Source organism: Micromonospora hortensis, assembly GCF_022230935.1.
GTDB classification, from domain to species: Bacteria; Actinomycetota; Actinomycetes; order Mycobacteriales; family Micromonosporaceae; genus Micromonospora; species Micromonospora hortensis.
Genome location: NZ_JAKKFE010000001.1, coordinates 56,350 through 267,265, shown reverse-complemented (window position 1 = coordinate 267,265; position 210,916 = coordinate 56,350). Strand labels below are relative to the sequence as shown.

Below are 210,916 nucleotides of genomic sequence, written 5' to 3'. Positions count from 1 at the left end.
CCCAGCCCCGCCCGCCCCAGCGCCGCCCGCCGGGGCCCCGCAGCGTGCGCGGCCCGGGACACCCCCCGGGGCGTTCAGGTGACCGGGAGGGCGGCGAGCCGGTTGGCGCGGCGGCCCGCGACGGCCACGACGACAGCGAGGGCCAGGGCGATCAGGAAGAAGACGTCCGCGCCGGTGAAGGCCGCGTGGAAGCCCGCCGTCGGGTCGGTGGCGGAGCTGGCGCGGGTGTACGCGATGGTGAGGATCGCGATGCCGAGCGAGCCGCCGAGTTGGTGGGCGACGTTGACGAGGCCGGACGCGGCGCCGGCGTCCTGTGGTTCGACTCCGGCGACGCCGCCCTGGGTCATCAGGATGATGGCGATGCCCTGGCCGATTCCGATCACCAGCAGGGGCAGTAGCACGTCCGGGAAGTAGCTGGAGCCGGTCGAGATGCGCGACAGCCACGCCATGCCGGCGAGCGCGAGCACGAGGGACACCACCAGCAGGATGGGGCGGCCGAGCCGGTTCTGCAGGGGCCGGATGGCGTACACCATGGCGAAGAACATGCCGGTGATGGGCACGTACGCGAAGCCGGTCTGGAGGGCGCTGAGGTGCAGCACCTCCTGGAGGTACTGGCTGAGGAAGTAGAAGGTGGAGAAGGTGGCGCCGACGATGAGGATCCGCCCGGCGTACGCCCCGGAGCGCTCCAGGCTGCGGAAGAGTCGCAGTGGGGTGATGGGCTGTGGTGCCCGGTGTTCGATCAGCACGAATGCGGTCAGCAGGACGGCGCCGAGACCCAATGAGACAACGGTGCCCGGTGCGCTCCAGCCGGCGGCTGCGGCCTGGATGAAGCCGTACACCAGGGCGGTCATTCCGCCGGTGGAGGTCAGCGCCCCGCCAAGGTCGAACGCACCGGCGCGGCGTTCGGTCTCGACCAGGAACCGTGGTGCGAGCAGCGCGATGGCGATGCCGATCGGCACGTTGACGAGCATTCCCCAGCGCCAGGAGAGCAGGTCGGTGAAGACGCCGCCGACGACGATGCCGACGCTGCCGCCGGCGCCGATGACCGCGCTGTAGAGGGCGATCACCTTGGCTCGGGCCGCCGGTTGGGGGTGGTCGGCGACCAGTAGCGCGAGCGTGGAGGGCACCGCGAGCGCGGCGGCGAGGCCCTGCACGACGCGGGCGGTGATCAGCCAGCTGCCGCTCGGGGCGAGGCCGGCGGCGAGGGACGCCGCGGTGAACAGGGCGATCCCGGCGAGGAAGACGCGGCGGCGGCCGAGCAGGTCACCGGCTCGGGCGCCGAGCAGGAGCAGTCCGCCGAATGCCAGGACGTAGGCGTTCTGTACCCAGGAGAGCCCGGACGGGGAGAAGCCGAACTGCCGCTGCACGTGCGGCAACGCGGTCGTGATGATCGAGGTGTCCAGCGTCATCATCAGCTGCGAGCCGAGGATGAGCGCCAGGGCGATCCCGCGACGGGGAGCGGGCATGGTCCGCCTTCTTTCGGGCTAGACTGATAGGAGACCTCCGAATAAGTGGAGGCGTGCTACCACTCTAGTGATAGTCGGCCTCCGGTTGCTAGCGCTGGGAGACATCGGCATCGTGACGGCCCTCACCCACCTGCGCGTGGCCCGCCCGCACCGGGCCGACGCCGCCCGCAACTACGACGCGATCCTGGCGGCGGCCCGGGTCGCCTTCGCCGAGCAGGGCGCGGAGGCTCCGCTGGAGGAGATCGCCCGCCGCGCCGGAGTGGGTATCGCGACGCTCTACCGCAACTTCCCGACCCGGGAGGTGCTGATCGAGAACGTCTACGTCACCGAGGTCGAGGCGGTGTGCGCGACCGCCGGGGAGGCCGAGAGCCTCGCCCCCCGCGATGGCCTGTACGCCTGGCTGCGGCGCTTCGTGGAGTACATCGGGGCGAAACAACCGCTGGCCGCCGGCCTGAACCGGGAGTCCACCGCCTACCTGGAGTGCCGCCGGGCGCTCTACGCGGCCGGTGGGCCGTTGCTGGAGCGGGCCCAGCGGGCGCGCGAGGTGCGCGCCGACGTGACGATCGACGACGTCATGCGCCTGGCCAGCGCCATTGCCTCCGGGCACTTTCCCCGGGCCGACCAGCGCGATCACGTCCTCACTGTCGCCCTGGACGGGCTGAGCGCGCAGCCGGAGTGACCTCGGCGGTCGGCCCGCGCCGCGATGTCCGAAGTGGAACAGCTGCGGAACGTGTTCGGGGAATCACGATGGACTCGGACCCTTGACTCTCGGGAAACATCGGGCCACCATCTGACAACGTTGTCACAGACCCCCGCCATCTGACAACGTTGTCATGTCTGGAGGCAAGATGTCCGACCCATCGCCGATTTCCCGGCGTACCTTCCTCTCCGCCGGTGCGACGCTGCTGGCGTCGGTCGGGGTGACCGCGGCCCTCCCGGACGCCCTCGCGTCCGCCGCCGGGCCGACGCCGACCGCCACCCCGACCGCCACCGACCTGGCCCGGTACCGCCCGGTGACGGTCTCCTCGACCGACTACGCGCCGACGCCGGCCACCTTCGCCGTGGACGGCCTGCCGCAGGTCGGCGTCCGGGGGAGTGGATGGCGTGCCGCCGTCGGCGATCCACAGTGGATCTCAGTGGACCTGCAGGCGCCGTGCCGGATCGAGGCCGTCTCCCTGGTCTTCGAGGCCACGCTCACCGACGGGCCGTTCGACGGCAACTACACCGACACCGACGGTGACGAGATCCTCTCCAGCGCCGCGACGGCGTACCGGATCGAGGTCTCCACCGACGGCAGTGCCTGGCGGTCGGTGTACGAGACCAGCGAGGGCCAGGGCGGCGCACAGACCATCAAGCTGCCCGAGCCGGTCACCGCCCGGTGGATCCGGATGACCGCCACGAAGCGCTCGAACAGCAACCCGGTGGGCCTCAACGGCTTCCAGGTCTACGGCGTACCGCTCGCCGGCCGGCCGAAGGCCGAGGGCTGGACCAGTTGGGAGGGCGGCAACACCGGCCCGGCACCCGAGCTGCGGGTCGCCGCCGACGGCACGGTGCCGCTGGAGTCGGGCTGGTCGCTGACGATGGACGACTTCGCCGGCACCGCCGACGGCGCCGAACTCTCCCGTGCCGGCGTCGACGTCCGGTCCTGGCTGCCAGCGACGGTACCCGGCACCGTGCTGGGCACACTGGTCGAGCAGGGACACCTGCCCGACCCGGTGGCCGGCTTCAACAACATGCGCATCCCGGAGGCGCTGTCCCGGCACACCTGGTGGTACCGGCGCGCGCTGCGGCTGCCGCGTGACCTGGACACCTCGGCCGGCCGACGGATCTGGCTGGAGTTCGACGGGATCAACCACGAGGCGACGGCCTGGGTCAACGGCGTGCGGGTCGGCAGCGTCAAGCACCCGTTCGCGCGGGCTGCCTTCGACATCACCGACGCGTTGGCCGGTCACCGTGGCGAGCACGTCCTCGCCGTCCGGGTCACCCCGATGCCGCACCCGGGCACCCCCGGCGACAAGGGCCCCGACGGCCGTACCTTCCTCCAGTCGGCCCACCACTACCTTGACGCGCCGACCTACCTGGCGGTGTCCGGGTGGGACTGGATGCCGGCCGTCCGTGACCGGGTCACCGGCCTCTGGGACCACGTCCGCCTGCGCAGCACCGGCGCCGTGGTCATCGGCGACCCGCACGTACAGACCACGCTGCCCGACCTGCCCGGCACCGACACCGCCGAGGTCACCATCCGGGTCCCGGTCCGCAACGCGGCGGCCAGCGCCACCACTGTCACCGTCCGCGCGGAGTTCGACAAGGTACGCGTCGAGTCGACGGTGACCGTCCCCGCCGGCGGGAGCACCACTGTCACCTTCACGCCGGAGCGTTTCCGCGCGCTGCGGCTGCGCAACCCCCGGCTCTGGTGGCCCAACGGCTACGGCGACCCCCACCTGTACGACCTCACGCTCACCGCCACCGTCAAGCGCGCGGTCAGCGACCGGCGTGCGCTCCGCTTCGGTGTCCGCGAGTTCGCCTACGACTGGCACCAGCCGATCGTCATCTCGCCCCCCGGCAAACCCGCGCTGGAGTTCGTCGACGGCGCGGCGACCCAGACGGTCACGTTCGACAGGCAGCACGCCCGGCACGTGCGCATCCAGGCCGGCCAGCGCGCCACCGGCTGGGGCATCTCGATGTTCTCGTTGTCGGTGGCCGACGGCACCGGTCCGGATCTCGCCCTGCGCCGCGACGCCACCGCGTCGTCCTCGGAGAACGACGGCAACGGGCCCGGCAAGGCCGTCGACGGCGACGCGGCGACCCGCTGGGCCTCGCAGGCCGAGGACGACCAGTGGATCCAGGTCGACCTCGGCGCGGCGGTGGACTTCGACCGGGTCACCATCGTGTGGGAGCAGGCGTACGCGCTGGACTACCGCGTGCAGGTCTCCGTCGACGGGGACGCCTGGAACGACGTGACGTCGGTCAGCAACGACACCCCGCTGGGCAGTCGGGCCACCCAGGTCGAGACGTTCGCCAGTCAGACGGCGCAGCACCTGCGCATCCAGACCGGCGCGCGGGTGACCTCGTGGGGCGTGTCCATGTGGGCGCTCTCGGTGCGGCGGCAGGCCGAGCCGGACGTCGACCTGGCCCTGCGCCGGACGGCGACCGCGTCGTCGTCGGACGGCGACTCGAACGGCCCGGACCGGGCCGTCGACGGCAACCCCCGCACCCGGTGGTCGTCCACGTTCGAGGACAACCAGTGGATCCAGGTCGACCTCGGCGCTCCGGTCAGCTTCGACCAGGTGACGATCGTCTGGGAGCAGGCGTACGCCCGCGACTTCGTCATCCAGGTCTCGGACGACGGGCAGCGCTGGACCGACGTCAAGGCGGTCAGCAACAAGATCACCGAGCTGAAGATCACGGTGAACGGTGTGCCGGTGTTCGCCCGGGGCGGCAACTGGGGCTGGGACGAACTGCTGCGCCGGGTGCTGCCCGACCGGCTGGCCGACACGGTCGAGATGCACCGCGACATGAACTTCACGATGATCCGCAACTGGCTCGGCAGCAGCAACCGGGAGGAGCTGTACCAGGCCTGCGACGAGCAGGGCATCCTGGTGTGGAACGACTTCTGGCAGGCCGGGGCCTTCCTGCCGAATCCGCCCGGCTACGTCGACATCGCCGCCGACACGATCCGGCGGTTCCGCCACCACCCGAGCATCGTCGTCTGGTGCGGCGCGAACGAGGGGGACCCGCCGCCGATCGTCGACGCCGGGCTCAAGCAGGCCGTCGCCACCGAGCACCCGGAGATCCTCTACATCCCGAACTCCGCCAGCGGCATCGTGAGCGGGCGGGGGCCCTACGGCTGGGTCGACCCGACGACCTACACCGACAAGACGATCTACGAGGCGGACTCGTTCGGCTTCCACACCGAGATCGGCATGCCAGTGGTGTCGGTGACCGAGAGCATGCGCAACCTCGTCGGTGACGCGCCGGAGTGGCCGATCGGCGAGGTGTGGAACTACCACGACTGGTCGACCATCGGTAACCAGCGCGTCGGCACGTACCAGGCGGCGATCGACGCGCGGCTCGGTGAGTCCGAGTCGCTCGACGAGTTCGCCACCCGGGCGCAGTTCGTCAACTACGAGAGCCACCGCGCCATGTTCGAGGCGTGGAACGCCAACCTGTGGCAGGACGCCACCGGTCTGCTGCTGTGGATGTCGCACCCGGCGTGGCACAGCACGGTCTGGCAGACCTACGACTACGACCTCGACGTGAACGGCGCCTACTACGGCGCCCGCAAGGGATGCGAGCCGGTCCACGTCCAGGCCGACCCGGGTACCTGGCAGGTCCGGGTGGTCAACCACACCGCCGCCCCGCTCAGCGGAGTCACTGTGAGCGCCCGACGGTACGACCTGAACGGCCGGTCGTTGGGTTCGGCCCAGCGTCAGCGGGTGGACGTGGCCCGCTCGGCCACCACGGCGGTCTTCCCGCTCGCCGCGCCGGACGGCGGCGGACTGCACCTCGTGCGACTGGAGTTGCGGGACAGCCGCGACCGGCTGCTCACGGAGAACACCTACTGGCGCTACGACAAGGCCGAGCAGTTGCGGGCGCTCAACGACGTGCCGAGCACCCGACTGTCGACGTCGTCGAGCACCGTACGCGTCGTGGACCGGCGCAACACCGTCACCACGACGGTCCGCAACCAGGGCCGTACGGTCGCCGCGTTGGTGCGGCTCGCCGTACGCGACCAGCGCGGTGAGCGGGTCCTGCCGGCGCGCTACGACGACAACTACTTCTGGCTCCTGCCGGGGGAGAGCCGCGAGGTGCGCATCTCCTGGCCGGCGCGGTCGGGCCTCGCCCGCCAGGTCACGGTGACCGCGCAGGCGTACAACTCCTAGGAGTACGCGGTGGGAGGCGGCGCCGTGCGGCTCCGCTTCCCACCGTGGACCCGTGCGCTGCCACCTGATGCGGGCGTTTAGATCCGTTACCGCACCTCGGCTCGGGACCGATACCCATGCTGTACGTGTGACACGGTCCGGTTCCACGTCCGGCGCGGTACGGGTCGCGTTCGCGTTCTGGATCACGCTCGTGGGCACCACGGTGCCGACGCCGCTCTACCCGCTCTACGAGCTGGAGTTCGGCTTCTCGTCGTTGACAGTGACAGTGGTCTACGCGCTGTACGCGCTGGGAGTCGTCGTCGGGTTGCTGGTCTTCGGTCGGCTCTCCGACCAGATCGGCCGACGTCCGGTCATCCTCATCGCGCTGCTGCTCTCGGTCGCCGCCGACGCCGTGTTCCTGGCCGCCGTGGACCTGGCGATGATCATCGTGGGTCGGATCCTCGCCGGGCTGTCCGCCGCGCTGATCATCGGTGCCGCGACCGCGGCGTTGGCGGAGCTGATCGACCCTCGGCACCCGAAGCGGGCCGCCACCGTGTCGATCTTCGCGAACCTGGGCGGCCTGGCCGCCGGCACCCTGCTGTCCGGGATCGTGTCGGACGTGGCACCCGATCCACTCCGGCTGCCCTGGGTGATCGTGCTGATCCTGGCGGTGATCGCGATCATCGCGCTGCGGGGGGTGCCGGAGACGGTCCGGGAACGTTCGCCGGTGACTTTGCGGGTGCAGCGGTTGCACGTGCCGGCGACCATCCGCGGGGCCTTCGTCCGCTCGGCGCTCACCGCCGGCGCGGGCTTCGCCGCCCTCGGGGTGCTCACGTCGGTGAGTGGGCTGTTCCTCGGCATGGTCCTGCACGAGACCTCGCACACCCTTGCCGCGCTGGTGGTCTTCGTGGCGTTCACCGGCGCCGCGTTCGGTCAACTGCTGACCCGCGTGCTGTCCTCGCGCGCCGCGCTGGCCAGCGCCTGCGCCGGCCTCGTCGTGGGGGCGGGCCTGCTCGCGTTCAGCATGTGGATGGCGTTGCTGGCGACGCTCATCGTCAGCGCGGCGATCACCGGTGTCGCGTCCGGGGTGGCGGTCGGCGACGGCATCGCGACGATCACGATGAAGACCGAACCGCAGCACCGGGCCGAGGCCGTGTCGACCTTCTTCGCCATCCTGTTCGCCATGCTCGGTGTGCCAGCGGTCGGGGTCGGTCTGCTGATCCAGACGATCGGCCTGCGCCCGGCCGGCGAGGTCTTCAGCGCGGTGGTGGCGGTGCTCGCGCTGGTCGTCCTGCTCAGCCTGGTCCGGGGCGGCCGGACACGGCCCGCGAGCTGATCACCGGCGCGGCCAGTTCAGGGCAACCGGCGTGCCTGGCGGGCCATTCACGGAGGTCTTGCGGCGGTCATCGTATACAACATACGCTCCCCGAATCGCCCACCTGAGGAGCTCTCCATGACGAACCTCTCCGTCCGCGACACGAACCTGCCCCGCAGCCGGGTGCTCCGGGCCGCCGTGGCGGCAGCCGCCGTCGTCTGCACTGTCGTCGCCTGCTCACCGGTGTCGAACAACGAAGGCGGCGACCCGTCCGGCGGCGACCAGGCGGCAGGCCAGGATTCCTTCGGTACGCCCGCCGACCCCGCCGCCGTCAAGCAGGGCGGCAAGCTGGTCATCGCCCTCTCCGCCGAGCCCGACGCGCTGGACCCGACGCTGTCGAGAAGCCTCTACTCCCGCTACGTCTTCCAGGCGATGTGCCAGAAGCTCTACGACGTCAACGAGCAGGCGCAGGTCGTACCGCAGCTCGCGACTGCCCTGCCCACCACGAGCGGCGACGGCCGGACGGTGACCATTCCGCTGCGGCCCGGCGTGCGCTTCGCGGACGGCACGGCGTTCGACTCGGCCGCGGTGAAGGCCACCCTGCAACGCCACCTCACCAACGCCCGGTCGGCGCGCAAGAGCGAACTCGGCCCCATCGACGGCGTCGACACCCCTGACGCGCAGACAGTCGTCCTGCGGCTGAAGCAGCCGTTCGCACCACTGCTCGGGGCCCTCGCCGACCGGGCCGGCATGATCATGAGTGCGCAGGCGCTGCGGACCAAGGGCGACGACTTCGCCTCGGCGCCGGTCTGCGTCGGCCCCTTCAAGTTCGCAAAGCGGGTGCCGCAGAACTCCATCGAGGTGGTGCGGGACCCCAACTACTACGACGCGAGCAAGGTGCACCTGGACGGCATCTCGTGGCGGATCCTCACCGACGCCAGCATCCGCGCCGCCAACCTGCGCTCCGGTGACGCGCAGGTCGCCGACTCGGTCTCCACCCAGGACGTCGCCTCGCTCCGGCAGGACGCGGCGGTCTCCGTCCTCCAGTCGCAGTCCCTCGGCTACCAGGGCCTGACCATCAACGTCGGCAACGTCGACGGCGTCGGCACCGCAGCCAAGCCCATCAACCGCCCCCTCGCCCAGAACGCCAAGGTGCGACAGGCCTTCGAGCACGCCATCGACCGCAAGGCCCTCGTCGACGCGGTCTTCAACGGTCTGCACGCCGCCGCCTGCTCCCCGATCTCGCCGGCGAGCACGTTCTCGTCCCCCGAGGCGCAGACCTGCCCGGCGCACGACCCCGCCAAGGCCAAGCAGTTGCTGGCCGAAGCCGGCGTGCGGACGCCGTACACGGTCACGATGCTCGCCTCGAACACCCCTGACACGCTGCGTCTCGCGCAGGCGTTGCAGTCCATGGTCAAGGACGGCGGATTCGACCTGAAGATCAACCCGGTGGAGTACTCGTCGCTCCTCGACGAGCAGGACCGCGGCAACTTCGAGCTGCTGCAACTGGGGTGGAGCGGCCGGATCGACCCGGACGCCAACATCACGAACTTCGTCGGCACCGGCGCCAGCCAGAACGTCGCCGGCTACAGCAACCCGCAGCTCGACACAGTGCTGACCCAGGCCCGCCAGGCCGGTGACGTCGAGGAGCGCAGGAAGCTGTACGGGCAGGCGGTCGCACTGCTCCAGCAGGACGACGCCCTGATCTACCTCTACCGGCAGCGCAACCTGACCGCCGTCAGCAAGCAGATCCAGGGCCTCCAGGTCTACCCGGACGGCGTTATCCGGGCCGCCTTCGCCGGCTTCGGCAAGTAGGCCGTCGTGGCCCGATACCTGCTCACCCGCGCCTGGCAGTCGGCGCTGACCCTGCTGTTGTCGACGATCGTGGTCTTCGTCGGCGTACGGGCGCTGCCCGGCGATCCGGCCCTCGCCCTGGCCGGGGAGGACCGGTCGCCGGAGGCCCTGGAGGCCATCCGTCGGCACTACGGGCTGGACCAGCCGCTGCCGGTGCAGTTCGCCCAGTACGTGGAGCGCATGGCGCAGGGCGACTTCGGGGTGTCCATCCGCACCGGCACCCCGGTCTCCTCGATGCTCACGACAGCCCTGCCGGTGACCGTCGAGCTGTCCGTCCTGGCGATCCTCATCGCGGCGGCGCTCGGCGTCGGCGCCGGGGTGCTCGCGGCCGTCCGTCGTGGACGTCCGGCGGAGTGGCTCGCCAACGGCCTGGCCCTGATCGGCCTGTCCGTGCCGCACTTCTGGCTCGGGCTGCTGGCGATCCTCTACCTGTCCGTGGCGACCGGGCTCTTCCCCGCCTCCGGCTTCGTGCCGATCCTGGAGGACCCGGTGGACAACCTGCACCACATCGTCCTGCCGGCGGTGATCCTCGGCACCGGCCTGGCCGCCATCATCATGCGGCAGACCCGCTCGGCGATGCTGGACTCGCTCTCCTCCGACTACGTCCGGACGGCGAAGGCCAAGGGCCTGCGACCGCGCGCCGTCATCACCCGGCACGCCCTGCGGAACAGCCTCATCGTGGTGGTGACCGTCGTGGGTCTCCAACTCGGCGGGCTGATCTCGGGCGCTGTCGTCACCGAACAGATCTTCGGGCTGCCGGGCTTCGGCAAGATGACCATCGACGCGGTGTTCCAGCGGGACTACCCGGTGATCCAGGCCGTCGTCCTGCTCACCGCGGCGGCCTACATCGTGATCAACTTCTTCGTGGACCTGCTCTACTCGGTCATCGATCCACGCATCCGGGTGACGGGAGATCCGGCATGACCGTCCTCACCGTACCGATGGCGGAGACCGGCACCGCCGATATCACCCGGCGTACCCGGGTGCTGCGGCGGCTGCGGCGCAACCCGCTCGCCGTGGTGAGCTTCGTGGTGCTCGCGCTGGCGGGTGTCATCGCGCTGCTCGCGCCCTGGCTCGCGCCCTACTCGGTCGACCAGACCGACTTCGCCCGTACGTTCGCCCCTCCCGGCACCGCCGGGCACCTGCTGGGCACCGACGACCTCGGCCGGGACGTCCTCTCCCGCATCATGCTCGGCGCACGGGCCTCGTTGCAGGTAGGGCTCCTGGCGGTGGCCACGTCGCTGGTCATCGGGGTGCCGCTCGGGCTCGCCGCCGGCTACTTCCGGGCTTGGGACGCGGTGATCTCGCGCTTCACCGACCTGCTGCTGGCGTTTCCGTTTCTGATCATGGCGGTGGGGTTGGCGGCCATCCGCGGTGCCAGCCTCGGCAACGCCGCGGTGGCCATCGGCATCGCCCAGATCCCCGGGGTGATCAGGGTCGTCCGCTCGGACACGCTGCGCCTCAAGTCGCTGGACTTCGTCGCGGCGGCCGTCGTGGACGGCGCGAGCGACCTGTGGGTGCTCGCCCGGCACATCCTGCCGAACGCGACCTCGGTGATCCTGGTGCAGGCCACTGTCGCCATCCCGGCCGCGATCCTCGGCGAGGCGGTGCTGTCCTTCCTCGGCCTCGGCATCCAACCCCCGTCGCCCAGTCTGGGCACCATGCTGGCGACCGCCCAGCAGTTCGCCGCCCGCGCACCGTGGGCCGCCGTCTTCCCCGGCGTGGTGATCATGGGTCTGGCGCTGGCGTTCAACGTCTTCGGTGACGCCCTGCGCGACGCCCTCGACCCGAAGGGAGACCGGCGATGACCACCGCCTCCGCGCCCGTGCTGGAGATCCGCGACCTGTCGGTGTCGTTCCCGACCGAGACCGGCACCGTCTCGGCGGTCGACGGAGTCAGCCTGGACCTCGCGGCCGGGGAGATCGTCGGGATGGTGGGCGAGTCGGGGTGCGGAAAGAGCGTCACCGCGATGAGCCTCGCCGGACTGCTCCCGGGCAGCGCCCGGGTCAGCGGATCGGTGCGCCTGGACGGCACCCAGCTGGTCGGGGCCCGCGAGTCGGCCCTGCGTCGCGTCCGTGGCCGGGAGATCGCCTACATCTTCCAGGAACCGATGACGTCGTTGAACCCGGTGCTCACCGTCGGACGGCAGATCGGCGAGGTGCTCCAGGTCCACGAACGGATGTCCCGACGGGCGGCGCGGGCCCGCGCCGTCGAGCTGTTGACGCTCGTCGGGATCCCGTCCGCCGCCCAGCGGGTCGACAACTATCCGCACCAACTCTCCGGCGGCATGCGCCAGCGCGTGATGATCGCGATGGCGGTGGCCTGCGGCCCGAAGGTGCTGGTGGCCGACGAGCCGACCACCGCGCTGGACGTCACCGTCCAGGCCGGCATCCTCCAGGTGCTGCGGGACCTGCGCGACCGGCTCGGCACGAGCGTCCTCATCATCACCCACGACCTCGGCGTGATCGCCGACATCGCGGACCGCGTCGTCGTCATGTACGCGGGCCGGGTGGTGGAACGGGCGCCGGTGGACGACCTGTTCGCCCATCCCCGGCACCGGTACACGGCCGGGCTCCTGTCGGCGTCACCGCAGCCGGGCCGGCACGCCGGCACCGACCGGTTGACCGAGATCCCCGGGCTGGTGCCCGTCCTGGCCAGCCAACCCGACGCCTGCACCTTCGCGGATCGCTGCCCGGCCGCCGATGAGCAGTGCCGGGCGGCCGCCCCGCCGTTGGAGGATGTCGGTGGCACCGACCATCTCGCGGCCTGTTGGCACCCCTGCACAACGGCACCGACGGCAGTTCAGGAGGCGAACCGATGACGCCGCAGCCGAACGCCCTGGAGATCGCGGACCTGGTGATGCACTTCGGCCCGGTGCGTGCCGTGGACGGGGTGTCCCTGACCATCCCGCGGGGCCGGGTCACGGCCCTGGTGGGGGAGAGCGGTTCCGGGAAGTCGACAGTGGGCCGATGCGTGGTGCGGCTCGTCGAACCGACAGCGGGAACTGTCCGGATCGCCGGCACTGACGTCACCCACCTGTCCCGACGGCGACTGCGTCCCCATCGCGGCGCGGTGTCGATCGTCTTCCAGGACCCGGCCGCGTCACTGGACCCGCGGATGCTGGTGGGCGAGATCGTGGCCGAGCCGCTGCGGCTGGCCGGCAAGCGGATCTCCCGGCGCGAGCGGGACGCGCGCGTCGCCCCCCAACTCGAACGGGTGGGCCTGCGCGCCGAGGTGGCCCGCCGCTATCCCCACGAGCTGTCCGGCGGGCAACGTCAACGGGTCAGCATCGCGCGGGCCCTGATCTCCGAGCCCATGCTGCTCATCGCTGACGAACCCACCAGCGCGCTCGACGTGTCGGTGCAGGCGTCGGTGCTCAACCTCCTCGCCGACCTGCAACGCGACATCGGGTTCGCCTGTCTCTTCATCACCCACGACCTCTCCGCTGTCGAGTACCTGGCCGACGACATCGCTGTCATGTACCTGGGTCAGCTCGTCGAGACCGGTAGCCGCGAGCGGATCTTCGCCCGACCCGCCCACCCGTACACGCAGGCGCTGCTCTCCGCCGCGCCGGTGGCCGACCCGGTGCGTCAGCGCCTCCGTCAACCGGTGCTGCTCGGCGACGACCTGCCGTCCGCGCTCGACCCACCGTCCGGCTGCCGGTTCCGGACCCGGTGCCCGCTCGCCTTCGACAGGTGCGCGACGGAGGTGCCGGCGCAGACCGCCGTCGGCGACGGGATGGCCGCGTGTCACCTGGTCCGGCCGGACGGCACCGGTCCCGACGTTCGTACCGCAGATCCCAGTGAGGTGTTGTCATGACGTTCACCACCCGACCCACGTTGCAGGGCACCTTCGGCATGGTGTCCTCCACCCACTGGCTGGCCAGCCAGTCGGCGATGGGCATCCTGGAACGCGGGGGCAACGCCTTCGACGCGGCGGTCACCGCCGGCTTCGTCCTGCACGTCGTCGAGCCGCACCTGAACGGGCCGGGCGGCGAGGTGCCGGCCATCGTGGCCACCGCACGGGATCCCCGACCGAAGGTGCTGTGCGGGCAGGGGCCGGCGCCGGCCGGCGCCACCATCGCGCACTTCCGGTCCCTCGGGATGGACCTCATCCCGGGCGCCGGGCCGCTCGCGGCGGCCGTACCCGGCGCGGTGGACGCCTGGCTCCTGCTGCTGCGCGAGCACGGCACGCTCACAATCGCCGAGGTGCTGGAGCCGGCGATCGGCTACGCCGGCGCCGGACACCCGCTGGTGGGCCGGGTCGGTGACACGGTGGCGGCCGTCCGGTCGTTGTTCGAGGAACACTGGCCCACCTCCGCCGCGCTCTGGCTGCGCGGCGGCCGACCACCGGCCGCGGGGGAGTTGGTCACCAACCCGGCGTACGCGGACACCCTGCGCCGGCTCGTCGAGGCGGGACGGGCGGCCGGCGTCGACCGGGAGGCCCAGATCGAGGCCGCGCGCCGGGCCTGGAGCACCGGTTTCGTCGCCGAGGCGATCGACGCGTTCAGCCGGCTACCGTTCCAGGACTCCAGTGGCCGCCCGCACGCCGGGCTGGTGACCGGCGACGACCTGGCCGCGTACTCGGCGAGCTGGGAGCCGCCCGCCACCCTTGACTGGCACGGCTACTCGGTGGCGAAGACCGGTTTCTGGGGCCAGGGCCCGGTGCTGCTGGAGTCACTGGCCACTCTGGATGCCCTCGACGACCCGGGCGCGTACGACCCGACGACCGCGGCGGGCATCCACGCCCAGGTCGAGGCGCTCAAGCTCGCCTTCGCCGACCGGGAGGCCTGGTACGGCGACGGGGCCGACGTGCCCGCCAAGGCGCTGCTCTCGCCGCAGTACGCGCGGGAGCGGGCCGTCCTGATCGGCGATCGCGCGTCGGCGGAGTTGCGGCCGGGGCGTCCGGACGGGGCGCAGCCGCGCCTGCCCGCCCACGTTCGGCAGGGCGCCGGGCGGCGTACCGGGCCGACGGATGCCACCACGGGAGAGCCGACGGTGCAGTCGGACGGGGTGACCCGGGGCGACACCTGTCACGTGGACGTGGTCGACCGCTGGGGCAACATGATCTCCGCTACGCCCAGCGGCGGCTGGTTGCAGAGTTCCCCGACGATTCCGGAGCTGGGCTTCCCGCTGGGCAGCAGGTTGCAGATGTTCTGGCTGGAGGAGGGGCTCGCCTCGTCGCTGGCGCCGGGCCGCCGCCCGCGTACGACGTTGAGCCCGACGATGGTGCACCGTGACGGTCAGCCGGTGCTGGCCTGCGGCACCCCCGGTGGCGACCAGCAGGACCAGTGGCAGTTGCCGTTTTTGCTGCGGCACCTCGTCGGTGGGCAGAGCCTTCAGGAGGCCATCGACGCGCCGGCGTGGCACACGGTCAGCCTGCCGGGGTCGTTCTATCCCCGCGACATGGAGCCCGGTGTCCTGGTGGTGGAGGACCGGCTCGACGAGGGTGTGCTGGAGGCCCTGCGGGCGTACGGGCACGAGGTGCGGGTCACCGACGGGTGGAGCCTCGGTCGGCTCTGCGCGGTGACCCGTGACCCGGTGACGGGAGTGCTGGCGGCCGGTGCGAACCCCCGGGGGATGCAGGGCTACGCGTGCGGCCGGTAGCTGGCGCCATGGCCGCGCGCCCGTCAGCGGGCGCCGTAGCCGCCTTCGGCGTTCTCGTAGGCCGCTGCGGATGCCGCGTCGAGGTGGTCGAGCGCGGCCCGCTCGGCGCGGTCACCGTCGCCCGACTCGATGGCGTCGACGAGTTGGATGTGCTCGGCCCACGAGTGTGGCGCGCGTTCGGCCGCCCCGAGCCGGAAGACCCACTGGACATGGAGGTAGAGCGACTTGGCGATCGACGACAGCCAGGGGTTTCCGCTGATCTGGAGGATGCGCAGGTGCAGCGTGCTGTTCAGTTCGGCGACCCGGGCCAGGTCGTGGCGCTGCGTCGCCTCGCGGCCCTGGTCGAGCAGGGCACGCAGGGACGCCACGTCGGCCGCTGTGGCCCGTTCGGCGGCCAGCCGGGCGGCCAGCGTCTCCAGGCGCTGTCGCACGGCGAACATGTCGGTGATGGTCCCGCTGCTCGGTGAGGCGACTACGGCTCCCCGGCGGGGGAGGATCACGACGAACCCCTCCGCCTCGGCGACGCGCAGTGCCTCCCGGACGGGATTGCGGGAGACGCCGAAGTCCTCGGCGAGCCGGTCCTCGGTCAGCCGTTCCCCGGGCAGGTAGTCGCCGTCGATGATGGCGGTCCGCAGCGCGGCGAGGACCTGATCGCGTAGCGGCAGGTGTTGCGCGCCGAGCTTGTCCCGTAGGTCTTCAGCCACCTGGTCGCCTCTCCGTGAACGTGTCCGGACAAAGTGTATACGAAGAACAATTACTGGAAGGTGGCCGACAGTGTCGAGCACAGCGCCCCGCGTCACCCACCCTCGCGTCGCCCCGCGCCGAGACGAGTGCCTGCTGCGGCGACGGCAGGCGCTCGTCGTCGTCCTCACCTTCCTCACCGGGAGCGCCGACGCTCTCGGTTTCCTCGCCCTCGGCGGCGCCTTCGCCAGCGTGATGACCGGCAACATGGTCCTGCTCGGGCTCTCGGCCGGCCGGGGTGAAGCCGACCTGGCGCTGACGTCGGGCTGCGCCATCGTCAGCTTCATCGTCGGTGTCCTCGCGGGCGCCCGCGTCGTCGGCTCGGCACAGCCCGACGATCCGGTCTGGCCCCGGCGAGTCACCTGGGCGCTGGTCCTGGAGCTGTCGGTGTTCGTCGTGTTCGCCGTCGTCTGGGAGATCACCCTGCACACGCCCGACGCGGGTGTCCACCTGGCGCTACTGATGCTGTCCGCGGTCGCCCTGGGCGTGCAGAGCAGTGCCATCCAGCGCTTCGGCGTGTCCGGCCTGTCCTCCACGTACCTGACCGGCACGCTCACCAGCCTGATCGCCGGGGTCGCCGCGCGCAGCCCGTGGGCCAGCCTGCGTCCCAAGGTCCAGGTGCTGCTGGCCCTCATGGTCGGCGCGGCGGTCGGCGCCCTGGTCGCCCTGCACCTGCCTGTCGTCGCCCCGGCCCTGCTGATCGTGCCGCTGGTGCTCGTCATCGCCGTGTCCGCGCGGATGCGGGCCTGAGCGTCAGACGCCGCGAGCGAACAGGGCCAGCCGTACCCGGTTGGGGCTGTCGGTCTTCGTCATCAGGCTGGTGATGTGGGTCTTGACGGTGGTGACACCGATGTGGAGCTGGTCGGCGATCTCGGTGTTGGACAGGCCCTCGGCGACCAGGTTGAGCACGTCACGTTCCCGGGCGGTCAGGCCCGGCAGGGCCGGTGGCGACCCGGGGCGGGCGCGCACCGCGCGCTGCACGAGGCGGCGTAGCACCTCCGGGCTGAACGGGCTGTCGCCGACGGCGGCCCGTCGGATGCCGTCCAGCAGCTCGGTCGGGGGCGCGTCCTTGAGCAGGAACCCGCACGCTCCGGCGGTCAGCGCGGGGTAGAGGTGGTCGTCGTCGCCGAACGTGGTCAGCACCAGGACGCGGGTGGCGGGGCGTTCGGCGAGGATCCGGCTGGTAGCGGTGATCCCGTCGACACCGGGCATCCGCAGGTCCATGACGACGACGTCGGGGAGGAGCCGCCCGGCCAGCGGGATCGCCTCACGGCCGTTGTCGGCCTCACCGACGACCTCGATGTCGGGTTGGGCCTCGCAGAGCATGCGCAGCCCGGCCCGGATGAGGTGCTGGTCGTCGACCAGCAGCACCCGGATCACGCCGGCTCCGGCGCGGGCGACCCGGCCGGGGCCTCCCGCTCGCGGGGCACCGACCCGACCGGCGCGTCGGCGGGCGCGGCGGCCACGGCCGGAAGGACGGTACGCACCCGCCACCCGGCGCCGGTCGGGCCCGCCTCCAGCCGGCCGCCGAGGACCTCGACGCGTTCCCGCATTCCGGTGATGCCGTGCCCGCCACCGGCCGGCACGCCCGCTGGCAGCCCGCCGCGTCCGTTGTCGGTGACCTCCCAGTGCACGCAGCCGTCCCGGACAGCGACCACGAGGTGCGCGAGCGCGGACGCCCCCGCGTGTTTGGCCACGTTTGTCAGCGCCTCCTGGGTCAGTCGCAGCACCGCCATGCCGCGTACCGCGTCGAGTGAACCGATAGCCGGGTCGAGATCGGCCTCCACAGTGACACCCGCCTGCCGGGCCCGGTCGATGGACGCGCCGATCGCCGCCGGCAGTGCTGACGGTTCGATAGCGGTCAACGCCGCGTCGCCGCGTACCCCGTCGGGGTTGCGCAGCACCGCGACCAGCCGGCGCAGCTCCGTGAGGGCCGCGGTGCCGGTGCCGTGCACGTCGTCGAAGACCTCGCCCACCCGGGGGTCCAGGTCGGTGAGCACGTGCCGGGCCACGCCGACCCGCAGGACCATCGACGCCACGTGGTGCGCGATGACGTCGTGCAGCTCGCGGGCGATGGCGCCGCGTTCGTCGGCGCGGGCCGCACGGCTCTCCGACTCGTGCTGGCGTTGCTCGGCCACGGCCCGCTCCACGGCCTGCCGACTCAGCTCCCGGTTGGTGCGGATGACGAGGCCGAGCAGCACCGGCACACCGACCTCCAGGGCCAGGCCGACGATGCCCGAGGCGACCTGGCCGACCGGGTCGCCGACCGAGTCGGTCAGGTCGACCACGACCAGCAGCGCGGTGGACAGCCAGATGGTCCGGGGGCGGCGCGCTCGCATGGTGATCTCGAGCAGGGCCCAACTCGCGCCGACCTGGTTGATGGTGAAGTCGTCGACCAGGCCGATCGCGACCGTCAGCAGGGTGGCCTGTGCCACCAGGTTGACCACCGGCCGACGGTGCGCCGCCAGCGCCACTGTGAACGCGAGGACCGCGAGGATCCACTGTGTCGTCGTGGGCGTGCTGGTCGAGCGCGGAACGAAGAGCAGGTAGCACAGCCCACTGAGATCGAGCAGTAGCATCCGCACGAGCGAGTCCCGCATGTCGAACAGTCGCCCCGGCCAGCTCACGGTGGTCAGCCTAGGTGCTGCGGGCCGGTGGCGGCGGCCGTCGGCCGCCGCCACCGGGTCCGGACCGCGAGGTACGCGGCCAGGCCGAGCGGTCCGAGCAGGATGGTCAGCACCAGCACCGGAGCCATCACCAGCGCCGGCACCCCCCGTTCGCGGCTGTCCAACCACGCCCACCGCCCGACGAACAGGTCGAACGCGATCATGTGCGCCCAACCCGCCGCGGCCCCGTTGGAGGTGCCGAGCAGGTCGCGCACCCCGGCCAGGGTCGGCGACGCCACGGCCGGCAGCACCTCGCCGAACGCCGGGAGCACCAGCAGCGCGTAGATCACCACGACCGGCAGCACGATCAGCGGCGAGGCGATGATCCGGGCGGTCCACGACCAGCGCGGCAGCAGGATCATCAGCGCCCAGAACGGCGCTGCCACCGCGAACGTCAGGGAGAACAGCGTCGCGGTCACGCGGCCAGCGCCAGTTCCGGGCGACGTCGGCGGGCCAGCACCAGGCCGGTCGCGGTCGCCGTCGCGACCACCAGGGCCGCGACCGCGGCGAGCGTGACGGCGTCCGGCCGCAGCAGCGGCTGCTCGCGCAGGGCTTGCCAGGTCAACAGCACGGTGAGTACGCCGTACGCGCTGCCCGCGACGACCAGCAGCCGGGCGCGGGTGCGCTCGCCCAACCGCGTCGCGAACCGGCTCAGCAGGATCGCCAGGATCGGCAACGCCTGGAGGGCGTGCAGCCCCACGAAGTGCCCGATCCGCAGGTCACCGCCGGTGGTGCTCCAACCCACGATCGGCAACCCCGGTCCACCGTCGGGCACGCCGACGCTGTGCGCCCCAGTGATTCCCTCGATCCCCGGGTCCTGCGTCGGCAGCGCCATCGGCACTGCCGCGAGCATGCCCAGCAGGGACAGGCCGAGCCCCCACCCGACGGCGGTCGCGGCGACCCGATCGGGAATCCGCTGGATCATCACCACGATCGCGATGACGAGGTGCGCGAAGAACAGCACCATGATCGCCGCGCCCATCGCCGCGAACAGCGCGGTGTTCAGCGGGGTGCTGTCGTTGAAGTGGCTGGTCTGTCCGCGTATCACCTGGCCGACGATCAACGCGTTCTCGACGACCGCCACCGCGACGATGACGACGACCGCCCTCTCGACGGCCCGGCTGCGTCGCGGCAGCAGGGAGAGCATCCAGGCGAGCGTCGCGCCGTACAGCACGAACGACACCGCGAACTTGAACGGCTTGAGCCAGATCGGCGCCCCGGTGAGGACGCGCGGGTCGACGAGGATGCCGACGACGGTGACGACGCCGAGTACTGCCATCACGGATACCAGGATCATCAGTGGGCGGTTCCAGCGCGTCGCCCTGCGCACATCGGTAGTCATGTCTGTAGATGTTCGTGGCCGTGCCCGCCGATCGCGTCCGACCCCGAGCCCCGGTTGCGGCCGGTGGTCGGAGCGCGCCTCCTCCCTGGGTAGGAGACGAAACCCGTCGAGGCCGCTCGGTGGTACTGGCACAATGGCCGGCCTGCCGATCGGACCGGGAGTGACGATGACGACCAATGCGGACCGTGTCCAACCGAACGAGACCACAGTGCCGCTGCTGCATTGCGCGGCGCCGGAGGAGACCCTGGCGTTCTGGCGGGCCCTCGGGTTCGAGGTGGCTTTTGAGCAACTCAGGCCATATGTGTATCTGGCGTTCACCTGGAGTGGGTTCCAGCTGCACTACGGCCCGGCACCGAAGGATCTCGACCCGGCGAAGGAGCATTCCGGCGGCTGCCTGGTGATGGTGGACGCGGTGGGCTCGTACCACGCGGTGTTCGCCGAGGCGATGCGCCGCAGCTACGGCAAGGTGCTGGTCAAGGGTCTACCCCGAATGACCCGCTACCGCGCCGGGTCGTCGCGGTTCAGCATCGTCGACCCGTCGGGCAACTCCATCGTCTTCATCCAGCGGGACGAGCCGGAGGACGTGGAGTACGGCGGGTCGGAGGAGCTTGACGGGCTGGCCCGGGTGCTCGACAACGCGCGGATCCTGCGCGAGTTCAAGATGGACGACCGGGCGGCCTACCGGGCGCTCGACTCGGGGATGCGCCGCCGCGCCGAGGACGCCCCGGTGGTCGAGCGGGCGATGGCGCTGGCCGGCCTGATCGAGTTGGCCACCGCGTTGGACAAGGCCGACCGGGTGCCCGAGTGGGGCGTCCGACTCCAGGCGCTGTCCCTGACCCCGGAGCAGCGGACACTGGTGGCGCAGTACGTCGCCGACCCCACCCTCCTCGAACCGTGGTGGCCCGAGGTGCGCTGACCCCGGACCTCCCCCGCTCATCGGGGTCCTGCCGCTGCGCTGTGGCGGAACAGCGCCGCCACGCCGGCGAGCATGACCAGTAGCAACCCGGTGAACCAGTTCATCGCCGTGCCGGCGCTGACGGCCTGGGTGGCGACGCCGATGCCGACGGACGGCAGGATCATCCCGAGGTAGCCGATGAGGAACAGCCCGGCCAGGGCTTCGCCGCGCTGGGCGGGCGCGGCCATCGCCGCGACGGCGCCGACGGCGGCCTTGAAGAGCACGCCGGCGCCGATGCCGGCGACCACCCCGCCGACCAGGAACACCGGGAGGCTGGCGGTGTGCATCCCCACCAGCAGGACGGGCACGCCGACGGCCTGGGCGAGCAGCCCGAGGCGCACCTTCGCCGGGGCGGCCAGCCGGCTGGTGAGGGTCTGCGCCACTGCCGCGCCGCCGAACACGGCGAACACGATCGCGCCGGCCAGGGCCCGCGACGGAAGGTGCAGGGCGCCAGCGACGAAACCCGGGGCGACAGAGGTGAACAGGCCGAACACCGCGAAGGAGGCGAACCCGGCGGCTGCCGCGGCCAGGTAGCCGGCCCGGTCCCCGTGGTCGGCGCTGATCCGCTGTGGCCGGTAGGTGGGCTTGACCGGCCGCTCCTCGACGGTTTCCGGGGTCAGGGCGACCGCCACGATGCTCGCCGCCAACAGGACGGCGAACACCAGGTACGGCGTACGCAGCGGCGCGTCGACGTACTGGGCGAGGATGCCCGCTACCAATGCGCCGACGCCCAGCCCGCCGATGTTGGCGGCGGTGGAGACCATCTCGAAGCGCTGGCCCGACGAGCCGGGCCGGTGCGCGGCGTGCAGCTCCTGGAGGTACGCGGTGGCGGTCGCGGTGATCAGGCCGATGCCCAGCCCGCTCACCAGCCGGGCGACCAGCAGCACCGGCAGGGACGGGTCGCCCAGGAACAGGGCGGCGGCCACCAGCTCCACCACCAACGCCGGGATGAGGATCTTCTTGCGGCCGACCCAGTCCGAGACGTGACCGGCGAGCAGCAGGCTGATCACCACGCCTACCGCGTAGACCGCGAACACGATAGTGCCCATGAACGTGGAGAAACCGTCCCGCGCCATGTAGAGCGGGTAGAGCGGGGCAGGCACTGTGCAGAACGCCATCGCGGTCAGAAACGCCAGGGCGATGGCCCAGAAGCCACGGCCGTGCCGGCGGGACGAGCCGTCGCGGCGGTCGGACGTGGTGGGGCCGGGTGTCAGGGTCGACAAGGACATGACCCCACTGTTGCCTCGCCCAAGCATCAGGTCCAACGAAAGTTGATGCTCGCGACGATCGCGTTCGGTGATACTTGGTGGTGTGGAGCTCCGCCAACTTGAGTACTTCGTCGCAGTGGCCGAGGAACAGAACTTCACTCGCGCCGCCGCCCGCCTGCACGTCGTCCAGTCCGCCGTCTCCGCTGCGGTCAAGACCCTCGAACGTGAACTGGGCGCGTCACTGCTGGACCGCAACTCCAAGCGCGTACGCCTCACCGACGCCGGTGCCGCGCTGCTGCCGCGCGCCCGGATCGCCCTCGACGCGGCCCGCGACGCCCGCGACGCGGTCGCCGAGGTGCACGGCGGCCTGCGCGGCACCCTGCGCATCGGCACGATGACCTCGATCAGACTCCTGCACCTGCCGGCCCTGCTCGGCGAGTTCCACCGCCGGCACCCCGGAGTGCTGCTGCACACCAGCGTCGCCCCGCACGGCTCCCAGGGGCTCATCGACGCCCTCGCGGAACGCCGGCTCGACCTCGCGTTCGTCTCGCTGCCCGGCACACCTCCTGCGGAGATTCACCTCACCGAGCTGGCCAGCTCGGCACTCGACCTCGTCGTCCCGGACGACCACCCGCTGGCGACCCGCGAGGCGCTCACCCTCGCCGACATCGCCGGGTTGGACTTCATCGACTCCCCGGTCGGCTACGGCAACCGGGCCGTGACCGACAGGGCGTTCGCGGCCGCCGGCCTGTCCCGGCGCGTCACGATCGAGATCCCCGACATCGCCACCGGCGCTGAATACGTGCGCCACGGGCTCGGCATCGCGCTGCTGCCCCGCTTCGCCGTCGCCGACGACCACGGGGTGCGCCTGCTGAGCGTCACCGGCGCCGACCTGAACTGGACGGCCTCGCTCGCCACCCCGGTGGACCGCCCGGTCGGGGCCGCAGCCCGTGCGCTGATCAGCCTGACCGCCGAGTTCCTGCCCTGACGGTCCCGGACGTCCGCTTCGCCCCTATGCCACCTGCGCCCACACGTCCGCTCATTCCACAGAACGGCACGAAATTACCGCTTTAGGGTAAGTGAGGCATACCCACCTAGCTGCTCCGATAGCTTTCGAAGGAGAGGAAAACTCGTATTCCTCCCTTCGGGTGCATAAGGAGTCAGTGATGAAGCGCAGTGTCGCGCTCGCGGCAGCCCTCCTGGCAGGTCTGACCAGCATCGGATCGATCCCCGGGGCCGCCTTCGCCGATGGCGGCGGCCCCGGGTACCACGACGACCGCAAGGGGGGTGATTACCACCACGGCGACGAGGGAGCGGTCTTCGTCCAGACCAACAAGGCCGAGGGCAACACCATCAAGGTGTACGACCGCGACGAGGACGGCCGTCTCACCAAGGCTGGCGAGTACGAGACCGGCGGGCTGGGCGGCTTCACCATCGGCGCGCCGCTCGACGCACTGGCCTCGCAGGGCTCCCTGACCTACCACCGCGGACTGCTGTTCGCTGTCAACGCCGGCAGCAACACCGTGACGGTCTTCCGGGTGGAGGGCACCAAGCTGCACAAGCTCCAGGTCATCTGGTCCGGCGGCCTGCTGCCGGTCAGCGTCGCGGCCCGTGGCGACCTCGTCTACGTCCTCAACGCCGGTGGCGAGGGCTCGGTGCAGGGCTTCGAGCTGCACAAGGGCCGCCTGTCGCGGATCGAGGACGCCAACCGGTCGCTCGGGCTGCACAACGGCAACCCGCCGGCGTTCGGGACCGCCCCGGCCCAGGTCAAGATCGACCCGGACAGCGAGTTCGTCCTGGTGTCGACAAAGGCCGCCAACGTCATGTTCAGCTACGAGATCGGTCGCAACGGCAAACTGTCCCGCAACCCCGTCATCAGCGACGCGGGCAACGCCCCGTTCGGCTTCACCTTCGACAGCGAGGACTCGCTGCTGGTCACCGAGTCGGGCGCGAACGCGGTCAGCCGGTTCGAGCTGGAGGACGACGGCGCGCTCGACCAGGTCGGCCCGTCGGTGCCCAACGGCCAGCAGGCGACGTGCTGGATCCAACGCGTCGGCGACTACTTCTTCGTCGCCAACGCCGGCAGCTCCACCATCAGCTCCTACCGGGTCAACGACGACGGCAAGCTCGAACTCGTCAAGAACGTCGCCGCGGACACCAACGGCGGGTCGATCGACATGACCACCAGCGACGGCTTCCTGTACGTGCAGAACGCCACCGCAGGCAACGTGCAGGGCTACAAGGTGCACGAGGACGGGTCCCTGAATCTCGTGACCACAGTGGAGGGTCTGCCGAAGTTCGCCGACGGCATCGGCATGGAGGGCATCGCCGCCTCCTGAGCGCGCCACCCGCTGGTCCCGGTCGTTCGTCGACCGGGACCAGCTCTCGTCGTGTCACGAGGCTGAGGCCACTCGCGCGGCTTCCCCCGGTCCGTACCGACCGGCCTGCGTGGGGTCGGTCTATCCCTGCCCGGTTGAGGTCGTGCTGGCCTCCGCCGGCGGCAACAGTGTGCCGGTCATCGCCCGGCTGGTTCAGGCCGACGAGGACGCCGTCCGGGGTGTCGTCCACCGGTTGCACGAGATGGGGATGCCCAGCTTGGACCCTCAGTGGATCAGCTGGCCGTCCCCGCCAGATCAGTCCTGATGACGAGCAGTCCTGGGGGCGAAGGGGCCACCGTTGCCGAACGCGAGCCGCGCGAAGTTTTCGGCGATGCGGCGATGTGCAGCAGGGTCGGGGTGGACCTCGTCGGGTAGCGGGAGTTCGGCGTAGTCCGCCTCGCCGTACAGGTCCCGTCCGTCGAGGTAGTACAGGTTCGGGTCGTCGGCCGTGCGCTGTTCGACGATCCGGGCGAGTTCGTCACGGATGACGGTGAGCGTCAGCCGCCCGGCGGCGCGTTCGGCCGGATCGCCCGTGGCCTTGAACCGCAGGGTCCCGCTCTCGAAGTCCGGCGCGAGGGGGCCGGGGGTGTCTTCCTGGACCGGGCACAGGATGGCGGACACGACCAGCAGTGGTGTGGTCGGATGGCCCTCGCGGACAGTGTCGAGGAAGCCGTGGACCGCGGGGGTGAAGGCGCGTAGACGCATCACGTCGCTGTTGACGATGTTGATGCCGATCTTCAGGCTGATCAGGTCCGCAGGGATGTCGCGCATCGCGCGGGCGGTGAACGGGTCGAGCAGCGCGCTCCCGCCGAACCCCATGTTGACCAACTCCACACTGCCCTCAACCGCGGCCAGGGCCGGCCAGATGGCGCTGGGATGAGCGGCGTTCGAGCCGTGGCTGATAGAACTGCCGTGGTGCAGCCACGTCCTGCGTCCGCTGGGCGCGGCCTGCTCAACGGGCGCGTCGGTGCGCAGCGCGATCAGCTCGGTGATCTCCGTGTGCGGGAGCCAGATCTCGACGTCCTTCTCACCCGCTGGCAGATCCGCGAAGCGGGCGGTGCCGGCCGGCCCCTCGGTCAGCACCGAGGCTTGGGTGAACATGTCGGTAACGGTCCGGACGTTGCCCCCGGCCACCGAGGCCTGTGCTGCCAGACGGCCGTTGACCAGCAGGTCGTAGACGCCGTCCGCCGGTGGCGGGAAGCCTTGGTAGACCCGCTTGGTGGGTAGCGCGTCCAGTTCGATCGTGGTCGCCCGGGTACGGAACGCCAGCCGCACACCGGAGGGCTGGGCCTCGGCCACGGCCAGTTGGTCGTCGGGGATCTGCCGGCGCGCCTGCGCGGTCAGCCGATGCGGCAGCAGACCGCGCGCGGTCGCCTCCACGTCGACGAAGCCGCGTAGCAGGTCCACGGTGACCGGGGTGATCCAGTCGTGTTCGGTGGTCATTGCCTCAAGCCTCTCGACCGAATCTCGGTGTTCATCGGCCCGCCGCGCGGCGACCGCTTGCGGCGGTGCGGCCCTTGTCAGGTCAGGGGGGTGCTGCGGTTGCGTAACAACGCGTCGAGCGAATCCACGATCCAGTCCCAGGATTCCAGCGCATCGGGAGCGCTGTGCTCGAAACCACCGGCCAGCTCCAAACTGACGTAGCCGTGGAAGACGCTCTCCAGCATCCGGACCGCGTGCGTCACGTCCGGCTCGTCCAACTCGTAGCCCGCTCAACGCCGCGATCGACAACACCGCTGGGGCCACCCGCAGCCAAGGCCGCCTAACCAACCCGGCGAACGTTTGTGGTCAGGGCACCAGATGGCCTCCGCCGGGTCCGGGCGCGTTCGCTCGCCCCACCGGACGACCGCCGGCGCGGCGAGCCCGACCGCGACGGAGATGCCGCCCATCATGTCGTGGCGGCGCTGCCTCCTGCCCGGGGCCGCTACTCGAGGCTGGCCAACTCCTCCGGCGACAGGACCAGAGCCCCGGCGGCGAGGTTCTCAACCAGGTGATCGGGGTTGCCGGTACCGGGGATGGCCAGCAGGTGCGGGCCGCGGCTGAGGGTCCAGGCGATCCGTACCTGTGCCGGCGTCGCGCCGTGTGTGCGCGCGATGGCCTCCACTGCCGCGTTGGCGGCCACGCCGCCGGCCTCACGTCGGTCGCCGGCGAGAGCGAAGAACGGCACGAATGCGACGTTCTGCTCACCGCAGGTACGCACGAGCTGATCCTGCGTACGTCGGGTGTCGACACCGTACGTGTTCTGCACGCAGACCACCGGGGCGATCGCCTGCGCCTGCGCGAGGTGGTGCGGACGGATGTTGGACAGGCCGAGATGCCGGATGAGTCCGGCGTCACGGAGCTCGGCCAGCGCGCCGAAGTGCTCCGCCACCGACTCCAGTCCGTCTTGGCGCAGGTTCACGACGTCCAGATGGTCGCGGCCGAGTTGGCGTAGGTTCTCCTCGACCTGTCCACGCAGCTGATCCGGTCGGGCCAGCGGCAGCCACTCTCCCGAGGGGTCGCGGCCCGGTCCGACCTTCGTGGTGATGACCAGATCATCGGCGTACGGCGACAGTGCGCTGTTGATTAACTCGTTGGCCGACCGGAGCGGCGAAAAGTAGAACGCCGCCGTGTCGATGTGGTTCACACCGAGGCCGACCGCTTGGCGTAGCACCCCGATGACCCGCGCGCGGTCGCTCGCCGCGCTGCCGTTACCTGTCAGGCGCATTGCGCCGAATCCGATCCGATTGACGCTCAGGTCGCCGAGCGTCCAGGTACCCGCAGATTCCGCACTGATCATGTTGGTGGGCATTGGGCGAACTTAGCCACCGCCGCTGACCTGCGCAGTCGGGCGTCTGCCCGATACCGATCGGGAAGAACCACTGTTAGGTTATTTATCGTGGGAAGCGCGTTGCCGGCAGTGCAGTGACAGCCCGCAGATCATTCGGGTCCTGACCGCGTTCGCGTTTCGCGCTGGCGACAGACCGCCGCGCGCTAGGACGCCAACCGCTCGCGCGCGGTGCGTGTCGGCCGGGGGAGTTCGGCGCTGCCGTCCGACGTGTTGATCTCCGACCAGACGGCGTCGAGGGAGAGGCCGAGGACGTCGGCGATCGCCGCGATGGTCGGAAAGGCGGGGGTGGCTATCCGGCCGGACTCGATCTTTCGAAGGGTCTCTGGCGAGACGCCCGCGTCCAGCGCGGTGAGGAGCATCGAACGCTCTCCACGGGCGCGACGCAGGAGCGCGCCGAGGCGCTGTCCGCGTTCGAGCTCTTCGGGAGTGAGCGGCAACCTGACCATGACCCGATTCTAGTACCGGGATAATATGGCCGGGATACTTATTGGTCGCCCGAGGAAGGCGCTGCATGATCGAGATCCTGAGCCCCACCGACGTGCTGCGAGCGAAGGACACCGGAGCGCTGGTCGCCGGCATCCTCCAGTCGTTGAAAAGCCGCTGCGTGGTCGGCACCAACCTCCTGGACATCGACCGGTGGGCGCAGGCCATGATCACCGAGGCCGGGGCGGAGTCCTGCTACGTCGACTATGAGCCGTCCTTCGGGCGTGGGCCGTTCGGCCACTACATCTGCACGTCGGTGAATGACGCCGTGCTGCACGGGTTGCCGTACGACTACCCGCTCGCCGACGGCGATCTGCTCTCGCTCGACCTCGCCGTGTCGCACTGTGGAGTCGTCGCGGACTCGGCCATCAGCTTCATCGTGGGCGACACGCGGCCTCCGGAGAGTCTCGCGCTGATCGACGCGACCGAGCGCGCGTTGCAGGCGGGGATCGCCGCCGCCGGCCCCGGCGTTCCCATCGGTGATCTCTCCCACGCGATCGGCTCGGTCCTCAAGGCGGCGGGATTCTCGGTCAACACGGAGTTCGGCGGCCACGGCGTCGGATCGACGATGCACCAGGACCCGCACGTCTCCAACACCGGGCGCCCCGGTCGTGGCTACCGGCTACGCCCGGGGCTGCTGCTGGCGCTGGAGCCGTGGGTGATGGCGGACACCGCCACGCTCGTCACCGATGCCGACGGCTGGACCCTCCGCAGCGCGACGGGCTGCCGGACGGCGCACACCGAGCACACCATCGCCATCACCGACGACGGCGCGGACGTGCTGACCCTGCCGACGACGCCCTGACCCGTACGAGACAATCGACGCCCTCATCGGTCAGCCGACGACGGGCCCACGATGGACGATTAACCGCCCACCGAAGGGGCACGTCCCTCCGTGGCACCCTGCCGGGTCGCGTTCAGAATGAACCGATCGGTCATATTTTCCGTGATGACGGTCAGGGTCACCCACCAGAGTCACGGAGGCACGATGTCAACGGTTCGAACTGGTCCGGTCATCGGACTGCTCGTGCAGATCGTCCTGCTGGCGGTGCTGGCGGAGACTGTCGGTCTGGGCACGGCGGGCTGGGTGGCGGGGCTGGCGTACGGGGTGGTCCTGTGTGCCCTGCTCAGCCGGGGGATGTCCCGCTCGGGCGCGGGTGCGCTCAGCCCGGCCGACCGGGTGACCCTGAGCCGGGCGATCCTCGTCGGCGGCGTGACGGCCCTGGCCGCCGACTCGTTCGGCCGGTCGGCGCCGGTAACGGTGATGGTCGTCCTCACCAGCGTGGCGTTGGCCCTCGACGCCGTGGACGGGTACACGGCCCGCCGCACCGGGACCACCAGCGAGCTCGGCGCGCGCTTCGACATGGAGATCGACTCCTTCCTGGTCCTGGTGCTCTGCCTGCACGTGGCCCCCACTGTGGGTGGCTGGGTGCTGGTAATCGGCGCGATGCGCTACCTCTTCGGCGCCGCTACCTGGGTGTTGGAGTGGATGCGGGGATCCGCGCCGCCGCGGTACTGGAGCAAGGTCGTCGCCGCGATCCAGGGCGTGGCGTTGACGGTGGCGATGGCCGACGTGCTGCCCGCGCCGCTGACGACAGTGGTGCTGGTGGTTTCGGTGGCGCTGCTGGTCGAGTCGTTCGGGCGTGACGTCGCCTGGCTCTGGACGACCCGGCGCCTCCGCCGCACCGTCATCCACGGCGCCCCGGGCGCGATGGTCCAGCCGGCCAGCTCGGCCAGCCACAGCGCCCCGAGCGCCGGAGTGGGGCTGGCCGAGCTGACCCCGGGTGCTGCCGATGGTCTGCCGTGGTCGGACCGTCCCACTGTCGCCGTGGTCCGACGCGGGATCGCCCGCGTCTGAGCCGCCCGGATGCCGCGCCCAACAAAGATCATGGAAGGATGCCCGGGTTGTCGCTCTTGACGCGTGTACGTCAGCTGCCGAGCCAGGGACGGAGGGCGATGAGGGACGAGGCCCCGGACGGCACCGACGACGGCACCGACGTCGAGGATCGGCCGAAACCTTCCATCGCCGCCCGGCTGACGACAGTGCTGGCCGCGCTGCTCGTGCTGCTCGTCCTCACCGTGCCGTACGACTTCGGCCGGCTCAGCCCGGCGGCGTTCGCGCGGGTCCCCCTGGAGGCGCTGCTGGTCGTGGCCCTCCTGCTCGCCCTGCCGTCTCGTGGCAGCCGACTGGTCGCGACGCTGGCCGGCGTGGCCCTCGGCCTGCTCGGCCTGTTGAAGCTGCTCGACCTGGGGTTCACCGCCTCGCTGAGCCGGGCGTTCGACCCGGTGCTCGACTGGGCGCTCCTCGACGAGGGGTTCGCCTTCCTCAGCGAGTCGTACGGTCGACCCGCCGCCATCGGCGTCGCCATCACCCTGGCGGTGGTGCTCGTGGGCCTGCCCACACTGGTCACGCTGTCGATGCGGCGACTGCGGCGGCTGGTGGTCCGGCACCGCACCGGGACCACCCGGATCGTGGCCGCGCTGGTGGTCGTCTGGGTGGCCTGCGCCGCGTTCAACGTGCGGGTGGTCGAGGGCGTGCCGGTCGCCGACACCTCCGCCACCACCCTGGCCAACGGGCACGGCTTCCAGGTGCGCCTGCGCCTCGACGACCGCGAGACGTTCGGCGCGCTGATCGAGGCCGACAGGTTCGGCGACACCCCCGGTGACCAGCTACTGACAGCGCTGCGCGGCAAGAACGTGGTGATCGCCTTCGTGGAGAGCTACGGCCGCGACGCCGTCGAGGACCCGGAGTTCGCGCCGCAGGTGGGTTCGGTCCTCGACCGCGGCACCAGCGAGCTGAGCGTGGCGGGTTTCGCCGCGCAGAGCGGCTTCCTCACCTCGCCGACCTTCGGTGGCGGCAGTTGGCTCGCGCACGACACGCTGCTCTCCGGCCTCTGGATCGACAACGACCAGCGGCACCGCACCCTGCTGGCCAGTGACCGGATGACCCTCAACGGCGCCTTCCGACGGGCGAACTGGCAGACCGTCGGCGTGATGCCCGCCGTCACCAGGGCGTGGCCGGAGGGTTCCTTCTTCGGCTACGACCGGTTCTACGACGCCAAGGCGCTCGCGTACCGTGGCCCGAAGTTCAGCTTCGGCACCCCGCCCGACCAGTACACACTGGCGAGCTGGCAGCGCCTGGAGCAGACCAAGCGTGACGGCAACGTGATGACCGAGCTGGCTCTGGTGTCGAGTCACGCGCCCTGGACGCCTGTCCCGCCGCTGCTCGACTGGGCCGACGTCGGTGACGGCGCTGTCTACCGTGGGGCCGGCGCGGGCCGGTCGGACGAGAAACGCCGCAATACCGGCCAGATCCGGGCGGACTACCGAAAATCCATCGAGTACACCCTCGGCACGCTCATCTCCTACGTGCGGACCTACGGAGACGACGACCTCGTGTTCATCGTGCTCGGTGACCACCAACCCGCCGCTGTCGTCACCGGCGAGAACGCCAGCCACGACGTGCCGATCTCGATCATCACCCGTGATCGGGCCGTGTTGGACCGGATCTCCGGGTGGGGATGGCAGGACGGGCTGAAGCCCGGGCCGCAGGCGCCGGTCTGGCGGATGGACGCCTTCCGGGACCGGTTCCTGACCGCCTTCGGACCGTAAACCGGCCACCTCTCTCACGGACTGGACCCAGACAGATGACGGCTACCACCGACACCAGGATCGCCGCGCTCCGGACCGACCCGGCCCTGTCCCTGCTGCACCGGTCGCTGGACGTCTACTACGGCGATCCCGAGCGGGACGCGAGGATGGACGCGTTCTACTCCCGATTCGTCGGCGGCGGGGACCTCGTCTTCGACATCGGCTCCCACGTGGGCGACCACATCGCGAGCTTCCGCCGTCTCGGTGCCCGGGTCGTCGCCGTGGAACCGCAGCCGCTGTGTCTGCGCGCCCTACGGGCGATCTACGCCGATGACGACCAGGTGACACTTGTCGACGCGGCGTGTGGCGCGCTCCCCGGGCGTACCCGGTTGCACGTCAACTCCGCCAACCCCACCGTCTCGACCGCCTCACCGGACTTCGTCCGGGCGGCCAAGGGCGCGGGTGGATGGGAGGGCCAGGTGTGGGACACCGACATCGAGGTCCCGGTGGTCACCGTCGACGCGCTGATCGAGACGTACGGCGTGCCGACCTTCACCAAGATCGACGTTGAGGGTTTCGAAGCCGAGGTGCTGGCTGGCCTGAGCCGCCCACTGCCCGCGCTGTCGTTCGAGTTCACCACCATCGCGCGCGCGGTCGCCGACCGGTGTCTCGATCGCCTGACCGCGCTGGGCTTCGACGGCTTCGACGTCGCGGTGGGCGACGACAAGTCGATGACGTTTCGACGGTGGATGTCCGCGAGCGACCTGGCGACGCACCTGCACGACCTGCCGCACACCGCGAACTCCGGCGACGTGTACTGCGTGTCCGGAACCCGGGCGGCAACCACCGAGAGCTGACCGCGGCACTCGTCACCGCCTCGGTCCACGGTGACCGACACCGGGCCCGACGATCAGATGATCGGCCGCTGGCGGTGGGACGAACCAGCGCGGGATGATCGACGTTCGTCTCGACGCCGAGCCGAGCCACGCGATCGCGGGGAAGAGGGTGACGCCGATGACCCCGACACAGCTGCGCGCGTACGTCGCCGTGGTCCGACTGGGCTCGGTCAAACAGGCCGCCGCGGAGCTTCGGGTCTCCGAGTCGGCGGTGTCGCTGCACATCGCCCAACTGCGCAAGGAATTCGGCGACAAGCTCTTCGCCCGGACGGCCGCCGGCCTCGCGTTCACCCCGGGAGGGCTGCGGCTTGCCAGTCGCGCGGCGGAACTGCTGGGCCTGCAGGACCGCACCATGCTGGAGGTCAGCGCCGCGACGCGCGGCCGACGGATGCTGCGGGTCGCGGCGTCGAGCCTGTTCGCCGAGTTCGCCGCGCCGGGGCTGCTCGAACTCTTCGCGAAGCGGGCCGCCGACCTCGACGTCGAGCTGAGCGTGCGCAACCCGGGATCGTTCGGGTCGCTGTTGTTGACCCGCGCCGCGGACATCGCGATCGGGCCGCAGCCGTCGGTCGTCGACAGCGCCATCGGCTGCCGGCCGGTGATGAACTACCGGCTCGTGATCGCCGTCGGCGCGGAGCATCCACTGGCCGGCCTGGCGGCGTCGCCGGGGCAGCTGCGGGAGCAGACCTGGCTGCTCGGGCCGTCGGCCGCCACCGAGTGGGGCGCGGTCCCGGCGCTGCTGCGCCGGCTGGCCGTGCCGGACGATCGGCAGCAGATCTTCCAGAGCCACGCGGCCGCGCTGGGGGAGGCCAAACGGGGCAGGGGGGTGGCACCGGCCCTCGCGTTCACCGTCGCACCGGACATCCGTCAGGGCCAGCTCGGGCAGGTGGTGGGGCCGCACGCGACGATGGAGGCGGTGTGGCATGCGCAGGTGCTCGCCACCCCGGGTGCGATGTCGGCCGCCGAGGAGCTGTCGCGCTTCGCGTCGACGCCGAGGGCGATTCAGGCGATGATGCGCGGCGCGGGCGTCAGCGTCGGCCACTTCCGGCCGTCGGTGCACGTGACGCTCTGGAGCTGACGGGCGACGACCAGCAGGTCCTGGAAGGTGCCGGCCGGCAGCATCCGGTCGCAGTAGGGGAGTGCGGCGGCCATCCCGCCGACGCGGGGGGCGAAGCCGGGTGCGCCGGCGCGGGGATTCAACCAGACGATCCGGTACGCGCGGCGGCTCAGCCGGGCCATCACCGCTGCCAGGTCGGCGGGCGGATCGCTGTCCCAACCGTCCGACCCGATCACCACCACCGCCCCACGTACGGCCTCCGCGTGGGGGGAGGTGAGCAGGGCACGCAGGTTCGTGGCGATCCGGGTACCCCCGTACCGGTCGGTCACGGCGGCGCTGGCCTGCCCGACCGCCTCGGCCGCCGAGGTGTGCCGGAGCACCACTGTGAGCCGGGTCAGCGTCGTGGCGAACGCGAACACCTCCGCGTCGGCGACCACAGCGAACGCCCGCATCAGATGCAGGTACGCCGTCGCCTGCGCCCGCATCGACTCGCTGACGTCACAGAGCAACACGACCCGGCGTGGCCGCCGTACCGGGCGCGCGCGGACGACCTCGACGGGCTCCCAGCCGGTACGCCGGGCTCGGGCGATGGTGGCCCGCAACGCGATCCGGGCACCGGACGAGCCGACGGTGTGCCGCCGGGTGCGTCGGGTCGGCCAGTCGGCGACGGCCGCGCGCAGGGCGTCGCCGAGCTGCGTGACCTGTGCGGCGTCGAGTTCGTCGAACGGACGGTCGGCGAGCCCGGTGTGGGCGCTGGGGCGCCGCTCGGGCAGTCGCAGCTCGGTGTCGTGTTCCGGTGTCTCGGCGACCGTCGGCGGCAGTGTCGCCCACGGCAGCCCGCCGCCCGGCCCCGCGTCGTCGGTGTCGGCCGGCACCCGGACGTACACGTCGTCGGGCCCGTCGGCCGGGGGTGCGGACCGCTGCGGTCGGGGCAACGGTGGAGGGTCCGCGAAGATCGCCGCGAAGACCCGGTCGAACGCGGGGACGTCGGTGTGCCGTCGCACCAGGCTGATCCGGGCGGTCCAGTAGAGCGACGACATCGAGTCGGGTGGGCTGGCGGCGAGCGCCCGGACGAAGTCGTCGACGGTGGTCAGCCCGGCCGGAATGCCGGCTCGGCGCAGGCGCCCGGCCAGCGCCACAGCGAACGCGGCCCGGTCGACGCCGCGCAGCACGCCCCTGCTCACCGGCGCGCGACCAGCCAGGCGATCACCGCGCCGACCGCGACCAGACCGACGAGCACCGGTACGAGGCGCTTGGTGACCGACCCGCCGGCGATGCTGAGCAGGTCGAGCGCCTCCGGCTCGGCGGTCGGCGCGACACGTACGGCATCCCCCGACGGCCTGACGCCCGACGGCCTGACGCCCGACGGCGGCGAACCTGGCCCTGGCGGAACCGGCGACGACCCGGCGGGTGACGACACGACCGTTGACGGCTCGACGGGTGAGGCTGCCACGGCGGCGGTGCTGGGCGTTGTCGCGACCGCCGTGGCGGACGCGGCCGGAGTTGGCTCGGGCGGCGCGGTGGACGCCGCAGGGGTGGGCTCGGGCGGCGCTGCGGATGCGGCCGCCACAGGTTCGGCGTCGGAATGCGGCGCCGGCGGTTCGGCGGCGAGCTTGGCCTCCAGATTGGCGACGAACTGGGCCAGCAGCTTGCCCGACACCTCCTTGATCATGCCGCTGCCGAACTGGGCCAGCCTGCCGGAGATCTTCAGATCGGTGTCCACACTGACCACCGTCCGGTCGCCGTCCGGCCGCAGGTGCGCGGTGACCAGCGCGGACGCCGTGCCGGCCGAGCGGGCGTCCCGGCCCTTCGCGTCGATCACCCCGCGGTACGCGGCGTCGTCCTTCTCGACGAACCGGGCGGTGCCCGCGAACTCCGAGACGACCGGTCCGACCTTGACCCGCACCCGGCCCTGGTAGACGTCGCCGTCGACGTCGGTCAGCTGGGCGCCCGGCAGGCACGGCGCGAGCCCTTCCAGGTCGGTGAGCACCGCCCAGGCCCGTTCGATCGGGACGGTGACCGCGAACTCGTTGGTGATCTTCATGGCGGGCTCTCCTGGTAGGCGCCGAGCGCGGCGGCGACCACGGCGCGGTCGTCGGGGGTCTTGGCGATGGTGCCGATGGTCTGGCCGACACCGTCGGCGGCCAGATCGGTGACGCCCAGCACGGACAGCGCGCCCACCCAGTCGATGGTCTCCGCCATCCCGGGCGCCTTCTCCAACTCCCGGTGGCGTACGGCGCCGATGAACTGCACGGCCGTCTGGATCAGCGGCTCGGTCGCGCCCGGTACGGCCCGGCGGACGATCTCCACGGCGCGGGCCGGTTCGGGGAAGTCGATCCAGTGGTACAGGCAGCGGCGGCGCAGCGCGTCGTGCAACTCCCGGCTGCGGTTGGAGGTGAGCACCACGACCGGTGGCGTGCGGGCGGTGAAGGTGCCGAGTTCGGGGATCGTGATGCCGGCCTCGCCGAGGAACTCGAACAGCAGCGCCTCGAACTCGTCGTCGGCCCGGTCGATCTCGTCGATCAGCAGCACCGGCGGGACCGGCCCACTGTGGCGTACGGCCCGCAGGATCGGCCGTTCCTGGAGGTACTCGGCGCTGAACAGGTCCGCGTCGGTGAGCCGGGTGTGGTGCGCCTCGGCGAGTCGGATCGCCAGCAGTTGCCGCTGGTAGTTCCACTCGTAGAGCGCCTCGCCAGCGGTGAGTCCCTCGTAGCACTGCAACCGGATCAGCGGTGTCTCCAGCGCGCGGGCCAACGCCTTCGCGGCGGCGGTCTTGCCGACCCCCGGCTCGCCCTCCAGCAGCAGGGGTCGTCCGAGGCGCAAGGCCAGGAAGAGGGCCATCGCCATGCCGTCGTCGACGAGGTAGTCGACGGCGTCGAGGCGGTGGCGGACGGCCTCGGCGTCCTTCATGCCCCGCCAGCCAGCAGGCGCTCGTAGTCGGCCCGGGTGTCCACGTCGATCGGCACCGGCCCGTCGACTGTCACCTCGGTCACCGGGTGGCGCCCGGAGTGCAGGAGCTTCCAGACGGCCTTGTCGCCGTGCAGGTCGTACAACTCGGGCAGCACCTCGCGGCCGAAGCGGAAGGGATGACCCAGGCCGTCCGCGTACCGGCAGACGGCCAGCGGGGTGCCCGCCGCGGCGACCCGGCGGACGTCCTCGGCGCGGACGCCGGGCTGGTCGCCGAGGAGCAGCACGAGCGCGTCGGCGCGCGGGTCCACCGCCCGGGCGGCGGTGCGCACCGACGACCCGCAGCCGGTGCTGAACGCCGGGTTCTGCACGACCTGGCACCCGGTCAGGTCCACCCGGTCGCGGATGTCGCCCGCCGCGCCGCCGAGGGTGACGAGCAACTGGTCGAAGCCGCACGAGCGGGCCAGGTCGAGTGTGGCGTCGAGCAGCGTCCGCCCCCGGTACGGGAGCAGTTGCTTGGCCTCACCGAACCGCGCCGACGCTCCCGCGGCGAGCACCACGCCGGTCAGGAACACCTGTCACGCCGCCGAGTAACTCGCGAGGCAACCGGCGCAGCAGAACCAGAAGTCCTGCCCGCCGACGCGCGCGTGCGGCGTCTCCGCCCCGACCAGCACTGTCATCCCGCACACCGGGTCGACGGCCTGCTGCGGTCGGGCGGCCGGCGCGCCGGAGGCCGCGGCCAACCCGTCCACCCGGATGGCCCGGACCACCTCACCCATGATCGCAAGGGCGATCTCCGCTGGTGTTCGTGCGCCGATCTCCAGCCCGGCCGGGGTGTGGACGCGGGCGCGTTCCGCGTCGGTGAGGCCCAGCTCGTCGAGCAGGGCCTCACCGCGTCTGCCGCTGGCGACCAACGCGATGAACCCGACGCCGGCGTCGAGCGCGGCCCGGATCGCCTCCGGCTCGCCAGTGCCCAACCCGGCCACCACCACTGCGGTGCAGCCGGTGCTGTCGTCGGCGGCGACGACGTCGAAGTCGAGGAACCCGGCCAGGGTCGCCACGGCGGCGCTGATCGGGGTGTCGCCGACCACGCGCAGCGCCGGGGCCGGCAGCATCGGCCGGAGGAACACCTCGATCGCCCCACCGGAGTGGCACGGGTTCACCACCACCCGCGCCCCCGGCGTGTCCGGGAACGGGGTCGCGCCCTCCGGCAGCACCCGCAGTAGCAGGGCGGTGCCGTCGCGCAGGGTGTCGAGGGCGGCGGCCCGCACCGAACTCTCCGCGCACACCCCACCCACGAAGCCCTCGATCGAGCCGTCCGACCGGATCACCGCGTCGTCGCCCGGCCGGGCCGACGTCGGATCCTGCGCGCGCACCACTGTGGCGTGGACGAACGGCTCCCGGGTGTCGGTCAGCTCCCGGGCGCGTTCGGCGATGGTGGTCATCCTCGGCTCCTCAGATCGGCGGCCGGGCCTGGCCGCGCATCGCGTCCCAGACCCGCGACGGCGTCAGTGGCATGTCGGCGTGGCGGACGCCGAAGGGCTTCAGGGCGTCGATGACCGCGTTGACGATCGCGGGCGGCGACCCCACTGTGGCTGACTCGCCCACGCCCTTCGCGCCGATCGGGTGGTGCGGCGACGGCGTGACGGTGAAGCCGGTCTCCCAGTCGGGCACTTCGAGCGACGTCGGGATCAGGTAGTCCATCAGGGACGCGCCGAGGCAGTTACCGTCCTCGTCGAACGCGATCATCTCCATCAGGGCCATGCCGACCCCGTCGGTCAACCCGCCGTGCACCTGCCCCTCGATGATCATCGGGTTGATCCGGGTGCCGCAGTCGTCGACAGCGATGAACCGTCGGACCGTCACCTGTGCGGTGCCCGGGTCGATGTCCACCACGCAGATGTACGCGCCGTGTGGGTAGGTCAGGTTCGACGGGTTGTAGCAGATCTGCGCCTCCAGGCCACCCTCGATGCCCTCGGGCAGGTCGCCCGCGCCGTGCGCGCGCAGGGCGATGTCCTGGATCGTGACGGACCGGCCCGGGTCACCGGCGACGTGGAACGCGCCCTTCTCCCACTCCAGGTCGGCGACCGACACCTCGAGCATTCCCGAGGCGATGATCCGGGCCTTGTCGCGGACCTTGCGGGCCACCAGGGCCGCCGCGGCGCCCGAGACGGGCGTCGAGCGGCTGCCGTACGTGCCGAGGCCGAACGGGGTGTTGTCGGTGTCGCCGTGCAGCACCTCGATGTCCGCCGGGGGGATCCCGATCTCCTCGGCGACGATCTGCGCGAACGTCGTCTCGTGCCCCTGCCCCTGTGACTGCACGCTGAGGCGTACCACTGCCTTTCCGGTCGGGTGGACGCGCAGCTCGCAGCCGTCGGCCATGCCCAGCCCGAGAATGTCCATGTCCTTGCGCGGCCCGGCGCCCACGGCCTCGGTGAAGAACGCGATGCCGATGCCCATCAGCTCGCCCCGGGCCCGCTTCTCGGCCTGCTCACGGCGCAACTCGTCGTAGCCGGCCATCTCCATCGCCAGCCGCATCGTCGGCTCGTAGTTGCCCGAGTCGTACACCCAGCCGGTCTTCGTCGTGTACGGGAACTGCTCCGGTTGGATGAAGTTCTTCAGGCGCAGCTCGGCAGGGTCCATGCCGAGTTCGTCGGCGAGGCAGTCGACGATCCGCTCGACCAGGTAGACCGCCTCGGTGATCCGGAACGAGCAGGCGTACGCGACGCCGCCGGGCGCCTTGTTGGTGTAGACCGCCGTCATCTTGCAGTAGGCGGCCTCGATGTCGTAGCTGCCGGTGAAGACCCCGAAGAAACCGGCCGGGTACTTCACCGGGGCGGCGGTGCCGTTGAACGCGCCGTGGTCGGCCAGCACGTTGGTGCGGATGCCGAGGATCCGGCCGTCGCGGGTCGCCGCGATCTCCCCGCGCATGATGTAGTCGCGGGCGAAACCGGTGCTGATCAGGTTCTCCGAGCGGTCCTCCATCCACTTCACCGGCTTGCCGGTGACGATCGAGGCGACGATCGCGCAGACGTACCCGGGGTAGATCGGCACCTTGTTGCCGAACCCGCCGCCGATGTCCGGCGAGATCACCTGGATCTTGTGCTCGGGCAGGCCCGCCACGATGGCGTAGAGGGTGCGGTGCGCGTGCGGGGCCTGGGTGGTCGACCAGAGTCGCAGCTTGCCGTCGACAGCGTCATAGTCGGCGACAGCCCCGCACGTCTCCATCGGCGCCGGGTGTACCCGGGGGTAGACGAGATCCTGGCTGACCACGACGTCCGCGCGGGCGAAGACCGCCTCGGTGGCCGCCTCGTCGCCGGTCTCCCAGTCGAAGCAGTGGTTGTTCGTCTTGCCGTCCAGATCGTCGCGGATCAGCGGTGCGTCCGACTCCAACGCCCGGCGCGCGTCGATCACCGGGTCGAGGACGTCGTACTCGACGTCGATCAGCTCCAGCGCGTCACGTGCCGCGTACCGGTCCTCGGCGACGACGAAGGCCACCTCCTGGCCCTGGAAACGCACCTTGTCGGTGGCGAGCACTGCCTGTACGTCGTTGGAGAGCGTCGGCATCCAGGCCAGGTTCTGCTGCGCCAGCATCGCCCCGGTCACCACCGCCTTCACCCCCGGCGACGCCTCGGCGGCGCTCGTGTCGATGCTGACGATCCGGGCGTGTGCCACCGGCGACCGGAGGATCGCGAGATGCAGCATGCCGGGCAGTTGGACGTCGTCGACGTACCGGCCGCGCCCCCGCAGGAAGCGCGGGTCCTCCTTGCGCAGCATCCGGCCGTACCCGACGGGCTTCTGGTCGTTGTCGTGGAAGGTGTCCACGCGCTCGTGCACGGTGGTCATGCGACGGCCTCCGCGGGTTGGCCGGCGTTGTCGATCTCGCCGGCCTCGGTCGATTCGGTGGTCTCGGTGACCTGGGCCGCGGCCTGCGCCTCGGCCACGGCGGCCCAGCGGACCGAACGCACGATGGTGGCGTAACCAGTGCACCGGCAGATCTGACCTGAGATCGCCTCCCGGATCTCCGTCTCGCTCGGGTCGGGGTTGCGGTCGAGCAGCGCCCGCGCGGTCATCATCATTCCCGGGGTGCAGAAACCGCACTGCAGACCGTGGCACTGCATGAACCCCTGCTGGATCGGGTCCAGCTCGGCGCCCTTGGCGAGGCCCTCGACGGTCCGTACCTGGTGGCCGCCGGCCATCGCCGCGAGCACCGTGCACGACTTCACCGGCTCGCCGTCGAGCCAGACCACGCAGATGCCGCAGTTGCTGGTGTCGCAGCCCCAGTGCGTGCCGGTCAGACCGAGCACATCGCGCAGGAAGTGCACCAGCAGCAGCCGGGCCTCGATCTCCCGGGTGACCTCGACGTCGTTGACGGTCATGGTGACCTGCATGCTCAGCTCCTCGCCCGTTCGACGGCCCGGCGCAGGGTCCGCCGGGTCAGCTCGGCGGCCAGATGCCGCTTGTAGTCCGCGCTGCCGCGTTGGTCGGTCACCGGGTCGCAGCTGTCCGCCGCGATCGCCCCGGCCTGCTCGTAGAGGCTCTCCGACGGTTCCTGCCCGCGCAGCGCCGCTGAGATCGCCGGGATGCCAGTGGTGTTGGGGCCGACCGCCGCGAGCCCGACCCGGGCGTCGACGATCGCGCCGCCGTCGAGCCACACCGCAGCGCCGGCCGACACCACGGCCCAGTCGCCGGCCCGGCGCTCGACCTTGGCGTACGCGCTGCCGCAGCCGGGCCGTACCGGTAGTCGGATCTCGACCAGGATCTCGTCGTCAGCGACTGCCGTCTCGTACGGCCCGACGTGGAACTCCTCCATCGACACGACCCGCTCCGCGCCGCCCGGACCACGGATCACGCACCGCGCGTCGAGTGTCGTGCAGACCGCCGACAGGTCCTCGGACGGGTCGGCCTGGCACAGCGAGCCGCCCAGCGTGCCCCTGTTGCGCACCACCGGGTCGGCGATCACCCGTTCGGCGTCGGCGAAGATCGGAAACGCCGCCGCCAGCACTGGTGATTCGAGGAGTTCCCGATGCCGGGTCAGCGCACCGATGCGGACCTCGTCGGGGCCCGCCTCGACGTAACCCAACTCGCCGTGCAGGTCGTTGATGTCGATCAGATAGTCGAAGTTGGCCAGCCGGAGCTTCATCATCGGCAACAGGCTGTGCCCGCCGGCGATCAGGCGGGCAGTCCCGCCCAGCCGCTCCAGCAGGCTGATCGCATGGTCCACACTGGTGGCTCGCTCGTACTCGAACGGTGCCGGCACCTGCATGTCGCACCTCCGCAGTCCGGCAAAATCTCTGCCCGGCGGTGGTCAAAGTCAACGGCGACCTAAGCAACTGCTTAGGTCGCCGTTGACGGTGCCGCCGGGGCTCGCGGATCGTGCGGCCATGCGGGACATCGTCGACGGGCTGGCCGGCTGGCGTGCCGAGGGCGTCGCGTTCGCCGTCGCGACGGTCGCGCGGACCTGGCAGTCCGCGCCCCGGCAACCCGGGGCGGCGATGGCCGTGTCGGCGCACGGCGACGTGGTGGGCAGCATCTCCGGCGGCTGCGTCGAGGGCGCTGTCTACGAACTCTGCCGGACCGCGATCCAGACCGGCACGGCGCACACCCAGACCTTCGGCGTGAGCGACGACGACGCGTTGGACGTCGGGCTGACCTGTGGCGGCACCATCCAGGTCCTGGTGCAACCGAGCGTCGCGATGGCCGAGTTCGACGAGGTCCTCGCCGCGATCCGCGACGGCCGCCCGGTCGCCACCGCATCGGTCGAGAACGCCCAACTGGTGATCTGGCCCGATCGGGTCGCGGGCAGCCTCGGCGCACCCGACCTGGACGACGCGGCGGCCCGGCAGGCGACCGGGATGCTCGCCCTCGGCGTCACCGGCACTATCCACCTGGGCCGGCAGGGGCAGCAGCGCGGCGACGAGGTGGCCGTGTTCGTCCAGTCGTACGTGCCACCACCCCGGATGATCATCTTCGGTGCGATCGACTTCGCCGCCGCGATGGCCCGGATCGGCACGTTCCTCGGCTACCACGTCACTGTCTGCGACGCCCGCCCGCTGTTCGCCACCCGTGCGCGTTTCCCGGACGTCGACGATCTCGTCGTGCGCTGGCCGCACGCGTACCTGGAGTCGACGACAGTCGACGACCGTACTGTGCTCTGCGTCCTGACCCACGACCCCAAGTTCGACGTGCCGCTGCTCCAGGTCGCCCTCGCCACGCCCGCCCGCTACATCGGCGCGATGGGCAGCCGGCGTGCCCACGACGATCGGATGCGCCGGTTGCGCGAGGCGGGTGTCCCGGAGAGCGCGCTGGCCCGGCTCTGCTCACCCATCGGGCTCGACCTGGGCGCGCGGACACCGGAGGAGACGGCCGTGGCGATCGCCGCCGAGATCACCGCCCAGACCTGGGGCGGTACGGGTCGCCCGCTCAGCGACCTGGCGACCCCGATCCACCACAGCTGACCCGACGTGACCCCTCCGATCATCCGGGTACCCTCATGCGGATGGACCTCGATGATCTTCCGCTTGCCGAGTTCGCGTTTCCGGGGCCACTGCGGGACAAGCTCGTGGGCGCGATCCTGTCCGGGGCGAAGACGTCGACGAGCGGCCTGCTGGCCGGGTACGAGTGCGCCAACGAGCCGCTGCCCGAGGTGGGTCACGTGTCCGCCGTGGTCGACTCCGCCGGCCGCCGGGTCGCGGCCATCGAGCTGACCGACGTACGGGTGGTCCGGCTCGCCGACGTCGACCTGCCACACGCCCTGGCCGAGGGGGAGGGCGACGAGTCGGTGGCGCAGTGGCGTGCGGGGCACGAGGCGTTCTGGCACAGCGCCGAGGTGCGCGCCGAGCTGGGCGACCCCGACTTCACAGTCGACGACGACACCCTGGTGGTGACGGAGCGCTTCCGACTGGTGCACGTCGCCTGAGCGGCCTCGCCCACTGTGGACCGCCAGGCAGCGGGCCACGCCGTCTGGCAAGGTCACCTATGCTCGGCGCGTGATCCCCCCGGCACTCGAGATCCGTGGCCTGGTCAAGACCTTCGCGGCGCATCGCGCGGTGGACGGCATCGATCTGACCGTGCACCCCGGCACCTTCCACGGCATCGTCGGGCCCAACGGCGCCGGTAAGTCCACCACCATCGGGATGGCCGTCGGTCTGGTCACCCCGGACTCCGGGCAGATCCGGATCCTCGGCCACGACGCGCTGCGCGACCGCCGCCAGACCCGCGCGCTGACCGGCGTGCTGCCCGACGGCCTCGACTTCCCCGAACGCCTCACCGGCACCGAACTGCTGCGCTACAGCGCCGGCCTGCGCGGGCTGCCCCGGGCCACGGCCACCGACCGTGCCGCCGAACTGATCGACGTGCTCGGCCTGGCCAAGGGCGCCGGCACCCCGCTGGCCGACTGCTCCACCGGCACCCGCAAGAAGCTCGGCCTCGCCCAGGCGCTGCTGCACGCGCCCCGGCTGCTCGTGCTCGACGAACCCTTCGAGGCGGTCGACCCGGTCTCCGCGGCCACCATCCGCCAGGTGCTGCGCCGGTTCGTGGCCGGCGGCGGCACCTGCGTGCTGTCCACCCACTCGATGCTGCTCGTCGAGCAGATGTGCGACGAGGTCACAGTGATCCATCAGGGCCGGGTGGTCGCCGCCGGGTCGGTCGCCGAGGTCGCCGCCGGCAGCAGCCTGGAGGACCGGTTCGTCGAGTTGGTCGGCGCCGAAGCCTCCGGCAGCGCCGGCCTGGACTGGCTGACCGGGGCAGCATGAGCGCCGAACCGACCGCCCCCGGCCGGCTGGGCGGCGCCCTCGGCGCTATCACGGTGCCGGCCCGGATGCGCGCGACGATGCTGCGTCGCTCGCTGCGCGAGCACCCCGGGCCCACTGTGGCCGGCCTGGTCGGTCTGCTCGCCGCCGCCTGGTTGATCCGGTACGCGCTCCGTGGCGACCAGCACACCCTCGGCCTGCTGGCCGGGACGTGGGTCCTCGGCTGGATCGTGTTGCCGCTGCTGCTCGGCGGCGGGCGCGGCCGGGTCCGGCCGGCTCACCTGCGGTTGGAGCCGATCGGCGGGGTGCCGGCCGCGATCGGTCTGCTCGCCGCGTCGGCGATCGGCGTCGGCCCGGCCGTCTCGCTGGTGGCACTCGCCGCGCTACCGGTGCACGCCGCCCGGTACGGCACCCTCGCGGTCCTCGTCACCGCCGGCGGCGCGGTGCTGCTCTGGCTGCTCGGGCTGATCGGCTCAGCCATCGCGCTGGAGGTCGTCGGCCACGCCGGCGGTCCGGCCGGGGCGCTGCTCACCGGCGTCTTCACCGGCACGGCGATGGGAGTCGCCGGGTCGCTGTGGGCGGTCTTCCCGTGGGTGTCGGTAGTGCTCGTGGCAGCGCCGCAGGAGGTGGTCCGGGCCATGGCGTACGTGCCGAGCGCCTGGCCGGTCGCCGCCGTGACCGGGCCAACCGGGCAAGGGGTACGCAGGATGGCGGGCCTGGTCTTCATCGTGGCGCTCTGCGCCGCCGCGTACATCATGCTTGTCCGACGGGTGATCGCCGCCGGCGCGCCATTCCGGCCGCGCCGGACCACCGCGCCGTCACCGGCCGCGGCTGAACGCGAGTGGCTGGGGTGGGTGCCGGCCGCGACGCGGGCGGTCGTCGGCCGTGAGCTGCGCGCCTGGACGCGGCATCCGCTGCGGTTGCAGTATCTGGCGTTCGCTGTGGTGTACGGGGCGCTGCTCGCCGGACTGCCGCTGCTGTCCGACGTGGACTTGCTGCTGCCGTGGGCCGGGCCACTCGCCGTGCTCGGCGCGGCGGCGATGTCCGCCGGGTTGGTCGGGCTGGACGGCACCGCGTTGTGGCTGCCGCTCACCACGCCGGGCGGCGAACGGGCCGAGGTCCGGGGCAGGGCCCTGGCGTGGCTGGTACTGGTCACCCCGATCGGTGTGCTGCTCACCGTCGCGGGCATCCTCCTCGCGCCCGACGTCGACCCGCTGGCCGCGCTCTGTACTCTGCCGGCCCTGCTCGGCGCGGGCGCGTCGGCGCCGGTGTGGGTGTCGCTGCTGCGCGTACGCCCGGTGGCCGACCCGCGGCATCCGACCGCGGCCGACAACCCGACCGACATCGTCAGCGTGCTGGTCGCCATCGCGGCTGGGCTGCTCGCCGCCGCGCCGGTGCTCGCCCTGGTGGTCTGGGGTCCGCCGGAAGCGGCACCGCTGCTGCCGCTGGTCGGCCTGCTCGGAGGCGCCTCAGCCTGGTGGGGTGGCCTGTGGCTGGCCGACGAGCGGCTCGCCCGCCGTGGCACGGCGGTGCTCGCCGCGGCCGGTCAGCGGAGCCGGCCCCCGGAGACGGTGCTCCCGCTGACCTGGGACGCGCAGTGGTATCGGGAGAACAGGTCCACCGCGTGGGCGCTGGGGCTGCTGACAGTCGGATGGATCCCGGTGATCCCGCAGGGGTTGATGCCGCTGGCGTTCGGGATAGACAGCGGGTGGATCGTGGCGGGCCACCTCGATGGGGGCGCGCGTACGACGGTGGGGTTAGCGATGGTCGGGCTGGGCCTCGCGATGCTGCTCACCGGCCTGGTGCTGTGGGATCGCCGACCGCAACCCGGCGGCGCTGCCCAACCTGCTCCCCCCGGGTGACGGTCCCGCGTACGCGGGGTCGCCCGCCTACAGCAGCGCGAGTTGGCCCTCGACCTCATCTGTGTGTGGCTCCCGGAGTTGCCAGAGCCGGACCACTCCGAGGCGGGCGTCGTGCGTCAACCACCGTCCCTGTCCGCCCGCGGACCGGATCGAGTTCTGGGGCATGTCGATGCCGTAATCCATCACGGTCTGCGGGCGCAGCGTGCGGGTGGAGAGTAGAAGATGTTGCTCGGCGTCGCCCTGATCGGTCGCGACGCCGACCATGACCCAGTCGTCGGATACGACCGCCGCGGCCTCGTGAATCCGGTAGTCGTCGGAGTCGCCGAACCCCGGGATGTCGTCGAAGTGGCGCTCGACCCGCACGCTGTCATCGGCGACCTCGCGTACCGATATCCGGCCGCTGCCGTGCGGCATGGAGAGAAAGAAGACCCCACTGGCGTTCAGGTCGGCCAGGCAGCCGTTCAGGGTCCGCACGACGACCTGCTTCCTGTCGACTGCCGTCAACCAATGGCTGAGGCAGGTCTCCGGGCCCACCGCGATGTGCACCCCGACGCGTCCCTGATCGGCGTGCGGGACGACAGTGGCTGCACCCTCGATGGTCTGGAGTGGATGATGCCGGCCGACTTCCGAACCGCCTGCGGAGTCCCATGCGACGACATGGTCACCGGAACCGTCGGGCACGAACAGCCAGACAAGGCCGTCACCGGCCAGGTGACAGTGTGGTTGTGGCCATCCGGTCGACAGTGCTGCACCGTGCTCGGCCGACCACTGAACGCGGCCGTCGGCACTGCGGACCTGCATCTCACGTAGCCCCACCAGCGCGAACCGCGACCGGTCCGGTGCCACGCCGACAGCCAGGATCGGATCCGCGTCGGGGCTCACCACGTCCCACGCGAGCGCGACGGTCAGATCCGGGTCCAACACCCGCAGCGAGTGACGGTCCCAGACCAGCGTCCCCGCGCCGGCCACCCACTCGACGAAGCTCGACGGCGTCACGACCGTTTCGGCGATCAGTAACGGGCGCACGGCGTGAGCCTACGCACCACGAGGAGCAGAGCGTTGGGTGGTCGCCCTGACGAACCGTGACAGCCGGCCCTGGGATGTCGGCTGCGGGCTGCACTGGAAAAGATCGGTCAAGGTCGCAATGACTGTCCCCAGCTTGATTGGGCGATCGAGGTGACCGCAGAGGCGGCGGCGTTGATGTTTCAGAAGCGCTGATTCGGCCGTCCGCCGATCGTTGTCCGACAGCGCCTTTGAGTGGAGTCGTCAGGATCTCCGCGCCGTGGCTGGTCTTCGTAACCTTGGTCCGCCAGACTGCGCGGTATGGGTGATCGTTGGCGCCGGTGGGCGTGGGTCGGGGTGCTCGGCATCGGGCTGATCCTTTATCTGGCGGTGCTGCGGACCCTCGTCAGCACCAAGAATCCGAACTTCGTACCGGCGTTGATCCTGCTCGGGGCGACGTTGGTGCCGTTGACCTTCCTGACGTTCGCGCAGGCCCGGACCGGGCGGTGGCAGGTGCCGGCGTCGGTGTTGGTGACATCGGCGTTCTTCGGCGGTGTGATCGGCACTGTGGTCGCCGGCACCCTGGAGTACGACACCCTGCGCGGCCTCGGCACCCTGCCGATGGTGTTCGTCGCGTTGATCGAGGAGTCGGCGAAGCTGATCGTCCCGGTGGTGCTGCTGTTCACGGTGGTGGCCCAGCGTCGTCGCCGGGTGCCCTCCGACGGGCTGATCATCGGCATCGCCGCCGGCATGGGGTTCGCCGCGCTGGAGACGATGGGCTACGCCTTCAGCGCGCTGCTGAGTTCGCAGGGCAACATCGGCGCGGTGGAGCAGACGCTCTTCATCCGGGGCCTGACGGCGCCCGCCGGCCACACCGCCTGGACCGGGCTGACCGCCGGTGCGCTCTGGGCGTTGCTGGCGAGTCCGAGCGTCGCTCGGCTCTTCGGGTTCATCGGCACGTTCGTGGGTGTCGTCGTTCTGCACACCCTCTGGGACACGTTCTCCGGTTCGCTGGTCTTCGTCGTGTTGGCGATCATCAGCATCGGCTGGTTGTTCTGGGAGCTGCGCCGCTACCGGACCTTCGGCGACCAGCACATCGGCCAGTTGCAACCGCACTGATCAGAGTCGTACTCCATGCCTCTCCCGGCCCGCACCAAAAGGGCTGGGGGAGGCTTGACTGTTCGTGATCCCGCTGCGACCGGGCCGGCACCTCATCTAACGTCAGAGTGTTCATATTTGGCGGGATTGGTCGGGAAGGTGCGGCGATGGGGGTGCGCAGCTGGTTCGAGGGTTGGCCGGTCTATCGCCAGCTCACCGGCACGGACCCGCTGGGCCGGGGTGCGGCGGCGAAGTCCGACGGGTCCCGCGCGCTCACCGCCCGTACCGAGGACGCCGACAGCGTCGCCCGTTCGGTCTGCCCGTACTGCGCTGTGGGGTGTGGTCAGCGGGTGTTCGTGAAGGACGGGCAGGTCAGTCAGATCGAGGGTGATCCGGACAGCCCGATCTCGCGGGGTCGGCTCTGTCCGAAGGGTTCGGCGAGCAAGAGCCTGGTGACCAGTCCGCTGCGGCAGACCACGGTCCGCTACCGCCGGCCGTACGGCACCGAGTGGGAGGACCTCGACCTCGACACGGCGTTGAACATGATCGCCGACCGGGTCCTGGCCGCCCGGGACGAGACCTGGGAGGACGTCGACGCCGAGGGTCGACCGCTCAACCGGACGCTGGGTATCTCCAGTCTGGGTGGGGCGACGCTGGACAACGAGGAGAACTACCTCATCAAGAAGTTGTTCACCGCGATGGGGGCGCTCCAGATCGAGAACCAGGCCCGTATTTGACACTCCTCCACCGTCCCCGGTCTGGGGACCAGCTTCGGTCGTGGCGGCGCCACCCAGTACCAGCAGGACCTGTCGAACTCCGACGTCATCGTCATCCAGGGTTCCAACATGGCCGAGGCTCACCCGGTGGGCTTCCAGTGGGTGATGGAGGCCAAGCGTCGGGGCGCGAAGGTCTTCCACGTCGACCCGCGGTTCACCCGAACGAGCGCGCTGGCTGACTCGTACCTGCCGATCCGGGCGGGCACCGACATCGCGCTGCTCGGCGGGGTGGTGCGCTACATCCTCGACAACGAGCTGGACTTCCGGGAGTACGTCGTCGCCTACACCAACGCCGCGACCATCGTGACCGAGGAGTACGCCGACACCGAGGACATGCACGGCCTCTTCTCCGGCTTCAACGACGACAACGCCACCTACGACCAGGCCAGTTGGCGGTACGAGGGTCACTCGCAGAACCAGACGACCCGCGACAGCGAGACACAGCGGGAGACGGCGGCCGGGCTGGAGAACGAGTCACACGGCGCGCCCGTCGGCGGCGAGACCGAACGGGACGAGACGTTGCAGCACCCGCGCTGCGTCTACCAGATCCTCAAGCGGCACTTCGCCCGCTACACACCGGAGATGGTGGAACGGGTCTGCGGCATTCCGCAGGAGAAGTTCTTCGAACTGGCCCGGGCGTGGACGGAGAACTCCGGCCGGGACCGGACGGGCATGCTCGTCTACTCGGTGGGTTGGACGCAGCACAGCGTCGGCGTGCAGTACATCCGGACCGGCGCGATCATCCAGCTCCTGCTGGGCAACGTGGGCCGCCCGGGTGGCGGGGTGATGGCCCTGCGCGGGCACGCCAGCATCCAGGGGTCCACCGACATCCCGACGCTGTTCAACCTGCTTCCGGGTTACCTGCCGATGCCGCACCACGCCAATCACCCGACCCTGGACGAGTGGGTGGACAGCATTGCGCACCCCGGGCAGAAGGGCTTCTGGGGCAACGCCCGCACCTACGGCGTCAACCTGCTCAAGGCGTACTGGGGCGACGCGGCCACCGCCGACAACGACTACTGCTACGGGTACATGCCGCGGATGACCGGCGATCACGGCACCTACCAGCAGGTGCTCGACATGATCGACGGCAAGATCAAGGGCTATTTCCTGCTCGGGCAGAACCCGGCGGTCGGTTCGGCGCACGGCCGGGCGCAGCGGCTCGGCATGGCCAACCTCGACTGGTTGGTCGTCCGCGACCTGTTCATGATCGAGAGCGCGACGTTCTGGCAGAACGCGCCGGAGATCGAGACCGGCGAGATCGCACCCGAGCGGTGCCGCACCGAGGTGTTCTTCCTACCGGCCGCCTCCCACGTGGAGAAGGAGGGCACCTTCACCCAGACGCAGCGGCTGTTGCAGTGGCGGGAGAAGGCCGTCGAGCCGCCAGGCGACGCCCGCTCCGAGCTGTGGTTCTTCTACCACCTCGGCCGTGTCATCCGGGAACGGCTGGCGACGTCGACGAAGCCGCGCGACCGTGCGCTGCTCGACCTCGCCTGGGACTACCCCACGCACGGTCCGCACGCGGAGCCGAGCGCCGAGGCGGTGCTGCGCGAGATCAACGGGTACGACGTGGCGACCGGCCGGCCGCTGGCGTCGTTCACCGAGATGAAGGACGACGGCTCCACGGTCGGCGGTTGCTGGATCTACACCGGGGTGTACGCGGACGGCGTCAACCAGGCGGCCCGCCGCAAACCCGGCTCGGAGCAGTCGTTGGTGGCACCGGAGTGGGGTTGGGCGTGGCCGGCGAACCGGCGCATCCTCTACAACCGTGCCTCCGCCGACCCGGACGGCAACCCGTGGAGTGAGCGCAAACGCTACGTCTGGTGGGACGCGGACAAGAGCGAGTGGACCGGCTACGACGTTCCGGACTTCGAGAAGACCAAACCGCCGTCCTACCGACCGGCGCACGACGCCTCGGGTGTGGCGGGAATTGCCGGCGACGACCCGTTCATCCTTCAGGGCGACGGCAAAGGCTGGCTGTACGCGCCGACCGGCGTGCTCGACGGACCGATGCCCACCCACTACGAGCCGGTCGAGTCGCCGATACGCAACCCGCTCTACCGACAGCAGGCCAACCCGACCCGCAAGGTCTACACCCACCCGATCAACACACTCAACCCGAGCCCGCCGCAGGAGCACAGCCAGGTGTTCCCGTACGTGTTCACTGTCAGCCGGCTCACCGAGCACCACACCGCCGGTGGGATGAGCCGGACGGTGTCACCGCTGGCCGAGCTGCAGCCCGAGATGTTCGTCGAGGTGTCGCCGGAGTTGGCCGCCGAACGTGGTCTCACCCACCTGGGTTGGGCGCACCTGGTCACCAGCCGGGCGGCGGTCGAGGCGAAGGTGCTGGTGACCGACCGCGTGACGCCGCTGCGAGTGGATGGCCGGATCATCCACCAGGTCTGGCTGCCGTACCACTTCGGCTACGAGGGCCTGGTGACCGGCGACTCGGCCAACGACCTGTTCGGCATCACCCTCGACCCCAACGTCCTGATCCAGGAGAGCAAGGTCGGCACGTGCGACGTCCGACCGGGACGACGCCCCAGAGGACAGGACCTGGTGGACCTCGTCGTCGACTACCGGCGGCGGTCGGGAAACCTCGTCCACCGATATCCGCCGATGGTCACGACCGACGTCGCCGACAGCAGCAGCGACCAGGAGGCCTGACCGATGCCCCACGCCAACGCCCTGTACGGGCCGCTGGACCCCGCGCCGGACGCCGGCTACGAGGACCCGCCGCCGCGGATGGGGTTCTTCACCGACACCAGCGTCTGCATCGGCTGCAAGGCGTGCGAGGTGGCCTGCAAGGAGTGGAACGGCGTCCCCGAGAGTGGGCTGGACCTGCTGGGCATGTCGTACGACAACACGGGCGCGTTGACAGCGAATTCGTGGCGGCACGTCGCGTTCGTGGAGCAGCCCCGTTCGGCCGGTTGGGCGACTCCGGCGTTCGCGGGGGAGCCGGACGGGCCGGCGATCAGCCCGGTGACGGCGGCGGTCGGCGCGCGTACCAGCACCGACACCGGAACGGACCCCGGCCTGGACACCGGCTCGCCCGCCGTGGCGGCCCGCATGTCGGGCGGCCCGGAGTTTCTGGGGATGCCGGGCGCGCAGCCGCCGGGGAGGGGCTCGGGCGCGGAGGGACGGACGGATTTCCGCTGGCTGATGATGTCGGACGTGTGCAAGCACTGCACCCACGCGGCCTGCCTGGATGTCTGCCCGACAGGTTCGCTGTTCCGGACGGAGTTCGGCACCGTGGTGGTGCAGGAGGACATCTGCAACGGCTGCGGTTACTGCATCTCCGCCTGCCCGTACGGCGTCATCGATCAACGCAAGGACGACGGTCGGGCGTGGAAGTGCACGCTGTGCTACGACCGGTTGGGCGCGGGCATGACCCCGGCGTGCGCGCAGGCGTGTCCGACGGAGTCGATCCAGTACGGGGAACTGGACGAGTTGCGGGAGCGGGCCGCCGCGCGGGTGGCGAAGCTGCACGAGCAGGGCGTGCCGGAGGCGCGGTTGTACGGGCACGACCCGAACGACGGCGTCGGGGGTGACGGCGCGTTCTTCCTGCTGCTCGACGAGCCGGAGGTGTACGGGCTGCCACCGGACCCGATAGTGACCACCCGCGACCTGCCGGCCATGTGGAAGCGTGCCGGCCTGGCGGCGATGACGATGGCGGTCGCCACGGCGGTCGCGTTCCTGGGCAGGCGGCCATGACCCGCGGCGGTGAACAGCTCACGGTGCCGCCGGCCGACTTCGCCTCCTACTACGGCCGACCGGTACTGAAGCCGCCGGTGTGGAAGTACGACATCGCCGGCTACCTGTTCACCGGAGGCCTCGCCGCCGGAAGTGCGCTGATCGGCGCGGGCGCCCAGCTGACCGGACGACAGGGGCTGCGCCAGGTGGGCCGTTGGACCGCCCTCGGCGGCGTCGCCGCCAGCACGTACCTGCTGGTGCACGACCTCGGCCGGCCGGCCCGTTTCCACCACATGCTCCGGGTGGCCAAGGTGACCTCGCCGATGTCGGTGGGCACCTGGATTCTCGCGGCGTTCGGCCCACTGGCCGGTGTGGCAGCGGTCGCCGAGCTCGCACCGCTGCTTCCGCAGCACGGCGTGCTCGGCCTCGCCCGTCGGATCGCACCGCCCATCGGCAACGTCGCCGGCCTGGCCGCCGCGGCCACCGCGCCGGCGCTGGCCACGTACACCGGGGTGCTGCTCGCCGACACGGCGGTGCCGTCCTGGCACGACGCCTACCCGTCGCTGCCGTTCGTCTTCGCCGGCAGCGCGCTCGCCGCCGCGTCCGGGGTCGGACTGATCGCGGCACCGGCCGCGGAGACCGCCCCACTGCGACGACTCGCCCTGGCCGCCGCGGCCATCGAGTTCGGCGGAGGTCACCAGCTGGAGCGGCAGGGCCTCACCAGCGAGCCCTACACGCACGGGCGTAGCGGCCGGCTGGTCAAGGCGGGCCGCGCCCTGCTCGCCGTGGGCGCCGCCACCGCGCTGGTCAGCCGACGTAGCCGAGTCCTGGCGGCGATCTCCGGCGCGGCCCTCGTGGCATCGTCGATCGCCACCCGGTTCGGCGTCTTCGAGGCGGGACGGGTGTCGGCCCGCGATCCGAAGTACACGGTCGTGCCACAACGGGAGCGGCTCGCCCAGAAGCAGTCGGCGACCGGGCTCTGAGCGGATCGACGCAACGGAAGGCGCCCCTGCGAGGGGGTGCCTTCCGTTGCCATGTCAGAGAGGTCTGGCCGGGACGGCCGCCGCAGGTCAGCCGGTGAACAACTTCGCGGCGGTGATGGCGGTCTGCACGATGCCGTACCCGAGGAGCACCGCGACCAGCAGCCACGACAACCAGAGCCGCCCGGTCTGGTTACCGACGCGCGGCGGCGCCGGCGGCTGGCTGTCCCGCCCGAGAGCGACCGGCTCGGTGACGGTGGCCTTCGCCACGGGCGAGGTCGGCCCTCGGTTCGGTTCGTGGAACCGCTCGGGCACGGAACGCACCAGCAGGTTCGCGATGAACCCGATGGCGAGGATGCCGACCATTGTGAACAGCGCGGGCCGGTACGCCGCAGCGGTGAGGGTGCCAGGCTTGCCCTGCGTGTCGAGGATCCCGTTGACGATCAGCGGGCCGGCGACACCCGCGGCCGACCAGGCGGTGAGGATCCGGCCGTGGATGGCCCCGACCTGGAAGGTGCCGAACAGGTCACGCAGGTAGGCGGGCATGGTGGCGAAGCCGCCGCCGTAGAAGGAGATGATCGCGGCGGCGATCAGCACGAAGACAGCGGTAGCGGAGTGCCCGGCCACGGCGAGGAGCAGGTACAGCACCATGCCGACGCCGAGGTAGACCATGTAGATGGGCTTGCGGCCGATGAGGTCCGACGTTGTCGACCAGACGAACCGCCCAGCCATGTTGAACAGTGACAGCACTCCCACGAAACCGGCCGCCGCCGTCACCGAGACCGTGGTGGCGGTCCCGTTGTCCCGGAAGAAGTCCTGGATCATCGGGCTGGCCTGCTCCAGGATGCCGATGCCCGCTGTGACGTTGCAGAACAGCACGATCCACAGCAACCAGAACGACCGGGTACGCACGGCGTTCGACGCGGACACGCTCGCCGTCGTCACCAGAGGCCGGGCGGCGACGCTCGCGGGGTCGAACCCGGCGGGCCGCCAGTCCGGGGCTGGAACCCGGACGTTGAACGGGCCGAACATCATGATCACGAAATAGCCGATGCCGAACGTGACGAAGAGCGCCACGAGGGCATGTCCCGACGCCACGGCGGCCGGGTTGTTGGGGTTGTAGCCGGAGTCGTAGAGGGAGAGCAGTTGGCGCGCGAGCGGGCCGGCGACCAGGGCGCCGCCGCCGAACCCCATGATGGCCAGCCCGGTGGCGAGGCCGGGGCGGTCCGGGAACCACTTGATCAGTGTGGAGACGGGCGAGATGTAGCCGATGCCGAGCCCGATGCCGCCGATGACGCCGTACCCGAGGTAGAGCAGCCAGAGTTGCTGGGTCGCGATGCCGAGCGCGCCGACCAGGAACCCGACGGCCCAGAAGCACGCCGAGACGAACATCGCGCGGCGCGGTCCGTTCCGCTCCACCCAACGGCCACCGACCGCCGCCGACGAGCCCAGCATGACGATGGCGATACTGAAGATCGCCCCGATTGCCGTCTGGCTGACGTCGAAGTGCGCGATGAGGGAGTTCTTGTAGACGCTCGTCGCGTAGACCTGGCCGATGCACACGTGCACGGCCAGTGCCGCGGTCGGGATGAGCCAGCGGCTGTATCCCGGGGGAGCGACAGTGTGCCGAGGATCGAAGACCGACAGCATGGGCATCGTCCACACCTCCTGCGGCTGAGTGGGCCGCGACGTTGCCGAGCTGTCCGACCCGGCAGTTGGCCGAGGGGCGCCGCCGCAGTGGCGGCCCGGCGCACGTCTGGCGTCAGCCGTTGACCGGCTCGATCTCACGTTACGTGGCAGCGGGTTCACACCATGTCGTTACCGAGAAACGCGAAAGCGGGGGCGGGCCAACCGGCCCGCCCCCGCTCTGCTGGCGTACGGCTCAGTGAATCGCGACCTTTGCGGCCGCCTCCTCCTGGGCGCGTCGTTCGTCCCCGCTCAGGGTGTGCAGCGGCTTTTCCTTGATGAACAGCACGACGATCAGCGCGAGCAGCGCGATCGGCGCGCCGACGAGGAAGAGGTCAGCGGTGGCGATGCCGTACACGTCCTGCACGATGCGCAGCACCGGCTCGGGCAGGGTGGACAGGTCGGGCACCTCGGCGGAGCCACCGCCGGCGGTCGCCGCCGGGCCGAGGCGGTCTGCCGTCAGCGAGGTCACCCGACTTGCCAGGACCGCGCCGAGGGCGCTGACCCCGATCGCGCCGCCCATGCTGCGGAAGAACGTCAGCACGGAGGTGGTGGCACCGAGCTCGTGGGCCGGTACGTCGTTCTGCGCGGCGAGCACGAGGTTCTGCATGAGCATGCCGACGCCAACGCCCAGCACGGCCATGTAGATCGACAGCACGAGGACGCTGGTGTTGGCGTCGATGGTGCCCAGCAGCAGCATCCCGACGGTCATCACCGCGGCGCCGGCCACCAGGTACGCCTTCCACCGGCCGTACTTCGTGATGAGTTGGCCCGCCACCGTCGACGAGACGAGCAGACCGAAGATCATCGGAAGGCTCATCAGGCCCGCGACGGTGGGCGACTTGCCCAGCGAGATCTGGAAGTACTGGGACAGGAAGACGGTGCCGCCGAACATCGCGACACCGACCAGCACGCTGGCGATGGTGGCCAGGGAGACAGTGCGGTTGCGGAAGATGCTCAGCGGGACGATCGGCTCCGCCGCCCGCGACTCGACGACCACGGCCAGCGCCAGCAGAACCAGACCGCCGATGACCATCACTGCGGTCCAGCCGGAGGCCCAGTCGAACTTGTTGCCGGCCAGGGACGACCAGATCAGCAGCGTGGAGATGCCCGAGGTGATGAGCAGGGCGCCCAACCAGTCGATCTTCGCCTTGCGGCGGACGACCGGCAGGTGCAGGGTGCGCTGGAGCAGGGCGATGGAGATGATGCTGAACGGGACGCCGATCAGGAAGCACCACCGCCAGCCCAGCCACGACGTGTCGACGAGCAGGCCGCCGATGAGCGGACCGGCGATGGTGCCCACACCGAAGACCGCGCCGAAGATGCCGGCGTAGCGGCCCAGCTCACGCGGCGGGATCATCGCCGCCATGACGATCGTGGCCAGCGCTGTCATGCCGCCGGCGCCGATGCCCTGGACGACCCGGCTGAGCAGCAGGACCTCGACGTTCGGCGTGAAGCCCGCGATGAGTGAACCCACCACGAACAGTCCCAGCGACAACTGGATCAGCAGCTTCTTGCTGTACAGATCGGCCATCTTGCCCCACAGCGGCACCGTCGCCGTCATGGCGAGCAGTTCGCTGGTGACGATCCACGTGTAGACGGTCTGGCTGCCGTTCAGATCCGCGATGATCCGCGGAAGCGCGTTCGCCACCACAGTGGAGGCGAGGATGGACACGAACATGCCGACCATCAGGCCGGAAAGGGCCTGCAGAACCTCCCGACGCGACATGCGCGTGCCGACGGCGGCGGTGTCGGCGGGCGGGACGGTGGTGGTCATTGACGCTCCCTTGTCGGGTTTGTGGCCCAGTGGCTGGCCCCGGAGCTGATGCGGCGGGGCGGGGCGGGGACCTGCGGGTCAGGAGGGGGACGGCGGATCCGGCAGGCCGGCGGCGATCGCGGCGAACGCCTCGTCGACGAAGTCGTGCAGGGGCCGGGCATCGTCGTCGGCGGCCCAGCGCAGCATCGCGGTGCGGAAGGCGGCACCGGCGACAGCGACGACCAGCGGAGGGTGCCCGTGGTCGGGGCCGACGCCGAGGCGGGTGGCGACGACCGCGACCATGGCCTGCTCGGTCGCGCTGTTGCCGGCCACCAGTCGGGGCAGCAGCGCGGGGTTCTGGGCGATGACCGTCAGTCGCAGCCGCCACAACTCCCGGTCGGCCTGGATCGAGTCGACCGACTCGTCGAGGGCGACCCGCACTGCCTGCAACGCTGACACCTGCGCCGGGGCGGCTGCCAGTCGCGCCACGACCGGGTTGCCGTCGAGTGCCGGATCGTCGGTGAGGGCCTCGTCCTTGCAGGTGAAGTAGTTGAAGAAGGTCCGCGAGGACACGTCAGCGGCCTCGCTGATCTCTTCAACAGTGACGTGCTCCAGGCCGCGTTCGGCGACCAGCCGCAACGCGGCGGCGGTCAGCGCGGCGCGCGTCTGCGCCTTCTTGCGGTCGCGACGTCCGGGCGCAGCGTGGTCGGTGTCGGTCACGCCGGCGAGATTAGGAGCGAACTTGCACAGCCTGCAAGTTTTTAGACTGTGAAGTGATCTTCCTGACTCGTGACAGGGACGCAGTCCGAGGGATCCGGTCGTTCGGTGTGGGGCACGACGCCGGTGGTCTCGAGGATGAGCGCGGCGACCAGGTCCGGGTCGTCGCTCATCGGCACGTGCCCGCAACGGGGCAGCGTCACCACCCGTGCCGCCGGCAGGCCGGCCCGGGCGCGCTCGGCCTGGTGGACGCCGAATATCCGGTCACAGTCTCCCCAGCCGATGGTCACCGGCACCGTCGCGTCGGACAGCCGAGGACAGTCGAAGCGATAGTCGCGGGCGGCTCGGGCCACGGCGTTGAAGCCGACCCCGCGTCGCAGGGCGAGCGCGTCGCCCAGCGCGCGCTCGACATCCAGCAGTGTCGGGCGGGCCATCAGCGGCGCGAAGCACAAGGCCCGTAGGTACGCCGAGCGCAGTGCGACCCGCATGACCGGTGTGGGCAGGTACGAGTTGGCCCGCAGCATCCGGAGGATGGCCAGTGCCCGGCGGCGCTCCGCCGCTGTGAAGAAGCCGGCGGGGGAGAAGGCGGTGACCGAGGCGACCGCCCCGGTGGTGGCAAGCTCCAGGGCGATCGCCCCGCCGAGGCTGTAGCCGGCGACGTGCGGACGCTCCAACCCCCACTCGGTCAGCGCCGGCAGGACCCCGGCCACTGTGGCGGCCATGTCGGCGGGCATGCCGGTGCCGGGCACCGGGGAGTTCCCGAAGCCGGGCAGGTCGAGCGCGATCACCTCGTGGTGGGCGGTGAGCCGGTCGAACACCGGCTCCCACGCCTGATGACGGTGACCGATGCCGTGGATGAGCACGAGCGGCTCTCCGCTGCCCGCACGCCGGAAATGAATGCTCATGACCGCTCTCCCACCGACGTCCTGCCGAAGGAACGCCCGAGCTGGCGTACCTCGTCTTCCATCTGGCCGACCATGGTCTGACCGCCGAACCGGGTGATCAACGCGTCCGAGAGGCCGCTCAGCACCACCGGCCGCAGCGCCTGCACCAGGGCGAGCGACCGTGGCACGTACACCTTGCGCTTGCGGCGCTCGATGCCGTGGAGCAGGGCGTCGACGCACTGCTCCACGGGCACGACGGCGGACAGCGGCCACGGCAACCGGCGCAGCGTGGTGCGAAACGACGGCAGGTCGTCACGGATGTCGCGGACCAGGTCGGTGTCGATCCAGATCGGATGCGCCGTGCCGACTGTGACGCCGCGGGAGCGGGTCTCCAGGCGCAGCACGTTGGCGAACTGCTCCACGCCGGCCTTGGACGCGCAGTAGGCGGCCATGCCGGGCATCGCCGTGAAGGCGGCAGCCGACGAGACGATCAGGACGTGGCCGCGGGCGGCGGTGACGTGAGGCAGCGCCGCGCTGACAGTGCGGATCGTGCCGCAGAGGTTCACCTCCACGGTACGGACCAGCGCGTCGACCGGCCCGACGGCGACGGTGCCGAGGTTCGCGATGCCCGCGTTGGCCACGACGACGTCGATGCCGCCGAAGCGGTTGATTGTGGAGGCCACCGCAGTGTCCAACGCCGCCTGATCGGTGACGTCACACTCGTACCAGTGCGCGTCGAGGTCGGCGCTGAGCTGTTCGAGCAGCTCGCCCTCCAGACCGACCAGGGCGACCCGGGCCCCGCGGGCGACGGCCTCGCGGGCCAGTTGCGCCCCGATGCCGCGCGCCGCGCCGGTGATGAGCATGGTCTTGCCCGCCAGGTCAAAGCGCATCGGCGTGCTCCCGCTCCGATTCGTTGGGCGTGCTGCCGGTCGGGGCGATCTGATAGTCGGCCGGGCGGAACCGGCGCAGCCGCATCCGGAAGCTGGTGGCGAAGCCCGGCCAGATGGTGGTGTTGCGACCGGTGGTGTCGAGGTACCAGCTCGAACAGCCGGTCTGCCAGACGGTGCCGGCCATCTTCTGGTCGACCCGCTCGGTCCAGCGCCGTTGCGCCCGCGCGGTGGGCTCGATGGCCTGGATGCCAGTGGCCCGCATGTGACGCAGGGCCGAGAGCACCAGATGTAGCTGCGCCTCGATCATCAGCACCACCGAGGTGTGCCCGAGCCCGGTGTTCGGGCCGAGCAGGAAGAACAGGTTGGGGAAGCCGGCGATGGTAGTGCCCCGGTACGAGTGCATGCTGGGGGTCCACGCGTCGCCCAGGCTGCGCCCGCCCCGACCGTGGATGCGCCGTACGACGGGGGAGTCGGTGACGTGGAAGCCGGTTCCGAGGATGATCGTGTCGGCCTGGTGGTGGACGTCGTCGTCGGTGACGAGACCGTCCGGCACGATCCGGGCGATGCCGGCGGTGACCACGTCGACGTTCGGCCGGGTGAGCGACGGCCAGTAGTCGTTGGAGATCAGCACCCGCTTGCAGCCCATCGCGTAGCGGGGGGTGAGCTTCTCCCGCAGGATCGGGTCGGGAACCTGACGCCGAAGCGTACGCACTGACAGGCGCGAGGCGAGGCGGTTGACCGCGGGGTGCAGGAAGCCCAGACCCATGCTTTCGCGTACCAGATAGAGCCCTGCCCGGGCGGCCCGCTGTGCGCCGGGCACGGTGCGGAACACGGCCTGCTCGACAGCGCTGATCCGGCGCGACATCCTCGGCATGATCCAGGCGGGGGTGCGCTGGAAGAGCGTCAGCTTCTCGACCGTCGGCTGAATCTGTGGCACGAACTGGATGGCTGATGCGCCGGTGCCGATCACCGCGACGCGCCGGTCGGTCAGGTCGTGGTCGTGCCGCCATCGGGCGGAGTGGAACACGGCGCCGGCGAACTCGTCGATCCCGGGCAGGTCGGGGACGGCCGGGTCGCTGAGCGGGCCGGCGGCACAGATCAGGACCCGGGCGCTGTGGTCACCGCCCGAGGTGCGCAGCAGCCAGCGTTGGCGCTGGTCGTCCCACCTCGCCTCGCGCACCTCGTGGCGCAACCGCAACCTCGGGCGTATCCCGAAGCGGTCGACGCAGCCGCGCAGATAGTCCCAGATCTCGGGCTGGCTGGAGAACGTGTTCGACCAGCCGGGGTTGGGGGCGAAGGAGAACGAGTAGAGGTGTGACGGGACATCGCAGGCACAGCCGGGGTAGCTGTTGTCACGCCAGGTGCCGCCGACGTCCGCTCCCCGGTCGAAGACGAGGAAGTCGCTGAAGCCGGCCCGCTGGAGGCGGATGGCGGCGCCCAGGCCACCGAAGCCGGCGCCGATGATGGCAACGTCTGTCTCCATTCACTCCTCCGTGAGCTCGGGCGCGCGAGTCGGGTCGGCCACTGGCGGCCAGGGCGGATCGCCCACACCGGTGATCCGTACGCCGCCCCACGGATCGACCTCGGCCAGTCGGGCCGCCCGGACGCGGTCGGCGATGCGCACCTCGACGTCGCGCCGGCCGGAGCGCAGCAGGTGGGCCACTCGTGGCTCGGGCTCGATGCGTCCGCCCCAGTGGAAGCGGCCGTCGACCGGCTCCCACCGCCCGCTGAGGTGCACCCGGACCGCGCTGCCCTCGACACCCGCCGGGCCGTGGTAGCTCACGGCACGATCCGCTCGTGGGCGCGGGTCAGCTCGTGCGGCAGGTCGGCGCTGGCCCGTACCCCCTCGATGCCACTCCACAGCAGAGCGGTCAGGTAGTCGGTGAGGGCGGCCCGGCTGATCGGCTGGCCGTGCGTGGTCCACCAGTCGCCGACCGCCTGCACGAAGCCCACCAGGCCGTACGCCCAGGGTTCGGCGGGACCGGCGTCCAGGCCCAGCGTGCGGAGCCGGTCGCCGATCACCCGGGCGAGCCCGGCGGCCACCTGCCGGCTGGTGCCGGCGATCACCTGGTGGATGCCGGGGTCGCCGGACTGGTGTATCAGGAACCGGTAGAGCCTCGGCTCCGACTCGATCACGCCCAGGTAGGCGTCGATCGTCGCCTCGACCAGGCCACGTTCCTCGCGGACCTGTTCGATGGCGGGCGCGATGGTGTCGACCATCCGGGCCGCTACCACCTCGCTGACAGCGACCCAGAGCTGCGACTTGTCGGCGAAGTAGCGGTACAGGACCGGTTTGCTGACGCCCGCGGCGGCGGCCACCTGTTCCATGTCGACCTCCGGCCCGTGCCGCAGCAGCGCCTGCACGGCGGCACCGACCAACTGCTGCCGTCGTTGCTCGCGATGGTCTGCCCAGCGGTCTCGGCGGCCGTTGCCCTTCGCCTTCGGACTGCCGTCGGGGGGCGTGGCCGGCGGGTCGGATGCATTGACATCGGTGAGCGGCAATTGCATGCTACTACTCGTAACAGTTACTGGTCGTCACGTCAATATGGAGGAGCCATGGAGGCGGCGGAAACCGGGCGTGCGGCAATCGCCGAGCGACTGCTCACGTCCTCACTGCGGACCAGCTACGACCCCGCCGTGGAGATCGACTGGGACGCCCCGCACACCCCCGGCGCCTACTGGCTCCCGCCGCGGCGCAGCAGCCTCTACGGCACGGCGCTGTGGGAGCAGCTCAGCGAGGAGCAGCGCGTCGAGCTGACCAAACACGAGGTGGCCAGCGCGGCCAGCGCCGGGCTGTGGTTCGAGACGATCCTCATGCAGATGCTGATCCGGGAGTACTACCGCGCCGACCCGACCAGCCGGCAGGCCCAGTACGCGTTGACCGAGGTCGCCGACGAGTGCCGGCACTCGATCATGTTCGGCCGGCTGATCGAGGCGATGGGTTGTCCGGTCTACCGCGCCAGCGCTGTGGACCACCACCTCGGGCGTTTCCTCAAGGCCACCGCCAGCGGCCCTCGGATGTACGCCGCGATCCTCATCGCGGAGGAGATCCTCGACGCGTTCCAGCGCGAGATCATGGCGGACGAGTCGCTCCAGCCGCTCATCCGGATGGTCTCCCGCATCCACGTGGTGGAGGAGGCGCGACATGTCCGTTTCGCCCGCGAGGAACTGGCGCACGCGGTCGCGGCCACCGGTCCGGTCGGCATGGCGTACGCCCGACTGTTGGTCGGTCGCGCCGCCTCCACGATCGCCAACCGCCTGATCCATCCCGACGTGTACGCGGCGGTGGGCATTCCGCCGGCGGTCGGTCGGGCCGCTGCCCGCGCCAACCCGCACTGGCGTGCCACCCTGCGCTGGTCCGCGGCGCGGGTGCACGCCAACCTGGCGGACGTTGGCCTGGTGGCGGGGCCGGGGCGTCTGCTGTGGGCCCGGGCCGGGCTGATCTGACCGTTGTCCCTCACGGGGCGGCATGGGGCGGGCCGTCCCGGCCGGACCCCACGCCGCCCGTGTGGCTCACTCGCTGCGGGCGAAGCCACCCTTCGGCGCGATGATCTCCAGGTTCGTCCCGTCCGGGTCGTTGAAGTACGCGACCTCGGTGCCGACCGCCGCTGGCGGCTCTACCTCGCCCGACGCGAACGTGTACGGCTGTCCGAGGAACTCGAACCCGGCCTCGCTCATCCGGTCGTAGACCGCGCGCACGTCGTCCACGTGGAAGCACAGGTGCATCGAGCCGGGCCGGTTGGCCGCCACCTGGGCGGCGTCGCCGACCGGCTCCTGGAACTGGATCAGGTCGATCCCGAGGTTGTCGAGGTTGAACGTGGCGTACCGCAGCTTCGTCGTCGGCAACCCCTGTGACTGCGCGAAACCGGCGCCGTGCATGCTCTCGTCCCGAACGACCGGTTCCGCGCCGAGCAGGGCCTGGTAGAACGCGACCGAGCGGTCGAGGTCACTCACCGCGATCCCGACGTGCGCGGCCTTCTTCAGCCCGATGGACACGGTCGAGGGATTGGGGAATGCCATCCTGAATCTCCTTACCAGCGCTCTTCGTCGCCTGTGTTGGTGCTGATCTTCCTGGCGTACCCAGGGCGAGATCAGTTCATGCGACGTCGCTGTCAGGCCCGCTCGACCCGCGCCTGCTGGTGATCGGTCAGCCGCAGCCCCACCCCGCGAACGACATCGATGGTGGCCCCGGTGCCCAGGTCGTGCAGCTTGCGGCGCAGCCGCTTGACCAGCGACTGCACGTCCGCCTTGCGTTCGCGCCCCTCGTCACCCCAGACCGACCGGTGCAGCTCGGCGTAGCTCCAGACCCGGGCCGGCTCGGTGATCAGGCAGGTCAGCAGGTCGTGTTCCAGGCGGGTGAGGTCGATCTCACGTTCCCCGCAGCGGGCGCTGGAGCGGGCCGAGTCGATCACCAGGGCGGCGACCGGCGTCGGCTCGGACGGGACGGCCACCTGCTGCGGTGCGGCGATCAGCCGGCGCAGCTCGTCGAGGTCGGCGACCAGCAGCAGCGGTGCGATGCCGTCGAGAAGCTCCGCGAGCCGGATGCGCTCGGCCGGCGACGGGGTCACCGCGATCAGCAGCGGGAACGGCTCGTCGGCCGGATCACCCCTGTTCACCGTTGCCTCGTCCTCGGCCACCGCACCACCCGGGATCGATGGGCATCCCTGCCCAGCTCTCGTCACGGTTCTGACAATGATTGGCAAGCGTGCCGCCAGCCGGGGCAACTCTTAGCGACAAGTTGCTCACGGCAAGTTCTTGATCGTCCGTTCTTCTCGATCATAGTGTCCACTCGGGCAACCGGCGTGACCCGCGCGGTGCATGGGGGAGGTCCACCATGGCCCATTACACCCTGGGTCGTTCTGAGGGAGGCAGCACCGATGTTCAGACGTCCACAATGGCGGCGCGCGGCCAGATCTTTGGTGAGCGCCGGCGCGGCGACGATCCTCGCCGCGACATGCTTGGCCACGATCAGCTCGGGCGCGCAGGCCGCGCCGGGCGGTGCGATGGGGGCGGGCGCCCAGACCGGGGACAAGATCCGACCGGAGCTCGCCAAGCAACTCCAGGCCAAGAGTGAAGGGGACTTCTGGATCCGGTTCAAGGACCGGGCGGACCTGAGCAAGGCCAGCGCCATCAAGGACTGGTCGAAGCGTGGCACGGCGGTGGCGGACGCGCTGCGCAAGACCGCCGCCGCGAGCCAGGGCAAGATCCGGGCCGACCTCGACAGCTCGGGTACCAAATACCAGACCTTCTGGGCCACCAACGCCATCAAGGTGAACAGCGGTTCGCTGGCGATGGCCCAGAAGTTCGCCGGGCACTCGGAGGTCGAGGGCCTCTACGCGCCGGTCGCGTACAAGGTGCCGGAGACGACCAAGGGCACCGACGAGAAGACAGTGAACGCCCTGGAGTGGGGCATCGCCAACATCAACGCCGACGACGTGTGGTCCCAGTACGGCGTCAAGGGCGAGGGCATCACCGTCGCGAACATCGACACCGGGGTCCAGTTCAACCACCCGGCGCTGGTGAACGCCTACCGGGGCAACAACGGCGACGGGACGTTCGACCACAACTACAACTGGTTCAACGCCGCAAACGCCACCGGGGCCTGCGCCACCGCCCCGTGCGACGGCGACGGCCACGGTACGCACACGATGGGCACCATGGCCGGCTCCGACGGCGCGAACCAGATCGGTGTCGCCCCCGGGGTCAAGTGGATCGCGGCGAACGGTTGCTGCCCCAGTGACGCCGCTCTGGTCGAATCCGGTCAGTGGATGCTCGAACCGCTGGACCTCAACGGTCAGAACGCGGACGCGAGCAAGCGCCCCAACATCATCAACAACTCCTGGGGCACCCAGGATCCGTCCAACGAGCCGTTCATGGAGGACGTGACGAACGCCTGGACCGCGTCCGGGATCTTCGGCGCCTGGTCCAACGGCAACAGCGGGCCGGCCTGCCAGACCAGTGGCTCGCCGGGCAGCCTCGTCAGCAACTACTCGACCGGCGCGTACGACAGCAACAACAACGTCGCCGGCTTCTCTGCCCGCGGCGCCGGTCAGAACGGCGAGATCAAGCCCAACATCTCGGCCCCGGGCGTGAACGTCCGGTCGAGCATCCCGGGCAGCGCCTACGGCAGCATCAGCGGCACCTCGATGGCCTCACCGCACCTCGCGGGCGCGATCGCGCTGCTGTACTCGGCCGCGCCGTCGCTGGTCGGCGACGTCAACGCGACCCGCGCGCTACTCAACGGCGCCGCGATCGACAAGGCCGACGACCAGTGCGGCGGCACCGCCGCCGACAACAACGTCTACGGCGAAGGCCGACTGGACGCCCTCGCGTTGCTCAACGCCGCCCCGACCGGCGACATCGGCACGCTGACCGGCACTGTCACCGACGCGACCTCCGGTGCCCCGATCGCCGGCGCGACGCTGACGCTCACCGGCGCGTCCGAGCGTGAGCTGACCACCGGTGCCGACGGCACGTTCTCCAGCCAACTCCCCATCGGCGATTACCAGGTCGCCGTCGCGGCGTTCGGGTACGCCAGCACCACCAAGACGGCAACGGTCGCCAAGGGCGCCACCACGACGCTCAACGTCGCCCTCACGGCGGTGCCGAGTGTCAACGTCACCGGAGCGGTCACCGACGGCTCCGGCCACGGCTGGCCGTTGTACGCGAAGGTGACAGTGACCGGCGTGTCCGGTGTCTACGACTACACCACCCCGTCGAACGGCCGCTACAGCATCAAGCTGCCGGCCGGGCAGACGTACACCCTGAGGTACGAGCCGCAGTACCCGGGCTACCAGACCGTCACCAAGGAGGTCGTGGTCGGCTCGGGAAACGCCACCGCCAATGTCGCCGTGCCGGTGGACAGCAGCGTCTGCACCACCGCGCCGGGGTACACGACCGGCTCCGACGGTGAGTACGAGACCTTCGACGCCACGACCACGCCGGCCGGCTGGACAGTCGTCGACAACGCGGGCAGCGGTCAGGTCTGGACGTTCACCGACGACGGCGACCGGGGCAACCTGACCGGCGGCACCGGCAACTTCGCGATGATCGACAGCGACAACTACGGTGCCGGCACCAGCCAGGACACCTCCCTGGTCAGCCCGGTGGTCGACCTGACCAGCGTCACGGCCCCGGTCATCCGGTTCAACCAGGACTTCAACCAGCTCAACGACGACACCGCCGACGTGGACCTGAGCATCGACGGCGGTGCCACCTGGACCAACGTGCTCCGGCAGGAGACCGACGTCCGGGGACCGAAGCTGACCGAGATTCCGATCCCGCAGGCGGCCGGCCAGGCGCAGGTGCAGGTTCGGTTCCACTACTACGACGCCTCGTACGAGTGGTGGTGGGAGGTCGACAACGTCCTGATCGGCAGCCAGGTCACCTGCGTGCCGGTCGACGGCGGTCTGGTCGTCGGCAACGTCCGCGACAAGAACGACGACAGCTACGTCAACGGCGCTACCGTCACCAGCAAGGACCGGCCCGCCGAGAAGGCCGTCACAGTGGCGACCCCGGACGACCCGGGGCTGGCCGACGGTTTCTACTGGATCTACTCGTCGCTCACCGGCGAGCACCCGTTCACGGCGACCGCCGGCAACTACGTCAGCCAGACCAAGCCTGTCGACGTCGAGGCCGACTGGGCGACCACCGCGAACTTCCAGCTCGCGGCCGGTCGACTGGCGGTGACGCCGACGCAGCTGAGCGCGACGCTCCAGATGCCCAACGGCAAGACCAGCAAGTCGTTCACGGTGACCAACACCGGCGGCGCGCCGGTCGAGGTCAAGTTCGGTGAGCGGGACAACGGGTTCGAACTCCTGCGGGCGGACGGCTCAAAGGTCACCCGCCAGCAGGTGCTCGGGTCCAGCGGCGCGCCGGAGCAGCGGCTCACCGTACCGACGTCGTTCGCCGCCAAGGCGTCCGGCAAGGAGGCCAAGGCCGCTGCCGCGGCGGTCGGCCCGCAGGCGGCGCCGTGGACCGACATCGCCAACTACCCGGCCACGATCATGGACAACCGGGTGGTGAACCTGGACGGCAAGGTGTATTCGCTCGGTGGCGGAGACGGTGAGGCCTCCACCACCAAGAACTACGCCTACGACCCGGCCGCGCAGACCTGGACGGCTATCGCCGACCTTCCCGGCGCTCGCAACGCAGTGACAGCGGGCGTGGTGAACGGCAAGATCATTGTCAGCGGCGGCTGGGGCGACGCCGGCCCGGACTCCGCCACCTGGTCCTACGACCCGGGGGCCAACACCTGGACGGAGCTTGCCGACAACCCGGCACCGCGGGCCGCGGCCGGTCAGGCCGTCGTCGACGGCAAGCTGTACGCGGTCGGTGGCTGCACGACGGCGGCCTGTCTGCCGATGTCGAACAGCGTCGTCCGGTACGACCCGACCGCTGACACGTGGGAGACGATGGCCAACTACCCGAAGTCGGTGGCCTTCGCCTCCTGCGGCGGGATCGACGGCGTCCTCTACTGCACCGGCGGCAACGACGGTTCCGTCGCGCAGAAGTCCAGCTACGCCTTCGACCCGGGTGCCAACACCTGGACCGCCGTCGCCGACGCGCCGGCCGACAACTGGGCCAGCTCGTACGCCGTCGCCAGCGGCAAGCTCCTCGTCGTCGGTGGCTCGCAGGGTGGGGCCATCAGCAACGCCGGCTTCGCCTTCGACCCGGCCGCCGGTTCGTGGTCCAACCTGCCCAACTCCAACACCGCGCGGTACCGCGGCGGCGCGGCGTGCGGCTTCTACAAGATCGGCGGCTCGTCCGGCAGCTTCAACGCGGCTCCGGACAGCGAGGTGCTCCCGGGCTTCGAGGGATGCTCCGAGTCGGCGGCCGACGTCAGCTGGATGACCATCGACAAGTCGGCGGTCACCCTCGCACCGGGTGCGAAGGCCACTGTCACCGTCGGTCTGACGGCGAACGTGGACCAGCCGGGCACCTACTCCGGCGCGGTCGCGATCTCCGAGAACACCCCGTACTCGGTGGCGCCGGTCGCGGTGACCATGACCGCGAACCCCCCGAAGACCTGGGGCAAGCTCATGGGTACGGTCACCGGCACCAGCTGCCAGGGTGCGACAGCGCCGCTCACCGGCGCGGTCGTGCAGGTCGACTCGTGGGCGGCGTCGTACACCTTCGCCACCGACGCGGAGGGCAAGTACGCCTACTGGGTGGACCGCCGCAACAACCCGCTCACGATGATCGTGGCCAAGGACGGCTGGAAGCCGCAGACCCGTCAGACCAGGATCGACACCGCCACTCCGACGGTGGAGAACTTCGGGTTGGCGCCCATCAAGTGCTGACGCCTGAGCACTAGCCGAAGAGATCCGGCCCGCCTGGTCCCCGACCAGGCGGGCCGGACCGCGTCCGGGGTGATCAGACGGGAGCGAGCCGGAAGCCGACGCCGCGTACCGAGTGGATCGTCGCCGTGGCGTTGAGACTGGCGAGCTTGCCACGCACCCGGCGGATCACCGAGTGCATGTCGGAGCCCCGGCCGAGGTGCCGGTTGCCCCAGACCTCGAGGTGCAGGCGCTCGTAGGTCCAGACCTGACCGGGCGCGTGCACCAGGCAGAGCAGGACGTCGTGCTCCAGCCGGGTCAGGTCGATCTCCTGGTCGCGCCAGCGCAGCACCCGGCGGTCGGAGTCGACGGCCAGATCCGGTGGTGGTGGCTGTGGGCTCGGCGCCACCTCGGCGAGCGCCACAGCGGTCGGGGGAGCCGGGGCGGGAGGTGCCTCGACCACCCCGAGGAACTCTCGTGCCTGGTCGACTGTCGAGACGATCAGGAAGGCGTCACTGCCGCCGAGCAGCCGGGCCAGATGTCGCCGCTCGGCCGGCGAGGATGCGATGCCGATGACCAGGCTGGCCACTGGAATTCCCTGCATGTGCCAACACCTTCCGGTTCCCCAACTCACTCCGGATGGATTTTTCGCGCCGCCGACCGAAACATCGATCGGCGTCCTGACCCTAGTGGTGGCTGATCTCGGCTGGGTAAAACATAGTTGCATGTAAGCATGTGAATCCCACGGCGCCGTTCAGCCCACCCGGCTCCACCGCCGACGATCCGCTTTTCCGGAAGCGGTGGGGGTGGTTGTGACAGAACCAAGACAATCCGAGCATGGGGTACGGACCTTCCGGGGCGAGCATGGTCGCCATGTCCATCGGATCGTTGTACTCCGTCGGGCGGTCGACGCCCGGTCCGGCGCGACCGCTACCCCACGCCCGCGCGGCGGTGCCGCTGGGGCTTCGACTGCTCGTGGCGGCGCTGTCCGGTCTCGTTGCCCTGACCCTCACCGCCGCCGTCTTCGTGCGGACGTACCCCGGGCAGTGGCTGGACGGCGTGCTCCTGCCGCGCGCCGAGCGAGGCGGAGGGTACGAGCAGTCGACAGTGCTGGTGGGCCCCGCCAAGAGCGTGCTGGCCACCTTCGGTAGCCCGAGCCTCATCGCGGCCCTGCTCGGTGTGGTGCTGCTGGTGGGTGTGCTCCGCCGGCGGCTGGTGGCGGGGGTCGTCGGTGTGGGCCTTGTCGTCTGCGCGGTGCTGCTGGCCGGCGCGGTGAAATCGGAGCTGCCCCGCCCGGATCTCCAGATCCTGAGCTCCACCACTCACAACAGCTTCCCCAGCGGCCATGTCGCGGCGGCGACCGCCCTGCTACTGGCGTTCATGCTGGTCCTGCCCGGGTGGGCCCGGCGCTGGCTGGCGGCGCCGGGCGCGGCGGGTGTCTCGGTGATCGCCTCCGCCACGATGATCGCGGGCTGGCACCGGTTCAGCGACGTGCTCGGTGGCGTACTGCTGGGGGTGACAGTGTTCTGCCTGGCGGCGGCAGCGTTGGCAACCTGGTCCGACGGCCGCGACACGACCGGGGGTTCGGACGGTGGCAGCCTCTGGCGCAGGCTGGCCGAGGCGGGGGTCGGGCTGGTCGTCCTGGTCTGGGCGCTGCTGGTGGTTGTTCCCGGTCTGGCCGCGTCGGTGCAGCGCGGCCTGTTGATCGCCATTGTGGCCGCGGCCGCGTCGACGATGTTCCTGGTGGGCGCTGTGGTGTTCCTGGTGCGTTCGACGGATTTCGCGGTGCCGCTCTCCCCGCGGAGCCCCACGCAGCCACCGCCAGCGACCGAAACCCGAAAGATCTCATGATGGGATACTTGACGACATGTCCCAGGTGCTGTTGATCGAAGACCACCAGACGGTGCGCGACGGACTGCAGTTGGCGCTCACCCGACAGGGCCACACCGTGCATGCCGTGGGCACCGGTGAGCAGGGGTTGGAGCGGCTGCGCACGACCCCGTCCGATGTCGTGGTCCTCGATCTCATGCTGCCCGGGATGGACGGGTTCGAGGTCTGCCGCCGGATCCGGCAGCTCGGCGACCTGCCGATCATCATGCTCACCGCCCGCAACGACGACATGGACGTGGTCGCGGGCCTGGAGGCTGGCGCCGACGACTACGTGGTCAAGCCCGTGCAGGCCCGGGTGCTGGAGGCGCGCATCCGCGCGGTGCTGCGCCGGACCGGTGGCGACTCGCGGCGCGGCGGCGAGCGGACCGGCCTGGAACAGCACGGTGAGTTGACCATCGACCGGGCCGCGCTGGTGGTCAGCAAGGACGGGACGCCGGTCAGCCTCGCCCCGACGGAGCTGCGGCTGCTGCTCGAACTCTCGCACACGCCGGGCCAGGTTCTCAGCCGCCAGCAACTGCTGGAGGCCGTCTGGGAGCACGGCTATCTCGGCGACTCGCGACTCGTGGACGCGTGCGTCCAGCGGGTACGCGCCAAGATCGAGGCCGATTCGTCGGCACCGGTCTACATCCAGACCGTGCGTGGTTTCGGATACCGGTTCGGGCCGCTGTGACACAGTGGCGCCGGGTCGGCGCATGGGTCTCGGGTCTACGGGTCCGGCTCGTCCTGGCGTTCGCGCTGCTCGGCGTGACCACGACGGTGGCGGTGGCTGGTGGCAGCTACTTCCAGGCTCGGACCGTCATCCTCCAGCAGGCGCAGGACGCCGCGGTGATGTCGCTGACCGACCAGCTCACCAAGGTCTACCCGATCGCCCAGCTGCCGCCGACCCAGGACGACCTCGAAGTGTTGGCCCAGCGCCTCAGCGACCGGGAGAGCTTCGCTGTGGTCGTGTACCGGGACATGCGGGCACAGGGCGGCTCCGAACTCGCCGACCCACTCACCCCCGAGCTGCGGCAGGAGGTCCGTGACGGTCGCATCGCCTGGCAGCGGGTCTCACTCGCCGGGGAGCCCGCGCTGCTCATCGGTACCCAGTTGGCGCTGGAGCGCCCGGACGGCACGTCCCGCCCGTCCGGGGTGGAGGTCTACTCGGTGCGCAATCTCGTGCCCGAGCAGCAGAGCATCGACCAGCTCGCCACCAGGGCGTGGTGGACCGGCGGGTTGTCCCTGATCCTCGCCGTCCTGCTGGCCCTGCTGTCCGCCCGCGGCGTCCTGCGACCCGTCCGCGACCTCAGCCGGGCGGCGCGCCGCCTCGGTGAGGGCGACCTGAGCACCCGGCTGACGGTCCGGGGCGCCGACGAGCTGGCGGATGTGGCACGGACCTTCAACGACACCGCGGGCACGCTGGAGCGGCAGGTCGGCGAGCTGCGGCGGTTGGAATCCGACGCCCGGCGCTTCGTTGCCGACGTCTCGCACGAACTCCGGACGCCGCTGGCCGCGATGACGGCGGTCACCGACGTGCTCGACGAGGAGGCGGAACACCTGCCAGGGGACGCGGGCCGAGCCGCACGGCTGGTCAGCCAGGAGACGCAGAACCTCACCCAACTGGTCAACGACCTCATCGAGATCAGCAGGTTCGACTCCGGCACCGCGCGGCTGGCCCTGGACGACGTGGACGTGGCCGCGGCGGTGACAGCGACCCTGCGGATCCGCGGCTGGCTGGGCCGGGTACGAACGGAGTTGCCACCCGGCATCGTGGCCCGACTCGACCCCCGCCGACTGGACGTCATCGTCGCCAACCTGGTCGGCAACGCCTTCCGGCACGGTGCCGAGCCGGTGTCGGTGCGACTCGGCGCCGACCCGGACTGGGTCACCATCGAGGTGGCCGACCGGGGGCCCGGACTGGACGCGGAGGTGTTGCCGCACGTCTTCGACCGCCTCTACAAGGCCGACACCGCGCGAACCCGCTCCGAGGGCAGCGGCCTCGGCCTCGCCATCTCCTGGGAGAACGCGCGGCTGCACCGCCACGGCGAGCGTCGGGGGAGTCTCGTCGCGAGCAACGGCACCCACGGCGGCGCGGTGTTCACCCTCCGCCTGCCCCGCGAAACGGCGGACACCGGAGGTGCGCGGTGACCGGCCGACGAACGGGCCGCGCACTGCTCGCCGGCGGACTGCTCCTGACGCTGCTCGCGGCGGGCTGTGGGGTACAACCCAGCGCTGTCATCACCGGTCGCCCGCCGATCAGCGGCCCCGCCCAGGGCACCTGGCTCTACCTGCTCGGGCAGGGCGAACTGGTGCTGGTTCTCCGCCCGGTCAACACGGCCCCGTCGCCCGCCGCCGCGCTCTCGCTGCTCGCGGCCGGTCCGCAGGAGAACGAACGCGCCCAGGATTTCACCAGCGACGTTCCGGCCGGCCTCGACCCGGTCACCGTCACGGCGGGAGCCGGTCAGGCCGGTGACCTCACGGTGCGGGCGAACATCGCCGCGCAGGCGTTGTCAGCGCACGCGGTCGACCAGATCATCTGCACGACGGTCGCCGCCGCGGCGCAGGTCAGCGCGACGAACACCGCCACCACCGTCGCCATCGTCGGGTCGGACGGCGCCCGAGGGCCCCGGGCGTGCCCGATCAGGTGACCGGGCACCAACTCACACCAGGTGGTCGACCGCTCGGACCGGCCGGGGCAAAGCCCTGTGGTGGCCGTGGTCCTCGTCGGCCAGCGCGCCGGCGATCAGGATGTCGATCAGGGCCGCGAACTCGATGCCGGCCTGCTGCCAGATCTGCGGGAACTGGGACGCGGCGGTGAAGCCGGGGAACGTGTTGACCTCGTTCACGATGGGCTCGAGCGACCCCTCGGTGGGCAGGAAGAAGTCGACCCGCAGCAGTCCACGGCAGTCGAGGGCCTGGAAGGCGCGAATCGCACGGTCCTGGAGCACCTCGGTGGTCGCCGCGTCGAGTGGGGCGGGAATCTGGAAGATCGCCCCGCCGTCGTACTTCGCGTCGTAGTCGAAGAAGCCGGCACCGGTCACCCGGATCTCCAGCGGCGGGCCGGCCTGTACCCGGCCGTCCGGGTGCTGGAGGACCGCCACGTCGATCTCGCGTCCCCGCGCTCCCTGCTCGACGAGCACCTTCGGATCGACCTGGCGGGCCTGCTCCAGCGCGGCGGGAACTCCCGCCCAGTCGTCCACCCTGACGACGCCCAGGCTCGACCCGGCGCGGGCCGGCTTGACAAAGACCGGCAGCTCCAGCCGGCGCTGATCCTCGGGCGACAGGGCCTCGCCGGGACGCAGTGTCACTCCCGGGCTGACCCGCAGGCCCTCCGCCGCGAGGAGCCGCTTGGTGACCCCCTTGTCCATGCCGGCGGCGCTGGCGAAGACGCCGTTGCCGACGTACGGCACGCCGAGCCACTCCAGCAGCGACGACACGGTGCCGTCCTCGCCGTACGGGCCGTGCAGGGCCGGGAACACCACGTCCTGGGCACGCAGGACGCGCAACGCCGCAGGCAGGGGCGTCGGTCGGCCGCCGACGTGCCACCCGCCGTCGCGGTCGATCAGCACCTCGGTGACCTGGTACCGCTCACGGTCCAGGTGGGCGAGGATGCTCGCCGCCGAGCGGCAGGACACGTCGTGCTCGCCGCTCTGCCCGCCGTACAGCACTGCCAGTCGGGTTGTCATGAGTTCCGTGCCCTTCCGTGGAGGTGCTCGCGGGCCACCCGGGCCCCGATGCCGGTCAAGATCTCGTGCGGGTTGGTGTCGGCCCAGCGGGCCCACTCGACCACCGTCGGAGGGTGCTGGTCGCCCTCGGCCGGGCCGAACACCACGACCGGGTCGCCGATCGTCACGGGAAGATCCCCGGCGTCGACCACGCACTGGTCCATGGCGATGCGCCCGACGATCGGGCACCGCCGGCCGGCGAGCCACACCGAGGCGCGGCCACCCGCGGCCCGGGGCAGCCCGTCGGCGTAACCGAGCGGCAGCAGCGCCAGGGTGGTCGGTGTGCCGGTCACGTGCTCGGGCCCGTAGGAGACGCCAGTGCCGGCCGGCACCCGCTTGACGTTGATGACGCTCGTCCGCAGGGTCATCGCGGGGTGCAGCTCGAACCCGCCCGGACCGCTCACGCCGAACGGGTCCACGCCGTAGAGGGCGATCCCGATCCGGCAGAGGTCGAAGCGGGTCCGCGGTGCGGAGAGCGCGGCCGCCGAGTTGGCCAGGTGAACGAGATCAGGATCCAGGCCAGCCGACCGTGCGGTCCGCAGCGCCTCCTCGAAGTTCGCCACCTGACGGGGGAGCGCGGGGGCGCCCGGCAGGTCGGCGTCGGCGAGGTGGGACCACACCCCGCGCACCCGGATCCCACCCTCTCGCTCGTACTTGCGGGCCCAACCGACCAACTCGGGCCAGTCGTCCCCGGCGGCCCCGTTGCGGGACAACCCGGTGTCCGCCTTGAGCTGCACCGTCGCCGGTACGCCGAGCAGACGGGCCGCGTCGGCGACGGCGTGCAGGTGCGTCGTCGTGGACACGCCGACGTCGACGCCACTCTTGATCAACATACCGAAGTCGTCATCCGGGCTGTGCAGCCAGCTCAACGTGGGTGCTGTCACACCCTCCTCGCGCAGGGTCAGCGCCTCGGCCGTCGAGGTCACTCCCAGCCAGGACGCGCCGGCGCGCAGCGCGGCCCGGGCCACCTGCACCGCGCCGTGGCCGAACCCGTCGGCCTTCACCACGGCCATCAGTCCGGTGCCGGTGACCGACGCGATCGTCCGCACGTTGCTGGCGATCGCGTCCAGGTCGATCAGGGCTTCGGCGAGGGCGCTCATCCGGCCGCCTCCACCCGTCGCGAGCCGGGCAGCGCGAACAGCCAGCCCGCGCGAGCCGCCAGCAGCCCGCGGTGAACGGCCAGGCTCAGACCGATCACCAGCCCGCTCAGCAGAACCGGATAACCGAGCACGATCAGGCCCTGAGCGGACCCACCCAGCCCGGAAACCGGTGCGAGCAACAGCCGGTGCAGCAGGGCCAGGACCGGCATGTGAATGACGTAGATCGGCAGGGTGATGCGGCCGAGCCTAGCCAGCGGTTCGCTGAGCGCCGACCACCGCGACAGCCGGGCAGCGGCGGTTATGCCGAAGATCACTGCCACCACGGAGACCGCCGGCCACACCCCGAACCACTGCTGGGCGCCGGTCAGCGCCATCGCGGCGAGGGCCAGGACGTAGCCACCCGAGGTGAGCAACAGCCGGCGGCGGGTCGCGGTGGCGGCCCACTGCTGAATCTGCGGCCGCAGGTACAGGCCGGCGAGGAAGAAGACCAGGTTCTGGTAGAGGCCGGCGCGGTTGCCCGGGGTGTCGAGCAGGCCGGCGGCGGCGACGGCGGACAGCGCGGCGGCGGGGACCAGGACCAGCGCCCGGGGCACCCGGCGGGTCAACGTGGCGATCGTGAAGTACAGCGCCAGGGCGTACAGGTACCAGAGGTTGGACGGCGTGACGGTGAGCTGCTCCAGCACGCCGAGCGCCGAGGTGGCCCGGTCGGTCGGCAGTTCCGGCGCGGCGGCGAGGACCACTGTGTGGATCAGCAGCCAGACGGCGTACAGGTAGAGGAACCCGGCGACCCGGCTGCGGGCGACCACCCGCCACGGCCGCTGGGCGGCGTTCGCCGCGAAGAGGCCCGAGATGGTGAAGAACAACGGCATCCGCAGCGGGAGGAACTGCTCACCCAGCATCCCCCAGAACCCCGGCACCGGTACGCCGATGTGCCAGTCGATCTGGAGGTAGTCCTTCACGACGACGTGCCACAGGACGACGAGGATGATGCAGACGCCCTTCGCGGCATCGGCCCACTGCGCCCGGTGTGATCCGGCGGCGGGTGCGGTCGCGGAGGCAGAGGTGGGTCCGGTCCGTTGGCGGTGGCGGAACCGGACGCGTGGCGCGTCGGGCTCCGGCTCGGCGGGCCGGGATTCGGTGGGAGAGAGCTGTTGGATCACCCACCGAAAGCTGCCAGCCGGATATCCGCACGTGATCCACGAATTGTCATGGTCCGGTAATGGACGCCGTCGGACCCGATCCGTGGGCGGTTCCGAGCCGCCCCCGGCGGACGCCAGGCGGCACTAGGCTCGGTGCGGAGGTGTCGAACATGAAGCTCGGGCTGCACTACTGGAACTACTCGACCCCGGCCGACCCGGCCGCTATCGCACCGACCCTGGCGCAGACGGCGACAGTCGCCGAGCAGGCCGGCGTCGCGTCGTTCACTGTGATGGACCACTTCTTCCAGATGGACGCGGTGTTCGCGGCCGAGGAGCCGATGCTGGAGGCGTACACCACGCTCGGCTACGTCGCGGCCATGACCCAGCGGATGACGCTGGGCGTACTGGTCACCGGCGTGATGTACCGCTACCCGGGGTTGCTCGCCAAGACCGTGACGACCCTCGACGTGCTCTCCGGCGGCCGGGCCCGCCTCGGCATCGGCGCCTCCTGGTACGAGCGGGAGCAGCTCGGGCTGGGTGTGCCGGTCGTCCCGGTGGCCGAGCGGTTCGAGCGGTTGGAGGAGACGCTGCGCATCTGCCTTCAGATGTGGAGTGCCGACGACGGCCCGTTCAACGGAAAGCACTACCAGCTCGCCGAGACCATCAACTCGCCGCAGCCGTTGAGCCGCCCGCGACCGCCCATCATGATCGGCGGTGGCGGCGAGAAGAAGACCCTGCTGCTGGTGGCCCGGTACGCCGACGCCTGCAACCTGTTCGGCCGCGGCGGTAGCGATGACATCGCGCGCAAGCTGGATGTGCTGCGCGGGCACTGCGCCGCCGAGGGCCGCGACTACGACACCATCGAGAAGACGGTGGTCGCCGCCCAGGCGCCGCTGGACGACACCGACGCGTTCCTCGCCGAGGTGTCCGAGTACGCCGCGCTCGGGGTGAGCGAGGTGCAGGTGACGCCGGATCGGGACCCGATCGAGTTCGCCCGGCGGCTCGGCGACCAGGTGTTGCCCCGGCTGGCCGACATCGGCTGAGCCCGCCTCGACCGGCGCGGGTGCCACCGTGAACACATGGCCAATTCCTGGTGGCTCGACGGTGCGCCCGCGCCGTCTGTGGCTCCACAAACGACGTTGCCGGTGAGGATGAGCCGAATCACATACGGTGGTTCACTTCGACTGCCGGAAATTGTTCGACGACGTGCCAGGTAGCCTCTCCGGGTGTCGCAGATGTTGCCGCTTCTTGTTACCGATCGGTATGACGTCGTCGAGCTCATCGGCCAGGGCGGAATGGGTCGAGTGTGGAAAGCCCGCGACCGAATGCTGCAACGGGACGTCGCCATCAAGGAAATTGTTCCGCCCCCCGGCCTGACCATTGAGGCGCGACAGGAATTGCGGGTCCGGTCACTTCGGGAGGCCCGGGCAATCGCGCGACTCGACCACGTCAACGTCGTCCGGGTCTTCGATGTGCTGTTGAGCGCCGACGGCGACCCGCAGATCGTGATGGAGTACGTGCCGTCCCGTTCGCTGCACGACACCATCACCACCGACGGTCCCGTCCCGCCGGTGCGGGCGGCCGAGATCGGGCTGGCCGTGCTCGGCGCGCTGCGCGCCGCCCACCGCGCCGGGATCATGCACCGCGACGTCAAACCGGCGAACATCCTCGTCGGCGCGGACGACCGCATCGTGCTCACCGACTTCGGCCTGGCCACCGCCGTCGAGGACGTGAACCTCACCCTCAGCGGTGTGGTGCTCGGCTCGCCCGCGTACGTCTCTCCCGAACGGGCCATGCGGGGCACTGTGGGTCCGGCGGGGGATTTCTGGTCGCTCGGCGCGACCCTGTACGCCGCCGTCGAGGGCCAGTCGCCGTACGCCCGGCCGTCGAGTCTGATGAGCCTCACCGCTCTGGTCACCGAGCCGCCGCCCGCGGCGCGACGGGCGGGACCGCTCGCGCCGGTGCTGGCCGGTCTGCTGCGCAAGGACCCGGCCGAGCGGATGGATGCCGACGCGGCCGAGCAGTTGCTCCGGGCGGCGCTGGACGGCACACCCCGGCCGCCCATCGCGGTGACGTGGCGTCCGGCGCCCGCCGCGTCAACGGCGATCACGGCCCATCCGATCGACGCGTCCGACGTACCCCGGTCGTCGGCCCCGGTGGCAGCGGATCGTGCCGGTCGGGGACCGGCCCGCCGACGGCGGACCTGGCTTCTCGGTGGCCTCGCGGCAGTGGTCGCGCTCGGCCTGGCGGTCGGGGTTCCGCTGGCCACCCGCCGTGCGTCGCGGCCGGCCGGGGGAGGGGCCGAGTTGGTGGACGCCGCAGTGCCGGGTGCGCCGTCGACGCCCGGTGCCGCATCGACGACCGCTGCGCTCCGACCGATCTCGTGGTCGGTCTACCGGGACGGCAGCGGCTTCTCGATGCCGGCGCCGCGCGACTGGCAGATCGTCCGGCGCGGGCAGCGGGTCGAACTGCACGAGCCGGGCGGCGAACGGATGCTGGTCGTCAGCCAGACCGACTCGCCGCGCACCGACCCGTTGGCAGAACTGGCCGGCCCGGCCGTCGGTGAGCGGTACCGCGACTACCGCCGGGTCGAGCTGCTCGCCGTCAACTACCAGCTCAAGGCCGCCGACCTGGAGTGGGTTTACACCAGCGAGGCGGGTACCGCGATGCGCGGGCGCCAGCGCACCTTCACGACGGAGAAGCGTCAGGGTTTCAGCATCGCCTGGTTGACACCCGAGTCCGCCTGGGCGGTCGCCGGGACGGACGCGTTCCGGGAGATCACCGCGGGTTTCCGGCCGGCGTCGACGGCGGGTGGGGCCACGGCGTCGGCCACGCCGGACCGTCGAGTGTCACCGACCCCGAGCGTGCCCCCGACGCGGTCGGGCAGCCGGCTCGTCGGGGTGGCGAGCAAGCGGTGCCTGGACGTCAGCGCGCCGGAATCACCCGACCCGGTCCGGCTCGGGATCTGGGACTGCCGGGACGACCGCGCCTCCCACCAGCGCTGGGCGATGCGCTCGGACCGGAGCATGCAGTTGGGTGGGCGTTGCCTGGACGTGCTGTCCGCGTCCAGCGACGCCGGAGCGGCGATCCAGCTCACCACCTGCAACACGACCCCGGCGCAACAGTTCACACTGAACGAGGCCGGGCAACTCGTCAACGCGCACAGCGGACTGTGCCTGGGCACTGTCGGCCAGAGCACCGCGAACGGCGCGATGATCGAGCAGCGCAGCTGTAGCGCCGGTACGAGCCATCTGCAGTGGACCCGGCGATAGCGCCCGGACACCGACGAGGGCCGTCCTCCTGGTGACACGGAGGACGGCCCTCGTCGGTGGTTGGGTCAGGCGACCGCTGCGGGGAACCGCTCCCAGACGCGGTGCGCGGCCATCAACTGCTGCACCGCGGTCAGCGCCTCGGCGCCCGAGCCCGCCGCCACGACGCCCGGGGTGCCGGCGACGCCGGCCTGCTCCAGCACCGAGACACCTGCGCCCCAGGCGCCGATCGCCTTGGCGTGCCGCCAGCACTCCTCGACGAGTAGCAGCACGCGGGGATCCACGGTGGCCGGTTCCGGCGTGCCCGCCTTGGCGTCGCGGGCCGGTAGGGCATCCGGTGCGGGCGCCGGCGCTCCGGCCAGCAGGACCGCGTCGAACTCGACCGATCGGCCGGTGGCGAAGGTGCGCTGCACCGACAGGTCGCCCACCATGCCGCCGTGTGGGGCGATCAGCAGCGGCACCATGCCGGCGCTGAACACGGCCCGGCGGACCTCGTCGACGCCGTCCAGGTCGCCGGAGGGGTCGACGACGATCCCGACCATCCGGCCGTCGCTCGGCCACTCCCGACCGACCTGCGACAGCGCCGGGCTGGGCGTGACGTCGGGGAGCGGCACTGTCGGCTGGGGTGCGGGCAGGCCCAGGCCGGTGGCGACCTGCTCGCACAGCACCGGGTCGATGTTGGCGAGGCTCCGCAGCTGACGCTCCTTGATCGCCTGGTGGTAGCACTTGCCCAGCTCGAAGGTGTACGCCCGGATGATGTGTTCCTTCTCGACCGGCGACATGCTCAGCCAGAACAGGCGGACCTGGCTGTAGTGGTCGTCGAACGAGGCCGGGTTCGCGCGTACCTTCGGCGCCTGCGCGACAGTGACCGGCACGTCGACGAAGGCGTGCTCGGCGTCCCCGGCGGGGAACGGGTTGCCGCCGTCGAGCGAGTTCGGTCGGTACGGCGCGACGCCGGCGTGCACGGCGTGCTGGTGGAAGCCGTCGCGCAGCATGTCGTTCACGGCGGCGTGCGGGCGGTTGATCGGGATCTGCGTGAAGTTCGGCCCGCCCAGCCGGGTGAGCTGCGTGTCGACGTACGAGAAGAGCCGGCCCTGCAACAGCGGGTCGTTGGTGACGTCGATGCCCGGGGGCAGGTGACCGAGGTGGAAGGCGACCTGTTCGGTCTCGGCGAAGAAGTTCGTCGGCGTCCGGTTGAGCACCAGCCGCCCGATGGGCTGCACCTCGGCCAACTCCTCCGGCACGATCTTCGTCGGGTCCAGCAGGTCGATGCCGGCGAAGGTCTCCTCCGGAGTGTCCGGGAAGACCTGGATGCCCAGCTCCCACTCGGGGTACGCGCCGGCCTCGATGGCGTCGTAGAGGTCGCGGCGGTGGAAGTCCGGGTCGATGCCGCCGATCAGCTGGGCCTCCTCCCAGGTCAGCGAGTGCACGCCCAGCTTCGGCTTCCAGTGGAACTTGGCCAGCACCGTCTCCCCGGCCTCGTTGACGAGGCGGAAGGTGTGCACGCCGAAGCCCTCCATCGTCCGGTACGAACGCGGAATGCCCCGGTCGGACATGTTCCAGATGGTGTGGTGTTGCGCCTCGGTGTGCAGCGACACGAAGTCCCAGAAGGTGTCGTGGGCGCTCTGCGCCTGCGGGATCTCCCGGTCGGGGTGCGGCTTGCCGGCGTGGATGATGTCCGGGAACTTGATGGCGTCCTGGATGAAGAAGACCGGGATGTTGTTGCCGACCAGGTCGAAGGTGCCCTCGTCGGTGTAGAACTTCGTGGCGAAGCCACGGGTGTCGCGGACGGTGTCGGCCGAACCCCGCGAACCGAGCACCGTGGAGAACCTGACGAAGACGTCGGTCTCGCGTCCCTTCTTGAGGAAGCCGGCCCTGGTGACGGCCTCGGCGGTGCCGTACGCGGTGAACACCCCGTGCGCGCCGGCGCCTCGGGCGTGCACCACACGCTCCGGAATGCGCTCGTGGTCGAAGTGCGTGATCTTCTCGCGGAGGTGGTGGTCCTGCAGGAGCACCGGGCCGCGCGGGCCGGCCTTGAGCGAGTGGTCGGTGTCGCGCAGCCGCGCCCCGTTCGCGGTCGTGAGGTAGGCCCCCTGCTGACCGTTAGCGATCGTCGGCGCGCCGGTCTCCGCGCCGGTTGGCGTGCGCGTCTGCGGTGCCCCCTGTTCCGGCTTCGGCGGCAGCGGGTCGTGCGGCGTCGTCGGCTCATCGAGCGGCGGTGGCGCGCTCCCCGGCGCACCGGGGATGTCCGGGGTGAGGGCGTCGGCGATCTTTCCTGAGGCGGTCTTCACGACGTTCTTGACTGCCTCGGCGGGCTTGCTGGAATCCACTGAATGAACCTCTCCATGGCGCGTGTGCGGGCCGGCGCCTGCCCTGCTACCCCAGGTCAGAGGGTCGAAACACGACTCATCTCGGCATCCTGCGCCGGGACTGGTGATTTCGCCGATGCCGGGATCGGCCAAGCAGCCAAAACTGACATACGTCGATATCCCTCGACTTTAGGGAGTGCCCGACGTGTCCTCACCAACCACCACCCGTCCCCGTTCCGTCGCAGCCCGCGCCACCCGGCTCGCCTTGGCCGCCGTCCTGGCCGCCGGTGGCATCCTGGCCGGATCCCCCGGCGCCGCCCAGGCCGCCGGCCCGTACGACAGGGGCCCCGCCCCGACCACAGCGATCCTGGAGGCAAGCCGCGGCCCGTTCGCGACGTCCTCGCAGAGCGTGTCCTCGCTGAGTGTCACCGGCTTCGGCGGCGGCGTCATCTACTACCCGACCAGCACCAGCGAGGGCACCTTCGGCGCCATCGCCATCTCGCCCGGTTACACCGCCGCCTGGTCCAGCATCAGCTGGCTCGGACCGCGCATCGCCTCGCACGGCTTCGTGGTGATCGGCATCGAGACCAACAGTCGGCTGGACCAGCCGGCCAGCCGGGGTCGGCAGCTCCTCGCCGCGCTCGACTACCTCACCCAGCGCAGCTCGGTGCGGACCCGGATCGACAGCAGTCGACTCGCTGTGGCCGGTCACTCCATGGGTGGCGGGGGTAGCCTGGAGGCGGCCTCGTCGCGGCCGTCCTTGCAGGCCGCGGTGCCGCTGGCGCCGTGGAACACGGACAAGAGCTGGTCCGAGTTGCGGGTGCCCACGCTGATCGTGGGCGGGGAGAGCGACAGCGTCGCGCCGGTCTCGTCGCACTCGGTGCCCTTCTATAACAGCATCCCGGCCTCCGCCGAGAAGGCGTACCTGGAGCTGAACGGGGCGAGCCATTTCTTCCCGCAGAGCACCAACACGCCGACCGCGCGGCAGATGGTGGCCTGGTTGAAGCGGTTCGTCGACGACGACACCCGCTACGAGCAGTTCCTCTGTCCCGGCCCGAGCGGCTCGCAGATCCAGGAGTACCGCAACACCTGTCCCAGCGCCTGACGGCGGTCACGGGGCGGTCGCCGCTGGCGGCCGCCCCGTCCACGTGCGTAAAGGGGCATTGAAGGTCTTGACGCCAAACCCGAGAAACGTACACTGCGAGTGTAAATAAACACCCGCCACGACAGAGGGATGGGTGATGGAGCGCGGCCTCGAACTGCACCACATCGGCGTCCGTTTCGGCGGCCTCACCGCCCTCGACGACGTGTCCCTGCGGGTGCCACCCAACCGGGTGGTCGGCGTCATCGGGCCCAACGGCGCCGGCAAGACCACGCTGTTCAACGTGATCTGCGGCTTCGTCGCACCGGAGACGGGTTCACTCACCCTCGACGGCCGGCCGCTGCGGCCACGGCCGCACCGGCTGACCCGGCTCGGCATCGCCCGGACCCTCCAGGGCACCGGCCTCTTCGCCGGGCTGAGCGTGCTGGAGAACGTGATGACCGGCGCTTCGCACACCGCCCGTGCCGGCTTCGTCCCGGCGTTGCTCGGGCTGCCGGCCAGCGACCGCGACGAGCGCCGGCTGCGCGGGGACGCCCTGGCCATCCTCGACGAGCTGGGCATCGCCGAGCACGCCGGAGCCGCGCCGACCACCCTGCCCTTCGCCGTACGCCAGCGGGTCGCCCTGGCCCGCGCGCTCGCCGCCCGGCCCCGGCTGCTCCTGCTCGACGAGCCGGCCGGTGGCCTCGGGGCGGACGACATCGCCGAGCTGGCGGAGCTGGTCCGGCAACTGCCCCGACGGGACACCGACCCCTGCGCCGTGCTCCTGGTCGAGCACCACATGGACCTGGTGATGGCCGTCTGCGACGAACTCGTGGTCCTCGACTTCGGCCGGGTCATCGCCGCCGGCGCCCCGGACGAGATCCGCGACGACCCGGCGGTCACCGACGCGTACCTCGGTGCCACAGTCGAGGAAGAGGTCTCCCCATGAGCGGCACCGACCTTCTCGTCGTGCGAGGGCTGGTCGCCGGTTACGGCGCCGCGCCCGTGTTGCGGGCCATCGACCTCACCATCCCCGCCGGCACGATCGCCGCTGTCGTCGGCGCCAACGGCGCCGGCAAGACCACCCTCCTGCGCGCGCTCTCCGGCATGATCCGCCCGGCCGCCGGCCAGGTCCTGCTGGCCGGTGAGGACCTTCGCGGTACGCCGGTGGAGCAGCTCGTCCGACGCGGCATGGCGCACGTCCCGGAGGGCCGGGGCGTGATCAGCGAGCTGACCGTCGACGAGAACCTGCGGCTGGGCGGCCTGTGGCGGCGCGACCGGGCCGACGCCGGGCGGGCCCTCGACGAGGTCTACCAGCTCTTCGAGCCGCTGGCCCGACGCCGCCGGCACCTCGGTCACCAGCTCTCCGGCGGCGAGCGGCAGATGCTCGCGCTCGGTCGGGCCCTGGTCGGCCGCCCCCGTCTGCTGTTGCTGGACGAGCCGTCGCTCGGCCTGGCGCCACGGGTGGTCGCCCGGACCATGGCACTGCTCCGCCAACTGCGTGACCGCACCGGGCTGACCGTCCTGCTGGTCGAGCAGAACGTGCGCAGCGCGCTCGCCGTCGCCGACCAGGGCGTCGTGATGTCCCTCGGTCGGGTGGTGATCGCCGCCCCGGCGGTGCAGCTACGCGACGACGTCGACCTGCGCCACGCGTACCTCGGTTTCTGACCACCATCTCGTCCCCCGGAGGGAGGACTGTTGGACCGCTTCGTCTTCCTCACCGTCGACGGCCTGTCCCGGGGCGCGGTGTACGCCGCGTTCGCGCTGGCCCTGGTGCTCATCTGGCGGGCGGCGCGGGTCGTCAACTTCGCCCAGGGGGCGATGGCCGTCGCCGCCGCGTACGTCGCCTACACGGTCAGCACCGCTACCGGTTCCTACTGGCTGGGCTTCGTGGTCGCGATCGTCGCCGGCCTGCTGCTCGGTGCGCTGGTGGACCGGGTGGTGATGCGGCACGTCGACCACGCCTCACCGCTCAACCCGGTGATCGTCGCGCTCGGGCTGGTGCTGCTGATCCAGGCCGTGCTCGGCATGGTGTACGGCAGCGAGTTCCGCCCCGCCGAGGCCCCGTTCAGCCGGTCCGCCCTCACCGTGGGCGGGGTCGCCGTGCTGTCCCCGTACGACCTGTTCGTCTTCGCCACGATCGGCGTGGTGGTCAGTGGCCTGGCCTGGATGTTCGCGCGTACCCCGGTGGGGTTGCGGATGCGCGCGGCGGCCTTCGCCCCGGAGGTCTCCCGGCTGCTCGGGGTCAACGTCGGTGGGATGCTGACCCTCGGCTGGGCGCTCGCCTCCGGGGTGGGCGCGTTGGCCGCCATGCTGGTCCTACCGACCGAGCTGGGCCTGCACCCGCACGCGATGGACCTGGTGTTCGTCTCGGCGTTCACCGCGGCGGTGGTCGGCGGGCTGGACAGTCCACCGGGGGCGGTGGTCGGTGGGCTGGTGGTGGGGTTGCTGCTCTCCTACGTGAGCGGCTACGCCGGCAGTGACCTCACCCCGCTCGCGGTGCTGGTCCTGCTGCTGGCGGTGCTGCTGGTCCGGCCCGGTGGGCTGTTCGCCCCGGTCGCGGCGAGGCGGGTGTGAGCGCCACGAGGGCGGCAGTGCCGCCGAGGGAGCAGCTCGACGACCCGGGCGGCCGACCGGTCGACAGCCGACGCGGCTCCACACTGCTGCGCCACCTCGCCGTGGTGGCGGCCGCCGGGCTGCTGCTGGTGGCGGTCAGCTACTCCGTCGAGCCGTTCCGCAACTTCCAGCTCGCCACGGTGGCGGCCTACCTCTGCGCGACCGCCGGGCTGACCGTCCTCACCGGGCTCAACGGTCAACTGTCGCTCGGACACGGCGCGCTGATGGCCACCGGGGCGTACACGGTGGCGCTGTGCCAGACCGCGTTCGCCGACCGGGGGATGACCGGCGGCTGGCTGTTGCCGCTGTCGTTGGCTGCGGCGATCGTCAGCGCCGTCGCGGTCGGCGCGGTGGTCGGTGTGGCGGCGGCCCGGCTGCGCGGCCCTTATCTGGCCGGGGTCACCCTCGCGGTGGCAGTGGTGGTGCCGGCGCTGGCGGTCACCTTCGACGGCGTGTTCAACGGAGAGCAGGGGCTGTCGGTGCCGGTGGAGCCGCCACCGCTGTCGCTCGGCCCGTACTTCCCGTACGAGCGGTGGCAGCTCTGGGTCACCGGCGCGGCCACCCTGCTCGCGTTGCTGCTGTTGGCGAACCTGATCCGCAGCCGGTACGGGCGTACCTTCCGGGCGGTCCGCGACGACGAGGTGGCGGCCCGCCTGGCCGGCATCCACGTGGCCCGCACCCAGGTCCTCGCGTTCGTGGTCAGCGCCGCCACCGCCGGGCTCGGCGGTGCGCTGCTGGCGGTGCTCGCGCAAAGCGTCTCACCCGGCGCGTTCTCGCTGACCCTGTCGCTGTTCCTGCTGATGGCCGTGGTGATCGGTGGCCTGGGTCGACTGACCGGTGCGCTGTGGGGGGCCGTCCTGCTGGTCGCCCTGCCCGATCTGACCCACTCGGTGACCGAGATGCTCACGCTCTCGCCCGCTGTGGCGCAGCGGCTGGAGGGCAACCTCCCCCTGGCGATCTTCGGTCTCACCCTGATCGTCGTCATGATCGCCGCCCCCGGCGGTGTGCAGGGTCTGCTGTCGCGTCTCGGCCGGGCGTTGCTGGCCAGGCGGCCGACCCGGCGTTCCTGAGCTGTCCTCGGTCCGGCCTCGGCCGGGCGCCCCACCACCACACCGTTCCCCACAGAAAACCGGACCGAGAAAGGTCGGTGTTTCCCATGCACCGTAAAGCGCATCGCGGCCTCGCGATCGCCAGCACCCTTGCCCTGCTCATCACCGCAGCCGGCTGTAGCGGCGACGACGGCCCCGGCTCCGGCGGTGCGTCGGTGCCGGGCGTCACCGACACCGAGATCGTCGTCGGCACCCACATGCCGCTGACCGGCCCGGCCTCGGCCGGCTACTCGAAGATCGCCCCGGCGACGAAGGCGTACTTCGACTACGTCAACGCCAACGGCGGAGTGCACGGCCGCACGATCACCTACAAGATCATGGACGACGGCTACAACCCGGCGAACACCCAGCAGGTGGTCCGTCAGCTCGTCCTCCAGGACAAGGTCTTCGCCGTCCTCAATGGTCTGGGCACGCCGACGCACACCGGTGTGCTCGACTTCCTCAAGAGCAACCGGGTGCCCGACCTCTTCGTCGCCTCCGGCAGCCGCAGCTGGGACCAGCCGGACAAGTATCCGGGCACGTTCGGGTTCAACCCGGACTACACGGTCGAGGGCAAGATCCTCGCCAACTACGCGAAGACGAACCTGGCCGGGCAGAAGGTCTGTTTCCTCGGTCAGGACGACGACTTCGGCCGGGACAGCCTGGCCGGCGTGGAGAAGGTGCTCGGCGCCGGCGCCGTGGCGGTCAAGCAGACGTACGTCACCAGCAACACCAACGTGGCGCCGCAGATCGGCGCGTTCAAGGCGGCCGGGTGCCAGGTCGTCGTGCTCGCCACAGTGCCCGGCTTCACCGCGCTGTCCGTCGGCACGGCGGCCCGGCTGGGCTTCAAGCCGCAGTGGCTGGTCTCCAACGTCGGCGCCGACCACCCGACCCTGGCCAAGCAACTCGGCGCCGCGGCGCCGCTGCTGGAGGGAATGGTCGGCACCAACTACCTGCCGATGCAGAACGACACGGCGAACCCGTGGGTCCAGCTCTTCACCAAGGTCAACAAGGAGCACAACGGGGACGCGCCGTTCGACGGCAACACCGTCTACGGCATGTCGGTCGGCTACCTCTTCGTGCAGACACTGCTCGCCGCCGGCAAGGACCTCACCCGGGAGAAGGTGCTGGAGGCCGTGCAGAAGGGCGGCTTCCAGGGCCCCGGGCTGGTGCCGCTGCGCTTCTCCGCCACTGACCACTCCGGGTACGGCGGCCAGCGGTTGAGCCGGGTGAGTGGGGGAGTGCAGAGCTACTTCGGGCCGGCGTACGAGACCGACGAGGCGGATGGGGCGGTCAACGAGTACACCGCCACCCCGGCCGCGCCACCGGCGAACGGGGTGCCGACCGTCTCCTGAGGCCCCGCAGCCCCGACGTCCGACCGGGCGTGGTTCCCCCTGACCACGCCCGGTCGGACTGCTGCGCGCGTGCTGCCGGAGCGGTCTGCCGCTCGATCGCCGCAGGCGTTGACCGATACCGATAGACGCTCTTACTATCTGCACCGTGAATGCATATTCGGGCCGACTCGCGGACCGGGTCGCCATCGTCACCGGCGCCAGTCGCGGGATCGGTCTGGCCATCGCCCAACGCCTCGTCGCCGAAGGCGCGCGGGTGGGCGTGACCGCCCGCCGCCCCGAAGGGCTGGCCGAGGCGGTCGCCACCCTGGGCGGTCCGGCACACGCCCTCGCGGTGCCGGGCCGGGCCGACGATCCCGAGCATCGGGCCGCCGCGGTGAGTCAGGTCGGCGCGGCGTTCGGGCCGGTGGATCTGCTGGTCAACAACACCGGCATCAACCCGGTGCACGGCCCGCTGGTCGAGCTGGACCTGGCCGCGGCCCGCAAGATCCTCGACGTGAACGTTGTCGCGGCGCTCGGCTGGGTGCAGGAGGTCTGCGCCGCCGGCATGAGCCAGCGAGGCGGCTGCGTCGTCAACGTCTCGTCGATCGCCGGGCTCGGCCCGTCGCCCGGAATCGCCTGCTACGGGGTCAGCAAGGCCGCGCTCAACCACCTCACCGCCAGCCTCGCCGTGGAACTGGGGCCGACGGTCCGGGTCAACGCGGTCGCCCCCGGCGTGGTGAAGACCCGCTTCGCCGCCGCCCTCTACGACGGGCGGGAGGCCGAGGTCGCCGCACGATACCCGCTCGGACGCCTCGGTCTGCCGTCGGACGTGGCGGGCGCTGTCGCCTTCCTGGCCTCCGACGACGCCAGTTGGATCACCGGGCAGACCATCGTCTGCGACGGCGGCGTCTCGCTGACCGGCAGGGTCGGATGACGGCGTCGGCGGAGCGTCCGGAGCCGCTGATCAACGGCTGTCTAGACTCGGCGGTGCGTCGGGGGACGCCGTGGCGGTGAGGGGGCGAGGGCGGATGGACGCAGTCGATGTGGCGGGCCGGGTCGACGGGCGCACCGCCCGCGCCGAGCGCACCCGCGCGGCCATCGTCGAGGCGCACCTCGCGCTCATCTCCGAGGGCGACCTGCGTCCGACCGGGGAGCGCATCGCCGAGCGGGCGGGCATCTCGCTGCGCACCCTCTGGACCAACTTCAAGGACATGGAGACGCTCTTCGAGGCCAGCGGCGCGGAGGTGCTCCGCCAGCAGGACGCCGCCTACCGGCCGATCTCACCGGGCCTGCCGTTGGCGAAGCGGGTCGACGCGTACTGCCGGCAGCGGGCTCGACTGCTCCAGCTCATCGCGTCGTCGGCGCGGGCCGCCCAGATGCGTGAGCCGGTCTCCGAACAGCTGCACCGCAACCGTCTCAAGCACATCGAACGGGTCCGCGACGAGGTCGAGGAGCTCTTCGCCGTCGAGCTGGCCGAGGCCGGGGCGGGACGGGAGCAGTTGCTCAACGCCCTGGTGGCGGCGAGCACCTGGCAGGCCTGGTCGATGCTGCGCTACGGGCTCGGTCTCGGCGTGGACCAGGCCCGCGCGGTGATGGCCCGGACCGTGGGCGCCCTGCTGGCCGAGGTCGCGCCCGACTGATTCCGGCCCGGCCCGATATCGACCCCTCTTTCCATTCGGTTTCCGATGGGTAACACTGGCAGGCATGGTTACTGCATCAAGAGTGCAACTAACCGTGCTGCGTGGCCGGGACGACGAGTGCCGGGCTGTCCGGAGCCTGCTCGACGGCATGACCAACGCCGGCGGTGCCCTGCTGTTGCGCGGAGAGCCCGGATCGGGCCGTACGGCAGTTCTCGGCTACGCCCATCGGCACGCCGAGGGTGACTGCACGGTGCTGGCCGGCAGCGGGCTCGCCGAGGAGGCCGCCCTGCCGTACGCCGGCCTGCAACGCCTGGTCGACCCGGTGCTCGACCGGGCCGCCGGGCTCCCCGGCGAGCAGCGCCAACTGCTGCGGCGCGCACTGGCCGGGGAGAGCTGCCCGGCCGACCGGCAGTTGACCCTGTCGATGGCGGTGCTCGGGCTGCTCGCCGCCGCCGCCCGGGACCGGCCGTTGCTCGCCACCATGGACGACATCGACCGAGGTGACCCGCAGACCGCGCAGGTGCTGGCGTTCGTGGCCCGCCGACTGCGGCACCTGCCGCTCGCCGTCCTGCTCAGCGCGGACGTCACCGCCAACCTCGACGGGATACCGGCACACCGGCTGCGCGCGCTGACCGAGCACGAGAGCCGCGCCGTCCTCACCGATCGACTCGATCGGCTGTCCGGGCGCGAGGGCGTCGACCGGCTCCCCGACCGGCCAGCCGCGTCGGCCCTGACCGCGTTGGCCACTATCGGCGGCGGCAATCCGCAGGCCCTGGTCGACCTCGCCGATGTGCTCACCGCGGGGCAGTGGCGGGGTGAGGAGTCGCTGCCGGCAGCGCCACCGGCGGACGGAGCGCTGGGTCGCGCGTACCGAGCCCGGCTGGACCGGCTGCCCCCGGAAACCCGACGGGTGCTGTTGCTCGCCGCGCTCGACGAGGACGGCGAGCCGGGCACCCTGATCCGGGCCGCGGCGGCTGCCGGCGCCGAGGTCGAGGCGCTCGCCCCGGCGGAGGTCGCCGGCCTGGTGCGCGTCGAGCAACGAGGCGTCACCTTTCCGCAGCCGCTGGTGCGCACGATGATCGCGGCCAGCGCGCCGCTCGCGGAGCGCCGCGCGGCGCACCGACTGCTCGCCGAGGTGCTGGTCGCGGACGGGCAGCGGCTGCGCCGGGCGATGCACCTCGCCGCCGCGACGGCGGGTTCCGATCCGGTCCTCGCCGCCGAGCTGGAACAGGCGGCGGTCGGCGGATCCGACGGCTGGGCCGCCGCCTCGGTGGCCCTGCGGTGGGCGGCCGAACTGAGCGACCGGCCGAGGCTGACCGCAGCCCGTCTGCTGGCCGCCGCCCGGTACGCCTGGGCCGGGGGGCAACCCGACGAGGCCCGGCTGCTGCTCGACCGCCTGCGCGCGGTCTGCGTCGACCCGGTCGTCCGAGGCCGTGCCGACCTGCTCCGCGGCGAGCTGGAGCTGCGCTGCGGCACCGCGTCGAGTGCGTCTGCCACTCTGCTGGCCTCCGCCGCGGCGGTGGACGGCACCGACCGCGCCCTGGCGTTGACCGGGCTGGTGCGGGCCGGCGAGGCGGTCTGCTTCACCGGCGAGCAGTACCGGTACGCCGAGGTCGGCCGGCGGGCACTGCCGTTGCGGCGCCCGGACGACCCGCCGGCCCTGGAGGTCATGGGGTGCCTGATCGCCGGGGTGGCGGCGACCCTGCGGGGCGACCACGAGCGAGCCGGGCCCGCGCTGCGCCGCGCCGTGGTGCTGGGCGACCGGCTGACCGGTTGGGCGTTGACCCCCACCGCGCTCAGCTGCGCCGCGGCGGCCGGACTGCTGGTGGCCGTGGACGGCGCGGCTCACCGGCTCGCCGAGCGTGCCGTCGAGCTGGCCCGGGAACGGGGTGAGCTGTCCATGCTGTCGCGGGCGTTGGAGCTGCGGGCGGTCGCCGAGTACTGGCTGGGCCGACACGAGGCGGCGGCGGAGACCTCCCGCGACGGGCTGCGCGTCGCCCGGGCGACCGGGCAGGTCAACTGCGCCAACGTCCACCTGGGCATGCTCGCCGTCCTCGCCGCGATCCGGGCCGATCGGGAGACCAGCCTGCGGCGGATCCGCGAGATCGGCGAGTCTCCGACGCCGGGCAGCCGCCCGCACGCGCTCGCCGCGTGGGCCCTGGCGGTGCTCGATTTGGTCGACGGTCGGCACGCCGAGGCCGCGGAGCGGTTGGCGTCGCTGGCTCGGCTCGGCACGCGTCGGGGGCAGGTCCTCGTGCAGGTGATGGCGACCCCGTACCTGGTGGAGGCGGCGGCGCACCTGGCGCACCGGCCGGCGGCGACGGCCGCGCTCGCCGCGTTCGACAGGTGGGCCAGCAGCACCGCGAGCCCGTTGCGCCGGGCCCTGTCCGCGCGGTGTCACGCACTGCTCGCCCCCCGGGGCGGTGCCGAGGCGGAGCGGGACTTCCAGGCGGCGCTGCGCCTGCACCCGACCGAGGCCGGCACGTTCGAGCGGGCCCGCACCGAACTGCTCTTCGGCCAGGAGCTGCGCCGCAGTCGACGCCCTCGCGACGCGCGCACGCACCTGCACCAGGCCCGCGAGATGTTCAGTTTGCTCGGGGTGGAGTGCTGGGCCGAGCAGGCCACCACGGAGCTGCGGGCGGCCGGGGAGTCGATCGGTCCGCCGGACCTGCCCGCGGCGCGGTTGTTGACAGGCCAGCAACTGCGGATCGCCGAGCTGGTCGCCGAGGGCGCCACCAACCGGGAGATCGCCGCCCGGATGTTCCTCTCCACCCGCACTGTCGACCACCACCTGCGCAACGTGTTCCACCGGCTGGGCATCCGTTCGCGGACCGAGCTGGCCCGCGCGTTCACCGCCGAGCGGCACGTCGGTCTGGCCTCCGACCGGTGAACGTCCGGTCTGGACGCGTTTAACTATCACCGCTAGTTTGAGCGTCATGGACCTCACCCTCTCCGCCGAGCAGGCGGCGGTCCGCCAGCTGGCCGCCGAGTTCGCCGACCGCGAGCTGCTGCCGCACGCGGCCGTTTGGGATCGCCGCGAATCAGTCGACCCCGCCATCGTCGGCATGCTCGGTGACCTGGGCTTCCTGGGGCTGACCATCGCCGAGACCGACGGCGGCTCCGGCGGCGACCACCTCGCGTACTGCCTGGTCCTTGAGGAACTGGGCCGGGGCGACTCGGCGGTGCGCGGCATCGTCTCGGTCTCCCTCGGCCTGGTCGCGAAGTCGATCGCCGCGCACGGGAGCGCGGAACAGCGCGCCGAGTGGCTACCGAGGCTCTGCGCCGGCAGCGCACTCGGCTGCTTCGCGCTGACCGAGCCGGACAGCGGCTCGGACGCGGCCGCCCTGCGCACCCGTGCGGTCCGCGACGGCACCGACTGGCTGCTCACCGGCACGAAGACGTTCATCACCAACGGCACCACCGCCGACGTCGCGCTGGTCTTCGCCCGCACCGGCGGCCCCGGGCACCGAGGAATCAGCGCGTTCCTGGTGCCCACCGACAGCCCGGGGCTGACCCGGCGGGAGATCCACGGCAAGCTCGGCCTGCGCGGTCAGGCCACCGGCGAGCTGGGCTTCGACGAGGTGCGCGTGCCCGACGCGGCCCGCCTCGGGGCCGAGGGCGCCGGATTCCGGCTGGCCCTGGCCACCCTCGCCAAGGGTCGGATGTCGGTGGCCGCCGGATGCGTCGGCATCGCCCAGGGCTGCCTCGACGCGGCGGTCGGTTACGCCGGGCAGCGCACCCAGTTCGGCAAACCGATCGCCGGGCACCAGCTCGTCCAACAACTGCTCGCCGCCATCGCTGTGGACACCGCCGCCGCCCGCTTACTGGTGTGGCAGGTGGCCGATCTGATCGACCGCGACCAGCCGTTCGCCACCGAGGCGTCGATGGCCAAGCTCTTCGCCAGTGAGGCCGCCGTCCGCGCGGCCAACAACGCGGTCCAGGTCTTCGGTGGGTACGGCTACATCGACGAGTATCCGGTCGGCAAGTACCTACGCGATGCCCGGGTGGCCACCCTCTACGAGGGCACCAGCCAGATTCAACAACTCCTCATCGGCCGCGCGCTCACCGGCGTCAACGCCTTCTAGCTGTAGGGAGATCCGGCATGAGAGTCTTCACCTCGTTCGAGGAGTTGGCCGCCGCGACCGGCGAGAGCCTCGGGCCCGGTCCGTGGCAGCGCATCGAGCAGAGCCGCGTCGACCTCTTCGCCGACGCCACCGACGACCACCAGTGGATCCATCTCGACCCGGTCCGAGCCGCGGCGGGGCCGTTCGGCGGGACGATCGCCCACGGGTACCTCACCCTGTCGCTGTTGCCGGCGTTGGCCGGCGGGCTCTACCGGGTCGAGGGGGTGGCGATGGGCGTCAACTACGGGCTGAACCGGGTGCGCTTCCCCGCGCCGCTGCGGGTCGGCGCCGCCGTACGCGCCACCGCCACCATCGCCGACGTGTCGCCGGTCAGCGGCGGTGTGCAGTTGGTCGTGACGGTCACGGTGGAGAGCGACAGCGGCGGCAAGCCCGTCTGCGTGGCCGAGACCGTGAGCCGGCTCTACCGCGCCGTGGAGCAGTGACCCTTCCGGGTGCTGACAGGGCGGCGACGGATCCCGTCGCCGCCCCGTCACCGCACCGCCCTAGCGGTCGAGGCGGAAACGAACTGGTCTTGTTCCTCGAGCTGGTCGCCAGAGTGATAGGGAAATCGTAATCGAATAAAATCCCCCTCGCCTATCCGGGATTGCGTGACACCCCCCGATTCCAGGACGACGATCGGTGCTGCGGGTAACAACGCCGATGCCGTTTCTGGTGTGCATCACACACCCCCTCCCGGTCGTCCTCCGTGTCGTCGATCGCGTCGGATCATCGAACGTGGCCGCGCGCCTAGTTGCGCTGTGGCCGCTACCCGACAGTCGCCGATCGGCTTCCACGGAACTAGATATAGTCCCTGATGGATTGTTTGCCAATCATGTCGCCAGGCTGACAAACAACTCTGTGACGGGGGACAAGGTGGGAAGACCTGAGCGGCCGCTCGACCCGGAGGCAGGCGAGTTGGAGCGGTTCGCGCTCGACCTGCGCCAACTGCGGACGAAGGCAGGTTCGCCGACCTACCGTCAACTGGCCCGACGCGCGCACTTCTCGGTGACCACCCTGGCGAAGGCGGCCAGCGGCGAGACCGTGCCAAGCCTTCAGGTGACACTGGCGTACGTGGCCGCCTGTGAGGGCGATCCGGCCGAATGGACCCAACGGTGGCACAGTCTGATCGCAAGCATGACGTCCGCCGAGACGGTGGGGGGCAGCCGCGGGCCGTATTGGGGTATGGCGGCGTTCCAGCCGGAAGACTCGGAATGGTTCTTCGGACGTGAGCGCCTGGTGGCTCAGCTCCGGGAAATGCTCACCCGCCTCCGGTTCGTCGCGGTTTTCGCCCCGTCCGGTGCGGGAAAGTCATCCCTGCTCCGCGCGGGTCTGATAGCGGCAGTGGTCGACAATCCCGCCAAGGGTCAGCCGGCCTGGGCCACGGTGCTGATGACGCCGGGCGAACATCCCATCGAAGAACTCGCGTTCCAGCTCGTCAGTGAACCGGACCTGGCTCGTGACACGGCCCAGCGTCACCTGGTCGATGAGCCCGCCAGCATTCGCGCGACGATTGAGCAGATTCTTGATGCCCGTCCATCGGGAGCGACCATGCTCATCGTGGTGGACCAGTTCGAGGAGCTCTTCACGCTCTGTCGCGACGAGGGGGAGCGGTCGGGGTTCGTTGCCGCGCTGCTCGCCGCGGCGGAGGTCCCCAGGGTCCGCGTGGTGCTGGGAGTGCGAGCCGACTTCTATGGTCGGTGTGCCGCCTACCCGGCCCTGGTGGCCGCTCTCCACGAGCACCAGCTGCTGATCGGCCCGATGGACGAGAAGGATCTGCGTCGGACGATCACCGGCCCTGCCGAGCGCGCCGGGTTGCTGGTGGACCCGGCGTTGGTGGAGATGGCCGTGGCAGACGTTGGCGGCCAGACGAGTGCGCTGCCGCTGCTGTCCCACGCGCTGTTGGAGACGTCGCGCCTGCGGCAGGGCAAGCGGATCACACTGGCCCACTACCGCGAGTCGGGGGGTGTGAACGGCGCCATCACCCGCACCGCCGAAGGGGTGTACGCGCAGTTCGATGAGGGGCAGCGAGGGCTGGCACGCGACATCTTCCTGCGCCTGACCGCCCTCGGTGACGGCACCGAGGACACCCGACGCCGGGCACCCCTGGCCGAGTTGGTGGGCGGGGCAGACCCATTGGCCGCGGCCGAGGTGCTGGGCAGGTTGACAGCCGCGCGGCTGGTGACGGCGGACGAGAAGGGCGTCATGGTGGCCCATGAGGCCCTGATCCAGGAATGGCCCCGGCTGCGTCGCTGGCTGACCGAAGATCGGGAGCTGCTGCGCGCGCACCGCAGGCTGACGGAGGCTGCCGCCGAGTGGGATCGGCACGACCGCGTGGACGGATTCCTGTATCGGGGGGTCCAGTTGGCGCTCTGGGCAACACACCAGGTGCTGGACCTCAGTGACCTGGAACGGGACTTTCTGGAGACCAGCCGTGCGCGAGAGAGCCGGCGCCGGGCAGCCCGACGGCGCCGGACCAGCGTGGCGTTGACCGGGCTCGCGGCAACCGTTGTCGTGGTGAGCGTCCTCGCGGCAGTGGCGCTCGTGCAAGCGGACCGGGCGGCGGCCGAACGAGACCTCGCTGTTTCCCGGCAGCTGACGGTCGAGGCCAACAACCAACTGCGGATCGATCCGCAGCAGGCGCAGCGCCTCGCCCGACGCGCTCTGACCACACGCCCAACCGTCGGTGCGGAGATGGTGCTCCGCCAGGCCGCCGTCGATGACCGACTGCAGGCGATTGTGCCGATGAGCAGCAAGAAGGCATTGGGCGTGGCGTTCAGTCCGGACGGGAGGCGGGTGGCCGCCACCGGGGCGGACGGCGAGGTGCGGGTGTGGACCTGGGCCGGGCACGGCGTCTCTGGACCAGGTCTGGCTCTCACCGGCGGACCCGAGGGACAGGTCTGGAGCCCGATGTTCAGCCCGGACGGGAAGCGACTGGTCACCGCCGGCTCGGACGGCACCGTCCGGATCTGGCGGGTCGATGGAGGCGCTGGGCCCGTCGTCCTCCGCGGGCACGAGGGCCCGGTCTGGGGAGTGGCCTTCAGCCCCGACGGACGGTCGGTCGCGAGCGCTGGCGAGGACACCACAGTTCGGGTCTGGGATGCTCACGGTGGCGGCCGACCGGTGGTGCTGCGTGGGCACACGAAGGTCGCTGTCGGTGTGGCCTTCAGCCCCGACGGGCGCCGGTTGGCCAGCAGCAGCCACGATACGACGGTACGGCTCTGGGATCTGGCCGCGCGATCCACCAGAAGGATCCTCACCGGGCCACGGGAGGCCACCAGGACGATGGTGTTCAGCCAGGACGGCACCCGCCTGGCCTGCTCCAGCACCGACGGTACGGCCTGGGTGTGGCCGCTGACCGGGTCGGCGGCCCCGGTGGTGTTGCGTGGGCACGAGGGCACCGTGGAAGGGCTCGCGCTGAGTCCGGACGAGCAGTGGATCGCGACCACCAGTGACGATCTGACCGTACGGATCTGGAACGCCAACGGCGCCGGTGACCCGTTGGTGCTGCGCGGCCACACCAACCGGGTCTGGGCGTTGGCGTTCAGCCCGGACGGATCCCGGCTGGTGAGCGCGGCCGATGACGGCACGCTACGGATCTGGGACGCGGGCAGCGATCGTCTGATCCTGCGGGGCCACGAGAAGGCCACCTGGTCCGCCGCGTTCACCCCGGACGGGCAGCGGGTGGTCAGTGGCGGCGAGGACGGCACGGTACAGGTCTGGAACCTGGCCACACCGGCCGAGCCTCGGGTGCTCGGCCGGCACGACGGCGACGTCTACGGTCTCACCGTGAGTCCGGACGGGACGAGTGTGGCCACGGGCGGCCGCGACGGCAGCGTACGAGTCTGGGACATCGCCGGCAGACACGATCCTGTGGTGCTTCGCGGGCACGAGAAGCAGGCGTGGATCGCCGACTTCAGCCCTGACGGCCGTCGCCTGGCCAGCGTCAGCAACGACGGGAGCCTGCGAATCTGGGACCTCACCGGCCAGGGTGCCCCGGTGGTCCATCGAGTCGCCGAAGAGATCCGGTACGCCGCCTTCAGCCCGGACGGCAGGAAGGTCGCCACCGCTGGTGCGGAGGGCACACTACGGATCTGGGACGCCTCCGGCACCGCCGAACCACTACTACTTCCCGGTCACGAGGGACTGGTATGGGCGGTGGCCTTCAGCCCGGACGGACAACGGGTCGTCAGTGCCGGCTTCGACGGCACCGTGCAGATCCATTCCGTCACGAGCGGCAGCGCGCCGATGGTGTTGCGAGGACACGAGGGTCCCGTCTGGCACGTGTCGTTCAGCCCGGATGGGCAATGGGTCATCAGTTCTGGAAAGGACGGCACCGCTCGGCTGTGGCGCGCGTCGGAGGCCGCGCAGTCCGTGACCTTCGGCGGATTCGGCGCCTCCGTGGAGACCGTCGACTTCAGCCCGGACGGCCAGCGGCTCGTCTCGACCCATGACGACGGCACCGTACGAGTCTGGCCCTGCCGCGCGTGTGCCCCGGTCCAGAGCCTGCTGGAGCCGTGACCACGGCCGTCCATCGTGGCGGCTCACGGTCCGAAGTGGATGTGTGAAGCCCAGAACTGCGGTTTGTGGGGATGACGCTTCCGCACGGCGTGGATCGTGTGATGCAGGGCTACCGCGGGTGGCAGCCCTCGTGTCAGGTTGCGGTAGAGATGCCAGGCCACGAACGGTGCGAGTACGTCGGAGATCGGCCACAGGGTGGCGATGGTGTGTACGAAACCCGCGATCTGGAACGCCGAGGCGAGGTGGACCGGCTCGTTGAGCAGCCGCGGCGAGACGACCCCGGTGGTGCAGGCGGAGAGATAAGCAAGCCAAGCCCGAGGCGCGTCGGCACTCATGAGCTGTCCCACGGTCAGCACGTCGTCGTGTAGTTGCAGATAGCCGGCCGCCGGGTCGTCGAAGTCCGCCACGGCGTGGCAGGCGAAATGCGCGATCGTCGTCCCGGGTAGCGCGGCCAGCACCGCTGCCGGGTTGGCACGGTCGCCCACCAGCGGTTCCGGCACGGCGCCGAGGATGCGTCGCACCGCTTCACACTCGGCTTCGGCGAGGGCCAGCGGCGCGTACCCGTCCCCGACGGGAGCGTTGCTGCCGACGAGGAGCACGCCCGTGCCGTCGATCGTGGCCGGCCGGCCACGCTGGTCCAGGGAACGGACGGTCAGCGTGTACGACGAGACCACCCGGTCCAGGGTGATCCGGCGCGCCGGGTCCCCCTCGTCGTCGTCATGGTGGCCTGCCGCGTGCAGCGGCAACATCGACAGCACGTCGGTGGGCATCCAGCAGATCTGCGGCCAGGCCCCGTCCGGGCCGATCGCGGTGGTGTGCCCCAGCGCGTGCAGGACCGGCTCCATCGTCGTGTCCCACAACCACGCGAGTACCGCGCGCACCCCGTCGGCGTCGTACTCGTGGCCGGGACCGGGGTCGACCGCTCGGAGGAACCGGTCGGCCTGCTCACGTAGTCGATCCTGCCGGAGCTCGGGCAGCGGAACATGGTCGGCCGTGTCCGCGGTCAGAATGAGCGCGGCGCACCCGTACGGGGTGACGTTGATGGCCACCACTGTGCGTTCACCGACGACCGCGCGCAGGTCGCCTACAGTGGGCGGCAGCCCGAACCGTTCGTGGCCGGGCAGCGCCCGGATCCGGTCGAGAAGGTCGCGCCATTGCGATGCCAGCTCCCGCGGCTCGTACCCGCCGGGTCCGGCGGTGTGGTCCCGGCGGTGGCTTTGGGCGAGCAACCACCGTAGCTGCTCGACGTCTTCGGCGATCGACGGATGGTCATGGCGCAGGCCGGTCAGATCGTTGTGCGCGTCGAGCGCCTGACGGACGAGGAACGCCCTGCCGTTCTCCAGCCGCTCCCAGGCCGCCTCGAGCCGCGGCGGATCGGCGGCGAGCTCCATCCAGGCCGCGAGTGGTCCGAGACCCTGGAGGTCTTCCAGGTGACGCAGCCGGTCGGCTTCGCTGAGCCCCTCTTCCACGAGCTGCGGCAGCAGGCCGGTGACCAGTTCGACGGCCTCCCGGACCTGGCCGAGGTCGCCTGCCACAGCGGCTCGTTCCGCCCACGCGCGTGCCGATCGCGCCTGCTGCGCCGGCTGTGTGCGCGGGGCGAGGGCGGCATCGTGCCAGTACCGCATCGCGTATTTCGGCGTCTCCGGATCGGGCGAACCAGCCATGCCCAGGTCGAAGAGATTCGCCCAGTCGGCGCGCAGGCTGGCGTTCCCGGGGTCCAGGTGAAGCGCGGAGATGAGTGCTTCCGCGGCGAGCTGCAGGTCATCGGCGGACGATCGGGTCAGCGCGCGCCCGACCAGCGCCTCGGCCAATACCGCGAGCCACTGTGGGCGGTTGACGTCCTCGACGGTGGTGGCGTTCACCGCCCGCAGTGCCGCGTCGACGGCGAGGTCGATGTCCCCACCCAATTCTGGCTCGCTCGCCGTCAGCAGGATCCGGGCGAGTGTGGCCTGCCCCGCCGCGTGGTCGGCGGCACCGGGTGGCGCCAGCGCCGTGACCTCCGTGGCGGTCGTGATCGCGGCCGCTAGCGTAGCCGGATCGGCGTCGTGCTCGTACTGGGTGTGCAGCCGGGAGGCCAGGGAGATGAGGTGACCGATGCGGGCCGGGTCGTCTGCGGGCAGCGTCTCGGTGACTTCGCGGGACACCTGTACGGCTTGCATGAGGTCATTGCCGTTGCCCGTGTACCTGTACCGCTCGGTCAGGATCTCGGCCAGGGCGGTGAGAAGCTCGACCCGGCTCCCGGGATGGTCAGTGGGTGTCGAGGCGATCGCCCGACGGGATACGGCAGCGGCCAGGTCGAGGTCGCCCACGTCGCTGCTGTACCGAAACCGGCCGTGCAGCGCCCACGCATAGGAGAGCATGGCGATCACCCGGTCCGACCCTTCCGCCGGGAGACCGGTGACCGCGTCCCGCAGTAGCGTGACAGCTTCCTCGATGTCGTCGCGGCTTCCCTCCACCTCCGAGCGCAGCAGCAGGGCGGACGCCAGTTGTACCCGCCGCAGGTCGGAGGATGGGCGCGGCGTCGCTCTGGCTTCGGCCTGAGAGACGGCCCGGCGGAGGACGGCGATCGCCTCTTCAAGATCGGCTCGCTCGCCCGACTGCTCGAATCTGATCAGGAGGGCGCCGCCGAGCATGCTGAGAAGGGTCGAGCCGGGCTGGGTGCCGTCGGCCTCCGCAGCCTCGATCTCGGCGCGGCTGCTCGCTATGAGCCGAGCCGCGGCACCGTCGTCCTCGGCCGAGCCGTGGTAGAGGCTCAGCGCCACGTCGATGATCGCCATCTTCTCGGGTTCGGCGGCAGCCGCTCGCACGGCCCGAGCTGCGGCCGCGCCGTCCTCGGGACGCATCGAGAGCCGGTAGCGGTGCTGGAGGATGATCGCCACCCCGCTCAGTAGCTGGGAGCGGACGGTCGGGACTGCTCGGTCGGCGCAGCGGCGGGCGTCGTCCAGTACGGCCTCCAACCCGTCGTCGCGTCCGGTGGTGGTGTACCTGACGGCCATCGCCCCTACGTGGTTCACCAACAACGATGGTCGATCCGGGTCGTCCTCGTCGCAGAGGTCGACGGCTTGGCCGGTGGCCTCGACGGCGCCGTCGATGTCAGCCGTACGGCGAGTGATGCCGAACAGCAGGGTGCGGATCCGGCCCAGGTTACTCAGCGCCTTCATGCGGTCACGACCACCCGGCTGGGCCGCCGTGACCGCACGGCGGCCGTACTCCGCGGCCTCCTCGATGTCCGCGGGTACGGTGCGTTGCTGAAAGCGTTCCAACAGCGCCGCCGACAGGCTCATCAACGCTCCGAGAAGCTCCGGATCGCTGGGATCCGTGCCGTTCAGAGCCTGGCGTGCCAGGGTTACCGCGTCGTCCCCGTCGCCAGCCGCTCCAGTGCGCTCGAAGCGCATCCGAAGAGTGACCGCCAGCGTGGAGAGGATGCGGTTGTGATGCGGCGACGGCAGGTCCGCCGCGATCCGCAGCCCTTCGATGGCCTCGTCCAGGTCGGCGGTCGCGCCACTGGCCTCGTATCGGATGACGAGGCCGTTGCTCAGGTTGAAGAGCGCCGCGGCGCGCGGTTCCGGCATGTCGCCAAACGCCGCCACCGCGGTCCGGCCGATCTCGATGACCTCGTCCAGGTCCGCGGCGGAGCCGTTGAGGCGGAATCTGTGCTGGAGTTGCGTGGCGAGGTTGGTCAGTGAGGCGGCCCAGTGCCGTGAGCCCTCAGACAGGGTGCCGAGGTACGAGCGGAGCAGGCCGATCAGCCGGTCGAGGGCGGCCGGATCGGCCCGGGTGTCGGGATCGAGCATCAGCCGTCTCGCCTCGGCGCCCCAGGCCGCTGGGTCACTGTCAGCCACGCCGGGGTCGGCGGCGGTCATGGTTCGCAGCAGCTCCCGCAGTGGCTCGGGCACCAACTGTTCCCGGTCCGGCATCAGGCGGCCCAAGGTGACCAGCGCTTCCGTCATGTCGGCCTGGGCGAGCCCGGCCTGGTGCGCCCACCACATCGTCATCGCGTGCAGGTACTCCGACAGTTCCCCGCGATCCGTCATTCCGGCTGCGATGGCGTTTCGCGTCATCGCGCCGCTGTCGATGCCGAGCGCCTCTTCGAATGCCAACTGCTCGCGGATCTCGTCGGGCAGAGGTGTACCGGTTACCGTCTGCCAGCGTTCCTCCAGCGCCCCGAACCCCACCGCCTTTGCGATGGTGATGAGGGAGGTCGCCGGTGAGTCGAGAATGGTCCGGCCGTGGACACTGTGAAAGTCATCGAACAGAGCGACGCCACTGATCGCGTCGTCCAGCGCCTGACCAGTGTCTCCACGCGACATCCCGATCTGAGCGAGCAGACCGTAGGTGCCAGCCAGCGCGCCGCGATCCAGTCTCTGCGCCTGGACCAGCCCCTCCCGGACGACGTGCTCGGCCGCTTCTTCTTCGTGGCGGCGCAGATGGAGCCGACCGAGCGCGTGGCGTCCACGGAGGATCAGCCCATCCGAGTCTCGCTCCTCGCCTAGAGAGATGATCTTGCGAAACCAGGTCTTGGCCTCGTCCGGCCGATCCTGCTGATCGAGTAGCTGACCGAGGTTGTCGTAGCCGTCCGCCATTGCGCGGGGATCGCCGACCTGCTCGGCGACCTCGACGAACTGAGTCTGCCAGTGCTGCGCCTCGGCGGGTTTGCCGCGCCTCTGGGTGACGAGGCCGAGCAGCCGGCAGACATCGCCGTACCTGGTTGTCTCGGACTTGTGCAGGAACAGTTCAGCGGAGCGCCGATAGAGCTGCTCAGCGTCCTCAAGCCGACCGCGTTCCTCGAGAACCTCACCCAGATTGCGATAGACGGCGGCGGTGCCAATGCGGTCGTCCATGGCCAGATGCGCGTCCAGGGCCAGCCGCAGCCAATGCTCGGCCGCACCGAGACGGTCCCGCTTTCTCGCCACGATCGCCAGCGACTGCAGTCGGATGGTCTGGGCGGCCCGATCCCCTGCCCGGGTCACGATGTCGAGTGACTGCCGGTAGAGACGTTCCGCCTCCTCGAGATCGCCTTGGTTCTCCGCGACGAAACCGAGCTGATGGTACGTGTTGGCGCGTTCCGATTCGTCCATGCCGACCAGCGCCCGGCGGTACCACCGCTCTGCGTCGTCCCAGCGCTGGCGGGTCTCGGCGACCCGGCCGAGTTGGTGTTCGAGCACCCGCAGACTCTTCGTGAACTCGTCGCGTGCCGCGATGGCGTCATGCACCTGCAGGTAGAGCCGTTCGGCGTGATCGACGTCGCCGGCACGCAGCCACTTGCGGGCCTGCGCCATCATCTGCTGGTGCCAGAGGGTGCCGGCCCTGCCGCCGAGCGGAGGCGGCCATCCTTCGTCGCTGTCGAGCGCGTCGCGGCAACGCTCGAACCACAGCAGGGACTCCGCGTACAGGCACCGACTGTCCGCCAGCTCGTCCAGCGGTTGGTAGATGGTTGCGGCCATACCCCAGTCGCCGTCCGCGAGCGCGCCGCCGACTACCGTGCCGTAGGTGTGCCGCTGGAAGTGGATCATCCAGAACGTGAGTTCGGGGTCCTCGCCGGCCAGGTCGTGCTTGAGGAGCATAGGTCCGATCTGCGCGTAGATGTGGTACAGGAAGCGCGAGGTCGTTCCGTGCTCCGCCTCGTACGATTCAGCGGCCTCCACCCGCCAGGCCAGGTCCAGGTAGCGGCGGACCGCGGGGTCGAGCAGGTAGAGGTAGCTGCCGGCGTAGCGATACAGGCCGGCCCGGCTCGCCTCCTCCAGAATCGGTTTCCACACGTCGGCGTCACGATCGGCGATCCGGGCCGGGATGTGCCCATGACGAGACACCAGGCCAAGCGCGTCGAGGTCGGCGTAGTCCCGAAACAGGCTGGTCACGACGAGCTGGCGCCGCGCGTGCGGGCTCAACTTCGTCAGGGCGTACGCGAACACCCACGGCAGCGACGTCTGTTCCTCGGCGGGTAGCGCTGTCACGAGGCCGGATTCGGCGAGGAACTGCTCCGGCGTTCCCGACTGCAGCAGGGGTACGGCCAGGCGCAGGCTCAACGGGTTGCCGCCGATTCGTCGCATCACCTCGAGAAACGCCGGCCGGGACCGTGTCGCCTCCGACAGTTGTCGTTCGGTGAACTCCATCGCCTCGGCCTGGCCGAAGCCGCGGGCTTCGATGCGGGTGGCGTCGACGATCCAGTCCTCGGTGGTGCGACTGGTGATCACGACGGTGCTGCCGGTCTCCGTCAGCCGGCGGACGAAGTCGGCGAACTCACCGGCCTCCGCGGCGGTGAGGACCGGGGTCGTGCAACCCGGGTCGGGCAGCGAGTGGGCGATCTCCAGACCGTCCAGGAAGATCAGCATCGGCCGATCGGACAGCGCGGTCAGCACCCGGTCCACCCAGGCGGTGCGGTTGCCGGGACGTAGCGGCTGATGGTCACGTCCGTGGACCTGGCGGCTGAGCGCGGCGGCGAGGTGCGCGGCCGCGAACGTCGGTGCCCCGGACTCGATCGGATGCCAGAGCACGCGCTCGTATCCGGCCGTCTGGCCCGTGGTCACCCACCACCGTCCGAAGGCCCGGGCCGCCTCGCTCTTGCCCGAGCCGGATGGTCCGTGCAGGATCACCGGTCTCTTCTGCCGCGCTGCGGCCTGGGTCGCGGCGATCAGTGAGTCGCACCCGACGGGATCGGACATCGAGTGCAATGTTCCCGGGCGGTTGCCGCGAGCGTCTCGCAACTCGTTCAGCTTCTCGTCGGTGCGACCGGGCTCGCGATCGGTGCGTGCCCGGGGAATACGTGGGTCGGCGCTGAGGAAGAGCGCAGGCAGCAGCCGGTCGGCGCGCCGCCGGACGACCGAGTCGGGGGTTCCCTGAGCGAGACGACGGCGGCCTGCGGCGACCGCCTCCGTCAGATGCCCTCCGCTGAGCAGTTCGTCGTAGACGGTCAGGAGGAACTCCGCCGCGGCCGTCGCGTGCAGTGCCGAACCAAGGGTGATGACCGCCTTGGCGCCATCCTCGACGATGCGCACCGCCTGGGCCCTGACCGCCTCTCGGCTCGCCGGGTCGGACCGACCACCGGGAAGCACCACGATCGGTACGCCGAGCGCGCCGATGCCGTCCTGTATCGGCACCCCGTCCTCGACGTGGATGAGGTGAAAGGGCCGGCCCGCCTCAGCTTGTGACCGCACGTGCGCGACCACCTTTTCGGGATCGGGTCCATGGGGGGTGTAGTAGGCCTCGATACCGACCGGCGTCCGCAGCGCGCCGAGCCGATCCGCCACCTGCCGAGCCACCAGCCGATGCTGCCCGCTGCCGTCCGGGTCGCCGAACAGGACGATCACACGCAACTGCGCTCCCGGCAGATCTACCGGCGCTGGCGGCGGCGTCGGTGGACGGACCTCGCCGGCGATGGCTGTCTCGGCCTGTCCGGCCCGGACGTCGCCGATCTCGAACGACGTCCGCAGGTGATCGTCGAGATACCACCGGATGAGCTCTGCGGTATCCGGGCTCCGCGGAACTCCGGCCAGTTCGTCGTCACTGTGGACAGTTACCCGCTGAGCCATGGCGCGCACCCCGACCTGTCATCAGAAGGCGTCGTGCGGATCCTCTGCCAGCTCATATTGCCCGCTGCAGGCGGCTCCCACACGACTGGAGCACAGTCGGGTAACCGCCAGATCAACCCCAGCGAGCGGCATCATCGATCGTCGGACGCGCTCAAGCCCGAGCTGCGTGGAGCACCGAGCCCAGCCAGCGCAGCTGACGCCGCACGTGCACGGCCTCCCCGCCCTCATGGCCGTTGAACGGGTAGACGTGCATCTCCCGCTCGGGCGGGACCGACCTTCCGTTCGCCGCACCGTAGTGGTTGTAGGCGGCGAAGGCGGTTCGCGGCGGGCAGACGGTGTCGCGTCCGCCGACCCCGAAGTGCGCCGGCGCCGTCGCCCGACGCGCGAAGCTCACCCCGTCGACATAGGACAGCGTGTGCCACACCGCCTCCTCGGCCTCCCGGTGCACCGCCAGGTACCGGGCGATCTCGCCGTACGGCGCGAGGTCGGTGAGCGCGACGGCCCGGCGCATGTCGCAGAGGAACGGGGCGGTGGTCAACACCGCGCTGAGTTCCTCGACGAGACCCGCCACCGCCAGGGCGATGCCGCCGCCCTGGCTGTTGCCCACCACCGTGACCCGGTCATCGTCGACCCCCGGTAGGGCGCGGACCGCCTCGACCGCCCGCACCGCATCGGTGATCAGGCGGCGGTAGTGGTAGGTGCGCGGATCGAGGATTCCCCAGGTGACCGGCCAGGGCCCGCCCGGCGCGCCGTGCGGGTCGGGGGTGTCCCCGGCGCCGTGCTGCCCCGCCTGGCCCCGGTTGTCCATCAGCAGGTGCGCGTACCCGGCCACCGCCCACGTCGGCCGTTCGTGGGGCAGGCCGCGCCCGCGACCGTAGCCGGCGTACTCGACCACCGCCGGCAGCGGCTCTCGAACCCCGGCTGGGCGGGTGTACCAGGCGCGGACCGGGTCGCCACCGAAGCCGGCGAACGTGACGTCCCAGGAGTCGAGCAGCCGCAGGTCGGTGGGTTCCGGGCGGACGTCGACGAGCACCGGCACGGCGGCCGCCTCGGCGAGCGTGGCCCGCCAGAACTCGTCGAAGTCGTCGGGTTCGGCGACCTCGGGTGCGTACCGCTGGAGGTCGTCGACGGTGGAGGCGGAGTGGGGCACGGGTCCTCGCAGGGGCCGGGGTCAGTACGGGTGGGCGGGCGGCGCGGTGCTCTCCCGGACGACAAGCTCGGTCACCAGGTCGATCCGGCTGGTCGCCGGCTCGTTCCCCCTGGTCAGGTCGAGCAACATCTGGGTGGCGATGCCGGCCATGTCGCGCAGCGGCTGGTTGATCGTGGTGAGCGCCGGGTCGGTCCAGGCGGAGACCGGCAGGTTGTCGTACCCGATCACCGAGAGGTCCTCGGGCACTCGCAGGCCGCACTGACGGGCGGCCCGGAGCACACCCATGGCCTGGATGTCCGACCCGGCGAAGATCGCCGTGGGTCGGTCCGGCCGTTGGAGCAGTCGCAGCCCGTGGGCGTGCCCCGCTCCGGCGGAGAAACTGCCGTAACGGATCAGCTCGCGGTCGACCACGATCCCGGCTTCGTCGTGGGCCGACTGGAAGCCGGCGGCGCGGGCTCGGCTGCACAGCACGTCGGGTGGCCCGGAGATGATGGCGATCCGGCGGTGCCCCAGCTCCAGCAGGTGCCGGGCGGCGAGCAGGCCGCCGTTCCAGTTGTTCGACCCGACGGTCGGCACGGACGCCGAGGTGGCGCTGTCGGTGTCGACGACGACGAACGGTATGCCCTGCCGGCGCAGGTGCTGCTGCTGGGCCTCCGCCAGGTGGGAGAGGACGAACACCACGCCCAGGGGGCGGTCGGCGAGTAACGCCTCCAACCATCGTGCCGGCGGGCGGTGCGCCCCGTCGAGTTGGGCGATCGACAGCCCGATGCCGGCCGCGGAGGTCACCGCCTCGACGCCCCGCAGGATCTCCATCGCCCAACCCGTGTCGAACTCGTGGAACACGAGGTCCACTCGGCCGCCGCTTGTCGCGTGTCGCCGTGCGCGGCGCTGGTACTGGTGGCGGTCGAGGCTCGCCTCCACCCGGGCCCTGGTGCCGGGGGCGACGTCGCCGCGTCCGTTGAGGACCTTGGACACGGTCGCGACCGAGACGCCGACATCGTTGGCGATGGTCGCGATGGTGGTGGAGGCGGGTGGGTCGAGCGGGCGGTGCTCTGTCATCGCGGCCTCATACAACATCCGAAAGTTTCGGGCGACCTTAACATGACGAGACATTCACGCCAGTAGGTGTCGCAGTCGGGCTGCGCATTCGAGCGGCATTGCGCGGCTTGTCGGCGACGGAGCGCCAATCGTGGGATCACCGTGTGCAGGAAACAACCCCTGGTGGTCCGATTGAGACTCTTGACAGGCATCGATGGGGCACTTAGGTTGCCGAAAAGGTTACGCAGGTTTCCGGAAAGTTTCGGATCGTGGGAAACGTCCGCCACAGACCTGGTTCCACCAGGGCGCGGGGATGTGGCCGGAGCTAAGGGGTCAGGGGATGAGAAGTCAGTCGCTCGGGGACGGTGGCGCCGCGCCGTGGCGTGATCAGCGGCTGTCGCCGACCGAGCGGGCCGAGGCGCTTCTGCCATTGATGTCCCTCGAAGAGAAAATCGCCCAGCTCGTCGGGGTCTGGGTCGGCGCCGACGCCAGTGGCGAGGGCGTCGCACCGCACCAGTCGGACATGATCAGCGAGTTGCCGCAGTGGAGCACTGTCATCCAGTACGGGTTGGGCCAGCTGACCCGCCCGTTCGGCACCGCCCCGGTCGACCCGGTGTCCGGCGCCCGGTCGCTGGCGGCCTCGCAGGCGCAGATCGTGGCCGCCAGCCGGTTCGGCATTCCCGCGCAGGTGCACGAGGAGTGCCTCACCGGGTTCGCGGCGTGGCGGGCCACCGTCTACCCGACCCCGCTGAGCTGGGGCGCGTCCTTCGACCCCGAACTGGTCGAGGCGATGGCCGACCGGATCGGGCGGTCGATGCGCGCAGCCGGTGTGCACCAGGGCCTCGCCCCGGTGCTGGACGTCACCCGGGACTACCGCTGGGGCCGCACCGAGGAGACGATCGGCGAGGACCCCTACCTGGTCGGGACGACAGGTGCCGCCTATGTGCGGGGCCTGGAGCGGGCCGGCGTGGTGGCCACGCTGAAACACTTCGCCGGCTACTCCGCCTCCCGAGGCGGACGCAACCTCGCGCCGGTGCCGATGGGGCGCCGCGAACTGGCCGACGTCATTCTGCCGCCCTTCGAGATGGCGCTGCGCCTCGGCGGCGCGCGCTCGGTGATGAACTCCTACGCCGAGATCGACGGCCTACCCGTCGCGGCCGACAGGGGGTTGCTGACCGGGTTGTTGCGTGACCAGTGGGGCTTCACCGGCACCGTGGTGGCCGACTACTTCGCCGTACGGTTCCTCCAGACCCTGCACGGAGTCGCCGGAGATGCCGCCGACGCGGCCCGGCTCGCCCTGCGGGCCGGAATCGACGTCGAGCTGCCCACGGTTGACGCCTTCGGTGAGCCGCTGGTGGAGGCGGCTCGCCGTGGCGAGGTCGACGAGGCGCTGATCGACTGCGCGCTGCGTCGGGTGCTGATCCAGAAGATCGAGCTCGGTCTGCTCGACGAGGGCTGGCAGGAACTGCCCGACGACGTGGCGTCCCTGCGTCTCGACGACGAGGCCAGCCAGGACATCGCCCTTCGCCTCGCCCGGGAGTCGGTCGTCCTGCTGCGCAACACCGGCGTCCTCCCGCTGCCCATGGGTAGCCGGGTCGCCCTGGTCGGTCCGGTCGCCGACGACCCGATGGCCATGCTCGGCTGCTATTCGTTCCCCAACCACGTGGGCGTCAACCACAGCGACTTCGGGCTCGGCCTGGACATCCCCACACTGCGCGACGAGTTGGCCCGACGCGTCCCGCTGCTCACCCACGAGCCGGGCTGCGCCATCACCGGCGAGGACACCTCGGGCATCCCGGCCGCGGTCGCCGCAGCGGCCGCCGCCGACGTGTGCGTGCTGGCCGTCGGCGACCGGGCGGGAATGTTCGGCCGGGGCACCTCCGGTGAGGGCTGCGACGCCGTCGACCTGCGACTACCCGGCGTGCAAGGCGACCTCGTCCGCGCCGTTCTCGCCACCGGCACCCCGGTCGTCCTGGTGTCGATGGCCGGCCGCCCGTACGCGCTCGGCCCGGAGTTCGACGACGCGGCGGCCGTGGTGCAGGCGTTCTTCCTCGGTCAGCTCGGTGGGCAGGCGCTCGCCGAGGTGCTCACCGGCGCGGTCGACCCCTCCGGGCGGTTGCCGGTCAGCGTTCCCCGCGACGCCGGCGGGCTGCCGAGCACCTACCTGGCGCCACCGCTCGGCCGGCGCAACAAGGTCTCCTCGATCGACCCGACCCCGGCGTACCCGTTCGGTCACGGGCTGAGCTACACCACCTTCGAGTGGTCGGACGCGACGGTGGTCGAACCGCGCGAAGATCCGATCGCCTGGCCGGTCGACGGCGAGGTGCGGGTGCGGATCACCGTCGCCAACACCGGTGAGCGGGCTGGCACCGAGGTCGTGCAGCTCTACCTGCACGACCCGGTCGCGCAGACCACCCGTCCGGTGGTCCGGCTGATCGGCTACACCCGGCTGCCGTTGGCGGCCGGTGAGGTGGCGCACGTGACGTTCGGCGTACCTGCCGACGTGGCGTCGTTCACCGGGCTGACCGGCCAACGGATCGTCGAGCCCGGCGACGTCGAGCTGCGCTTCGGCCGATCGAGCGGCGACGTGGCGGCGGCCCTGCCGCTGCGGCTGGTCGGTGCCGAACGCCAGGTCGGTTTCGAGCGGGAACTGCTCACCTCGGTGCGGATCGAGCCCCTCGTGGCCGTTCCACAGTCGGCATAGGAGGCCAAGGATGACATCCACCCTGCGGCCACCGCCGCCGGCGCCGCCGAGTTCTCCGCAGCAGGCGCAGAGCCCTGCCCCGCGCTCGCCACGACGCCGTCGCAGTTGGCGGCAGGCGCTGCGCCGGGACTGGCAGCTCTACTCCCTCGCCATCCTGCCGCTGCTGTTCTTCCTGGTCTTCCGGTACCTGCCGATGATCGGCAACATCATCGCCTTCCGCCGTTTCAAGCCGGGCGGCAGCATCTTCGGTGAGTACTGGGTCGGGCTGCGCTACTTCCGGATGTTCCTCAGCGACCCGACGTTCTGGGAGGTGTTCACCAACACCCTGGTGCTGGGGACGCTGACCCTGCTGTTCTGCTTCCCGCTGCCGATCGTGCTGGCGCTGTTGCTCAACGAGGTCCGGGCCCGCCGCTTCAAGCGGTTCGTCCAGTCCGTGTCCTACCTGCCGCACTTCCTGTCGATCGTGATCGTGGCGGCGATGGTCATGCAGTTGACCTCGATCGAGGGCACTGCCAACCAGATCGTCAGCCTGTTCGGTGGCGACCCGGTGGCGTTCCTGCAGAAAGCGGAGTGGTTCCGCACCATCTACGTCTCGTCCGAGGTCTGGCAGACCGTCGGGTGGGGCACGATCCTCTACCTCGCCGCCCTCACCACCGTCGACGAGGACCTGTACGAGGCCGCCCGGATCGACGGCGCCGGCCGGCTGCGGCAGACCTGGCACGTTACGTTGCCCGGCATCCGTCCGACGATGGTGACCCTGCTGATCCTCAACATCGGCAGCTTCCTGGCGGTCGGGTTCGAGAAGATCCTGCTGCTCTACAACCCGTTGACGTATCCGACCGCCGATGTGGTCTCCACCTATCTGTTCCGGATGGGCTTCCAGTCGAGCAACTTCAGCTACGCGGCCGCCATCGGCCTCTTCGAGGCGGTGATCGGGCTGATCCTCGTCCTGTCGGCGAACGTCATCTCCCGTCGCACTGTGGGGACGAGCCTGTGGTGACCCTCGGTACGAAGATCGACGCCCCGAAGACGCGCGGGCCGGTGGACAGCCGGGGTTACCGGATCTTCCGGGTGGTCAACACGATCGTCCTGCTCGGCGTCGTGGTCGTGACGCTGTATCCGTTCCTCAACATCGTGGCCCGGTCGCTCAGCGAAGAGGCGTACATCATCGCCGGCAAGGTGACAATCGTCCCGCGTGGCTTCGACCTGACCGCGTACAAGCTGCTGATGTCGGACGCGATGTTCTGGACGAACTACCGCAACACAGTGGTGTACACGGTAGTCGCCACGCTCATCTCGATCGTGCTGACCACGTGTTACGCGTACGTGCTGTCGAAGCCGCAGCTCAAGGGGCGCCCGTTCCTCATCGGTGTCGCGCTGTTCACCATGTTCTTCTCCGGTGGCCTGATCCCCAACTACGTGCTGGTCACCAGCCTGGGCATGAAGAACACCATCTGGGCCGTGGTGATCCCCAATGCCATCAGTGTGTTCAACCTGCTGGTGATGAAGGCGTTCTTCGAGAGTCTGCCGAGCGAGCTGGAGGAGGCCGCGGCCGTCGACGGGCTGAACACGTACGGCACCCTCCTGCGGATCGTGCTGCCGCTCTCGAAGGCGATCATCGCGACGATGGTGCTCTTCTACGCGGTGTCCTTCTGGAACTCGTGGTTCACCGCGTTCCTCTACATCGACCGCCAGGATCTGCTGCCGGTCACCGTGTACCTCCGCAACCTGATCGCGGGCGCCACGAGCGCCGAGTCGGCCGCGGCCGACGCCGACAAGGTCCAGGCCGCGGCCACCCTCCAGGCCGTGACGATCGTGCTCACCACCCTGCCGATCCTGGCGATCTACCCCTTCGTCCAGCGGTACTTCGTCCGCGGAGTGATGCTCGGCGCGGTCAAGGGATGACGCCGGCGCCACACCGCTTCCCCAACGCAACCCCCCACCACCGAAAGGACGAGCCATGCTCCACAAGACGTGGCGCCGCGTGGCAGTAGCCACAGCGGGTCTGCTTGCGCTCTCCCTTGCCACCGCCTGTTCCGAGGACCCCGGTGAGTCGACTGACCTCTCCGAGAACCGGGTCGGCGCGATGGCCAACTACGGCGTCGGTGACCAGTTCAAGGCCACCGAGGCGCTCTCGTTCTCCACCCTCTACAACAACCACACGTTCTATCCCCTGAAGGAAGACTGGCTGTTCTGGTCGGAGCTCACCAAGCGGACCAACGTCAAGATCGAACCGGTGGCCGTGCCGCTGAGCGACTACGAGCAGAAGCGCAGCCTGCTGATCGGCGCCGGGGACGCCCCGCTGATCATCCCGAAGACGTACCACCCGCAGGAGAACGCGTTCGTGTCCTCCGGGGCGATCCTTCCGGTGAGCGACTACCTGGATCTGATGCCCAACCTCAAGGAAAAGATCACCAAGTGGAACCTCAAGCCGGAGATCGACAACCTGCGGCAGTCCGACGGTAAGTTCTACCTGCTGCCCGGCATGCACGAGAAGCCCACCCAGGACTACACGGTCCTGGTGCGCACCGACATCATGCAGGAGCTCAACCTGGCCGTCCCGAAGACCTGGGACGAGCTGTACACGGTGCTCAAGGCGATGAAGGCGAAGTACCCGAACGTCTACCCGTACTCCGACCTGTTCAGCAAGCCCAACCCGACCGGGGCCCTGCTGAACATCCTCGGCTCGGCCCACGGCACCCAGGCCGGCTGGGACTACCAGCACGCCACCTGGGACCCGGCGGCGAAGAAGTTCAACTACACCGGCGCTTCCGAGCAGTACAAGCAGATGCTCACCTACCTGCACAAGCTCGTCGCCGAGGGCCTGCTCGACCCGGAGAGCTTCACCCAGACCGATGACCAGGCACGGCAGAAGCTGGCCAACGGCAAGTCCTTCGTGGTCACCGGCAACGCGCAGACGCTCGTCAACAATCACCGGCCCGACCTGGCCAAGACCCTGCCGAGCGCGAAGATGGCCAAGATCCCGCTGCCGATCGGCCCGGCCGGCGAGATCAACCCGTTCCCCCGGCTGGAGAACGGCATCATGATCTCCTCGAAGGCCCGGGAGAGCAAGAACTTCGTGGCCATGATGCAGTTCATCGACTGGCTCTGGTATTCCGACGCCGGCATGGAGTTCGCCAAGTGGGGTGTCGAGGGCACCACCTTCACCAAGGACGCCTCGGGCAAGCGTTCGGTCACGCCCGACGTCGACTTCCTCGGGGTCAACCCGAAGGGCACCAAGCACCTGCAGAAGGAGTTCGGCTTCCAGAACGGTGTCTTCTCCTACGGTGGCACCCCCGACCTGGTCCGTGGGTTCTTCTCGCCGGAGGAGTTGGAGTTCCAGAAGGTGATGGACGCTCGCACGCCGAGGCTGGTGCCCCCGCCCGCTCCGTTGACCGACGAGGAGCGCGAGCAGGTGTCGCTCTGGGAGACTCCGCTGAAGGACTTCGTCACCCAGAACACGCTGAAGTTCGCCCTGGGCCAGCGCCCACTGAGCGAGTGGGACGCGTACGTGGCCGAGCTGAAGGCAAAGAACTCCGACCAGTACATCGACCTGGTCAACAAGGCGTACGAGCGGTTCCAGAAGAACAACGGCTGATCAGCGGAGTCCGGTCGGGCGGCCTTGTCGCGGCCCGACCGGACTCCCGCGACCACGGATCAGCTGAGTCGACCGGAGGGAGCGAGCGTGAGTGGCGCGACTCAGACCCGGCGACAGTTCGGCGACGGACCACTGTCGCGGATCACCTCGCGCGTCTACATCCTGCTCGTGGTCGAGCTGCTCCTGCTGCTCACCACGTTGCCCGCCCTGCTCCCACTGCTGTTGCTGGGCCGCGACCCCAGCAACCTGCCGCTGGCCGCGCTCCTCCTGGTGCCGATCGGCCCGGCGATCTCCGCCGCCCTGTACGCCCTGCGCCACCAGCGAACCGACCTGACCGACCTGCACCCGGCCGCCCTGTTCTGGCGCGGCTACCGGGCCAACGTGTCCGGCGTGCTGCGCGTCTGGGTGCCGACGCTGCTGTGGCTGACGGTGCTCGCCGTGAACCTCGCGTACCGCGGTGCGGTGGGCCTGTCGAGCTGGTGGGCAGTGCCGCTGGTGCTGATCGGAGTGGGCGTGACGCTCTATGCGGCAAACGCCCTGGTGATCACCTCGCTGTTCGACTTCCGCACCCGCGACGTGTTCCGGCTGGCCGTGCACTTCCTCGTGCGTACCCCCGGTGTCTCCCTCGGCAACGCCCTGCTGCTGGCCGCGGCGGCCGGGATCACCGCGGTCTTCTCCGAAGCGGTGCTGATGCTGCTCGCGTCGATCGCGGTGCTGGCGTACCTGCGCATCAGCGATCCGATGATCCACCTGATCCGGAAGGAGTTCACCTCATGAGCATGCCCCTCAGCGCCAAGGTGCCCTTCGGGGGCGACTACAACCCGGAACAGTGGCCCGAGGACGTGTGGAAGCAGGACTACCGTCTCTTCGACAGCGCACGGATCGACCTGGTCACCCTCGGGGTGTTCGACTGGGCGCTCACCCAGCCCGCCGAGAACACCTACGACTTCGCGCTGCTGGACAGGATCGTCGAGCGTGCCAGTGCCGAGGGACGCGGGATCTGCCTGGCCACCGGCACCGGAGCTCACCCACCGTGGTTGGCGAAGGCGTACCCAGAAGTGACCCGGACCGACTTCGAGGGCCGCAAGCACCGCTTCGGCCAGCGACACAACTCCTGCCCCAGCTCGCCGGTCTTCCGCCGGCTCTCCACGGAGCTGGCCCGCCGGGTCGCCCGCCGCTACGCCGACACCCCGGCGGTGCTCGCCTGGCACGTCGGCAACGAGTACGGCGGCGCCTGTTACTGCGCGCTCTGCGCGGCCGGCTTCCGGAACTGGCTGCGCCACCGCTACGGCACCCTCGACGAGCTGAACGAGGCCTGGTACACCACCTTCTGGTCACACACCTTCACCGACTGGGACGAGATCGAGCCGCCGTCGGCGCTGACCGAGCACTGGCGCGGCCCGGATCACACGGCGTTCCCGGGCATCACACTGGACTACCTACGGTTCACCTCCGACGCGATGCTGACCAACTTCCGCGACGAGAAGGCGGCCATCCGGGAGTCCAGCCCGACGCTGCCGGTGACCACGAACTTCATGGGCATGTACCGCCCGATCGACTACCACCGCTGGGCCCCTCATCTGGACTTCGTCTCCTGGGACAACTACCCGCCCGACGACGAGTCGGCGGCCCGGATGGCGCTGACCCACGACCTGATGCGCGGGCTCAAGGGCGGCCAGCCGTTCTGGCTGATGGAACAGACCCCGAGCTTCACCGCGTGCCGCGACGTCAACCCGTTGAAGCGCCCCGGTCTGATGCGGCTGTGGAGTTGGCAGGCGGTGGCGCACGGCGCCGACGCGGTGCTCTTCTTTCAGCTGCGTGCCTCTCGTGGGGCCAGCGAGAAGTACCACGGCGCGGTCATCGGGCACGCCGGTCGCTCCGACACCCGGGTGTTCCGGGAGGTATCCGAGCTGGGCGCCGAACTGGAACGGCTCGGCCCGGCGTCGCTGGGCGCGCGGACCCCGGCCCGGGTGGCGCTGCTGTTCGACTGGGACAGCTGGTGGGCGTTGGAGCTGTCCGACGGCCCGTCCCGGCTGGTCCGCTACCAGCAGGTAGTGCTCGCGTACCACCGGGCGCTCTGGGACGCCGGTGTGGACCTGGACGTCATCGCGGTGACCGCCGACCTGTCCCGCTACGACGTGGTCGTGGCCCCGGCCCTGCACCTGCTCAAGGGTGACCTGCCGCAGCGGCTGGAGGCGGTGGCGACGCGCGGCGGGTCGGTGCTGACCACCTACCTGTCCGGCCGGGTGGACGAGAACGACCAGGCATTCCTGATGGACGTACCGGGCCCGCTCGGGCAGCTCATGGGCGTCCGGGTCGACGAGTGGGACGCCCGCGGCCCGGACGTGGTCAACACGGTCCGCCTCGGCGACGGCGCGGATCAGCTCGACGTCGACGCGCGACTGCTGTTCGAGCTGGTGATTCCACAGGGCGCGCAGGTCATCGGCACCTACCAGGCCGACTTCTACGCGGGCACCCCGGCGGTGACGCGCAACTCCTTCGGCGCCGGCGACGGCTGGTACGTGGCGGCCGGACTGGACCAGGCCGGGGTGTCCTGGGTGGTGCGGCAGGTGCTCGCCCGGCACGACCTGCTCGGGCCCTACCCGGACGTGCCGAACCTGGAATCCGCCGTGCGGGTCGCGGCGGACGGGTCGCGGCTGCTGTTTCTGCTCAACCACCGCGCCGAGCCGGTCGAGGTGACCGCCCGGATCGGCGGCGTCGACCTGCTCACCGGCGACCGTACGGCGGCCGGCGGCGCGCTGCGGCTGCCGGCGTACGGGGTTGTCGTGCTGGAGGAGGACCGGTGAACGCCGAAGAGTCGGTGGAGTTGGAGCAGCTGATGTTCGTCGAGGAGCCGATGGACGGTGGCGAGCCGCGCGTCCATCCGGCCTGGCTGCCCCCGGAGGCGTTCCGGTCGCTCGGCGCGCGCCGCATCCTGCTGCACGGCGAGGGGTTGCTCGTCGACACCGTCCTCAACGAGGTCTCACGCGCCTGCGCGCGATACGGCGGGAGGGTGTGGCACTCCCCGTCCTGGGACGTCGACGTCGACCTGGTGCTCGCCCTGCGCGACGCCCCTGAGCTGCCCAACCCGGCGGTGGAGGCGGCGCGCGCGGCAGGTGAGGCGGCGCTGGTCGAGCTGGGCGACGGCGGGACGCTCGGCGACGAGGGTTTCGTGTTGGCGCGGGCCGGCGACGTGACAGCGGTGCTGGCCGACGCTCCCGCCGGCCTGCTGTACGGGCTCTTCCACGTGGTCCGGCTCTGCGCGGCGGCCTTCGACCCGGCTCGCCCCCCGGAGCGGCATCGGCCGGCGCTGCGCCGACGCATGCTGAACCACTGGGACAACGTGGCAGTGCACCCGGTGATGGGCCAGGTCGAACGGGGGTACGCGGGCGGCTCGATCTTCTGGCGGGACGGCCGTCCGCGCGGCGACCTGGCCCGGGTGCGGGAGTACGGGCGGCTGCTGGCCTCCTGCGGAGTCAACGCGATATCGGTGAACAACGTCAACGTGGCCCGTACCGAGGCGCTGCTGCTCACCGAACGGCTCGGCGACGTGGCCGAGATCGCCGACGCGCTGCGCCCGTACGGCATCCGGGTGCACCTGTCGGTCAGCTTCGCCGCGCCGGTGGTCCTCGGTGGCCTGCCGACCGCCGACCCCCTGGACGAGGCGGTGCGGGTCTGGTGGGCCGCTACCACCCGGCGGGTGTACGACCGGATCCCGGACTTCGGCGGCTACCTGGTGAAGGCGGACTCGGAGGGGCAACCCGGCCCGTTCACGTACGGCCGTGACCACGCCGACGGGGCGAACCTGCTGGCCGAGGCGCTCGCCCCGCACGGGGGAGTGGTGCACTGGCGGGCGTTCGTCTACAACCACCACCAGGACTGGCGGGACCGGTCCACCGACCGGGCTCGGGCCGCGTACGACCACTTCGCCCCGCTCGACGGGCGGTTCCGCACCAACGTGGTCGTCCAGGTGAAGTTCGGCCCGGTGGACTTCCAGACCCGCGAGCCGGTCTCACCGGTGCTCGCCGCGATGCCGGCGACCCGGCTGGCGGTGGAGTTGCAGGTCACCCAGGAGTACACGGGCCAACAGCGGCACGTCTGCCACCTCGGCCCGTGGTGGGGTGAGGTCCTCGGTTTCGCCCCCTGGGGGCCGGGCGGGCGGACGATCGCCGACGTGGTCACGGGCGAGTCGGCGGCGGGCGGCGGGATGGTCGCCGTCGCCAACGTCGGCGACGACCTCTTCTGGACCGGGCATCCGTTGGCGCAGGCCAACCTGTACACGTTCGGCCGGCTCGCCTGGGACCCTCGACGGGACCCGACGGCCATCCTCGACGAGTGGATCACACTGACCTTTCCGCCGTCGGCGACCGCCGACGCGGAGCTGGTGCGGCGGACCCTGCACGAGATCATGGACGACTCGTGGCGCACGTACGAGCGCTACACCGCCCCGCTGGGCGTCGGCTTCATGGTCAACCCCGGCGACCACTACGGCCCCGGCGTCGACGGCTACGAGTACACGCGGTGGGGCACCTACCACTTCGCCGACCGCGACGGCGTCGGCGTGGACCGCAGTCGCGCGTCGGGCACCGGTTTCGCCGGCCAGTACCCGCCGTACTGGGCGCAGGTGTACGAGTCACCCGAGACCTGCCCCGACGAGCTGCTGCTCTTCTTCCACCACGTGCCGTATGGGCATGTGCTGCGTAGCGGCTCGACAGTCATCCAGCACATCTACGACACCCACTTCGCGGGGGTCGAGGAGGTGACGGTGATGCGACGGAAGTGGCAGACGTTGACCGGCATGATCGACCCGAGCGTGTACGAGCGGGTCGCCGAACGCCTCGACGAGCAGGTGCGCTGCGCCACCGAGTGGCGCGACCAGATCAACACGTACTTCTTCCGCAAGTCCGGGGTGCCGGACGAGCGAGGGCGGGACATCTACTGAGCGGCGGTGGGGGAGGCCCGACCATCCGGTCGGGCCTCCCTCGTGCCGCGCGCCCCAGCCGGCCTGGCAGGTTCCGAAAACGTCCCGATAATTTATCGCGGCCCGTCGGTGCTGACCATGCCCGTCGATGTCCATTCCGACGCAGGTGACCGCCGGAACCGTTGCGGCGAAAGGTTTCCGGAAGTCTTGACAATCGAGTGTGCTCGATCGAAGCTGACATGGTCACGCGAGCCGCGGTCAAGGTCGGGCGAAGGGCAGTCCTCGACTTAAGTCCCCTTCCACGCGCCTTTTTCGCAAGGGATCGCGACGATGACACTGAAGACGAGAATGCTTGGCGTCGTCATGGCGGCCGTGACACTGGCCGCCGCCGCCTTGACGTTCGCCACCCCGGCGTCGGCGGCGACGCTCACGCAGGTGACGAACTTCGGCACCAACCCCACCAACCTGCAGATGCACCTGTACGTCCCGGACCGGGTGGCGACCCGACCGGCGATCCTCCTGGCCATGCACTACTGCACCGGGACGGGCCCCGCATTCCACTCGGGCACCCAGTACGCCTCACTCGCCGACCGGTACGGGTTCATCGTGATCTACCCGTCGGCAACCCGCAGCAGCAAGTGCTGGGACGTCTACTCACCGCAGGCGTTACGCCGTGGCGGCGGCAGCGACCCGGTCGGGCTCATGTCGATGGTCGACCACGTGCGGCAGCGCTACTCCGCCGACCCCGCGCGGATCTTCGCCACCGGCACCTCCTCCGGCGCGATGATGACCAACGTCATGCTGGGCGTCTACCCGGACGTGTTCGCGGCGGGCGCCTCGTTCGCCGGAGTCCCGTTCGCCTGCTTCGCCACCGGCGGCACCTCGGAGTGGAACAGCCAGTGCGCCAACGGGCAACTCGTCCGGACCGCGCAGCAGTGGGGTGACCTGGTCCGGGAGGCGTACCCCGGCTACACCGGCCAGCGGCCCCGGATGCAGATCTGGCACGGCACCAACGACGAGACGCTGCGCTACCCGAACTTCGGCGAGCAGGTCAAGCAGTGGACCAACGTGCACGGGCTGAGTCAGACCCCGACGTACACCGATTCCCCGCAGTCGGGCTACACCCGCACCCGGTACGGAGGCAGCGGTCCGTTGGCGCCGGTCGAGGCGATCAGCATGCAGGGTGTCACGCACAACATCCCCGTCGACGCCGCGCAGGTGATCCGCTTCTTCGGGCTGGACGGCACCGCGCCGCCGACCACGCCGCCGCCGACCACGCCGCCGCCGACCACGCCGCCGCCGACCACGCCGCCCCCGACCGAGGGCGCCTGCCGGGTCGGCTACACGGTCAACGCCTGGAACAGCGGCCTCACCGCGAGCGTGGCCATCACCAACACCGGTGCCACCGCCGTGAACGGTTGGGCGCTGACCTTCACGTTGCCCACCGGGCAGCGCATCACCAGCGGCTGGAACGCCCAGTACGCCCCGGCGAGCGGTGCGGTGACCGCCCGCAACGTCTCCTACAACAACACCATCGCCCCGAACGCGTCGGTCGAGATCGGCTTCCAGGCCACGCACGAGGGCGGCACCGGCAAGCCCACCTCGTTCGCCCTCAACGGTGCCGCCTGTTCGGTGTCCTGATTTCCCTTCCCACCCCACCACCCCCAGAAGGAGTCACACAATGAGAAGTACGAGATGGAAGGCGGCATCCAGAGCCGCCATCGCGCTGGCCGGCGCGGGTGCCCTCGCCGCCGGCATGGCGCTGTTCGCGACGGCACCCGCGGCCGCCGGGACGACGCTCGGCGCGTCCGCCGCCGAGAAGGGTCGGTACTTCGGCACCGCGGTGGCCGGATTCAAGCTCTCCGACAGTGCGTACACCACGATCTTGAACCGTGAGTTCAACATGGTGACCGCCGAGAACGAAATGAAGATGAACGCCACCGAGCCGCAGCAGAATCAGTTCAGCTACGGGGCGGCGGACCAGATCGTCAACCACGCGCGCAGCCGTGGGATGAGCGTGCGAGGTCACACGCTGGCGTGGCATTCGCAGCAGCCCGGCTGGATGGAGAGCATGAGCGGCAGCGCGCTGCGGCAGGCGATGCTCAACCACGTGACGCAGGTGGCCACCCACTTCCGGGGTCAGGTCGTCGCGTGGGACGTGGTGAACGAGGCGTTCGCCGACGGCAGCTCCGGAGGCCGTCGCGACTCCAACCTCCAGCGCACCGGCAACGACTGGATCGAGGCGGCGTTCCGGGCGGCGCGCGCCGCGGATCCGGGCGCGAAGCTCTGCTACAACGACTACAACACCGACAACTGGACGCACGCCAAGACCCAGGGCGTCTACAACATGGTGCGCGACTTCAAGGCCCGTGGCGTGCCGATCGACTGCGTGGGTTTCCAGTCGCACTTCAACAACGAATCCCCGTACGTGAGCAACTACCGCACCACGCTGTCGAGCTTCGCGGCGCTCGGTGTGGACGTGCAGATCACCGAGTTGGACATTCAGGGCGCTTCGGCGAACACGTACCGCAGCGTCGTCGAGGACTGCCTGGCCGTGGCCCGCTGCAACGGCATCACCGTGTGGGGCATCCGCGACAGTGACTCGTGGCGAGCTTCGCAGACCCCGCTGCTGTTCAACAACAACGGCTCCAAGAAGCCCGCGTACGACGCGGTCCTCGCCGCGCTGAACAACGGCACCACGCCGACGGACCCGCCCACCGACCCGCCCACCGACCCGCCGACCGATCCGCCCACGACTCCGCCTCCGGGCTCGGGTGGCTGCACGGCGACGGTGTCGGTGAACCAGTGGACGGGTGGTTTCGTGGCCACGGTGAAGGTGACGGCCGGTTCGTCGGCCATCAGCGGCTGGACCGTCGGCATCGGTCTCCCGTCCGGCGCGACGGTCACCAACGCGTGGAACGCCAACCGCAGCGGTAACACCGGCACGACGAACTGGACGAACGTGGCGTACAACGGCCGGGTCGGCGCCGGACAATCCACCGAGTACGGCTTCCAGGCCAACGGCACCGCCGGAAGCCTCAGTCCCACCTGCTCAGCAAGCTAAAGCCCCACCGGCCGGTGCGGAGGCGACTTCCGCCTCCGCACCGGCCCACCCCAGCTTTCGTTGATCAAGAGGTTTGCGTCATCCTGCCTGGCCTGTCATGACGCAAACCTCTTGATCACCGGGGGCGGGCTAGCCGTCGATGCGGATGATGTTGCGGATCTTGTTGGACGCGTCCAGGGCGGCGACCTTGTACGCCTCGGCCAGCGTCGGGTAGTTGAACACCGCGTCGACCAGGTAGTCGATGGTGCCGCCGCAGCCCATCACCGCCTGACCGATGTGGACGATCTCGGTGGCGGCGGTGCCGAACACGTGCACCCCGAGCAGTCGACCGTCGTCGGGGGAGACGAGCAGCTTCAGCATGCCGTACGAGTCGCCCACGATCTGACCCCGAGCCAATTCGCGGTACCGGGCGATGCCCACCTCGAACGGTGTCGAGCTTTCGGTGAGCTGCGCCTCGGTCTGCCCGACGAAGCTGATCTCCGGGATCGTGTAGATGCCGATCGGTTGCAGGCCGTGCATCTCCCGGATCGGCTCGCCGCAGGCGTGCTGCGCGGCCAGCCGGCCCTGCTCCATCGAGGTGGACGCGAGCGCGGGAAAGCCGATCACGTCGCCGACGGCGTAGATGTTCTCCACCGAGGTGCGGTAGTTGGCGTCGACAGTGATCCGGCCGCGTCGGTCCGCCTCCAGCCCGGCCGCCTCCAGCGCCAGGTCGTCGGTCTGACCCTGCCGCCCGGCCGAGTACATCACCGTGTCGGCGACGATCTTCTTGCCGCTCTTGAGGATGCACAGCGCCGCCGTCTGGTGCTTCTCCACGGCGGCGACCTCCTCGCCGAAGCGGAACGCCACGGACAGGTCGCGCAGGTGGTACTTGAGTGACTCGACGACCTCGTCGTCGCAGAAATCCAACATCCGCTCGCGGCGTTCCACCACAGTCACCTTGGTGCCGAGGGCGGCGAACATCGAGGCGTACTCCATGCCGATCACGCCGGCGCCGACCACGACCATGCTGCGGGGTACGGCCTGGAGGTTGATGACCCCGTCGGAGTCCACGATCGTCCGGTCGTCGAAGTCGACGCTGTCCGGGCGGGCCGGGCGGGTGCCCGCGGCGATGACAATCTTGTCGAAGGTCACCTTGGACTCGCGGCCGGAGCCGCCGTCGACCCAGATCGAGTGCGCGTCGGCGAAACGCCCGGTGCCGGTGATCATCGCGACCCGGTTGCGGGCCAGTTGGTTGCGGATGACGTCGGTCTGCCTGGTGATCACGTGCTGGGTCCGGGCGGCCAGGTCACTGACCGTGATGTCGTCCTTGACCCGGTAGCTGCTGCCGTACAGGTCCCGCTGACTCAGGCCAGTCAGGTAGAGCACTGCCTCGCGTAGCGTCTTGGAGGGCACGGTGCCGGTGTTGATGCACACCCCACCGATCATGTCGCGGCGCTCCACGATGCCGACTCGCCTGCCGAGCTTGGCGGCGGCGATCGCGGCCTTCTGACCGCTGGGCCCGGAGCCCAGCACCAACAGGTCGTAGTCATACACAGGCGTTAGCGTCGCAAGATGTCGCGGCGCGCGCCAGACCCCGGAGCCGAGCGTTATTCGTCTGCCATAGTGCAGAGGCCGCCGTTCAGCGTGATCTCCTCCGGCAGTTGCGTGCCGGAGGCGACGAGCCCCAGCGACACAGTGCCGCCGGGCGGGATCACCGCGTTGCGACCGGTGTCGCGCACCCGCAGGTAGCTGTTGTTGAGGCGGTCGACGACCTTCGCGCCCCAGATGCCACGGACCTGCTGGCTGGCCCAGAACCGCCACGTCATCGTCCAGCCGTCGATCGCCGTGGCGCCGGTGTTCTCCACGACGAGGTGCGCCACGAAGCCGTCCGGCCACTGCCGCACGTCGGACCGGACCGTGCAGCTCGGGGGCGGCGGCAGGGTGGTCACGGTGACCGGTGTGGACAGGGGGGACAGGTTTCCGATTTCGTCGCGGGCCTGCACGACGAAGGTGTACGTGGTGTTCGGCGTCAGCCCGCTGATCTGGGCACTGTTCACGGGTGGGTACTGGTAGACCTCACGGACCCGGGTGAGTGTGCCGCCGGCGTCGACCCGGAACACCTCGTATCGGTCGAGCGCGACGTTCTCCACCGAGTGGGCCCACCACAGCCACACCTGTGTGGCGGCGACGTCGTACGCCACCGGTTGGCCCGGCGCGCTCGGCGGTTGGTCGTCGCCCGGTGGCATGGTCAGCCGCAGTGTCGGGTTGGACACCGAGCTGTTGCCAGCCGCGTCCAGAGCCCACACCGAGAAGGTGTACGTGCGCGACGGCCGCAGGTTGGTGATCCGGATGCTGTTGGTGTCGGTCGAATACTGGGCGCCGGAATCCTCGAATCGCGCGCCGACCGGGTAGCGGACCACGCCCACGTCGTCGGTCGAGGCCGCCCAGGTCAGCTCGACCGAGGTGGTGTCGATGGCGACGACGGTGATCGGGCCGGGCGCGGTGGGCGGTGTGGTGTCGTCGGCGGCGTACGCCGGCGTCGCGCCGGCGGCGACCAGGGTTGCCGTCAGTGCGCACGCGACCAGCGCGGCGGCCTTCGACCGGATTCCTTGACTTCGACGTTCGCGCACGATGTATACCCCCGACTCCGGCCGCCCACCGCTTCCATCAATCCATCCCCGTCGATACTAGGTCACTGTGGTTCGGCAGGCTGCCCCGCCGGGCTCGGCCGCCGACCTCGGCGTGCGCAGTCGCCCCAGGGCTGGTGGATGTGTGCCGCTCGTTGCCTTTGGAGCTGAATCGTCTACGACATCGGTGGCCACCGGTGCCGCTGATTCGTTGACGACATCAGCTCCAAAGGCAACGAACAAGTCACCAACCCGCCCGCGAGCCGCCGCCCGCGAGCCGCCGCCCACCAGAGCCCGATCTAGCCGACGAGGCGGCGTTCCCACGCCCAGGCGGCGATCTCGACCCGGTTGCGGGCCTTCAGTTTCATCTGCACGCTCGCCAGGTGGGTCTTGACAGTGCCGACGGCGATGAAGAGTTGGGTGGCGATCTCGGCGTTGGTCAGGCCCCGGGCGACGAGCTTCACGACGTCGAGTTCCCGTGGCGACAGGCCTGCGTCGTCGCGCGCCGGGGCTGGCGAGCTGAGGTGCTCCAACAGCCGTACCGTGATCGAGGGGCTGATCAGCGCGTCGCCGGACACTGCCGCGCGGACCGCCTCCACCAGCAGGGCCGGGCCGGAGTCCTTGAGCAGGAAGCCGCACGCGCCGTTGGAGAGCGCGGTGTGCACGTACTCGTCGAGGTCGAAGGTCGTCACGACGACCACCCGGATCGGGTCGGCGACGCCCGGCCCCGCGAGCAGCCGCAGTGCCTCGAGACCGTCGAGGCGGGGCATCCGGATGTCCAGCAGCACCACGTCCGGGCGCAGTCGTCGGGCCAGTTCGACGGCCTGGACGCCGTCGGCGGCCTCGCCGACCACCTCCATGTCCGACTGGGCGCCAATGATCATGCCGAAGCCGGTCCGGACCATGGCCTGGTCGTCGGCGATCAGCACCCGGATCACCGCGTCACCGCCACGCGGAGCGGGAACGCCGCGTCGAGCACCCAGCCACCGGCGACGCCGGGCCCTGCGGTGATCGTGCCGCCGAGGGCGCGTACCCGCTCGGTGAGGCCGATCAGGCCGAAGCCGTGCCCCCGGGCCGGCGCGGTGCGCGGCGACGCGCCGTCGTCGGCTACCCGGACCAGCAACCAGTCGGGGGTACGCCGCACCGCCACGTCCACGGACCGCGCGTCCGGCGCGTGCTGGCGGGTGTTGGTCAGCCCTTCCATCACCACCCGGTACGCCGACGTGGACACCTCCACCGGCAGTCCGTTCAGGTCGCCGTCGATTTGCAGTCGTGCCGGCGCGTTCGCCGCGCCGTTGAACCCGGTCAGCAGCGGCTCCAGTTCGGTCACCCCGGCCAGTGGAGCCAGCGGCGCGTCCGGCGGGGCGTCCGGGTTGCGCAGGATGCCGACCATCCGCCGCATCGACGCCATCGTCTCCGCGCCGGCCCGCTCGATCTGTTCCAGGGCGACGATCACCCGTTGCGGGTCCTGCTCGGCGACGAACCGGGCACCCTGTGCCTGGACCACGATGCCGGTGACGTGGTGGGCGATGAAGTCGTGCAGGTCCCGGGCGAACTCGGCACGTTGCTCGGCCCGGACCAGCGCGATGGCCCGCTCCCGACCGGCGGCCACGATGCGCAGGTAGAGCCCCACCCCGGCGGCGCCGGCCGCGGCGAGCACCTGGAGCAGACCGAAGATCACCAGCAGGCTCTCGGTGCCGACGCGCAGCGGCATCGCGGCGACGGCGAGCCCGGCGGCCACCGCGGCCCACGGGGCGAGCCGCGGCGCGCCCCAGCGGGCCACCACGAAGACCACCCCGATCAGCCCTGCCGACTCGGCGAGCCCCCAAGTGCGGGCGAGCAGGATGCCGCCGCCTCCGGAGAGGAGCACCACCCCTGCGGTCACGGCCAGTGAGGCGGTGGCGAGTGCCAGCGCGGCCAGCGGCAGCCGGCGGGAGCCCAGCCGGTGCACCGGCAGCCACAGCGGCACCGTCGCCACCGCCAACCCCATCGGCACCAGCAGGAGCAGAAGAGTGCCGATGCCGGAGTTATCCGCCGTGCTGGCCGCGAAGTCGAAAAGGGCGAGCAGGCCGAAGGCCACCAGCCCGGCTGCTTGGGCCAGGCGTACCCACAGACGTCGAAGATCCGGCGTGCTCATGGTGACCCAGCGTAGCCAGCTGGGTGGAGGTGGCGGATCGGCCAAAAGGCAGACCCGGCACCGGCGATACCCGGCCCCGGGCCGATGCGCGCACCCGCCGGTGGCGGCGACGCTGTGCCGGTCACCACGCAGCCACTGGAGGAACGATGACAACCCACGCCCCGCCGGAGACCAGCCACGCCGCGGTCGCCGCGGTCGACCTGGTGAAGGTGTACGGCAGCGGCGACACCGCCGTCCGTGCCCTGGACGGGGTCTCGGTCGGCTTCGGCCGGGCCGAGTTCACCGCGATCATGGGCTCGTCCGGGTCCGGCAAGTCGACACTGATGCACTGCCTCGCCGGCCTCGACACTGCCACCTCCGGTCGCGTCCTGCTCGGCGGCACGGAGCTGACCGGTCAGTCGGACCGGACGCTGACGCGGGTACGCCGGGAGCGGATCGGGTTCGTCTTCCAGTCCTTCAACCTGCTGCCGCAGCTCACCGCCGCGCAGAACATCACGCTGCCGCTGGACCTCGCCGGTCGGCAGCCCGACGCGGAACTGCTCGCGCACCTGGTGCGGGTGCTGGGCCTCGGCGACCGCTTGAACCACCGGCCCAGCGAGCTGTCCGGCGGCCAGCAGCAGCGGGTGGCGCTGGCGCGGGCGCTGGTGGCACGGCCCGAGGTGGTCTTCGCCGACGAGCCGACCGGCAACCTCGACTCCCGCTCCGGGGCGGAGGTGCTCACCATCCTGCGCGACTCGGTACGCGACCTGGGCCAGACCGTCGTCATGGTCACCCACGACCCGATCGCCGCCGCGTACGCCGACCGGGTGGTGCTGCTCGCCGACGGGCGGCTGGCCGGCGAGATCGACAAGCCGAACCAGGTGTCGGTCACCGACGCCCTGCGTGACCTGGCGGCCCGCCGATGAGGGCGACGGTGCTGCGTACCCAGACGACCGCCGCGGCCCGGCGGCCCGGCCGGCTGATCCTCACCGGCCTGGCGATCCTGGTCGCGTCGTTCGTTGTGTTCGGCACCGTGCTGGTGCAGCAGATCACCGAACGGACCGTGCGGGACAACCTCAGCGGCACCCCGGCCGTCACCGACCTGGTGATCGGCAGCGTCGACGTGCCGCCACCCGCAGTGGCCGACGTGCGGCAGATCCGAGCCGTGCCCGGGGTGGCCGAGGCGGTGGCCCGGGTCTCGACGGGGGTCTCCATCGGCGAGGGGTACCTCAACCTCCAGTCCGATGCGGGTACCGGCCCGCTGAGCACGGTCCGGGTGATCGAGGGCAGCTACCCGGATCAGCCCGGCGAGATCGCGATCACGCCGCGTACCGCCGAACGGCTCGGGCTCTCGGTCGGCACCACCACCAGCGGCACCGGCGGTGAACTCACCACGCCCGCCCCGCTCACAGTGACCGGCCTGGTGGAGAGCGGCGTCGACGCCGGCTACGACGCGTACGCCCCGGACAGCGCCGTGATCGCCTGGGCGCGCCTGACGACTGTGGAGCGCGTCGACGTGCGGGTGGCCTCCGGCACCTCGACCGACGCGGTCCGCCAACGGGTGACAGCAGCGGTCGCCGGCCAGCCGATCCGCTCCGGCGCCGAGGTGCGCGAGGCCGAGGCCCAGGCGGCGGCCCAACAGGTCGGGAGACTCTTCATCCTGGTCGGCATGTTCGTCTCCATCGCTGTCGTCGCTGCCGCGCTGGTGGTCACCTCGACCTTCCGCATCGTCTTCGCGCAGCGGATGCGGCAGCTCGCGCTGCTGCGGGCGGTCGGCGCGAGTCGGGCCACCCTGGTGGGGGCCCTGACCGCCGAGGGAGCCCTGACCGGGCTGGTCGCCGGCGTCGTCGGGGTCGCCAGCGCCCTCACTCTCGGGTACGCGCTGCCGGCGATCCTGCGCGCCACCGGCCACGAGGTCTCCTCGCCGGGCCTGCCACTGGCGGAGGCGGTCACCGTGGTGATCGGTGCCGTCGTAATCACCGTGCTGGCCGTGCTGGCACCGGCGCTGTCGGCCGCCCGGGTCTCCCCACTGGAGGCACTGCGGGCGGCGAGCACCACCGCCGGCCGCCGCGGCATCGGCGTGCTGCGTCTGGTCTTCGGGCTGCTCCTGGCCGTCGGCGCGATCCTGGCGGCGGTCGGGACGATCAGCCAGTTGCCGAAGCCGGAGCAGTCGGACTACGACCCGTCGATGCCACTGTTCCTGCTGGTCGGGTCCGGCGCGTTGGCGTTCTTCGCGCTGGTGGCCCTCGGCCCGCTGCTGGTGCGCCCGGTCCTGGCCGTGGTGGGTTGGCCGCTGCGTCAGCTCGGGCCGCTCGGGCGGATGTCGGTCGGCGGGATCGGCGGGACGCCGCGCCGCGCCGCCGCGGTCTCCGTCGTGGTCGCGCTGGGCGTGACCCTGATCTCCGGGGTGGTCATCGGCGGCGCGTCGCTGCAGATCCTCGCCGACCGCGAGATGGCGCTCTCGGCCCCCACCGACTTCGAGGTCACCAGCAACGGTGGGACGCTCCCGCCGGCCGTCGTGACCCGGGCCGAGGCGGCACACGGCGCGCTGGCGAGGGTGGTGCCGTACCGGATGGTCGGCGACGCCACGCTGCTGCGCGGCGCGGACAAGCTGGGCGACGTCGAGTCCGGTTATCCGACGAGCGACCTGAACCTGGCCGCGCTGCCGAGCACCGGCGCCCTGGACGTGGCCCAGGGCAGCCTGACCGATCGTGGCCCCGGCCGGATCGTGCTCAACAGCTGGGTCGCGCGGGACGCGGGTCTGCGGGCCGGCGACGCTGTCACGCTCGCCGTCGCCACCGGCAGTGTCGACGTGCGGGTGGCCGCGGTCCTGCCCGGTGACGGGCCGCTACACGCGGGCATCCTCGCCGATCCGGCCGACCTGGACCGGCTCGGTGTGCCGGCCGCGTACAGCGGTCTGCTGGCCGACGCGGCCGGCGCCGGCGAGGACGGTCGTACCGCCGGCGTGCGGGCGCTGCGGCAGGCGATCGGTGGCAGCGACGGGGTGGGCCTCGCGGTGCTCGCCGACGAACGGGACCGCAACGACGCGTTGGTGCGCACCCTGGTCTGGATTGCTGTCGGTCTGGTCAGCCTGACCGTGCTGATCGCTGTGGTCGGCGTGGGCTCCACGACCGCGCTCTCGGTGGTGGAGCGGGTACGCGAGTCCGGGTTGCTCCGGGCGATCGGGCTGTCCCGGACCGGTCTGCGCACCATGCTGACCGTCGAGTCCGGCCTGTACGGGGTGATCGGCGCGACCATCGGCCTGGTGCTCGGCATTCCGTACGCCTGGTTGGCGGTCCAGACCCTCGGGATCGAGGCTCCGCTGACCGCGCCGCTGCTGCCGCTGGCGGGGCTCTTCGTGGTGCTGGTTGGGCTGACCGCGCTGGCCGGGGTGCTACCGGCCCGTCGGGCGTCGCGGGTCAGCCCGGTGGAGGCGCTGGGGGCGGACAACTGAGCACCGTCGTGGGGTGGCACCGCATCGTGGCGCCACCCCACGACGGCTTGGTCAGTTGGGGTTGTTGGCGTGGGTCAGCGTCTCCCAGGCGACGAAGAGGTTGTTGGTGCCGGCCGGGCGTTGTTGCAGCGTGAGGGTCTGGGTGTTGGTCATGACGTTGCCCAGCCGGGTGCTCATCGCGTTGAAGCCGACCTCGGTGATCGGCCCGAGGCCCCGGGTGAGGCTGCCGCCGCAGAGCCACGAGGGTGGCGCCTCGCCGAGCTGGTAGCGCGAGTGGAAGCCGAGCGCCTGACGCAGCCGCTCACCGACCTGTGGGTGCAGGTCCCGTCCCTGGATCCGTGAGGTCTCCGCGACGTGCGAGATGGCGGAGATCCCGTACCCGGTGTGGACGAAGTCGCGGCAGGTCTCCTGGGCGAGGCCGGCGACGAAGGTGGACTGGCCCTGCCAGTAGCCGATGATCTCCGCGCTGGTGTCCAGGCCGCTGCCGGGCATCGTATACGGCAGCGCGCCGTCGCTGGGCAGGTAGACGAAGGCACGGGTGCGGTTGAGGAAGCGGCTGACCGCCGCGTCGTAGGCGGACCGGTCCTCCAGGAAGACCGAGATGCCGACGGCGGCCTCCATCATCGTCAGTTCCCAGTTGCCATTGCTGTTCGACCCGTTGCGCACCACCGGCAGGTAGACGTTGCGCAGCATGGTGGCGAAGCGGTTGGCGTTGGGCCAACTCGTGTACGTGTACTTGATGATCTCGGCGGCCCGGGGCCAGACCGAGGCGGCCCAGCCGGTCTGCAGTGGGGCGTTGCTGCCGGTGTGGGCGGTGATGGTGGCCGACCACGCGTCCATGATCTGGATCGACTTCTGCGCGTACCGGGCGTCACCGGTGACGTACCAGGCGAGCGCGTCGGTATACGCGGCGATCGCGTCCTCCCGCTCGTCGGTGCAGCCGTTGTTCGGGTTGGAGTAGGAACCGCACTCGACCACCGAACGGGGCGCCGGGGTGCGCGACAGGGAGGCGTACCGGCTGCCCATCATCTGGTTGTAGGCCGCCGCCCACGGCTGCGCGCCGGCCTGTACCCGGCCACGGACGAAGTCGAGCTGGCCTCGGCTGACCAGCACGCCCGGGTGGGTGAAACCACCGGAGGGCGGCGGTGTGGTGCCGCCGCCGGTGGGCAGTGCCCAGGTCTGGTTGGCGGTGCCGGTGCAGCTCCAGATCTGCAGCGGGGTGCCGTCGGCCGAGCTGGGGCCGGTCGCGTCGAGGCACTTGCCCGAGGTCGGGTTGACCAGTTGCCCGGCGCTGGGCGACCACTGCTGTGCTCCGGTGCCGTTGCAGTCGTAGATCTGCACCCGGGCGCCGTTGGCAGTGCTGGCGGCGGCGATGTCCAGGCACCTGCCCAGCGCGCGGATCGTGCCGTCGTCGGCCACCGTCCACTGTTGTGCCGTGGAGCCGTTGCAGGTGAAGAGCTGCACCGGTGTGTTGTTGGCAGGGTTCGCGGCGGCCACGTCGACGCACTTGCCGCCGTACCCGGTGATGGCGCCCGTCGCGGCCGCCGCCGCGGCCGCCGCCGCGGGCGATGCGCCGACGATCAGGCCGGTCGGTACGGCGAGCAGGGCCGCGGCGAGCGCGGAGGTCAGTCTGATGCGGGGGCGGCGGGGCAGGAGCCCGGCCGATCGTCGCGCCATGTGGGGGGTCCTTCCGGGCGGCGAAACAACTGTAAAGTGTGTTAATCATTACAGTCATACACACCGATATCAATGTCTTCGTCGCCACGGATGCCGTTACGGGTGCATGGACGCACCCTTGAGCACCTTGTCCACCACGTTGCGCGGCGCATGCAGCGCCAGGCCCACCAGGTCGAGCTTCTCCCGTCCGACCGCCTGCACAGCGGCGCGGTTGTCCCGGTCGTTGCCGGTGGCGAACAGCTCGGACGTGAAGATCGCCAGCCGCAGGCCACGGGCCAGGGCGCGCGAGTGCGCACCGGCCACCGTCGCCCGGTCCCCGGCGAAGACCAGCACCGGCTGGCCGAACATCGGCAGGTAGCTGGTGCCGTCCGCGTCGCAATACTCCTCGCCGACCAGCTCCGGCAGCGTGCTCGCGATGCCGCTGACCAGGAAGGCCGTGACGTTCAGCCGTTGCCAGCTCGCCAGGTCGTTGCGGAGCAGTACGGCGATCTTGGTGGGAAAGCGGATCGGTTCGGTCATGCCGTCGAGCCTGCCCGCCCCGACGCCTGTCGGTCTTGTACGTTCTTAGCGTGGCCACCCGCCCGGCGGGCTCGCACGTCAGCGCGTGGCGACCCGCGGTAGCCGGGATCGCCGAGGTCTTCCACGCCCACTTCGTCGACCACGCCTACCCCCGGCACATCCACGACGTGTGGACGCTGTTGATCGTCGACGACGGCGCGGTCCGCTTCGACCTGGACCGGCACCGGCACGGCGCGCTGCGCACGTCGGTCACCCTCCTGCCGCCGTACGTGCCGCACGACGGCAGCTCCGCCACACCGGACGGCTTCCGCAAGCGGGTCCTGTACCTCGACACCTCGGCGCTCGACGCCGAGCTGGTCGGCCGGGCCGTCGACGAACCGGACCTGGCCGATCCGCAGCTGCGCGACCGGATTCACCACCTGCACCAGGTGCTCGCCACACCCGGCGACGAGTTCGAGGCCGAGAGCCGGCTGGCGTTCATCCTGGACCGGCTCCGCCGTCAGCTCCGCCAGCGCTCCCCGGCAGGTGTCCTGCCTCCTGGACGCGGCCTCGCTGTGCGACTACGGGAGCTGCTCGACGCCCGGACCGTCGAGGGCGTCACGCTGGGGGAGGCGGCGGAGCTGCTGCACGCCCACCCGACCCACCTGGTCCGGACGTTCACCCAGGCGCACGGTGTGCCACCGCACTCGTACCTGACCGGCCGTCGGGTCGAGCTGGCGCGTCGCCTGCTCCTCGCCGGGCAGCGGCCCGTCGAGACCGCCGTCGCGGCCGGGTTCTTCGACCAGGCGCACCTGACCCGCCACTTCCGGCGCTACCTGGGCGTCAGCCCGGCCCGCTATCCCCGACCGAGCTGATCGCCGTCAGACGAGCTGACCGCCGATGACGGCGAGCAGGCGCAGCTTCTCGTCGCTCGGCGACCCGGGTACGGCGGTGAAGACCAACAGTGTCTGTGACTGGTCGGGATCCACCAGCGTCTGGCAGTGCAGCTCCAACGCCCCGACCTCCGGGTGCACGAAGTGCTTCGGTGGGCAGTAGCCGGCGGGCACCGGGTGCTCCCGCCACAGGTGCGCGAACTCCGGGCTCCTGGCCAGCAGGTCGTCGACGAGCGCGGCGGCCCGCGAGCCGCGCCCGTCGCGGGTGTACGCCGCGTGCAGGTGCGCCACGAGCAGTCGACTCTGCGTCTGGTGGTCCTGCGCCGGGTGCAGCTGCCGTGCCGTCGGGTCGGTGAACCAGCGGTGGTGCGCGCTGCGCGCCAACCCGGTGTACCGGGTCTCGTCACCGAGCAGGGCGACGGCCGGGGCGGTCTGCGCCAGGGTCTCGCCCAGGTGGTTCACCACCTGGGCCGGGGTGTCGTGCATCCGGTCGAGGATGCGCATCATTCCCGGGTTCACGTGGTCGGCCCGCACCGCGCGGCGCGGAACGGCGTGACCGGCGAGCTGGAACAGGTGGTCGCGTTCGGCGAGGGTGAGCCGCAGGCCCCGGGCCAGGGCGGCGAGCATCTGCTCCGAGGGGTGCGGTCCGCGCTGCTGCTCCAACCGGCTGTAGTAGTCGGTGGACATCCCGCTCAACGTGGCGACTTCCTCGCGCCGTAGCCCTCCGGTGCGCCGACGAGGGCCCCGGGGCAACCCGACGTCCTCGGGCTGGAGCGCCTCGCGGCGGGTGCGCAGGAAGCTGGCGAGTTGGGCGCGGTCCACGGGTGTCTCCGATCGGTGGGTGCCGGCGGGCGGACCGGCACATGGATTGCAACAGACCATCCCTGCCCCGGTGTTCCACCCCGCGCCCGGCCCCGCCCCGCCCCCGCCCCGCCCTTTGATCTCGCGATCTTGCACTTTCTGTCGAGACATAAGGGTTGTAACACCCCATGTCGGCAACCGAAACTGCAAGATCGGCGCGGGCGGGGCGGGCGGGGCGGGCGGGGCGGGCGGGGCGCGCGGGCGGGCGGGGCGGGGGCTGGTGCGGTTAGCGCTGGATGGACTTGGTTTCCAGGAACTCCTCCAGCCCGAAGCGGCCGAACTCGCGGCCGTTGCCGGAGTGCTTGTAGCCGCCGAACGGGGCGAGCGGGTTCCAGTGGCCGGCGTTCACGTCGACCTGGCCCACGCGCAGCCGCCGGGCGATCGCCAACGCGTGCTCCGGCTCACCGAAGACGCCGCTGGTCAGGCCGTACAGCGTGCCGTTGGCGATGGCCACGGCCTCCTCCTCGTCGGCGTAGGGGATGATCGTCAGCACCGGGCCGAAGATCTCCTCCTGGGCGATCGCGGAGGCCGGGTCGACGTCGGCGAAGATCGTCGGCTGGACGTAGGCCCCGACGGTCAGCCCCTCGGGCCGCTGCGGGCCGCCGAACACGAGCCGGGCGCCGTCGGCGATGCCCCGCTCGATGTAGCCGACGACCTTCTGCCGGTGGGTCTCGGACGCCATCGGGCCGATCCGGGTGGCCTCGTCGCCCGGGTCGCCGACGGTGTACTGCTTCGCGGCCTCGACGGCCAACGCCACGACCTCGTCCTGGCGGGAGGCGGGTACCAGCATCCGCGGCCACGCGCCGCAGACCTGACCGCCGTTGCTGAACGCCATCATGAGACCCCGCTCGACAGCGGCGGGCAGGTCGGCGTCGTCGAGGATGATGTTCGCGCCCTTGCCGCCCAGCTCCAGCGCGACCCGCTTGACGGTCGCCGCGGCGACCGCGGAGATCCGCTGCCCGGCCCGGGTGGAGCCGGTGAAGGAGATCATGTCGATGTCCGGGTGGGCGGAGATCGCCTCGCCGACGGTCGCGCCGGTGCCGTAGACGACGTTGAAGACACCCGCCGGTACGCCGGCCTCGGCGGCGGCCTCGGCGAGGACGCGCGCGGTCAGCGGGGCGTTCTCGGACGGCTTGAAGACCATCGTGTTGCCAGCGAGCAGGGCCGGCGCCAGCTTGGAGACGATCTGCTGGAGCGGGAAGTTCCACGGCGTGATCGCGCCGACGACACCGATCGGCTCGCGGACGATCAGCGAGTTGCCGACCTCCTCGGTCCAGGCGAAGTCGTCGGCCAGGCCGGCGACGGACTCGACCACGGCGGCCGGGAACGCGACCTGGGCGGTCCGGGACATACCGATCGGAGAGCCCATCTCGGCGGTGATCGCCTGAGCGATCTCCTCCGTGCGGGCGGCGAGGCCGGCGCCGAGGCGGCGCAGCACGTCCGCCCGGTGCTGCGGGGTGGTCGCCGACCAGGCCGGGAAGGCGGCTCGGGCGGCGGCGACGGCGCTGTCGACGTCGGCGGCGGTGCCGGCCGGGGTCTCGGCGACGACCTCGCCGGTGGCCGGGTTCACGACGGGAAGGGTGCCGGCGGAGCCGGTGACGGTCTCGCCACCGATCCAGTGGCCGGCGACGGTGTAGGTGGAAGGTGTCATGGACCGACCGTCGCACCGCCGCCGAACCCCAACCAGGTGCGGTTTATCCACGGTTCCGCGATCCCTGGCTGGGGCTCGGCCCCCTCAGAGCGCGAGGACGATCCGGCCGGCGGTGGTGCCGGCGTCCTGTCGGGCCCAGGCCTCCGCGATGGCGTCGAACGGCACTATCTCGTGGTCGACGGTGAGCCGGCCGGCCGCCGCGTGCCCGGCCACCACTGTCAGCGCGGCGGCCCGCTCGGCGGTCGACAACCCGTTGTTGGTGTAGCCGATCATCCGCAACGCGCCGCTGCGCAGCACGGCGGACTCGATGGGTGCTGTCGCGCCGGCCGCGCTACCCAGGTTGACCAATCGCCCACCCGGGCGCAGCACCCGCAACGCCGCCGCGGCCGGGACACCGAAGACCGGGTCGAGGACGAGGTCGACCGGCCCGTCGGCGGCGTGGCGCAGCCGGTCGGCCATCGACGCGACATCGTCGTCGGGGAGCAGCGGGACCGCGACGGCGGCGCCGAGTTCCTCGGCGCGGGCCCGCGCCGCGGCCGACCGGGCCACGGCGATGACCCGGCGGGCGCCACCGAGCAGGGCGAGCTGGACGGCGGCCTGACCGACCACACCCCCGGCGCCGAGCACGATGACCTGTTCGCCGGCCGCGAGGCCGCCGGCGTGGGTCAGCGCCGCGTGCGCGGCGACAGCGGAGAGGCCGAGGGCCGCGAGCAGGGTCAGTGGTACGCCGGCCGGCAGCGCCACCACGTCGACGGTGGGCACTGTGACGGTGGTCGCCATGCTGCCGTCGACACCGGAGCGCATCCCGGCCGACGTGCCGAACCAGACCGCGGTGCCGTCGGCGAGCCGACCGACCCCCTGCACACCCGGCACGTACGGGGTGCTCGGCGGTCCGAAGTAGCTGGTGCCGCTGGCGCAGAGCACGTCCAGCGGGGTGATCGGCACGGCGTCGACGGTGACCGCCACCGCACCGTCGGCCGGTACGGGCACCGGCCGCTCGGCGATCGTCGGTGCGGCGCCGCAGGTGGTGAGCACAGCCGCGCGGATCACGTCGCGATGTCCGGGTAGGGCATCGAGAAGTGGGCCAGTCGCGCGCCGTAGGACTTCTGGTATTCCAGCGGCTGCGTGTTGTCCCGCTCGAAGAGGGCAATGAAGAGGGTCAGGGTGAGGAACGGGTGCGCGCCCAACTCGAAGAGCTTCACGTGGTCGTGGGTGGCCAACGCCTCGCGCTCCACGTCGTCGAAGCGCAACCAGGTGCTCGCCTCGCCGGTGTGGCAGTTCAGCACCGTGTTGGCGCACTCGGCCTCCCACCAGGCGACCAGCTCACGCGGCTCGCTGCGGTAGCGCTCGACCAGTTCCGGGTCCCGGTCGACCATGAAGAGGAACTTGTTCAGCAGATACTTGCTCATGCTGGCGCTCCGTTCGGGTACCAGGTGAAGTACGCCTCCATGGTGTGGAACAGATCGAGCGTGTCCACGTAGTCGGCCTTCACGCCGGCGCCGGCCACGCCCATCATCAGCATGAAGTCCATGAAGCCGTGGGTGGCGTTGCCCGGCGAGTGCAGGCTGTCCAGGGTGACCTCGCGCAGGCACTCGTCCAGGTCGCCGTTGGCGATCCACTCGACGGCCCGCTGGTCGAACTCCGGGTCCGGGCCGTGCGGGCCGAACTGCCGGGGGCCGCCCAGCTCCAGTGAGAGGTGGCCGGTGCCGATGACCGCCACCCGCAGGTGCGACGGCCACGACTCGACGATGTCGCGGATGCTCTGGCCGAGCTGGACGAAGCGCTTCGGCTGCGGCAGCGGCGGCGCGAAGATGTTGGTGTAGATCGGCACGATCGGCAGGTCGGCCTCGGGCCGCAGCGTGATGATCGGGCAGGTGATGCTGTGGTCGATGCGCAGCTCGTTGCTGAACGCGAGGTCGAAGCCGGCGTCGAGCCCGGCCCGCAGGATGTGCCCGGACAGGTCCTCCTGGCCCTTGAGCAGCATCCGGGGCAGCCCGAACTCGCGCTCCTCGTTGTACCAGTTGGCGTCGTAGTGGGGCGCCTTGCCGACCAGGAACTGTGGCATGTTGTCCAGCCAGAGTTGGTGGAAGTGGTCGGAGCCGACCATCACCAGCACGTCGGGCCGGGCTCGGGTCAACGTCTCCCGGAACGCCAGGATCTTGCGGGTCCACTCGTCGGCGAACGGTGGCCGATCCTCGCCGGTCGCGGTGCTGGCCCGGTAGTAGAAGGGGTGGTGGGTGGAGGCGATGACCGCGACGATGGAGGCCATTCCCGCTCCTTTCGGGGGTGGAAGAGCAGATCAGGGTTCGTAGACGGCGTTGCGGTCGACGGTGCGGTAGATGTCCATGCCGAGCGGTCGCCGTCGCTCCTCGGCGAGGTGCCCGAGCAGCCCCGCCGCGCGGGCCAGCAGGGCGAAACCGCGCAGCATCTCGACCGGGAGCCCGAGGTCGGCGAGGGCCGCCCCGCAGACTCCGGCGCCGTTGAGCGGCAGGGTGCGGCCGAGCACCTGCGGGTGGACGCGTCCGATCGCCTCGAACAGCCGCAGGTGCGGGCCGTGCAGACCCTCCTCGGTGGCGATCCTGATCAGCACGGGGGTGCGTGGGTCCTGCTCCTTGTGCACGGGGTGCCCGAGCCCGGGGACCAGTCGACGCTCCCGCTTGGCCCGGGTGACCGCGTCGAGCGCCACCGCGTCGTAGTCGGTCACGTCGCCGGCCTGGGCGAGCGTGTCGGCGAGGAAGCGTCCACAGTCCTCGGTGACACCGAGAAAGCGGGAGCCGCCGCCGAGCAGGCCGGCGGCGAGCGCGCCCTGCAACGACTCGGGCGCGGACAGGTACGTCAGCCGGGCGGCGATCGCCGTCGGGGTGAAGCCGTGGTCGGCGAGGGCCACCAGCACCGCCTCGAAGACCCGTACCTCACCCGGGGTGGGGCGGCGGCCGGCGACCAGCCAGTACGCCAGCTCGCCGAAGCCCACAGTGCCCATGAGGTCGGCGGCCAGGTCCTGCCCGAGCAGGGAGATGGTGGTCGGGTCGGAGGTGCCGATCCCGGTGGGGAAGCTCAGTTCTTCAGCCACGCGCGGATCTCCTCGCCGTGTTCGTCGAGCCCCGGCGGCGGCAGCTCGTACCGGGCCGGGGTGTCGGAGAAGGTGATGGGGTTGCGGACACCGGGCACGTCTCCGACGGTGACGACCGGGTCGAGGCCCAGCTCCTCGGCGAGCGCCACACCACCGTCGATGGTGTTGATCGGCGCGCACGGGACGCCGGCGGCGAGCAGGTCCCGGAACCACTCGTCAGTGGTCCGCTTGGCGAGGCGTTCGACGAGCAGCGGCCGCAGTTGTTCCCGGTTGGCCGTGCGGTCCTGGTTGCGGCCGAAGCGCCTGTCGTCCGGCAGGCCGGGCAGGTCGAGCACCTGGCAGAGCTTGCGGAACTGCCCGTCGTTGCCGGCGATGACGATCAGGTCGCCGTCCGCGGTGGGCAGTGGCTCGTACGGGAAGAGGCTGGGGTGCGCGTTGCCCATCCGGAACGGGACGGTGCCGCCCGCGACGTAGCCGCTGGAGTGGTTGACCAACCCGGACAGCGCCGAGCTGAGCAGGTTGACCTCGACGTGCTGGCCTCGTCCGGTCTCGCCACGGTGGTGCAGCGCGGCGAGGATGCCGATGCTGGCGTGCAGCCCGGCCATCACGTCGAAGACGGAGATGCCGGCCCGGTACGGCGATCCGTCCGGGTCGCCGGTGAGGCTCATCAGGCCCGAGATCGCCTGCACCATGAGGTCGTAGCCGGGGAAGTCCTTACCGGCGCCGGTGCCGAAGCCGCTGATGCTCGCGTACACGATCGTGTCGTTGTTCGCGGTGACGGTGTCGTAGTCGAGGCCGAACCGGGCGAGGCCACCGGGCCGGAAGTTCTCGATCAGCACGTCGGCGCGGCGGGCCAACTCCTGCGCGGCGGCCAGGTCGTCGGGTTTCCTGAGGTCCAGGGCGACCGACCGCTTGTTGCGGTTGATGCCGAGGTAGTACGTCGAGACCCCGTCGCGGGTGGGCGGCATCCAGGTGCGGGTGTCGTCGCCACCGGGGCTCTCCACTTTGATCACCTGGGCGCCCAGGTCGGCCAGGAGCATCGTCGCGTACGGCCCGGCGAGGATCCGGGAGAAGTCCGCGACGAGCAGGCCGGCCAGTGGGCCTGTCGAATGCTGCACCATGTTTCCGCCCGTTCTGCGGACACCTGTCCGCCGGGACAGCATGCGACGCCGCACGGTGCGTGTCAACGGTGTGTTCGTCGATCGGGACCACCCTCTTGACACGCTTCGTGACCGGGACCACACTTGCGCCACTCGGGCTGGCCGCACAGCGGACAACGGTCCGGATTCCCCTCGTACTCCGAAAGGAATGGGTGGCGAATGAGCGCAACCGACCGGCCGGTGGTCTTCCGTAACGGCCTGGTTCTCACCATGGACGACGCGCGCACGGTGCTGCCCGGCGCCGACGTGCTGGTCGTCGGCGGCCGGATCGCGCAGGTCGGCGTCGGCCTCACCGCACCCGACGACGCCCTGGAGATCGACGCCACCGACGGCATCCTCATGCCCGGCATGGTCGACACCCACCGGCACCTGTGGCAGACCGCGATGCGCGGGTACGGCGCCGACTGGACCCTGACCCAGTACTTCGTCTGGTACTACCTCGAGTCGGGCAAGCTGTTCCGGCCCGAGGACGTCTACGCCGGCAACCTGCTCGGCGCGATCGAGGCGATCGACGCCGGCGTCACCACCACTGTCGACTGGTCGCACGGGTTGCAGACACCCGAGCACGCCGACGCCGCCGTGGACGCCCTGGAGGCGGTCGACGGACGGTTCGTGCTCGCCTACGGCAACATCCAGCAGGGGCCGTGGGAGTGGGCCACTTCGCCGGAGTTCCGCGACTTCCACCGCCGCCGCATCGACGGTGGCAAGCTGGCCGGCTTCCAGTTGGCGTTCGACGTCACCGGTGACCCCGCCTTCCCGGAACGGGCCGCGTTCGAGGTGGCCCGGGAACTGGGCGTCGCGGTGACCACCCACGCGGGCGTGTGGGGCGCCACCAACGACGACGGCATCCGGCTGATGCACGAGAACGGGTTCATGAACCCGTCCACCGTGTACGTGCACGCGGCGACGCTCACCCAGGACTCGTACAACCGGATCGCCGCGACCGGCGGCTCGGTCTCCGTCTCGACAGAGAGTGAGCAGAGCGCCGGCCAGGGTTACCCACCCACCTGGCAGTTGCGCCACCACGACATCCCGGTGTCACTGTCGATGGACACCAGCGTGTGGTGGAGCGGCGACCTCTTCTCCGCCATGCGGAGCACGCTCGGCGCGGACCGCTCCCGGGAGCACCTGGAAGCGCACGCCAAGCAGGAGACCATCACCCACTGCCACCTGCGCGCCGAGCAGGTCGTCGAGTGGGCCACCCGAGGCGGCGCCCGTGCGCTCGGCATGGACGCCACCATCGGCGCGATCACCCCCGGCCGTCAGGCCGACGTCGTCCTGATCAAGAACGACGCCTCGCCGGCGATGTTCCCGATCCTGAACCCGCACGGTCACGTCGTCTTCCAGGCCCAGCGTGCCGACGTGCACACGGTGCTGGTGGGCGGCCGGGTCGTGAAGCGCGACGGCCGCCTCGTCGGCGTCGACCTCGCCGCCGCGCGGACCAGGGTGGCCGCGACCATCGACCACCTGCGCGAGACGATGGGGGAGGAGGCGTGGCAGCGGGGAATGAACCCGGACGTCCCCGAGACCGCGATCCTGGAGAACCCGTACCAGTACACCGAGTGGGACGCCGGGTCGGCGCAATGGAAGCATTAAGGACATGAGTGACAACGGAAGGGGCGCCGGGCCCGACTTCATCGAGGCTCTCGCCCGTGGCCTCGACGTCCTGCGCTCCTTCCGTCCCGCCTGCCCCTCGATGACGCTCAGCGAACTCGCCGCCGCCACCGGCCTGGCCCGCCCCACCGTCCGGCGCATCCTCATCACGCTCGAATCGCTGGGCTACGTCCGCGCGGTCGGCCGCGGCCACACCCTCACCCCGCGCGTCCTGGAGCTGGGAATGGCGTACGTCAACGCGCTGAACATGTGGGACGTGGCCCGGCCACACATGGAGAAGCTCGTCGCGCAGACCAACGAGTCGACCTCGATGGCCCAACTCGACGGCAGCGACATCGTCTACGTCGCCCGGGTGGCCGTCCCCAAGATCGTCACGCTTGGTGTCACCATCGGCACCCGCTTTCCGGCACCCGCGACGTCGATGGGCAAGGTGCTGCTCGCGGCCCTCCCGCCGGACACGCTGGCGACCGTCCTCGCCGAGCCCAGCCGCTCCGGCATCACACCGCGCTGGCAGCCCGCGCCGGGGGACCTCGACGCCGTGCTGCGCGAGGTCCGGGCGAAGGGCTGGGCGCTCGCCGACCAGGACCTGGCACCGGGGATCAGGTCCGTTGCCACCGGCGTACGCGACGGCGACGGGCGAGTCGTCGCCGCCATCAACGTGACAGTGCACGCCGCCGAGACCTCGCTGGAGACCCTGCGCGAGGAGCACCTACCGAGGTTGCTGCGCGCGGCCGCCGACATCGGGCACGACTGGGCGCTCACCGCCGCCGTGCCGGTGGCCACGGCCTAGGGGCGTGACCTACCGATCCTGAGCTTCGCGCGTCGACCGGGACAACACGGACACCCGAGCCGATGTCATAGTGCCGCGATGAAGGCAGACCTGCACAGTTACTTGAAGGGCGGCCGCGAGTCGCTGCTGTGGAAGCTCGACGGGCTCGGCGAATACGATATTCGGCGTCCGCTGACCCCGACCGCGACCAACTTGCTCGGTCTGGTGAAGCACGCGGCGGCCATGGAGATCCTCTACTTCGGCGTCGTGTTCGGCCGACCGTTCGAGCAGAAGCTGCCATATGTCGGCGACGGGGCGGAGACCAATGCCGACATGTGGGCGAGCGCGGATGAGACCCGCGAGGAGATCGTCGCACTGTACGGTCGCGCGATCGCCCACGCCGACACGACAATCGATGCCCTTGCCCTGGATGAGGTAGGCCACGTGCCGTGGTGGGGCGATGCAGCGGTCACGTTGCACCACGTCCTGGTCCACGTCATCGCGGAAACCCAACGGCACGCCGGCCACGCCGACATCGTGCGTGAACTCATCGACGGCACGGCCGGGCTGCTGCCCAGCAACGACAACCTGCCCCACGTGGACGAGTCATGGTGGCTGGACCACCGCCAGCGAGTGGAGCAGGCTGCCCTCGACGCCGGCAAGGGCAGCAGCTAGGCCCTGTTTCATAGGTTTGTTGCCGCGGTCGTGTCTTGGAGCTGGCGTTAGTCTGGGGTGTGGCTGATGATCGCGTTCGTGGGCTGGTGGCAGCGATTGCCGACGGGGTGACGGCTACCGGGGAGCAGTTGCAGGGTTTGACGCAGTCCGAGATCGACGAGATCGAACATGATCAGGCGGTGCCGCTCGTCCAGAGCTACCGGCGGTTCTTGGAGTTGGTGGGGCGCGGCGCCGGGCACTTTTTGCAGGGCAGTGATGTTTTCTACCCGTCGGTGCTGGGTTTGGGTCAGGCCGCTCGTGAGTTGTTGGAGGAGAACCGGGTCCCGTTCGTGTGGACCTCCGAGGATCGGGTGATCCTGATGCATCAGGGCTACCAGTTCGACTTCCTTCGGGGTGCGGGCCCGAATCCCGAGGTCTGGTCCTACAGCGAAGGCACGACAGTTGGCGTGCCGGTCATCAGCTACTCCTGCTTCACCGACTGGCTGCAGGCGCAGGTCGAGCAGCAGACCGAGGCATGGGCTCGACTCGTACCCCGGTACGAAGCCGAAAAGGCGAAGCCGCCAGGAGAGCGACGACTGTTCTTCGGTCGGGTGAACCCGGATGGCAGCATCACCGAAGGGCTGTAGTCCGCTGTTCAAAGCCATTCGTTGATGGCCACGATGTGGAGTGTGGCCAGGTACCGGACGGCGAGCTTGTCGTACCTGGTGGCCACAGCCCGGTGCCGTTTGAGTCTGTTGATGCCGCACTCGACCGCGTGGCGCCGTTTGTAGATCTCCGGTTCGGAGGTTGGTGGCCGGCCGCCCTTGGACCCCTTCTTCCGCCGGTTGTCCGCCTGATCGACCTTGATCGGGAGGGTGGCTGGGATGCCACGGCGGCGTAGGTGCTCGCGGTTTGCGCGTGAGCTGTGTGCCTTGTCAGCCAGCACCCGATCAGGTTGGGTACGCGGGCGGCCACCGTCCGGGCGTGGTACCCGGATACCGGCCAGGACACGGGTGAACTGAGGGCTGTCACCGCGTTGTCCGGCGGTCAACAGCATCGACAGCGGCTTCTGGCCCCGCTCGCAGGCCAGGTGCAGCTTGGTGGTCCACCCGCCCCGCGAACGGCCCAACGCGTGATCGGCCGGCTCGGGTGCACCGACCCCGTCGTTCTGCGCGTCGGGGTCGGTGCGGGCACCGGCTGCGTGCTGATGAGCCCGAGCGATGGTGGAATCGACCGTCACGCCCCAGGTGATCAACCCACCAGCGTCCGCACGCGTCTGCAGCCCGGTCACGATATGCGCCCAGACTCCCGCGCGTTGCCAACGGCGGAACAGCCCGTACACCGTCTGCCAGGGTCCGTAACACTCGGGCACATCCCGCCACGGTGCACCCGCCCGCACTCGCCACCGAATCCCGTCAATGAGCTGCCGCTTACTCCACTTCGACGGCCGGCCCGGCTTGCGCCCCTTGGGCAGCAACGGCTCCAGCACCGCCCAGTGCGCGTCGGTCAGGTCGAACCGCCTCGTCACCGCTACCCTGGCCGCGAGTTCTCCGTGCTGATGGTCTTCTTGGTCGATGAACCATCTACCGGAGACCTCGCTCATAACGATCACCGACACGCTGGCAGCTTCCACCAAACCGCCTGATCAGACCCTATGAAAGACGGCCTAGTTCTCTGCCGGCCTGCCGCCTGGGCCGGCCTGCCGCCTGGGCCGGCCTGCCGCGGATCGATCATGATGACTGAAAGTGTCGTACAGCTGTACTAGGTTCGGGTCGTGGTCGAAGAGTTGACGCAGGCAGAGGGCGCCATCGCGGCCTGCGCCGATACGCCCACGTGGGCACGACCCGAGGACGAGTTGATCGCCGCACTCGACACCGCTCACCGCATCGAGCAGCGGCTCGCGGCGGTGAAACTGGCTCTGATCCGTGAGCTCGACGGCCGAGGCGTCCCCACCGCGCAGGGCGCCTCCTCCACTGCGGTCTGGCTCCGCGAACGGTTACGCCTCACCATCCCGGCCGCCCGCCGCCTCGTCGACCTCGCCGAGGTTCTGGACACCGGCAACCCTGGGGTACGCCACGCACTGGCCGATGGCCACATCGCCGTCGATCAGGCCCGGGTCATCGCCGACACGGTCGACAGCGTGCAGACCGCCGCCGGTCCCGAGGTCGCCGACAAGGCCCTCGGCGTGCTCGTCGAGTGGGCCGGGCAGTTCGATCCCACCCTCTTACGCAAACTCAGCACCCGCATCCTCGACCACGTCGCACCCGACATCGCCGACGCCGCCGCCCAAGCAGCCCTGGACGCCGAGGCCCGCCGTGCCGCCCGCGACCGCCACCTCACCCTCTCCACCCTCAGCGATGGCCGGCTGCGACTCACCGGCATCCTCGACACCGAGACCGCTGGGCTGCTCCGTGCCGCCATCGACCCGCTCAGCGCACCCTCGGGCCCTGACGACCAGCGCTCTCCCGGGCAACGCCGGCACGACGCTCTCAGCGACGTGTGCCGCCTCGCGCTGCGCACCGGCGAGTTGCCCGAGCACGGTGGTGATCCCGCCCAGATCGTCGTCACCACCAGCTACGACGGGTTGACCCGGCAACTCGGCAGCGGTGCCCTCGACACCGGCCTGCGCCTCACCCCCGAGGCCGTGCGCCGCCTCGCCTGCGACGCCGCCATCCTCCCCGCAGTCCTCAACGGAGCCGGCCAACCACTCGATCTTGGCCGACAACGTCGTCTCATCACCGGCTCCCTCCGGCGAGCCCTGGTGCTGCGGGATGGGGGCTGCGCCTTCCCGGGCTGCGACCGACCACCGCGCTGGTGCGACGCCCACCACATCAACCACTGGGCCGACGGCGGCGACACCAGCCTCGCCAACGCCGTCCTGCTCTGCGGCCACCACCACCGGCACCTGCACCACAGCGACTGGGCGGTGCGACTGGCAGGCGACGGCCACCCCGAGTTCGTGCCACCGGCCTGGCTCGACCCCGAACAGGTCCCCCGCCGCAACCACTACCACCGACGGACGTGAGCATCACCAGCACACACGATCACCCCGGTCAGCAGGCCGTTCGAGTGGCCAGCCCCGCACGCCCCACGGCCAGTGGGCCGATGGAGTGCCCAGGCCGGCACGGCCCCACGCCTGCGGGTCCGACGCGGAGGGAGGCGCGCAACCAGGGCCCGGCACGGCCCCATTCCCGCGCGTCCACCGACCCGGAGGGAGGCGCGCAACCAGGGCCCGGCACGGCGCCGCCGGTCAACGCCGGTCCGACCCCGCCAGGCGGACGGGACTCACCCCACTCCCGCGCGTCCACCGACCCGGAGGGAGGCGCGCAACCCAGGGCCCGGCACGCAGCTCCGCCGCGATCTCGTACCCGACTCCCTCGTTCGTGCCGGGGGCAGCGCGATTCTCGGTTCGACCTCGCCGCTGTGCCGTGGGTGGACGTGCCAACCCTCACGACGGTGATCGCTTGGCAGCCGCACAGCCGCACAGCCGCACAGCCGCACAGCCGCACAGCCGCACAGCCGCACAGCCGACCCCCCGGGCCGCACTGGGCGAAACACCTAGCTCGCGACTCTGCCGGCTGATTGCCACCCCGACGTCCGGCCACAGTCGCACGGCCGATCGGATACGCGGTCGGGCCGTCACGAAATCCGGCGGCGAACCGTCACAGCTGGCGGTTAGTCTTCCTCCGCGCGCCGTCGTCCTGGCACGTCGCGCCCCGCGCCCGGTTGGCGCGGCATCGCCGCCACCGCCCACCGTCGGCCGGCTCAATCGACTTCAGGAGAGTTAGTGACACAGCAATCCCTCGCGACATCGGACAAACTCGACGGCGCGGTGCTCAAGGTGGCGGGCGTCGTCGTCATTGGCGCGATCATGTCGATCCTCGACGTGACTGTGGTCAGCGTGGCGCTGCCCAAATTCCAGAGCGAGTTCGACGCGTCCTACGCCCGCGTCGCCTGGACCATGACCGCCTACACCCTCGCCCTCGCCACAGTGATCCCGCTCAGCGGGTGGGCGGCGGACCGGTTCGGCACCAAACGGCTCTACATGGTGGCGCTGGCCCTGTTCACTATCGGGTCGGGCCTCTGCGCCATGGCCGACACGATCGGCGAGCTGATCGGCTTCCGGGTCCTGCAGGGCCTCGGCGGCGGCATGCTCATGCCGCTGGGCATGACCATCATGACCCGGGCGGCCGGGCCGCACCGGATCGGCCGGTTGATGGCGGTCCTCGGCATCCCGATGCTGCTGGGGCCGATCGGCGGCCCGATCCTCGGCGGCTGGTTGATCGACACCGCGAGCTGGCACTGGATCTTCCTGATCAATCTGCCGATCGGCGTGATCGCCCTGATCTACGCGCAGGTCGCGCTGCCGAAGGACGCGCCCGAGCCGTCCGAGTCGTTCGACTTCGTCGGCATGCTCATGCTCTCGCCGGGTCTCGCCCTCTTCCTCTACGGCGTGTCGTCCCTGCCGGAGGCGGGCACCTTCGCCGAGGCCAAGGTCTGGGCCCCGATGCTGGTCGGCGGCGCGCTGGTGGTGGCGTTCGTGCTCTACTCGTTCAAGCCCCGGCACCCGCTGCTCGACCTGCGGCTGTTCCGCAACCGCAGCCTGACCATCGCGTCGGTGACGATGTTCGTGTTCATCATCGCGTTCATGGGCGCCGGCCTGCTGTTCCCGAGCTACTTCCTGCAGGTGCGCGGCGAGTCGACGCTTGCGGCCGGCCTGTTGATGGCGCCGCAGGGCATCGGCGCGATGATCACCATGCCGATCGCCGGCACGCTGGCCGACCGGGTGCCGATCGGGCGTACGGTCCCGTTCGCGCTGGGGCTCATCGTCGTCGGGTTCTTCGGTTTCACCCAGGTCGATCCGCAGACCTCGTACTGGCTGCTCGGTGGGTCGCTGTTCGTGATGGGTCTGGGCATGGGCGGCACGATGATGCCGATCATGACGTCGGCGCTGCGGACGTTGTCGGCCAACGACGTGGCCCGCGGCTCGACGCTGGTCAACATCCTCCAGCAGATCGGCGGCTCGGTCGGCGCCGCCGTGATGTCGGTGATCCTCACCAACGAGCTGAACGGCTCCCGGCCGATCCCCGGCCTGGTGGACGAGAGCGGCAAGCCGGTCACCGAGGCCGGGCTGGCCATCGCCGCCCAGCAGCGGCCGGAGCTGCTCCAGCAGATGCCGGTGGACCCGTCGATCATCGAGCGTGGTCTGGACTTCGCCGCCAAGTCGTTCGCGAGCACGTTCTGGGTCGCGTTCGCCCTGGTCGTGCTCACGATCATCCCGGCGGCGTTCCTGCCGCGCCGACGTCAGCCGGCGCAGCTCGACGACCCGCAGGGCGAGCAGGTCAGGACGCCCGTCGTCATCCACTGACCGCGCCCGGCCGCGCTCGGCACCCGGTGAGGTGCCGAGCGCGGCGGGTACGGCGTCAGCGCAACGGACCGTCGCCCGGTCCGTTGGGGTCCTCGACCAGGTGGATCGCCGCTTCCTCCGCGCTGGCGGCACCCGCGTCGATCCCGGCGTCCCACGCCACCGACTCGGCCTCGTCGTCCTCGCGGACGCCGTCGTCGTAGGCGACGAGACGGCCGGCGCGTGCTTCCGCCTCGTACCCCCGGCGGGTCAGCTCGTCCTCGTCGTCGCCACCCTCGGCGTACGGGTCGACATCCGGCACCTCCTGGGCGAGGTGTTGCGCCAGGGACTCGCCCGCCCGCTCCTCGGCCGGTGTGGTGCCGAACCGGTTTGCCGCCGTCCAGTGGTCCTCGGCGATGATGCCGGTGTCGAGGGGGTCGCCGACCCGGTCGTCGTCGAGGGTGTCGGAGGCGTCCAGGACTCCGTCGTCCTCGGCCACGTTCCACTCGTCGACGGAATCCATCCGTTCGGTCTGGCTCACGGCGGTCTCCTCTTCGTCACGGTGCAGCAAAGCGCTCAGCCTATGACCGTGCAACGCGCCCGTTCGCCGAGGTCTGCCCGCTGTGACGAACGGACCTCGGACGGGCGGTGCCACTGTGGGTCACCGCTTCAGCAGTTCCGCCACGGCGTCGGTGAACTCCACCGGCTGCTCGATGTGCGCGAAGTGTCCGCTTCGCTCCAGCGTCACCAGCCGCGAGTCCGGAAGCCCCGCGTGCAACTGCTCGGCCCAGCGGGGGCCACAGATGAAGTCGTACGTCCCGACGATCACCACGACGGGCACGGTGATCTCAGCGAGGTTCTCCCGCACGTCGAAGGGCGTCGGGTCCTGCGCGCCGGCCGGCGTCGCCCAGATTCGGACGGCCGCCTGGAACGGGGCGAACTCGGTCTGTCGGCCCCAGAAGTCCGCGAAGTACACCGGCAGGGCGGCGCGCAGAGCGGCCCCCAACGAGTCGTCGTCCGTCGCGCCGCCGATCTGCGCGAAGGCACCCGGGACCGCCGCCGCCTCCGGCCGGTCCGGGTGCCGCTGCGGGTAGGCGGCGAGGCCGGCCATCGCCTCGGCCCAGAACTCGGCGCCGGTGACGGGCGAGGTGTCGTACAGGGCGAGGCCGGAGATCCGGTCCGGGTGGGCCAGCGCGTAGCGCTGGACGACGAAGCCGCCGTGCGAGTGCCCGAGGAGGTACACCTGGGGTTCGTCGAGGTGTTCGACGACGGCGTGCAGGAACCGGACATAGGTGTCGAGACGGTAATCGTCGGGGTTGTCGAGTTGCCCCGACGCGCCAGTGCCCACCGGCTCGACGTAGACCATCGTGAAATGCGTCTCAAGGCTGGGCGTCCGCAGGTAGGCCCACTCGATGCCCGGCCCGCCGGAGTGCGCCACGCAGACCGGGCCGGTGCCGGCGACGTGGTAGACCTGCCGAACGCCATCCACTGTGAACGTGTGGGCACCCGGTGCGAGGGCGCTGACGTCGTGGCTGGTGAAACCCATGAACTTTCTCCCGATCCGAGACCCGCGCGGCGTCGGCCGACACGGCAACTGGTGCATGACGCGGACCAGATGCGCGGGTCGAGGGAAAAGTTCGCTCGTCGGAGGAGTTTTTTCAGACCAGCGCGGGGACGGGGTGGAAGAGGGTGAGTTGGCGCACCCGGCCCTCGCGCAGCACCTGCAACCACAGCGCCGCGGGTGGGCAGTGCTCCGGGTCGTCGGGTGGGCTGATCAGGTCGGTTTCCCAGATCAGCACGTCGCCGCTGGCCACCACGTTGCGCAGCCGCTGACGTACCCCGGCGGTCAGGTCGCGGTCCATGCCGTTGATGGCCAGATCACGGCCACCGCGCGGGCCGCCCGGCACGATCATCTCGGCGTCCGGCCACCAGCTCTCGCGGACCACCCGCTCGAAGTCGCCGCCCATCGCCGTGGTGATCATGTCGCGGCCTTCTCGCCACCGCGAGTCGTTCGAGGCGGCGACGTCAGTGTGCGCGGCGTCCGCCGCCGTCCGCAGGCCGCCGGCGAGCGCCCGGCGGGCGTGGCTGAGGCGGCTGCGGACGGTGCCGACCGGCACGCCACACACGGCCGCGATCTGCTCGTACGAGGACGCGTCGCTGAAGTACCGCAGCAGGGTGACGAGCCGGTCAGGTTCGGACAGTTGCCCGATGGAGTGCCACACCCAGTCGCGCATCGCGGCTCGGTCCAGTGCCTCCTCCGGGGTGGGTGTGTCGGCGGGGCGGGTGAACCACTCGGGTTCGGCGACCGGGACGGCTCTGGGCCCGCGCAACGCCATCCGGCTGTTGTTGCGGACGATGGCCCGCAACCAGGGGCCGACGGCGCTCGGGTCGCGCACCTCGCCGATGCGACGCAGGGCGACGAGCATCGTGTCCTGCACCGCGTCCTCGGCGTCCGGCCCGTAACCGAGGACGCCCAGCGCGACAGCCCGCATCCCCGCCTCGTGCCGGGCCAGCAGCGCGCCCAGCGCGGCCGCGTCTCCCGCCTGCGCGAGCACTACCAGCTCTCCGTCGCTCTGCGTCACGCGTACGTCCTCTCGCAAGTCCCGGAGCGTCCCATCTGTAGGGCTTTGGGCGGCTATTTCGGTGTCCATCGCCGCTACCAGCCTACGACGTGTGAACGTCTCGGTTCTGAGCCAATGCTGCGGGAGGGGCGAGGGTCACCGCCCCGAGGCCGACGACGGTTGCCGGAAAGTGACACACGCCGGTCGTAGCCTGGGCGGCATGAGGACCTGCCGTGTCGAGGCCCTTCGATGGTGCGTGGTCGGCGTCCGCGCGTTCTTCGCGGGTCTGCGATGACCGAGCTGAGCTGGGCGCAGGTGTCCGCCCGACGACTCAAGCGACACCGGCTGTGCCCACCGGCGGCGGGCGCGGCACCGGACGCCGGTGGGGTCGCCGACGTGGTGTCGGCGATCTGCGGCGCGCACGCCCAGATCGCGTCGGCCGCCGAGTTGTCCATCGGGCTGCGGGTGCCGGGCACGACCCGCGCCCTGGTACGCCGCGCACTGTGGACCGACCGCACCCTGGTCAAGACCCGTGGGCCACGCGGAACCGTGCACCTGCTCGCCGCGGCGGACCTGCCGATGTGGGTCGGCGCGCTGACCGCGTTGCCGGCCCCGTCCTGGGAGCGGAGCGTGGTCCTGCTGACGCCCCGGCAGACCGAGCAGGTCATCGCGGCCATCGCCGACGCGGTCGCCGAGGCCGACCTGACCACCGCCGAGCTGACCGAGGAGGTCGTCGCCCGTACCGGCCCGTGGGCGGGTGACCTGGTCATGGAGGCGTTCCAGGACAAGTGGCCCCGGTGGATCGCCGCGATGACCGCCGCCACCCGGGCCGGATTGGTCTGCTTCGGCCCGAATCGCGGTCGGGCCAGCACGTACACCAGCCCGACCCGGTGGCTGCCCGACTTCGCGCCGATGCCCGGTCCCGCCGCCCTGGCTGCCCTCGTCCGCGGCTACCTGCACGCGTACGGGCCGGCCACCCCGGCACAGTTCGCCCGGTGGCTGGCGGTGGCGCCGGGGTGGGCGACGTTGCTGTTCGACTCGCTGGACCTGACCGAGGTGACGGTGGAAGGCACCCGGGCCTGGGTGGCCGCCGACGACAGCGAATTCCCCGACGACCGGCCGTCCGGGTTGCGGCTCCTTCCGTACTTCGACGCGTACGCGGTCGGCTGCCACCCCCGCGAACGGCTCTTCCCCGGTGCCGCCGCCGAGCGAGCGCTCGCCGGTGGCCAGGCCGGCAACTATCCGGTGCTGCTGGTCGACGGGGTGGTCGTCGGCGTGTGGCATCAACGCCGCTCCGGCCGCGCGATCCGGGTCACCGTCGAGCCGCTGCGGACGCTCGGCGCAGCCCAGCAGCGGGCGTTGGCGGAGGAGGTCGAGCGGATCGGCGAGATCCTGGAGGGCAGGGCGTCGCTGACCATCGGCACCGTCAGCGTCGGTCCGCACGCCTGAGGCCACGCCGGCCCACCGCCTGGGCCACGATGAGAGCGTGCACCCCGAACCGGTCGACCACGCGCCCCGGCAGGCGTTTCCCTGGGCGCTCCTGCGCCAGCGCTGGGAGGACCTCACCTTCCTGCACTGGGCCGTCGCTCCGGAGGCGATCGCGCCGTTGCTGCCCGCCGGCACTCGTCCGGACACGCTGCAGGGGGTCAGCTACGTGGGGCTGATCGGCTTCCGGATGGTCGGGCTGGGCTTCGGCCGAGGCCCGGGGGTGCCGTACTTCGGCACCTTCTGGGAAACCAACGTCCGGCTCTACTCCGTCGACGACGCCGGTCGGCGAGCTGTCGTGTTCCGGTCGCTCGACGCGTCTCGTCTGCTGCCGGTGCTGGTGGCGCGGGCGACGCTGCGCCTGCCGTACCTGTGGTCGTCGATGCGGTTGGATCGCGACGGTGACCGTCGCACCTACCGCTGCCGGCGGCGCTGGCCGGGGCCCGCGGGCGCGACGAGCCGGATGGTGGTGCGGGCGGGGGAGCGGATCGTCGAGCCGACCCCGCTGGAACACTTCGTCACCGCCCGCTGGGGGCTGCACACCCGGGCGTACGGGCGCACGCTGCACCTGCCGAACTGGCATCCGAGCTGGCCGCTGCACCGGGCCGAGGTGCTGCACCTGGATGACGAGTTGGTAGCCGCCGCTGGGCTGCCGGCACCGGTCGGGCCACCGGTCAGCGTGCTCTACTCGCCGGGTGTCGCGGTCAGGTTCGGCCCGCCGGTGGCGGCCCGGTCACGTGGTGCCGGGCCGCCGGAACTTCAGTAGCGGCCACCCTCGGGTGCGGGCAGCGCGTCCAGGTCGGCCATGTCCTCGGCGCTGAGCCGCACGTCAGCGGCCGAGCAGTTGTCCACCAGGTACTTCGGGGTCTTGGTGCCGGGGATCGGGATGACCTGGTCACCCTGGGCGACCACCCACGCGAGGGCGACCTGCGCGGGGCTGAAGCCGGCCCGGTCGGCGATCTCCCGGACCCGGGCGACGATGGCGAGGTTGGCGCGCAGCGCGTCCTGCTGGAAGCGCGGCAGGCCACGCCGGAAGTCGTCGGCGGGCAGGTCGTCGAACGAGGTGAACCGGCCGGCGAGGAAACCGCGCCCGAGCGGGGAGAACGGCAGGAAGGCGATGCCCTGCTCGCCGCAGTACGGCAACACCTCGGTCAACGGGTCACGCGTCCACAGTGACAACTCGGACTGCACCGACGCCACCGGGTGCACCGCCTGGGCCCGCGCGATCTGCGCGACGGTCACCTCGGACAACCCGAGCTGCCGGGCCTTACCGGCCGCGACGACCTCGGCCATCGCGCCCCAGGACTCCTCGATGGGCACCTCCGGATCGACCCGGTGGAGCTGGTAGAGGTCGACGTGGTCGGTGCCGAGCCGGCGCAGGCTCTCGTCGATCGCCGAACGGATGTGCTCCGGGCGGCCGTTGTTGCCGATCTTCGGTGAGTTGCCGGGGCCACCGGTGGGGGAGGTGGCCACCAGGCCGACCTTCGTGGCCAGTACGGCCCGCTCCCGGTGCCCGCCGGACAGTGCCCGCCCGACCAGCTCCTCGTTGGTGTACGGCCCGTACACGTCCGACGTGTCGATCAGCGTCGCGCCCAGGTCCAGCGCCTGTCGGATGACGGAGATCGACGTGTCGTCGTCGCGAGGGCCGGTGATGTCGTAGCCGTGGCTCATGCCCATGCAGCCGAGGCCGATGACGCCGACCTCGGGTCCGGTGCTGCCCAACGTGGTGGTTCGCATGCGCCCCACGCTACGACCGGACGGGCGGACCCGCACTCGCCGTGGCGGGGTGCGGGTGTTCCCCGGGCACGTGACGACTCTCACCGGAAGTGGACTCGGGAGTCCGGTACGGTGGGCGCTAAGCGGACCTGCGAGTCCGGATATGACCGACGGCGACCCACGAGGAGCCCCCATGAACCCGGTACGGATCAGCGACGCCCTGCGCGCTGTGGTCTTCGAGCCGACACGCGACCTGACCGACGCGCTCGACGAGTTCTACGCCCCCGACTACACCCACCGCAGCGACGGCGAGACCCTCGACCGGGCCGGATTCGTCGCGATGGTGACCCGGGTACGCGCTCAGATCGCCAGCGGCACCGTGTTGGTCCTCGACGAGCTGCGCGACGGTCTCCGCTACGCCGAACGACACGTCTACGAGATCACCCTGGCCGACGGGTCGACCGCCAGACGGGAGATCGCCGTCTTCGGGACGTACGCCGAGGACGGCCGCTTCCGCCACCTCAGCGAGACGGGTTTCGACCTGTCCGCCTGAACCGTCTCGACGACCAACGCAGGAGAGAGAGCCATGCCCCGCCTTGCCGACCCCGACCCGAACGTGATTCCGGCCGACGTCCGCGACGTCCTGTCCGCCCTGCCGCCCGACCCGATGGTCAAGATGCTGACCCACTCGATCGGCACTGTGAACCTCTTCATCCAGCTCGCGAGGGCGCAGTTCACCTCGTTGGAGCTGCCCGCCCGCTCGCGGGAACTGGTCATCCTCACCGTGGCCGAGTACACCGGGTGCGAGTTCGTGGCAGCCCAGCATGGCCCGATGTCGGCGGCGGCCGGCGTCGACGAGCGCACCCGGGAGATCATCAGCAGCCGGGACATCGACGACCCACACCTCTCCGGTCATGACCGCACGCTCATCCGGTTCGCCGCCGAGGTGGTGCGGTCACCGCGCGTTCCCGATGACCTCTTCGACCAGGTGCGGCACATCCTCAGCGAGCGCGAGATAGTCGAGGTGCTCCAGGTGATCGGCTACTACTGGTCGTTCGGCCGGGTGGCCACGGTGCTCGACGTCGAACTCACCACCGTGTACGGCGACGAGCCGCTGCTGACCGACGAGACCGAGCGGGCAGACTGAGGTCATGACCCCACCGACGCCGAGCGACAGGGATGCTCCCCATCGGCGTCTGGACGCCCGTCGCAACCAGGAGCGGGTCCTCGCCGCCGCCCGGGAGCTCTTCAGCGAGCAGGGTCTGCAGGTGACGGTGCCGCAGGTGGCGGAGCGGGCCGGGGTGGGCCGCGCCACTGTGTACCGCAGCTACCCCAGCAAGGAAGACCTGATCGTCGCGGTCGTCCAGCGGCAGTTTCAGGAGTTGGAGCAGCGCACCCGCGCGGCGCTCGACGGCGTCGACGCATACCGGGAGTGGTGTTCCTTCGTGCCCGACCTGTTCGGACGCCTCGCGCGCGACCGGGTCCTCGCCGACGCGTTCTTCGAGGGCAGGCTGGTGCCCGCGGCGCGCATCCTGGATCTGATCGGGCAACTGGTGGCGGCGGCCCGAACGTCCGGCAAGGTCCGCCCGGACGCCGGGGAGCTGGACATCCGGGTAATCCTGTGCGGCGCGGTCCGGCAGCTCATCGTGCTCGACGAGCGTGACCCGGCGGTGTGGCGCCGGTACGCCGACCTCGTGCTCAACGCGCTGCGCCAGTGACGGCCAGGGCTGACACTGGGAGAAAGCTCGGCCGACGTGTCGAGGACTGTCGCGCCGGCTTCGACAATGGGTTGCGGGCCAGACAGCGGGCCTCGCCGACGAGCCGGCACGGCACGGACCGAGGAGTGGATCGATGACGAAGGTGACGACCTGGGCGACGATGTCGTTGGACGGCTACATCGCGGACGCGTCCCACGGTGGCTTCGAGTACCTCTTCCAGTGGTACGAGAACGGCGACGTCGAGACGCCGACGGCCGACCCCGAATTGACCTTCCGGACCTCCGCCACGAGCGCCCGGCATCTGCGGGCTCTCACCGAGCGGACCGGCGCGCTCGTCGTCGGCCGGAGGCTCTTCGACATCACCAGCGGGTGGGGTGGCCGGCATCCGTTGGACGTGCCCGTCGTGGTGGTCACGCACAGCGTGCCGGAGGGCTGGGCGCCCGAGAACGACTCCTTCGTCTTCGTCGCCGACGGCATCGAGAGCGCCGTCGCCCGGGCGACGGCGCTCGCCGGCGACAAGGAGGTCAGTGTCAACGGCGGCACCATCGCCGCCCAGGTCGTCGAGGCCGGCCTGCTCGACGAGGTGCACATCGACCTCGTCCCGGTCCTGCTCGGGGCCGGCATCCCGCTCTTCGCCAACCTGAAGATCGCGCCACTTCAGCTGTACGGTCCGTTCAGCGTCGTGGAGGACGACGGCGTCACCCACCTGGCCTACCGGGTACGCCCAGCCGCCTGAGTGCCGCGGGGACCGCTGCCCCGCCTTGCCCCCATTGGCATTGATCGATATTGTGCGCGCAGGCGCCGCCCCGCCTCAGACCACCACCGTCGATCCGAAGCGGGTTCCGCATGCGCACACTGAGACTTGTCACGACCCTGGCCGTCGCCAGCCTGCTCGCCGGTGCGGTGGCAGCGGTCGCCGCCACACCGGCCAGCGCGGCGACCGCCGTGTTCTCCGTGACGAACAACTGGGGCAACGGCTACCAGGGGCAGGTCACCGTCACCAACGACACCTCCGCACCGATCGCCAGCTGGCGGGTCGAGTTCGACCTGCCGTCCTCCTCGACCGTCAGCCAGTCGTGGAACGCGCAACAGACGACCTCGGGCAGCCACTACACCTTCGCCAACGTGTCCTGGAACGGCACCCTCGCCGCCGGCGCCTCCACCTCGTTCGGCTTCCTCGTCACCGGCACCGGCACCCCGGTGAACTGCACTGTGAACGGCGCGTCCTGCGCCGGCGGTCCGCCCCCGACCACCCCGCCGCCCACGACCCCGCCGCCGACCACGCCGCCGCCGACCACCGGCACGCCGGTCGAGCGGCACGGGCAACTGCGGGTCTGCGGCACCACCATGTGCGACAAGTCCGGGGCGCGGGTGCAGCTGCGGGGCATCAGCAGCATGTGGCTCAACTGGGAGACCGCCCCGTACGCCGAGAACCTCTCCGCGTTGACCTGGATGCGCGACAACTGGAACCTCCAGGTGATCCGCGCGGCCATGGGCGTGGAGCCGGCCGGGGCGTACCTGAGTGACCCGTCCAAGGCGCGCGCCCAGGTGGAGACCATCATCAACAACGCGGTCACCGCCGGGGTCTACGTGATCGTCGACTGGCACGCGCACGAGGCGCAGAACAACCAGTCGCAGGCGGTGGCGTTCTTCGGTGACCTGGCCCGCCGGTACGGCCACCTGCCCAACGTCATCTGGGAGCCCTACAACGAGCCGCTCCAGGTCAGTTGGGCCAACGTCATCAAGCCGTACCACCAGGCCGTGGTGTCCGCGATCCGCGCCGCCGATCCGGACAACATCGTCGTGCTCGGCACCCCGACCTGGTCACAGGACGTGGACGTCGCCGCGGCCAGCCCGGTCAGCGGCACCAACCTGATGTACACCCTGCACTTCTACTCCTGCACGCACGGGGCGTCGCTGCGCGCCAAGGGTGACGCGGCGATCCGCGCGGGTCTGGCGCTGTTCGTCACGGAGTGGGGCGCCAGTAACGCCGATGGCGGCCTCGACGGCCGGGCCTGCCTGCCGGAGGCACAGTCCTGGGTCGACTGGATGAAGGCGAACGGTATCTCCTGGACGGCCTGGAAGCTCGACGTCGGCACCGACACCACAAACCTGCTCAGCCCGGGGGCGCCGGTGACCGGTGGGTGGACCAACTACCTGCACGGCCACGCGCCGTTCGTGGTGGCGAACATGAGGTGAGCCCGGCCGCTCCTTGACCGGGATTGATCGAATCGAGGCTGCTGGTGTCGGGGTGTCCAGGCCGGCGGGACACCCCGACATCACCGGCAGCCATCACTACCGCGCCACGGCCACCGTCGGAGGGTCACTGTGTGAAGGCCCGCCGGTACGCGGTAGGGGTGGTGGCGAAGGCCCGCTGGAAATGCGCACGGAGGTTGGTCGCCGTGCCCAGGCCGGTACGGCGTGCGACCTCGTCGATGGTGATCCCGCCATTCTCGAGCAGGGTGCAGGCGGCGCGCAGCCGTTGCTGGATCAGCCACGCTCGTGGGCTCATCCGGAATCGACTCTGGAAAGTGCGGTGCAGCGTGCGGCTGGACATCACACCCTGCCGGGCAAGGTCCGCGACGGTGATCGGGCGGTGCAGGTTGCCGCTCGCCCACGTGATGACCCCGGCCAACTCGTCGCCCTCACCCGGAACGCCGACCGGGATGAACTGGGCCTGACCGCCGGCGCGGTGCAGCGGTGTGACCATGTCGCGGGCCCGTTGGAGGGCGGCAGCCTGCCCGTGGTCGCGTCCGACGAGGTAGAGGCACATGTCCAGACCGGCGGCGAGCCCGGCGCTGGTGATCACCTCGCCTTCGTCGACGTACAGCGCGTTCGCGTCCACGAACACCAGTGGATGCTCGTGAGCGAGCGCGTCGGCGTGCGCCCAGTGGGTCGTCGCGCGGCGACCGTCGAGCAGACCGGCCTGGGCCAGCGCGAAGGCGCCGGTGCAGATCGACGCGATGCGGACGCCACGACGGTGTGCCTGCCGCAGCGCATCGAGAGCACGCGGCGGCGCCGGGCCACGGCGGAATCCGGGCACGATCACCGTGTCGGCATCGTCGAGCGCGTCGAGCGTCGCGGCGACCGTCAGCTCCAGGCCTGCGGTGGTGGTGGTGACCGAACCACCGTCCAGTGCGCACACCGTCATCGCGTACCGGCCGTGGCCCTCGTGGCCGAACACCTGCGTCGCGATGGTCAGGTCGAAGGCGACAACAGTGGGTAGGGCGAGGACGGCGACTCGATGCGTGGCGGGTTTCTTACGCATGATGGCAAGGATGCCACTCGCCGCCGCCCGGTCGGCAGGAGATTCTGGGCCGTATGCGAATCGAGATCGTGGTGTTCGACGGCTTCGACGAACTGGACGTCTTCGGGCCGTTCGAGGTGCTGGCGATGGCCGGCTTCGACGTGGCACTGGTCGCCGTCGAACGGTCGGGGCTGGTCACCAGCATGCGTGGTGTCCAATTTCAGGTGCCCGAGGTGCTGGGTCAGGCCGACGGCGTGATCGTCCCAGGTGGCGGATGGCTGAACCGGGCTCCCGAGGGTGCCTGGGCCCAGGCGCAGCGCGCTGTGCTGCCGGCGAAGCTGGCCGCACTGGCGCCATCGGCGCGGTGGACGGCGTCGGTGTGCACCGGTGCGCTGCTACTCGCCGCCGCCGGCCTGCTGACCGGCCGGCGGGCGACCACCAACCGCAACGCGTACGACGAGTTGCGCGCCCACGACGTCACGGTCCTCGACGAGCGGGTGGTCGACGACGGTGACCGGGTCACCGCTGGCGCGCTCTCGTCCGGGCTCGATCTGGGGCTGTGGCTCACGGAACGGGAACTCGGCGCCACCACTGCCGACCGGGTCGCCGCGTCCATCGAGTACCGGGCCCCGCGTCGCTGAGCAGCACGGACAGAACGGGCGCGTCACCTTAACGCGCCGGAAACACCCCCGGTACCAACCCTGGGAACGCTCGTCGGACAGCCAGACCACCGACACGCGAACCGGGGTGACCATGGCCGACAACACCACGAACGCGCCGACGTACGACGAGCCGGTGGGCCGGTCCGGCAACGGCCGGACGCTGCCCACCCCCCGTACGAACCCGCTCCTGTCGCTGGACGACGGCGACCCGGCGGACCTGGCCACGATCGGGGTGGAGGAGGAGTTCCACGTCGTCGACCTGCACACCCGGGAGTTGGTGCCCCGCGCCGGGGAGTTGCTCGACCGGTTGCCGGCGGCCTCGTTCACCGCCGAGTTGCACCGCAGCGTCGTGGAGACCAACACCGAGGTCTGCCGCACCCTGGACGAGATCCGCGCCGAGCTGACCCGGCTGCGTCAGGCGGCCGTCCAGGTCGCCGACCGGGCCGGTCTGGGCATCGTGGCGGCCGGTACGGTGCCGCTGCGCGCCGACGGCGACCCCAGCGTCACCCCCACCTCCCGCTACCGGCGGATGCTCGACGAGTACCAGATGCTCGCCCGGGAGCAGTTGATCTGCGGCGCGCAGGTGCACGTCGGCGTCTCCGACCGGGACCTGGCGGTGGCGGTCACCCGTCGGGTTCAGCCGTGGCTGCCGGTGCTGCTCGCCCTCTCCACCAGTTCGCCGTACTGGATGGGCCAGGACAGCGGTTACGCCAGCGTCCGGTCCCTGGTCTGGCAACGCTGGCCCACCGCCGGAGACCCGGGCGAGGTGACCAGCGCCGCGGACCACGAGGCGCTGGTCGCCGAGCTGATCTCCTCCGAGACCATCACCGACCCCGCCATGATCTACTTCGACGTCCGACCGTCGGCGCACGTGCCCACAGTGGAGCTGCGGATCACCGACGCCAACGCCGACGTGGAGACCATCGTCCTGCTCACCGGCCTGTTCCGGGCGCTCGTCCGGCGGGAGGTCGCCGCCCTGCGCGCCCGGGTGGAGCGCACCGCCGTACGACCACCGGTGCTGCGCGCCGCCGTGTGGCGGGCCGCCCGCTCCGGGTTGGAAGGTGACCTGCTCGACCTGCCCCGGTCGGCCCGACCGGTGCCGGCCGCCCAGGCGGTCCGCCGCCTGGTGACCGACCTGCGCCCACAACTGCGGGCGACCGGGGACTGGGAGCAGGTCAGCGAGCTGACCCGGTACGCGCTGGAACGGGGCAGCTCCGCCGCCCGGCAGCGGCGGGCGTACGAGCGACGGGGCCGGTTGGCCGACGTGGTCGACCTGTTGCTCGACGAGACCCGGGGCCGGGTCCGCGGTCCGCTGCCGGGTGCGCCGACACCGCCAGTGCTGCCCACGTACGCCGACGCCGGCGACGAGGTCTTCGGACCGGCCGGACCGCAACCGGCGTACGCCCCGATGCTCGCGACCCTGCGCCAACTCGGCGCCGGGGCCCTGCGTCAACGCGAACACGACCGGGACGAGGAGCAGCGGGCCCGCGGCGTGACGTTCAGCGTGGCCGGCGAGGCGAGCACCCGGCTCTTCCCGGTCGACCTGGTGCCCCGGGTGGTGCCCGCCGCCGACTGGCGGACCCTGCGTACCGGCCTGGTGCAACGCGCCCGCGCCCTCGACGCGTTCCTGCGTGACGTCTACGCCGACCGGGCCGTGGTGGCCGACGGCGTGGTGCCGGCGTGGGTGGTGGAGTCCTCACCCGGGCTGCGCCCGACCGGGGCGCTGATGGGCCGGCGGGGCACCCGTGCCCAGGTGTCCGGCACCGACCTCGTCCGGGACCCGGACGGCGGCTGGTACGTGCTGGAGGACAACCTGCGGGTGCCGTCCGGGATCGGCTACGCGGTGCAGAACCGTCGGCTGACCCAGGCGGTGTTGCCGGAGCTGCCGGTGCCGGAGGATCTGCTGCCCGCCGACGAGACGCCGGCGATGCTGTACCGGGCGCTGGTCGCCGCCGCGCCCGCCGCGGCCGACGACCCCGCCGTGGTGGTGCTCAGCAGCGGCCCCGGTGACCCGGCGTGGTTCGAACATCGGCTGCTCGCCGACGAGATGGGTGTGCCGTTGACCGAGACCAGCGACCTGCTGGTGGAGGAGGGCCGGGTTCGGCTGGTCCGCGAGGGCTGCCGCCGCGAGGTCGACGTGATCTACCTGCGGATGGACGAGGAGGCGCTGCTGCACGCGCCCGGGGCGGACGGCGTGCCGCTGGGGTGGCCGCTGCTCGCCGCCGTGCACGCCGGGCGGCTCACGCTGGCCAACGCGCTGGGCAACGGTGTCGGTGACGACAAGGCGCTGTACGCGTACGTGCCGCGGCTGATCGAGTACTACCTCGGCGAGAAGCCGCTGCTCGGGGACGTGCCGACGTACCTGTGTGGGCTGCCCGAGCAGCGGGCCGAGGTGCTGGGTCGGCTCGACGAGCTGGTGCTCAAGCCGGTCGACGGGTACGGCGGTGACCGGGTGGTGATCGGCCCCCGCGCTGAGGCGGAGGAGTTGGACGCCGTCCGGGAGCAGATCCTCGCGGCCCCGCACCGGTGGATCGCCCAGGAGATGATCGCGCTGACCACCCACCCGGTCTTCGACGGCACGGCGCTGGCTCCCCGCCATGTCGACCTGCGGGCGTTCGTGTTCCTCGGTGACACCGCCGAGGTCGCGCCGGTGGCGCTGACCCGGGTGGCGCCGGCCGGCAGCATGATCGTCAACTCGTCGCGCGGCGGCGGGTCGAAGGACACCTGGCTGCTCGGTGGAGCCGACGAACCGTCGGCGTAACCGACGCTTGACCCACCCGTCATCGGGACGCAACCCGGTCCGCCAAGCCTGGACCGGTCAGCGGCCCTCAGCGGATCCAGCCGATGGAAGGTGTGTGCCATGTGCGGTATCGGAGGCGAGTTCCGCCTCGACGGGGCGCCACCGGATCTGGCCGCCGTCGAACGGATGCTTCCCGTCCTGGCCTCCCGCGGCCCGGACGGCGAGGGTCGGTGGCACCGGGGGCCGGTGGCCCTGGTGCACCGCCGGCTGCGCATCATCGACCTGTCCGAGGCGGGCGCCCAGCCGATGGTCGACACCGAGCTGGGTCTGGCCATGGTCTTCAACGGCTGCATCTACAACTACCGGGAGCTGCGCGACGAGCTGACCGCCGCCGGCTACTCCTTCCGGTCCACCTCGGACACCGAGGTGATCCTCAAGGCGTACCACCGGTGGGGGACGGCCTGCGTCGAGCGGTTCTACGGGATGTTCGCCTTCGCCCTGGTCGAGCTGGCCACGCACACCCTGGTGCTGGCCCGGGACCGGCTCGGCATCAAACCGCTCTACCTGGCCGAGGGGCCGGGCCGGGTGCGTTTCGCCTCGACCCTGCCGGCGTTGCTCGCCGCCGGTGACGTGGACACCGACCTCGACCCGGTGGCGCTGCACCACTACATGAGCTTCCACTCGGTGGTGCCACCGCCGCGCACGATCCTCGCCGGGGTCCGCAAGCTGCCGCCGGCCACCGTGCGGGTCGTCACCGCGGACGGCCGGAGCACCGACACCACCTACTGGCGGCCGGAGTTCAACCGGGCCGCCGCCCCCGCCATGTCCGCCGACGAGTGGCAGGAACGGCTCATGGCGGCGTTGCGCACCGCCGTACGACGGAGGATGGTCGCCGACGTGCCGGTCGGCGTACTGCTCTCTGGCGGTCTCGACTCCAGCCTGATCGTCGCCCTGTTGGCCGAGCAGGGCCAGACCGACCTGGCCACCTTCAGCATCGGTTTCGAGGCGGCGGCGGGGGAGAGCGGCGACGAGTTCCACTACTCCGACCTGGTCGCCCGCCACTTCGACACCGACCACCAGCAGATCCGCATCGGCGCGAAGCGGTTCGTCCCCGCCGTGCACCAGGCCATCGCGGCGATGAGCGAGCCAATGGTCAGCCACGACTGCGTCGCGTTCCACCTGCTCTCCGAGGAGGTCTCGCAGCGCATCACAGTGGTGCAGTCCGGGCAGGGCGCCGACGAGATCCTCGCCGGCTACGACTGGTACCCGCCGATGGCCAACGTGGCCCGCGCGGACGCCGTCGAGGCGTACGCCCGGGTGTTCTTCGACCGTCGCCACGACGCGCTCGGCGGGCACCTGGCGCCCGAGTGGATGCTCGACCACGACGCCAGCCTGGAGTTCGTCGCCGCGCACTTCGGCGCACCCGGCGCGGACACCGCGCTGGACGCGGCGCTGCGCCTGGACAGCCTGGTGATGCTTGTCGACGACCCGGTCAAGCGGGTCGACAACATGACGATGGCCTGGGGTTTGGAGGCCCGCGTGCCGTTCCTCGACCACGAGGTGGTCGAGCTGGCCGCCGCCTGCCCACCCGGCATGAAGCTGGCGCAGGGCGGCAAGGGGGTGCTGAAGGCCGCGAGCCGGGGCATCGTCCCGGACGAGGTGATCGACCGGCCGAAGGGCTACTTCCCGGTGCCCGCCATCCGGCATCTCTCCGGCCCTCTGCTCGACGACGTGCGGGACGCGCTGACCGCTCAAGCGGCGCGCGAGCGGGGCCTGTTCCGCAAGGACTACCTGGAGGAGTTGCTGGACGCGCCGAACGCCCGGCGGACCACGCTGGGCTCCAACGCGCTCTGGCAGCTGGGGCTGCTGGAGCTCTGGTTGCAGCGGATCGGGGTTTAGATGAGCGTACGGATTGAGCCGCCGCGCACCACCCGGCGGCCCCGACCCGCGAGCCACCGGCCGGTGTCGCCGCCGGTGCCGATCAGTGAGGACTTCGCCCCCGCGCCGTCCCCCGACGGCCGCCGGGTGGCGTTCCTCTCCGACCGGGCTGGCACGCCCGGCGTCTGGGTCTGTCAGGTCGACGCGGATGCGCCCGTCGCGCTGCCCGTCGGCGACGAGCCGGTCCTCGCGCTGAGCTGGTCCCCGGACGGCCAGTGGTTGGCCTGTGTCGTCGCCCCCGGTGGCGCGCCCCGCACGGAGCTGTGGGTGCTGCGCCCGGACGGCACGCGACGCCACCAGGTCGCCGGGTTCGGCCGCCGCAGCGCCGCGCTGGCCGGCTGGCTGCCTCACGGCGCGGTGCTGGCGGTCACCGAGACCGACGAGCACGGGCAGGCCCTGCTGGTCGACGCGGCCACCGGGCACCGGCGGGTGCTCGCCCAGGGCGACCTGCTCACCCTCCTGGACGTGACCCCGGACGCCGGCACCGCGCTGCTGCGCCGCGGCCCTCGTAACGCCCGCTGGCTGGAGGTGCTCGACGTGGCCACCGGCGTTCGACGGCGGCTCTTCCCGGACACCGGGCGGGGCAGCACCGACCAGGGTTGGTTCGGCCCGGACGGCACGAGCGTGCTGGCCCGCACCGACGCCTTCTCCGAACTCGCCGCGCTGGTACGGGTCGACCTGGCCCGACCGAAGCAGCCGCCGACCCGGCTGGCCGGACGACCGGATGCCGAATTGGAAGACGTCACGCCGAGCGCGGACGGGCAGCGCGGCGCGTTGCTGTGGAACACCTACGGCGGGCGCAGCGAGCTGACCCTGCTCGACTTCGCCAGCGGTGTGCAGCGGGCCGTCGCCGCCCCCGGCGAGGTGCTCGGCGACGTCGTCCTCGCCGCCGACGGCGGTCTGCTCTGCCTCACCGCGCAGGGGCCGGTGCAACCACGGGAGGTGTGGCTGGTCGACCCGTCGACCGGGGCGCCGCGCCCGCTGCGGCCGGACAGCGGCCCGCGTACGGACGATGCCGGTGTCGCGCCGCAGCTGGTCGACCTCCGGGCCCGCGACGGGCTTCCGCTCTCCGGCTGGCTCTACCGCCCGGCCGGGCCGGGTCCCTGGCCGACGGCGATCAGCCTGCACGGTGGCCCGGAGGCGCAGGAGCGTCCCGGCTACAACCCGCTGTTCCAGGCCCTGGTGGCCCAGGGCATCGCGGTCTTCGCGCCCAACGTCCGGGGGTCGTCCGGGTTCGGCCGCTCGTTCGTCGCCGCCGACAACCTCGCCGGCCGCTACGGCGCGATCGCCGACGTGGCGGCCTGCGCCGACTACCTCGTCGACACCGGCGTCGCCCGGCCCGGCCAGCTCGGCGTTCTGGGCCGCTCCTACGGCGGTTACCTGGTCCTCGCGGTGCTGGTGAACTTTCCCGGTCTGTTCGCCGCCGGGGTCGCCGAGTGCGGCATCTCCGACTTCCGGACCTTCTTCGCCGGCACCGAGCCGTGGATCGCCGCCGCCGCCGTGAGCAAGTACGGCGACCCCCAGCGGGACGCCGACCTGCTGCGCGACCTCTCCCCGCTGACCCACATCGACCGGCTGGACGTGCCGCTGCTGCTGATCCACGGCGCCAACGACACCAACGTGCCGGCGGGCGAGTCGGCGCAGGTCGCCCAGGCCCTCGCCGACCGCGGTGTGCCGCACGGGCACCTGGTGCTCGCCGGGGAGGGGCACGACTTCCTCTCGCGGACCAACGCCGAGGCGGCCCGTACGGCCACCACCGGCTGGCTGACCCGGCACCTCGCCGCGACCGCGACCGTCGTCGGCTGAGGCGTTATCCTGCGCCGGTGGAGGTCGCGGCGCAGGGCGAGCGGTTGGCCGCGGAACTGGGTCGCTGGCTGGCCGAGGTGACCTTCGTCGACCTGGACACCGACGAGGTCACCGCGCGGGTGATCGACTCGGTGGTGCGGTGGGCCGAGGCCCAGGGCTGGCGGGTCTACCGGCGCGCGCCCAGCGTGCTGCCGTTGCCACCGCCGCTGGAGCAGCGGCACTCGGTGCTCGATGTGGCGTGTGCCCGTCCGGACGGTCCGCCCGTCGTGGTGGAGGTCGACCACACCGACCGGGCCCGTACGGTGCAGAAGTTGCGCGCGGAGGCGGACGCCGGCCGGATCCCGATCTGGGTGCGGTGGGGCGTCGGGCGTTTCACAGCGCCGCCACCGCCGGTGCGGATGGTGACCGTCGAGGTGACCCGACGGGCCGGTCCGGCCGGGCGCGGACGGCTGCACAGCCGCGGCGGCGACCGCCCCGCCCCAGCCCACTCGACCGGCGCCGGCACGGTGACCCCGCAGGCGCTGCCGATCCCGTTGACCGACCCGGCGCAGGGCCCGACCGACGACGCGGGTAAGAGCATCGAAAGCGAATCGTAAGGGGCCTCCGGCAGAGTTCTGGGTGTCACCGGAGAACACGACAAACACCCAGGAGATCCCGATGCGCAAGCTCGTCAACTCGACCTACATCACCCTCGACGGCGTCATCGACAACCCGATGTGGACCATGCCGTACTTCGACGAGGAGGCCGCCAGCTTGGCCGGTGCGCAGACCGAGGCGGCCGACGCGATGCTGATGGGCCGGGCCACCTACGACGGCTTTTCCTCCGTCTGGCCGAACATGGATGAGAGCGACCCGACCACTGGCGCCGCGTACTTCAACAACGTCAAGAAGTACGTCGCCTCGACCACCCTGACCAACCCCACCTGGAACAACACGGAGGTGCTCCAGGGCGATCTGGTCGAGGCGGTCACCGCGCTCAAGGCCCAGCCGGGCAAGAACATCATCCAGTACGGCTTCGGCTCGGTCACCACCCAGCTGATCCGGGCGGGCCTGGTGGACGAGGTCCGGTTCTGGATCCACCCGGTGCTGGAGGGCGGCCCCAGCCTCACCGTGCCGCTGACCGACGTCAAGGCGTCGTTCGACCTGGTCGACACCCGGGTGCACAAGAGCGGCGTGATCGTGGCCTCGTACCAGCCGAAGGTGGCCTCCTGAGCACCGGTCAGAGCTGGGCCCGGGCCTCGCCCGGGCTCAGCCGCGCGCCCTCGGCGAGCAGCGCCTCGAAGCGTTCCGGCCCGAGTTCGGCCCGCAGTCGTGTGGTCACCCGGTCGGTGTCGTCGCGTTCGGCCGGCGCGGCGGGGGACTGCGTGGCGAGCCGGGCGGCGGCCGCGGCGCCGAGCAGCCGGGCGGCGACCTCGGGGGAGCGCACCGCCGCCGCCATCCCCTCCAGGGGGCCGACCGCGTCGCGCATCGTCGCCATCACCTCGGCGACCTCGAACGCCTCGATGTGCAGGGCCAACGCGGCGTCCGGGTCGCCGCCCTGCTCGACGGCGTAGCCCAGCTCCACCAGCACCATCGGCAGGTAGAGCGCGGGTTGGCTCTCTCCCCGACCCAGGTCGGCGAGGTGGCTGAGGTGGGTGACGGCCAGATCGAGCTTGCCGTCGCGGCGGGCGGCCAGCCCGAGGCTCATCTCCGCGAAGATCAGTGCGCCGGGCGAGCCCTGCTCCACCGCCAGGTCGTAGGCGCGTTCGGCCAGTTCCCGACCCTGAGCGTAGTCGCGGGTCTGCACGGCGAGCCAGGCCAGCCAGGACAGCTCGGCGCAGACCTGCGGCCACAGCGCCAACTCCTCGGCCCAGCGCAGCCCCTCCCGGTGCAGCGCGAAGGCGCGCTCATGCTCGCCGCGCATGTCGGCCAGCCCACCCACCCACTCGGTCGCCCGGAGCCGACCCCACCGGTCGCCGAGGTCGGCGAAGAGCGCGGCGCTGCGGGTCGCGGTGCGCTCCAGGGTGGCCTGGTCGCCGTTGGCGTGAGCGATGTGGGCCACCGAGGTGAGCACCGCGGCCTCGGTCCACGGGTCGGCGGCGGCGGTGGGCAGCAGCTCCGACGCCAGGGCCAGGTCGCCGTGCTCGATCACCGCGTTGGCCGCGAACCAGGCGGCGTGACCGCTCGGGTCGGCGGCCACGGCGGCGCGTACGTCGTCCGGCGCGATCACCTCACCCTGCGACAGGGCGAAGCCGACCCGCCAGGGTGCCGCGCGGGCCTCCTGCTCCGGGTCGCCGGGCACGGCCAGTGCCCGCCGTGCCTCGGTGAGCCGGCCGCGCAGGAACCAGTACCAGCTCAGCGCGACCGCCAGGCGCAGCCCGCCACCGTGCGTCAGCGCCGAGCGCAGGTTCGCCAGCTCGGTGTCGAGCAGCGCCAGCCACCGCTGCTGGTCGGCCCCGCGCAGCCCGGGGTCGGCGCGTTCGGCCAGCTCGGTGTAGTAGGTGGCGTGGCGCCCGCGTACCTCGTCGGCGTCGGTGAGGCGTTCCAGGCAGAACGCGGCCACCGATTCGAGCAGCCGGTAGCGGGGGGCCGCGCCGGAGTCGTCGAGCACCACCAGCGACCGGTCCACCAGCCGGGCGAGGGCGTCCAGGTCGGTTCGGCAGACCTGTTCGGCGGCCTCCGGGGTGCAGCCGTCCGGGAACACCGCCAGTTGGGCGAGCACCAGACGGTCGGACTCGTCCAGGAGGTCCCAGCTCCAGCCGATCACAGCGGTGAGCGTCCGCTGCCGTGGTGGCACGTCCCGCTGCGCGGTGGTGAGCAGCCGGAACCTGTCGTCGAGCCGGTCCACCACCCCGCGTACGCCCAGCGCGCGGACCCGGGTCGCGGCCAGCTCCAACGCCAGCGGCAGACCGTCGAGGCGGCGGCACAGCTGGGCCACCGCCGTCGCGGTCTGCCCGTCGAGGCGGAAACCGCGCTGCTGCGCGGCGGCGCGGGCGACGAACAGCCGGGCCGCCGCCGAGCGCCGGACCGCGTCCAGGTCACCGTCGTCCGGCACCGGCAGCGGGGGTACCTCCCAGAGCAGCTCACCAGTCAGCCCGAGTGGCTCTCTGCTGGTGGCCAGCACGCTCACCCCGGACACGTCGCGCAGTAGCCGGGCGACCAGCTCGGCGACCGGTTCGATGACGTGTTCGCAGTTGTCCAGCACGAGCAGCACCTGCCGGTGCCGCAGGGCTGTGACCACCCGGTCGGCGGGGGACTGGGTCGTTCCCGCGGCCTCGTGGGCGCCCAGAGCGCCGAGCACCTGTTCGGCGACGCTGGCGTCACCGGCCGGGAGTGGGGCCAGCTCGACCAGTCGGACACCGTCCGGGTAGGACGTCGCGCGGGCCGTCTCGGTGGCCAGCCGGGTCTTGCCGACGCCGCCCGGCCCGAGCAGCGTGACCAGCCGCTGCCGGGGCAGGAGCGTCAGCAGCTCGGCCAGCGCCTCGTCCCGCCCGATCAACTCGTCGAGCGGGGCCGGCAGATCGTTCCGGATGACCGCCGCCCTCGGCGGGGCGTCCAGGCCGGCGTCCTGTTCGAGGATCCTGCGGTGCAGGGCGACCAGCTCCGGGCCGGGGTCGAGGCCCAGCTCCTCGGCGAGCCGGGCCCGCAGCTCGGCGTAGCTCTCCAACGCCTCGGACTGGCGGCCGGCCGCGTACAGCGCGCGCAGCTGCACCGCCCGCAGGCCTTCACGTAGCGGGTGTCTGGCGACCAACTCGGCCAGGTCCGCGGCCACCAGGTCATGCTCACCCCGGGCCAGCCGGGCCTGCGCCAACCGCTCCTGAACGACGAGGCGCTGCTCGGCGAGGCGGGACGCCTCGGCCCGCACGAACTCGGCGTCGGCCATGTCGGCGTACGCTTCGCCGCGCCACAGGGCGAGGGCCTCGGTCAGCCGTTCGACATCGGCGCAGCGGGCCAGCTCGTCGAAGCGGCCGACGTCGACCGCGTCGACCCGCAGCAGGTAGCCGGGTGGCCGGGACTCGACCAGCTGACGGGCGCCGGGCTCGGCGTCGTTGAGCGCCTTGCGCAGTTGCGACACCCGCACCTGAAGGGCTCCGGCCGGATTGGCGGGGGCGTCGTCACCCCACAGGTCGTCGATGAGGCGGTCCGCCGAGACCACCTGGTTACGGTTGGCCAAGAGATCGGCCAGCAACGCCCGCACCTTGGTGCCGGGCACCACCACCGGCTCGCCGGTGTCCGTGGTCACGGCGAGCGGCCCGAGCACCCCGAACTGCACGGCGGTCATCCTAACCGCGCGGCGCTGGCCCGGAGCGCGTCCGCCGGACGCCGCCGCGGTGTGGTTCAGCCGGCCGAGCGCAGCAGCGGCTCGGGCGCGGCGTCGCCGAGCAGCGCGCGGGCCTGCCGGGCCAGCAGGTGGTGCTGGGCCGCGCGGGCCAGCTGTTCGCCCATCTGGGCGTGCCTCACCGCCTCCTGGTGTCGGTCGGCCGCCCGGTACGCGGCCGCCAGGCCGAGGTGCGCGTTGACCTCGGCCCGGCGGTAACCGATCTCCCGGCCCAGCCGCAACGCCTGGTGCAGCAGCTTGAGCGCCGGTGCCGGGCCGTGCAGTCCAAGCGCGGCGGTGCCGAGGGTGGCCAGGGCCTCCGCCTCGACCCGGCGTCGACCGATCGCGCGGGCGATGCTCAGACACTCCTGGGCGAGGCCCTGCGCCTTGACGTGGTAGCCCAGGTCGACGTACGCGGCGGCGAGCTGGTCAAGATCGGTCGCGAGGCCGTAGCGGTCGCCCACCTGTCGACGCAGCACCACGGCATGGGTGAGGTGCAGCACCGCCAGGCTGGGCCAGCCGAGCGCGCGCACACCGACGGCGAGGTTGTGCAGGACGTTGGCGATGTCGTTGCGCGGCTGCTCGGTGACGTCGAGGGACGTGTAACCCTCCAGCGCCGCCTGCTGGGCCTGGACCGCGTCGTGCACCTGGCCCAGTTCCAAGCGGACGACGCCGAGGTTGCCCAGGCAGCTCCACTCGGCGTGCCGGTTGCCCACCTCGCGGTAGAGCCGCAGTGCCTGTGCGTAGCACTCGCCCGCCTCGGTCAGCTGGCCCTCCTCCCGGTGCACGATGCCCAGGTTGTTGAGGATGGACGCCTGCCCGGCACTGTTGCCCAGACGCAGTTGGATGGTCAGAGCCGCCCGGAACCGCCGCCGCGCGTCGGCATAGTTGGCCCGGCTGGCGCTCAGTGTCGCCAGACTCGACTGCATCGCGGCCACCCCCGGGTCATCGCCCTCACGTTGGGCCTGAGTCAGGCCCAACTCGACGACCTCGCGCCATTCGCCGTGCGCCCCGGTCTCCTGGAGGTAGCCGCGCATCCGGTCGGCGAGGTGCCAGGCGATCTCACGTGGGCCGTGCTGCGCCACGTGCCGGATCGCGCTGAGCAGATTGGCGTACTCGGCGTGGAACCAGCTCGGCGTCTCGGGCTGCGCGGCCACCGCCGTACGCCGGACCGAGCCGGCGGGTCGGGGCAGGAACGCCATCCGGGGGTAGTTGCGCCGTGCCAGCGCGTCGGCGATGGCCAGGTACCCGTGGAACAGTCGACCCAGGGCTTCGGCGCGCTGATGGACGGTGTCCTCGTGCTGGGACTGCTCCGCCGCGTACAGGCGGATGAGGTCGTGGGTCACGAACCGACCGCCCCGGGCGGGGCGGACCAGGTGACTGCTGGTCAGGGTGCGCAGCATGGCGTCCGCAGTGGACCAGTCGACGTCCGCCAGCGCCGCGAGGTCCTCGGTGGTGAAGCAGTCGGTGGGGGTCGACCCGAGCAGTCGCAGCGCGCGCCGTTCGGCGCCGCCGAGCCGTTGATAGGACGGTGTGATCGCGGCGCGCAGCGCCACTCGGGGGTCGCCGGGCACGGAGAGGCCACCGAGCCGGTCTCCGTCCCGCAGTCGCCGCACGTACGCGCGGGCGTCCTCCGGGCCGGTGGTGGCCAGGTTTGCCGCCGCGATCCGCAACGCCAGCGGGAGGTTTCCGCAGAGCGCGGCGAGGTCGTGGACGACGTCCGGTGCCACACTGAACCCGTGATCCCGGAACACCGCGACGAGCAGGTCGGCCGCGGCGTCCGGGCTGAGCGGGTCCAGACCGACGGCCCGTCCACCGTGTAGCGCCACCAGGGCGCCGAGCGTGCTGCGGCTGGTCACGATCACCGCGCAGCCGCCGGCGCCGGGCAGCAGCGGCTCGACCTGCTCCGCTGATGCGGCATCGTCCAAGACGATGAGGACGTGGCGACCGGCGAGCGCCGCCCGAAACGCGGCTGCCCGGGCGTCGGCGGTGGCGGGTTGGGCCGCCGGGGGCACGCCCGAGTAGGTGAGCAGCTCGGACAGGACGTCGAACGGGCGAGCCTGATTCCTGTGCTGACCGCGCAGTCGCGCGTACCACTGGCCGTCGGGAAACTCGTCGGCGAGCTGGTGACCCAGGTGGACGGCGAGAGCGGTCTTGCCGATGCCCGGAGCGCCCGACACGGACACCAGCGGCAGACGTCCCTCGCTGGCGGCGGTGACGATCGAGCGTCGGATGGCCTCGACTGTCGCGACACGACCGTGCAGTACGCCGATGTCGGCCGGGAGCAACGACATCGGAGGCGCCGCGGGGGTGGCCGTGGCCGCCGCCGGAGGTGGTCGCCAGCTCAGCGCGGGGTCGGCGCGGAGCATGCCGTCGCGCAGCTCCCGCACCGCCGGCCCCGGGTCGACGCCCAACTCCTCGGCGAGGATCGTGGCGAGGCGATGGAAGGCATCGAGGGCTTCGGCCTGCCGCCCATCGCGATACAGCGCGAGCATCAGCTGCGCCCACAGCCCCTCGCGCAGCGGGCTGCGTCGGGTCGCCCGCCGCAGCCCGGCGACGATCTCGGTATGCCGGCCGAGGGTCAGCTCGGTGTCGAAGTAGACCTCGCTGGCGCGCGCCCACCGCTCGGTCAGCGCCGGCACGTCCTCGCGGTGCAGCACCTCGGAGTCGACGTCCGCCAACGGGTCGCCGCGCCACAGCGCCAGGGCCTCCCGGAGCAGGTCGGCACGGCGTTGTGGATCGGCGGTGCGACTCGTCGCCACGAGCGCGTCGAAGCGGGAGAGGTCGAGGGCGGCCGGCGGCAGCTCCAGGAGGTAGCCGCTGGCGTGCGTCGCGATCAGCTCGCCGGGAGGGCCCTCGATGGTCAGGGTGCTGCGCAGCCGCCGAACCAGCGAGTGCAGCGCGGCTCGCGCGTGGATGGGTGCCCCCGTGCCCCAGACCCGATCGACGAGCGTGGGGACGCTCACCGTCTCACCCCGGTTGAGCAGCAGCGTGGCCAGCAGCGCCCGCTGCCGGTTGGCCGGGACGGGGATGGTGCGGCCGTACCGGGAGACGCGCAGCGCGCCGAGCACGGCGAAATCCCACTCCACGAAAGCCCCCAGCGTCGGCCGACCAGACGCCTCGCGACGTCGACCGGCAGCGACGGTAACACGACGGTCCGACACGGCGGTGTGGACGTTGACGCACGGTGACCGCCCAGCCGCAGGGTGCGTGACAGTGCGGTGACAGCGCTTCGACGACGCCCGCTGCGACAGTTCCCTCGGCGACGAGGAGGAGCAGGTGACGCAGATGGAGTTCCGCATTCTGGGGCCGATTGAGGCCGTCCGGGCCGGTCAGTCGGTGCGGCTGGCCGGTCCGCAGCAGCGCTCGGTGCTGGCCGCGCTGCTGCTGGCACATGGCCGGATGGTGTCGGTGGGCCGGCTGGTACGCCTGCTCTGGGCCGAGCAGCCGCCGACGACCGCGCGTACCCAACTGCGTAAGCGGGTCTCCGAGCTGCGGGGGGCGCTCGGCGCCGATCGCATCCGCTCCTGGCGCGACGGTTACGCGGTTCGGTTGGAAGCGGGCGAGCTGGACCTGGACCGGTTCCTCGACGAGGTGCGGCGGGCCGCAGTGCTGCGCGACGCGGGCCGGCCGGCGGAGGCGTCAGCCGCGTTGAGCACGGCTCTCGAATGGTGGCGCGGGCCGGCGTTGGCCGACGGCACCGAGGAGCTGACCGATTCGGAGGCGCCGCGACTGGAGGAGGCACGGCTCGCCGCGATCGAACAGCGGGTGGCCGTGCGGTTGGACCTGGGCCACCACCCGCAGGTGGTTGGCGAGCTGGTCGCGTTGGTCCGGCGGCATCCGTTCCGGGAGCGGCTGCGGGGGCAACTGATGCTCGCCCTGCACCGCAGCGGACGTACCGCCGATGGCCTGGGTGTCTACCGGGACTGGCGAGCGGAGTTGTCGGCGCAGCTCGCCATCGAGCCGGGGCGGGAGCTGCGCGACCTGCACCGGACGCTGCTCGGTGGGGATGTCTGCCGCTGAGCATGGTGGTGCCGGGCGGGGGCGCTGCGGCCCCCGCCCGGCTCGGTGTCACGAGCAGGCGAAGCCCCAGTAGTGCGAGCTGATCTGGTTGTCGGCGGGGGTGCCGTCGTCGAACGCCTGGTAGCCGAGGGTGAAATCGGCCCAGTAGTCGCCGCGCGACAGGCACATGCTGCCACCGGTGAGGAACGCCCCGGTGCGCATCCGTACCGCGTCGTAGTCGTGGTAGACACCGTTGTTCCAGACCGACGTGGCGATGTTGTCGAAGCTGTAGTCGCCGCCGCAGTCCCACTGGCCGGTCGTGGCGGCGCCGCCCGGGTTGACCCAGTTGCTCGCGTTGCCCGCCCACGCGCACCAGCGGCCACCCCAGTAGGCGTGCTCGTAGGCGTAGAAGTAGCCGTCGGCCGCTGCCGCGGTCCGCGCCCCGTCCTGTGGGGTTCTCCGGGGCAGGTCGACCCGCTCGGCCCGGCCGTCGCGATCGGTCGGCGCGGCCTGGCTGACCGATCCGAGCGCGCCCGGTTGCGCGGGGGATGCGGCCGCCGGTGCGCCGGCCAGCAGCGTGGCGAGCATCGCGCCTCCCGCCAGGACCAGGTGGATACGTCTCATCTCATCCTCCTTCTCGCCGGGCGACCATCGCCTCGGCGTTCATTGGTGCTCGGCGGCGACCACGGCCCGGGCCGTGGGGAGCGCCCCGTGCTCCAGCCGGTTCTTCGCCGCCACGTCCTGGTGGTACGCCGCCGTCAGCTCGTCGCCGTGGCGGGCGTCCAGCGTCCGTGTCGTCGCGGCGAGGCCGTTCTGGGCGCACCGCGCCTCGGCGACCGCCGCGGCGATCTCGTCCGCCCGCCCCCGGGTGCCGACGCTCTCCCGTAACCGCTCGGGGGTGTCCGCGGTGTGGCCCTGCTGCCGCAGGCACCGCGCCCACGGTCGGAGCGCGGCCGTCCACGCCGGATCGGCGAGGACCCGCCGCTGCCGCAGGTACGTCAGGTCGGTGACCACCTTGCTCGACCGGTACCACTCGGCCAGGTCGCCGTAGAGCCGGCGCTGCGTCTCGGATGTGCATCCCTCGGCGCTGCGCCGCATCACCCCGCCGGAGGGGAGCCGCGCCTCCAGCCCTTCCGGGCGGGCGCCGTTGAGCGCGGCCAGGAACGCCTCCCGGCGCTCGGGGGACAGGCCGCTGACGTAGCGCTGGTTGGGGTCGGTGCGCCGGCGGGCGTCGACCGCCTTCACCAGGTCCGAGCCGAAACCGTGTTTCCGCGCCCACGCGATGTCGTCGACGACGTACGGGAAGGAGAGCAGCTCGTCTGCCGGTGGCGACGTGCCCAGCCACAACTGGAATCCCGCGCGGACCATGCAGTCCCGGGTGAGCAGTGACTCGGCGCGCACCAGAAGCCGCCGATCCTCGGCCGTGACGGGCCCGGACGGGCCCGGATCGGACGACGGCGCGACGGTCAGCGCCGGTGCGGCCGAGGTGGAGCCAGACCGGGCACCGGCGATCGACGACGCGGCCAGCGGCAGTGCCAGGGCGAGGGTGACGATGACGACGATCGCCCGCCGTCCGGGCCGGAACGCTCCGGGTGTTCCGCGTACTCGCATGAGCCGAGCAGACCAGCGCGGTGTTCCCTTTTCGTACCGTCGCCGTACCGTGAGCGCCTGGCCCGCCAACATTCGCGGTGCGGCGCTCGTGGCGTGCGGCCGCATTTACGGGTAGAAACATCTCAACCCCTTCCGGCCCGGCCCTACCTCCGGCGGCAAGGGTCAGAGAGCGCTCTCACCGCCCCCAGCTGCGCCGGAAGTACGCCCGGCCAGCGGAGAGGACGAACCACATGACAACCCCGTCCCGAGACGTGCGCCGGAGATCCGGTCGCACCCTCCTGCTCGCAGTGGTGTTGACCACCGCCACCACGATGACCAGCACGGGGGCCAGCGCCGGCCGCCCGACGCACGGCGCACCCGACTTCGGCCCGAACGTGACGATCTTCGACCCGTCCATGCCGGTCGGCGAGATCCAGCAGACCCTCGACGCGGCGCACGCTCGGCAGGTCGACAACGAGATGGGCACCGAGCGGCACGCCTACCTGTTCAAGCCCGGCACGTACGGCACGGCCGCGCAGCCGTTGCAGGCCAAGGTCGGCTACTACACCGAGGTGTCCGGCCTGGGCGCCTCGCCCACCGACGTGACAGTCAACGGCAAGCTGGAGGTCTACAACCGCTGTCTGGCCGACGGCGGCACCGGCAACTGCCTCGCACTGGTCAACTTCTGGCGCACCCTGTCCAACCTGTCGCTCACCATCAACGCGGCCGGCCAGGACGACTGCCGGTCGTCGGCGAACTTCTGGGCGGTCTCCCAGGCAGTGTCGATGCGCCGACTGAACATCGGCGGCGGCGGTCTGTCTCTGATGGACTACTGCACCGCCGGCCCGCAGTACGCCAGCGGAGGGTTCATCGCCGACTCACGGCTGCCGGCCACTACCAACGGGTCGCAGCAACAGTGGCTGACCCGCAACAGCGAGGTCGGTAGCTGGTCCAACGCCGTGTGGAACCAGGTGTTCGCGGGGGTCGAGGGCGCGCCGGACGACGCCGCGTTCCCCGACCCGCCGTACACCACTCTGGAGACCACCCCGCTCAGCCGGGAGAAGCCCTACCTCTTCGTCGACGGCAAGGGTCGCTACCAGGTGCGGGTGCCCGCCGCGCAGCGCGACAGCCGGGGCGTCTCCTGGGGTGACGGCATCACGCCGGGGCGCACCATCGGGATCGGCGACTTCTTCGTCGCCAAGCCGTCGGACTCGGTGCGCGTCATCAACAGCCAGTTGGCGCGAGGCAAGCACCTGCTGCTCACGCCCGGCACGTACGGCATCGCGCGCAGCATCGAGATCCGGCGCCCGAACACAGTGGTGCTGGGGATCGGGCACGCCACGCTGACCGCCGTGAACGGCGCGATCCCGCTGGACGTGGCCGGTGTTCCCGGGGTGATCGTCGCGGGTGTCACGATCGACGCGGGCCTCGTCGAGTCGCCGGTCCTGCTGCGGGTCGGACGTGAGCACGGCCGCGACGCGAGCAGCCCGCACAACCCGACCACCCTCTCCGACGTGTACTTCCGGGTCGGCGGCCCGCACATCGGGCGGACGAACACCGCGCTGGAGGTCAACAGTGACAACGTGCTCATCGACCACACCTGGGTGTGGCGCGGTGATCACGGCGTCGAGGGCTTCACCGAGGGCGTCAACGGTGACACCGACCGCTGGCGTACCAACACCGGTCGCTACGGGGCCGTCATCAACGGCGACCACGTGACCGCCACCGGCCTCTTCGTCGAACACTTCCAGCGCTACAACACGGTCTGGAACGGCGAGCACGGCACCACGATCCTCTACCAGAACGAGCTGCCGTACGACCCGCCGACGCAGGCCGACTGGATGAACGGCGCGGTCGAGGGCTGGGCCGGGTACAAGGTCGGTGACCGGGTGCGTCACCACACCCTGTACGGGGGTGGGGTGTACGTGTTCAACCAGAACAACCCGTCGATCCACACCGAGAACGGCTTCGAGGTGCCGAACCGGCCGGGGGTGCGGCTGCATCACATCATGACCGTCAACCTCAGCGCCGGCACGATCGACCATGTGGTCAACGGCGTCGGGGACGCGGCCGACATGACCAGGGTCGGCGCTCCGGTCTACCTGACGCAGTACCCGACCCCGTAGCGGGGATCGGGCGTACCGACGGGGCCGGAGCCGGCGATGGCTCCGGCCCCGTCGTCCGTGGCGGGGGCGTCCGCAGAGGAAGAATTCGCGTCGACGGTCTTGAATTCCTATCGAGTCGGTAGGAAAATACGTGAATGCCGGTCGGTCCGCTCCTCACCTCGCATCGGGTCGTCGACCTGATGCGAACCGCCAGTGAGCTGTGTCCGAGCGCACCGGGCACCGACTGAGCACCGCAGCACCGCACCCCTCTTCCGGCCGCACCGCCGGCTCACGCGTCGACTCGTGACCCGGCGCGGCTCCGCACGCCCGTCACCGCGCTTCTGAACCGATCCGGCACCGTCGGCTCGGTTCACCACCATGGAGGTACGCCATGACATCCGACCAGCCACCGCCCAACCCGCCGACGGCCGGTGCGTCCCGGCTCGCGTTCAACGAGGACTGGGCGGCGACCATCCTCGGCCTGGTCCTGCTCGCACTGGTCCTGCTCGGTGCCATCCCCGCCGGATTGGTCCCCTGATGACCGCCGACGCGACCCGGACGGGCACCGAGGCCGCCACGGTCGGCGACGCACGCGTCGACGAGCCGCCCGCCGAGGACGTGATCGAGCGCGACACGTCGTCGACCACCGCCGATCCTGTCGAGCCGACAAATGCGGCGCGTGTCGGGGCATTCTGGGCGTGGACGGCGCTCGGCCTGCTGATCGTGGTCGGTCTCGCCGCGCTCACCCGCTACCTGGAGCAGAACGTCCCGGCCTGGGCCGAGGGCACCGCCATCGAGGACGTCGGAGCGGCTGTCGAGTACCCGGTCTACGCGATCCTGCTCGGCCTGCTCGGCAACGTCGCTGTCACAGTGCTCGGGTGGCGGGACCGGATCGCCGCCGCGTTCCGAACCGAGTTCTTCATCAAGACCGGTCTGGTGCTGCTCGGGGCGTCGATCAACCTGGCCGTCATCGCCAGCGCCGCCGGCCCGGCGATCGCCCAGGCGATCCTGCTGATCAGCGGGGTGTTCCTGTTCACCTGGTGGTTGGCCGGCAGGTTCGGCCTCGACGACAAGTTGCGGGCGCTGCTCGCGTCGGCGGTGTCGATCTGCGGGGTCAGCGCGGCGATCGCCGCCGCCGGCGCGGTGCGGGCCCGTCGTGAGCAGTTGGCCTACACGGCGAGTCTGGTCATCGTCTTCGCGCTGCCGTCCATCTTCATCCTGCCCTGGTTGGCCGACGTGTTCGGGCTCTCCGACGCGGTGGCCGGCGCCTGGATCGGTGGCAACATCGACACCACCGCGGCGGTCACCGCGGCGGGTGCGCTCGCCGGTGAGGAGGCGCTCCAGATCGCCAGCATCGTCAAGGTCACCCAGAACGCCCTGATGGGCGTGGTGGCGGTCGCGCTCACCGCGTACTTCACCCTGAAGGTGGAACGACGGCCCGGCGCGGCCCGACCGGGCCTCGGTGAGCTGTGGACGCGGTTCCCGAAGTTCGTCCTCGGCTTCATAGCGGCCTCGGTCATCGCCACCTGGTATCTCGACGCGGCTGGCGCGGACGGCAAGGCCACCATCGCCGTCGTCAACGACCTGCGCGTGTGGTTCCTGATCCTGGCCTTCGTCAGCATCGGCCTGGAGGTCCGGGTCGCGTCGCTGCGGGAGGCGGGCTGGCGACCGGTAGCGGTGTTCGCCAGTGCCACGGTGTTCAACCTGGCGTTGGCGCTCGCCCTGGCGTCCCTGCTGTTCCGCAACTTCTCGGCCTGAGTCGGCCGGCCGCCCCTGCGGACGGTGGTGGGGCCGGAGCCAGGTTGGCTCCGGCCCCATCGCGATCAGCGGGGTGGTGTCGTCGAGGTGGTCGGCGCGCGGTGGGACCGACCCGACCGGGTGTGCGAGGTGGGCGTCTTCACCGGGTCGAACGGAAGATCCTTCCTGGTCCGTGCGGGCGCCGCCAGGAACGACGCCGCCGTCTCGGTGGGCCGCTTGGCGCGGCGCGGCACGGCTGCCGTGACGGGGGTGTTCTTCGCCGACCGGCTGTGCCGAGCACCGGCCTTGTGCCGGCCGGTGCCGGTGCGCGCCTCGGCTCCCGCGACTGTCACCGGGCTGGGGATCAGCACGGGGAGGGGGCTGGCGGTGCGCCCCGCGCGCCGGTGCCGCGCGCGTCCGCTGCCGGTCTTGAACCCGAGCGCGGGCCGTTCCACCAGGTGCCAGGAGAGCACGGCGCACACGAGGGCACCGAGCAGGCTCAGCACGATGTAGCCGAGCATCCCGAATCGGGCCCCGCCGAGCAGCGCGATCATCTGCTGCACCGGGAAGCCGTAGATGTAGATGCCGTACGTGTAGTCGTGCCGGCGGCTGATTCCGGACAGCCGCTTCGGCAGCGCGACGGCCGCGAAGAGCACCAGGTAGGCGAACGCCGGCACACCCACAGCGAAGAACCCGCCCAGCCACAGCGAGCCGACCAACGCGACGCCGGCCAGCACGCCCAGCTCTCTGGTCACCGGGATCCGGTGCGCGTACAGGCGGGCGGCGGCGCCGAGCAGGAACAGGAAGCCGAGCATCAGCGTCCAGTCGGCGGCGAACGCGCCGAGCAGGGGGAACGGCCCGATCGCGCCGTGTTGCGGCGGGCGGGAGCTCCAGGTCGGCGCCGTGAAGAAGTCCCGCAGGACCAGGGCGTAACAGACGGCGGTGAGGACGAGTACCGCGCGAGGCGCCCGGTGCAGCACCGAGGTCACCACGAGGATGCCGACGATCCCGTAGAACGCCAGGTCGTACCGCAGAGTCCACAGTGAACCGTCGAATGCGCTCGGCCCGCCGACGATCTGGCCGTACGGAGTGTCGGCCAGCAACCCGGAGATGGGGAACTGCTCCATCGAGGCGAGGAAGTTCGTCGTGACGTAGTCGAAGGGCCCCTCAGGGTGCCCCCAGAACCCGTCGAGGTTGCCGTTCTCGTACAGCGCCGCCAGGGGCGCGAAGACGAACGCGGTGACCAGCAGGCAGGCCCACAGCCCGGGGAAGACCCGCAGCAGGCGGGCGCGGACGTACTGGCGCAGCGTGGAGCGCAGCGCGCTGTCGGTGATGAGGAATCCCGAGATCAGGAAGAATCCGTACAGGCAGAGGGTTCCGAGGTCGCTCTGCCGGCCGAAGGTGGCCGCGCCGAGGTTGTGCTGGCCGAAGCCGAGCGGGCCGGCGTGCGCGATGATCACGCCACAGGCCATTGCCAGGCGCAGGACGCCGAAGGCGTTGTGCTGGGCGGAGTATCTGCCCTGCAGCGTCGCGGAACGCTGCCCGTTCAACTTCGCCTGCACCTGGGAACTCCTCTGATCACTGAACTGTGTGGACCGACGGCTCGGAGCGCTGCCGATCGATGTGCCAATTATCAGTGGGTAAGGGAGGTTTGTCCGGAAATTGGGATGATTGTCCAGGTTGGCTGCCGTTAGCCGATGGCGGCGGCGGTGCGGCGACGCTGCACCACCCGACGGGCCGGTACGTTCAGCAGCCCCGCCAGGGCGACGACGGAGCGGTCACTCGCCCGCCCGTCGCCGAACGGCGAGTCCACGACGGCGGCCCGCCCGCTGGCAAGGTGGCGGAGCCCCGCCGACAGGAGCAGTTCGGGATCGGTTCCCACCAGCTCGCCGCGGCCCGGCGTCAGGGCCTCCGGACGTTCCGTGGTGTCCCTGGTGACCAACAACGGCACCCCCAGGGTGGCGGCCTCCTCCTGGAGCCCGCCCGAGTCGGTGACGACCAGGTCGGCCGCCCGCAGCAGCCCGACCATCTGTGGATACGGCAGCGGTGGCGTGACCCGGGCGTTGGCGACGCCCGCGAGGCCCGTGGTGACCTCCGCGCTGAGCTGCGGGTTCGGGTGGGTGACCATCACGATCTGGGCGTCGGGGCACGCGCGCGCCAGGCGACGGAGCCCATCCACGGTGGCAGCCACCCCCTCGCCCCAGTTCTCCCGCCGGTGCACAGTGGCCACCACCAGCTTGCGGGCCGCGTCGACCCAGTCCGGCGCCTGGGCCATGCCGCGCTCCACCAGGTCGTGGAGGGCGTCCACGACGGTGTTGCCGGTCACCACTATCGCGCTGGAGCGAATGCCCTCACCGATGAGGTTCGCCCGGGCCGCCGGGGTCGGCGCCAGGTGCAGCGCCGCGATGCGGGCGAGCATCGCGCGGTTGGCCTCCTCGGGGAACGGTCGGTCCAGGTCGTTGGTCCGCAGCCCGGCCTCCAGGTGGACGACCGGGACGTGCCGCCAGAACGCGGCCGTCCCGCCGGCCAGGGCGGTCGTGGTGTCCCCTTGCACCACGACCGCCGCTGGACGGTGGTGTGTGAGCAACTCGTCGATGCCCGTGATCAGTGCCGCCGCCAGTTCGGCGAGCGAGCCGCTCCGCCGTTGCGGGCGCAGGCTCACCTCCGGGCGGAGACCGAACGGGGCGAGTGCCTCGGCGACGCGTCCCGGCTGTTGACCGGTATCCGCCACCCGTACCGTGAACCTCGGATCATCGAGGAGACGGCGGATCAGAGGCGCGGTCTTCACTCCTTCCGGCCTGGTGCCGGCGAGGATCAGGACCTCTCGCGGTGTCGAGCTGCTCGCACACATGTCGGGTCAGCTCCTGGCAGCCGCGCGGCGACGCCGGTAGAGCGAGAACCCGCCGGTGGTGCCGGCCACGAGCGCGCCGAGACCGAGTGCGAGCGGTGCCCCGGCGAGCGGGATCACCGGAATGGGGGGCGCGACCGCGTTGGCCCCGCAGCTCGACGTGCCGATGGTGACCCCGGCCAGCGCTCCACCGAGCGCCGTCAGGTTCAGCGCCGTGACGGTGAGTTGGCCCACGCCGGAGCTGGACTGGCCGTTGAGGGTCAGGTCGATCAGCCCCGGGATGCTCAGGCCGGTGTTCGGCGCCGGGTTGACCGGCAGGGCGAGCAGGGTCGTCTCGATGCCCAGGATCGTCGAGACGATCCGGGCGTTGACCAGGCTCGCGGTGCCGGTCGCCGAGGGGCTGCTGGTGGCCTGGCACGACGAGTAGATGGCGTCGGCGACGAGTGCGATCGTGGCGAGGCCGCTGGTACCGAGGGTCAGCGTCACCCCGGCGCCCGGAGTGACGAGGCACGACCCGCCGGGTCCGATGGTGATCGAGCCGCCGGTGCCGAGCACACCGGCGCAGGCCGCCGAGGTGCCGTCGTTGAACGCCCGGACGCTCTGGCCCAGCACCCCTGCGGTGATGACGGTCTGCCCGCCGAGCACGCCCAGCGGCGGATTCTGGTTACCGGAGATCGACTCGGTGGTGCCGTCGTTGGTGGCCGACGCCGTGCCGGAGCTGGCGAGGCCACCACCGAACAGGCTGATCTGAAGGGCCGAGGCGGAGGACTGGGAGGTGTCGGCCATTGCCGGAGAGGCCGCCAGGACGACCATGGCGAGACCACCGGCCAGCACCGCGGCGGTGCGGGCGAGACCGGATCTAACTCGTGGCATAGATGTCTACTTTCTGGTGTGGGCGGTTGCGGGGCGGTCTGTGGTGGGGGTGGCGAGGTGCGAGAGGTGGCTGAGATGCCGGGGCGGTCGGATCGACCGTGGTCCGTCGTTGCGACGCGACCGGCGTGCCGGTTGGCCCCGACTCGGCTGGGCCGGCACGGCGGCCCGACCCACTGCCGCCTGGCCGACGGCCACCCGGCCCACGGCCCGAGCCGGAGCCGGCTGCGGATCGGCGGCACGGGCGGTCTTCTGCCAGTCCGTGCGGGCCGTCACCATGCGGGCGAAGGCCAACCAGACCGCCAGCGACTGGGCGTAGCTGTACAGCCAGTGGCAGACGCCGAGCAGCAGGGCTTTGGAAATCGACAGCTGCGGCTCACAACGGATCCGGTAGACGATGCCCCACAGGGCGAACGGTCCGATGCCGAAGACGAGCACGAGCGGGGGTACGCCCCAGCCGCCACTGTTCCACCAGCCGCGCAGCCCACCCATCGTGTTGTCGATGTAGTAGGACATCACCACCAGGCAGGCGACGTAGATCGGTGTGCCGAGCAGCTGGGTCCACGGCGCGGCCAGGAAGTGGGCGATCTCCAGGGTGGCCGAGTTGCGGATGCGCGGCGAGCGCAGCACCTTGCCGAGGTAGCGGCCACACTGCATCGACCCCTGGGCCCAGCGGGTGCGCTGCCGCACCAGCGGGCGGATCCGGGTCAGCGCCTCCTGGGCCACCCAGCTCTCCGGGCAGTACTCTGTGCGACCGCCGGCCAGCAGGATGTGCAGGCCCAGCTCGAAGTCCTCCAGGAGGGCGCCGTGCCACGGTGTGCCGTGCTGATCGGCGATCTCGTTGAGCAGGGACAGCCGGGTGAACTGCCCGTTGCCGCCCATCGCCACGCTGCCGGTGCGTCGCCGTAGCGACTGCATGGCGGCGATCGGGGCGCGGAACTCCATGTCCTGTAGCCGGATCAGCAGCCGTCCCCAGCGACCGACCTCGGTCGGCTGCGCGTACCGGCGCGGCGCGCACTGGAGCATCCGCACCTCCACCTGGACCGCGCCGACCTGCGCCGAGCCGAAGTACTGACGGCCGGAGAGGGCGACCGGACCCTGGGGGTCGAGTCGGCTGTCCGCGTCCAGCACCCCGACGATCACCCGGGTACGGTCCGCGTTGGCGGGCAACGACTGCTCGATGCGTCGCCAGGCGGCGTTGAGGGCGGCGCCCTTACCCTGTCGCGCGTCCGGCAGTTGACGCTGGACCACGTGCACCCGCGGTTGGTCGGTGAACGCGGCCAGTTCGGCCAGCGTGCCGTCGTCGGAGGCGTCGTCGACGCACCAGACGGTCGCTTGCGGGAAGTCGCAGAGCAGGCGCCGCACGGTCTCGCCGATGACCGACGCCTCATTGCGGCACGGCACGATGATGTGCCAGTCGAAGCCGTCCGGGCTGCCGCCCCGACTACGTCCACTCTTCAGGTGGAACACCAGGATGCTCAGCACGTACGCACAGAAGCTGACGCACAGCAGGAACGCCGCGGTGTTGAGCAGGGCGAGCGACTGCGTCTCAGTGGACACCGGCGACCGTCCCGGAGATCCGCTTGGTCCGGCTGACCAGGACCACGAAGAGGATGGTGACGGCGATCAGACCGGCGGTCGTGATCACCGAGCCGATCAGCACGTGGCTGCGTTCGTAGCCCAGCTTGAAGCCCCAGGTCTGCATCGAGACCACCACCGCGCCGAGTCGGAGCTGGTTCACGGTGACCAGCAGCACGACGGCCATCGCCAGGGCGTTGAGTCCACGCGTCAGTGAGATGCGGCGGAACCCGACCAACGTCGACGCGAGCACGATCGGCGGGATCAGCAACATGGCTACCGAGCAGCCGCTGGAGACCATGAAGCCGACCCAGCGCTCGTCCAGTGGGAAGATCACGGCCGCGCCGATGGATTTGGTGTCCGCCAGCCCGACGGCGTTGACGAGATGAGCGTTCAGCCACGCCTCCGCGCTGGCGATGTCGTGCCACCGCCAGAGCATGGCGACGGCGGCGGCGACTCCGATCAGGCCACCCGCGCTGGCGCGCAGCCACGACCCGCGTCGGGCACCTGTCATCGCTCGCGGCCCAACATGGCGACGAGCCACAGTGCCAATCCCAGCACTACCAGCCCGACGCCGACCAGCAACCAGGACTGGACAGCAACCCCGGTGGCGGCAAGGCCACCTCCGATGTGTGGCCCCTTGGTGGGTACTCCGTACATGCCAACTCCCTCGCTCACTCGAAGGCCAGAATGGCATCGCAGAATCGGGCAAAGAGGATAAAGCGGCATAGAGACCCTAAAGAGTGATTAAATGCTTCATGAGTGGGCAGGCGGGTGACTCGAACGGCTACATCCCTTGCCCCGCAACAGGTTCAGCGTCCCGAGAGTTCGTGCAGAGGTGGTAAAGATGGTGACCGGTATCCCCGGCCGCACGCTCACGCCGGCGCCGTCGAGGTGGCGGGCGATGGCCGGCTGGAAGAAGGCGGGCCTCGCCCTGCTCCTGATGTTCGGCGTGCTCTGCGCGGGCCTCGTCACCGTCGGCTTCGGCCTGAAGCACAGGTACGAGAGCCGCGTGCAGCGCGAGGACATCCTCGGTCAGGGCACCCACGACGACCGCCGGTGGGAGTCGGGGCCGCTCAATCTCCTGCTGCTCGGGTCGGACTCCCGCGACGGCGAGCCGGACCAGGCCCTCTACCCCGGGCAGCGGTCGGACACCATCATGCTGGTGCACGTCAACGCCGCGCGGGAGGCCGCCACCGTCGTCTCCATCCCCCGGGACAGTTACGTCGACGTGCCCCCGGCGGGGCAGACCTGGTCCGGTGGTCCCAACAAGATCAATGCCGCGTTCGCGTTCGGCGGGGCCGCGCTGGCCGCCGAGACGGTCGCCAAGCTCACCGGGCTGCCACTCGACGGCGTGCTGGTGGCCAACTTCGCCGCCGTCCGCAAGCTGGTGGACGCGGTGGAGGGGATCAACGTGTGCCTGCCGTACACCGTCAAGTCCTCGGACACCGGCGCCACCTGGCCCGCCGGCTGCCACGACCTGGACGGCAAGGCGGCCGACGACCTGATGCGGCAGCGGCACGGTGTGCCCGGCGGAGACTTCGGCCGCATCTACGACCAGCAGCTCGTGGTACGCGCCCTGGCCGAGCGGGTCACCGCGACGAATCTGCTCACCAGCCCGACCCGACTCGACCGGGTGCTCACCACCGCCGCCGAATCTCTTGTCGTCGACCGCGACCTGAACCTCACCGACCTCGCCCTCGTGCTGCGCAAGGTGAAGCCGGAGACGGTCCAGTTCGTCACAGTCCCGTTCAGCGACGCGAACCTGCAGACCCCGGCCGGGTCCGCCGTACGCCTGGACGAGGTCCGGGCCCCGGCGCTCTTCGCCGCCCTGCGCGAGGACCGGGTGGCGCAGTGGGTAGCGGCCAACCCGCAGACGCCACCGGCCAACTGAGCACTGGTACGAAGACGGCGGGTGGGAGGTCCTGAGACATCCCACCCGCCGTCACTGTCGGCCCAGGTCTAGCGCGACCGCCGCCAGTAGCGGCAGGTCCAGTCCACCTGGTGCAGCTCGTCCTCGATGCCGTGCTCGGCGCGGAAGTCGTCGACGGCCTGCTTGCAGCCGCGCACCGCGTGGTAGTCGTCGATGATCACGTAGCCTCCGACGGAGAGCTTCGGGTAGAGCGAGCGCAGCGCCACCATCGTCGAGTCGTAGAGGTCCCCGTCGAGACGCATGACCGAGATCCGTTCCACCGGCGCGGTCGGCAGGGTGTCCGAGAACCAGCCCTTGAGGAACCGGACCTGGTCGTCGAGCAGCCCGTAGCGCTCGAAGTTCGCCTTAACCTGCTCCAACGACACCGCCAGGAACGGCACCTGCCAGAGCGCGTCCTCGACGTCCTCGACCCGGTGGGGAGCCGGCTTCGGTAGGCCGCGGAACGAGTCCGCTACCCACACCGTCCGGTCCCGGTCGCCGTAGGCGCGCAGCATCCCGCGCATGAAGATGACCGCCCCGCCGCGCCACACACCGGTCTCGATCAGGTCACCGGGCACGCCCCGCTCCAACACGTCCTTGACGCATCGCTCCAGGTTGTCCAGCCGCCGTAGCCCGATCATGGTCTCGGCCTCCGGTGGCCAGTCCCGGCCGGTGGCCCGCGCCTCCGCGTCGAAGGGGAACTGGAGCACCAGCTCCAGGCCCTTACGTTGCAGCAGGTGCCGGCCGCGCTGGAGGATCCGGCCGTGCAGGGACCCTTGGCGTGGGTGGTAGGGCATCCACGTCTCGCGGAAGACGTATCGGGTCAGTGCCTTCTTGAGCAGATCGCAGTAGAGGGCGCGGGGGTCGTCCAGCGACGGCTCGGACGCCTGTGTGGGTATCAACATCTCACTCATCGGCCTGTCTCCTTGTCAGTGTCGTTCGTGGCCAGCTGGGCGGGCCGCCTGTCGTGGGCGGGCCGCCGACCGTCGCTCCGTCCGTCGTCAGCCCCGGCGTTCGGCGTCGCCGACGGCTACCGCCCGTCGCAGCACGATGGGCCCGGTGGAGGGCTGTTCCGCACTCGGCCGCCCGGCGGTCAGCAACTCCTGCCCGAAGACCGGCCAGTGGTCCGTCAGGTGGGCAACCGGGGTGTCCGGGGAAGGCTCCGGTGGCGCTGCCTCCGCCACCGGCGACCGCCAGACCGTCTCGGGTCGGGCCAACGGTCGGCCGAGAACAGCCGCCACGGCGGGACCGCCGCCCCAGGCCGGAGCCGCGGGCTCGGGCTGGGCGGTGCGCGTCGGCACCTGCTCGGGCTGGTCCGGGACATCGGTCACCACCGGATTCGGCTGGGTGATGGCATCCTCGATCCGGGTCGGTCCGGCCGGCGCCTCCGTGGACGCCACGCTGCCGTACGCGGTGCGCCCGGCCGTCGTCCTCTCGACCGGCTGACGCTCGGCCGTCGCGCTCTCGGCCGTCGCACTGCCCACCGGCTTGCGGTCGACGGGCTTGCGGTCGACCGTCGTGCCCTCGACCGTCCTACCCTCGACGGTCCTGCCGGCCGGGGCCGACTCACCCGAGCTCTGTCGGCGGTGCCGTCCGGGCGGTCCGGACTTGTCCTCGACCAGGGCGCTGACCAGCTCACGGATGACCGCGCCCTGGGCGCCCGCCTTCGTCGCCGGCAGCGCCAGGGCATCCTGGGCCGCGCCCGGCACCAGGGCCGGTTGCTCGCTGCTCGGCCGGTGGTCAGTGCGGGGCACCGCCCCGATCACCACGACACCGGCCAGCGGCAGCCCGAGCTGTTGCACGAGCCGGGCCGCCCGGGTGCTGTCGTCCAGGTTCGTCCTGCCGGCGCGGACGACAAGCAGCACGCCGTCCGCGTGCTGGGCGAACGCCGAGATCTCCCGTCCGGCCAGGATCGGCGGCGCGTGGACGATCACACAGTCCTCGTCCTCGCCCAGCACGTTGAGCAGCCCGCCCAGCTCGTGCAGGGCCTCCGTGTCGGCGCCCTCGCGAGGCTCGGCCGGCAGCACGGTCAGGGTGGGGAAGTCGACCAGGCGCACCGGCGGGCACTTCTGGGCCAGCACCTGCTGCCAGGTGTGCGGCGCCTCCGGGAAGTGGCCCGACAGCACCGGGTCCCGTACCGCCCCGTCCACCAGTGTGGCCCGACAGTGTTCGTCGGCCATGCCGAGACCGAGCAGGGCGGTCACCAACGCCTTGCCGTCGTCGTCGTGTGCGCTGGTGACCAGGATTCGCCGGCGGGGCAGGGGAGCGGTGAGCACACTCAGTGTCGAGATCGTGGCACGTACCGCGTCGGCGACGTTGGTGCGGCCGTACAACGCGGCGGCGTGATGGCGGGCGAAGCGGCGCGGCAGCTTCGGCAACACCCCGATCACCGGCAGGCCCAGGCGTGCCTCGATCTGGCCGATGTCGCGCAGCCGGCTGTCGAACCGGTCGCGCAGGATGGTCGCGCCCCAACCGGCCAGCAGCCCGGCCAGGGCCCCGAGCACGCCGTTGAGCAGCGGCTTCGGGAAGGCTGGCCGGGCCGGCGGGCTGGCGGTGTCGAGAACCCGCGCGTTGATGCTCGTGGAACCGCCCATGTCCAGCCGGCCCAACTGCTGACTGACGGCGCGGGAAGCGGCGTTCGCGATCGCGGCGGCCTGCGTACCGGTGCTGGCGCTCGCGTGCACGGTGATGATCTGGAGGCCGAGTTCGTACTCGCCGCTGACGTGACCGAGCACCGCCCGCTCGGGCAGCTGCAGCGAACGCGCCGCCTCCAGCGCGACCTCCCGCGACCCGACCAGTCGGGCGATGGTGGGCGTGAGGTTCTGGGCGAGGGCCAGATCGGCAGGTCTGTCCTCGTCGGTCTGCTCGGCGCTGACCAGCACGGAGGCTTCCGCCTCGTAACGCGCCGGGAGGAGCTGTGTCACTCCCTGCGCGGCGGCCAGGCCCGCGCACAGGCCGAGCAGCGGTACGCCCACCCGGCGCCAGGAGGCACCGAGCAGACCTTTGACATCTATCGACGCGCTCATCAGGCGATCGCCTCTCTGGTTGGGTGCCCGGCCTCGGCGGGCGATGTGCGGAGGGACCTGGCCGGGGACCGCAGCCCGCGCCAGGTCGTGCAGAGGGTCTCGGCGATCCGGTCCCAGCCGAACTCGGCGCCGGCACGGGCCAACCCCCTGTTGGCCAACTGCCCGGCGAGCGCCGGGTCGTCGCGCAGCCGCGCGAGGCGGGCGGCGAGCGCGGTGACGTCGCCGGCCGGAAAGACGAGACCGGCGTCGCCCACCACGTAGGGGATCTCGCCGACGTCGCTGCCCACCACGGGTACGCCACACGCCATCGCCTCGACCAGCACCCGGCCGAACTGCTCGCGCAGCGGGATGCCGATCCACGGCAGGGTGTTGCGCTGCACCACCTCGACCGACGGCATCGCCAACACGTCCATGTCGTTGAGCAGCGTGGGCAGTTCGGCGTGCCCGGCCCAGCCGTGCCGGTGCACCCGGCCCGGTCGGCGCGCGGCGGCCCGCTCGATCTCGGCGCTGAGGCTGCCGTCACCGACCAGCGACACGTCGCAGTCGATCAGCTCGGCGGCGCGCAACAGGTCGACCACGCCCTTGTGCGGCTCGAACCGCCCGACGAACCCGACGGTGAACGGGCGCGCGGCCGGATCGGTGGGCAGTGGTTGGAACGTCCGGGTGTCCACGCCGAGCGGCACGATGGTGGCCGGGCCCCGGTAGCCCTTGATCCGCAGAACGTTCAGCGCCGCGGGTGTGATCGGGAAGGCGTGGTCGACGGACAGGTAGGACTGTCGCTCGATCCGGGGGAACGGCACCGGAAAGCGGGTAACCACGTTCTGCGCGGCGTACAACGTGGTGGGCACCCCGGCCCAGCAGCGTTGACGCAGCCGCAGCGCCTGCCAGGTGGTGAGGTACGCGGCCTCGCCGATGACGTGCAGGATGTCCGGGCGGGCGGTGGTCACGTCGTGCTGGCCGGGCAACCGGAACAGCACCGAGGCCATGTGCCCGGTCAACGACTCGCCGAGCAGGTGCGGAACGACGTGGTACCGCAGCCGGTGGTGTCGACGGGCCAGCCGGGCCAATTCGCGGCGGGTCCCCGGGGACACGTCCGCGGCGAGCACGGTGAGGGTGACGTCCGGCTGTTCGCACAGAACGTCGAACAGGTCCGTCCAGTGTTCGGTGCGCTTGCCGACGACAGTTGTCAGGACGTGCATCACGCTCCTCCTCTCGTTTCAGGTCGGGTGACCGCGATCCGGCCGACGCGGGTCCAGGCCCGCAGCCGGGCCTTCCCGGCCCGGGGTTGCACTGGCATTCGCGCCCCGGCCAGTCCGATACCGATCAGTGCGCGCAGGAGCACCACGCCGCGTACCGCGCGCAGGGTGCCGGCGCGGTGGCGGGCGAAGAACCGCAGCATGCTGCGGTACAGGTGAGGCCAGATCCAGGCCGGGTCGGAGCTGCTCGCCCCGCCGGTGTGCACGGCGGTCACCGAGGGCACGTACAGCACCTCGGCGCCGCGCCGGGCCGCCTGGAGGCACAGCTCCTCGTCCTCGTAGTACAGGAAGTAGCCCTCGTCGAGGCCGCCGATCGCCACGAACAGCTCGCGGCGCACCGCCAGGCAGGCACCGGAGAGCCAGTCCACTGCCACCGGCTGCGCCCCGCGCACGCAGGCGTCGTACGCGGCCCGGCGCTGCCGGCCGCTGAGCAGCCGTCGTAGCGACACCGGCACCAGCGACCCACCGAACCGGCTGGCCAGCACCGTGCCGAGGGATTCGAACCGGTGGGCGCTGATCGCGACCCGGCCGTGCGCGTCGGTGAGCCGTGGCCCCGCGATGCCCACCGACGGTCGGTCGCGCAGCACCCGGACCAGTTCCGCCACCGCGCCGGGGGTGACCACGCAGTCCGGGTTGACCAGGAGCACGACATCGGTGTCGACCCCGGCCGCGGCCCGGTTCACGGCGGTGGCGAATCCGGTGTTGGTGGGGCTGGCGAGGACCGTCACCTCCGGGAACCGGCTTCGGACGAGGTCGACGGTGCCGTCGGTGGAGGCGTTGTCCACCAACCGCACCGGAACCCGCGCCTGCCGCAGCGCGGTCAGGGCGGCGACGATCTGTCCCGCCGAGTTGTGCGTGACCACCACTGCGGTGGCGTCGGCCGCGCTCATGCCGCCACACCCGTTCGGGTCAGGGCGCCGCGCAGCAGCGGCGGCCGGGCGGGTCGCCGTAGCCGCGCCCCCTCGTGGCGTGCCGTGAGGAGGGTCAGCGCCGGCAGCAGACCCAGCTCCCAGTGCCCGTCGGTGGGCGCCGCGAAGAGGGCTGCGGCCAGGAAACCGCAGGACAGCGCCGCGAACGGCAGCGTGATCCCGTCCCGACTGCGCAGGCCGACGCGGATGCTGCGCAGGATCGGCCAGAGGACCAGCAGGAGCCCGACCAGCCCGAGGTTGGCAAGGACTGTGACGTAGAAGGCGTGGTACACCGGCCCGACGTCGGTGAAGGTGAAGCCGGACAGGTAGATGTCCGGCGTGGTCTGTCCGAGGCCGGCCCCGACCAGCGGCTGGTCGGCGAAGACGCCCAGACCCACCTCGGACTCCACCCCCCGGTAACCGGCGGACTGCTGGAACCCCTTGGTGATCTCCGTGGCCCGCTCCCGTACCCCTGGCTGCAGGGCGAGGATCGCGGCGACAGCGACCGCCGTGGCGGCGGTGGCGGCCAGGCCGGTCCGGACCGTGCGGCCGCCGCGGACCAGCATGATCAGCCCGGTCAGCGCCGCGGCGAGCCAGATCCCCCGGTACGACGCGAGGAGCACGTCGACGGCGAAGAAGCCGCCGAGCAGGAGGGCGCCGGCCCGACGCCAACCCCGCACCCGACCGGCGATCCAGATCAGCGCGGGGATGGCCATGAGGGTGATGAGCCCGCCGTGCCGCCCCGGTGCCGCCACCGAAATGGCCGTGAAGACCCCCGCCAGCACCACGTACAGGATGCCGGCGGCCAGGATCCGACGCGGCGTGGTGAGGGTGTGGGTGGCGACGAAGAAGTACACCGGGATCGTGGCCACCTGGTACGCGGCGACCAGCACCTCCGCCGGGAGGTTGCCGACGGCCAGGCCGTAGGTGGCCGCCACGACTGTCAACCCGACCAGGACCAGCATTCCCACGTCGGCGGCGGTGCGCCGGATGCCCCGCTCCGCCCCGAGCCAGTGGCGGGCGGCCAGCGCGGCGCCGCCGGCGGCCAACAGCAGCACCTTCACCGCGATGTAACCGCGCACGTCGCCGCCGCTGAGCAGGGCACCGACAACGGCGCCGCCGATGATGCCAACCGGCAGGACGGCCCAGGGCCAGAGCAGGAACGCGCCGAAACACAGCACTCCGATGGCGGCGGCCAGGCCGACCGGCCCGGGCAGCAGGGTCACCACTGTCACCACACCGCCCAGCGCGGCGCCGGCGAGCACCACACCGGGCGCGACGATCGGCACTCTCATCGCGGCAACCCCGCCAACAGGGAACGCAGCTGGACGCCCCGTGCCGACCAGCTGTTGCGGGTGGCGACCTCCCGGCGTCGGGCGGCGTCGTCGGGCGCGTCGGCGCGGTCCAGCGCGTCGGCCAGCGCCGCGGCGAAGCTCGCCGGGTCGGCGGCGAGGGCGATGGTGTCGCCCAGTGCCTGCAGCGCCGGCAGCGGCGTCGCGACGACGGGTTTACCGAGGGCCAGATACTCGAAGCACTTCTTCGGGTGCACGTAGTCGATCAGCCCGCCCACCCGGTAGGGGATGATGGTGACGTCGCAGGCCCGCAGGATGCCCGGCACGTCTGCGAAGCGGACGGCGTCGACAAGCACCACGTTGGACAGTCCGGCGAGCGGGGCACGGCCGGCCCGGGTGGACGGACCGATCAACACGAACGTCCACTCCGGATGGGCGCGCGCCACAGTGGCGACCAGGTCCGCGTCGAAGGCCCGGGTGTCGACCGCCCCGCTGTAGCCGATCAGTGGTCGGCGCAGGCTGAGCAGCCAGGGCGCGACCGGGCCGTCCGGCGAGAAGCGGTGCGGGTCGCATCCGTTGGCCAGCACCACCGGTGCCGGGTCGGAGGCGGGCATCCGGTCGGGTAGCGCGGTGGAGGAGGCGAGGACGAGGTCGGCGGCGCCGACGGCGGAGCGCAGCGCGCGGCGCAGGTGCCAACGGTTCCAGGGCCGGGTGAACGTCCAGTCCAGGTCGGTGGCGTCGTAGACGACGGCGGAGGCGCCCAGCCGGGCGGCCACCGGCGCGGCCAGGTCCTCGTCCAGCCAGAGCAGTCGTACGGATGCCGCCCGCCGCTGGAACCAGCGGCGCAGCACCCGCGCGGCGAGCCAGCGGTTGACCCGGTTGACCGGGGGCAGGTGCCGGCCGAACGGCAGCAGCGTCGGCGCGGCGCACTGCCACAGACCGTCGGCCACCTGCCGAACCTGGACCCGCCAGCGCGGGAGGTGCCCGGCCGGGTCGACGAAGAGCACCCGGTGGTCGACGGTCAGCTCGCGGGCCAGCGCGTGTTGCCGGTGGGCGCCGTTCGCCCACGGTGTGCCGCTGAAGATGACCACCCAGTCGCTGTCGTCGGCGGGCGTCACGACCGCTGCGGCCGCCGGTTGCAGGGTGGTGGTGTGCTCAGCCACGGCCCGACCGTTCCATCGGACGTGGCGCTCCGGCGGGCAGCAACTCGTCCTCGCCGAGGCGGCCGAGCACCGGGCGGGCGCGCTCGTCGTCGAGTCGCAGCAGGCGGGCGCCGGCGTGTCGGTCCAGCCAGCCACGCAGCGCACCGGCCGCGATCCGCCGGTTGATCCAGTTGACCAGCGGCACCGCACCACCCAGCGGTAGCGCGGTCGGCGCGACGGCGTGCCAGGCCGCCGAACCGATCGGGGTCACCTCGCACCGCCAGCGCGGCCGACGTCCCGGCGGGTCGACGAAGAGCAGCCGTTGCCCGGGCGCCAACTGCCCCAGCACCGTCGAATGCCCGTCGACGGACCAGCGGGTCCGGCTGAACAGCACCACCCAGTCGCGGGTGTCACCGTCGGGCAGCGGGCCGACGTCGCCGCGCAGCGCGGCGAGCAGGTCGCCCAGGCCCAGCTGTACGGACCGACCGAAGAGGCGCTTGACCAGGTGATCGGCGATCAGCGCGGCCCGGAACACCGGCAACCGGTACCGGGGCTGGGTCAGCCGCAGATACCCGACCAGGCTGCCCAGCAGGTGTCGGAAGCGGATGGTCGGCCCGAGCAGCCGGCAGGACGCGCCCCGGCTGTGCGTCACCACGGCGTCCGGGAGCATCCAGAGCTGGTGCCCGGCCTGGTCGAGCTGCCGCGCGAGGACCGCGTCGTTCCAGTAGACGGGGAACGTCTCGTCGAAGATGGTCTGCTGTCCGAGCACCGCGCGGCGCAGCAGCATGCAGCTGCCCGAGGCGAGTTGCCGGGGACGGCTGAAGTCCTCGCCGCGCATCTGGAACCGGTGCAGCGCCTGGCGGAACCCGGGCAGCCGGCGCAGCGCGGTCACCAGCGCGATGGTGGCGGTGAAGCTGGGCTGTTGGACGTAGTGCTGCTGGAAGGTGCCGTCCGGGTTGAGGTACAGCGGGCTGACCCCGGCCACGTCCGGCCGCTCCCGCAGGTGCTCGACCATCCGCGACAGCGCGCCCGGGTGGAACCGGATGTCGCTGTTGAGCAGCAGGATCAACTGCCCGTTCGCCCGGCGGTACGCCTGGTTCACGGCGGCGGCGAACCCGGTGTTGTGGTTGTTGCGGATCAGCCGGACCCGGGGTTGGTCGGCGAGCATGTCCGCCGAGCCGTCGGACGAGCCGTTGTCGACGGCCACCACCTCGTAGTCCAGGTCGGGGTCGACTGTCGACGCCAGCGACTCCAGGCACTGCCGGGTCTGCTCGCGGGTGTTCCAGCTGACCAGCAGCACCGACAGCAGCGGGGTGCCCATCAGGCCACCGCCCGGTCGTCGCGGCGGGCGAAGATCCGCAGCAGGTCGCCGAGTCGCGGGTGCGTCACCCGGGGCGAGCGGCTGGCGGCGACGTCGGCGACCAGCAGATCGCGGGCGTTGCGCAGCCGTGCCGCCGGCTGCCAGTAGAACCGGGAGAAGACCGTGTCGTGGGAGATCACCCGGAACCCGGACTCCACAAGCATCCGACTCAGTGTGTCGGGCGTGAAGTGCCAGCGGTGGTACGCGGGAGCGATGGCGGGCCAGTCGGTGCCGAGTCGGTTGGCGGCGGCGGAGGCGATGTTGGGTACTTCGAGGGCGAGCCAGCCGCCGGGGGTGAGGGCGGTGTGCGCGGCGCGGAGGAAGGCGCGGGGGTCTTCGACGTGTTCGAGGACGTGGAAGGCGCAGACGACGTCGGCGGTGAGTGTGGGTGCGATGGTTTCGAAGTAACCCTGGCGTACGGGCATGTGGAGGTGGTCGCGGGCGAAGCTGGCGGCGGCGTGGCTGACCTCGATGCCGCTGGCGGTGATGCCGGCCTGGTGGGCGGCTTCGAGGAAGTAACCTCCGGCGCAGCCGGCTTCCAGCAGGACTGTGGGGTGGACGCCGGACAGCAGCCAGCGCAACCGGCGGCTCGCTTCGAACCGGCGCTGACCGGCGGAGGCGAAGTAGTCCTGGTAGCCGTCCGTCGTGTAGTAGGCCTCGTCGTACAGCTCCTCCGGGGCCGGGGCGCTGCCAGCGGTCCAGACGAAGCCGCAGTCCGGGCAGCTCCACAGCAGCTCGCCGAGGGTCGGCGAGTGCCCACCGGCGCGGCCGCAGAGCTGGCAGCGGACCAGCTCGATCCCATCGAGTTTCATCAGGTGCTCCGTCCGGTTCGTGGCGCCCGGGCGATCACCCGGAGTAGGTCGCCGAGGCGTGGGTGGGTCAGCCGCGGTGAGCGGAGCCCGAGCACGTCGGCGGGGAGTAGATGTCGTGCGTGCCGCAGTCGGTAGGCGAGCGGCATGTAGTAGCGGAAGACAGTCGTGTCCTGCCGGACCACCTCGAAGCCGAGGTCGGTCACCAGCCGGACCAGGGTGTCGGGGGTGAAGTGCCAGCGGTGATAGCGCGGTTGCAGGCCCGGCCAGTCGGTGCCGAGTCGGTGGGCGGCGGCGGAGGCGATGTTGGGTACTTCGAGGGCGAGCCAGCCGCCGGGGGTGAGGGCGTTGTGTGCGGCGTGCAGGAAGGCGCGGGGGTCTTCGACGTGTTCGAGGACGTGGAAGGCGCAGACGACGTCGGCGGTGAGTGTGGGTGCGATGGTTTCGAAGTGACCCTGGCGTACGGGCATGTGGAGGTGATCGCGGGCGAAGGCGGCGGCAGCGTGGCTGACTTCGATGCCGCTGGCGATGATCCCGGCGCGGTGGGCGGCTTCGAGGAAGTAGCCCCCGGCCGGACCGGCTTCCAGCAGCACCGTGGGGCGGACTGTGGAGAGCAGCCAGCGCAGTCGCCGCCGTGCCTCGAACCGGCGTGGCGCGGCCCGGAAGTAGTCGTCGTAGCCGCCCTCGGCGAAGTAGTCCTCGTCGTAGCGTCCGTCCTCGGCGGCCTGCTCCTGCGCGGTCCAGCTGAAGCCGCAGCCTTCGCAGCGGCGCAGCAGCCCGCCGAGTCGGGGCAGGTGGGCCTGCCGTGGCCCACACAGCACGCACCGCGCGGTGCGGTGCTCGACGCTCATCGCGGACCGCCAGTGCTCGGCGACAGCACGGCCGTCGGCGCGCGCAGCAGCCGGTGCAGCCGCATCCGGTCGCTCGCGCCCAGGTGTCCGCCGGCGATGAGCAGCGTGCCGGCGACGAGCAGGGTCAGACCCGCCCGGGATGACACCGCGAGGGCGGCGTCGAGTCGTCCCGGGCCGTCCGGCAGGAACTGACTGGCCGCCGCCGCGACCAACCCGGCCGCGACGGCGGCGGCGAGCGGCGGCCAGATCGCCCGCACCAGCGGGGCCAGCGGCCGGGCCGTGGCGGTGTGGAAGTAGACAAGGAAGTACCCGGTGCTGAGCACCACCGCCAGCGCCGTCGACAGGGGTACGCCGAGCGGCCCGCAGAGCAGCAGCATCGGCACGGTGAGGGCCAGATTGAGGACGACGGAGAGCAGCACGTAGCGCGTTTCCAACCCGGGCCTGCCCTCGGCGCGGGCGGCGATCGTCGCCGCCCCGGTGATCAGGTTGAGGGCGTACGCGGGCGCGAGGATCATGATGTTCGCCGCCGCCCAGGGGACCTGGTGGCCCAGCCAGAGCCGGACCAGCGGATCGGCGCTGACCATCAGCGCCGCGGTGGCCGGGGCCAGGAACAGCGCGAGGTACCGGGTGGCGGCCAGGTAGAACCGGTCCAGCCAACCGGTGCCCCGGGAAACCGTGCGGGCGACCGCTGCGGGGAACAGCACGACGAGGGCGAAACCCGGGGGCAGACGGAGCAGGTTGAGCAGGCGACTGCCCAGGTCGAAACCGCCGGCCACGGCGGGGCCGAAGGCGCCACCGAGGACGAGGCGGTCGAGCTCCACGTTGACCATGCCGGCGCCACTGGAGACCTGCACCCGCAGGCCGTAGCCGCCGATCCGGCGGATGTCGGCCAGGTCCGTTCGACCCCATCGGGGGGACAGGTCCGGGCACTGGCGGTGGGTCGTCGCGGCGAGCAGGAGGGTGCGGATCGCCCCGGTCGCGGCGGCCGAGGCGGCCAACGCCACCAGGCCGCCGCCGAGGCGTACCACCAGGATGGCGAGGGCGGCCGCGAGGATCGCCGTGCCAGCGCTGATCGCGGCGAGCGACCCGTACCGTTGGCCGCCTTCGAGCACGGCCCGCCACGGCAGTTCCACGGCGCCGGCCACCAGGCCGACGACGAGCCACACGGTGGCCTGCCACGCCTCGTCGGCCAGGTCACCGAGGCGTAGCAGCCCGACGAGCCACGGCCAGCCGGCGCCGAGCGCCCCGAGGGTGAGCAGGCCCAGCAGCACTGCCCAGCCCAGCCCCAGCCCGAGCAGCCGACGTACCAGGTCCCGGTCGGCCGCGCTCTCGGCTCGGGCGACCTCGCGGACCAGTGCGGAGCCGAGTCCGAGGTCGATCAGGGCGGCCATCGCCAGCAGACCGGCGAGCACTACCCAGATCCCGAACTCCCGCGGCCCGAGCCGTTGGTAGATGACCGGCACCGAGACCAGCCCGGACACCGCCATGATCACCCGCGCGGTCAGCATGCTGGCCGTGTTGCGGGTGACCCGGGTTTCGACCGCGTGGGCCGCACTAGCCACGGGGGAACCCCCGGAACAGTTCGACCACTGTCAGCAGGAGCAGGGTGAGGTCGACCCGCATGGAGCGGCAGTTGAGGTAGAGCAGGTCACACCGGAGTTTGTCCTCGACGGTGGCCGCGTATCCGCCGGTGAGTTGCGCGATGCCGGTCAGTCCGGGCCGGATCAGGTGCCGCAGGTCGTAGTCGGGCAGCCGGTCGAAGCCGGCGATGAACTCCGGTCGTTCCGGGCGGGGCCCGACGAGGCTCATCTCGCCGCGCAGCACGTTCCAGAGCTGGGGCAACTCGTCCAGCCGGGACCGTCGCAGCCAGCGCCCCAGTCGGGTGATCCGGACGTCGTCCGGCAGGGCCAGGACCGGGCCGGTGGTCTGCTCGGCGCCGACCCGCATGGTCCGGAACTTGACCACCCGGAACAGTCGGCCACCCGTGCCGACGCGTTGCTGGAGGTAGAACGGTGGGCCGGTGAACGACACCACTGCGGCGATCACCGCGATCAGCGGGATCACCACGACGGCACTGAGCAGGATCACGCTGAGGTCGAAGAACCGCTTGAGCCGCTCGCCACGGGGTCGGCGGGTGCCGCCCGATCCCAGCCGAATCCACGGCAGCCCACCGAAGCGCGCCATGGCCGGTGCTCGCAGCAGACCGTAGACGGGGCGGGCCAGCACCATGATCTCGACGCCGGCACTCATGCAACTGGTGATGATGCGATCGTCGATGCTCTCCAGGGAGTGCTTGAGCAACAGGAGTCGAGGGCGGACGGTGGCCAGCACCCTGGCGAGCTCCTCGGCGCGGGCCGGCACCGGGAGGCGGACGGCCACGTCGAACTCCTCGTCGAGGCGGTCGGGCGTGGTGGTCGCGTCGTTCGCCTCGAGCACCACCACGCGGGCCCGCCGTCGGTGCTGGTCGGATCGGACCTGCTCCTGATGGGCGAACAACTCCTGAAGCTGGAGCGGGATCTCCGGACGTTCTCGCGGTTGGGACCACGGTGCCTCGGCGAGGTCGTGCGGGGCCGCGCTGTCGTTGCCTGGCATCGGAGCTGAGTCCGCGGTCACGGGTCCCGGGGTCTTTCTCAACGCGCCGACCTCCTCCTCCGTCAGGTGCTTCGAGGGCATGCGGACGAGCACCCCGGGAGTAAGTTACTAGTCACAAATGCCCCAATAGTCCCGGATGGGTAAAAACAGGACGTCTTGCTTTGAACGTCGCATATCAACCCAGACCGTTGAGCGAAACGCACCTTTAGTGGGTATTTAGTGGGTTACGGTCGTGCCCGGTCGCCCGGTTGCCGCTGAGGGCCGAAACCCCGTCGTTCCAAGGAGTTCCACATGGACCAGCCAGTTGTTGCCGCCGGTGTCGACCCGCCGACGGACCTGATTCCCGGGCGCGTGCTGGTGACCGGCGGCGCCGGCTTCATCGGCAGCCACGTGGTCGCCCGGCTGATGCTGATGGGCAGCCAGGTCCGGGTGCTCGACAACTTCTCCACCGGCCGGATCGAGAACCTGGCCGACGCCGCGTACGGCGGACTGACCGAGGCCGACGTCGTCTCGGGTGACATCCGTACGCCGGAGGGCGTCGATGTCATCCACCAGTGGCAGCCGGACGTGGTGGTGCACCTCGCCGCGCAGCCGAGTGTTCCCGCGGCCCGGCGGTCACCCCTGTACGACGCCGACGTGAACGTGTTCGGCACCGTCAACGTGCTGGACGCCTGCGCCCGCGGCGGCGTACGGCTGGTGATCAACGCGGCCAGCAGCGCCATCTTCGGCAGCGTCCCCGCCCACGACCTGCCGGTCCGCGAGGACTACCCGATCGCCCCGGTGAGCCCGTACGGCGTCAGCAAGGCCGCCGGCGTGCACTACCTCGACTGGTACGGGCGTCAGCACGGCCTGCCGTACACCTCGATGGTGTTCGGCAACGTCTACGGGCCCCGCCAGGAGGGCAGCGACTGCGGCGTGGTGTCCCTGATGGCCGACGCGCTGCTCGGTGGCCGGCAGGTGGTGATCTACGACGACGGCACGCAGACCCGGGACTTCATCCACGTCAGCGACGTCGCCGAGGCGATCGCCGTCGCCTGCCACCACCCCGGGGTGGGTATGGTCAACATCTCCTCGGGTCGGCAGACAAGCGTCAACGAGGTGTACGACACCGTCCGGGAGGCGTCCGGTGTCGGCAACGCGGCCCGTTACGAGCCGTTGCCCTGGCCCGGCGAGGTGCGCAACATGGCGCTGGACACCAGGAAGGCGCGCGAGTTGCTCGGGTGGTACCCGAAGATCGGCTTCACCGAGGGCGTACGGATGACGGTGCGTGACGCCCGCCGCCGCCAGGCCGGCAGCCAGATGCTGTCCCCGGCGCGGGCGTTGGAGCGCGCCGTCAGCGGCTGAGGACTCAGCGCGTAATTCCCGTCATCTGATCGGGATTTTCATTGATCAGTCTAACTCTTGCGGGTCGGCATCCACTGCTGCCACGATGGCCGTCAATGCCTTCCGTCCCGAAGGAGTGGTCGTCATGGCGGTCTCCCGCCGCAGGTTCGTCACATCGGTGCTGGCCGGGTCCGCCCTCGCCACCGCCTCCACCACCGAGCTGCTCACCAGCATGTCCAGCCCCGCGCAGGCCGCCAGTCCTCCCGGGGACGTGGTCGGCAAGGTGACGGTCGGCTACCAGGGCTGGTTCAGCGCACCCGGCGACGGGGCGCCGATCGGCGGATGGTGGCACTGGGGCCGCGACCGGTTCCAGCCGCCCTCGCCCGCCAACACCACGATCGTGTCCTGGCCGGACATGCGCGAGTACACCCGCACCTATCCCACCGCCTACCCCAACCTGGGCAACGGCCAGCCGGCCACCCTCTTCTCCTCCTACGACCAGCAGACGGTGGACACCCACTTCCGCTGGATGCAGGAAAACGGCTGCGACACCGCCGCGCTGCAACGGTTCAACCCGATGGGCGACGAGGGCCCCACCCGCGACGCGATGACCCAGAAGGTCCGCTCCGCCGCCGAGCGGCACAACCGCAAGTTCTACATCATGTACGACGTCACCGACTGGCTGACCTTCCAATCGGAGATCAAGACCGACTGGACGACGAAGATGGCCGCGCACACCGCGTCGTCCGCGTACGCCCGGCAGAACGGCAAACCGGTCGTCTGCATCTGGGGCTTCGGCTTCAGCGAACCCAGCCGACCCTTCACCCCGGGCCCCTGCCTGGAGGTCATCAACTGGTTCAAGGCCCAGGGCTGCTACGTCATCGGTGGCGTACCGACCTGGTGGCGGCAGGGCATCGAGGACTCCCGCCCCGGCTTCCTCGACGTCTACCACGCGTTCCACGCGATCTCGCCCTGGATGGTCTACCGGGCCAGGACCGTGGAGGAGCTGGACTCGTACTACAACAACGTCAACGTCGGCGACATGGCCGACTGCGCGGCGCGCGGCATCGACTACCTGCCCTGCGTGATGCCCGGCGACCTCGCCGGGGGCCACCGCAAACACGGCGACTTCTACTGGCGGCACATCTACAACATGGTCCGGCTCGGCTCCCAGGGCCTGTACGTGTCCATGTTCGACGAATACAACGAGGGCAACCAGATCGCCAAGACGTCCGAGACCCAGGCCACCACCCCGGCCGGCGCGAACATCCGGGCCCTCGACGAGGACGGCGTGGCCTGCTCCTCCGACTACTACCTGCGGATCACCGCCGACGGCGGCCGGATGCTCAAGGGGCAACTCGCGCTCACCGCCGTACGCCCCACCCCACCGATGGTCGGCACCCCGCCACCGGTCACCGGCAACCTGGCCGCCGGCCGATCCACCTCGGCGAGCAGCCAGGGCGGCGGGTTCCCGGCGTCGAACGCCGTGGACTCGAACGCCGGCAGCTACTGGGAGAGCGGCGGCGGCTCCTTCCCGCACTGGTGGCAGGTCGACCTCGGCGCCAGCCACCAGGTCAACAAACTCGTGGTGCGGCTGCCCGCCGGCTGGGGCGCGCGCACCCAGACCATCACCGTGCAGGGCAGCGTCGACGGCAGCTCCTTCGCCACCATCGCCGGGGCCTCCGCGTTCGCCTTCGACCCGGCCGCCGGCAACACCGTCACCCGCACGCTGACGACCACCACGGCCCGCTACGTCCGCCTCAGCATCAGCGCCAACACCGGCTGGCCGGCCGCCCAACTCGCCCAGGTCGAGGTGTACGCCGGCACCACCGTCCCGGACAGCCCGCCCACCACCCCGAGCGGCCTCACCGTCACCGGCAAGACGTCGACGAGCGTGTCCCTGGCGTGGACGGCCTCCACCGACGACACCGGGGTAACCGGCTACCAGGTACGCCAGGGCGGCACCGTCGTCGCCACCGTCACCGGCACCACGGCGACGGTGAGCGGGCTCAGCCCGTCCACCGCGTACACCTTCACCGTCACCGCCCGCGACGGCGCCGGCAACACCTCCAGCGCGTCCTCGGCGGTCACCGCCACCACGGACGCCGCGGCGAACTCGGACCTCGCCCGGGGCCGACCCACGTCGGAGAGCAGCCACGTCCAGAGCTACGGGTCGGGCAACGTGGTGGACGGTGACGCGAACAGCTACTGGGAGAGCGCCAACAGCGCGTTCCCGCAGTGGGTGCAGGTCGATCTGGGTTCCTCGCGCACTGTCGGTCGGGTGGTCTTGAAGCTGCCGCCGTCGTCGGCGTGGGGCAGCCGGACGCAGACTCTCGCCGTGCAGGGCAGCACCGACGGGGGGAGTTTCGGGACGCTCGTTGGGTCGGCGGGGCGGACCTTCAACCCGGCCACTGGTAATCAGGTGACGCTGACCTTCAGCGCTGCGCAGGCGCGCTACGTTCGGATCACCGTCACCGGCAACACCGGCTGGCCGGCCGGGCAGCTGTCGACGCTGGAGGTCTACGCCAGCTGACCGAGGCGTGGGCGGCCGCCGGGGGAGCGGCGGCCGCCCATCTCATCGCACGGGCGCAAGCCGCACATCGCCAAGGCCAACGTCGAGGCGGACAGGTTCACGTGAGCTGCCGCAACGAGAACCGTCGAAGTCCCAGTGCTTCGTGACGACTGCGCATTCTCGGGTGACTTCGCCTCCAAGCGCTCGATGAGCCTAAAGCGCGGTGGTCAGCTGAGGCGCCGGATGAACTGACGGTCTCGGGCGCTGACCGAAGCCGTCGGGATGGCCGCTCGGAGGACGACATGGCTTGACGAGCAGCACGTTGCCGGCCGGGTCGGTGATGAAGGCCGCAGCGGCGGCGTAGAACGAAGCCAGGTTGGCGTACCACGTGGCGGGCTCCGTCCAGGTCACCTTGGTGACGCTAGCGAACTGGTCAAGGTGAAGCTCTAACGCCGAATGGATGCCTGAAGCGTGCTGCGCCAACTCCCGACCCCAGTCGCAGGCGGCGTCGGTGCCCCCAGCGCGGGCGTGAGTCACGGCCCTCATCCCACGATGGTGATCAAGAGATTTGCGGGACTTTTGAAGGTCAAACTTCCCGCAAACCTCTTGATCACGAAGGTCGGCGCGGTAGCCGAGGTCAGGGCGATCACCGGGTTGAGGGCGACCGCCGGGAGTGGGCGGTGGGAGTGGGCGGTGGGTGGGACGCTGCTGCTTCAGGCTGCTTAGGCCGCCGCTGGCGGCGGCGAGAGCCGCCGCGCTGACGAGCTGCGGACAGTGTCGCGCCGGCTGAGGTTCGGTGTCGGCCTCTGGCGCGTACCGTGATCGCCGATGTTGCCCGCGCGCGACCGGCGCCGGCCGGCGTGGCGCGACTGGCCACTGTGGTCGGCCTCACCCGCTGACGGACGCGCGACGGCGCAGGTCGTAGGCCGGGTGGACGGTGCGTAACGGCAGGGTCAGTGCTCCCAGAGGTCCTCGGTGCGGAAGTACCTGGCGGTGAACGTCTCCTCCAGGGAGCCGGTGTCCGTCTCATCTGTCCACCAACCCGGCCAGACGTCGACACCGGAGGGCTCGCTGATGTCGGTCAGGACGGTGGAGCACCGGTGACAGCGCCGAGGTGCCGAGTCACGGAACCGCCCGCCGCAGTCGCATCGTCGTAGCCGCGCCTCAAGTGCCGCCATCAGCGTGGGGTAGGCCCTGTCCTCGGAGGGGAGCGCGTCCGCGATGGTCCTGAACGTCTTGTCGTAGTAACCGACATCCACCCGCATCGGGCAGCTGTCGCAGTAGAGGAAATAGCAGTCCAGCAGCGGCGAGTGGTCGAGGCGGTGGAGGCGTTCGTGGCACTCCCGACAGGTAACGTCCTCGCCGTTCAGCCAGTTCTCGTCGACTTCGTCCGGTTCACCCACTGGTTGATCATCCCATGGGTGTGACGCGCAGTCGCGTCGGCGATTCGCGTTTCGGCCCGGGTGGCGTCGGCCCGCTGTGAGACTGGGCGAGTGCCGGCACGTCGGTGCATCGGCGCTGGCCGACTCGACTTTGCGAGGTGGGGAAGATGTCCAACGACAGCGAAATTCGTCCCTTCCGGCTCGACACGCCGGAGGACGTGATCGCCGACCTGCGTCGCCGGATTGCGGCTACCCGCTGGCCCACCCGCGAGTTGGTCACCGATCGCTCGCAGGGTGTGCAGCTGGCGACGATCCAGGAGTTGGCCCGCTACTGGATGACCGATTACGACTGGCGTGCGTGCGAGACGACGCTGAATTCGCTGCCGCAGTACACGACGAACATCGACGGCGTCGAGATTCACTTCATCCACGTACGGTCGCAGCATGAGAACGCCCTGCCGCTGATCATGACGCACGGCTGGCCGGGCTCGGTCGCCGAGCTGCTCGGGGTCGTCGGCCCGCTGACCGACCCGACGGCGCACGGCGGCACGCCCGAGGACGCGTTCCACCTGGTGCTGCCGTCGTTGCCGGGCTACGGCTTCTCCGGCGAGCCGACCGAGCCTGGCTGGGATTCCGCGCGGATGGCACAGGCGTGGGCGAAACTGATGGACCGCCTCGGGTATTCGCGTTACGTCGCACAGGGCGGCGACGTCGGCGCGGCCGTCACGGACGCCATGGGACGTCAAGCACCCGAGGGGCTGCTCGGCATCCACGTCAACCTGCTCGCCGGGGCGGTCGGCATCAAGGACAAGCTGCCGGCGAATTCCGAGCAGGAACGTGCCGCGCTCGAGGCGCTCAAGCTGTTCTCGATGGACGGTTTCGGCTACTTCCTGGAGCAGTCCACCCGGCCGCAGACGATCGGCTACTCGCTGCTGGACTCACCTGTCGGGATGGCGGCCTGGATGCTCGACCACGACACGGACAGCTACTACAAGATCTCCCGCGCGTTCCTCGACGGTGAGCCGGCCGGCGGTCTCACCCGGGACAGCATCCTCGACAACATCACGCTGTACTGGTTGACGGGCACCGGCGCTTCGTCCGCCCGGTGGTACTGGGAGCAGGGGCGGTTTCAAGCAGCGGCCCAGGCGGCCGGTCAGGCTCCGCCGCCGGTCACGGTTCCGGTTGGCTTCACCACGTTCCCCGGCGAGATCTGGGCCGCTCCGCGTAGCTGGGCCGAGGCGGTCTACCCCGGCATCGCCTACTTCAACGAGGCTGACCGCGGCGGGCACTTCGCGGCGTGGGAGGAGCCGGAACTCTTCTCCGCCGAGGTGCGGGCCGCGTTCGGGCCGCTGCGGAGAACCTGACGGCCTCACCCGCTGACGGACCAGCGCCGGCGCCAGTCGTCCGCCGGGTGGATGGTGCGCACCGGGTCGGGCACCGGCCCTCGGGGCTGCCACTCGCGGGGGTAGCCGAGGGAGACCTCCTCGAAACGCACCCCGTCGTGGATGGTGGTGCGGGGGATGTGCAGGTGCCCGTAGACCACTGTGGCCGCGTCGAAGCGCAGGTGCCAGTCGCTGGTGCGGACGGTGCCGCACCACTGGGCGAAGACCGGATACAGCAGGACGTCGGTGGGTTCCCGCACCAGCGGGTAGTGGTTGACCAGCACCGTCGGCAGCGCCGTGTCGCGTTCGGCCAGCCGGCGTTCGGTCTCGGTGATCCGGGCCGCGCACCACGCCTCCCGGCTCGGGTACGGGTCGGGGTGCAGCAGCGCCTCGTCCGTGCACACCACACCGGCCGCGTACGCCAAGGCCAGCGACTCCTCCTGGGTGCGCGCCTCGGGCACCCGGAAGGTGTAGTCGTAGAGCACGAAGAGCGGGGCGACGGTGGCCGGGCCGCCGTCGCCGTCCCACACCGGGTACGGATCCTCCGGGGTGAGCACCCCCAGCCGCCGGCACATCCGCACCAGTTCGCGGTAGCGCTCCTCGCCGCGCAGCGTGACCGGGTCGCGCGGTGGTGTCCACAGCTCATGGTTGCCCGGCGCCCAGACGACCCGCGCGAACCGACTGCTCAGCAGCCCGAGTGCCCACTCGACGTCGGCGAACCGGTCGGCGACGTCACCGGCGACGAGCAGCCAGTCGCCCTCGTTGTCCGGGTGTAGATCCTGCACGAATGCGCGGTTCTGCGGGTGCCCGACGTGCAGGTCGCTGACGGCCCGCAGCCGGGGCGGAAGTTTCACCCCCCGAGGTTAGGACGACACGGGCGGCCCGCGGAAGCTCTGCGCCTGCCGTTCGCGCCCGATCTGAGGGCCCGCATATCCGGCGACCCGACGGGAAAGCGCGGGGGGTCCGACAGCCCGAGACCGGAGCAGGAGACAAACATGCCTTTCATCACCGTGGGGACGGAAAACTCCGCGCCCATCGACCTGTACTACGAGGATCACGGTTCCGGTAAGCCGGTGGTGCTGATCCACGGCTTCCCGTTCAATGGCGCAACCTGGGAGAAGGAGACGCGGGCGTTGCAGGACGCCGGATACCGGACGATCACCTACGATCGCCGCGGTAACGGTAACTCCGCCCAGCCGGCCTTCGGGTACGACTACAACACGTTCGCAGCGGACCTGGACGTGTTGATGACCGAGCTGAACCTGAACGAGGTGACCCTGATCGGTCACTCGATGGGCACCGGCGAGGTGGTCCGTTACCTGGGCAACTACGGCTCGCAACGGGTCAGCCGGGCGGTGCTGCTCAGCCCGCTGCAACCGATGCTGGCCAAGGCGAGCGACAACCCGGAGGGCGTCGAGCGGAGCCTGTTCAAGGGCTTCCAGGACGCCATCATCAAGGACCGGTTCGCCTACCTGACGTCCTTCTGTGACGCGTTCTTCAACCCGGACCAGAACATGGGCAAGCGGGTCAGCGAAGAGGCGTACCGGGCGCACTGGCAGATCGGCGCGATGGCCTCCGGTAAGGCCACCCACGACAGCGTGAACGCCTGGCAGGAAGACTTCCGTCAGGACCTGCCGAAGATCGACATTCCGGTGTTGATCGTGCAGGGTGACCAGGACCGGGTGCTGCCGTATCCGGTGACCGGTCAGCGGCTCGGGCCGATGATGCCGACCGGCACGCTCGTCACGCTCAAGGGCGCGCCGCACGGTATCCCGTGGACCCACGCCGACGAGGTCAACAAGGCGGTTCTGGACTTCATGAAGCAGCCCGCCAAGGCTCGCGCCTGACCCGTACCGGTAGCCGATCGGACGCCCGCGCCGTGAGGCGCCGCGACACCCGGCCCACGGTTCGCACCGGGGCCGGGTGTCGTCGTCGGTCAGGGCCGGCGGGCCACCACCGCGCCGTTGGCGCCCGGCGCGTCGAACGGCACGGTACGCACGTCGACGAAGCCGGCGTCGGTGAGCCACGCCGCGTACTCGGCGCCCGAGTAGTTCCGGCCGCCCTCGGTCTCGACAAGCATGTTCATCCCCATCAGGGCCGCCTCCGGCGGTCCGGTGCGTTCGTCGTTGAGCAACAGCTCGCAGACGACGATCGCCCCGCCGGACGGCAACGCCGCGTGGCAGCGGGCCAGCAACGCCCGGTTCGTCGGCTCGTCCCAGTCATGCAGGATCATGCTGAGCAGGATGACGTCGTGCCCGTCCGGCAGCGCCGGGTCGGCGAGGAAGTCACCGGCCACCGCGTCGATCCGCCCGGTCAGCCCAGCCTCGGCGATCCGCTCCCGGGCGCGCACGCAGACGTGCGGCAGATCCAGGACGGTCGCCCGCAGCTCGGGCAGGCGTCGGCAGAACTCGATCGGGAACGCGCCCGCGCCGCCGCCCACGTCGAGCAACCGGCGATGCGCGGAGAAGTCGTACGCGTCGGCCAGCGCGCTGGCGGTGAAGCTCGACGTGGAGAACATCGCGTCCCAGAACTGCGCCAGCATCTGGGGGTCCTCGGTGTCGAACATCGACTGTTGGGCCTCCGGATCCCAAGTCAACGGTCGATCCGTGCGCAGGGCGTCGCCGATGCGGTGCCAGGGCAGGTAGGTGCGCAGGTCCGAGTAGCGAACCTGCGCCCCGAAGTAGTACGGGCGGCCCTCGACCAGGAACTGCTCGGCCAACTCGGAGTTGCGGTAACCGTCGCCGGCCTTCTCCAACAGGCCGAGCGACGCACTGGCGGCCAGCAGCAGGTCAGCGGGCCGGTCGGGCAGCCCGAACTCGGCGGCGGCCTGCTCGACGGTCATCGTCCGCCCGCCGGCGAGCCGGGTGAACAGACCGAGTTCGACGCCGGCCGCGAGGGTCTTGAACCCCCACACACCGGCCACCAGACGCATGAGGGGAGTCGGGGTGATCACCACGACATGAGATCACACATCACACGTTTCCACGATGGACGCTCACGCCCGGATCAGCGTCACCAAACCCGCGGCCACCAGCACCCCGGCCCAGAGCCGGCCCACGTTGAACCAGGCCCGACGCAGCACACCGACCCCGAGCACCGGGACCGGCGACCACGTGGACGTCCCGTTCGCCGGCGTGGCAGCGCCGCAGCCCGCCGGATCCCGCTGACCGGCTGCCTCCGGCTAACCGGCGATCGTCCAAGCCACAAGTGCCGGCAGGGTCAGTAGGTAGGCGCTGCCGCAGAACCGGAACGCGCTGTCCGTGGCGCGACCGGACAGTCCACGACGGCCGGTGAGCACCTCCAGCGGAGTCGTGCCCTCGTTGTCACCGCCGTCCTCGAAGGTCAACGCAGACACCAGGAGCAGGACGTCGGCCGCGACGAGAAGGGGCCACGCAGACGGTGGCGCGGCGAATCCGGCGTAGATCAGCGGCCCCAGCACGATCGCGGGCACGATGCCGAGCGAGAAAGCGCTCACGATGGTCGCGATGATGGCGTACCAGCCGAACGTCGTCAGTCGCAGAAGCACAGCCAGTCCGACGACCATGACCTGAACAACACC

General features: G+C 71.1%; 169 protein-coding genes and 1 pseudogene. 87 read left to right on the top strand and 83 right to left on the bottom strand.

What is annotated here, in order from left to right; translation table 11 throughout:
* Window positions 1-74: 74 nt before the first annotated feature.
* On the bottom strand, window positions 75-1,466 hold the full coding sequence (locus NIE111_RS01125) for an MFS transporter (RefSeq protein ID WP_238682602.1): 1,392 nt from the start codon (window positions 1,464-1,466) through the stop codon (window positions 75-77).
* 112 nt (window positions 1,467-1,578) lie between these two features.
* Between NIE111_RS01125 and NIE111_RS01120 the strand changes: the two genes are divergently transcribed.
* The 9 genes from NIE111_RS01120 (at window position 1,579) to NIE111_RS01080 (ending at window position 15,103) form a co-directional block, all read left to right on the top strand.
* On the top strand, window positions 1,579-2,145 hold the full coding sequence (locus tag NIE111_RS01120; protein WP_238682601.1) for a TetR/AcrR family transcriptional regulator: 567 nt from the start codon (window positions 1,579-1,581) through the stop codon (window positions 2,143-2,145).
* 169 nt (window positions 2,146-2,314) lie between these two features.
* A complete protein-coding gene (locus NIE111_RS01115) occupies window positions 2,315-6,349 on the top strand; it encodes a discoidin domain-containing protein (protein WP_238682600.1) in 4,035 nt (1,344 codons plus the stop codon).
* Window positions 6,350-6,476: 127 nt separating this feature from the next.
* Window positions 6,477-7,664, top strand: a complete 1,188-nt coding sequence (locus tag NIE111_RS01110) for an MFS transporter (RefSeq protein WP_238682599.1) — start codon at window positions 6,477-6,479, stop codon at window positions 7,662-7,664.
* Between the two features lie 117 nt (window positions 7,665-7,781).
* Window positions 7,782-9,458, top strand: a complete 1,677-nt coding sequence (locus NIE111_RS01105; protein ID WP_238682598.1) for an ABC transporter substrate-binding protein — start codon at window positions 7,782-7,784, stop codon at window positions 9,456-9,458.
* A gap of 6 nt (window positions 9,459-9,464) precedes the next feature.
* Entirely contained in the window at window positions 9,465-10,421 is a 957-nt protein-coding gene (locus NIE111_RS01100) for an ABC transporter permease (protein ID WP_091399352.1), read from the top strand.
* Window positions 10,418-11,305 carry an ABC transporter permease gene (locus tag NIE111_RS01095; protein WP_238682597.1) on the top strand — a complete coding sequence of 296 codons (888 nt, stop codon included), beginning with the start codon at window positions 10,418-10,420 and terminating at the stop codon, window positions 11,303-11,305. Before NIE111_RS01100 ends, NIE111_RS01095 begins: the two co-directional genes overlap by 4 nt.
* Complete coding sequence (locus NIE111_RS01090) at window positions 11,302-12,318, top strand: ABC transporter ATP-binding protein (RefSeq protein WP_238682596.1); 1,017 nt, start codon at window positions 11,302-11,304, stop codon at window positions 12,316-12,318. Before NIE111_RS01095 ends, NIE111_RS01090 begins: the two co-directional genes overlap by 4 nt.
* On the top strand, window positions 12,315-13,316 hold the full coding sequence (locus NIE111_RS01085) for an ABC transporter ATP-binding protein (protein ID WP_238682595.1): 1,002 nt from the start codon (window positions 12,315-12,317) through the stop codon (window positions 13,314-13,316). The genes NIE111_RS01090 and NIE111_RS01085 overlap by 4 nt, the downstream gene beginning before the upstream one ends.
* Window positions 13,313-15,103, top strand: a complete 1,791-nt coding sequence (locus tag NIE111_RS01080; protein ID WP_238682594.1) for a gamma-glutamyltransferase family protein — start codon at window positions 13,313-13,315, stop codon at window positions 15,101-15,103. The genes NIE111_RS01085 and NIE111_RS01080 overlap by 4 nt, the downstream gene beginning before the upstream one ends.
* Window positions 15,104-15,126: 23 nt before the next feature.
* On the opposite strand, the gene NIE111_RS01075 is transcribed toward NIE111_RS01080, so the two are convergent.
* Window positions 15,127-15,807 (bottom strand): GntR family transcriptional regulator, encoded by a 681-nt coding sequence (locus NIE111_RS01075; protein WP_167457549.1) that lies wholly within the window; start codon window positions 15,805-15,807, stop codon window positions 15,127-15,129.
* 70 nt (window positions 15,808-15,877) lie between these two features.
* On the opposite strand from NIE111_RS01075, the gene NIE111_RS01070 reads away from it, so the two are divergent.
* Window positions 15,878-16,594, top strand: a complete 717-nt coding sequence (locus tag NIE111_RS01070; RefSeq protein WP_238682593.1) for a YoaK family protein — start codon at window positions 15,878-15,880, stop codon at window positions 16,592-16,594.
* A 3-nt stretch (window positions 16,595-16,597) separates the two neighbouring features.
* Here NIE111_RS01070 and NIE111_RS01065 read toward each other — a convergent pair whose 3' ends face one another.
* From NIE111_RS01065 to NIE111_RS01050, 4 genes are read right to left on the bottom strand one after another with little or no spacing between them, the layout of a single operon-like run.
* On the bottom strand, window positions 16,598-17,224 hold the full coding sequence (locus NIE111_RS01065; protein WP_238682592.1) for a response regulator transcription factor: 627 nt from the start codon (window positions 17,222-17,224) through the stop codon (window positions 16,598-16,600).
* Window positions 17,221-18,471: a sensor histidine kinase gene (locus NIE111_RS01060; RefSeq protein ID WP_238682591.1), complete on the bottom strand. Its 1,251-nt coding sequence runs from the start codon at window positions 18,469-18,471 to the stop codon at window positions 17,221-17,223. Before NIE111_RS01060 ends, NIE111_RS01065 begins: the two co-directional genes overlap by 4 nt.
* A gap of 5 nt (window positions 18,472-18,476) precedes the next feature.
* Window positions 18,477-18,929 (bottom strand): ABA4-like family protein, encoded by a 453-nt coding sequence (locus NIE111_RS01055; protein ID WP_238682590.1) that lies wholly within the window; start codon window positions 18,927-18,929, stop codon window positions 18,477-18,479.
* On the bottom strand, window positions 18,926-19,852 hold the full coding sequence (locus NIE111_RS01050) for a hypothetical protein (RefSeq protein ID WP_238682589.1): 927 nt from the start codon (window positions 19,850-19,852) through the stop codon (window positions 18,926-18,928). Before NIE111_RS01050 ends, NIE111_RS01055 begins: the two co-directional genes overlap by 4 nt.
* Before the next feature lie 166 nt (window positions 19,853-20,018).
* Here NIE111_RS01050 and NIE111_RS01045 point away from each other — a divergent pair, with 166 nt between their 5' ends.
* Window positions 20,019-20,768, top strand: coding sequence for a DUF8817 family protein (locus NIE111_RS01045; protein ID WP_238682588.1), 750 nt, complete (start codon window positions 20,019-20,021; stop codon window positions 20,766-20,768).
* A gap of 17 nt (window positions 20,769-20,785) precedes the next feature.
* Here NIE111_RS01045 and NIE111_RS01040 read toward each other — a convergent pair whose 3' ends face one another.
* On the bottom strand, window positions 20,786-22,036 hold the full coding sequence (locus tag NIE111_RS01040) for an MFS transporter (protein ID WP_238682587.1): 1,251 nt from the start codon (window positions 22,034-22,036) through the stop codon (window positions 20,786-20,788).
* Between the two features lie 82 nt (window positions 22,037-22,118).
* On the opposite strand from NIE111_RS01040, the gene NIE111_RS01035 reads away from it, so the two are divergent.
* Both NIE111_RS01035 and NIE111_RS01030 read left to right on the top strand, forming a co-directional pair.
* Complete coding sequence (locus NIE111_RS01035) at window positions 22,119-23,003, top strand: LysR family transcriptional regulator (protein ID WP_238682586.1); 885 nt, start codon at window positions 22,119-22,121, stop codon at window positions 23,001-23,003.
* Between the two features lie 178 nt (window positions 23,004-23,181).
* Window positions 23,182-24,354, top strand: coding sequence for a lactonase family protein (locus NIE111_RS01030; RefSeq protein WP_238682585.1), 1,173 nt, complete (start codon window positions 23,182-23,184; stop codon window positions 24,352-24,354).
* A gap of 294 nt (window positions 24,355-24,648) precedes the next feature.
* On the opposite strand, the gene NIE111_RS01020 is transcribed toward NIE111_RS01030, so the two are convergent.
* The 4 genes from NIE111_RS01020 to NIE111_RS01005 all read right to left on the bottom strand — a co-directional run bounded on the left by NIE111_RS01020 (window position 24,649) and on the right by NIE111_RS01005 (window position 27,669).
* The gene (locus NIE111_RS01020) at window positions 24,649-25,836 is read right to left on the bottom strand and encodes an SGNH/GDSL hydrolase family protein (protein WP_238682584.1); all 1,188 of its coding nucleotides are present in this window, start codon (window positions 25,834-25,836) and stop codon (window positions 24,649-24,651) included.
* 77 nt (window positions 25,837-25,913) lie between these two features.
* Window positions 25,914-26,093, bottom strand: a complete 180-nt coding sequence (locus NIE111_RS01015; RefSeq protein ID WP_274530456.1) for a TetR-like C-terminal domain-containing protein — start codon at window positions 26,091-26,093, stop codon at window positions 25,914-25,916.
* A gap of 224 nt (window positions 26,094-26,317) precedes the next feature.
* A complete protein-coding gene (locus NIE111_RS01010) occupies window positions 26,318-27,184 on the bottom strand; it encodes an aldo/keto reductase (protein WP_238682582.1) in 867 nt (288 codons plus the stop codon).
* A gap of 182 nt (window positions 27,185-27,366) precedes the next feature.
* Entirely contained in the window at window positions 27,367-27,669 is a 303-nt protein-coding gene (locus NIE111_RS01005) for a helix-turn-helix domain-containing protein (protein WP_210785397.1), read from the bottom strand.
* A 65-nt stretch (window positions 27,670-27,734) separates the two neighbouring features.
* Between NIE111_RS01005 and map the strand changes: the two genes are divergently transcribed.
* From map to NIE111_RS00980, 5 genes are all read left to right on the top strand, one after another.
* Window positions 27,735-28,511 (top strand): type I methionyl aminopeptidase, encoded by a 777-nt coding sequence (gene map / locus NIE111_RS01000; protein ID WP_238682581.1) that lies wholly within the window; start codon window positions 27,735-27,737, stop codon window positions 28,509-28,511.
* A 183-nt stretch (window positions 28,512-28,694) separates the two neighbouring features.
* Window positions 28,695-29,564 carry a CDP-alcohol phosphatidyltransferase family protein gene (locus tag NIE111_RS00995; RefSeq protein ID WP_238682580.1) on the top strand — a complete coding sequence of 290 codons (870 nt, stop codon included), beginning with the start codon at window positions 28,695-28,697 and terminating at the stop codon, window positions 29,562-29,564.
* Between the two features lie 98 nt (window positions 29,565-29,662).
* Window positions 29,663-31,318 (top strand): sulfatase-like hydrolase/transferase, encoded by a 1,656-nt coding sequence (locus NIE111_RS00990; RefSeq protein ID WP_238682579.1) that lies wholly within the window; start codon window positions 29,663-29,665, stop codon window positions 31,316-31,318.
* Between the two features lie 35 nt (window positions 31,319-31,353).
* The gene (locus tag NIE111_RS00985; RefSeq protein WP_238682578.1) at window positions 31,354-32,154 is read left to right on the top strand and encodes an FkbM family methyltransferase; all 801 of its coding nucleotides are present in this window, start codon (window positions 31,354-31,356) and stop codon (window positions 32,152-32,154) included.
* Window positions 32,155-32,311: 157 nt separating this feature from the next.
* A complete protein-coding gene (locus NIE111_RS00980) occupies window positions 32,312-33,268 on the top strand; it encodes a LysR family transcriptional regulator (protein ID WP_238682577.1) in 957 nt (318 codons plus the stop codon).
* On the opposite strand, the gene NIE111_RS00975 is transcribed toward NIE111_RS00980, so the two are convergent.
* From NIE111_RS00975 to NIE111_RS00940, 8 genes are read right to left on the bottom strand one after another with little or no spacing between them, the layout of a single operon-like run.
* On the bottom strand, window positions 33,193-34,431 hold the full coding sequence (locus tag NIE111_RS00975) for a vWA domain-containing protein (RefSeq protein WP_238682576.1): 1,239 nt from the start codon (window positions 34,429-34,431) through the stop codon (window positions 33,193-33,195). The two genes, NIE111_RS00980 and NIE111_RS00975, sit on opposite strands and share 76 nt — an antisense overlap.
* Window positions 34,428-35,291 carry an SRPBCC family protein gene (locus NIE111_RS00970; RefSeq protein WP_238682575.1) on the bottom strand — a complete coding sequence of 288 codons (864 nt, stop codon included), beginning with the start codon at window positions 35,289-35,291 and terminating at the stop codon, window positions 34,428-34,430. The genes NIE111_RS00975 and NIE111_RS00970 overlap by 4 nt, the downstream gene beginning before the upstream one ends.
* A complete protein-coding gene (locus NIE111_RS00965; protein ID WP_238682574.1) occupies window positions 35,288-36,157 on the bottom strand; it encodes an AAA family ATPase in 870 nt (289 codons plus the stop codon). Before NIE111_RS00965 ends, NIE111_RS00970 begins: the two co-directional genes overlap by 4 nt.
* Window positions 36,154-36,729, bottom strand: coding sequence for a nucleotidyltransferase family protein (locus NIE111_RS00960; protein ID WP_238682573.1), 576 nt, complete (start codon window positions 36,727-36,729; stop codon window positions 36,154-36,156). The genes NIE111_RS00965 and NIE111_RS00960 overlap by 4 nt, the downstream gene beginning before the upstream one ends.
* Before the next feature lie 3 nt (window positions 36,730-36,732).
* Entirely contained in the window at window positions 36,733-37,599 is an 867-nt protein-coding gene (locus tag NIE111_RS00955; protein ID WP_238682572.1) for an XdhC family protein, read from the bottom strand.
* Between the two features lie 10 nt (window positions 37,600-37,609).
* Window positions 37,610-40,000: an aerobic carbon-monoxide dehydrogenase large subunit gene (locus NIE111_RS00950; RefSeq protein WP_112605598.1), complete on the bottom strand. Its 2,391-nt coding sequence runs from the start codon at window positions 39,998-40,000 to the stop codon at window positions 37,610-37,612.
* Entirely contained in the window at window positions 39,997-40,545 is a 549-nt protein-coding gene (locus tag NIE111_RS00945) for a (2Fe-2S)-binding protein (RefSeq protein WP_238682571.1), read from the bottom strand. Before NIE111_RS00945 ends, NIE111_RS00950 begins: the two co-directional genes overlap by 4 nt.
* Window positions 40,546-40,547: 2 nt before the next feature.
* Entirely contained in the window at window positions 40,548-41,420 is an 873-nt protein-coding gene (locus NIE111_RS00940) for an FAD binding domain-containing protein (RefSeq protein ID WP_238676957.1), read from the bottom strand.
* A 118-nt stretch (window positions 41,421-41,538) separates the two neighbouring features.
* On the opposite strand from NIE111_RS00940, the gene NIE111_RS00935 reads away from it, so the two are divergent.
* The 4 genes from NIE111_RS00935 to NIE111_RS00920 all read left to right on the top strand — a co-directional run bounded on the left by NIE111_RS00935 (window position 41,539) and on the right by NIE111_RS00920 (window position 45,767).
* Window positions 41,539-42,612 (top strand): XdhC family protein, encoded by a 1,074-nt coding sequence (locus NIE111_RS00935; RefSeq protein WP_238682570.1) that lies wholly within the window; start codon window positions 41,539-41,541, stop codon window positions 42,610-42,612.
* 41 nt (window positions 42,613-42,653) lie between these two features.
* Complete coding sequence (locus tag NIE111_RS00930) at window positions 42,654-43,073, top strand: ASCH domain-containing protein (protein ID WP_238682569.1); 420 nt, start codon at window positions 42,654-42,656, stop codon at window positions 43,071-43,073.
* Window positions 43,074-43,143: 70 nt separating this feature from the next.
* Window positions 43,144-43,908 carry an ABC transporter ATP-binding protein gene (locus NIE111_RS00925; RefSeq protein WP_238682568.1) on the top strand — a complete coding sequence of 255 codons (765 nt, stop codon included), beginning with the start codon at window positions 43,144-43,146 and terminating at the stop codon, window positions 43,906-43,908.
* Window positions 43,905-45,767 carry a hypothetical protein gene (locus tag NIE111_RS00920; RefSeq protein ID WP_238682567.1) on the top strand — a complete coding sequence of 621 codons (1,863 nt, stop codon included), beginning with the start codon at window positions 43,905-43,907 and terminating at the stop codon, window positions 45,765-45,767. Before NIE111_RS00925 ends, NIE111_RS00920 begins: the two co-directional genes overlap by 4 nt.
* Before the next feature lie 27 nt (window positions 45,768-45,794).
* Here the strand turns inward: NIE111_RS00920 and NIE111_RS00915 are convergent, their stop codons facing one another.
* Window positions 45,795-46,793 carry a hypothetical protein gene (locus NIE111_RS00915; RefSeq protein ID WP_238682566.1) on the bottom strand — a complete coding sequence of 333 codons (999 nt, stop codon included), beginning with the start codon at window positions 46,791-46,793 and terminating at the stop codon, window positions 45,795-45,797.
* A gap of 297 nt (window positions 46,794-47,090) precedes the next feature.
* On the opposite strand from NIE111_RS00915, the gene NIE111_RS00910 reads away from it, so the two are divergent.
* From NIE111_RS00910 to nrfD, 4 genes and pseudogenes are all read left to right on the top strand, one after another.
* Window positions 47,091-47,888, top strand: coding sequence for a PrsW family intramembrane metalloprotease (locus tag NIE111_RS00910; protein ID WP_238682565.1), 798 nt, complete (start codon window positions 47,091-47,093; stop codon window positions 47,886-47,888).
* Window positions 47,889-48,034: 146 nt separating this feature from the next.
* Window positions 48,035-51,283: pseudogene (fdh, locus tag NIE111_RS00905) on the top strand (formate dehydrogenase); the annotation flags it as partial.
* Window positions 51,284-51,313: 30 nt separating this feature from the next.
* Window positions 51,314-52,357 carry a 4Fe-4S dicluster domain-containing protein gene (locus NIE111_RS00900; protein ID WP_238682564.1) on the top strand — a complete coding sequence of 348 codons (1,044 nt, stop codon included), beginning with the start codon at window positions 51,314-51,316 and terminating at the stop codon, window positions 52,355-52,357.
* Window positions 52,354-53,319: an NrfD/PsrC family molybdoenzyme membrane anchor subunit gene (gene nrfD / locus NIE111_RS00895; protein WP_238682563.1), complete on the top strand. Its 966-nt coding sequence runs from the start codon at window positions 52,354-52,356 to the stop codon at window positions 53,317-53,319. The genes NIE111_RS00900 and nrfD overlap by 4 nt, the downstream gene beginning before the upstream one ends.
* An 87-nt stretch (window positions 53,320-53,406) precedes the next feature.
* Here the strand turns inward: nrfD and NIE111_RS00890 are convergent, their stop codons facing one another.
* The 8 genes from NIE111_RS00890 to NIE111_RS00855 all read right to left on the bottom strand — a co-directional run bounded on the left by NIE111_RS00890 (window position 53,407) and on the right by NIE111_RS00855 (window position 61,757).
* Window positions 53,407-54,966, bottom strand: a complete 1,560-nt coding sequence (locus tag NIE111_RS00890) for an OFA family MFS transporter (RefSeq protein ID WP_238682613.1) — start codon at window positions 54,964-54,966, stop codon at window positions 53,407-53,409.
* A gap of 232 nt (window positions 54,967-55,198) precedes the next feature.
* Window positions 55,199-56,779, bottom strand: a complete 1,581-nt coding sequence (locus tag NIE111_RS00885) for an MDR family MFS transporter (RefSeq protein ID WP_238682562.1) — start codon at window positions 56,777-56,779, stop codon at window positions 55,199-55,201.
* 78 nt (window positions 56,780-56,857) lie between these two features.
* Window positions 56,858-57,478, bottom strand: coding sequence for an acyl-CoA-like ligand-binding transcription factor (locus tag NIE111_RS00880; RefSeq protein ID WP_238682561.1), 621 nt, complete (start codon window positions 57,476-57,478; stop codon window positions 56,858-56,860).
* A 41-nt stretch (window positions 57,479-57,519) separates the two neighbouring features.
* Window positions 57,520-58,380: an alpha/beta fold hydrolase gene (locus tag NIE111_RS00875; protein WP_238682560.1), complete on the bottom strand. Its 861-nt coding sequence runs from the start codon at window positions 58,378-58,380 to the stop codon at window positions 57,520-57,522.
* The gene (locus NIE111_RS00870) at window positions 58,377-59,249 is read right to left on the bottom strand and encodes an SDR family oxidoreductase (RefSeq protein ID WP_238682559.1); all 873 of its coding nucleotides are present in this window, start codon (window positions 59,247-59,249) and stop codon (window positions 58,377-58,379) included. The genes NIE111_RS00875 and NIE111_RS00870 overlap by 4 nt, the downstream gene beginning before the upstream one ends.
* Window positions 59,239-60,732 carry a flavin-containing monooxygenase gene (locus NIE111_RS00865; RefSeq protein WP_238682558.1) on the bottom strand — a complete coding sequence of 498 codons (1,494 nt, stop codon included), beginning with the start codon at window positions 60,730-60,732 and terminating at the stop codon, window positions 59,239-59,241. Before NIE111_RS00865 ends, NIE111_RS00870 begins: the two co-directional genes overlap by 11 nt.
* Window positions 60,733-61,032, bottom strand: a complete 300-nt coding sequence (locus NIE111_RS00860) for a DUF4873 domain-containing protein (protein ID WP_238682557.1) — start codon at window positions 61,030-61,032, stop codon at window positions 60,733-60,735.
* Window positions 61,029-61,757: a TetR family transcriptional regulator gene (locus NIE111_RS00855; RefSeq protein WP_238682556.1), complete on the bottom strand. Its 729-nt coding sequence runs from the start codon at window positions 61,755-61,757 to the stop codon at window positions 61,029-61,031. The genes NIE111_RS00860 and NIE111_RS00855 overlap by 4 nt, the downstream gene beginning before the upstream one ends.
* A 48-nt stretch (window positions 61,758-61,805) precedes the next feature.
* On the opposite strand from NIE111_RS00855, the gene NIE111_RS00850 reads away from it, so the two are divergent.
* Window positions 61,806-62,696 carry an AurF N-oxygenase family protein gene (locus tag NIE111_RS00850; RefSeq protein ID WP_238682555.1) on the top strand — a complete coding sequence of 297 codons (891 nt, stop codon included), beginning with the start codon at window positions 61,806-61,808 and terminating at the stop codon, window positions 62,694-62,696.
* Between the two features lie 66 nt (window positions 62,697-62,762).
* On the opposite strand, the gene NIE111_RS00845 is transcribed toward NIE111_RS00850, so the two are convergent.
* On the bottom strand, window positions 62,763-63,269 hold the full coding sequence (locus NIE111_RS00845) for a VOC family protein (protein WP_238682554.1): 507 nt from the start codon (window positions 63,267-63,269) through the stop codon (window positions 62,763-62,765).
* Window positions 63,270-63,361: 92 nt separating this feature from the next.
* Window positions 63,362-63,886: a winged helix-turn-helix domain-containing protein gene (locus NIE111_RS00840; RefSeq protein WP_238682553.1), complete on the bottom strand. Its 525-nt coding sequence runs from the start codon at window positions 63,884-63,886 to the stop codon at window positions 63,362-63,364.
* 321 nt (window positions 63,887-64,207) lie between these two features.
* On the opposite strand from NIE111_RS00840, the gene NIE111_RS00835 reads away from it, so the two are divergent.
* The gene (locus NIE111_RS00835) at window positions 64,208-68,551 is read left to right on the top strand and encodes a S8 family serine peptidase (RefSeq protein WP_238682552.1); all 4,344 of its coding nucleotides are present in this window, start codon (window positions 64,208-64,210) and stop codon (window positions 68,549-68,551) included.
* A gap of 73 nt (window positions 68,552-68,624) precedes the next feature.
* Here NIE111_RS00835 and NIE111_RS00830 read toward each other — a convergent pair whose 3' ends face one another.
* On the bottom strand, window positions 68,625-69,131 hold the full coding sequence (locus NIE111_RS00830) for a winged helix-turn-helix domain-containing protein (RefSeq protein ID WP_238682551.1): 507 nt from the start codon (window positions 69,129-69,131) through the stop codon (window positions 68,625-68,627).
* Window positions 69,132-69,364: 233 nt separating this feature from the next.
* Here NIE111_RS00830 and NIE111_RS00825 point away from each other — a divergent pair, with 233 nt between their 5' ends.
* From NIE111_RS00825 to NIE111_RS00810, 4 genes are read left to right on the top strand one after another with little or no spacing between them, the layout of a single operon-like run.
* The gene (locus tag NIE111_RS00825) at window positions 69,365-70,378 is read left to right on the top strand and encodes a phosphatase PAP2 family protein (RefSeq protein ID WP_238682550.1); all 1,014 of its coding nucleotides are present in this window, start codon (window positions 69,365-69,367) and stop codon (window positions 70,376-70,378) included.
* A gap of 16 nt (window positions 70,379-70,394) precedes the next feature.
* A complete protein-coding gene (locus NIE111_RS00820; RefSeq protein ID WP_238682549.1) occupies window positions 70,395-71,087 on the top strand; it encodes a response regulator in 693 nt (230 codons plus the stop codon).
* A complete protein-coding gene (locus tag NIE111_RS00815; RefSeq protein ID WP_238682548.1) occupies window positions 71,084-72,544 on the top strand; it encodes an ATP-binding protein in 1,461 nt (486 codons plus the stop codon). Before NIE111_RS00820 ends, NIE111_RS00815 begins: the two co-directional genes overlap by 4 nt.
* Window positions 72,541-73,044 carry a hypothetical protein gene (locus tag NIE111_RS00810; protein ID WP_238682547.1) on the top strand — a complete coding sequence of 168 codons (504 nt, stop codon included), beginning with the start codon at window positions 72,541-72,543 and terminating at the stop codon, window positions 73,042-73,044. The genes NIE111_RS00815 and NIE111_RS00810 overlap by 4 nt, the downstream gene beginning before the upstream one ends.
* A gap of 12 nt (window positions 73,045-73,056) precedes the next feature.
* Here NIE111_RS00810 and NIE111_RS00805 read toward each other — a convergent pair whose 3' ends face one another.
* The 3 genes from NIE111_RS00805 to NIE111_RS00795 are packed head-to-tail and all read right to left on the bottom strand — an operon-like array spanning window position 73,057 to window position 76,381.
* A complete protein-coding gene (locus NIE111_RS00805) occupies window positions 73,057-74,082 on the bottom strand; it encodes a D-alanine--D-alanine ligase family protein (protein WP_238682546.1) in 1,026 nt (341 codons plus the stop codon).
* Window positions 74,079-75,221: an alanine racemase gene (gene alr, locus NIE111_RS00800; RefSeq protein ID WP_238682545.1), complete on the bottom strand. Its 1,143-nt coding sequence runs from the start codon at window positions 75,219-75,221 to the stop codon at window positions 74,079-74,081. The genes NIE111_RS00805 and alr overlap by 4 nt, the downstream gene beginning before the upstream one ends.
* Window positions 75,218-76,381 carry an acyltransferase family protein gene (locus tag NIE111_RS00795; RefSeq protein WP_238682544.1) on the bottom strand — a complete coding sequence of 388 codons (1,164 nt, stop codon included), beginning with the start codon at window positions 76,379-76,381 and terminating at the stop codon, window positions 75,218-75,220. Before NIE111_RS00795 ends, alr begins: the two co-directional genes overlap by 4 nt.
* A 149-nt stretch (window positions 76,382-76,530) precedes the next feature.
* On the opposite strand from NIE111_RS00795, the gene NIE111_RS00790 reads away from it, so the two are divergent.
* Window positions 76,531-77,403 (top strand): LLM class F420-dependent oxidoreductase, encoded by an 873-nt coding sequence (locus NIE111_RS00790; protein WP_238682543.1) that lies wholly within the window; start codon window positions 76,531-76,533, stop codon window positions 77,401-77,403.
* 183 nt (window positions 77,404-77,586) lie between these two features.
* The gene (locus NIE111_RS00785) at window positions 77,587-79,632 is read left to right on the top strand and encodes a serine/threonine protein kinase (RefSeq protein ID WP_372488261.1); all 2,046 of its coding nucleotides are present in this window, start codon (window positions 77,587-77,589) and stop codon (window positions 79,630-79,632) included.
* 65 nt (window positions 79,633-79,697) lie between these two features.
* Here the strand turns inward: NIE111_RS00785 and NIE111_RS00775 are convergent, their stop codons facing one another.
* Window positions 79,698-81,959 (bottom strand): catalase, encoded by a 2,262-nt coding sequence (locus NIE111_RS00775; protein ID WP_308193604.1) that lies wholly within the window; start codon window positions 81,957-81,959, stop codon window positions 79,698-79,700.
* A gap of 184 nt (window positions 81,960-82,143) precedes the next feature.
* On the opposite strand from NIE111_RS00775, the gene NIE111_RS00770 reads away from it, so the two are divergent.
* The 12 genes from NIE111_RS00770 to NIE111_RS32190 all read left to right on the top strand — a co-directional run bounded on the left by NIE111_RS00770 (window position 82,144) and on the right by NIE111_RS32190 (window position 98,339).
* The gene (locus NIE111_RS00770) at window positions 82,144-83,043 is read left to right on the top strand and encodes an alpha/beta hydrolase family protein (protein ID WP_238682542.1); all 900 of its coding nucleotides are present in this window, start codon (window positions 82,144-82,146) and stop codon (window positions 83,041-83,043) included.
* Window positions 83,044-83,179: 136 nt separating this feature from the next.
* Window positions 83,180-83,968: an ABC transporter ATP-binding protein gene (locus NIE111_RS00765; RefSeq protein WP_238682541.1), complete on the top strand. Its 789-nt coding sequence runs from the start codon at window positions 83,180-83,182 to the stop codon at window positions 83,966-83,968.
* Window positions 83,965-84,687 (top strand): ABC transporter ATP-binding protein, encoded by a 723-nt coding sequence (locus NIE111_RS00760; protein ID WP_238682540.1) that lies wholly within the window; start codon window positions 83,965-83,967, stop codon window positions 84,685-84,687. Before NIE111_RS00765 ends, NIE111_RS00760 begins: the two co-directional genes overlap by 4 nt.
* A gap of 30 nt (window positions 84,688-84,717) precedes the next feature.
* Window positions 84,718-85,596 (top strand): branched-chain amino acid ABC transporter permease, encoded by an 879-nt coding sequence (locus NIE111_RS00755; RefSeq protein ID WP_091399163.1) that lies wholly within the window; start codon window positions 84,718-84,720, stop codon window positions 85,594-85,596.
* A complete protein-coding gene (locus NIE111_RS00750; protein ID WP_238682539.1) occupies window positions 85,593-86,705 on the top strand; it encodes a branched-chain amino acid ABC transporter permease in 1,113 nt (370 codons plus the stop codon). Before NIE111_RS00755 ends, NIE111_RS00750 begins: the two co-directional genes overlap by 4 nt.
* Before the next feature lie 86 nt (window positions 86,706-86,791).
* Window positions 86,792-88,078, top strand: a complete 1,287-nt coding sequence (locus tag NIE111_RS00745) for an ABC transporter substrate-binding protein (protein WP_238682538.1) — start codon at window positions 86,792-86,794, stop codon at window positions 88,076-88,078.
* Window positions 88,079-88,223: 145 nt separating this feature from the next.
* Window positions 88,224-88,991 (top strand): SDR family oxidoreductase, encoded by a 768-nt coding sequence (locus NIE111_RS00740; RefSeq protein ID WP_238682537.1) that lies wholly within the window; start codon window positions 88,224-88,226, stop codon window positions 88,989-88,991.
* Between the two features lie 94 nt (window positions 88,992-89,085).
* Window positions 89,086-89,697 (top strand): TetR/AcrR family transcriptional regulator, encoded by a 612-nt coding sequence (locus tag NIE111_RS00735; RefSeq protein WP_238682536.1) that lies wholly within the window; start codon window positions 89,086-89,088, stop codon window positions 89,695-89,697.
* A 64-nt stretch (window positions 89,698-89,761) separates the two neighbouring features.
* A complete protein-coding gene (locus tag NIE111_RS00730) occupies window positions 89,762-92,587 on the top strand; it encodes a helix-turn-helix transcriptional regulator (protein WP_238682535.1) in 2,826 nt (941 codons plus the stop codon).
* A gap of 46 nt (window positions 92,588-92,633) precedes the next feature.
* Window positions 92,634-93,782, top strand: a complete 1,149-nt coding sequence (locus tag NIE111_RS00725) for an acyl-CoA dehydrogenase family protein (RefSeq protein ID WP_238682534.1) — start codon at window positions 92,634-92,636, stop codon at window positions 93,780-93,782.
* Window positions 93,783-93,799: 17 nt separating this feature from the next.
* Window positions 93,800-94,264, top strand: coding sequence for a MaoC family dehydratase (locus tag NIE111_RS00720; protein ID WP_238682533.1), 465 nt, complete (start codon window positions 93,800-93,802; stop codon window positions 94,262-94,264).
* Between the two features lie 292 nt (window positions 94,265-94,556).
* Entirely contained in the window at window positions 94,557-98,339 is a 3,783-nt protein-coding gene (locus tag NIE111_RS32190; RefSeq protein WP_238682532.1) for an nSTAND1 domain-containing NTPase, read from the top strand.
* A gap of 23 nt (window positions 98,340-98,362) precedes the next feature.
* On the opposite strand, the gene NIE111_RS00710 is transcribed toward NIE111_RS32190, so the two are convergent.
* From NIE111_RS00710 to NIE111_RS00700, 3 genes are all read right to left on the bottom strand, one after another.
* On the bottom strand, window positions 98,363-105,868 hold the full coding sequence (locus NIE111_RS00710) for a CHAT domain-containing protein (RefSeq protein ID WP_238682531.1): 7,506 nt from the start codon (window positions 105,866-105,868) through the stop codon (window positions 98,363-98,365).
* Window positions 105,869-106,019: 151 nt separating this feature from the next.
* The gene (locus NIE111_RS00705; protein WP_238682530.1) at window positions 106,020-107,018 is read right to left on the bottom strand and encodes an acetylxylan esterase; all 999 of its coding nucleotides are present in this window, start codon (window positions 107,016-107,018) and stop codon (window positions 106,020-106,022) included.
* 21 nt (window positions 107,019-107,039) lie between these two features.
* Entirely contained in the window at window positions 107,040-108,077 is a 1,038-nt protein-coding gene (locus NIE111_RS00700; protein WP_238682529.1) for a LacI family DNA-binding transcriptional regulator, read from the bottom strand.
* A 319-nt stretch (window positions 108,078-108,396) separates the two neighbouring features.
* Between NIE111_RS00700 and NIE111_RS00695 the strand changes: the two genes are divergently transcribed.
* From NIE111_RS00695 to NIE111_RS00655, 9 genes are all read left to right on the top strand, one after another.
* Window positions 108,397-110,760 carry a beta-xylosidase/alpha-l-arabinosidase gene (locus NIE111_RS00695; RefSeq protein ID WP_238682528.1) on the top strand — a complete coding sequence of 788 codons (2,364 nt, stop codon included), beginning with the start codon at window positions 108,397-108,399 and terminating at the stop codon, window positions 110,758-110,760.
* 10 nt (window positions 110,761-110,770) lie between these two features.
* On the top strand, window positions 110,771-111,760 hold the full coding sequence (locus NIE111_RS00690; protein ID WP_238682527.1) for an ABC transporter permease: 990 nt from the start codon (window positions 110,771-110,773) through the stop codon (window positions 111,758-111,760).
* Window positions 111,757-112,665 carry a carbohydrate ABC transporter permease gene (locus NIE111_RS00685; protein WP_238682526.1) on the top strand — a complete coding sequence of 303 codons (909 nt, stop codon included), beginning with the start codon at window positions 111,757-111,759 and terminating at the stop codon, window positions 112,663-112,665. Before NIE111_RS00690 ends, NIE111_RS00685 begins: the two co-directional genes overlap by 4 nt.
* 55 nt (window positions 112,666-112,720) lie before the next feature.
* Window positions 112,721-114,358 carry an ABC transporter substrate-binding protein gene (locus tag NIE111_RS00680; protein ID WP_238682525.1) on the top strand — a complete coding sequence of 546 codons (1,638 nt, stop codon included), beginning with the start codon at window positions 112,721-112,723 and terminating at the stop codon, window positions 114,356-114,358.
* Between the two features lie 87 nt (window positions 114,359-114,445).
* Entirely contained in the window at window positions 114,446-115,135 is a 690-nt protein-coding gene (locus tag NIE111_RS00675) for a DUF624 domain-containing protein (RefSeq protein ID WP_238682524.1), read from the top strand.
* Window positions 115,132-117,165, top strand: coding sequence for a beta-galactosidase (locus NIE111_RS00670; RefSeq protein WP_238682523.1), 2,034 nt, complete (start codon window positions 115,132-115,134; stop codon window positions 117,163-117,165). The genes NIE111_RS00675 and NIE111_RS00670 overlap by 4 nt, the downstream gene beginning before the upstream one ends.
* Entirely contained in the window at window positions 117,162-119,300 is a 2,139-nt protein-coding gene (locus NIE111_RS00665) for an alpha-glucuronidase (protein WP_238682522.1), read from the top strand. Before NIE111_RS00670 ends, NIE111_RS00665 begins: the two co-directional genes overlap by 4 nt.
* Before the next feature lie 309 nt (window positions 119,301-119,609).
* Window positions 119,610-120,920, top strand: a complete 1,311-nt coding sequence (locus NIE111_RS00660) for an extracellular catalytic domain type 1 short-chain-length polyhydroxyalkanoate depolymerase (RefSeq protein WP_238682521.1) — start codon at window positions 119,610-119,612, stop codon at window positions 120,918-120,920.
* Window positions 120,921-120,960: 40 nt separating this feature from the next.
* Complete coding sequence (locus NIE111_RS00655; protein ID WP_372488260.1) at window positions 120,961-122,343, top strand: glycoside hydrolase family 10 protein; 1,383 nt, start codon at window positions 120,961-120,963, stop codon at window positions 122,341-122,343.
* A 129-nt stretch (window positions 122,344-122,472) separates the two neighbouring features.
* Here the strand turns inward: NIE111_RS00655 and sthA are convergent, their stop codons facing one another.
* From sthA to NIE111_RS00635, 4 genes are all read right to left on the bottom strand, one after another.
* On the bottom strand, window positions 122,473-123,876 hold the full coding sequence (gene sthA, locus NIE111_RS00650; protein ID WP_238682520.1) for a Si-specific NAD(P)(+) transhydrogenase: 1,404 nt from the start codon (window positions 123,874-123,876) through the stop codon (window positions 122,473-122,475).
* A 53-nt stretch (window positions 123,877-123,929) separates the two neighbouring features.
* Window positions 123,930-124,952 (bottom strand): fibronectin type III domain-containing protein, encoded by a 1,023-nt coding sequence (locus NIE111_RS00645; RefSeq protein ID WP_238682519.1) that lies wholly within the window; start codon window positions 124,950-124,952, stop codon window positions 123,930-123,932.
* A gap of 296 nt (window positions 124,953-125,248) precedes the next feature.
* Window positions 125,249-125,887 (bottom strand): response regulator, encoded by a 639-nt coding sequence (locus NIE111_RS00640; RefSeq protein WP_238682518.1) that lies wholly within the window; start codon window positions 125,885-125,887, stop codon window positions 125,249-125,251.
* Entirely contained in the window at window positions 125,884-127,086 is a 1,203-nt protein-coding gene (locus tag NIE111_RS00635; RefSeq protein ID WP_238682517.1) for a sensor histidine kinase, read from the bottom strand. The genes NIE111_RS00640 and NIE111_RS00635 overlap by 4 nt, the downstream gene beginning before the upstream one ends.
* Window positions 127,087-127,232: 146 nt before the next feature.
* Between NIE111_RS00635 and NIE111_RS00630 the strand changes: the two genes are divergently transcribed.
* The gene (locus tag NIE111_RS00630) at window positions 127,233-127,991 is read left to right on the top strand and encodes an ABC transporter ATP-binding protein (RefSeq protein ID WP_238682516.1); all 759 of its coding nucleotides are present in this window, start codon (window positions 127,233-127,235) and stop codon (window positions 127,989-127,991) included.
* Complete coding sequence (locus NIE111_RS00625; protein WP_238682515.1) at window positions 127,988-130,519, top strand: FtsX-like permease family protein; 2,532 nt, start codon at window positions 127,988-127,990, stop codon at window positions 130,517-130,519. Before NIE111_RS00630 ends, NIE111_RS00625 begins: the two co-directional genes overlap by 4 nt.
* 51 nt (window positions 130,520-130,570) lie before the next feature.
* On the opposite strand, the gene NIE111_RS00620 is transcribed toward NIE111_RS00625, so the two are convergent.
* Both NIE111_RS00620 and NIE111_RS00615 read right to left on the bottom strand, forming a co-directional pair.
* Window positions 130,571-132,196: a ricin-type beta-trefoil lectin domain protein gene (locus tag NIE111_RS00620; protein WP_238682514.1), complete on the bottom strand. Its 1,626-nt coding sequence runs from the start codon at window positions 132,194-132,196 to the stop codon at window positions 130,571-130,573.
* Window positions 132,197-132,292: 96 nt separating this feature from the next.
* Window positions 132,293-132,715: a DUF2000 domain-containing protein gene (locus tag NIE111_RS00615; protein ID WP_238682513.1), complete on the bottom strand. Its 423-nt coding sequence runs from the start codon at window positions 132,713-132,715 to the stop codon at window positions 132,293-132,295.
* Window positions 132,716-132,765: 50 nt separating this feature from the next.
* Here NIE111_RS00615 and NIE111_RS00610 point away from each other — a divergent pair, with 50 nt between their 5' ends.
* Window positions 132,766-133,569 carry a helix-turn-helix transcriptional regulator gene (locus NIE111_RS00610; RefSeq protein WP_238682512.1) on the top strand — a complete coding sequence of 268 codons (804 nt, stop codon included), beginning with the start codon at window positions 132,766-132,768 and terminating at the stop codon, window positions 133,567-133,569.
* Window positions 133,570-133,575: 6 nt separating this feature from the next.
* On the opposite strand, the gene NIE111_RS00605 is transcribed toward NIE111_RS00610, so the two are convergent.
* From NIE111_RS00605 to NIE111_RS00575, 7 genes are all read right to left on the bottom strand, one after another.
* Complete coding sequence (locus tag NIE111_RS00605; protein ID WP_238682511.1) at window positions 133,576-134,409, bottom strand: helix-turn-helix transcriptional regulator; 834 nt, start codon at window positions 134,407-134,409, stop codon at window positions 133,576-133,578.
* Window positions 134,410-134,674: 265 nt separating this feature from the next.
* Entirely contained in the window at window positions 134,675-136,099 is a 1,425-nt protein-coding gene (locus tag NIE111_RS00600) for an aldehyde dehydrogenase family protein (protein ID WP_238682510.1), read from the bottom strand.
* An 84-nt stretch (window positions 136,100-136,183) separates the two neighbouring features.
* Window positions 136,184-137,149, bottom strand: coding sequence for a quinone oxidoreductase family protein (locus NIE111_RS00595; RefSeq protein WP_238682509.1), 966 nt, complete (start codon window positions 137,147-137,149; stop codon window positions 136,184-136,186).
* Entirely contained in the window at window positions 137,146-137,508 is a 363-nt protein-coding gene (locus NIE111_RS00590) for a hypothetical protein (RefSeq protein ID WP_238682508.1), read from the bottom strand. Before NIE111_RS00590 ends, NIE111_RS00595 begins: the two co-directional genes overlap by 4 nt.
* Window positions 137,505-138,368, bottom strand: coding sequence for a DODA-type extradiol aromatic ring-opening family dioxygenase (locus NIE111_RS00585; protein WP_238682502.1), 864 nt, complete (start codon window positions 138,366-138,368; stop codon window positions 137,505-137,507). Before NIE111_RS00585 ends, NIE111_RS00590 begins: the two co-directional genes overlap by 4 nt.
* A 30-nt stretch (window positions 138,369-138,398) precedes the next feature.
* On the bottom strand, window positions 138,399-139,169 hold the full coding sequence (locus NIE111_RS00580) for a citryl-CoA lyase (RefSeq protein WP_238682501.1): 771 nt from the start codon (window positions 139,167-139,169) through the stop codon (window positions 138,399-138,401).
* Window positions 139,154-140,290, bottom strand: a complete 1,137-nt coding sequence (locus NIE111_RS00575; RefSeq protein WP_238682500.1) for a CaiB/BaiF CoA transferase family protein — start codon at window positions 140,288-140,290, stop codon at window positions 139,154-139,156. Before NIE111_RS00575 ends, NIE111_RS00580 begins: the two co-directional genes overlap by 16 nt.
* Window positions 140,291-140,488: 198 nt before the next feature.
* Between NIE111_RS00575 and NIE111_RS00570 the strand changes: the two genes are divergently transcribed.
* From NIE111_RS00570 to NIE111_RS00555, 4 genes are all read left to right on the top strand, one after another.
* Window positions 140,489-141,925: an amidohydrolase family protein gene (locus tag NIE111_RS00570; RefSeq protein ID WP_238682499.1), complete on the top strand. Its 1,437-nt coding sequence runs from the start codon at window positions 140,489-140,491 to the stop codon at window positions 141,923-141,925.
* 4 nt (window positions 141,926-141,929) lie between these two features.
* Window positions 141,930-142,733 (top strand): IclR family transcriptional regulator domain-containing protein, encoded by an 804-nt coding sequence (locus NIE111_RS00565; protein WP_238682497.1) that lies wholly within the window; start codon window positions 141,930-141,932, stop codon window positions 142,731-142,733.
* A 78-nt stretch (window positions 142,734-142,811) separates the two neighbouring features.
* Window positions 142,812-143,387, top strand: coding sequence for a DinB family protein (locus tag NIE111_RS00560; protein WP_238682495.1), 576 nt, complete (start codon window positions 142,812-142,814; stop codon window positions 143,385-143,387).
* Window positions 143,388-143,446: 59 nt separating this feature from the next.
* Window positions 143,447-144,013 carry an SMI1/KNR4 family protein gene (locus NIE111_RS00555; RefSeq protein ID WP_238682494.1) on the top strand — a complete coding sequence of 189 codons (567 nt, stop codon included), beginning with the start codon at window positions 143,447-143,449 and terminating at the stop codon, window positions 144,011-144,013.
* An 8-nt stretch (window positions 144,014-144,021) separates the two neighbouring features.
* Here NIE111_RS00555 and NIE111_RS00550 read toward each other — a convergent pair whose 3' ends face one another.
* The gene (locus NIE111_RS00550) at window positions 144,022-144,894 is read right to left on the bottom strand and encodes an IS5 family transposase (RefSeq protein WP_238682609.1); all 873 of its coding nucleotides are present in this window, start codon (window positions 144,892-144,894) and stop codon (window positions 144,022-144,024) included.
* 246 nt (window positions 144,895-145,140) lie between these two features.
* On the opposite strand from NIE111_RS00550, the gene NIE111_RS00545 reads away from it, so the two are divergent.
* A complete protein-coding gene (locus NIE111_RS00545; RefSeq protein ID WP_238682491.1) occupies window positions 145,141-146,391 on the top strand; it encodes an HNH endonuclease signature motif containing protein in 1,251 nt (416 codons plus the stop codon).
* Window positions 146,392-147,153: 762 nt separating this feature from the next.
* The gene (locus NIE111_RS00540) at window positions 147,154-148,734 is read left to right on the top strand and encodes a DHA2 family efflux MFS transporter permease subunit (protein WP_238682490.1); all 1,581 of its coding nucleotides are present in this window, start codon (window positions 147,154-147,156) and stop codon (window positions 148,732-148,734) included.
* A gap of 55 nt (window positions 148,735-148,789) precedes the next feature.
* On the opposite strand, the gene NIE111_RS00535 is transcribed toward NIE111_RS00540, so the two are convergent.
* The 3 genes from NIE111_RS00535 to NIE111_RS00525 form a co-directional block, all read right to left on the bottom strand.
* Complete coding sequence (locus NIE111_RS00535; RefSeq protein WP_238682489.1) at window positions 148,790-149,251, bottom strand: DUF5709 domain-containing protein; 462 nt, start codon at window positions 149,249-149,251, stop codon at window positions 148,790-148,792.
* Window positions 149,252-149,371: 120 nt separating this feature from the next.
* Window positions 149,372-150,256, bottom strand: coding sequence for an alpha/beta fold hydrolase (locus tag NIE111_RS00530; protein WP_238682487.1), 885 nt, complete (start codon window positions 150,254-150,256; stop codon window positions 149,372-149,374).
* A 112-nt stretch (window positions 150,257-150,368) separates the two neighbouring features.
* Entirely contained in the window at window positions 150,369-151,292 is a 924-nt protein-coding gene (locus NIE111_RS00525) for an RNA polymerase sigma factor (protein WP_238682486.1), read from the bottom strand.
* A 270-nt stretch (window positions 151,293-151,562) separates the two neighbouring features.
* Between NIE111_RS00525 and NIE111_RS00520 the strand changes: the two genes are divergently transcribed.
* Window positions 151,563-152,720, top strand: a complete 1,158-nt coding sequence (locus tag NIE111_RS00520; protein WP_238682485.1) for a winged helix DNA-binding domain-containing protein — start codon at window positions 151,563-151,565, stop codon at window positions 152,718-152,720.
* Between the two features lie 37 nt (window positions 152,721-152,757).
* Window positions 152,758-153,522, top strand: a complete 765-nt coding sequence (locus tag NIE111_RS00515) for a YqjF family protein (protein ID WP_238682483.1) — start codon at window positions 152,758-152,760, stop codon at window positions 153,520-153,522.
* Here NIE111_RS00515 and NIE111_RS00510 read toward each other — a convergent pair.
* Window positions 153,516-154,493 carry an aldo/keto reductase gene (locus NIE111_RS00510; RefSeq protein WP_238682481.1) on the bottom strand — a complete coding sequence of 326 codons (978 nt, stop codon included), beginning with the start codon at window positions 154,491-154,493 and terminating at the stop codon, window positions 153,516-153,518. The genes NIE111_RS00515 and NIE111_RS00510 overlap by 7 nt on opposite strands.
* A 172-nt stretch (window positions 154,494-154,665) precedes the next feature.
* Here NIE111_RS00510 and NIE111_RS00505 point away from each other — a divergent pair, with 172 nt between their 5' ends.
* From NIE111_RS00505 to NIE111_RS00485, 5 genes are all read left to right on the top strand, one after another.
* Window positions 154,666-155,025: a hypothetical protein gene (locus NIE111_RS00505; protein ID WP_238682480.1), complete on the top strand. Its 360-nt coding sequence runs from the start codon at window positions 154,666-154,668 to the stop codon at window positions 155,023-155,025.
* A gap of 33 nt (window positions 155,026-155,058) precedes the next feature.
* Complete coding sequence (locus NIE111_RS00500; protein WP_238682479.1) at window positions 155,059-155,619, top strand: carboxymuconolactone decarboxylase family protein; 561 nt, start codon at window positions 155,059-155,061, stop codon at window positions 155,617-155,619.
* Window positions 155,620-155,623: 4 nt separating this feature from the next.
* On the top strand, window positions 155,624-156,190 hold the full coding sequence (locus tag NIE111_RS00495) for a TetR/AcrR family transcriptional regulator (RefSeq protein WP_238682474.1): 567 nt from the start codon (window positions 155,624-155,626) through the stop codon (window positions 156,188-156,190).
* 133 nt (window positions 156,191-156,323) lie between these two features.
* The gene (locus NIE111_RS00490; RefSeq protein WP_238682472.1) at window positions 156,324-156,926 is read left to right on the top strand and encodes a dihydrofolate reductase family protein; all 603 of its coding nucleotides are present in this window, start codon (window positions 156,324-156,326) and stop codon (window positions 156,924-156,926) included.
* Between the two features lie 110 nt (window positions 156,927-157,036).
* Window positions 157,037-158,389 (top strand): cellulase family glycosylhydrolase, encoded by a 1,353-nt coding sequence (locus NIE111_RS00485; RefSeq protein ID WP_238682471.1) that lies wholly within the window; start codon window positions 157,037-157,039, stop codon window positions 158,387-158,389.
* A 124-nt stretch (window positions 158,390-158,513) separates the two neighbouring features.
* On the opposite strand, the gene NIE111_RS00480 is transcribed toward NIE111_RS00485, so the two are convergent.
* On the bottom strand, window positions 158,514-159,458 hold the full coding sequence (locus NIE111_RS00480) for a GlxA family transcriptional regulator (RefSeq protein ID WP_238682470.1): 945 nt from the start codon (window positions 159,456-159,458) through the stop codon (window positions 158,514-158,516).
* A gap of 53 nt (window positions 159,459-159,511) precedes the next feature.
* Between NIE111_RS00480 and NIE111_RS00475 the strand changes: the two genes are divergently transcribed.
* The 6 genes from NIE111_RS00475 (at window position 159,512) to NIE111_RS00450 (ending at window position 167,795) form a co-directional block, all read left to right on the top strand.
* Complete coding sequence (locus NIE111_RS00475) at window positions 159,512-160,078, top strand: DJ-1/PfpI family protein (protein WP_238682467.1); 567 nt, start codon at window positions 159,512-159,514, stop codon at window positions 160,076-160,078.
* A gap of 112 nt (window positions 160,079-160,190) precedes the next feature.
* Window positions 160,191-162,860, top strand: coding sequence for a carboxylate--amine ligase/circularly permuted type 2 ATP-grasp protein (locus NIE111_RS00470; protein ID WP_238682464.1), 2,670 nt, complete (start codon window positions 160,191-160,193; stop codon window positions 162,858-162,860).
* Window positions 162,861-162,959: 99 nt separating this feature from the next.
* Complete coding sequence (locus tag NIE111_RS00465; protein WP_238682463.1) at window positions 162,960-164,738, top strand: N-acetylglutaminylglutamine amidotransferase; 1,779 nt, start codon at window positions 162,960-162,962, stop codon at window positions 164,736-164,738.
* Window positions 164,739-166,583 (top strand): S9 family peptidase, encoded by a 1,845-nt coding sequence (locus NIE111_RS00460; RefSeq protein WP_238682462.1) that lies wholly within the window; start codon window positions 164,739-164,741, stop codon window positions 166,581-166,583.
* 17 nt (window positions 166,584-166,600) lie between these two features.
* Complete coding sequence (locus NIE111_RS00455) at window positions 166,601-167,179, top strand: hypothetical protein (protein ID WP_238682461.1); 579 nt, start codon at window positions 166,601-166,603, stop codon at window positions 167,177-167,179.
* A gap of 61 nt (window positions 167,180-167,240) precedes the next feature.
* Complete coding sequence (locus tag NIE111_RS00450; RefSeq protein ID WP_238682460.1) at window positions 167,241-167,795, top strand: dihydrofolate reductase family protein; 555 nt, start codon at window positions 167,241-167,243, stop codon at window positions 167,793-167,795.
* Window positions 167,796-167,802: 7 nt separating this feature from the next.
* Here the strand turns inward: NIE111_RS00450 and NIE111_RS31850 are convergent, their stop codons facing one another.
* Both NIE111_RS31850 and NIE111_RS00440 read right to left on the bottom strand, forming a co-directional pair.
* Complete coding sequence (locus NIE111_RS31850; RefSeq protein WP_274530451.1) at window positions 167,803-170,844, bottom strand: AfsR/SARP family transcriptional regulator; 3,042 nt, start codon at window positions 170,842-170,844, stop codon at window positions 167,803-167,805.
* A gap of 56 nt (window positions 170,845-170,900) precedes the next feature.
* Complete coding sequence (locus tag NIE111_RS00440) at window positions 170,901-173,969, bottom strand: AfsR/SARP family transcriptional regulator (protein ID WP_238682459.1); 3,069 nt, start codon at window positions 173,967-173,969, stop codon at window positions 170,901-170,903.
* A gap of 199 nt (window positions 173,970-174,168) precedes the next feature.
* On the opposite strand from NIE111_RS00440, the gene NIE111_RS00435 reads away from it, so the two are divergent.
* Window positions 174,169-174,903, top strand: a complete 735-nt coding sequence (locus tag NIE111_RS00435) for an AfsR/SARP family transcriptional regulator (RefSeq protein WP_238682608.1) — start codon at window positions 174,169-174,171, stop codon at window positions 174,901-174,903.
* 48 nt (window positions 174,904-174,951) lie between these two features.
* On the opposite strand, the gene NIE111_RS00430 is transcribed toward NIE111_RS00435, so the two are convergent.
* Together NIE111_RS00430 and NIE111_RS00425 are read right to left on the bottom strand one after the other, a co-directional pair.
* Window positions 174,952-175,506, bottom strand: coding sequence for a hypothetical protein (locus NIE111_RS00430; protein ID WP_238682458.1), 555 nt, complete (start codon window positions 175,504-175,506; stop codon window positions 174,952-174,954).
* A gap of 39 nt (window positions 175,507-175,545) precedes the next feature.
* A complete protein-coding gene (locus tag NIE111_RS00425; RefSeq protein ID WP_238682457.1) occupies window positions 175,546-176,493 on the bottom strand; it encodes a hypothetical protein in 948 nt (315 codons plus the stop codon).
* A gap of 230 nt (window positions 176,494-176,723) precedes the next feature.
* Between NIE111_RS00425 and NIE111_RS00420 the strand changes: the two genes are divergently transcribed.
* From NIE111_RS00420 to NIE111_RS00410, 3 genes are all read left to right on the top strand, one after another.
* Entirely contained in the window at window positions 176,724-178,598 is a 1,875-nt protein-coding gene (locus tag NIE111_RS00420) for a pectate lyase-like domain-containing protein (RefSeq protein ID WP_238682454.1), read from the top strand.
* A 370-nt stretch (window positions 178,599-178,968) separates the two neighbouring features.
* The gene (locus tag NIE111_RS00415; RefSeq protein WP_238682453.1) at window positions 178,969-179,115 is read left to right on the top strand and encodes a hypothetical protein; all 147 of its coding nucleotides are present in this window, start codon (window positions 178,969-178,971) and stop codon (window positions 179,113-179,115) included.
* Complete coding sequence (locus tag NIE111_RS00410) at window positions 179,115-180,335, top strand: YeiH family protein (RefSeq protein WP_238682452.1); 1,221 nt, start codon at window positions 179,115-179,117, stop codon at window positions 180,333-180,335. Before NIE111_RS00415 ends, NIE111_RS00410 begins: the two co-directional genes overlap by 1 nt.
* Window positions 180,336-180,400: 65 nt before the next feature.
* Here the strand turns inward: NIE111_RS00410 and NIE111_RS00405 are convergent, their stop codons facing one another.
* The 6 genes from NIE111_RS00405 to NIE111_RS00380 form a co-directional block, all read right to left on the bottom strand.
* Complete coding sequence (locus tag NIE111_RS00405; RefSeq protein ID WP_238682451.1) at window positions 180,401-181,876, bottom strand: acyltransferase family protein; 1,476 nt, start codon at window positions 181,874-181,876, stop codon at window positions 180,401-180,403.
* A gap of 128 nt (window positions 181,877-182,004) precedes the next feature.
* Window positions 182,005-183,165: a non-hydrolyzing UDP-N-acetylglucosamine 2-epimerase gene (wecB, locus tag NIE111_RS00400; RefSeq protein WP_238682450.1), complete on the bottom strand. Its 1,161-nt coding sequence runs from the start codon at window positions 183,163-183,165 to the stop codon at window positions 182,005-182,007.
* A 6-nt stretch (window positions 183,166-183,171) separates the two neighbouring features.
* Complete coding sequence (locus tag NIE111_RS00395) at window positions 183,172-184,035, bottom strand: choice-of-anchor P family protein (protein WP_238682449.1); 864 nt, start codon at window positions 184,033-184,035, stop codon at window positions 183,172-183,174.
* 6 nt (window positions 184,036-184,041) lie between these two features.
* Window positions 184,042-185,592: a glycosyltransferase gene (locus NIE111_RS00390; protein WP_238682447.1), complete on the bottom strand. Its 1,551-nt coding sequence runs from the start codon at window positions 185,590-185,592 to the stop codon at window positions 184,042-184,044.
* Window positions 185,582-186,124 (bottom strand): hypothetical protein, encoded by a 543-nt coding sequence (locus NIE111_RS00385; RefSeq protein WP_238682446.1) that lies wholly within the window; start codon window positions 186,122-186,124, stop codon window positions 185,582-185,584. The genes NIE111_RS00390 and NIE111_RS00385 overlap by 11 nt, the downstream gene beginning before the upstream one ends.
* Entirely contained in the window at window positions 186,121-186,270 is a 150-nt protein-coding gene (locus tag NIE111_RS00380; RefSeq protein ID WP_088989215.1) for a peptidase, read from the bottom strand. Before NIE111_RS00380 ends, NIE111_RS00385 begins: the two co-directional genes overlap by 4 nt.
* 187 nt (window positions 186,271-186,457) lie before the next feature.
* Between NIE111_RS00380 and NIE111_RS00375 the strand changes: the two genes are divergently transcribed.
* The gene (locus tag NIE111_RS00375; protein ID WP_238682445.1) at window positions 186,458-187,504 is read left to right on the top strand and encodes an LCP family protein; all 1,047 of its coding nucleotides are present in this window, start codon (window positions 186,458-186,460) and stop codon (window positions 187,502-187,504) included.
* A 68-nt stretch (window positions 187,505-187,572) separates the two neighbouring features.
* Here the strand turns inward: NIE111_RS00375 and NIE111_RS00370 are convergent, their stop codons facing one another.
* From NIE111_RS00370 to NIE111_RS00320, 11 genes are all read right to left on the bottom strand, one after another.
* Window positions 187,573-188,436: a TylF/MycF family methyltransferase gene (locus NIE111_RS00370; protein ID WP_238682444.1), complete on the bottom strand. Its 864-nt coding sequence runs from the start codon at window positions 188,434-188,436 to the stop codon at window positions 187,573-187,575.
* Window positions 188,437-188,523: 87 nt separating this feature from the next.
* Window positions 188,524-190,548, bottom strand: a complete 2,025-nt coding sequence (locus tag NIE111_RS00365) for a hypothetical protein (protein WP_238682443.1) — start codon at window positions 190,546-190,548, stop codon at window positions 188,524-188,526.
* Window positions 190,548-191,747 carry a glycosyltransferase family 4 protein gene (locus NIE111_RS00360; RefSeq protein WP_238682442.1) on the bottom strand — a complete coding sequence of 400 codons (1,200 nt, stop codon included), beginning with the start codon at window positions 191,745-191,747 and terminating at the stop codon, window positions 190,548-190,550. The genes NIE111_RS00365 and NIE111_RS00360 overlap by 1 nt, the downstream gene beginning before the upstream one ends.
* Window positions 191,747-192,694 (bottom strand): glycosyltransferase family 2 protein, encoded by a 948-nt coding sequence (locus NIE111_RS00355; RefSeq protein WP_238682441.1) that lies wholly within the window; start codon window positions 192,692-192,694, stop codon window positions 191,747-191,749. The genes NIE111_RS00360 and NIE111_RS00355 overlap by 1 nt, the downstream gene beginning before the upstream one ends.
* Window positions 192,691-194,007, bottom strand: a complete 1,317-nt coding sequence (locus NIE111_RS00350) for an O-antigen ligase family protein (RefSeq protein WP_238682440.1) — start codon at window positions 194,005-194,007, stop codon at window positions 192,691-192,693. The genes NIE111_RS00355 and NIE111_RS00350 overlap by 4 nt, the downstream gene beginning before the upstream one ends.
* Window positions 194,004-195,167, bottom strand: a complete 1,164-nt coding sequence (locus tag NIE111_RS32185) for a glycosyltransferase (RefSeq protein ID WP_238682439.1) — start codon at window positions 195,165-195,167, stop codon at window positions 194,004-194,006. Before NIE111_RS32185 ends, NIE111_RS00350 begins: the two co-directional genes overlap by 4 nt.
* Window positions 195,160-196,467, bottom strand: coding sequence for a glycosyltransferase family 2 protein (locus tag NIE111_RS00340; RefSeq protein WP_238682438.1), 1,308 nt, complete (start codon window positions 196,465-196,467; stop codon window positions 195,160-195,162). The genes NIE111_RS32185 and NIE111_RS00340 overlap by 8 nt, the downstream gene beginning before the upstream one ends.
* Complete coding sequence (locus NIE111_RS00335; protein WP_238682437.1) at window positions 196,467-197,318, bottom strand: class I SAM-dependent methyltransferase; 852 nt, start codon at window positions 197,316-197,318, stop codon at window positions 196,467-196,469. Before NIE111_RS00335 ends, NIE111_RS00340 begins: the two co-directional genes overlap by 1 nt.
* The gene (locus NIE111_RS00330; protein ID WP_238682436.1) at window positions 197,318-198,166 is read right to left on the bottom strand and encodes a class I SAM-dependent methyltransferase; all 849 of its coding nucleotides are present in this window, start codon (window positions 198,164-198,166) and stop codon (window positions 197,318-197,320) included. Before NIE111_RS00330 ends, NIE111_RS00335 begins: the two co-directional genes overlap by 1 nt.
* Window positions 198,163-199,728, bottom strand: coding sequence for a lipopolysaccharide biosynthesis protein (locus NIE111_RS32180; protein ID WP_238682435.1), 1,566 nt, complete (start codon window positions 199,726-199,728; stop codon window positions 198,163-198,165). The genes NIE111_RS00330 and NIE111_RS32180 overlap by 4 nt, the downstream gene beginning before the upstream one ends.
* Window positions 199,721-200,758 carry a sugar transferase gene (locus tag NIE111_RS00320; protein ID WP_238682434.1) on the bottom strand — a complete coding sequence of 346 codons (1,038 nt, stop codon included), beginning with the start codon at window positions 200,756-200,758 and terminating at the stop codon, window positions 199,721-199,723. The genes NIE111_RS32180 and NIE111_RS00320 overlap by 8 nt, the downstream gene beginning before the upstream one ends.
* Before the next feature lie 291 nt (window positions 200,759-201,049).
* Between NIE111_RS00320 and NIE111_RS00315 the strand changes: the two genes are divergently transcribed.
* Window positions 201,050-202,102 (top strand): GDP-mannose 4,6-dehydratase, encoded by a 1,053-nt coding sequence (locus NIE111_RS00315; RefSeq protein ID WP_238682433.1) that lies wholly within the window; start codon window positions 201,050-201,052, stop codon window positions 202,100-202,102.
* Between the two features lie 124 nt (window positions 202,103-202,226).
* Window positions 202,227-204,614, top strand: a complete 2,388-nt coding sequence (locus NIE111_RS00310; RefSeq protein ID WP_238682432.1) for a galactose-binding domain-containing protein — start codon at window positions 202,227-202,229, stop codon at window positions 204,612-204,614.
* Between the two features lie 192 nt (window positions 204,615-204,806).
* Here NIE111_RS00310 and NIE111_RS00305 read toward each other — a convergent pair whose 3' ends face one another.
* Window positions 204,807-205,004: a hypothetical protein gene (locus NIE111_RS00305; protein WP_238682431.1), complete on the bottom strand. Its 198-nt coding sequence runs from the start codon at window positions 205,002-205,004 to the stop codon at window positions 204,807-204,809.
* Between the two features lie 542 nt (window positions 205,005-205,546).
* On the bottom strand, window positions 205,547-205,996 hold the full coding sequence (locus NIE111_RS00300) for a hypothetical protein (protein ID WP_238682430.1): 450 nt from the start codon (window positions 205,994-205,996) through the stop codon (window positions 205,547-205,549).
* 146 nt (window positions 205,997-206,142) lie between these two features.
* Here NIE111_RS00300 and NIE111_RS00295 point away from each other — a divergent pair, with 146 nt between their 5' ends.
* A complete protein-coding gene (locus tag NIE111_RS00295; protein WP_238682429.1) occupies window positions 206,143-207,339 on the top strand; it encodes an epoxide hydrolase family protein in 1,197 nt (398 codons plus the stop codon).
* Between the two features lie 5 nt (window positions 207,340-207,344).
* Here NIE111_RS00295 and NIE111_RS00290 read toward each other — a convergent pair whose 3' ends face one another.
* Window positions 207,345-208,211, bottom strand: coding sequence for a metallophosphoesterase family protein (locus tag NIE111_RS00290; protein ID WP_238682428.1), 867 nt, complete (start codon window positions 208,209-208,211; stop codon window positions 207,345-207,347).
* A gap of 141 nt (window positions 208,212-208,352) precedes the next feature.
* On the opposite strand from NIE111_RS00290, the gene NIE111_RS00285 reads away from it, so the two are divergent.
* Window positions 208,353-209,204, top strand: a complete 852-nt coding sequence (locus NIE111_RS00285; protein ID WP_238682427.1) for an alpha/beta fold hydrolase — start codon at window positions 208,353-208,355, stop codon at window positions 209,202-209,204.
* Window positions 209,205-209,293: 89 nt separating this feature from the next.
* Here NIE111_RS00285 and NIE111_RS00280 read toward each other — a convergent pair whose 3' ends face one another.
* The gene (locus tag NIE111_RS00280) at window positions 209,294-210,310 is read right to left on the bottom strand and encodes a methyltransferase (RefSeq protein WP_238682426.1); all 1,017 of its coding nucleotides are present in this window, start codon (window positions 210,308-210,310) and stop codon (window positions 209,294-209,296) included.
* A gap of 34 nt (window positions 210,311-210,344) precedes the next feature.
* On the opposite strand from NIE111_RS00280, the gene NIE111_RS00275 reads away from it, so the two are divergent.
* Complete coding sequence (locus tag NIE111_RS00275; protein ID WP_238682425.1) at window positions 210,345-210,524, top strand: hypothetical protein; 180 nt, start codon at window positions 210,345-210,347, stop codon at window positions 210,522-210,524.
* 14 nt (window positions 210,525-210,538) lie between these two features.
* Here the strand turns inward: NIE111_RS00275 and NIE111_RS00270 are convergent, their stop codons facing one another.
* Window positions 210,539-210,901, bottom strand: coding sequence for a hypothetical protein (locus NIE111_RS00270; RefSeq protein ID WP_238682424.1), 363 nt, complete (start codon window positions 210,899-210,901; stop codon window positions 210,539-210,541).
* Window positions 210,902-210,916: the final 15 nt, after the last annotated feature.

Excerpts from the sequence above, each read along its gene's own strand:
- NIE111_RS00730 (WP_238682535.1), top strand. The coding sequence starts at position 89,762 with ATGGTTACTGCATCAAGAGTGCAACTAACCGTGCTGCGTGGCCGGGAC.
- alr (WP_238682545.1), bottom strand. The coding sequence starts at position 75,221 with ATGAGCGCCCTCGCCGAAGCCCTGATCGACCTGGACGCGATCGCCAGC.
- NIE111_RS00425 (WP_238682457.1), bottom strand. The coding sequence starts at position 176,493 with ATGCGAGTACGCGGAACACCCGGAGCGTTCCGGCCCGGACGGCGGGCG.
- NIE111_RS00855 (WP_238682556.1), bottom strand. The coding sequence starts at position 61,757 with ATGCAATTGCCGCTCACCGATGTCAATGCATCCGACCCGCCGGCCACG.
- NIE111_RS00590 (WP_238682508.1), bottom strand. The coding sequence starts at position 137,508 with ATGAGCAAGTATCTGCTGAACAAGTTCCTCTTCATGGTCGACCGGGAC.
- NIE111_RS00930 (WP_238682569.1), top strand. The coding sequence starts at position 42,654 with ATGGACCTCGATGATCTTCCGCTTGCCGAGTTCGCGTTTCCGGGGCCA.
- NIE111_RS00910 (WP_238682565.1), top strand. The coding sequence starts at position 47,091 with ATGGGTGATCGTTGGCGCCGGTGGGCGTGGGTCGGGGTGCTCGGCATC.
- NIE111_RS01040 (WP_238682587.1), bottom strand. The coding sequence starts at position 22,036 with ATGTCCTTGTCGACCCTGACACCCGGCCCCACCACGTCCGACCGCCGC.
- NIE111_RS01020 (WP_238682584.1), bottom strand. The coding sequence starts at position 25,836 with ATGACCACCGAACACGACTGGATCACCCCGGTCACCGTGGACCTGCTA.
- NIE111_RS00485 (WP_238682471.1), top strand. The coding sequence starts at position 157,037 with ATGCGCACACTGAGACTTGTCACGACCCTGGCCGTCGCCAGCCTGCTC.
- NIE111_RS01050 (WP_238682589.1), bottom strand. The coding sequence starts at position 19,852 with ATGACTACCGATGTGCGCAGGGCGACGCGCTGGAACCGCCCACTGATG.
- NIE111_RS00980 (WP_238682577.1), top strand. The coding sequence starts at position 32,312 with ATGACCCCGACACAGCTGCGCGCGTACGTCGCCGTGGTCCGACTGGGC.
- NIE111_RS00985 (WP_238682578.1), top strand. The coding sequence starts at position 31,354 with ATGACGGCTACCACCGACACCAGGATCGCCGCGCTCCGGACCGACCCG.
- NIE111_RS00690 (WP_238682527.1), top strand. The coding sequence starts at position 110,771 with ATGACATCCACCCTGCGGCCACCGCCGCCGGCGCCGCCGAGTTCTCCG.
- NIE111_RS00365 (WP_238682443.1), bottom strand. The coding sequence starts at position 190,548 with ATGAGCGCGTCGATAGATGTCAAAGGTCTGCTCGGTGCCTCCTGGCGC.
- NIE111_RS00950 (WP_112605598.1), bottom strand. The coding sequence starts at position 40,000 with ATGACCACCGTGCACGAGCGCGTGGACACCTTCCACGACAACGACCAG.
- NIE111_RS00920 (WP_238682567.1), top strand. The coding sequence starts at position 43,905 with ATGAGCGCCGAACCGACCGCCCCCGGCCGGCTGGGCGGCGCCCTCGGC.
- NIE111_RS00620 (WP_238682514.1), bottom strand. The coding sequence starts at position 132,196 with ATGGCGCGACGATCGGCCGGGCTCCTGCCCCGCCGCCCCCGCATCAGA.
- NIE111_RS00320 (WP_238682434.1), bottom strand. The coding sequence starts at position 200,758 with ATGCCAGGCAACGACAGCGCGGCCCCGCACGACCTCGCCGAGGCACCG.
- NIE111_RS00350 (WP_238682440.1), bottom strand. The coding sequence starts at position 194,007 with ATGAGAGTGCCGATCGTCGCGCCCGGTGTGGTGCTCGCCGGCGCCGCG.
- nrfD (WP_238682563.1), top strand. The coding sequence starts at position 52,354 with ATGACCCGCGGCGGTGAACAGCTCACGGTGCCGCCGGCCGACTTCGCC.
- NIE111_RS00725 (WP_238682534.1), top strand. The coding sequence starts at position 92,634 with ATGGACCTCACCCTCTCCGCCGAGCAGGCGGCGGTCCGCCAGCTGGCC.
- NIE111_RS00935 (WP_238682570.1), top strand. The coding sequence starts at position 41,539 with ATGCGGGACATCGTCGACGGGCTGGCCGGCTGGCGTGCCGAGGGCGTC.
- NIE111_RS00475 (WP_238682467.1), top strand. The coding sequence starts at position 159,512 with ATGCGAATCGAGATCGTGGTGTTCGACGGCTTCGACGAACTGGACGTC.
- NIE111_RS01045 (WP_238682588.1), top strand. The coding sequence starts at position 20,019 with ATGACGACCAATGCGGACCGTGTCCAACCGAACGAGACCACAGTGCCG.
- NIE111_RS01125 (WP_238682602.1), bottom strand. The coding sequence starts at position 1,466 with ATGCCCGCTCCCCGTCGCGGGATCGCCCTGGCGCTCATCCTCGGCTCG.
- NIE111_RS01080 (WP_238682594.1), top strand. The coding sequence starts at position 13,313 with ATGACGTTCACCACCCGACCCACGTTGCAGGGCACCTTCGGCATGGTG.
- NIE111_RS00410 (WP_238682452.1), top strand. The coding sequence starts at position 179,115 with ATGACCGCCGACGCGACCCGGACGGGCACCGAGGCCGCCACGGTCGGC.
- NIE111_RS00765 (WP_238682541.1), top strand. The coding sequence starts at position 83,180 with ATGGAGCGCGGCCTCGAACTGCACCACATCGGCGTCCGTTTCGGCGGC.
- NIE111_RS00585 (WP_238682502.1), bottom strand. The coding sequence starts at position 138,368 with ATGGCCTCCATCGTCGCGGTCATCGCCTCCACCCACCACCCCTTCTAC.
- NIE111_RS00885 (WP_238682562.1), bottom strand. The coding sequence starts at position 56,779 with ATGACCACCACCGTCCCGCCCGCCGACACCGCCGCCGTCGGCACGCGC.
- NIE111_RS00710 (WP_238682531.1), bottom strand. The coding sequence starts at position 105,868 with ATGGCTCAGCGGGTAACTGTCCACAGTGACGACGAACTGGCCGGAGTT.
- NIE111_RS00760 (WP_238682540.1), top strand. The coding sequence starts at position 83,965 with ATGAGCGGCACCGACCTTCTCGTCGTGCGAGGGCTGGTCGCCGGTTAC.
- NIE111_RS00315 (WP_238682433.1), top strand. The coding sequence starts at position 201,050 with ATGGACCAGCCAGTTGTTGCCGCCGGTGTCGACCCGCCGACGGACCTG.
- NIE111_RS01095 (WP_238682597.1), top strand. The coding sequence starts at position 10,418 with ATGACCGTCCTCACCGTACCGATGGCGGAGACCGGCACCGCCGATATC.
- NIE111_RS00635 (WP_238682517.1), bottom strand. The coding sequence starts at position 127,086 with ATGAGCACGCCGGATCTTCGACGTCTGTGGGTACGCCTGGCCCAAGCA.
- NIE111_RS00330 (WP_238682436.1), bottom strand. The coding sequence starts at position 198,166 with ATGAGCGTCGAGCACCGCACCGCGCGGTGCGTGCTGTGTGGGCCACGG.
- NIE111_RS00865 (WP_238682558.1), bottom strand. The coding sequence starts at position 60,732 with ATGGAGACAGACGTTGCCATCATCGGCGCCGGCTTCGGTGGCCTGGGC.
- NIE111_RS00465 (WP_238682463.1), top strand. The coding sequence starts at position 162,960 with ATGTGCGGTATCGGAGGCGAGTTCCGCCTCGACGGGGCGCCACCGGAT.
- NIE111_RS00355 (WP_238682441.1), bottom strand. The coding sequence starts at position 192,694 with ATGAGCGCGGCCGACGCCACCGCAGTGGTGGTCACGCACAACTCGGCG.
- NIE111_RS00490 (WP_238682472.1), top strand. The coding sequence starts at position 156,324 with ATGACGAAGGTGACGACCTGGGCGACGATGTCGTTGGACGGCTACATC.
- NIE111_RS00990 (WP_238682579.1), top strand. The coding sequence starts at position 29,663 with ATGAGGGACGAGGCCCCGGACGGCACCGACGACGGCACCGACGTCGAG.
- NIE111_RS00335 (WP_238682437.1), bottom strand. The coding sequence starts at position 197,318 with ATGAAACTCGATGGGATCGAGCTGGTCCGCTGCCAGCTCTGCGGCCGC.
- NIE111_RS00660 (WP_238682521.1), top strand. The coding sequence starts at position 119,610 with ATGACACTGAAGACGAGAATGCTTGGCGTCGTCATGGCGGCCGTGACA.
- NIE111_RS00825 (WP_238682550.1), top strand. The coding sequence starts at position 69,365 with ATGGGGTACGGACCTTCCGGGGCGAGCATGGTCGCCATGTCCATCGGA.
- NIE111_RS00745 (WP_238682538.1), top strand. The coding sequence starts at position 86,792 with ATGCACCGTAAAGCGCATCGCGGCCTCGCGATCGCCAGCACCCTTGCC.
- NIE111_RS00510 (WP_238682481.1), bottom strand. The coding sequence starts at position 154,493 with ATGCGAACCACCACGTTGGGCAGCACCGGACCCGAGGTCGGCGTCATC.
- NIE111_RS00310 (WP_238682432.1), top strand. The coding sequence starts at position 202,227 with ATGGCGGTCTCCCGCCGCAGGTTCGTCACATCGGTGCTGGCCGGGTCC.
- NIE111_RS00375 (WP_238682445.1), top strand. The coding sequence starts at position 186,458 with ATGGTGACCGGTATCCCCGGCCGCACGCTCACGCCGGCGCCGTCGAGG.
- NIE111_RS00615 (WP_238682513.1), bottom strand. The coding sequence starts at position 132,715 with ATGACCGAACCGATCCGCTTTCCCACCAAGATCGCCGTACTGCTCCGC.
- NIE111_RS00875 (WP_238682560.1), bottom strand. The coding sequence starts at position 58,380 with ATGAGCATTCATTTCCGGCGTGCGGGCAGCGGAGAGCCGCTCGTGCTC.
- NIE111_RS00695 (WP_238682528.1), top strand. The coding sequence starts at position 108,397 with ATGAGAAGTCAGTCGCTCGGGGACGGTGGCGCCGCGCCGTGGCGTGAT.
- NIE111_RS00720 (WP_238682533.1), top strand. The coding sequence starts at position 93,800 with ATGAGAGTCTTCACCTCGTTCGAGGAGTTGGCCGCCGCGACCGGCGAG.
- NIE111_RS00560 (WP_238682495.1), top strand. The coding sequence starts at position 142,812 with ATGAAGGCAGACCTGCACAGTTACTTGAAGGGCGGCCGCGAGTCGCTG.
- NIE111_RS00575 (WP_238682500.1), bottom strand. The coding sequence starts at position 140,290 with ATGGTGCAGCATTCGACAGGCCCACTGGCCGGCCTGCTCGTCGCGGAC.
- NIE111_RS00945 (WP_238682571.1), bottom strand. The coding sequence starts at position 40,545 with ATGCAGGTCACCATGACCGTCAACGACGTCGAGGTCACCCGGGAGATC.
- NIE111_RS00890 (WP_238682613.1), bottom strand. The coding sequence starts at position 54,966 with ATGCTGTCGGTCTTCGATCCTCGGCACACTGTCGCTCCCCCGGGATAC.
- NIE111_RS00970 (WP_238682575.1), bottom strand. The coding sequence starts at position 35,291 with ATGAAGATCACCAACGAGTTCGCGGTCACCGTCCCGATCGAACGGGCC.
- NIE111_RS00380 (WP_088989215.1), bottom strand. The coding sequence starts at position 186,270 with ATGTACGGAGTACCCACCAAGGGGCCACACATCGGAGGTGGCCTTGCC.
- NIE111_RS00385 (WP_238682446.1), bottom strand. The coding sequence starts at position 186,124 with ATGACAGGTGCCCGACGCGGGTCGTGGCTGCGCGCCAGCGCGGGTGGC.
- NIE111_RS00370 (WP_238682444.1), bottom strand. The coding sequence starts at position 188,436 with ATGAGTGAGATGTTGATACCCACACAGGCGTCCGAGCCGTCGCTGGAC.
- NIE111_RS00420 (WP_238682454.1), top strand. The coding sequence starts at position 176,724 with ATGACAACCCCGTCCCGAGACGTGCGCCGGAGATCCGGTCGCACCCTC.
- NIE111_RS00965 (WP_238682574.1), bottom strand. The coding sequence starts at position 36,157 with ATGAAGGACGCCGAGGCCGTCCGCCACCGCCTCGACGCCGTCGACTAC.
- NIE111_RS00845 (WP_238682554.1), bottom strand. The coding sequence starts at position 63,269 with ATGGCATTCCCCAATCCCTCGACCGTGTCCATCGGGCTGAAGAAGGCC.
- NIE111_RS00500 (WP_238682479.1), top strand. The coding sequence starts at position 155,059 with ATGCCCCGCCTTGCCGACCCCGACCCGAACGTGATTCCGGCCGACGTC.
- NIE111_RS00830 (WP_238682551.1), bottom strand. The coding sequence starts at position 69,131 with ATGCAGGGAATTCCAGTGGCCAGCCTGGTCATCGGCATCGCATCCTCG.
- NIE111_RS00670 (WP_238682523.1), top strand. The coding sequence starts at position 115,132 with ATGAGCATGCCCCTCAGCGCCAAGGTGCCCTTCGGGGGCGACTACAAC.
- NIE111_RS00450 (WP_238682460.1), top strand. The coding sequence starts at position 167,241 with ATGCGCAAGCTCGTCAACTCGACCTACATCACCCTCGACGGCGTCATC.
- NIE111_RS00655 (WP_372488260.1), top strand. The coding sequence starts at position 120,961 with ATGAGAAGTACGAGATGGAAGGCGGCATCCAGAGCCGCCATCGCGCTG.
- NIE111_RS00870 (WP_238682559.1), bottom strand. The coding sequence starts at position 59,249 with ATGCGCTTTGACCTGGCGGGCAAGACCATGCTCATCACCGGCGCGGCG.
- NIE111_RS00900 (WP_238682564.1), top strand. The coding sequence starts at position 51,314 with ATGCCCCACGCCAACGCCCTGTACGGGCCGCTGGACCCCGCGCCGGAC.
- NIE111_RS00700 (WP_238682529.1), bottom strand. The coding sequence starts at position 108,077 with ATGACAGAGCACCGCCCGCTCGACCCACCCGCCTCCACCACCATCGCG.
- NIE111_RS00995 (WP_238682580.1), top strand. The coding sequence starts at position 28,695 with ATGTCAACGGTTCGAACTGGTCCGGTCATCGGACTGCTCGTGCAGATC.
- NIE111_RS00435 (WP_238682608.1), top strand. The coding sequence starts at position 174,169 with ATGGAGTTCCGCATTCTGGGGCCGATTGAGGCCGTCCGGGCCGGTCAG.
- NIE111_RS00735 (WP_238682536.1), top strand. The coding sequence starts at position 89,086 with ATGGACGCAGTCGATGTGGCGGGCCGGGTCGACGGGCGCACCGCCCGC.
- NIE111_RS00680 (WP_238682525.1), top strand. The coding sequence starts at position 112,721 with ATGCTCCACAAGACGTGGCGCCGCGTGGCAGTAGCCACAGCGGGTCTG.
- NIE111_RS00480 (WP_238682470.1), bottom strand. The coding sequence starts at position 159,458 with ATGCGTAAGAAACCCGCCACGCATCGAGTCGCCGTCCTCGCCCTACCC.
- NIE111_RS00395 (WP_238682449.1), bottom strand. The coding sequence starts at position 184,035 with ATGCCACGAGTTAGATCCGGTCTCGCCCGCACCGCCGCGGTGCTGGCC.
- NIE111_RS00805 (WP_238682546.1), bottom strand. The coding sequence starts at position 74,082 with ATGACAACCCGACTGGCAGTGCTGTACGGCGGGCAGAGCGGCGAGCAC.
- NIE111_RS01030 (WP_238682585.1), top strand. The coding sequence starts at position 23,182 with ATGAAGCGCAGTGTCGCGCTCGCGGCAGCCCTCCTGGCAGGTCTGACC.
- NIE111_RS00275 (WP_238682425.1), top strand. The coding sequence starts at position 210,345 with ATGGACGCTCACGCCCGGATCAGCGTCACCAAACCCGCGGCCACCAGC.
- NIE111_RS00360 (WP_238682442.1), bottom strand. The coding sequence starts at position 191,747 with ATGCACGTCCTGACAACTGTCGTCGGCAAGCGCACCGAACACTGGACG.
- NIE111_RS00505 (WP_238682480.1), top strand. The coding sequence starts at position 154,666 with ATGAACCCGGTACGGATCAGCGACGCCCTGCGCGCTGTGGTCTTCGAG.
- NIE111_RS00630 (WP_238682516.1), top strand. The coding sequence starts at position 127,233 with ATGACAACCCACGCCCCGCCGGAGACCAGCCACGCCGCGGTCGCCGCG.
- NIE111_RS01115 (WP_238682600.1), top strand. The coding sequence starts at position 2,315 with ATGTCCGACCCATCGCCGATTTCCCGGCGTACCTTCCTCTCCGCCGGT.
- NIE111_RS00415 (WP_238682453.1), top strand. The coding sequence starts at position 178,969 with ATGACATCCGACCAGCCACCGCCCAACCCGCCGACGGCCGGTGCGTCC.
- NIE111_RS00530 (WP_238682487.1), bottom strand. The coding sequence starts at position 150,256 with ATGGGTTTCACCAGCCACGACGTCAGCGCCCTCGCACCGGGTGCCCAC.
- NIE111_RS00625 (WP_238682515.1), top strand. The coding sequence starts at position 127,988 with ATGAGGGCGACGGTGCTGCGTACCCAGACGACCGCCGCGGCCCGGCGG.
- NIE111_RS00600 (WP_238682510.1), bottom strand. The coding sequence starts at position 136,099 with ATGACACCTTCCACCTACACCGTCGCCGGCCACTGGATCGGTGGCGAG.
- NIE111_RS00790 (WP_238682543.1), top strand. The coding sequence starts at position 76,531 with ATGAAGCTCGGGCTGCACTACTGGAACTACTCGACCCCGGCCGACCCG.
- NIE111_RS00495 (WP_238682474.1), top strand. The coding sequence starts at position 155,624 with ATGACCCCACCGACGCCGAGCGACAGGGATGCTCCCCATCGGCGTCTG.
- NIE111_RS00565 (WP_238682497.1), top strand. The coding sequence starts at position 141,930 with ATGAGTGACAACGGAAGGGGCGCCGGGCCCGACTTCATCGAGGCTCTC.
- NIE111_RS00430 (WP_238682458.1), bottom strand. The coding sequence starts at position 175,506 with ATGAGACGTATCCACCTGGTCCTGGCGGGAGGCGCGATGCTCGCCACG.
- NIE111_RS00520 (WP_238682485.1), top strand. The coding sequence starts at position 151,563 with ATGACCGAGCTGAGCTGGGCGCAGGTGTCCGCCCGACGACTCAAGCGA.
- NIE111_RS01090 (WP_238682596.1), top strand. The coding sequence starts at position 11,302 with ATGACCACCGCCTCCGCGCCCGTGCTGGAGATCCGCGACCTGTCGGTG.
- wecB (WP_238682450.1), bottom strand. The coding sequence starts at position 183,165 with ATGTGTGCGAGCAGCTCGACACCGCGAGAGGTCCTGATCCTCGCCGGC.
- NIE111_RS00570 (WP_238682499.1), top strand. The coding sequence starts at position 140,489 with ATGAGCGCAACCGACCGGCCGGTGGTCTTCCGTAACGGCCTGGTTCTC.
- NIE111_RS00470 (WP_238682464.1), top strand. The coding sequence starts at position 160,191 with ATGGCCGACAACACCACGAACGCGCCGACGTACGACGAGCCGGTGGGC.
- NIE111_RS00295 (WP_238682429.1), top strand. The coding sequence starts at position 206,143 with ATGTCCAACGACAGCGAAATTCGTCCCTTCCGGCTCGACACGCCGGAG.
- NIE111_RS00955 (WP_238682572.1), bottom strand. The coding sequence starts at position 37,599 with ATGACCACCATCGCCGAACGCGCCCGGGAGCTGACCGACACCCGGGAG.
- NIE111_RS00850 (WP_238682555.1), top strand. The coding sequence starts at position 61,806 with ATGGAGGCGGCGGAAACCGGGCGTGCGGCAATCGCCGAGCGACTGCTC.
- NIE111_RS00940 (WP_238676957.1), bottom strand. The coding sequence starts at position 41,420 with ATGCAGGTGCCGGCACCGTTCGAGTACGAGCGAGCCACCAGTGTGGAC.
- NIE111_RS01105 (WP_238682598.1), top strand. The coding sequence starts at position 7,782 with ATGACGAACCTCTCCGTCCGCGACACGAACCTGCCCCGCAGCCGGGTG.
- NIE111_RS00285 (WP_238682427.1), top strand. The coding sequence starts at position 208,353 with ATGCCTTTCATCACCGTGGGGACGGAAAACTCCGCGCCCATCGACCTG.
- NIE111_RS00460 (WP_238682462.1), top strand. The coding sequence starts at position 164,739 with ATGAGCGTACGGATTGAGCCGCCGCGCACCACCCGGCGGCCCCGACCC.
- map (WP_238682581.1), top strand. The coding sequence starts at position 27,735 with ATGATCGAGATCCTGAGCCCCACCGACGTGCTGCGAGCGAAGGACACC.
- NIE111_RS01010 (WP_238682582.1), bottom strand. The coding sequence starts at position 27,184 with ATGCCCACCAACATGATCAGTGCGGAATCTGCGGGTACCTGGACGCTC.
- NIE111_RS00340 (WP_238682438.1), bottom strand. The coding sequence starts at position 196,467 with ATGGGCACCCCGCTGCTGTCGGTGCTGCTGGTCAGCTGGAACACCCGC.
- NIE111_RS01085 (WP_238682595.1), top strand. The coding sequence starts at position 12,315 with ATGACGCCGCAGCCGAACGCCCTGGAGATCGCGGACCTGGTGATGCAC.
- NIE111_RS01005 (WP_210785397.1), bottom strand. The coding sequence starts at position 27,669 with ATGGTCAGGTTGCCGCTCACTCCCGAAGAGCTCGAACGCGGACAGCGC.
- NIE111_RS00820 (WP_238682549.1), top strand. The coding sequence starts at position 70,395 with ATGTCCCAGGTGCTGTTGATCGAAGACCACCAGACGGTGCGCGACGGA.
- NIE111_RS00270 (WP_238682424.1), bottom strand. The coding sequence starts at position 210,901 with ATGGTCGTCGGACTGGCTGTGCTTCTGCGACTGACGACGTTCGGCTGG.
- NIE111_RS31850 (WP_274530451.1), bottom strand. The coding sequence starts at position 170,844 with ATGACCGCCGTGCAGTTCGGGGTGCTCGGGCCGCTCGCCGTGACCACG.